This is a genomic window from Arthrobacter sp. L77, assembly GCF_000816565.1.
Classification (GTDB): domain Bacteria; phylum Actinomycetota; class Actinomycetes; order Actinomycetales; family Micrococcaceae; genus Arthrobacter_D; species Arthrobacter_D antioxidans.
Map to the genome: position 1 here is coordinate 1,009,058 of NZ_JWSU01000004.1, position 171,390 is coordinate 1,180,447.

Consider the following 171,390-nt stretch of genomic DNA (forward strand, 5'->3'; position numbering starts at 1 on the left):
TCGAGACGAAGCAGCAGGAGGTCGCCACCGCGGAGAGCGTCGAGATCGACCGCACCTACACGGCGGCCATCAACGGCTTCGCCGCGGACCTCAGCGCCGACCAGGCCATCGAACTCGCGAAGAGCGACAAGGTCCTCATGGTGGCACCGGACGTGGAGAACGCGCCGGACTACTCCACCATCGACTTCCTCGGCCTCAACGGCAGCAAGGGGGCCTGGAAGACGCAGTTCGGCGGCGAGAAGAACGCGGGCAAGGGAACGGTCGTCGGCGTCATCGACACCGGATACGCCCCCGACAACCCCTTCTTCGCCGGTAAGCCCGTCAAGCCCCTGAAGGGCAACGCCAAGCCCAAGATGGGCGAGCCCTACCGCACTGCCGACGGCAGGATCGCCATGCTGAAGGCCGACGGCAGCACGTTCACCGGTGAGTGCGAGGTGGGCCAGGACTTCGACGGCAGCCTCTGCAACTCGAAGGTCGTCGGAGCGCAGTACTTCGCCGAGGCCTTCATCGAGAACGTCCCCGCCGCGAACCGCGCGCCCGAGGAAGTCCTCTCCCCGGTGGACATCGACAACCACGGCACGCACACCGCGAGCACCGCCGCCGGCAACGCAGGCGTCACCCAGACCGTGGACGGCCGGAACTTCGGTGTCTCCTCCGGTGTGGCCCCCGAGGCGAAGATCTCGGTCTACAAGACCTGCTGGGAGGACTCGGACCCCAACACGGGCGGCTGCTACTCCTCCGCGTCGGTCGACGCCATCAACCAGGCCATCCTCGACGGCGTGGACGTGCTGAACTATTCGATCTCGGGCAGCACGACGACGACGACGGACCCCGTGTCCCTCGCCTTCCTCTCCGCCACCTCGGCGGGCATCTTCGTCGCCGCCTCCGCCGGCAACTCCGGCCCCACGGCCAGCACCGTGAACCACGGCGCCCCGTGGATGACCACGGTCGCCGCGAGCACCTTCAACTACGAGCTGCAGGGCACCGCCGAATTCTCGGACGGCACCAAGTACCGCGGCGCGTCCATCATGCGCGCCGGCGTCCCTGCAAGCCCGGTCGTCCTCGCCGCGAACGCGGCGGCGGCCGGTGCGGTCAACCCGAACCTGTGCGGCCCCAACACCCTGGACCCGGCGAAGGTCGCCGGCAAGATCGTGGTCTGCGATCGCGGCGTCGTCGACCGGACCGCGAAGAGCGCCGAGGTCGAGCGCGGCGGCGGCGTGGGCATGATCCTCGTCAACGTCGTCGACTCCTCCACGGACACCGATCAGCACGTGATCCCCACGGTCCACGTCAACGCTCCCGAAGCCCTCGAGCTCAAGGCGAAGGTCGCGGCGAACCCGTCGATCACCGTCGCCCTGCAGCCCACGGACACCACGGGCAAGCCCCTGCCTCCCACACCGCAGATCGCGGGATTCTCCTCCCGCGGGCCGCTGCTGGCCACTGACTCCGACCTGCTGAAGCCGGATGTCACGGCTCCCGGTGTCGCCGTCCTCGCAGGCGTCTCCACTGTCGGTTCCAAGGGCGCGCAGTTCGGCTTCCTCTCCGGAACCTCCATGGCCTCGCCCCACGTCGCGGGCTTCGCCGCCCTCGTCCTCGGCAAGAACCCCGCCTGGTCCCCGGCCACCGTGAAGTCGGCCATGATGACCACCGCCTACCCGCTGAAGACCGCCACCGGCGGCGTCGAGACCGACGTCCTCGCGGTGGGCGCCGGCCACATCAACCCGGCGACCGTCCTCAGCCCCGGACTGGTCTACGACCAGACCGTGGACGACTACCTGCGCTTCATCGAGGGCACCGGCGTCGATCTCGGGATCGAGGGCATCGAGCCCGTCGCAGCGAAGGACACCAACGTGCCGTCCTTCGCCCTCGGCAACCTGACCGGACGCATCGAGGTCACCCGCACGGTCACCGCCGTCACCCCCGGCCTCTACCGTGCGACCGCCGACGTCCCCGGAGTGAAGGTCACGGTCACGCCGGCGGTCCTGAACTTCAGCGCACCGGGCGAGAAGCGCACCTTCAAGGTCTCCTTCGAGAACCAGAGCGCGCCGTTCGGCAAGTTCGCTGCCGGGTCGCTGACCTGGTCCGGCCAGGGCAAGGCCGTCACCTCTCCGGTGGCTGTCCGCCCGCAGGCCATCAAGGCTCCGGCCGAGGCCGCGTTCACCTCCACGGGTCCTGACGGCAGCGGCACCTTCGACGTCACCTCGGGAACCAACAGCCCGATCGAGATGACGCTCCAGGGCCTCGCCAAGGCGGATTCCTCGGCGATCAACCTGGTCCCCGGTGGCCTGGCCAACGCGAACAACGCCTCGAACGCCGTCAAGGACGTCACCGTCCCCGCCGGCGCCCCGATCGCGAGGTTCTCCGTGCTCTCGGGCGATCCGACCGCCGATTTCGACATGTTCCTGATCACGCCGGCCGGCACCGTCACCCAGGTGGCGACGGCGGATGCCAGCGAGACCGTCACGCTCGAGAACCCGGCGCCCGGCAAGTACCGCATCATCGCGAACCTGTACGCCAGCACCGGCAGCGCGCCGACCGCCGGAACCATCGACGCGGCGATCCTCAGCGGTACCGAGGACAACGCGACGCTGACCCCGAATCCGCTCGTCCTCGCGAACGGCACCACCGGCGCCGTGACGCTCTCGTGGACCGGCCTCGCCGCCGGCTCCTACGTGGGACGCGTGACCTACGCCGGGTCCTCGGCCGTCACCTACGTGACGGTCGTCGTCGACGGCGAGGGGGCGGCCACGGCCCAGCCCTCCGCCGCGGGCGAGCTGCCCACCGTGAACGCCGCGGACAAGCTCCTGACCGGTCCGCTGGAATCCATCACTCCCACCGGGAACAAGTAACACGCACTGAATGACACGCACTGAATGACAGGCAGAAGGCCGGTGGATCACTGATCCACCGGCCTTCTCCCTGTCCGGCGTCGTCCGCCGTCCTGCTTCATCCCACGCCCCGCGGTCGGGGAGTGGGACTGTTCGAACACTCCCACTCCGTGCGGTCCTGGAGTGGGACGGACGCCCTGCGGCGACGCCCTGGCGGTAGGTCTAGCGGCCCGTCCCGGCGTACACCGTCGCCGTGGCCTCGCCGTCGAGCTCGAACGCGGCATGCACCGCGCGCACCGCGGCGTCGAGCAGCTCCGCGCCGGTGACGACGGAGATGCGGATCTCCGACGTCGAGATCATGTCGATGTTCACGCCGGCGTCGGACAGGGCGCGGAAGAAGCGGTAGGAGACGCCGGGGTTCGAGCGCATGCCGGCGCCGATGAGCGAGAGCTTGCCGATCTTCTCGTTGTAGTCCACCGATTCGAAGCCCACGCGGTCCTGCGCGGCGCCGAGTGCCGCGAGTGCCTCGGCGCCGTCGACGATCGGGAGGGTGAACGAGATGTCCGTGCGGCCGGACCCGTGCGTGGAGACGTTCTGCACGATCATGTCGATGTTCGTGTTGGCGCCGGCGACGATCCCGAAGATCTCGGCCGCCTTGCCGGGGATGTCGGGCACGCCGACCACGGTGACCTTCGCTTCGGAGCGGTCGTGCGCGACGCCGGAGATGATGGGCTGTTCCAAGGGTTCTCCCTCTTGAATCTTGATCTGGTCGTCGGGGCTGGGGAGCACCCAGGTGCCCTCGTTGTGGCTGAAGGAGGAGCGGACGTGCAGGGGGACGCCGAAGCGGCGCGCGTACTCGACGCAGCGCAGGTGCAGGATCTTGGCCCCCGACGCCGCCATCTCGAGCATCTCCTCGCTCGAGATGGTGTCGATCTTCTGCGCGGACGGGACCACCCGGGGATCGGCGGTGTAGACGCCGTCGACGTCCGTGTAGATCTCGCAGACGTCGGCGTCGAGCGCGGCGGCGAGGGCGACGGCGGTGGTGTCCGATCCGCCGCGGCCGAGGGTCGTGATGTCGTTGCTGTCGCGGCTCATGCCCTGGAAACCGGCGACGATCGCGACGTCGCCCTTCTCGATGGCCGTCCGGATGCGGTGCGGGGAGACGTCGATGATCCGCGCCTTGCCGTGGATGGCGTCCGTGATCATGCCCGCCTGGCTGCCCGTGAAGGACTGCGCGGACGCGCCGGTCGCGTGGATCGCCATCGCCAGGAGGGCCATGGAGATGCGTTCGCCCGCGCTCAGCAGCATGTCCATCTCGCGGGCGTCCGACGACGTCGGGCTCACCTGCCCGGCGAGGTCCAGCAGTTCGTCCGTGCTGTCGCCCATCGCGGACACGACGACGACCACCTGGTGGCCCGCAGCCTGGGTGTCGACGACCCGCCGTGCGACGCGCTTGATCCCATCGGCGTCGGCCACCGACGATCCGCCGAATTTCTGGACTATGAGGCTCATGCACTCGCTCACTGACGAAGGAGGACGGCGGCGTCAGCCGGCCGTGCTTGCTGTGACGGGCGGCAGCGTCGGCGCCTGAGGGAGCGGGGGACCGGGATCCTACGCCCGTGCCAGTGTAGCGGCGGGGGAATCGTCCGCTCAAAGTCGGGGTCGGAATAAGAACCTGCGGGTGCCTCACGATTCCCGTGCCGCAGTCCGGTCCAAATGCTCCCGCGTCGCCTAATCTCGGAGCATGACCAACGAATCTGGGGGAATCGTCGTCGAGGGGGTCGCGCGGAGCTTCGGCTCGGTGCAGGCCGTCCGCGACATCGATTTCGAGGCTCCGCCCGGGGAAGTGACCGCCCTGATCGGTCCCAACGGCTCCGGCAAGACGACCCTGCTGCTGATGATGGCGAGCCTGCTGGCTCCCGATCTCGGCACCATCCGTGTGGCGGGCTTCGATCCCGTCGCGCAGCCCAGGGAGGTGCGGAGCAGGGTCGGCTGGATGCCGGACACCTTGGGCGCGTGGGAGTCGCTGACCGCCCAGGAGGTGCTGACGACGATCGGCGCGCTCTACGGGATGGGCCCCGCGGAGCGGACGCGGCGGGCCGACGAACTGCTGGCGGCCGTGAAGCTCACCGACTTCGGCCATCAGCCGGCCCGAGTCCTCTCCCGCGGTCAGCAGCAGCGGCTCAGCCTGGCCCGCGCCCTGATCCACGACCCCCGGGTCCTGCTCCTGGACGAGCCGGCGTCGGGCCTCGATCCCGGTTCGCGGGTGGACCTGCGGTCGCTCCTGCGGTCCCTCGCCGCCGAGGGCAAGACCGTCGTGGTCTCGAGCCATGTGCTGTCGGAGCTCGACGAGATCGCCGACCGCGCCGTCTTCGTCAGCCGCGGGGAGTCGGTGAAGAGCCAGACGCTGGACGAGGCGGGTGGCCAGATCCGCCGTTACTACATCCAGGCCGAGCCGATGACCGCGCTCGCCACCGCCCTGCAGGGCCACGGCGTGCGCTTCGAGACGCGCCGCGACTCGCGGCGCGAGGAGTTCCTCGTCCAGCTCGGCAGCACCGCGGAGGCCTCCTGGCTGCTGCGCACCCTGGTGATGGCCGACGTCGTCGTCACCGCCTTCGCACCCGCCGGGGGTGCGCTCGAAGAAACCTACATGAGCCTCGATACGGACAGACGATGAGCACAGCGACCGAACCCTCGACCCCCCACCCCGTCCGTTCGTCCACCTCCCTGCCGTTCCCGACCGCGGTCCGCACGGTGTTCACCCTCGAGATGAAGCAGCGACTCCGGGGCAGGGGCTGGTACTGGATGCTCGGCACCTGGTTCGTGGTGGTCGGCTTCATCTTCGTCCTCGCCCTCGGCGTGATCGGGGCCACCGACAACGAGGGCGGGATCCTCTTCGACCTGATCGTCGGCTTCGTCCTGTTCTTCGGACTCCTCGTCTCGCCCGGGCTGTCGGCGAACGCCATCAATGGTGACCGCGCGGGCGGCACCCTCGCGATCCTCCAGGTCACCCTGCTGACGCCGGGGCAGCTGCTCGCCGGGAAGTGGCTGGCCTCATGGGTGGGTTCCCTCGCGTTCCTCGTCCTCAGCAGCCCCTTCATCCTCTGGGCGCTCGCCCTCGGCGGCGTCGACGGCCAGGAGGCGGTGGTCTCGCTCCTGATGCTCGCGGTGGAACTCGGCGTCGTCTGCGCGATCGGCGTGGGCGTCTCGGCGCTCGCCAACCGGCCCCTGTTCTCCATCGTCAGCACGTACATGGTGGTGGCGCTGCTGGCCGTCGGCACGGTGATCGTCTTCGGGTTGAGCACCATGCTGGTGATGGAGGAGCGGACGGTCACGTCGTCCTACTACAACTACCCGGAGGGCAGTTTCGACAGCATGGGCGCTCCGGAGCCGGGGGCCGAGCTGGAGTGCGTGACGCAGACCTACCGGGCGGAGCTGCCCAACACGCAGTACATCACCTGGATCCTGGCCGCGAACCCGTTCGTGGTGGTGGCCGACGCCGTGCCCTACAGTGTCGAGGACCTGCCGGAGCCGGAGACACCGGGGGCCTCGGTCCCCGCCGACGGACCGTACTACACGCCGGGCGTCATGGAGACGATCAGCCAGGGCGTGCGCTCGGCGCAGGCCGGACCCGACACCGATCAGACGTGCGAGGAGGCAACCCAGGCTCTTCGACCGCTCCCGCAGGAGACACCGATCTGGCCGCTCGGGCTGGGGATCCAGCTGGCCCTGGCGGCCGGGCTCCTGCTGGCCGCCCGCCGGAAGCTGACGATGCCGGCCCGGCGCCTCGCGCGGGGGACCCGCATCGCCTAGGGGGTCCCTCCGGGGGCCGACCGCGTCAGGACATGACGCGGCGGCCCTCGAAGGCCCGGCCGAGGGTCACCTCGTCCGCGTACTCGAGATCTCCGCCGACGGGGAGGCCCGACGCGAGGCGCGTGACGGGGATGCCGATGGTCTTGAGCATGCGCACCAGGTAGGTCGCCGTCGCTTCGCCCTCCAGGTTCGGATCGGTGGCGATGATGATCTCCTGGATCTGCGCGTCCGACAGGCGGGCGAGCAGTTCGCGGATGCGCAGCTGGTCGGGCCCTACGCCCGCGATGGGATTGATGGCGCCCCCGAGCACGTGGTACCTGCCGCGGAACGAGCGCGTGCGTTCGACGGCGATCACGTCCTTCGATTCCTCGACGACGCAGATCATGGTGGCATCCCGGCGTGGATCGCGGCAGATGGCGCACTGTTCCTGCTCGGCGACGTTGCCGCAGACGGTGCAGAACTTCACGCGTTCCTTGACCGTGGTGATCGCGGTGACCAGGCGCTGCATGTCCTCGCCGTCCGCTTCGAGGATGTGGAATGCGAGGCGCTGGGCCGACTTCGGGCCCACCCCGGGCAGGCGTCCGAGCTCGTCGATAAGCTCCTGCACTGCGCCTTCGTACACGGTGTGTCCTCTTCTGCCGGTGGTGATGGTGCCGGTGTCCCGGTGCCGGGGGCGTGGTCCACCCTTCCCGCTGCGTCAGCGGGAAGAAGCGTACCCTCCATTGTCCGCCCTGCCGCCCCGGCGGAGTGCCCGGAGGGCGGCCGCGGCGTTACGCCCTGAGCGTGGGCGGGGGCGGTCCCGACGTCGGGCGCCCGCTACTGGCCGTCGAGGCTGCGTTCCTCGATGAGGCGTCCGTTGAGGATGCGCTCGATCGCGGTCCGTCCCACGAGTCCCGACTCCTCGACCGTCTCGTCGTCCGCACTGGGCTCGTCCTCCACGAAGCGGAGATCGACCGCGCCCCGTGCCGCGGCTGCCTCCTCGGCGCGCTTCCGTTCGGCGGCGTCGAGCAGCTGCTGGTAGCGGCTGACGGGCTTCTGCCGGACGTCGCCGGCCGCGACCGGGCGGTCCGGTCCGGTGCCGGCGGGCGACGCCGTGGCCGGTGCGGCCGTGTCGGGTGCGGGCGGCNGGTGCGGGCGGCGACGTCGGAGCGCCGGCGACAGCGGGGCCGGGCGCCGCGAATCGGGGCACGACCGGCGTCCTGGGCTGGACGGGAGCCGTGGTGCGTGCGGCGGGCGACTGGTGTGCCGTTCCCGCAGCGGTGCCGCCCGGAGGCGTCGGTGGCGTCGCCCGGTCGTCATCGGCTGGTGGTGGCGTCGAAGCGCCCGGCGGACTCCAGACGACGGATCGGGACGCCGCCGGCGCGGGGGACGGATTCGTCGCAGCTCCCCCCGGTGTGGTGCGCGCGCCGGGTGCGGAAGGGCCCTGGGACAGGGGGGCACGCTGGGAGCGCTGCGGGTCCGTGCCCAGGGCACTCGCCGCGTCGGGTGCGGGTGTCGGGCCCGCGGGTCGCCGGGTTCCTCCGGGCCCGCGTGCTCCTGCGGCGCCGCGGTCAGAGGGGTCCTCCGGGACGGAGCCCCAGCCCGGACCGGGATCGAAGGCTTCCTCGGGAGGCTCGACGAGGGCCCAGGAGTCGTCGGACATGGAGGGGTCCCAGGCGCTGACCGCCTCCGCACCGGCCGGCGCCGGCGCTGACCCGGACGTCGCCCCCGATGCCGAGCGCTCGGCGGGACGGGCGCCGACCGTGGCGCCCTTCGTGGGCGTGGGCTCTTTGGCGCGGTTCGGAGGGGTGGCGTCACCGGTGGCCCAGCGCGCTGCAGGTGTGGCGGTGGATGTCGTGGTGCCGGGACGGTCGGGGTCCGTGACCGGCGTCGGGCGGGTGGAGGCCTGCACGGCCGGCTGCGCTGGAGGCGTGAGGTTCCGGTCCGGGTGGACGGCTCCCTCGGCAGCGGTCGCTTCCTCGGCGTCCGGGGTGGTCGCGTGGGCCGGGCCTGCGGCGTCGCCCGTGTCCGGCCGGGGTGCTGATGCAGCAGCAGGGACCCCACCACCGGCAGGGCCGGCGGCCGGCGTCGGGCCGGGGAACGGAGTGCCGGCCGGTCCCGCCGGGGCGCCTACCGCTCCCGCGTCGGGGTGGCCGGCCGGGTCGGGGGTGCCGGTGGATCGATCGGGTGTCGCATCATCGGGTGACGGCGCCGCAGGAGCAGCCCCGGCCTCCCGCGGCGCAGGGCTCGCGGGCGACGACGACGCTCCCGATCCCGCGTTCCCGGCAGTTCCTGTGTCCGCGGACGGTCGAGTGCCCTCCCGAGGTGCAGGCGGATTGCTCCCGCGACCTGGCGCGGAGGAAGCAGGGCTCGGGCTGCTACCCGGGCCCGCCGTGCGGGCCGGTACTTTTGGGCCCGACTCACCCGACCCGCCGGCGTCGTGGACGGCTTCGATGGAGCAGGTGAGGCCGAGGACCTTGTGGATCGCCTGCTTCAGGTTGTCCAGGTGGGGCCCGCGCTGGAACCCGATGGCATTGCCCTGGTTCACGAACGCGAGGACCAGCTGGTTGCCCTCGAACGACCGCGGCTTGGCCGAGACGTTCACGATGAGCCAGGTGGCACGTTTGATGTGTGCGACTTCGTCCATGATCTCGGGCCAGGCGCGCCGGATCATCTCGATGTTGCCGCCGGACGCAGCGGGTTGCCCCTGCTGGCCCTGTTCGGGCCGCCGGGATTCCTGCTGCGGTGCCGGACCGCCCAGGGTCGGTGCCGGGGGCTGTCCGGGAGCGCTGTCGGGCTGCCGGCCCTCCTGGCCCGCCGACTGCTGACCCTGATCACCCTGGCGCTGCGCATCACCATCGACGGAGGAGGCCCGCTCCGCCGGGACCGACCCTGACGTCGCGGCCGGCCCGTCCGGACTGCGCTCAGCAGCGGGGTGTTCCTCGCGGTCGGCGGGGCTCGCCGAGGCGTCCGGTGTGGGGGCGCCCAGCATCGGCGTCTCATCGGCGGTCCCTGCGTCGCCGGAGATCTCGGCAGCGCCTGTGGCATCCGGACTGCTTGGCCCGGCTGGAGCGTCTGCGGCGGTCGGAATGCTTGGCGCGCCCGAAGCGCCGGCCGGAGCGGGGGCATCCGACGCGCCGGGAGCACCCGACCCGGCTGGAGCGTCTGCCGCATCGGGGGCGCCCGGCGTGCCGGGCCCGCCCGGAGCACTTGCCGCGGGGCGCTCCGCCGTCGTCACCTCGGATGCCGGGTCGGCGAAGGCGGCGGGGGTGGAGACCCCCCAGTTGCCACCCCAGTCGGGCGAGGAGTCCGCCGCAGGAGTCCCGGGCTGCCGGTCACGGGCGGCGGCGGGGATGGCGGGGGACTGTGCACCCGGAGCGGCTGCGGGCACCGCGGGACCGGCCGGGTCGGCGACGGGCAGCGACCAGCGGGCNCCGCCACGGGCCGTCGTCGGGGATCCTCCGGGACTGCTGCGCGGGTCCGGACGCCGGGATCCGTCCCGCCCCCACCCCGGGCGAGCGTGCCACGTACCGAGGCATCCGCCGCCGGGAGCAGCAGGCGTGCGCACAGCAGTTCGAGGTGCAGCCGCGGCGACGTGGCGCCGGTCATCTCGTTCAGGGCGGCATTGGTGACGTCGGCGGCGCGGGACAGCTCACCGGCGCCGAGCTGGTTCGCCTGCGTGCGCATGCGGTTCAGCTGGTCGTCGGGGACGCCGCGCAGGATCGACGCGGCGCCCTCGGGGACCGCGTTGATGACGATCAGGTCGCGGAACCGCTCCAGCAGGTCCTCCACGAAACGCCGGGGGTCGTGCCCGGTCTGGATCACGCGGTCCACGGCGTTGAACACCGTTGCGGCGTCGCCGGCGGCCACGGAGTCGACGACGTCGTCGAGCAGGGTCGCGTGCGTGTAGCCGAGGAGCGAGACGGCGAGCTCGTAGTCGAGCCCGGACTCGTTCGCGCCGGCCATGAGCTGGTCGAGTACGGAGAGGGAGTCGCGGACGGATCCGCCGCCGGCACGGACCACGAGCGAGAGGACTCCGGGGGCCACCGGCACGCCCTCCTGCCGGCACAGCAGCTCGAGGTAGGCCATGAGGGGTTCGGGCGGGACGAGCCGGAACGGGTAGTGGTGCGTCCGTGACCGGATGGTGCCGATCACCTTGTCCGGCTCGGTGGTCGCGAAGATGAACAGGATGTGCTCCGGCGGTTCCTCCACGATCTTCAGCAGTGCGTTGAAGCCCGCCGAGGTGACCATGTGGGCCTCGTCGATGATGAAGATCTTGAATCGGTCCCGGACGGGGGCGAAGGTGGCGCGCTCGCGGAGATCGCGGGCGTCGTCGACGCCGCCGTGGCTCGCGGCGTCGATCTCGATGACGTCCAGGCTGCCCGAGCCGTTCCGGGCGAGTTCGACGCAGCTGTCGCAGACACCGCACGGTGTGGAGGTGGGGCCCTGCGCGCAGTTGAGGCAGCGGGCGAGGATCCGCGCCGAGGTGGTCTTGCCGCAGCCGCGGGGCCCGGAGAACAGGTAGGCGTGGTTGATGCGGTCCTTGTCGATGGCCGCCATCAGGGGTTCGGTGACATGCTCCTGGCCGATGACGTCCGCGAAGGTCTCGGGACGGTAGCGGCGGTAGAGGGCTGTACTCACGGATGAACCTTATCGGTTGGTGCTGACGGTTTGCATGCCGGTCCGGCGGTGGTGGGGAACAGGACGGCGGGGTCGACCACCCAGGGGTGGCGCGGCAGCCGCCCCGGATCGAACACCGCGAGGGCCGCGTCCAGACTCCCGCCGGGAAGACCGAGCGAGGCCAGGATCGTGTCCAGGACCGCAGCCGCGGACCAGCCCTGTCCGGCAAGGTCCTCCAGTGTCACAGCGCCGTCGCGCTTTGCCAAGCGGCGGCCCTCGGCCGTCACCGCCAGGGGGACGTGCGCGTACGTGGGCACCGGGAGGCCGAGCAGGGAGGCGAGGTAGGCCTGCCGCGGCGCCGAGTCGAGGAGGTCCTCGCCCCGCACCACCTGGTCGATGCCCTGGGCGGCGTCGTCGACCACGACGGCGAGGTTGTAGGCGATCACGCCGTCGTTCCTCCGCAGCACGACGTCGTCCACCGGAGCCGTGACGCGCCCGGCGAGCAGGTCCTCGACGGTCCAGCCGTCGACGGCGGAGCGCAGCCTCAGCGCCGGGCGGCGCTCGAGCCGGCGGCGTGCCCGCTCGTCCTCCCCGAGGGCGCGGCAGGTGCCGGGGTAGAAGCCGGGCCGGCCGTGCGGGGCGCTCGCGGCGTCCGCGATGTCGCGCCGCGTGCAGAAGCACTCGTAGGCGAGGTCCTGGGTGATGAGCCGCTCCAGCGCCTCGGTGTACCGGGCCGTGTGACCGCTCTGGCGCAGGGCCGGCTCGTCGGAGGCGAGGCCCAGTGCCGCCAGTTCGGCGAGCTGCTCCGCCTCGGCGCCGGCACGGACACGGTCCAGGTCCTCCACCCGGATCAGGAACCGGCGTCCGGTGGAGCGGGCGAAGAGCCACGCGAGGACGGCCGTGCGGAGGTTGCCGACGTGCAGCCGGCCGGAGGGGCTCGGGGCGAAGCGGCCGGCGCCCGTGTCTGCCACCGAACCTCCCGCTGCCCGCGTCCTTAAAGTGAAGACCCCCCATGCACCTGCCAGAGCCCGCTTACCCTTGCTACCTTCCGGTCCTGGGGGAGTTCACAGGATGACACCACATGAGGGGCCGGGAAATAGTCTACACAGTGGATCGCGTGGCATTCGAATCCGCGGAACAGGGCTCGGGAAGCGCTGCCGTTGCCCCGCGTGATCCGGGCGATTCGGCGTGAGCCGGTTGTATGGGTATTCTAGTATCTGCTCCAAAGGAGGAGGATTCGCCTAGCGGCCTATGGCGCACGCCTGGAACGCGTGTTGGGTTCACGCCCTCGGGGGTTCAAATCCCCCATCCTCCGCTTGTGTGCCGAGCCGGGACATTTTCTTCGGAGGTGTCGGCTCGATAAGGAACACCCCGGTCTTCGGACCGGGGTGTTCCTTTCTGTATGGGTCGGTGGTCGCGAACGGAGTCCACGGACCACCCCGCACCGGCGGGCTGCCGCAGTCCTGCCGGCACCGTTCCCGAACCGACTCAACCGCTCGAGCGCGCGGGTCCCAGGTGTCTCTGGATGGCCCGCGCGGCAGCGGCGGGCCCGTCCTCGTCCGCACGGAGCAGGCGTTCCCGTTCGGCCGCAGCGCGGAAGGACCCGTCGGTGAGCAACCGCTGCACGGCGCCGGCGAGGTGCTCGGTGCCTGCATCCCGGGGCGACACCGCGATCGCGTTGCCCTGCCGCACGCACACCGCGACGTTCCAAGCCTGCTCCGGCTGCATGCCGATGCCGACGAACGGTACTCCCGTCGCGCACGCAGTCTGCACCGTGCCCTGTCCGCCGTGAAGTACCGCCGCATCGATGAGCCCCCCCGAGCCGGTGCGCGGGTAACAGGTCGACGACGTGCACGTTCGTCGGCAACCCGGCCACATCGCCCGGTGTGAGGAAGTGGCGGATGGGGGCGATGACGTTGATCTCCAGTTCGCCCAGCGTGTGGGCTGCACGCAGCGCTGTCCTTCGGTTGCCCGAGGATCCGAGCGCCAGATAGACGAGTGGCCGGTCCGAATGTGCGAGATCATGCACCAGCTGGGGAACCTCGCCCGGCAGTTCCGCGAAGATCGGACCCACCCTGATGTAGTTCGCCGGGAGGTGGTATCCCTCGAGTTCGGAGGCCATGACCGTCAGGAGGTTGACGTCGCCCTCGAACAGCTCCAACCCGGTGCGCAGGGGGCGTACCCCGTTCTCCCTGGCGACGATGCGGAAGGCGCGCGGGGCGATCGGCAACCGACCGTAGACGAGGCGGAGGGCTGCCGACGCGACGCCGTCGGTCACGCCGCTGAGGCGACCAGTCCCGGTGACGAGACCGAGCCGCCGCGTCTGCTCCAGGTGAGGTCGGGTGAGCGCGAAAGGGACGGCGTAGAACAGCGGCACCTCCTCGGCGCGCGCGGAGATTAGCGAGGTGACGTTCGTCCCCATCACCACCGCCTCGGCGCCGGTCTCACGGAGGAGCCGACGCTCGGCATCGACCCGGGCGCGGACGAGCCCGGGGGAGAACGGATGGCGGAGCGAACGCCCCTGGTCGAGGGCCAGAACCTGGCCCTGCTCGCGCCTCGACAGGCAGGGGCCGAGTTGGCGCACCTCGAAGCCGGCCGAGCGCACGAGGTGCACGTAGGGGGATTCGAACACCTGGAACACCGCGTGACATGCGGGGCCGAGCGCCCGCGCGATCATGATCATGCGGGTCGTCTCGGCAAGATTGAAGGTCACAGGAGCGAAGAGCAGCGTTCGCATGCCTGGAGCCTAACGCCGGCGTCGGATCGGGTATACGGTCGTCGGGCGGCTCCACCTCTCGGTTGTCTAGACGGTTCCTGCCACGCGGCGGATGCGGTTCTTCGCGGCGGTCTCCGCGGGACCCTCCGGCCCCAGCCCCAGCCGGATCATCCCGAGGACCAGCCGTACCGCGGGCCGGATGGGCAGCGGGACGGGTCCGAGGGACGGCACCCGCAGGCCGAGCATCTCGCGGTGGCGTGGCTCGAGCGTGGCCACCGCCCCGGCGAACAGGATCCGGTACCCGAGGCGCTGGGACCGGGGCAGGGGCGGACGGCGGATGTAGGTCAGCGCCTCCTGCACCTGCTCGCTGTTCCGCAGGTCGCCGTCGAACGCGGCGAGCTGCGCCCTGAGTTCGGCGGCCGACCGCGGCGGGTCCTCGAGCCCCATCAGTTCCCCGGCCCGCGCCCATTCCGCCACGTACTGGTCCACGCCGCCCGGGATGGGCCCACCGTACGCGGCGTGCGCGGCCACGAAGGCGTCGGTGAACGCGAGGTGCACCCACCGGATCAGGTCGGGGTCCGCCGCCGAATAGGGCGTCTCGACTCCCCGGCTGTCGGTGTACGTCCCGGACACCCGGGTATGCAGGCGCTGGACGAACGCCGAGCCCTCCCGGGCCGCGACCTTCGACCCGTACGTGACCGTGAAGATCCAGCGGATGGTGTTGGCGAGGCGTCCGAGCGGTTCCTCCCGGAAGCTCGAGTGGGCGTGCACGCCGGCCATGGCTCCCGGGTGCAGCGTCTGGAGGAGGAGTGCCCGGATCCCCGCGACGGTGGGCGTGATGGAGCTGTGCACCGTCCACACGGCCGAACCGACAGGGAAGTACCCGACGTCGTCGCCCTTCTCGAACTCGAACTGCCACTGCGGGATGCTCGGATCACCGTCCGTGAAGGTTGTTCGGAGCTGCGTCTTCCACGTGTCGATGATTCCCATCCGGTGACCCGTCCTGTCGGTGTCCTGCGGCCGGCCTGAGGGCCGCCGTTCCTTCCAACGTACCCCCGGGCCGATTTGCTCCGTCCGTCCGGTGAACCATCCGCGGCGTGCGACGATACGAAGCACAAGCACCACCGAGTCCTCAGGGAGCAACCATGTCCTCGTCCGGCCTGTACGGGATCGACCTCACCATGAACGACGGCAGCACGAAGTCCTTCGGGGATTTCCGCGGACACCCCGTCCTGGTGGTCAACGTCGCGTCGAAGTGCGGCTTCACCCCGCAGTACGCGGGCCTCGAGGCGCTGTACGGCCGGTACGCGGCGGAGGGCCTGGTGGTCCTCGGCATGCCCTGCAACCAGTTCATGGGACAGGAGCCCGGGAACGACGGCGAGATCGCCGAGTTCTGCTCGAGGACGTTCGGCGTCACGTTCCCGCTGATGGCCAAGGGCGACGTCCGCGGCAAGGACCAGCACCCGCTCTACGCGCAGCTGACGACGTTCAGGACCGGGCTCCTGCCCGGCCTCGTGAAGTGGAACTTCGAGAAGTTCCTGGTGGGCCGCGACGGCGAGGTCCTCGCGCGGTTCGCCCCGACGGTCGAACCGGAGGCTCCCGAGGTGACCGCCGCCATCGAGGACGCCCTGGCGCGCTCCGCCGCCTGACCCGGCCTCGCCGGGACGGCGCCGGTCCCCTACCCCAGGGAGGCGACGCAGCGTGCGAGGAAGGCGGCGCCGGCCTCCTCGTGGATGAGGGACCCCTCCGTCAGGATCTCGTACGGCTTCGCAGGCACGCCGTCGGCCGGGCGGACGTCGATGTGCGCGACGTCGTACCCCTGCTCGTGCAGCCAGTCGGCCATGGCGTAGTCGGTGCGCGAATCGCCCACCGTCCGCCACGTGCGGGGCACGTCCATGAGCGGTGCGACGAGGGTGAGGGCGCGCTCGGCGCCCAGGTCCTTGCCCACGCGGACGGACTCGATGTCGGTCGAGATGATCGTCGGATCCACGCGGTACTCGATGTCCCCCTTGCTGTCCGGTTCCTCCCGGTCCAGCCTGCAGGCGCCCATGTCATGGCTGTGCATGATGTCCAGGGCGTCCTCGTCGAAGGAGCGCTGGCCCTCGAGGTAGTCGGCGTTCGCCGCGTCGAGGGACTGTTCCACCGAGACCATGGCGAGCTTCGTCTCGTCGAAGAACATGAGGTGGGAGTACTTCTCCTCCACGACGTCCCGCACGTCGTCGGCGAAGCTCGTGGGCAGCGCGAGCCCGCGGTCGAGGAAGACCTCCCCGGCGCCGTCGGCCGTGAACGAGAACCAGGTGGCGCCCTTCTCGCAGACGGCGTGGAAGGTCACCCCGGCCGGCAGGCCGGCGGCGAGCATCGGCTCCATCACCTGCTGACGGATGAACGCGTCCGAGCGGCCCGTGTTGAACACCACGGGCCAGCCCGCGGCGGCGAGCGTGAGCAGGTCGGCGATGATCCCGGCGGGGACCGTCCGGGTGACGGGGCTGGCCACCGGCCCGTCGACGTCGAGCAGGAGCCCCTGGGCGGGCTGTCCCTGGGCGGGGGAGGACAGGGCGGGGGCGGCGGGCAGCAGATCGAGGGGGGCGTCCGTAGGCATGGGTCCATTATGTTCCGCCTCGCACGGTCCCTCCATTCTGCGACCGGTTCACGGCGCGCCAGGACGGGACCGGCGTGAAAGACTCGCGGCATGAGCACCAGGTCGGGCATCGTCGTCGTCGGGTCGATCAACGCGGACCTCGTGGTCACCGCAGACCGGCACCCGCAGCCGGGTGAGACCGTCGCGGGCCGCTCGATGGCGGTGCTGCCCGGCGGCAAGGGCGCCAACCAGGCGGTCGCCGCGGCCCTGCTGGGCGCCGAGGTCACCCTGATCGGCGCCGTGGGAGGCGACGCCTACGCGGACGTGGCCCTCTCCGTCCTGGCGACGGCCGGCGTGGACCTGCGGGCCGTCGCCAGGACCGGCGGAGCCACCGGGATCGCCGTCATCCAGGTGGCCGACGACGGCGAGAACACCATCGTGGTGCTGCCCGGAGCCAACGCCCGGATGACGCCCCGACTCGTCGAGGCCTCCGCCGGCGCCATCCGGGATGCCGACGTCGTCATCGTCCAGGGTGAACTGCCCGCGGACGCCACGGCCGCGGCCGTCCGTCTCGCCGCCGGGCGCGTGATCGTCAACCTCGCACCCGTGATCGCCCTCGACGCCCCCGTGCTCCTCCGCGCGGATCCGCTGGTGGTCAACGAACACGAGGGGGCGCTGGTCCTCGCGCGCTTCGGGCGTCCGGTGCCCGCGGACCACGCCGCCGTGGTCGAGGGCCTCCTCGCCGTCGGATTCGCGTCGGTGGTGATGACGGTCGGCGGCGCCGGGGCCCTCGTCGCCGACGGCGGTGCCCTCCGCCGGGTGCCCGCCCCGCGGGTGCCCGCGGTGGACACCACGGGGGCAGGGGACGCCTTCGTCGGGGCACTCGCGGCACGACTCGCGGGCGGTGAGCCGCTGCACGACGCCGTCCGGTTCGCCGTGCGCGTCGCCTCCTACACGGTCCAGCGCCCGGGGGCACAGCCCTCCTACCCGACGGCCGCGGACGAGCTGCCTCCACTGCCGGCGGACCCCGCGGCGTAACCATTGAGCCACGAGATGATGCCCGCCGGAGACTCACGTTCCATTGGCCGAAGCAATTACTTACCCTAGAGGTGTGATCTTCAAAGCAGTGAGTGACGGCAGGCCGTACCCCGACCACGGATGTGTGACCCCCAGGGACTGGGCGGAAGTGGCTCCCCGGCAGGTGCGGCTCGACGAACTGGTGACCACCAAGACCACGCTCGACCTCGGGGCGCTGCTGGCCGAGGACTCGACGTTCTTCGGCGACCTCTTCCCGCACGTGGTGCAGTGGAACGACACGATGTACCTCGAGGACGGCCTGCACCGCGCCGTCCGGACGGCGCTGCACCAGCGGGCCATCCTGCACGCGAGAGTCCTCGTGCTCGATGAGTGAGCACGGCTCGCCGCGCCATCAGCGGGCGCAGGCCAGGCGCGACCCCACCGAGTGGCACGGTCAGCGGATCATCACCGAGACGGATCTCGGCGCCGTGTTCCAGGAGGACGACGCCGATCGCCGCCGCCGGGTCTCGAGGCGCAGGATCCTCCACGGGTTCGTCCTCGTGCTCCTCGTCGGGCTCGTGACCGCCGCCGTCTACGTCGCCGTCGGCATCGCGCGCGGTGACATCAGCACCGGGGCGCCCGAGGCGGCCCCCGAACCGACGTCCACGTGCCCCGCCGGTCCGTTCGACTACCAGGACCCGAGCGCCATCACCGTCAACGTCTACAACAGCACCAGCATCGACGGGCTCGCCGGCACGGCCGCGGAGCAGCTCCGCGGCCGTGCCTTCGCCGTGCGTGAGATCGCCAACAGGCCGGTCGGCCCCACCGGCATGACGGCGATCATCGTCTCGGGCGAGGCCGGGCGCGCCAACGCCTTCACCCTGCAGCGCACCATCCCCGAGTCGATCTACGTGGCCGACGAGCGCGAGGACCGGACGGTCGACGTCATCCTCGGGTCCGGTTACGCGGGCGTCGTCCCGCCCGAGCGGATGGACGTCACTCCCGCCGGACTGTCCTGCGCCCCGGAGGAAGCCTCCACGCCCACCCCCGCCCCTGCGGCCCCGTAGGACGGTGCGCGGGGGAGGGACGACGCCGTCGGCGTCGTCCCTCCCCCGCGCAGGGGATCATGCGGCGACGAGCGACGTCCCGTCCCGCAGGTACTTCGAGTACGCGGTCACGGTCAGGAAGGCCGGGAACTCCGTGCCGAGGGCCACCTCCTCGAAGACCTCACGGGCCTCGTCGTACCGGTCGCCGTCGAACCGCGCCAGGGACGCGAACTCCTCGTCGAGCAGGTCGGTCACGCGGTCCCTGGTGATCACCTCGCCGTCGTCCGTGAGGGCGCTCGTGTAGATCCACTGCCAGATCTGCGACCGCGAGATCTCCGCCGTCGCGGCGTCCTCCATCAGGTTGTTGATGGCGGCTGCGCCGTTGCCCCGCAGCCAGGACTCGATGTACCGCACCCCGACCTCGAGGTTCTCGCGGACACCGCGCTCCGTGATGGTGCCCGGCGTCGCGGCGATGTCCAGCAGCGCCACGTCGTCCGGGCGGACGTCCTCGCGCAGGCGGTGGAGCTGGTTCGGTCGGTCGCCGAGGGCTGCGTCGAAGACCTCCATGGCCACGGGCACCAGGTCCGGGTGCGCCACCCACGAGCCGTCGAAGCCGTCGCCGGCCTCGCGGGTCTTGTCCGCCCGCACCTTCTCCAGGGCGAGGGCGTTGGCCTGTTCGTCGCGCCGGTTGGGGATGAAGGCGGCCATGCCGCCGATCGCGTGGGCGCCGCGACGGTGGCAGGCCCGGACGAGCTGCTCGGTGTACGCGCGCATGAACGGTGCCGTCATGGTGACGGCGTTGCGGTCCGGCAGGACGAAGCGCGGGCCGCGGGTGCGGAAGTTCTTGATGACGGAGAAGATGTAGTCCCACCGCCCGGCGTTGAGTCCCGCCGCGTGGTCCCGCAGCTCGTACAGGATCTCCTCCATCTCGAACGCCGCCGTGATGGTCTCGATCAGCACGGTGGCGCGGATGGTGCCCTGCGGGATGCCGAGCAGATGCTGTGCCTGCACGAAGATGTCGTTCCACAGCCGCGCCTCGAGGTGGTTCTCGATCTTCGGGAGGTAGAAGTAGGGGCCGCGGCCCTGATCCATCAGGGTGCGGGCGTTGTGGAAGAAGTAGAGGGCGAAGTCGAACAGCCCGCCCGCCACGGCGACGTCCTGGATGAGGACGTGCTTCTCGGGCAGGTGCCAGCCGCGGGGCCGGACGACGATCGTCGGCAGCGTGTCCGCCGGGCCCTCGACCCGGTACTCCTTGCCCTCGGGCGAGGTGAACCCGATCCGTCCGGCGAGGGCGTCCCTGAGGTTCAGCTGGCCGTTGATCACGTTGGACCACGACGGCGTCGAGGAGTCCTCCATGTCCGCGAGCCAGACCCTCGCGCCGGAGTTCAGGGCGTTGATGGTCATCTTGCGGTCCACGGGGCCGGTGATCTCCACGCGGCGGTCCTCGAGTCCCGGGGCCGTCGGGGCCACCCGCCACGATGCGTCCTCACGGATGTGCCGGGTCTCGGGCAGGAAGTGCGGGTCCGCGCCGGCCGCGACGGCCTTGCGCTGCCGGCACCGGTGGTCGAGGAGCTCCTCGCGGCGCTTGTGGGTGGCCCGATGCAGCGCCTTGACGAAGTCCAGTGCCTCGCGGGTCAGGATCTCGCCCTGGCGCTGGATGGGCGGCGCTGTGAGGGTGATGCCGTTCAGGGTGTAGGGGTCGTTCATGGTGTGCTCCTGGAGTTCTGGTGCCGATGCGGAGTGCCGAGAGGGCAGGAATGACCGCCCGGACGGGGGTTTCGTGGTCTCTTCTGCCCTCTCGGCCGGGGAGGTCAGTGGAACTGCTGCGTCTCGGTGGAGCCGGCGAGGGCGAGCGTGCTGCCGCCGGGGTTGAGGGCCGTGGCCACCTGGTCGAAGTAGCCGGTGCCGACCTCGCGCTGGTGCCGGGTGGCGGTGTAGCCGCGGGACTCGGCGGCGAACTCGCGCTCCTGCAGGTCCACGTAGGCGCTCATGCCGTTGCGGGCGTAGCCGTGGGCGAGGTCGAACATCGAGTAGTTGAGGGCGTGGAAGCCGGCGAGGGTGATGAACTGGAACGTGAACCCCATGGCGCCGAGCTCGCGCTGGAACCTGGCGATCGTGGCGTCGTCGAGGTGCTTGCGCCAGTTGAACGATGGCGAGCAGTTGTAGGCGAGCATCTGGTCCGGGAACTCCGCCTTGATTCCCTCGGCGAAGCGCCGCGCCAGGTCGAGGTCCGGGGTGCCGGTCTCCATCCAGAGCAGGTCCGCGTACGGGGCGTAGGCCCGGCCGCGGGCGATGCACGCCTCGAGGCCGTTGCGCACATGGTAGAAACCCTCGGGGGTGCGCTCGCCGGTGACGAACGGCTGGTCCCGCTCGTCGACGTCGGATGTGATGAGCGTGGCGGCCTCGGCGTCGGTGCGGGCCACGATCACCGACGGCGTCCCGGCGACGTCGGCCGCCAGCCGGGCGGCGTTCAGGGTCCGCACGTGCTGCTGCGTGGGGATCAGGACCTTGCCGCCGAGGTGCCCGCACTTCTTCTCCGACGCGAGCTGGTCCTCCCAGTGGATACCGGCGGCGCCCGCCTGGATCATCGACTTCATGAGCTCGTAGGCGTTGAGCGGACCGCCGAAGCCGGCCTCGGCGTCGGCGACGATCGGCACGAGCCAGTCCTCGACGGTGGAGGTGCCCTCCGCCCATTCGATCTGGTCGGCGCGGAGCAGTGCGTTGTTGATGCGACGGACGACGGTGGGCACGGAGTTCGCCGGGTACAGCGACTGGTCCGGGTAGGTGTGCCCGGAGTTGTTGGCGTCCGCGGCCACCTGCCAGCCGGAGAGGTAGATGGCACGCAGCCCGGCCTTGACCTGCTGCACCGCCTGGTTGCCGGTGAGAGCGCCGAGGGCGTTGGTGTACCCGCCGGTGCGTGCCTCCTCGGTGAGCTGGCGCCACAGCTTCTCGGCGCCCCGGCGTGCGAGCGTGTGTTCCTCCTGGATGCTGCCGCGCAGGCGGACGACGTCGGCCGCCGAGTAGTCGCGCCGTACGCCTTCCCAGCGCGCATCGGCCGACCACTCGAGGTCCAGTCCGCGGGCGGCGTCGGCTGCTGCGCCCTGCAGCCCGGTGGAGGAGGGATTCGAGGGTGAGGGTTCCTGCGTCATTGCTGTCTCCTTGGTCGGTGGCCGGCTGCCCCGGCGGGTGTGGAATCAACGATTCGCCACTTCTGCCGAGGTTCCTACCCTTTGACCCTGGCAAGAAACGCACTTCTTCGCTTATCGTCAAGAAATGACGACTCCCGCCTGGTCCCAGCCCTCCTCCGCGATCTCCGCCACGCCGCCGGGCGTCGAGGGCGAGGCCCTGGACCTCATCAGCCTGGGGCGGCGTGTACGCCATCTCCGCAAGGCCAAGGGCCTGACCCTCGACGACCTCGGGGCCGCCGTCGGCACCGTCGCGTCGCAGCTGTCCCTCGTGGAGAACGGCAAGCGGGAACCCAAGCTCGGCATGCTCCAGCGCCTCGCGGCGGCGCTCGGGGTGACCATCGACGAACTGCTCGGGGCGGAGCCGCCGTCGCGCCGGGCCGCCCTGGAGATCGCGCTGGAGCGCGCGCAGCGCGGCCCGCTCTACGAGTCGCTGGGGCTGCCGAAGGTCCGCATCTCGTCGCGGCTGCCGCTGGAGGTGCTGGAGTCGCTCGTGGGCCTGCAGGGAGAGCTCGAGCGACGGTTGAACGAGCAGGTGGCCACGCCGGAGGAGGCACGGCGGGCGAACGCCGAACTGCGTGCCGTGATGCGGGAGCGGAACAACTACTTCCAGGAGATCGAGGTCCAGGCGCAGACCGTGCTCGACGCCGTCGGGTACAGCGCGGGCCCCGTGTCCCAGCACCTGATCGCGGACATCGCCGCGCACCTCGGTTTCTCCCTGCACCATGTGGGCGACCTGCCGCATTCCACGCGGTCCGTCACGGACCTCAAGAACCGCCGCATCTACCTCACGCAGTCGCAGCGGACCGATCACGATCCCCGCTCGGTGCTGCTGCAGGCACTCGGGCACTACGTCCTGGAGCACAGGACCCCGGAGAACTACGGCGAATTCCTGCGCCAGCGGGTGGCCACCAACTACTTCGCGGCGGCGCTCCTGCTCCCCGAGCGGCCCACCGTCGAGTTCCTGAAGGGGGCGAAGGCGGCGAAGGAGATCTCCGTGGAGGACATCCGTGACAACTTCGCGGTGTCCTACGAGACGGCCGCGCACCGCTTCACGAACCTCGCCACGGAGCACCTCGGCATCCCCACCCACTTCCAGAAGACGCACAAGAGCGGCATCATCTACAAGGCCTACGAGAACGACGGCGTGACCTTCCCGCAGGACCACACCGGTGCCATCGAGGGTCAGCCCTCGTGCCGCCGCTGGACCTCCCGCGTGGTGTTCGACGTCCAGGACAAGTTCCGCGCGTACAACCAGTACACGGACACCCCGAGCGGCACCTACTGGTGCACGGCCCGGACGGAGCGGGCCGCGAGCGGCGAGTTCTCACTCAGCATCGGGGTGCCGTACGCGCACGTGAAATGGTTCCGCGGGCGGGACACGGACATCCGCGAGAAGTCCTTCTGCCCCGACGAGTCGTGCTGCCGCCGGCCGCCCGCGGATCTCGCACGGGAATGGGCCGGTCAGGCCTGGCCGAGCGCCCGCGCCCATTCGCACCTGCTCGCGGCGATGCCGCCCGGGGCGTTCCCGGGCGTCGACGAGACCGAGGTGTACGCGTTCCTCGCCACGCATTCGGGCTGAGACAGGAGGTCCGGCCGACGCGGTGCGGTTCCAGGGTTCGACGCCGGCGGGTCAGCCGCGCTGCCTGAGCGCGCGCCGGCGGAGGGCCAGGGGGTAGGCGACCCAGAGGACCGCTTCGAGGACCAGGAGGACCCCCGCCACGACGAGGCTGGCGGTGCGGCCGAGCACGATGTCGAAGACCAGCCAGAGGGTCCCCGCGAGCACCACCCCCACGAGCGCCGTCGCGAACGGGATCAGCGCAGCGGTGTGCTCCACCAGCGTCCCCTTCACGTGGAGGCCGAACAGGGCCCGGTGCAGGGTGACCGTGGACAGCAACAGGGCCTGGATCAGGACGGACAGGCAGAGCAGGCACAGGTAGACGCCCACCTGGAGGTCGTCGAGTTCCTCGAAGCGGCGCTGGAAGGGCAGGATCAGCAGGAATCCTGCCAGGATCTGGATGCCGGCCTGCATGACGCGCAGCTCCTGCAGCATCTCCTGCCAGTTGCGGTCCAGGCGCTGGTTCCCGCTCTCGCCGCGTCGGTCGTCGCGCCTGGCGCGCAGCTCCGACGGCCCCTGCCCGCCGGGGGAATCGCCCGGCGCCGGGGTGTCCCCTGCTCCGGCGCCCTCCTGCCCCGCGGCGCCCATCGCGTCCCGGCTACCGCGTGGACCCCGCGCCGCCCTGCCAGACGGCGTCGAACGGGGCGTTGGAGCTGACGCGGTTGCGGATGCCCTCGGTCACGAAGGCCTTGGCGGTGCGGGCGGCATCCAGGGGCGTCGCGCCCTTCGCGAGTTCCGCGGTGATCGCCGCCGCGAGGGTGCAGCCCGCGCCGCTGACGGCGACCTCGCCCACCTTCGGGGAGGAGAGGACCTCGAGCGTCTCGCCGTCGACGTACACGTCGACGGCGTCGGGGCCCGCGATGCGCACGCCGCCCTTGGCGAGGACCACGGCGCCGCTCCGGCGGTGGATGATGCGGGCGGCCTCCTTCAGGTCCTCGAGCGATTCGATGCTGATGCCGGAGAGGGATTCCGCCTCGAAGTGGTTCGGGGTGACGAAGGTCGCCAGCGGCAGGATCTCCGCCTTGAGCGCCTCGTCGGTGTCGAGGGCCGCGCCGGGCTCCTGCCCCTTGCAGATGAGCACCGGATCGAGGACCACGTGGTCCCACGCCTGGCTCCTCAGTGCGGAGGCGACGGTGCCGATGGTCGCCGGGGTGCCGAGCATGCCCAGCTTGACGGTGCGGAGCGGGTAGCAGGACTGGACGGCCTCGAGCTGGTCCGCGATCACCTGCTGGTCCACCGGGACGAAGCGGTGCTGCCACTCGTGCTTCGGGTCGAAGGACACGATGCAGGTGAGGGCCGCGATCCCGTAGACGCCGAGTTCCTGGAACGTCTTGAGGTCGGCCTGGGCTCCCGCGCCGCCCGTCGCCTCGGAACCGGCGATGGTCAGGGTGATGGCGGGGGCTGCGGAGGGCTGGGTGTCGGACATCCTCCTAGTCTGCCCGACCCGGCTCCGCGGCGGCCACCCGATCCGGCGCGGGGCGGCCCTCGAGTGCGCGTCCCGGAGTGGGGTGGTCGACGCCGTCGGGCGCCTCCGCGATGGCGACCGTTCCGATGGTCGTGCCACAGGGTGCGTCGTCGTTCATTGTCCGATCTCCTGCACGCGGACCAGCTTCCACACGCTGGCTCGGGCGAGGGCGCCCGCACCCCCGATGACCAGGGCGATGGGGAGGCTCTCGAGGAGCACCCGGGAGGGGGACAGCAGGGTGATGACGGCGAAGGAGGCCAGGGTGAAGACGGCGAAGAAGACCCCCACGTGTATCCACTGGTTCGCCACGGGGCGCAGCAGGAGCCCGAGCACGACGCCGAGGGGCAGGCCGGTGATCACGCCGACGCCGACGCCGTACCAGAGCGCCAGGAGGAAGACGCCCGGGGCGTCCGGTCCCCAGGAGAGGGCGAAGGCCAGGGCGAGGGTGGTGAGTCCCACGAGGAACCCGACGGCGACGGCGCCGATCCCGAACGTCACGCGGTGGCGGGGGTTCGGTGCGCGCCGCCCGGCGTCGTCGTCGGCGGTGACTGCCGGGTCCTCCGTCATTGCCGGGTCCCCCGGATCAGCTGCACGATCTCCTCGACGATCTTCCGGACCACGGGGAGCCGGGAGAGGATCACGAGCTTCGAGATGAGCGGCGCGGCCTGGTCGATGAGCCGGCGCGTCCGGACCTGGTCGGGGGAGGAGTCGTAGACCCAGAACAGGGTGATGCCCATGTAGGCGTACCAGAGGAGTTCGGGGAGGTCGTCCCGGATGGCCAGGGGCGGCTGCGGCCTGGACATCGCCACGGCCTGCCGGAAGAGCGAGATGGCGCGGGCACGGGCCACGGCGGACTCGCTGCCGAACGGGCTCGTCGTCGCGGACGGCTTGATGGCGATGCTGATGAAGTTCGAGCCGAAGTCGTGATACGGCGCCATGACGCCGACCCCGGTGTTCAGGACGATCCGCAGGAGTTCGCCGAGGTTCTGGCCCTCGTGGAGGCGGGGGAGCACGAGCGCGCGGTGCTCCTCCTGGAGGCTGCGGTACAGCTCGTGGACGAGGTCGTCCTTCGACGCGAAATAGTAGTAGGCGCTCCCGGTGGAGACGTCCGCGGCCGCGGCGATGGCCCGCATGGTCGTCTTCTCGTAGCCGTGCTCGCGGAACAGCCGGAGCGCGGTGGAGACCAGCAATTCCCGGGTCGCTTCGCTCTTGGCGGTCTGCGAGGGCACTGGTCTCCTTTTTCGAACGTGTTCAATTCGCAGTGTAGACCAGAACTGACCACGGTCGACCAGGGATGGTGGGCGCAGGACCCGCGCCGTTCGGAGCGGGCGCGACGGTCCATGGAACGGGAGAACCCCCGGCGGTCTCCCGTCGGGGGTTCTCTCGTGCGCTCGGGCCGGCTGCTACCGGAACAGGTCCGCTGCGACGCCCATGATGATGCGGTCCCCGGGGGTCGACTTCCTCAGGTAGTCCACGACGGCCCAGTCGTCGAGCGCGATGCACCCGGCCGTCGGGACCTTGTTCTGGTGCAGGAAGATGGCGAAGCCTGCATCCTGAACGATCGGGGAGTCCGGCGGCCGGTTGTAGTTGATCACGGCGCCCTGACGGTAGTCGTGGGTTGCCCGTGTCGCGAAGTACCACATGTCCTCGTCATACCCCACCCAGGTGGAGGACTCGAAGTACTTGTTGTAGGTGCTCGTGTTGGGATTGCCGCCCCAGCGTGAGCGGGGGTTGAGCGTCCGGTAGGGCAGTGCGGTGCCCGGGTTGCCGAGGCCGAAGGCCTCGGTCACGGAGTAGGACCCGGTGGGGGAGTAGTTGAAGCGGGTCGGCCCGGAGGGGACTCCTGGCCGCTTGAAGCCGCTGGCTCCCACCGTCGCGTCCGTCTGCCAATCGGTGACATAGCTTCCTGCCACCTTCTGGCAGTACACGGCCTTGGCGGAACTCCGGCCGTACCCGCCGGCGATGGTGAGGAGGACCCTCTTCGCACCGCCCGTGGAGTACTTGGAGCGCCCGTCGTTCAGTGTGGTGCATTCGGTGTGCCGGTGATCCCGGCTGCCGGAGGCCTTCCAGGAGATGTAGCCGCCCTGGAAGGGTTGCACGCACTCACCGCCCTCGCACCGCTCCGGCGTCTGGGGGTAGCCGAGGTAGCTCAGGTGACGGCCCAGCGATTCGTAGTGGGTCTTCATTCCTCCGCGCACGGGCTGGGACCCGGTGGCGGGGGACCAGAAGATCACGCCGCCCTGGAATCGCTGGTAGCAGCCGCCGTTGCGTTGACCGCAGACCTCGGCCTCCAGCGGGTAGCCCAGGTAGCCGGTGTGGGCGCCCAGATTCTGGTGGCGCGCACCGATGTCGCCGTTCGTCGACTGTCCGCCCGTCGCCGGGGACCAGTAGGTCGAGCCGCCCTGGTGCTTCTGGACGCAGCCACCGTTCGTCTGTCCACACACCTCGTCCTCGAGGGGGTAGCCGAGTGCGCCGTCCTGGGCGCCGCGGGCCGACCACGCGGTGAGCATCCCGCCGCGGCTGACGTGGGCGCCTGTTGCCGGTGACCACGTGATCACACCGCGCTGGTAGGTCTGCTTGCAGCCGGCCGACCGCAGTCCGCAGATCTCCCGGGACGTCGGGTAGCCGAGCCAGCCGTTCTCTGCACCGGTCCGCGAGTACGCGCCGCCGATGGCTCCGGGAGCCCAGACGCCGTAGGCGCCGGACGACGCGGACCACACGATCCGGAGTCCGCCGAATTCCTGGACGCAGCCGTTGTCCCGCTTGCCGCAGACCTCGGCCGAGGACGGGTAGCCGATGGCCGCGTAGCCGCCGTACAGGGTGTACAGGGCGCCACCGATGGCACCCCGGGTCCATACCCGCTGGTGCCCGGCCGTCGTGCTCCAGGTGAGGTCGATCCCGCTGGAGAACCGCTGGGAGCAGCCACCCGTGGTGCACTGTTCGTCGGTGATCGCGTGGCCGAAGGCGCCCAACCTGCCGGTGGCCGCCCACCGTGGGCCGGTGTTGCCGGAGGCGAGCAGCACAGCGTGCGCTCCGGTGGAGGGGGTGTAGTGGATCTCACCACCGACGAAGGTTTCCACGCACAGTCCTGCCGCCGTGCAGGACTCGTTGGAGGTCGGTTCTCCCAGCACGCCTGTGGCCCCGCCGAGCGCCCGCCATTTGGCGGCGATGCCTCCGATGGGGGTGAAGGGACCTGCTGCGGCAGCAGCGGCCCCGGGGTTCCGCGCTTCCGCCGGGGCAGTCGGCTCCTGCGCCTCGGGCACGGCCGGAGCAGTGCCCTCGGTCGGGGCATCAGGTCCGGGGCCTGCCGGGGCTGCCGGTTCCTGGTCCGACGGTTCGGTCGGGCCCGGCACCGCAGGCACCACTGGCGCTGGACCCTCGGAGGGAACCGACCCGGAGGTGGATGGCTCCGGAAGTGCTTCGGGACTCTCGGATGCGGGTGTCCGCAGCCCGGCGGCAGGGGGAGCCGTGGCCGGTTCGGCTGTCGCCGGGGGCGTGGGTGCGGGAGGGCTCTGCTGCGTGCCCGTGGTGAAGGGGGCGGGCGTCGCAGCAGCACCCGGCGCGAGTCCGGAAAGAAGGAGCGCGGCCAGCGAGACGACAGCGAGCGCGCGCGCCGGTAGGGACGTGGGTGAGTGGTTCAACGGAAGACAACCGCCTGACATGTGGAAGATGCTGGGGCCTCATCGGCGAAGGCGTCAGCGCGGACTTCAGCCGTGCCGCCGGCTGGTACTTCCTGTTGGATGCTCGCGCGGCCGGCCACGCTGCTGGTGCTGCCGACTGCGACGACGACGGAGAACGTCACCGCGGTGTCGGCCGTGTTCGTCAGCGTCCCGGAGAAGGACCAGACGCCCGCTGCATCCGCCGCGCATACGACATCGCTCAGGGCCTCGTTGGCGACGGCGGTCGGATTCGCGGATACGGACTCCGTGCCGGTCTCGAGGGTTGCCTCGACGCTGGGCCCGGGATCGGGGGGCACCGTTGCCGGCGGATCGGAGACCGTCGCCTCGGCCCCGGACGCCGTCGCCGACGATCCGGGCGCCGTCGTCGATCCCGGGGCCGACGGCCCCGATGCCGGTGCGCCGGGCGCATCGGCAGGCGGTGACGTGCATCCGGAAAGGGCGATGGCACCCACGGCCGCCCATAGACCGAGCGGCGTGAGACCCCGCATTGTTCCCCCATTTCCTGCCGTGGACTCCACGTTCGGGAACCAGGGGTTTCTGACCGGGAAGAAAGTACAGTCGGAGATTATCAGCGATCTTCCGTGATTCGATCCGGCATTCGACAAGAATTCCGCAGATTCCTGTGAGGATCGGGTTTATCGGTAGTAGGAACCCAACACGTCGGCTTTCAGTTCGTGGAACGTCCCGTTGTCGATGGCCGCACGCGCGTCGTCGACCATCCGGACGACGAATCGTTCGTTGTGGATCGAGATGAGGGTGGCGGACACCATTTCCTTCGCCTTGAAGAGGTGGTGGATGTAGGCGCGCGAATAGTTCCCGCAGGTGTAGCAGTCACATCCGTCGACGAGGGGCGTGAAGTCCCGTTTGAACCGGGCATTCGAGAGATTCCAGCGGCCGTGCGGGGTGTAGAACGCGGAATTGCGCGCCACCCGCGTGGGCGAGACGCAGTCGAAGGTGTCGGCACCGTTCTCGATCGCCGTGAAGAGGTCGTCCGGCTCCGAGATGCCGAGAAGGTGCCGGGGCTTGTCCTCCGGCAGTTCGTCGCTGCACCAGCCGAGAATTGTTCCGAGGTTCTCCTTCTCCAGCGCGCCCCCTATCCCGAACCCGTCGAAGTCCATGGCGCCGAGATCCGCGGACGCCTTCCGGCGCAGGTCCTCGTACTGTGCGCCCTGGATGACCCCGAACAGGGCCTGGTAGGGGCGGTGGCTCCGCTCATCGGTGAGCCTCCGGTGTTCGGCGATGCAGCGCAGGGCCCAGAGCCGCGTCCTCTCCAGGGACTCCTCCTGGTAGCCGCGGGAGTTCATGAGCGTGGTCAGCTCGTCGAACGCGAACATGACGTCCGCGCCGAGCTGGTGCTGCACCTGCATCGAGATCTCGGGTGTGAAGCGGTGGCGGTCCCCGTTGAGGTGGCTCTTGAACCAGACGCCGTCGTCGTCGATGTGGGCGAGGCGCTCCCTGCCGACGGCGATGCGGTCGTCCGCACCCGCCGAGTCGGCGTCCACGGGGACGTCCATGGAGATGACCTTCTTGAAGCCCGATCCGAGGCTCATCACCTGGAAGCCGCCGGAATCCGTGAACGTGGGGCCGGGCCAGTTCATGAACGCGCCGAGACCGCCGGCCTCGTCGAGGATGTCCGCGCCCGGCTGCAGGTACAGGTGGTAGGCGTTGGCCAGAAGCGCCTGGGCGCCGACCTCGGCCATCGCCCCGGGCAGCACGGCCTTCACGGTCGCCTTCGTGCCCACCGGGATGAAGGCGGGTGTGCGGATCTCGCCGTGCGGGGTGGTGATCGTCCCGGTGCGCCCGTGCCGCCGCCCGCCGCTCCCGTCTCCCGGCGTCGTGTCCTCGAGGCGGTGGTGGACGGAGAAGGCGAACGAGGACTGCTGGGACTGTGGGTGCACCACCCTATTTTGCCAGCCCGACGGCGGTCGGCCGGACCGCTACCGGTCGGCGAGCTGGGCGTTGAGCGCGCCGACGGCGGCAAGCTCCGCGGCGATGCGACGCTCCAGCACGTCCCGGCTCAGCGTCTCCGAGCCGCCGTGGGCCCTCAGGTACAGCAGCACACCGATGCGGAGCACGCGCCAGTCGCGTTCGACGTCGATCCGCCCGGCGGTCGAGGCGCGGAGGATCTCGGGGTCGTAGACATTGGGTTCGTTGAGCTGCCGCTGCCGGTACATGGCGCTGGTCTTGGCGCGCAGCGGGTCCGTCTCGGCGTCGTCGGCGGCACGGATGGCCGCCGAGTAGCGGAGGGAGCGTTCCTCGTCGTGCCGGGTGAGGTAGGCGGCGATCGCGAGGCCGCCCTCGATCCACTTCCAGCGGCCGAAGTTCCCGTCGAACGGCAGCTCTGCCAGCAGATCGGCGATGCTCAGCGCCGCTGCGGTATCGCCCTCGTCGACGAACAGGTCAAGCGCCAGCTGGTGCAGGTCCTGGAGGTTGCTGCCGGACTTGAGGTTGATGCCGCGCGCGAGCCGTCCGGCGACGTCCTGGATGTCCGTGCTGTCGGGGTGCGCCTGGGCCACCTGGGCGACGAGCGCCTCAGGGGATCCGTGGTCGGCGGCGACGGCGGAGACCCCGATCTCGGCGTCCGCGGGCTCCACGTAGACCATCGAGCCCGTGGCGATCGCGATGCGGCGATCGCCGGCGACGGTCGCGACGACGAGCGCGGGCACACCGAAGTCGTCGTTCTCGACCCCGACCGAGGTGATCTCGGCCGCCTCCTCGCCGTCGGGGAGTGCCAGCACGTCACCGGTCGCCAGCATCTCCGCCGGGACCGCGCGCAGCCCTGTCCTGTCCACCCTGTTCACCATCATGTACGTCGTGCCAACCTCTGTTTGTAGCCCCCGGATGATCACCGGCGCCCCGGCGCGCCCCTCTCACGATACGGGTAACGCGGGGTCCGGCAGGTGCCGTCCGGTCAGCGACCCCAGCCGGCATGGGCCATGGCCTGGCGCAGCAGGTCCGCGCGCCCGCCCGAGAACTCGGCCTGGATCGACGGGCTCAACGCCTCGGACGGCGTGAGCCACGACAGCTCCAGCGCGTCCTGGCGCGGGTTGCACTCGCCCGTGACGGGGATGAGGTAGGCGAGGGCGACGGCGTGCTGGCGGTCGTCGGTGAGCCCCGTCTCCGAGGGGGAGGGGAAGTACTCGGCGATCGTGAAGGGGACGGGCGACGGCGGCAGCTGGGGCAGGGCCAGCGGCCCGAGGTCCTTCTCGAGGTGGCGCAGCAGCGCCGCCCGGATGGTCTCCCGGTACATGACGCGGCCGGAGACGAAGGTGCGCACCATCTCGCCCTGGTCACTGGCCTGCAGCAGCAGCCCCACCTCGTTCACGTACCCGAGGGCGTCGCACCGGACGGGGATCGCCTCCACGTACACCATCGGCAGGCGTCGGCGGGCCTCGTACAGGTCATCTTCGGAGAGCCAGCCCGGGTTGGGGTCAGGGGTGCGAACGTTCATACCCCAGTTCTATCCCAGTGGCTCCGCCCGCGGCAGGCGGCGCGCGGTTCTTCGGCCAGTGGCTGAATCCGGGGCGGGATGCGGGTCCGACCGATGAGCTCCTGCCCCGATTCACCGGATTCCGGAACGAATCGGACCGGCCGGCCGATAGCTGCACCTGCATGTATTACTGTGACCTTATTATTTTTGTGGAGTGGGGATCCGGATGTTCACGATGAAGCGGCTCGGGGCTGTGGCTGTGACGACCTTCGTCCTGTGTTCGGGGGTCGGGGCTCTTGCACCTCCCGCGCAGGCCGTCGTCCCACCCGTCGCCGCACCCATGGTCGTGGTCGCGGGCTACACCGTCGATGGCCAGACCTACGTCAAGTGGAACGCCAACCGCGCCCTGCTCGGCAACCCCCTCGGGAACAAGAGCTGTGACGGGATCAGCTGCTCCCAGCGCTTCCAGAAGGGGTACGTCATCTGGACCCAGAAGACCGGCGCGCGGATCGTGCTCGACGACGCCCTGGGTGCCCGGTACGCGGCCACCGGGTGGACCAGGGGCTTCCTGGGCTTCCCCACCGGCGATGCCGGCGGGCTCTCCGTCCGCGGCGGGAAACTCCAGCACTTCCAGAACGGGTACATCTACTGGTCGCCTGCGACCGGGGCCCATGCCGTCTTCGGGGGCATCAAGGGCTACTACGCCGCGAACCAGTACGAGCGCGGCTTCCTGGGCTATCCCACGTCCGGGGAGACCGCCGTGCCGAACGGTGTCCGGCAGGACTTCGAGGGCGGGAAGGTGTTCTGGTCCAAGGGCCGGATCACCACCACCACCAACGGCAGCATCCAGACCTACTACGAGCAGAGAGGCGGCGCCCTCTCCTTCCTGGGCCTGCCGACCGGCAACAAGACCGCCTGGAAGGGCGGGTACTCCCAGAGCTTCGGGAATGGGTACGTGACCTGGTTGCCCGCGACCGGAGTCCAGAGCGTCTTCGGCGGCATCAAGGGCTACTACGCAGCCAACGGGTACGAGCGCGGTTTCCTGGGCTATCCCACCTCCGGGGAGACCTCCGTCCCCAATGGTGTCCGGCAGGACTTCCAGGGCGGGAAGGTGTACTGGTCCAAGGGGCAGCTCTTCACCACCACCAACGGCAGCATCCAGACCTACTACGAGCAGAAGGGCGGCGCCCAGTCCGCCCTCGGCCTGCCGATGGGCAACAAGACCGCCTGGCAGGGCGGGTACTACCAGCGCTTCCAGGGCGGGATGATCCTGTGGGGTCCGACCACCGGTGTGAGGAGCATCGACACCGGGCACTTCACCACGCTGGAGAGCAACTTCGCCAAGTACGGGTGGCCGACGGGTGACACCTGGAAGGACGGGGCAGGCACCCACACCCGGTTCCAGAAAGGCGTCATCACGACGAACGTGCCGGTCGCCCCGCCAGCCACACCCCCGGCGACCCCGCCGTCCTCCGTCTACCCCTTCACCTCGGTCACGGCCACCGCGACGTCGGTGGTGCTCTACGGTGACTCGCAGCTCGACGGTGACTCCTGGAGCGAGCAGGGTGCCCGTGCCATGGGCTTCACCGATCAGGCCTCACACCTCGCCTACGGAGGGATGGGCTACTCGACCGCCAGCGTCCTGGCCGGCGGAACGGGCTGGACCGCGGTCCAGAACGGCAGGATGCCGTTCCCGGGTGGCACTCCGGGCGTGGTGCTCGTCTCCCTCGGCGGCAACGACGCCACGTCGGGGAAGGCTGACGCGCAGGTCATCGCCGACAGCACGGCCCTGTGGGCCAAGCTGAAGCTGATGTACCCGAACAGCAGGATCATCGTCAACGGGGTCATGTCCCGCAGCGACGATTCGCACGTGCAGCGCCGCCACCTCGATGAGGTGCTCGCAGCCAACGCCGCGAGGCAGGGCGTCACCTTCATCTCCGTCGCAGGCCTCGCCAGTGCGGCCAACGCCGAGTACCTCGACAACGTCCACATGTCGCAGGAGGGGCACAACGCGGTCGCCCGGCTGTACACGGCGAAGCTCGCGGCAGCCCTGGGGCGGTAGGCGTCGCGGTGCTCCGGCCGGTGGCCGGATCCGTGGGGCGGCGGCCCGGTCAGTGCACCATGGAGTCCCGGGAGTCCCGCTGCCACCCGTCGATCCGGACCTCCGCGCCCCAGGGGGCGCGGACGCGCAGCGACCGTCCGTGGCTCCCGTCGGTCACCACGGGCTCGAAACCGCCGGCCGTGAGATCCCGGACCAGGTCCCGCACGTCGCCGTCGTACTCGAAGGCGAGCTCCGCCCTTGTCCGCGCGTCGGTACGGACTGCCACGAGGCCTCCGTTCTTCGCCCGGAAGTCGTGCCGGGTGCCTGCGTCGGAGCTGATCCCGGGCTTCGCCCCGATGTCTCCCAGCACCCTCACGGCCGGTCCCGCCCGGGGCGTGTACCAGAGCACGAGGACCGACAGCGTCGACGGCGGCACCCCCGTCTCGCGCGGCCCGGCCTCGGCGAGGAAGGACAGCCCGTCCGGTGCGGTGATGCGGGCGGCGAGGCCGTGGCCCTCGTCGGAGAGCTCGACGGTCACCCGTGCACCCGCCTCCGCCGTCCGGCGAGCGAATTCCCGCACATCGGCGACGTCGAACGCGAGGTCCGTGCTGCCGTCCTCCGCACGGCCCGGCACGCAGGCGTGGAGGGCCACGCGGCCGCTCCCGGCGTCGAACACGGCGTAGGAGCCGTTCGGTGCAGGCTCCTGCGCTGGGGCAAGGCCGAGTGCCTGCAGGAAGCGGGCCGCGCCGGGAAGGTCCGGCGTGTGGACGAGGGGGCGGACGCGGAGCATCGGTTCTCCTTGAGGTCAGGTGGCGGGCCGGGTCCGTCCAGCATGCCAGCAGGTGTGGTTCCCTGACGGCCGGAGTCGTCCTAGGGTGATCGCATGAAGGCCGAGCTTCCCGAACTCCTCCTGCCCGACGCCCCCGCATGGCGGGCCTGGCTGGAGGAGAACCACGCCTCCTCGCCCGGCGTCTGGCTGATCGAGCACAAGAAGGGCGGGACGACGACGCAGCTCACCTACCCGCAGGCCCTCGACGAGGCGCTGTGCTTCGGCTGGATCGACGGCCAGGCGAAGTCCCGCGACGAGGGCACCTATCTGCAGCGCTTCACGCCGCGCAGCCCCCGGAGCATCTGGTCCGTGCGCAACCAGGGCTACATCGAGCGGCTCCGCGCCGAGGGCCGCATGCGGGAGGCGGGGGAGCGGGCAGTGGCGGCGGCGCAGGCCGACGGCCGGTGGGATCGGGCGTACTCGGGCCCGGCGAACGCCGAGATGCCGCCCGAACTCACGATCGCGATCGAGGCCGACGCCGCCGCGCTCGCCACCTTCCGCACCCTGTCCTCGCAGAACCGCTACGCCATGATCTTCCGGCTGTCCCAGCTGAAGACGGACGCGGCGAAGGACCGCAACATCACGAAGTTCGTCGCCATGCTGGCGCGAGGGGAGACGCTCTACCCCCAGGGGAAGGGCCCGCCGACGAGCGACTGACGCCGGGTCAGGCCAGCCGGGTCACCTCGTAGGTGTGCCCGGCCGCACGGAGCCGCCGCACGAGCACATCGCCGAGCGCGGTGGCGGGCGTCAGCGAACCGCTCCCCGGCGGCAGCCGGTCGCCGTCCAGTGCCAGGGCCAGTGCCGTCTCACCGGCCATGACGGCGGTCGCGGCATAGCCCGGATCGCCGGGGCCGCCGGCGATCGCCCGGTACCGGTGCCCGCCCTCGGTGCCGGCGGTCACCTGGGAACGGAACCAGCCCTTGCTCCGCGTGCCGGCACTCGGGCCCGTTCCCGGAGCCGGCAGCACGCGATCGAGCAGGCGCCGGGTCACCGGGAACGCCATCGCACCGGCGAACGCGCCGAGTCCGAGCGCCGTCGCCCCGGCGAGGACCGCCCCCACCGGGCCGCGGGCCACGCCCATCACCTCGCCGTAGCGCAGCGAGCGGCCGTAGGCCCAGCCCTGCAGGGCGTTGCTGCGGCGCACGATCCGGGTGTTGGCCGCGGCCATGACGAAGGGCGCGGTCCACAGTCCGTCGCCGGAGCGGCGCACCGGGCCGGCGTCCGCCGGCTGCGGCGTCGTCGGCTCCTGTCCACGGTCCGGGCTGAGGGCGTAGGGGTCGGCGATGAGGGACCGCAGCGCGGCGCTCGACCGCATCCCGTCGAGCTGCACACGCATCGAATCGAGCGTGCCTCCGCTGATGCCGCCCTTGGCCGTCGCGACGAGCTGGACCTCGGTCAGGGCGCCGGCGCCGTCGGCCTCCGCCGCCCGGTGGAGCAGCAGGACCGCCAGATCGGACGGCACGGAGTCGTAGCCGCACGAGTGCACGATCCGGGCGCCGCTCGTCCGCGCCAGGGCGTCGCAGCGGTCGATCGCCTCGCGGACGAAGGAGACCTCGCCCGTCAGGTCGCCGTAGTGGGTGCCCGCCCGCGCACAGGCCTCGACGACGGGCAGCCCGTACTTCGCGTAGGGGCCGACGGTGGTGAAGAGCACCCGGGTGCTCTCCGCCAGGGCGGCGATCGAGTCCGCGTCCTCCGAGTCGGCCTCGATGAGGGGCCAGTCGTGCGCCGCGGCCGGCAGGCGCGACCGCGCCGCTTCGAGCCTGGCCGTCGACCGGCCCGCGAGCCCGATCCGCAGGCCCGCCGGGGCGTGCGTCGCGAGGTAGGCGGCGATCAGTTCGCCGACAAAGCCTGTCGCTCCGTAGACGACGAGGTCGTGGTCGCGCGGTGGGTTCTCCATGCCAGCAGTCTGTCACCCGCCGGCGGCTCGCCCCTGGAGGGCGCGGACCGTGCTCGCGGCCTCCAGGATCATCCAGGCCTGGAGCTGGGAGGACAGGCTCACCGGGCCGTGCTGCCCGGGCGGGAAGACGAGCATCCCGGAAGCATCCGTGCGGCGGCCCGACCAGACGTGCTCCGCCGTCGCGTCGAGGACGGCCCAAGCCTCCGTCGCCGCGGATGCGCCGATCGGCGCCGCGGCGGCCAGCGCGAGGTAGCGTGCGAGGATCCCCGTGAAGAGGCCGGCGTCGCCCGTGGCCGCCAGCGGCAGCACGCCGTCGACGTCGGCGACCTCCCGGGCCACCGCCGCGGCGAGATCGGCCGCGTGCCGCAGCCCGGCCGGTCCGCCGACGGCCACCAGCGCGCCGAGGACCGTGCCCTGGTTGTACGTGTGCAGCGAGCGCTCCACCCGGCCGTCGGCCTTGACGCCGTCGAGGTAGAGGCCGCTCCCGGCGTCGAACAGGCACTCCCTCAGCCAGTCGAGCAGCTCCTGCGCCCGCCCGGTCTCCCCTGCCCGCGCGAAGAAGAGCGCGGCGGGGGCCGTGCTCGGGGTGTTCTTGTAGTCGCGCGTGGTGTTCCAGTAGACACCGCCGCCGAGATCCGGGGTGTGCGCCGACCGGAGTGCGTCACCGAGCACCCGCACGCGGCGCCGCGGACCGCGCCGTCCGTCCAGCGCGTCCAGGCGCTGCAGGGCGAGCGCGAGCCAGGCCATGTCGTCGTAGTAGGCGTTGCGCCACCGGCCGCCGTTCCTCAGCCAGATGCCGCGGGCGAGCTTCCGGGCCTCGAGCAGCGCACCGGTCCCGGCATCACGCCGGTGCTCGTCCAGCAGGCAGTCGAGGTAGTGCGCCTGCCACCAGTAGTGCCAGTGGCTCCGGGGGCCGGCCGGTGCCGGGAAGGCGACCGCCGCGAGTCGCGTGCCCGGCACCCCCAGGGACCGCCGGGCGAACAGGTGCCGGACGCTGTGGGCCGCCGCGGCGGCGGCGTCGTCGGGAATGGGCATGTGACCACCCTAGTCACGCCGGTGCGCTGCGGGATTGGGCAAGATGCGCAGTCGATGGCCCGCAGGGTGCGCAGTGGTCCGCGTCACAGTACGCTGGCCGCGAGGATGGACCAACGGCGGTCCACCGGATGCGGAAGGACCAGGCATGGACATCAGGGGAGCAGTGGCCCTCGTCACCGGTGGCGCCTCCGGGCTCGGGTTCGCGACGGCCCGCCGGCTGGTCGACGACGGCGCGGCCGTGGTGCTCGTGGACCTGCCGCAGTCCGCCGGCGCGGATGCTGCCGCGGAGCTGGACCCGCGCGGCGAGCGGGTGCGTTTCGTCGCCGCCGACGTCGCCGATCCCACCCAGGTCCAGGCCGCCGTCGACACCGCCGCGGGCCTCGGACCGCTGCGGATCGTGGTCAACTGCGCCGGGATCGCCACGCCGGGGAAGGTCCTCGGGCGCGACGGCGTCCTGCCGCTCGAGCAGTTCGCCCGGGTGATCACCGTCAACCTCGTCGGCACCTTCAACGTCATCCGGCTCGCCGCCGAAGCCATGGCTGCCACCCCCACCGTCACGGGCCTCGGCGGCTCCGACGAGCGCGGCGTCATCATCAACACCGCATCCGTCGCGGCGTTCGACGGCCAGATCGGGCAGCCGGCCTACGCCGCGTCGAAGGGCGGGGTCGCGGCCATGACGCTGCCCCTCGCCCGCGAGTTCGCGCGGTCCCTGATCCGCGTGGTCACGATCGCCCCCGGCATCTTCGAGACGCCCATGATGGCCGGGCTCCCGCAGGAGGCCCAGGATTCCCTCGGGGCCCAGGTGCCGCACCCGTCCCGGCTCGGCAAGCCCGCCGAGTACGCGGCGCTCGCCGCGCACATCGTCGGGAACCAGATGCTCAACGGCGAGACGATCCGCCTCGACGGCGCCATCCGCATGGCGCCGAGATAGTGCTGCTCCCGGTCTCGATCGAAAGGACGGCTCGATGACGAGCCAGCTGCCCAGCGCCGATTTCCTCGGCTTCGAATCCCTCCTCTCCGCCCGCGAGCGCTCGAAGCTGCAGGACGTCCGGGACTTCCTGGACAAGGAGGTCTCGCCCCGCGCCGTGGACTGGTGGAACAGGGCCGAATTCCCGCACGAGATCCTCCCGAAGCTGGCGGACCTGCAGCTCAGCACCCCCGTGCAGCAGGGCTACAGCCATCTGTTCAGCGGGCTCGTGATCGCCGAGATGACGCGCGCCGACACATCGATCGCGACGTTCTTCATGGTCCACCACGACCTCTTCGTCGAGGCCCTGCACACCTTCGGCAGCGCGGAGCAGAAGGCGCGGCTCCTGCAGGACGCCATGGACCTGAGGATCACCGGGGCGTTCGCGCTCACCGAGCCGCTGCACGGCTCCGACGTCGCCGGCGGCATGGCGACCACCGCCACGCGCGACGGCGACACCTGGGTGATCAACGGCGCGAAGCGGTGGATCGGCAACGGGACGTTCTGCGACTACATGCTCCTGTGGGCGCGGGACACGGACGCCGGGGGCGTGCGGGGCTTCATCCTCGACGCCACCCTGCCCGGCGTGACGCGCACGGTCATCGGGAACAAGACCGCGCTGCGGACGGTCCAGAACGCGGACATCACCCTGACCGACGTGCGCGTCGACGAGGCCGACCGCTTCGCCGGCATCGCATCCTTCGAGGACACGCGGCAGCTCCTGCTCGGCTCCCGGATCCTCGTCGGCTGGCAGGCCGTCGGCCAGCAGCTGGCCGCGTTCGACGTCGCCCGGCAGTACGCCGTGGAGCGGCACCAGTTCGGCCGCCCGATCGCGGGCTTCCAGCTCGTCCAGGACCAGCTGGTGACGATGATGGGCAACACGACGGCGAGCCTCGGCGTCATGAGCCGTATCGCCCAGCTGCAGGAGCAGGGCGCGTCCGACATGCCGCAGGCCGCCTTCGCCAAGTCCTTCACCACGGCCCGGATGCGCGAGACGGTGGCGCTCGGGCGGGGCATCCTCGGCGGGAACGGGATCGTGACGGACTTCTCCATGGCGAAGATCTTCGCCGACGCGGAGGCCGTCTACACCTACGAGGGGTCCTACGAGATCAACAGCCTGATCGTGGGCAGGGCGCTCACGGGCATCTCGGCCTTCGCCTGACCCTGCACCCACACCCGCACCCCGTGGGTGACGGGTCGGGGCAGTGCCCGTTTCGCCGTCCCGACGGCCGTCATGCTTGAATGATCGGGGTTCTGGCAGGGCATGACATCGGGAGGCGGTCGGGTGAGCGTCTCGCGTGCCGCCGTCGTGGTGACCGCCCTGACGGCCGTCTCCACCATCTTCGGCTTCGTGCGCGACGTCGTCATCGCCGCGGTCTTCGGAGCGGGGCCGTCCCTCGACGCCTACCTGGTGGCGCAGGGACTCATGAACGTCGTGCTGGGTCTGGTGGCGTACGCCATGGCCCGATCCGTCACCCCCGTCATCGCACGCGAGGTCGCCGCCGAAGGGCCGCGCTGCCGGGGGCACCGCAGCTTCGACACCGCCATCACCGTGACCATGGTGGTCCTCGGGCTGGGCGCCGTCGTCGTGGGGATCCTCGCCGGTCCCGTGACGGCGGTGCTGGCACCGGGCTTCGAGGGTGAGCAGGCAGAACTCACCGTCACCCTGACGAGGATCGTGCTGGTGGCGACCGTCCTGATCGCCGGCACGGATCTCCTGGCCGCCATCGCGCAGGCCCACGGCAGGGTGGTCTGGTCCTCGCTGCAGGGGGTCCCGTTCAACATCATCATGATCGGGGCCGCCGGACTCTTCGGGCCGCAGTACGGTATCCAGGCGCTCGCCGTCGGCTTCGTGGTCGGATCCGCCGCGCGGCTGGCGCTGCAGCTGCCGCCCCTGCGCGCGCTGGGGCTGCGTATCCGGCCCCGGTGGGAGCTGCGGAATCCGGGGTTCGTGGAGATCGCGCGGCTCATGCCACCACTGCTCGTGGGAAGCGCCATCGCCAACGTCAATTCGCTCGTGGACCGGGCGGTCGGCTCGACCCTGGGGGACGGCGCCATCACGGCCCTGTCCTACGGCTGGCGCCTCGTCAACCTGCCGGAGACCCTGCTCATCGCATCCCTTCTCGTCCCGCTCTACCCGGCGCTCGGGGCTGCCGCCGGCAATGTGCCGGAGATCAGGCGCCTCGTGTCCCGTGGACTGTCCGTCACCGTCACGATCCTGGTACCGCTGACCCTCGTGCTGATGGTGGCGGCGCTGCCGCTCTCGCTCGTCGCGTACGGACGCGGGGAGTTCACCGCCGACGACGCCGGCACCACCGCTGTCGCGGTCTTCTGGTACGCACCTGCGCTCGTCGCGATGGGGGTGCGGCAGGTGATGGTCAGTACGTCCTACGCGCTCGGTGATTCACGCGCCCCGGTGTTCGTGTCACTCGCGGCCATGGCCATCAACGTCGTCGGTGACATCCTGCTCGCACCGCTGATGGGCGTGGCAGGCATCGCCCTGGCGACGACGGCGTCCCTCGTCTTCGCGGCCGTCGCCAATGCCTGGCTCCTCGCGCGCCGGCACTCGGCGGTGGAGATCGGGCCGGCCCTCGCCCTCGTGGCACGCGCCGCGGCGCTCGGTACTGCTGCAGCCCTGGGCGGAGCAGCGGTCCTGACGGCCACCGACGGCGCCTCACCCCTCGTCCAGGGCGCACTGGTGGGAACCGTCATCCTCGGCGTGTACGTGGCCGGCCTCGTCGTCGTCCGTGCGCCAGAGCGGCTCGTGCCGCTCGAGATGCTGCGGGCCGTGCGCCGGCGGTAGCGGATCCGGCGGGTCCTCAGGGACGGCGGAACCGCCGGAGCGCCAGGCTGACCGATGGGCCGACATCGCGGGGATCCCAGATGCTGTGGCGTGCGCGCGCGGACCAGAGGATGCTGCCGGCGAGATCGCGCAGGAGACCGCCGCGCCGTTCGATGCGGGCGCGCCGCAGGTCGCCGGTGAGCCATGTGTAGCGCTTCCCGGGTGTCGCGTCCGGGAGGGGGGACGGGTCGGTGCCGATCGCGGTCAGCGCCCAGTTGTGCACCAGGCCGGGCCGTGCCGACTCGGCCAGCGCGAGCGAGCCGAAGAACCGTCCGTTGAAGTCGATCAGGTGGGGGACGCCGTCGTCGCCGGTGAGGAACTGGAGCTCGACGAGCCCGTGCCAGCCGATGTCGCGGAGCATCGACTCCACCTTCCCGACCAGCACCTCGTCGACCTCGACGGTGCGGGCGCGGGCCGAGGCGCCGTTGGGGGTCGGCCACAGGTGTGTCGACACCTGCTGCGTGCGGCCGAGCAGCCTGCCGTCGTGGAAGACGCCGATCAGCGCCCCGAGCGTCCCCTCGATCGGCTCCTGCAGGATCGCCTGCGCTCCGGCTGCCCGGATCCTCTCGACCTGGGACCGTGCGGCGGCGGCGGAGGGGAACAGCTTGGCCTCGATGCGCAGCGGATGGGTCTGCTGGGGCGCCCAGTGCTCCTTGCATTTCACGACGAGGGGCCCGGACCAGCCCGCAAGGGCCTCGTCCGTGGCGAGTTCCGTGTGAGGCGACGCCAGCCCGGCCTTCCCGGCGAACCGGGCGAGCCTGAGTTTGTCCAGGACCGTCTCGACGACGTCGAAGTCCGGGTGCGCCACCGGGACGGGGATCTGCGATCGGTAGGCGGCGAGGGCTGCCATCCAGTCGTCCCCTCCGCCGAAGACCACATCGAAGGCCCCCGCTTCCGCCGCTTCACGGACACCCTCGATGAAGCCGGAGCTCCCGTCGCGAGGACGCGGCACGTGGAACGTGGCGTCGCAGGCCGTCGATGCGCCGAGCGACCCCCCACTCTCGGGGGTCCCGACCCCGACGTACCAGCCCGCGCGCCGGAAGGCACGGGCGGCCGCGAGTGCACCGCGGTCCCGGCCGGTGGCCACGATCAGGACGCGACCTCCGGCCAGGGGGGTCGCGGGCTTCCGGCCCGGCCGGGCGGCGGGGCCTTCCTGCGGCTGATGCATGTGAACCTCGACGGTGGTGACGATCGGCGGATTCTCAGCCAATCGCACTATGGCGTGAAAAGGCAAAACGCCTCTGCGTCCGAGGCCCCCCGGGTGGCGGTGGAGGGAAGCCGCACCGGGACGGCAGGACGCCGCGTCGGCCGCCGGCCGGCCCTACCATGGGGCGGTGAGGTCTTCGAGGGACGAGCCATCAGAGCAGGCGCCGGCGACGCCCGGCGCATCCACGACAGACGGGGCCCCGGGCTCCGGACGCCGGGGGCGGTCCGCCCGGATCCTCGGTGGCGGGACCGAGCCCGACCCCCGGTTCACCCTCGCCAACGAGAGGACCTTCCTCGCGTGGATCCGGACGGCGCTCGCGCTCCTCGCCGGCGGCGTCGCCGTCGAGGCCTTCACCACGGACACGTTCGCGCAGCCGGTCCGCACCGGGCTCGCCGTCGTGCTCCTGCTGCTCGCGATGGTGCTGGCTGTCGCGGCCGGTGTCCGCTGGCTCGCCGTCGAGCGGGCCATGCGCCGACAGGCCCCGCTGCCGCTGTCGATCCTCGTCCCCGTCCTGGCCGGTGGGGGCGCGCTCGTCGCCGCAGCGTTCCTCGTCGTCGTCCTGGGCAACGCCTGACCGTGCGGGGACCGCGGGAGGACCCGGCCCCGAGGCCGCACGAGGATCCCGGACTGCAGCCCGAACGGACCACGCTGGCCTGGAACCGCACCATGCTCGCGCTGGTCATCGCCGGTGTACTCCTGCTCCGCTGGGTGCCCCGCCACGGCTGGTTCCCGCTCGGGTTGACCCTGCTGACCGCCGCGACGGCCCTGGCCATCACCGCCGGGCAGGCCCGCCGCTACCGCCGCAGCGCCCGCGGGATCCGGGAGGGGCGGATCGATGCCGACGTGGCCGGCGTCCTGGGGACCACGGTTGCCGTGGCACTGCTCGGTGCGCTGGCCCTGGTCGTCGTCGTCGCCCTGCCCCTGCGTTGACCGCCGGGCGTGCGGCAGGGCGGGCCGGACGGCGCCGCTTCACATGACGGGCCCGGTGAGGTGCGCACCACATCGCCGGGTAAAATCCGACCATCATCCGTCGTATCCAGTGCCGTGTACGCCCCGTTCTCCGTGACCTGAAAGCAGGCCGTTGTGACAGTGCCCCTCGAAGTGACCGCCCCACCCGTCGGCGACCGGCCCGGCGACGCGGCAGGCGACGTCAGCGCCGATCTCCGGGCCGACGTGCGGCGTGTCAGCACGCTGCTGGGCGAATCCCTCGTGCGGCAGCACGGGCAGGAGCTGCTGGACCTCGTGGAGCGCGTCCGCCTGCTCACGAAGCAGTCCAAGGAATCGGGCAGCGTCAGCGACGCGGGTGAGCGCGCGGAGCTGGCCGGTCGCGTGCGCGAGCTGCTCGCGGCCCTGCCCATCGACCAGGCGACGGACCTCGTGCGGGCCTTCGCCGCCTACTTCCACCTGGCCAACGCCGCCGAGCAGGTCCACCGCGTGCGCGGCCTGCGCGCCCGGCCCGAGGAGGACGGCTGGCTCGCGCAGACCGTGTCCCGCATCGCCTCCGACGCCGGCCCGGCCGCGCTCGCCGACGTCGTCGCGTCCCTCGACGTGCGCCCCGTCTTCACGGCGCACCCCACCGAGGCCTCGCGGCGGTCGGTCCTGGACAAGCTCCGCCGCCTCTCGGACATCCTGGCCGAGGCCACGCCCGAGGGTTCCCAGCGACGACGGCGCCAGGACCGGCGGCTCGCCGAGGTCATCGACCTGATCTGGCAGACGGACGAACTGCGGCAGGTGCGGCCCACGCCCATCGACGAGGCCCGGAACGCCATCTACTACCTCGGTGACATCCTCACCACCTCGATGCCCGAACTGCTCGAGGACCTCTCCGACCTCCTGGCCGAGCACGGCGTGGCACTGCCCGCCGAGGGAGCGCCGCTCCGGTTCGGCTCGTGGATCGGCGGCGACCGCGACGGCAACCCGAACGTCACCGCGGCCGTGACCCGCGAGATCCTGCAGATCCAGAACCAGCAGGCCGTCCGCATCGCCATCCATTTCATCGACCGGCTCATCTCCTCGCTCTCGTCCTCGACAGCGATCGTCGCGGCGTCCGGGGAGCTGACGGCGTCCATCCAGCGTGACCTGGCGAACCTGCCCCGCCTGGACAAGCGGATCCTCGAGCTCAACGCCCAGGAGCCCTACCGGCTCAAGCTGACCTGCGTGAAGGCCAAGCTGCTCAACACCGCCGCGCGCGTGCAGAACCACACCGCGCACGAGCCCGGCCGGGACTACAACGACACGGCGCAGGTGCTGGCGGATCTCGAGCTTGTCGGGGACTCCCTCCGGGAGCACGCGGCGGGCCTCGCCGCGGACGGTGCCCTCGCCACCGCGTCGCGCGTCATCTCCTCCTTCGGGCTGCATCTCGCGACCCTCGACGTCCGCGAACACGCGGATATGCACCACGACGTGATCGCCCAGCTGACCGACCGGCTGGGAGAGCTGGGGGTCCCCTACCTCGAGCTGTCCCGCGCCGACCGGCTCCGGACGCTGTCGGACGAGCTGGCCTCGCGCCGTCCGCTGGCGACGGCGAAGCCTCCCCTGGACGACGCCGCACGCCGCACCTTCGACGTCTTCCGCGAGATCGCCTCCGCCCTGGAGACCTACGGCCCGGACGTCATCGAGACCTACATCGTCTCCATGACGCGCGGCGCGGACGACGTCCTCGCCCCGGTGGTGCTGGCCCGCGAGGCCGGACTGGTCGACGTCGTCGGTGACGGGTCCGGAGGCGCCGACTCCGGCGCGTTCGCGAAGATCGGCTTCGCGCCGCTCCTGGAGACGGTCGACGAGCTGCGGGTCTCCGCCCGGATCGTGGACACCCTCCTGTCCGATCCCACGTACCGGGAGGTGGTGCGCCTGCGCGGCGACGTGCAGGAGGTGATGCTCGGCTATTCGGACTCCAACAAGGAATCGGGGGTGCTCACGAGCCTCTGGGAGATCCACAAGACGCAGCGGCTCCTGCGCGACGTCGCCGCGAAGCACGGGGTCCGGCTCCGCCTGTTCCACGGCCGCGGCGGATCCGTGGGCCGGGGCGGCGGCCCGACGTACGACGCCATCATCGCCCAGCCCAACGGCGTCCTCGAGGGCGAGATCAAGTTCACCGAGCAGGGCGAGGTCATCAGCGACAAGTACTCGCTGCCCGCCCTGGCCCGGGAGAACCTCGAGCTGTCCCTGGCCGCGGTCATGCAGGGCTCCGCGCTGCACCGCACGCCCCGCTCGTCCGACGACGAGCGGGACCGCTGGGCGGAGGTCATGGAGACGGTGTCGGACGCCGCCTTCGCCCGCTACCGCTCGCTGATCGACCACGAGGACCTGCCGGCGTACTTCCTCGCCTCCACGCCGGTGGAGCAGCTCGGCTCGCTCAACATCGGGTCGCGGCCCGCGAAGCGGCCGGATTCGGGCAGCGGCCTCGGCGGCCTCCGCGCCATCCCATGGGTCTTCGGCTGGACGCAGTCCCGGCAGATCGTCCCCGGCTGGTTCGGCGTGGGCTCCGGACTGCGCGCCGCGCGGGAGGCCGGCCATGAGGGGTTGCTCGCGGAGATGCTGGAGCGCTGGCACTTCTTCCGCACCGTGGTCTCGAACGTGGAGATGACCCTCGCGAAGACGGACCTGGACATCGCCGCGCACTACGTCGAGGCCCTCGTCCCCGGCGAGTTGCAGCATCTCTTCGGCGTCATCCGGGAGGAGTACGAGCTCACGCTCGCCGAGATCAGGCTGCTCACGGGCGAACACGAACTGCTCGACAACCAGCCGGTCCTGAAGCGCTCCCTCGCGGTGCGCGACCAGTACCTCGACCCGATCTCCTACCTCCAGGTGGAGCTGCTGCGCCGTGTGCGGTCCGAGGCCGACGGCGGGCAGCCCGACGGGCAGCTGCAGCGCGCGATGCTGATCACCATCAACGGCGTTGCCGCCGGGATGCGCAACACGGGCTGAGCCCCGTACTCCTCCGCACACCGTCGCCCCGGAATACGCCCGGCGACGGTGGGGTTTGCGCCTCAGGCAGCCGAAAGGCGTCCGGCCCGCCGTGACCCGGCGGGCCGGCCCACGAGAAGGAGACCCATGAAGGCAGTGTTCTACGAGCAGTACGGCGACCCCGACGTCCTCCAGTACGGTGAGCAGCCGGACCCGAAGGTGGGACCGGACGCGGTGCTCGTCGACGTCCGTGCGTCCTCGGTCAACCCGGTGGACTGGAAGATCACGGCCGGGTACCTCGACGGTGCCCTGCCGGCGTACTTCCCGGTGATCCCGGGGTGGGACGTGGCCGGCGTCGTCGTCCGGCCCGGGCCGTCGGTGACGGAGTTCCAGGCGGGCGACGAGGTCATCGGCTACGTCCGCGCGGACACCGTGGGCTTCGGGACCTTCGCGGAGCAGGTCGCCGCTCCCGTCCGCACCCTCGCCCGGAAGCCGCGCAACGTGTCCTGGGCGGAAGCGGCCACCATGCCGCTGGCCGGACTCACGGCGTACCAGTCGCTGGCGGCCGTCGGCGTGTCCGACGGCGAGACCGTCCTGGTGCACAACGGTGCGGGCGGTGTAGGCACGTACGCGATCCAGATCGCGAAGGCGTGGGGAGCCCGCGTGCTGGCCACCGCGTCCGCGAAGAACCACGACTTCCTGCGCTCGCTCGGCGCCGAGCCGCTGACCTACGGCGAGGGGCTCGGCGAGCGGATCGCCGAGGCCGCGCCGGAGGGGCTCGACGCCGTCGTCGACTACGTGGGCGGCGACGACTGGGTGGCCTCCCTCGCCTACCTGTCGGACCCGGCCAGGGTTGCCTCCGTGGCCGACGCCGAGGTGAAGGACAAGGGCGGCCGGTACATCTTCGTCCGGCCGAACCCCGAGGACCTGCTCGCGCTCACCGAACTCGTCGAAGCGGGCAGCGTGAAGCCCGTGCTCGCCGGGACCTTCCCCCTGGAGCGTGCGGCCGACGCGTTCCGCAGCAGCATCGACGGCCACGTGCGCGGCAAGATCGCCGTCACCGTCGGAGACCAGGGCTAGGCCCGGGTGCTCCGGGGCACGGCGGCGTCCTGCCGCCGTGCCCACGCGTCCGGCTAGTAGCGCGAGTCCTCGTAGTCGCCGCCCCCGAGGTGGACCGGCTCGCGCCGGGCATCCTGCTGCGCCCGGAGCCAGTGCCGGTACTCGTGGTCCACGCGGTGCCGGCGGGAGCCCGCCGTGATGAGCAGCAGGAAGATCGCCAGGACGGCGAAGAACGCCAGGTTCATCGCGAAGGGCTGGCCGAACACCCGTTCGACGGCGATCCACAGCAGTCCCCACGAGGTGGCCGCGGCCACGGCGAGGCGCCCGCGGTCCGTCGAGCAGACGATGGCGGCCGTCACGAGGACGGCGCTGATCCCGAGGATGGACCACGCGACACCGGACCAGCCGAAGAGGTCCGCTCCCGCGGCCGTGAGGAACGCCGCCCAGTTCGCGGCCGCCGCCAGCAGGACCCAGCCCAGGTAGAGGCCGATCGGCGTATCCACGAGTGCCCCCTCGAGCCTCGTCTCGTTGGGGTGGTCGTTCATGGTCCGGACGGCGGACAGGAGCGCGAAGAAGAGCAGCATGATCACCACGAGGCTCAGCGTCAGGCGGTTGGCCTGTGCGCTCAGGATCCACGCGAGGTTGAGGAGCATGGAGGCCGCCACGGTCCAGCCGAGGTGCCGCTGGCGGTCGGTCCTCCGCTGCGACGGCAGCCACTGGAACACCGTGTACGCCACCAGGCCCACGTAGATCACGCTCCAGATGGAGAAGGCCGTCGACGACGGCGCCAGCAGCGTCGCGTCCGGGGCGAACAGGCCGCCCGCGGCGTCCCGGATGGACGGGCCGCCGAAGGCCCCGACCCCCGCCGCCGAGCCGAGGATGCAGGCGATCGCGCACACCGTCACGACCACCTGCCGCACGATGTCCCGGTCCCAGGAGGAGACGTGGCGGGCCGTCGCACTGCTGCCCCGGTGGATGACCCTGCCGGTCACGTTCGCCGCGGCCCTCGCCCGGACGGCCGCGACCCGGAGCCGCTCCGTAGCGTCCGGGCCGCCGGCGTCACTGCCCGTGCCCGTGCCAGCGCCAGTGGCTTCCTCGCTGCCCGCGGCTTCGATGGTCGTGGCTCCGCTGGGCGCATCAAGGGCACTGGTGCTGCCGCCGGGGGTGGCTCTGCTGCCGGAGGCCCTGGTGGTCGTGGCTCCGCTGGGCGCATCCAGGGTGCGGGTGCCGCCTCCCGTCGTACCGCCCGCACTCGCGGTACCCGTCGCTGAGGTCGGCGCGGGAGACATGCCGGCCCCGTCGTCGCCGCCGGCCGCAGCAGCACGCGGCTGTGCGGCCTTGAGGCGTTCGAGGACACTCGCCGTGTCCGAGGAGGGTGCGGCAGCGGGAGCTTCCTGCGCGACGGTCGGGGGCCTGACCGGCTTGTCAGGGAGCTTCGGACCCGGGTTCTTCGGGGTGCTCATGCGCGTTCTTGGCCTTCCGGTGTTTCTTCAGGGCGAGGATTGCCGCCGTGATGGCTCCCACAAGCGTACCGATCACCATTCCGAGCAGGGCACCCATCCAGGCGGGCAGCCCGGTCGAGGCGCCCGCGACGAAGCCGAGGCCCACCAGCCAGGCCGTCCACAGCGCGCCTCCGGTGCCGGCGGCCAGCATGAAGGGGCGGAGGGGCAGTTCCGCGATGCCCGCCGCGGCGACGCTCGCGGTGCGCCCGCCGGGCAGGAAGCGCACGGCGACGACGGCGGCGTAGGTGGGCGAGGAACCCGCCTTCGCGATGGCCTCGCGCAGCCCCCGATGCACCCGGCGCCCCCAGCGGAAACGGTCGAGGACATACGTGAGCCGGCGCCGGAACAGGAGGAACAGGGCCACGTCCCCCAGCCAGCTGCCGGCCCACGCGACGAGGCCCGCGACGGGCAGCAGGAGCATGCCGTCGGCGGCCATGGTGCCGGCGCCGATCACGAGCAGTTCCGAGGGCACCACGGGGAGCACCACATCGGCGACGACGACGGCGAACATGAGGAGGAGGTAGAGCGGGTCGGGGATGTCCGTTCCGGGCAGGTCCACTCCGCAAATGTACCGTCCGGACCCGGGGCGCCGCCGGGGACCGGGGGGAGACCCGGGCCGGGGCAGGGGAGAATGCAGGGACGAAACCGGGCGGGAAACCGGGACGGGTCAGGGCAGGGTCAGGCGAACCCGGCGAGGGTGAGGCCGGATTCGAAGCTCCGCTCGGTGCCGTCCACCGGGTCCGTGAACGCGATGCTGTGCGCGAGGAGCTGCAGTGGCCGGGTGTAGTCGTCGGGTGCCTGCGGATGCAGCACCGGGTAGAACGGGTCGTTCACGATGCCGAGCCCGAGGGACGCCATGTGCAGCCGGAGCTGGTGGGTCTTGCCGGTGTGCGGCTGCAGCCGGTACAGGCCGCGGCCGGCGCGCTGGTCCAGCAGGCTCACCGTGGTGTGGGTGTTCGCCGGTCCCTCGACCTCCTGGGCCAGCAGGTAGGTCCGGGACTTCACGATCCTGCTGCGCACGTCCTGCGGCTCCTCGTCGAGCCGCAGCTCCGGCCGGACCGGCGCCACGGCCCGGTATTCCTTGCTGATGCGCCTGTTCTCGAAGAGCAGCTGGTAGGCGCCGCGGGTGTCCGGGTCGATGGAGAACATGAGGATGCCCGCCGTCATGCGGTCCAGCCGGTGCATGGGGATGAGGTCCGGGATGCCGAGTTCCACCCGCAGCCGCACGAGGGCGGACTCCGCCACGTACATGCCGCCCGGCGTGGTCGGGAGGAAGTGCGGCTTGTCGACGACGAGCAGGTGATCGTCCTGGTACAGGATCGACAGCTCGACGGGCAGCCGCTCCTCGACCGGCAGCTCACGGTAGTACCAGACGAACGTGTGCTCACCGAGCGGGGTGGACCGCGTCAGGACCTCGCCGCCCAGGGCGACCACCTCCCCGCGGTCGAAGCGCTCGCCGATACCCTCGGGATCCACGTGGTCGAAGCGGTCGAGGATGTAGTCGAGGGCGGTCTCCCACGGGCCCTCGGCCGGCAGGCGGAGCCGAGTCGCGTTGACGCCGTTGCGCACGGGCAGGGGTGATCTCATCGCCATCAGCGCATCACCTCTCCGATTCCGTCCATCTGGTCAGGGTAGTGCCGTCCCGGCCGGGGCTTCCAATCGCGGCTGGCAGTGCGGACAGTAGTAGAGCTCGCGCAGTTCGGTCTCCTTGTCCCCGAGCTGTTCGAGTGCCACGGGCGTGCCGCAACGCAGGCAGCCCCGCCGGGACCGCCCGTACACCCAGAGCGTGTTGCCGCGGAGCTGTCCCGTCGTCGCCCGGGTGCTGCGCTCCTTGTTCGCCTCGAGGAGCTTCTTGGACAGCTCGACCATGCGCGGCAGGTTCGGCACCTCGCCCACCGGGGTGAGCGGGTGGACGCCGGCGAGGAAGCACAGCTCGCACCGGTAGACGTTGCCGATCCCCGCGAGGTTCCGCTGGTCGAGCAGGGCGAGGCCGATGGGACGCTCCGGCTGCTCCCTCAGGCGTCGCAGTGCCTCCTCCGGGTCCCAGTCGGGACCGAGCAGGTCGGGCCCCAGGTATCCGACGGCGTCGTCCTCCTCGGCGCGCGGGATCACCCGCAGGAAGCCGAGTTCGAAACCGACGACGACGGCGTCCGCGGTCTCCAGGATGCAGCGCGCCTTGAAGGCCGGTCTCCGCCATTTCTCCCCGCGGGCGTAGACGTGCCAGAGGCCCTCCATCTTGAGGTGCGAGTGGATGTCCCAGCCGTCGTCGCCCCCGCCCCGGATGAGCAGGTGCTTCCCGCGGGACACCGCCTCCTGCACGGCGTCACCGGTGAAGTCCACGGTGGCGAAGCGGGGCACACGGATGTCGCAGCGCGTCAGCGTCTTCCCGGCGAGGGCGCGGTGCAGTTCGCGGGCGGCGCGCCACACGGTATCGCCCTCAGGCACGGATCCTCAGCCCCTTCGGTGTGGAGTGGAAGCCGGCGTCGGCGAGCGCGCGGCCGATGTCGGTGTCCAGGATCTCGCCGCCGTTGACCTTCTCGAGGGCCATCTTGTCCGCGGCCCCCCGGCGGATGATCGTGACCAGGGCCAGCGCTGCCGCCCGCAGGACGTCGACGTCCTCGGTGAACGCCAGCAGTGTCTTGCCGCCCCGCTCCACGTACAGCGCGAGCGCCCCGTCCACGAGCACGACGAGCGCCCCCGCCTTCCGCCCGGCGCGGTGGCCGCCGTCGGCCTGGGGCCAGCTGAGCGCCGCGCCGTAGGGGTTGGCGGGATCCGTGGCCGCGAGGGCCACAGCCTTCAGGGGAGCGGCTTCCCCGCCGAGCACGTCCTGGGCGGTGGGCAACTGGTTGTCGGCGCTGAAGGAGCGCAGGCGGTCCACCGTGGCCGGGACGGCGAACTGCGCGGCGCCGAGATGCTCGATGAAGTAGCCGCGCCGGCACCGGCCCATCTCCTCGAGCCGCGCCAGCACCTTGTACATGAGGCCGAAGCCTCCGGGGATGCCCTCGTTGCCGACGGCCCCGCGGGTGACGACGCCGTAGCGGTCGAGCAGCAGTTCCGCCTGCGCGTGCGCGTGCAGGGTGGTCTCCGCCTCGACGGCGGGCAGCATGTTCCAGCGGCCGGCCGCGAGGGGAGGCGTGGCCCGCTGGTAGCCGCCGGTGGCGCCGTCGTCGCCCGCCACGCTCAGCCGCATCGAGGCCCCGGTGAGTGACTTGCCGGGGGCGCGGCCCAGCCGCCCGGCCCGCGAGGTCCGTGCACGGGCCGGGACCGGTCGCTGCTTGTGGGCCGTCTTCCCGTGCGCGAGGAGGGCGCGCACGGGGGAGAACGTGTCGTTGCTGATCCTGCCCGCCCACACCAGGTCCCACAGGGCGGTGACGACGGCGGCGTCCGACGTAGCCTCCTGCACGTCGAGCTGGTTGGTGAGCTGGCGCAGGAAGTACCCGCCGCCACCGGCGAGGAGGTCGAGCAGTCCGGTGTGGAGGGCCGTGGGCTCGAAGGTGGGATCGGGTCGGAGCGTCAGGGAGGCGTTCTCGGCCAGGTGCAGGGCGATCCAGCCGTCGTTGCCGGCCAGCGACCCGGCGCCGGACCAGAGCACCTCGCCGGTCGCCGTCAGCTCGTCGAGCATGGCGGGCGCGTAGTTGGCCACGCGCTGGGCGAGGATCAGCGGCTCCCACGCCGACGCGGGGATGGGCACGCCGGAGAGCTGGTCGATGACGGTGACCACACCGTCCAGGCCGCGCAGCCCGGAGCCGATGTGCTGCCAGGCGGGCAGGAACCGCCCGTAGGCGGCGGGGTCCACCGGCTCCACCTCCTGGCGCAGGGCGGCCAGCGACCGGCGGCGCAGGCGGCGGAGGACCTCGGCGTCGCACCACTCGCTGGCGGCCGGGGCGTGCACGGTGATGGTGCCGGGCTCGGCGCCCGAGGCCGCCGAGATGTCGAGCACGGGTACCGACTCGGCGGGGCGGAACTCGCCCTCCACCACGCGCCCGGCGCCGGCGAGGCGCTGCAGCGACCCGGCGACGACGGCGACGCCGAGCCCCAGGCGGGATGCGGCCTCCGCGGCCGTGAAGGGGCCGTGCGTGCGCGCGTAGCGCCCCACGAGGTCCCCGAGGGGATCGTCGACGGGCTCGATGAAGGCCAGGGGGATGCCCATGGGCAGGGGGACGCCGAGGGCGTCCCGCAGGCGGGCGGCGTCCTCGACGGCGGCGACGCGCTCGACGCCGCCGATGTGGACGGTCAGGGCGCGGTTGGCCTTCACGAGGGCGGCCACGTGTCCGCGCACCACCTCGGGTGAGGCCCTCACGGGGTTCGGGGCGGCCGGGGCGTTCGCGGCGAGCAGCTCCTCGTCGGAGGGGTCGTCGGACGGGGGCGCACCGGACGGGGATGTGCCGTCCTCCGGGTCGTCGCCGGCCACCCGGAGGGTGGCGCCGGCCGGCGGGGTGCTGTCGGCGAGGGCGGCGGCGGCCTGCTCGTCGGCGGGTGCCGCGAGGCGCTCGGTGATCTCCTCGACGGTGAGCGGTCCGAGCAGGCGCAGCAGGTCGGCGACGCCCTCGAGCCCGCGGGCGAGGCGGTCCTGCTTGAGGCGCTGCAGCTCGAGTTCCGTGTCGGCGATGACCCGGGCGTCCAGCAGTTCCCGCAGTTCGGCCCGGCCGAGCAGTTCGTTGAGGAGGGTCGGGTCGAGCGAGAGCGCGGCGGCCCGGCGCTCGGCCAGCGGGGAGTCGCCCTCGTACAGGAAGGACGCGACGTAGCCGAACAGCATGGAGCGCGCGAAGGGTGAGGGCTGCTGCGTGGTGACCTCGACGATCCGCAGTTCCCGGCGTTCGAGCGAGGCCGCGAGGTCCTTCAGGGCGGGGAGGTCGTAGACGTCCTGCAGGACCTCGCGCACGGTCTCGAGGACGATCGGGAAGGTCGGGTACTTCTTCGCGACGTCGAGCAGCTGCGCCGACCGCTGCCGCTGCTGCCACAGCGGGGTGCGCTTGCTCGGGTTCTGGCGGGGCAGCAGCAGGGCGCGGGCCGCGCACTCGCGGAAGCGGGAGGCGAAGAGCGCGGACCCGCCCACCTCGGCCGTCACGATGCCGTCGAGTTCCTCGGCGTCGAACAGGAACAGGTCGGCGCCGGGTGGCTCGTCGTCCATGAGGGGGACGCGCAGCACGATGCCGTCGTCGGAGGCCATCGCGGAGCCGTCCATGCCGTAGCGCTGCTCGAGCCGCGCGCCGACGGCGAGCGCCCACGGTGCGTGAACGGGCATGCCGAAGGGGCTGTGCAGGACCACGCGCCAGTCGCCGAGCTCGTCGTGGAAGCGTTCGACGACGAGCGTCCTGTCGTTCGGCACCACCTCGGTGGCTTCGCGCTGCTCGCTGAGGTAGGTGATGAGGTTCCCCGACGCCCAGGTGTCGAGTCCGATCTTCTCGCACCGCTCCTGCGCCTTCTCCGGCGTGGCCCCGGACATCTCGCGCCGGAAGGCGCCGAGGGCACGGCCCAGTTCGACGGGCCGGCCGAGGGAGTCGCCCTTCCAGAACGGGAGCTTGCCGGGCTGGCCGAAGGCGGGGGAGACCAGCACGCGGTCGTGCGTGATCTCCTCGATGCGCCAGCTGGTGGCGCCGAGGGCGAAGACGTCGCCCACGCGGGATTCGTAGACCATCTCCTCGTCGAGCTCGCCCACGCGGCGGCCCCCGGCGCGGGGACCCTCGCCCTCGGAGCCGACGAGGAAGACGCCGAACAGCCCGCGGTCGGGGATGGTGCCGCCCGAGGTGACGGCCAGGCGCTGCGCTCCGGGCCGCCCGGTGATGGTGCCCTCCACGCGGTCCCAGATGATGCGCGGGCGCAGTTCGGCGAACTCGTCGGACGGGTAGCGTCCGGCGAGCAGGTCGAGGGTCGCGTCGAAGGCGGAGCGGGGCAGGGTGGCGAACGGCGCGGAGGTCCTGACGACGTCGAACCACTCCTCGACGTCGATGGTGCCGAGCGCCGCGGCCGCGACGGTCTGCTGCGCGAGGATGTCGAGCGGGTTGGTGGGGATGTAGAGGGGTTCGATCTGCCCGGCGAGCATGCGCTCCACCGTGACGGTGGTGTTGACGAGGTCCCCGCGGTGCTTGGGGAAGAGCACGCCCTGGGACACCTCGCCCACCTGGTGGCCGGCGCGCCCCACGCGCTGCAGGCCGCTCGCCACGGAGTGCGGCGACTCGACCTGCACCACGAGGTCCACGGCGCCCATGTCGATGCCGAGCTCCAGCGAACTGGTGGCGACCACGCAGCGCAGGCGCCCCGACTTGAGGTCGTCCTCGATGAGGGCGCGCTGGTCCTTCGAGACGGATCCGTGGTGGGCGCGGGCGAGGAGCGCCTCGGCGCCGCTGGACTGCCCCGCCTGGGCCATCATCTGCGCCGGCGTGGCGGTGGTGTGCGCGAACGACGGCGCGGGCACGGGCTCGACGGCGTCCGGGTCGCCGCCCGCCGCCCACACGGCGTCGCGCTCGCGGCGTTCAGCGTGGATCTCGTTGAGCCGCGCGGTCAGGCGCTCGGCGAGTCGGCGCGAGTTGGCGAACACGATCGTGGACCGGTTCTGCTGGATCAGGTCGACGATCTTCTCCTCGACGTGCGGCCAGATGCTCGCCTGCGGCACGGCGTCGCCGTCGTCGTCGGTGTTGGCCGCTGCTCCGCCGAGCTCGGTCATGTCCTCCACCGGCACGGTGACGGTCAGGTCCCATTGCTTCTTCGACGGCGGGGCGACGATCTCCACGGGGGCGTTGCCGGAGAGGAAACGGGCCACGGTCTCCTTCGGCTCCACCGTGGCGGAGAGCCCGATGCGCTGCACGGGCTTCTCGAGCAGGGCGTCGAGGCGGGCCAGCGACACCGCCAGGTGCGCGCCGCGCTTGGTGCCTGCGACGGCGTGGACCTCGTCGATGATGACGGTGTCCACCTCCATGAGCGTCTCGCGCGCCTTCGAGGTCAGCATGAGGAACAGGGACTCGGGCGTGGTGATGAGGATGTCCGGTGGCCGCGTCAGCATGGCCCGGCGTTCGGCCTGCGGGGTGTCGCCCGAGCGGACGCCGACCGTGATGCTGGGCGCGGGCAGGCCGAGGCGCTTCGCGGTCTGCGTGATGCCGATCAGCGGGGCCCGGAGGTTCCGTTCGACGTCGACGCCGAGCGCCTTCAGGGGTGAGATGTAGAGGACACGGGTGCTGCGCTTCGGCTTCGCCGGGGCCTTCCGGCCCTTGGCGGGGGTCGCGGGTTCGGGTTCGACGTCGCCGCTGCCCTCGCCGGAGGCGATCAGCCGGTCCAGTGCCCAGAGGAATGCGGCGAGGGTCTTGCCCGAGCCGGTGGGGGCGACGACGAGCGCGTTGGAACCCGCGGAGATGGCGGACCAGGCACCCTCCTGGGCGGGAGTGGGTTCGGAGAAGGCTCCCGCGAACCACTCATGGGTTGCGGGGGTGAACCTCGTCAGTACCTGCGTCACTCCCTCATCATGCCCCAGCGCACCGACACTCGGTCAGGACGCCGGTGTGCAGGGACGGACTAGGAAGCGGCCTGCAGGGGGCTGATCGTCATCAGCACGATCGACGCGGCCGAACAGGCCGGGAGCGCCTGGGGCAGGACGAGCGAGTCGGTGGCGCCGGGCGGGTAGACGCGGAGGCCGGTCGCGGGCGTGAGTCCGCAGTCGGCACCGTAGTTCTGGGCGTTGGCCTGCCGCAGGGTGGCCGTGGCGGACGCTCCCGGGGCGAGGAGCATGGGCACCGATGCCGCGCCGTCGCGGTCCGCCGGGGCACCGATTTGGTTGCCCGAACCGTCCACGGAGGAGACGCCCGGGTACCCCGCGACCGTGCACCCCTGGTCCGAGGCGTTGGTCAGCACGAGCGTGCGGTACACGCTCCCGGCAGCGCCGCCGCCCGGCTGGTCCTGGACGGACCCCGTCAGCTGAGCCGCGGTGCAGGGGCCGGCCGCGGCCGGCGTGGACGCCTCCGGGGACGGCGACGCGCTCGGCGCAGGGGCAGCAGGGGCAGCAGGGTCCGCGGGTGCAGTCGTGGATGCGGTGGACGGCGACGCCGTGGACGTCGGTTCGGGCGCTGGTGTCGTGGCTGACGCCGTCGACTCCGCGGACGGTGATCCGGACGCCGTCGGTGCTCCGGTCGCGGTCTCGGAGGTCGACGCGGCCGGTTCTCCGGTCCCCGGATCCGACGTCGAGCACCCGCTCACGGCGACGAGTGCTCCGGCAGCCGCAATGGCCGCGATCCAACGCTTGCTCCCCAGCAGTGTAGTCATGGGCTCACCCTACGGCCGCGGCCTCCCACGCCACAGAGGTGCACCACGTCGTGCCGAGATCGTTACCTGGGCCGCCTACTCGTGGTGGTACGAGCGCCCGCCCGCGATCTCCTGCGCCCGGTACACCTGCTCGGCGAGGATGAGGCGCACGAGCTGGTGCGGGAAGACCAGGGGCGAGAGGGACCAGGTGAAATCGGCCCGCTGGTGCACCTGCTGGTCGACGCCGTACGCGCCGCCGATGATCACCGTGACGCTGCGGGAGGCCTCGAGCGGCGCCAGCAGGGTCCGGGAGAGGGCCGGAGAGTCGATCGCCTTGCCGCGTTCGTCGAGGAGGATCACGTAGTCGGCGCCCAGTTTGGCGAGGAGTCGCTCCGATTCCTCCTTGCGCGCCGCATCGTGCTCTCTCGCCGAATGGGCGATGAGCTGCCAGGAGAGGTCGAAGGGCTTCTTCAGCCGCCTGGAGTACCGCTCGATGCCGTCGGACACCCAGCTCTCATGCTTGCGGCCCACTGCGAGCACCCGGATTGCCATTGGTTCAGGCTATCGCCCGGATCACGGTTCCATGCCCGCATCCTCGGACCGGGCGACGTGCACCCCGTAGGGTGGAATGCAGACGAAAGGAGCACTACATGAAGAAAATTCTCATGGTTCTGACCAGCGTTTCCGAGCTCGGCGACACGGGGGAGAAGACCGGCTACAACGTGGCCGAGGCCTCGCATCCCTGGAAGGTCTTCAAGGATTCCGGGCACTTCGTGGACTTCGCCTCGATCCAGGGCGGCCAGCCCCCGCGCGACGAGGTGGACACCACCGATCCCATCCAGGTGGCCTTCACCGAGGACGAGACCACGCGGGCAGGCCTCTACAACACGGCCCGCGTGGACGTCGTCGACCCCGGCCAGTACGACGCCGTGTACCTGGTGGGCGGCCACGGCACCATGTGGGACTTCCCGGACAGCGACGGACTGCAGAAGCTCGTTGCCAGCGTCTACAACGCCGGGGGCCTGGTGGGCGCGGTCTGCCACGGGCCGGCCGGCCTGCTGGACGTGGAGCTGGAGAACGGTCTCCGCCTCGTCGAGGGCCGGAGGGTGGCCGCCTTCACCAATGACGAGGAGGTCGCCGCAGGCAAGGACAAGGTCATCCCGTTCTTCCTGGCGGACCGGCTCGAGGCGCAGGGTGCCACCCACGTCTTCGCCGATGTGTTCGAGGAGAAGGTCGTCGTCGACGAGCGCCTGGTGACCGGCCAGAACCCGGCGTCGGCCGCGGGCGTGGCCAAGGAGATGGAGAAGCTCTTCGCGGAGGTCATCCATCAGGAGAAAGCCGAGGAGCAGCACGAGACGGAGGCCCTGCGCGCCGAGAAGGATGCGCTCAAGGCCGCTGCGGTGGAGGACGAGAGCTGACCCCGCCACCCCGCCCGGAGCCGACCGGCTCCGGGTGGGGGCAGGGCCCCTGCTTCGCCTACCCGGCGGCGTCCTCCCGTGGCGTGATGCCGAACGCAGGGCACTGAGGTTCGGTGATGTTCCCGACGCCGGCGTGTGGTGCGCTCGGGAGTGGTCTGCAGGGCCATGATGGTGAGCCCCGAACTGTCGACGGCGAGCGCCGCGCCGCAGCCGTCGGCGAACCGCATCCCCTGCTCGCCGCCGGTGACGGAGGTGAGCCTCTGCGACGGAGTGACCTATGGCGGAGTGCCTGATCATTGGCGCGCCACCGTGTCGGAGGATGTGACAGGTCGTGCGGGTGGTACCTGCGGACGGTAGCGGGAGGAGACGGAGTGGCGGATACAGGTAGTGATTCCAGTGGCAGGGCAGAAAGCCGAAAACCCGCGAGATCCACAGTGAAGTGGTACTGGAAGCTGGCTGGTCTGCTGTTCTTCGGCTACACCATTCTTTACATGTCGATGCCTGTTCTGGACTCCTTCGGGATCGAAAGCATCCGATGTGAGGTGGGTGCGGCACGGGCTGATACAAGCTCCGGCGGTACCAGGGGCTCGGCCTCAACGGCCGGTGTCCTGGTCGAGACGACCGACTGCGGAAAGATCCACGTGGCCGAGGGGGTCAATTTCGACAATCAAGCCGAAGTCGCTGGGTCCTTCAGGACCGGCAGCCACTACGAATTCGATCTCGGCTGGTTCTCACGAGTGGTGACGAAGGACATCAGACACGGAATTCCCTCGGTGCGGGACTATCGCCTGGTGGGGTGATCCGTCCACACGTGCTGAACTGTCACCGCCCGCGAACGGCGCGTTCGCCCATACCGGAACGGCAGCATCATCAGGGCGGGGTCTGCGAGTGACCCGCTCCCGGGTGTCATGGTTTCGCAGCGCACGGTAGAGCCCTCGCACGACTGCTCCGGGTGCACCGCGCTCAAGGACGACGTGTCAGCATCCGGACCCGGAAACACAAAACGCCCTCCCGTAGGAGAGCGCAGTGTGGTCGATACCTGACGACATCACGTGGCGGTGACGGTGGGATTTGAACCCATTGCGGTAGCCCCTCAGATCCAAAGTGTTACCTCGTAAAGCCCTAGAATCCAGCGTTTCTGACCTTCATTCGTGGGGCCAACATATTGCTCATGTCGTAGGTGCTCCATCCCTTGCCGGTTGAGGGCCACGACGACGTTGTCCAGGTCATCCGGGAACAGTGCGGCGTCGGTGTCCAGGGTGACCTGGGCGGACTTGTGGCCGAGCATCCTCTGGACGACCTCCACGTTCGCCCCAACGCTGATCGCGAGCGATGCGGCCGTATGCCGTAGGTCATGGAGCGTGACTGCTGTTCGAACTCGTTGCGGTTGATGGGGTTGTTCCATCCCCCCCCGACCCGGGCCTTTAGAAATCCCCGCCCGGGTAGATGCCCTCGGGCAGGGTGAAGCACGCAGATCCCGAGGCGATACGGATCTCGTTCGGGGACAATCCTTCGGAGACGAGATGACTCTCCCCAGGAGCAGGCGGGTCGATCTGGATCCGATAGTCTTCATTTACGTCCCTATCGACGGATACTTCGGTTCCGTTCGCCCGGTAGTGGGCTTCGATGGCTTTCACGATGGGCTCTATCTCGGTTCCTTCGGCGACCGTGACCGTCGTTGCAGCAGCCCAGTGGTGCTGGGTCTCGTTGCAGGACAGAAGCGTGCCCGTCTGCTGTTGATCGATCGAGAGAACAGCATCTTCCGGGATCAGTGCGGCGATCTCCCGTTCCATGGCCTGGGTGCGGGCTTTGGCTTCCTGCCAGGTCAGGTCAGTTTCCATCGGCTCCTCCTGTGTGCGAGCAGCCGTTGGCGCAGGCGGCTCGGTCGGATCCGCATTCGGGTTCCCGGCACAACCGGCAAGCCCTATCAGACCCACCACCAACAACGTCATGGCACCGCTCCGCGCCCTCATCGAGTCACAGTTCTAAGCATTTTTTCGAGCGCTTTCATGTTGTCCTCGCTGTCGGCGGCGATGAGGCTGTGGTTGTCCATGAGGATGTTCCCTTCTTGGATGCTGTTGATCGCACCGTCGAGTTCGTCGTCGTCGGGTCCGCGGTAGAAGTGCTGGTCGAACGCAATGAGCAACCCTTAAAAATTTCTCAGCCTACTCCGCCGGAGATGCTTTTCCAGCAGGCCCGACGAATCATTTAGTGTTCGACCAACCTAGGTCAGTAAGGCTTGGATCCCTTTTTCTGGGCGAAGGTCTTCGGGATTCAGACGCGCACGGTTCCGCCTCGTTGCGCAATTGTTGGTATAGCGCCGTTTCTCGGGTACGCCCGGAGCAGGTCCGTCGCGCTGCTCTGTCAAATCTTCTTTGCAGGGTAGGGAGCGAGCGTATCGCAGAAGATGTGCGGTCACTCTGCTGGGTCCAGTGGCCACATGAGGGGCGATTCTGGCGGTCGCTGCAACAGGAAGTGTCCTGATCGGTTTGATGGGGATCATGAAGCAGCAATGTGCTTGGGTCTTATGCTTCAGTTAGAGGGCCATCCCCAATCGGGGCCAGTTTCGCTGAGGGTGCTTGAATCATCACTCCCCGAAGGCACCGCGCAGCAGGCCGTTGGTGATGCCGCGCTGCCAAGGTGAGCGCGGGTCGCAGAAGCAGATGTCGAAACTCGTGTCTATCTTCATGGCCCTCGGTCCCGTGGATCTGCATGCTCATGCATAGTCTTGGGTGCAAAGACGTCGCAGTCGGACTTTGGTCTTTTGGATGAGGGCATCACGAGGCCGACGAAGTACTTCGATCCCATCGTGTCGCCCTTTGTGCCGACATGAGGGCTCTTCGAGGCGTGCGCGGTTCGAGAGCCAATCGCAGGCAGAGCGCCGCGATGTGGCGTGATTGAACGTGGCTGAGGACAAGCGCGGCGGAAATCGCGTTACTGCTGAGCTGCCGCTGGCCCTTCCCTGACAAAGCAGAAGGCCCCGCATCCCTGTGTTCGCAGGGGCTGCGGGGCCTTCTCGGTGGCGGTGACGGTGGGATTTGAACCCACGTTGGCTTTTACACCAAACAACATTTCGAGTGTTGCACCTTCGGCCGCTCGGACACGTCACCAACGCCACTACGTTACCGGGTCCAGCGCCCCAGACCCAAAACGGCCCGGGCAGAACAGCTAGGGGAGCTCGACGACGTCGTTCTTGCCGACGTCGGGCTTGGTGCCCGTCACGAGGCCCTTGACCATCTTCACGGCCGAGACGACGCGAGGCGCGTCCATGGACCAGTACTCGGCGGTGTCGGCGTCGACGTGGATGAGCGCGACGGCGGGATCCTCACGGCCGTTCTCGAACCATGCGGACACCGACGGCCCCCACAGCTCGTCGATCTTCGCCTGGTCCTTCGTCAGGGTGGCCGTGCCCGCGATCGAGACGTAGCCCTTGCCCGTGCTCGCGGAGACGTTGACCTGCGGGTTGGCGCGGATCTCGTCGGCCTTGGGGGAGGGGTCCTCCGTGAAGAACCAGAGGTCGCCGTCGAAGTCCTTCGCCTGGAGCGCGAGGGGCCTGCTCACGAGCCGGCCATCGAGGCTCACGGTGGTGAGGATCGCGATGTCGGTCTTGCCGAGGATGTCCTGTACTTCTTTCAAGCCGTCCTGCTGATCTGCCACGTCTACTCCTTCGAAGGGGATGCTGCGGATTTCATCAGCCTACGCACTATCGCCCCGGGCCGGAACCGGACCGCTGGGCCGCGAAGAACTCCGTGAGCAGCAGCGCGCACTCCTCCTCGCGGACCCCCGCGACGACCTCGGTCCAGTGGTTCAGCCGGCGCTCGCGCAGCACGTCGAACACCGAGCCCGACGCTCCTGCCTTCTCGTCCCAGGCCCCGAACACCACGCGGGGGATGCGCGCCAGGACCGAGGCGCCGGCGCACATGGCGCACGGTTCGAGCGTGACCACCAGGGTGCAGCCCTCGAGCCGCCACGCGCCGAGACGTGCGGCGGCGGCGCGGATGGCCTGCACCTCGGCGTGCGCCGTCGGGTCCCCGAGCTCCTCGCGCTGGTTCCAGCCCGTACCGAGGACCGCGCCGTCGGGCCCGACGACGACGGCGCCGATCGGCACGTCCGCGCTCGCGCGGGTCAGTGCGGCCGCCTCCAGGGCCAGCCCCATCCACGCCCGGTGCTCGGGGGGGACGGGGAGGAGGGAGGGGGCCATGGCTCCAATGGTACTTTTGAGGTATGCGTGTACTGGTAGTCGACCACCCCCTGGTAGCCCACAAACTCACGGTTCTCCGGGACAAGGACACGTCGTCGCCGGTGTTCCGGCTCCTCACCGAGGAACTCGTCACCCTGCTGGCCTACGAGGCCACCCGCGACGTCCGCGTGGAGACCGTGTCCATCGAGACGCCGGTCACGAAGACCGAGGGCGTCGGACTCGTGAAGCCCACCCCCCTCGTGGTCCCCATCCTCCGCGCCGGCCTCGGGATGCTCGAGGGCATGACGCGCCTCGTGCCGACGGCCGAGGTGGGCTTCCTCGGGATGGCCCGCAACGAGGAGACCCTCGAAGCCATCACGTACGCCGAGCGGCTGCCGGACGATCTCACCGGGCGCCAGGTCTTCGTGCTCGACCCGATGCTCGCCACGGGAGGCACCCTCCGCGAGGCCATCAAGTTCCTCTTCGCCCGGGGAGCCGCGGACATCACCTGCATCTGCCTGCTCGCCGCCCCGGAGGGCCTCGCCACGCTGCAGGAGGAGCTCGAGGGCCGCAACGTCACCATCGTCCTGGCCTCGATCGACGAGCGGCTCGACGAGAAGTCGTACATCGTCCCGGGCCTGGGCGATGCCGGCGACCGCCTCTACGGCGTCGTCGGTTAGGACCCACGCCCCGGCCGCTTCGTCTCGTGACGGGCCGGACTGCTCTGTCGTCAGCCCTCGTAAAGGCTTGCATTCGGACGAATCGTCCATTTCCGGCGTAAGGCGTGGACGTCGTGCGCCCTGTCGACGGACCAGGGCGCTTCGATGCACATTCCGTCTCCCGCATGAGGCGTCCGCATGCTGGACTATCGACCTTTGTTACTTGCGCGTAGCCGATTGTTACGTGCAATAATTCGTCACGTGAACACCCTTTCACTCGCATATTCAGCCGCGGTCTCCTCCCCGGACACTTTGTCCGGAGTCGGCCGCTGCTGTTTTCGAATGCACGCGTAACGGTTACACCCCAACCCTTTTACGCATTCTCAGGCCCAACGGCGGGCGATCCTCTTCATCCCGACCGGGCACATCCCGCATTCGAGCCGCGATGACGGCACACTTCACGAGGTTGGTTCCATGTCAGTTAATCCGGGTTACGTCCACATCTCCCTCCGCTCGCCCCAGAACCGCCAAGCACGCCCGTCCTTCGGGCACGCCCTTCCCGGTCACGCGCAGCAGCCCCCGGCTTCCCAGTCCCGCCTGCAGGCCGTCCCCGGCGGGGATGCCGGGCCGGCCATGACCGCGCCCGTCCCCGTCGTGACGCCCAACGGCGTCCCGGGCCCCCAGGCGGTCACCGGCGATACGACCGCGCGGGGCTTCGTGCTCTACGTCGCCCTGGACGAGGCCACCGCCGCGGCGGCGGGCACCACGTTCACCAAGCTGGCCCAGGACGTGCGGGCCTATGTGCGCTCCCTCGTGCCGACCGCCGAGAGCCACGCGGCCGTCGCGCTCGCCCCGGCGGATGCTCCCGGCTCGGACATCGACGTCGTCCGTACTGCGCTCGGCGACCCGACCGTCGCCCGCCGTGCCCGCCCCGAGGCCGTCCCCGCACCACCCCGGGCGCAGCAGTCCCGGCCCACAGGAGTGCTCATCGACCTGTCGCGGCGCGAGGTCCACCTCGACGGCGAGACCCTGAACCTCACGTTCAAGGAGTTCGAACTCCTGAACTACCTCGTGGAGAACGCGACCCGCACAGTGGGTCGCGAGGAACTGCTCAGCGGGCTGTGGCGGAACGCCGACGAGGTGCCGAACGAGCGCACCATCGACGTGCACATCCGTCGCCTGCGCTCGAAACTGGGCCGCCTGGCCAACACCGTGCGCACCGTCCGCGGCCAGGGCTACCGCTTCTACGACCACCCGGAGGTCGTGGTCTGGGCGGCCCCCGAGTACTCCATCTAGGCTGCCGGGCACACCGGTGAAGCCCTAGACTGCGAGAATGGCCTCCCACCACCTGAAACGACTCATGCTGCTGCGCCATGCGAAGGCCGAGTTCCAGGAGGGCATCCCCGACCACGAGCGGTCGCTCAGCTCGCGCGGCCACGCCGACGCTCCGCTCGTGGGGCGCTGGATGCTGGAGCACGACGCCGTCCCGGACTTCATCCTCGTCTCCACGGCCCTGCGCACCCGCCAGACCTGCACCTGGGTCTGCAAGGAGCTGGGGGACAAGGCGCCCACGCCCAAGCTGGAGGACGAGCTCTACGCGGCCCGTCCCTCCGAGATGCTCACTCTGATCAACCACGTGCCGCAGACCGTGACGAGCCTGCTCGTCATCGCGCACAACCCCGGCATCCAGGACCTGGCGATGCGCCTCGCCTCCGTCCGCTCCAGCGAGCGCGCGGTCATGGACCTCGCGACGGACTACCCGACGTCCGGTCTCACCGTCATGACGTTCGACGCCCCCTGGGCGGAGCTCGACGGGCGCGACGCCGACGTCACGGACTTCGTGGTGCGCCGGGCGTCGACGCTCCGCTGACGGGTCCGGTCCGCTACAGCCCGTACTTCTCGAGCAGCCGCAGCCACACCTCGCTCACGGTGGGGTAAGCGGGCACGGCATGCCACAGGCGGTCGAGGGGCACCTCCCCGACGATCGCGATCGTGGCGGCGTGCAGCATCTCGGACACCTCGGGCCCCGCGAAGGTGACGCCCACGAGCACCTTCCGGTCCTCGTCGACGACCATCTGCGCCCAGCCCTTGTACCCGTCGGAGTGCAGGGCGGACCCGGCGACGGCGATCTCGAGGGACGTCTCGGAGGCGTTGACGCCGTCCTCCCGTGCCTGCTCGAGCGTGCGGCCCACCATGGCGATCTCCGGATCGGTGAACACCACCTGGGGGACGGCGCTCCGGTCCGCCGTCGACGTGTAGGCGCTCCACTCCGCGGCGGTATCACCGAGGGTGCCCCGGGCTCGGGCCGCGATGGCGTCACCGGTGGTGCGCGCCTCGTACTTGCCCTGGTGCGTCAGCTGGACCACGCCGCCCGCATCGCCGACGGCGTACAGCCAGCCGCCGGCGTCGGGTACGCGCCCGGTGGCGTCCCGGGTCAGCGTCGTCGGGTCCAGGCCGATGCTCTCGAGCCCGAGTCCGGCGGTGTGCGGGTGCCGTCCGGTGGAGACGAGGAGCTTCTCCGCCGTGACGGTCCGGCCGTCGCCGACATCGAGCACGAAGCCGCCGTCCTCCTGCCGGACGGCGTTCGTCGTCGTGTCCGTGAGGACGGTGAGTCCTTCGCCGCGCAGGGCGTCGAGGACGAGCCCCGAGGCCTCCTCCGGGTAGTTGCCGAGGATTCCGCTGCGGGCGACGACGGTGACCTCCGCCCCGAGCCGCGCATAGGCCTGAGCGAGTTCGACGCCGGCCACGCCACCGCCGAGGACGGCGAGGCTCGCTGGGATCTCCTTCGCGGAGGTCGCTTCGCGGGTGGTCCAGTAGTCGAGGCCGGCCAGCCCGTCGATGGGCGGGACGGTCGGTGTGGAGCCCGTGGCGAGCACGACGGCGTGGTTCGCGCGGTAGGTGGTCTCGGATCCGTCGTCGTGGCTGATCACGACCTCACGCTCACCGGTGAGTCTCGCCCAGCCGCGTTCCAGGGCGATGCCCGTCGAGGTCACCCATTCCTCCTGCGAGGAGTCGTCCCAGCCGGAGGTGAAGGACGTGCGGCGCTCGAGCACCTGCTGGGCGTCCAGTGGGCCCGTGACCGCTTCCCGCGCGCCTGCCACGCCGCGTGCGGCGTTGAGGACAGTGCCCGGGCGGAGGAGGGCCTTGGACGGCATGCAGGCCCAGTAGGAGCATTCACCCCCGATGAGGTCGGATTCGACCAGCACCGCCGAGAGGCCCCGCTCGACCACCCGCCCCGCCACGTTCTCGCCGACAGCGCCGGCGCCGATCACGATGACATCAATGCTCTGGGGTTCGCTCATAGGCTGAGCCTCCCACCCGCCCCACGGGGGAGCAACCCACATGCAAAAGGCCCCGACCGGAGTCGGGGCCTTTCGTGGTCTGCATCGACCGTGGTGCGCGCGAAGGGATTCGAACCCCCAACCTTCTGATCCGTAGTCAGATGCTCTATCCGTTGAGCTACGCACGCATTTGTAGTCCGTCGATTCGCGATGCGAATGACTCCTACAAACCGGCCGTTTGGCCGTAAATAACTCTAGCGTGGATTGGCTGCGGCGCCTAATCGCCGGGCCGCCCCCGGGTCAGTAGACCGGTCTAGGTGACCTTCATCACAACCGGGCGTAACGTAAGCGCTGGACATCGGCTCTCTGGCGCGGAAAGCCGTCCGCCCGGGCCTGGCGTTCCGGCGAACGGACCCTTGCATGAAATATCCCGCCCCTAGCATCGGTAGACACCAGCCACCCAACGAAGGGAAGAGTAATGGGCGATCCCGTACGACAGCTCACGGTCGACACACCCCCCACTGCGCCGACCACCCACCGGGCCCTGCTCGCGTGGGTCGAGGAGGTACGGCAGCTGACGCAGCCCGCCGACGTCGTCTGGGTGGACGGGTCGGAGGCCGAGAACCGGCGCCTCTCGGACGGGCTGGTCGAGAGCGGGACATTCATCCGGCTCAACCCGGAGACGTTCCCCAACTCCTTCGCGGCGTTCTCGGACCCCCGGGACGTGGCCCGGGTGGAGGAACAGACGTTCATCTGCTCCGCCGACGAGCGGGAAGCGGGCTTCACGAACAACTGGATGGATCCGGCGGAGATGAAGGCGAAGCTCACCGGCCTGTTCACCGGGGCCATGCGCGGCCGCACCATGTACGTCATCCCGTTCGTCATGGGCCACCTCGATGCCGAGGACCCCAAGTTCGGCGTCGAGATCACCGACAGCGCCTACGTGGTCACCTCCATGCGCATCATGGCGACCATCGGAACGCCCGTCCTGGACCGCATGACCGAACTCGATGCCGCGTTCGTGCCGGCGCTCCACTCCCTCGGCGCACCGCTCGCCGAGGGAGAGGCCGACGTCCCGTGGCCCTGCAACGAGGACAAGTGGATCGTCCACTTCCCCGAGGAGCGCTCCATCTGGTCCTACGGCTCCGGCTACGGCGGCAACGCCCTGCTCGGCAAGAAGTGCTACGCGCTGCGGATCGCGTCCGTCATGGCCCGCGACGAGGGGTGGCTGGCCGAGCACATGTTGATCCTCAAGCTCACCTCACCCCAGGACAGGACCTACTACCTCTCCGCGGCGTTCCCCTCGGCGTGCGGCAAGACGAACCTCGCGCTGCTCGATCCCACGATCGACGGCTGGAAGGTCGAGACTCTGGGCGACGACATCACCTGGATGCGCTTCGGGAAGGAGGGTGAGCTGCGGGCCGTCAACCCCGAGGCCGGCCTCTTCGGCGTCGCCCCCGGCACCGGCTGGCACACCAACCCGAACGCGATGCGCGCCATCGCCAAGGGCAACTCGGTCTTCACGAACGTCGCCCTCACCGACGACGGCGGTGTCTGGTGGGAGGGCATGACCGAGGAGGTGCCGGCCCACCTCACGGACTGGCAGGGCCGTGACTGGACACCGGACATGGACCACACCGCAGCGCACCCGAATGCACGGTTCTGCACGCCGATCGACCAGATCGACATGCTCGCCGAGGAGTTCAACCGGCCCGACGGCGTCGAGCTCTCAGCCATCCTCTTCGGTGGACGCCGCAAGACGACGGTCCCCCTCGTCACGCAGTCCCGCAACTGGGCGAACGGCATCTTCATGGGGTCGACGCTGTCGTCGGAGACCACGGCCGCGGCCGCGGGCGAGGTGGGCCGCGTCCGCCGCGACCCCATGGCCATGCTGCCCTTCATCGGCTACGACGCCGGCGACTACCTCCGGCACTGGCTCACCCTCAGCGCCGGCGCGGACCAGGCGCGCCTGCCGAAGATCTTCCTCGTCAACTGGTTCCGCCGCACCGCGTCCGGCGGCTTCGCCTGGCCCGGCTTCGGTGACAACTCGCGGGTGCTGAAGTGGGTCATCGAGCGGCTGGAGGGCACGGCGGACGCCGTCGAGACCCCGATCGGCTTCGTCCCCACGGGGGACGGACTCGATCTGACCGGGTTGGACATGACGCCGGCCGAGGTGGAGGCCGCGGTGCATGTCGACCGCGAGGAATGGGACGTCGAGCTCGCCTCCATCGAGGAGTGGTACGCGAGGTTCGGGGACTCGCTCCCGGACGCGCTGCAGGCCGAACTCGATTCCTTGAAGGAACGCATGTCCGCGCACTGACCACCATCCAAACGACGACGGCGGCCCCGCACCTTCCGCAAGGTACGGGGCCGCCGTCGGTCTCGATCGTGTCCTCAGTTCGCGAGCCAGATGTCCGGGCCGAAGACCTCGTAGTGGATCCTGGTTGCCGGGATGCCGGCGTTGATGGCCTCGTTGCGGATGCTCTTCATGAACGGCAGTGGACCGCACAGGTACAGCGAGGCGTCGGCCGGCAGGGCCACGTCGTGCAACGACATGAAGCCCTTCCTGGCATCCGCCTCGGGCCGTTCGAGCCAGAGCTGGAGCTCGGCGCCCGCGAGCCGCTCGACGTCGTCGGTCATCTGGGAGCGCAGCGCCCAGCTGTCCAGCGTGCTCTCCGCGTGCAGGACGAGCACCCGGCGGTCCGAGCCGGACTCGGCGAGGGAGCGCAGGATCGAGGCCGACGGTGTGCAGCCGATGCCGGCGGAAGCCAGGACCACGGGGGTGTCGCCTTCCTTCAGGGTGATCTCGCCGTAGGGGTTGGAGATCTCGAGGATGTCCCCCACCTGGACGTCGTCGTGCAGGACGGGGGAGACTTCGCCGCCGTCGTCCTTCTTGGTGGTGAAGCTGCGGCTCGTGCCGGCATCGCCGGAGAGCGAGTACTGGCGCACCTGACGGAGACCGTCCGGGAGGGTCACCTTGACGCTGACGTACTGGCCCGCGAGGGCGGGGGTGATGGGGGTGTCGTCGGCCGACTCCAGGGTGAAGGTCAGGGAACCGGTTCCGGCGGGGGTCTTGGCGGCGACCCGCCACGGGCTCCACATGGTGGTGTTGGCCTGTGCGGCATACAGGCCCTTCTCCAGTTTGATCAGCGCATCGGCCATGAGCCAGTAGACCTCGGTCCAGGCTTCGGCGATCTCGGGGGTGATGACGTCGGCGAGGTCGTCGGCGATGGCCGCGAAGAGGTGGTCGTACACCACCTGGTACTGAGGTTCGGTGATACCGAGGGATGTGTGGCGGTGCGCGATGCGGGCGAGCACCGTTTCCGGGAGCGTCCCGGGGTTGTTCACCAGATGGGTGGCGAAGGCGGCGATGCTGCCTGCCAGGGCCTGCTGCTGGTTGCCGTTGCGCTGGTTGGAGCGGCTGAAGAGACCGTCCAGCAGTTCCGGGTGCGCTGTGAGGAGGCTGGCGTAGAACTTGGGGGTGATCTCACCGATCCGGGATCCCACCAGCGGGAGGGTGGCCTCGATGACGGGGAAGGATTTGTCCGAGAGCATGGTGGACTCCTGAGCTAGTGGCCCGGTATCTCGACCGGATCGATGGGAGGAATACTCGTATTTGATATGCAAGTATTTATGACCTAAGTTCTACACGTCGTAGAAAAAGGTTGCAAATCCTGCAGGGGGCCGGCGCCGGAACCGGCTACAGGTCGGGGCGCAGGCCGATGGCCTCGAAGACAGGACTCATCTGCCGGGAGGTGGGCAGCGTGGCAACCACGATGTCGTCGAGCTCGCGGTAGAACGCCTCGCGGGCCCTGCTCAGAGCGGCTCGGAGCCGGCACTCGTTCACCAGCGGGCAGGTGCCCGTGGCGGTGACGCAGTCGGCCGGGTCGGTCCGGGTGTCGAGCGTCCTCAGCAGCCGGCCGACCGTGGCGGCCCGGCCGGCAGTGCTGAGCCGGGCTCCGCCGTTGCGTCCGCGTTCGACGTCGATCATGCCGAGCTCGCGCAGCTTCGCCATCGTCTTGCTGACGTGGTTGTACGGGGTGCCGACGGCGTCGGCGATGCTCTGGGTGGTCAGCAGTTCACCGTCCGCGGCGGCCGCGAGCACCATCATGGCACGCAGGCTGACGTCCGCGAAGGCGTTGATCCTCATGCCGCAGGCTCGGTCTAGTCCACCCAGACGGCGGGCTCGCTGGTGTCGGCCGACAGCTCGCCGAACTCCAGCTCGTTCGTCTCCGGATGGGGGCCATAGGGAAGCACCGCGGCGAACACCGAGTTGTCCTGGTGCTCGGCGGCGACGTGGATCGCGTCGGAGTCCTCGTCCAGCAGGGTGATGTCACAGACGATCGCGGCGGCCCGGAACTCGTCGCGGTGCTGCCGCAAGAGCTCGGTGAGGTCGCTGATCATGCCGTCGGCGTCGATGCCGCCGCCGCTGTCCGCTGCCATATCGGCCGGAGTGATCGCCACCAGGCGCACGTCGCCGTCGTTCTCCACCACGAGGGCGAAGGGCAGGAACGCGCCGTCGCGCTCCAGCGACTCCCGGGCGGACGCCAGCCCGGTACCGAGCAGGTTCTCGAGGTCCGCGGCGCTGGCGGCCGGTACCGACCCGCGCCAGGCGTCCCCGGCCGGATCCGCAGGGGTCTCGGACGATTCGGTCACGCGATCAGCTCCGGATCACAGCCAGCACCCGGTCGCGGATGCGCTCCATGGTCTCCAGGTCCACGGCCTCGGCGTTGAGCCGGAGGTACGGCTCCGTGTTCGAGGGGCGCAGGTTGAACCACCAGTCCCCGTGGTCCGGTGTGAAGGTCAACCCGTCGAGATCGTCGACGACCACGCCGTCCTTCTCGAACTCGGCGCGCGCCCGGGCGATGGCCGCCGGGAGATCCTCGACCTTCGAGTTGACCTCGCCCGAGGAGACGTAGGGCTCGTACTCGCGGCCCAGCTCCGAGAGCGGCCCGTCCTGCTCGCCGAGGGCCGCGAGGACGTGCATCGCAGCGAGCATCCCCGTGTCCGCGTTCCAGAAGTCCCGGAAGTAGTAGTGGGCGGAGTGCTCGCCGCCGAAGACGGCGCCCTCCTTCGCCATGACGGCCTTGATGAAGGAGTGGCCCACGCGCGTGCGGACCGGGCGGCCGCCGTCGTGTCTGATCAGTTCCGGCACCGCGCGCGAGGTGATGAGGTTGTGGATGATCACGGGTTCGGCCTCGCCGGCGGCCTGCGCGCGGGCGATCTCGCGGCGGGCGACCATCGCGGTGATGGCGCTGGGTGAGACGGGCCGGCCGAGCTCGTCGATGATGAAGCAGCGGTCGGCGTCGCCGTCGAACGCGATCCCGATGTCCGCGCCGTGCTCGACGACGGCGGCCTGCAGGTCGCGGAGGTTCTCCGGCTCGAGCGGGTTGGCGGGGTGGTTGGGGAACGAGCCGTCGAGCTCGAAGTAGAGGGGCACGATCTCGAACGGAAGGGCCGGGAGGATCTTGTCGCCGAGGACTGCGGGGGTGGTCAGGCCCGCCATGCCGTTGCCGGCGTCCACCACGATCTTGAGCGGGCGCGACGACGAGAGGTCCACCTGGGCGCGCAGGAACCGCGAGTACTCCTCGAGGACGTCGCGCACGCCGACCGTGCCCTGCACCGTGGCGGCGGGGATCGAGCCGTCGGCGAGGTAGCGTTCGGCGCGCTCCTGCACGTCGTTGAGGCCCGTCTCGGAGGACACGGGGACGGCGCCGGGGCGCGTCATCTTCATCCCGTTGTACTGGGCCGGATTGTGGCTGGCGGTGAACGTCACACCGGCCGCGTTGAGGGTGCCGCTGGCGTAGTAGAGCTCGTCGGTGGAGATGAGGTCGAGGTAGACCACGTTCGCTCCGCGGCGGGTGGCGCCCTCGGCGAACGCCTTCGAGAACTCGGGCGACGACGGCCGCATGTCCCCGCCGACGAGGATGGTCTCGCCGGCCAGCTCCAGCGAGTCGACGAAGGCTGCTCCGACCGCCCGGACGGAGTCGACGGTGATGGTCTCGCCGACGATGCCGCGAACGTCATAGGCCTTGAAGGATGCAGAGAGATCGAAGGTTGTAGTCACGTCTGGAAGTGTATCGGGTGGTGCCGGAGCGACCGTTGTGCACATAGCGGTTGCACCACGGTGAGTGGGGGAGGCGGCTGGGATACTGGGGAGATGTCGCCGACCACCACGCTGAACGAGCAAGCCACCGAAATCCTGACCACCCTCGTCGGGTCGCCGGACGCACGGTTCCACGACGGACAGTTCGAGGCCATCGAGGCCCTCGTGGAGGGCGGTCGGCGCGCGCTGGTGGTCCAGCGCACCGGGTGGGGCAAGTCGGCGGTCTACTTCGTCGCGAGCCTGCTCCTGCGTGCACGCGGCGCGGGCCCCACCCTGATCGTCTCGCCGCTCCTCGCGCTGATGCGGGACCAGGTCGCGGCCGCGGCCCGGGCCGGTGTCCGGGCGGAGGCCATCAATTCGGCCAACCAGACCGAGTGGCAGGACATCACCGCGAAGCTGCAGGCCAACGAGGTGGATGTCCTCCTCGTCTCGCCCGAGCGCCTCAACAACCCGTCCTTCCGCGAGCAGTACCTGCCGGAACTCATGCGGCGGACGGGCCTGCTGGTGATCGACGAGGCCCACTGCATCTCCGACTGGGGGCACGACTTCCGGCCGGACTACCGTCGCCTGCGCGAGCTGATCATGGGACTTCCCGCCGGAGTGCCCGTCCTGGCCACGACGGCGACCGCCAACTCCCGCGTGGTGAAGGACGTCGAGGAGCAGCTGGGCGCCGGCGGCACTGACGTCTTCACCCTGCGCGGGGAGCTGGCCAGGAAGTCCCTGCGGCTCGGGGTCCTGCGGCTGCCGAGCCCGCGGTCGCGTCTGGCCTGGCTCCTCACCCACCTCTCGGACCTGCCGGGGAGCGGCATCATCTACGCCCTCACGGTCTCCGCCGCGGAGGACACCGCCCGTCTCCTGCGGGAGAACGGCCACGCGGTCCGCGCCTACACCGGGCGCACGGATCCGGCCGACCGGGAGGCCGCCGAGGCAGCGCTCAAGAACAACGAGGTGAAGGCCCTGGTGGCCACCAGCGCCCTGGGCATGGGCTTCGACAAGCCCGACCTCGGCTTCGTGGTGCATCTCGGGGCGCCCTCGTCCCCGGTCGCCTACTACCAGCAGGTCGGCCGTGCCGGGCGCGGGACGCCCAACGCCGACGTCCTGCTGCTGCCCGGCGCGGAGGACCGCGACATCTGGGAGTACTTCGCCACCGCCTCGATGCCGTCCCAGGACGCCGCCCTCCGGGTGATCGAGGCCCTCCAGCCCGGTGTCGTCCTGTCCACCCCCGCGCTCGAGACCCGGGTGAACCTGAAGCGCTCGCCGCTGGAGCTGCTGCTCAAGGTGCTCGACGTCGACGGCGCGGTCCGCAAGGTCACCGGTGGCTGGGAGGGCACCGGGGCAACCTGGGAGTACGACGCCGAGCGGTACCGCCGCATCAGCGAGGCGCGCGTCGTGGAACAGAAGGCGATGCTCGACTACGAGAACACCACGGCCTGCCGCATGGAGTTCCTCTCGCGGTCCCTGGACGACCCCGCCGCCACCCCCTGCGGCCGCTGCGACAACTGCGCCAGCCCCTGGTACTCGGACGAGGTGGCCCACGAGGCGTCCGATTCCGCCAACCAGGCCCTCAGCAGGGTCGGGGTGGAGCTCGAGCCCCGCGGCCAGTGGCCCTCCGGCATGGACAAGCTCGGTGTGCCGCTCAAGGGGAAGCTGAAGCCGGGCGAAATCAGTCGGCCGGGCCGCGCCCTCGCCCGCCTCACCGACCTCGGCTGGGGCAACAGGCTCCGCGAACTCCTCGCGGACGGGACACCCGACGCCCCGCTCGATCCTGCGGTCGTCGAAGCGGTCGTCCGTGTGCTGGCCCAGTGGGGTTGGGAGGAGCGGCCCGTGGCCGTGGTCAGCGTGCCGTCCCGGCGGCGTCCCCTGCTCATCGGGTCCCTGGCGCAGGCGCTCGCAGGCGTGGGCCGCATCCCCTATCTCGGGCAGCTGACCACGCCGCACGGTTTCCCGCAGGGGCAGCCCGGCGGCAACAGCGCGTTCCGGCTCGCCTCGGTGTGGGACCACTTCGCCGTCCCGGACGAGGGCGCCGCGTGGTTCGCGGCGAACCCCGGACCGGTGCTGCTCGTCGACGACTTCGCGGACAGCCGGTGGACCATCACGGAGGCCGGACGGGCGCTGCGCGCCGCCGGGGCGTCCGGGGTGCTCCCGTTCGCGCTGGCCCTCAAGGCATAGCGCTGTAGCGCCGGGAGCGCTGCGTACGGGTCGGGACGTTGGACCCTGCCCGGCGCAGGGGAGGACGGTGATGCTGGTGTCCGCCCCTGCCGGTTCCCCATCGCGGCCCGGCCGTCGTCGTGACCCACCTGCATCCGGAGCGTGATCCGTATGAGCTTCCCTCCCCTCGCCGAGGAATCCCTGCCCCGACGCATGAGCGCCCTGTGCCGCACGGTGGCCGCCAGGGCAGCGGCCTTCGTGCGGCGCGCTCGTTCGCGTCTCGGCAGGTCGGCACACGTACCCGACGACGCCCTCTGTGCCCGTCGCGATGCCGACGGCCGAACGCCCGCCCCGGCCGGCCGGCCGGGCATCATCCCGCCTGCCCACCCGGGGCGGGTCCCGCGGCTGCTGACCGCTGCCATCGCCGCCCTGATGGTGGCCTCCAGCCTGCTCGGTCTGACGGTGCGTGGCCTGTACCAGGAGCCGCCGTCGGTGGTGGCGATGGTCCGGGGCCTGGACGCGGTCAACCTCGCCGTGGCCGTGCCGGCGCTGGCGGGCTCGCTGTGGCTGGCCGGCCGGGGATCGCTGCGGGGCCGGATCCTCTGGACCGGGACGTTGGCCTACACCCTGTACACCTACGTGCTGTTCGTGTTCGGGCTGGGATTCACCGCGACCTTCCTGCTCCACGTGGCCGTCCTGGCCATGGCCATCTACGCCCTCGCCCTCGCATTGGGCAGCGCGGACAGGGAGGCGTTCGCCCGGCGGTTCCGGCACCGCGCCCGCGCCCGAGCAGCAGCGATCGTCCTGGGTCTGCTGGGCCTCGGGCTGGGCGGCATCTGGACGTACTACGCGTCCCGGTTCGCCCTGGCCGGAGCCCTCCCGCCGGAAGGCCTGATCGTCCAGCCTGTCTCCGGTCTGCACCTGTCCTACGCCGCGGACCTCGTCCTGATCGTGCCGGCCTACCTGCTCGCAGCGGTGCAGCTGTGGCGGCAGCAACCCTGGGGCTATCTTCTGGGCGGGACCCTCCTGGTGTCCGGCACGCTGCAACAGGTGGGCTACATGGCGCAGCTCGCCTTCCAGTCCCGGGCCCGCATCTCGGGCGCCACAGCCACCGACCCCGACGAACCACCCATCGTGGTGGCCTACCTCGTGGCCCTGGTGCTCCTGCTGGCAGGCTCCCGGACCCCGGCTGCCGTCGGGCCCGGGGACAGGACAGCGCCGGGCCGGCTTCGTCCCCGGCCCGCGACGTAGGGTCCCGGCGTCGCCTATCGTGCAGGAGACGAAAAAGAGCCCCTATTTCTAGGGGCTCTTCCAGCGGAGACGGGGGGATTTGAACCCCCGGTAGGCTTTAGGCCCACACTTCATTAGCAGTGAAGCCCATTCGGCCGCTCTGGCACGTCTCCATCGGCTATCGCTAGCTTCCCAAGGTTACCCAGAAGGGGACGGCAAGAGCAAAACAGGCGTCCCGCCCCGGACGGGCCGGCGCCGGGCGACCGGATGGGCTCCGACCGCGTGCTGCAGCCGATCAGAGGGATCCCGTCAGGGCCCGCCACAGGAACTCGAAGCTCATCGCATGCATCCGCGCGGCCTGCCGGTTGTCCGCAGCACCCGCATGCCCGCCCTCGAGCGCCTCGTGGAACCAGACGTCCCCGGCGCCCAGGTCCTTCATCCGCGCGGCCATCTTGCGGGCCTGGACGGGTCCCACGCGGTCGTCGCTCGTCGCCGTCCAGATCAGGGTCTTCGGGTACGCCACGTCCTTGCGCAGCAGGTGGTACGGAGAGAACGTCCGCACGTACTCCCACTCCTCGGGCTTGTCCGGGTCGCCGTACTCGGCGATCCACGAGTACCCGGCGGAGAGCTTCGTGTACCGGCGCATGTCCAGCAGCGGCACGCCGCAGGAGACGGCGCCGAACAGGTGCGGGTAGGTGGTGAGCATGTTGCCCACGAGCAGCCCGCCGTTGCTCCGCCCGGTGCAGCCCAGCAGTGGCGGCGCCGTGACGCCGCGCCGCACCAGGTCCTCGGCGATCGCCGCGAAGTCCTCGTACGCGCGGTGCCGGTCGGCGTGCAGCGCTGCACGGTGCCACGCCGGGCCGTACTCGCCGCCGCCGCGGATGTTCGCCAGCACGTACACGCCGGCACGGCCGTCGTCGGTGACGCGTTCCAGCCAGCCGCGGCCGATCACGCCGCTGTAGGCGGGCGTCATGGAGTGCTCGAATCCGCCGTACCCGGAGAGCAGGGTGGGGTTGCCGCCGTCGAGCACCAGGTCCTTCGACGCGATCTGGAAGTACGGGACGCGCGTGCCGTCGCTGGAGACCGCGAAGTGCTGCTCGACCGCGAAGCGGTCCTCGGCGAAGTACGACGGCGACGACTTGACGGCGGTGTGGTCCCCGCCGATCGTCCCGCGGTACAGCGTCGAGGGGGTGAGGAAACCGGTGGCGATCAGCCAGTAGTCGTTACCGGCGGCGTCGTCCTCGTCGTCGACGGCGTAGGCGCCCACCGAGTGCAGCGGCGGGCAGGCGTCGCGGAGTTCCGCCGTCCAGCCCTGCGCGGGGTCGAGGATGCGGATCTCGGAGGAGACGTCGCGCAGCAGGTTCAGCAGCAGGTGGTCCCGGGTCCAGCTCCAGGACTGCAGGGACGTCGAGGCGTCCGGCGCGAACACGGTGGCGAAGGAGCGGTCACCGGCGAGGAACGCGTCGAGGCCGATGACGAGCAGCGATCCGGCAGTATGCGTGGTGCCGGCGACGGTCCAGTCGGTGCGGGGCCGCACGATCAGCCACTCGCGGTGCAGGGAGATGCTCGCGTCCTCCGGCACCTCGATCGGCAGCCACGAACCGTCGCGCCGGAGGTAGGTGCGGCGCGTGTAGAAGTCGATCGTGTCGACGGCGACGTCGCGCACGAAGCCGGGCGTGGCGTCGTGCAGGACCATGGCCATCATGTGGTCCCCGTCCACGCCGAAGTACTCCTGGGCGTCGTCCAGGCCGGCGCCGCGCTGCAGGGTGCGGACGGTCCGCGGGTAGGAACTCGACGTCATCGAGCCCGGGCCGAAGTCGGTACCCACATACAGGGTGTCCGGCCCCGCCCACGAGATGCGGCTCTTGGCCGCCGGGATGTCGAACCCACCATCCACGAAGGCCAGGGTCCCGAGGTGGAACTCGCGGTACCGCGCGGCGTCGCCCCCGTCGGGGGAGAGCACCACGAGCACCCGCTCGTGGGGTTCGCCGCTTTCGGGGCGCAGGAAGAGCGCACCGCCCCACACCCATTCCGTGCCCTCGGCGGCACTCAGGGCGTCGACGTCGAGCAGGATCTCCCACTCCGGGGCGTCGGAGGCGTAGCTCTCCCAGCTCGTGCGGCGCCAGATGCCCTGCCGATGCGCGGCGTCGCGCCAGAAGTTGTAGTAGAAATCGCCGTGCTTGCCCACCATGGGGATGCGGTCGGTGGAGTCGAGCACTTCGAGGATCCCGCGCTCGCGGACCCCGAAGTCCGGCGTCACGAGGGCGTCCTCCGTCAGGGCGTTCTCGCCGCGCACCCAGTCCAGCTGCCGCTCCCCGTAGATGTCCTCCAGCCAGAGGAAGGGGTCGTCCGTCATGGCCGGGTCATCCGTATGCAGCGTCATGCGCCCATCCTATGCAGGGACGCGGAAGCCCCACCAAAACCCGGGGGTCCCGCGGACCGGCACGGCGGCCGCGTTGGATACTCTTGACAGGTGGAGAACCAGGACGCACGGCAGGTGGCCGTCATCGGCGGCGGACCCCGCGGCACCTCCGTGGTCGAGCGGCTGATCGCCCGTCATCGGGTGCTCGGAGATTCGGCTCCCGCGCTCATCATCCGCGTCGTCGAACCGCACGACCCCGGGCCGGGCCACGTCTGGCGGCCGGACCAGTCGCGGCTCTTCCTGATGAACACGCCCTGCCTGTACCCGACGGTGGTGCCGGTCGGCGCCCCGGCCGCGAGCATCGCCCCGGCACCCGTGGGGCTGTCCTTCGACGCATGGAGGGACCGTGTCGTCGCGGGCCTCGTCCCCGGGCTCGACGACGACGACGCGGCGGAATGCGCGGGACTCGCCTCACGGGACTTCCCGAGCAGGGCGCTCTACGGCCGGTACCTCGCCTGGGTGTTCGCCGAGGTGGTGCAGGCGGCGCCGTCGAGCGTCACCGTGGTCCACCACCGCAACGAGGCGGTGAGCCTCGACCGCAACGAGCCGGACGGACGCGGAGACGGTTCCGTCCCGCAGGGCGGCCGGGAGTGGCGGATCATGCTCGACGACGGCTCCCGGGTCGACGCCGACGACGTCGTCCTGGCCCTCGGCCATCTCGCGGCGACGCTCACCCCGGAGCAGGGCAGGCTCCAGGACGCCGCAGCGCGGCACGGCCTGCAGTACTGGCCGCCCGCCGTCCCGGCCGATGTCTCCTGGCACCGTCTTCCCGCAGGGAAGACGGTCCTGGTCCGGGGGCTCGGGCTCAACTTCTTCGACGCCATGATCCAGCTGACGGAGGGTCGCGGCGGCCGGTTCTCCAGCGGGGACGACGGGCGGCTCGCCTATACGCCGTCCGGGAAGGAGCCCCGCCTGGTGGCCGCATCCCGGCGCGGCGTCCCCTACCGGGCCAAGGCGGACCTCGACTCCTATTTCCCGCGCAGCGTCGTCCTGCGCTACTGCACCCCCGAGCGAGCCCTCGCGTTCCGGGCGTCCGGCGTCCAGCCCGGCTTCGACCACGACCTCTGGCCCCTGCTGCACCGCGATGTCCTGTGGGCCTACTATTCGACCCTCGGCCGCACCGCCCCCGCAGGGCTCCTCACACCGACCGCGGCGTTCCTCACCGCACTCGACGCTGCGCTCGCGACGGTGGGACCGGACTGGGAGGCCGCCGCCGGAGGGGTCATCGCTCGCTCCGTGCCCGCGGACCTGCGGCTCGACGTCGAAGCCCAGGCCCACCCCTTCGCCGGGCGCCGGTTCGAGGACGGGGACGCCTTCACCGCGGCCGTGCTCGCCTATCTCGACGCGGATGCCGCGGGGTCGGCGAGGGGCGAGGACGACCCGCTCAAGATGGCGATCGGCGCCCTGAACGCCGGGCGCGCGGTGATCAAGCAGGCCGTGGCGGACGGAGGGATCTCCGCCTCGTCGTGGAATGCCGAACTGCGCGGATGGTTCGAGCCACTGGTCGAGGGCCTGGCGAGCGGCCCGCCCCCGCTGCGCATCGCACAGCTCGCGGCGCTCGTCCGGGCCGGGATCGTCCGCTTCGTCGGGCCCAATCCCGGATTCGGCTTCGACCCCGAAGCCGGTCTGTTCCGCGCGGCCTCGCCGTGGGTCCCGGGGGACTCGTTCACCGCGCGCTATCTCGTCGAGGCGATGATGCCGGCGAACCGGGTGTCCACGAGCCTCTCCCCGCTGATGCGCCAGCTGCTGCAGCAGGGGATCGTCCGGCCGGCGACGTCCATGGGGGAGGACGGCATCCCCGTCACCTCCGACGGGCTGGATGTCACTGCGCCCCCGTACCGGGCCGTCGACCGGTCCGGCCGGGAGCAGGGATCCCTCTTCGTCATCGGTCTCCAGCTCACCTCCGTGCAGTGGGGCACGGCCATCGCCGCGCAGGCCGGCGTGGCACTGGCAGCAGGCAGCAGGACCCTCCTCGACGCCGACACCATCGCGGGCGCGGTCCTGGAGCGGGCGGCGGGGCGGACGCCGGGCGAGCTGGCGGACGAGCTGGCGGCCGGGGCCGTAGGCTCCGGCTACTGACGGGTGGCCCGAGCTGCAGGAACCCCCGGGTAATGACAGGAGGGACCCCCACCGGATGGTGGAGGTCCCTCCTGTGGTTGGCCCCGGGGAGCCGTCAGGCGCCCAGGGGCCGACTACCTAGCGGTTGATGCAGCGGTAGTAGTTGATGACATTGACCGCGTAGCGGATCCACCCACCGATGTCCCAGGCCTTCACCGGAGGTTTCGGCTTGGTGCAGGTGGGCTTCGGCGGCTGCGGGGTCGCTGCGGCTTCGACCGTGACCGGCAGGGTCACCGTCGTCGCGCTCGGTGCGGCCGTCAGGACGATCCGCCCCTGGCCGCCGGCCGTCGCGGGAACCGTCAGGTTCACCGTGGCGCTGCCGCCCGTGACCGGGACGCTGCCCAGCGCGGTGGTCGTGCCGTTCGCCGCTACGAAGCTGGCGGCGAGCGTGGTGTTGGTCGGGCTGCCCAGTGAGGTGAGATCCAGCTTCGACACCGTGAAGGAGACGGCGGTGCCGGCCTTCACCGTGGTCGGGGCGCCCTGCACCTGCACGCTGCGGCGGTCGAACGACGGCGACAGCGGGCTGTTGGCGCGCACGTAGTCGATCCACGCGTCGCGGTCCACGAGTCCCGACTCGCGGGTGTCGGTGCCCTCACGGAAGACCGTGAAGTTGTCGCCGCCCTGCGCCAGGAAGCTGAACGTGCCGATCCGGTAGTCCTTGGCGGGATCGAGCGGTGCTCCGTCGATCGTGACCGAGGTGATCCGCGAACCCCGCGCGAGGGCCGGGTCGTAGGTGACGCTCACGTTGTCCGACAGGCCGAGGGCCAGGAAGGACCGCGAGTTGCCGTCCGGCTGCCACTGCTGCTCGAGCATCGCCTTGAACTGCGCACCGGTCAGGGTGGTGGTCCAGAGGTCGTTGACGAACGGCAGCACCGCATTCGCCTCGGCGAACGTCACGACGCCGTCGGGTGCGTAGTAGAGCTCGTTGCGGAGCCCGCCCGGGTTGACGACGCCGATCTGCGCACCGCCGCGCTCGGCCGGTGCGAGGCTGGCCCGCAGCGAGTCGGCGACGAGGTTGCCGAGGGTGGACTCGCTGGCGCGGTCGTCACGGGTTGCACCCGTGAACGCCGTGGTGATGTCCCCGGTGACCGCGCCGACCGGCTGGTCGCCGATGACCTTCGCCTGCGCGAGGGCGGCGTCGACGATGGTCTTCACGGCGGCGACGCGCGGGTAGGCGGCCACGAGGGCTGCATCCGTCTCGGTGGAGCGTGCGACGTTGCGGGCCGTGTAGGACTCGACGTCGTTCGTCGCGGTGTCGACGGTCAGCGTGATCTGGCCGACGAACTCGCCGTAGGACCCGGTCTGGAGGATGGGCCGGGTCTCGCCTGCGGCGCCGGGGACGGGGGCGTCCCACGCGTACTGCTTGTGCGTGTGGCCGGTGAAGATGGCGTCCACGAGGGGCGTCGTCTCCGTGACGATCTCGGCGAACATTCCGCCGGCCGCTACTTCCTGCTCGAGGGTGGCACCCTCGACGGCGCCGTCTCCGGCGCCCTCGTGGTACTCGGCGACGATGACGTCGGCGAGGTCCTGGTCCTCGATCTCTTGTGCCACGCGGTTGACGGCCTCGACGGGATCACCGAAGTCGACGGAGGCGATGCCGCCGGGGCTGACGAGTGACGCGGTCTCCTCGGTCACGACACCGATCACTGCGACGTCGACGCCGTCGACCGTGATGATCGAGTACTCGTCGAGGGCGGGCTCGGTGGTGCCCTTGGTGTAGACGTTCGCGCCCACGTACGGGAAGTCCGCGGCGCCGGAGACACGGCCTGTGAGGTCGTCGAAGCCCTTGTCGAACTCGTGGTTGCCCACGGCGGATGCGCGGAGTTCCAGGGTGTTCAGGACGTCGATGGTCGGCTGGTCGTCCTGCAGCGCCGAGGCGAACAGGGACGCCCCGATGTTGTCGCCGGCCGAGAGGAAGGCCGTCTTGTCCTCGCCGAACTCGGCGCGGAGCTTCTCGACGGTCCCGGCGAAGCGCACCGTGTTCGAGTCGATGCGGCCGTGGAAGTCGTTGATGTTCAGGAGGTTGAGTTCCGCGGTGGTATCGGCAGCCGGTGCGAGGTCCAGGCCCACGATCACGGGGTCGTGGTCGCTGGCGCGGTACGGGTCCGCCCGGTAGTAGTCGGTGACGTTGTTGTTGTACCGGCTGTACTCGAGGGCCACCGACTCCACGGAGTTGATGTTCCAGGTGTCCACCCCGGACACCGTGGCGTCCGCCGTCGGCGACGCCAGGATGTGGTCGAGGGAGCCGCTCAGGCCCGAGAAGACGTAGGAGAAGGTGTTGTCCTTCTCACCCTGGTTGACGTACCCGGCCTCGTAGAGGACCTGCATGGGGTCCTCCTGCGTGTAGGAGTTGAAGTCGCCGGTCAGGAAGACCTTGTCCGTCTTCGCCGCCGTCTTCATGGAATCGGCGAACGCGACGAGGGCGCGGGCCTGGTTCACGCGTGCGGCGTTCCAGGCACCCTGGCCGTCACCGGTATCGGCGTCGGGTCCGGAGCTCGGGCCGGATCCCTTGGACTTGAAGTGGTTGACGATGGCGAGGAAGGTCTCGTCCTCGGTTCCGCCGACGGGCTTGAAGGCCTGCGCCAGCGGCTTGCGCGCATTGGTGAACACCACGTTGTCATCGAGGATGACGGACTCGCCCACGGGTTCGGCGGTGGCCTTCTTGTAGATCAGGGCCGTGCGGATGACGTCCTCGTTCTCCAGCGCCGGCAGGGCCGCGGGGGAGCGGACGTAGTCCCAGGTGCCGGGAGCCTTCTCGTTGAGCGCGTCCACGAGGGTCTTGAGGGCGAAGTCACGATCCTTGCCGAACTTCGCCGAGTTCTCGATCTCCATGAGGGTGACGACATCGGCGTCGAGGGCGTTGATCGCCGAGACGATCTTCGCCTCCTGGCGCTCGAAGCTCTCCTGGTTCGCGGCGCCGCGGGCATCGCATCCGCCCCGCACCGTGGTGGGGTTCCCGGCGCGGTCCGTGTTGTAGGTGCAGCCCGTGAGCTGCTCGCCGGTGGTCGCGAAGTAGTTCAGCACGTTGAACGAGGCGATCTTGACGTTCCCGCCGACCTCCTCGGGGGCGGCGGGGCGCTCGCCCGTGAACTGCACGGGCTGGACGCCGTCCGGGCCGGCGCCGTCGAGCTGGGCCAGCGGCTGGAACTTCCACGCGCTGTTGCGGTAGTCGAGGACCACCGGCGAGGTGAACTGCGCGCTGTAGCCGACGCGGACGGGCTGCGACGGTGTGAGGTACGGCAGCACCGTGCCGCGGTTGACCTGGGTGAAGAAGTTCGTCGACGCGCCGTCGTCGAGCCTGATGCTCCGGGCGGCGTTGTCGGCGATGACGGCGGCGTTCTCGGGCGTGCCCGGGCGGGCGACGTCGGTCGGCTGGCGGAGGCGCTCGGTCCCGGCCGCGAGGGTGACCTCGCCGTACTGGTTCAGGGCGTAGTTGTCGGCCACGGTGAAGGCCTCGGAGGGCTGGAAGAGCATGCCCTCCGCTGCTTCACGTGCGGCACCCGTGGCCGGGAGCGCAATGGCGGAGGCCTTCGCTTCCTCGGCGGGTTCGGTGAGCTTGACCGTGCCACCTGCGGCGACGGTGAGCTGCGTCAGGTCGAAGAACTCGCCGGCGATGCCGGTGACCTCCACGTAGTCGCCCACGGCGACGGAGCCGACGGTTGCGGGGGAGTAGACGAAGACGGCGTCGGAGGCGGTCTGGTCGGCGGCTGCCGAGCTGCCGGCGGTCTGCAGGTAGAAGCCCGCGAAGCCGCCCGTCGGGTAGGCCGCGGTGACCTTGCCGCGCGTGGTGACGGTCTGTCCGGCCAGGGGCGTCGCGGAGCCCGTGCCCTGGATGTCACGGATGGGGGTGACGACGCCCGGGACCGGGGGATCGGTGGGCGTCGGGGTCGGGGTCGGGGTCGGGGTCGGTGTGGGGGTGGGCGTGCCGGTGGTGCCGGTCGCGTTCATCGGCGTGGTGTCCTGCAGCGTGAAGTCGGCGCCGTTGTCGTCCGTGTCGGCGAACGCCGTGCGGTTCGTGGACTTCGGGCTGCCCGCACCCGGTGTCGCGGCGGCGGTGCCCTCGAAGGCGTTCGCACTGCCGTAGCCGAGGAGGTCCACCACCCCGGGGGTGCCGGCGGCGTTGCCGACCGGCAGGACCCCGACACTGGAGGCCTGGTTCGCCAGGACGATCACACCACCCGCAGCGCCGGGGTTGAATCCGCTGGTGAGGTCAGGGGTGGGCAGCACGGCACCGGCTGTGCCGTTGCTGCCGCCCTGCACCAGGAAGTAGCCCTTGGCGGGGATGGTGCCGCGGAGCGCGGTGGCACCCGGTGTGGCGGCGGAGCCCGGTGCGCGGTACTGCAGCGACCAGCCGTCGAGGCTCACCGGCGCATCGGTCGGGTTGTAGAGCTCCACGTACTTGTTGGTGAAGGGCGTTCCCGTGGAACCGCCCGTGAGGTATGCCTCGTTGATGACGACGCCGTCTCCTGTGACGGACGCCGTCCCGGGGGCTGTCTCGACCGCGTTGGCCGGCAGTGCGATCATCGGTGAGGCCATGAGCCCTACCGACAGCGCCGCACAGAGCGCTCCCTTCCATGACGAATTAGCCATTCGTTCTTTCTTCTCCTTGACGATGGCCGCGACTGCGACCGCGAGTGAAGCCCGCCGACCCTGGTGAGTGGACGTGGTGGCGTGTGCACCATATGTGACGCAGGTGACATTCCTATCCCCAGGAGTAGCCAACCAGAACATCGTTAACAGTGGGTTACTAAAAAACCAGTGGCCCCGGAAGATCCGGGGCCACTGGCCGTAATTCATGGACGAAAGCCGCTATCTGCCCGCGTCCCGGAGCGTTCCTGTCACCGGCGTCTCGTCCTGCTCGGCGACGAAGCACAGGATCTGCCGATCGCCCTCGGCGTTCCAGCGCTCCTCGACGGGGTAGAAGTAGAGCAGTTCGAGGACGGAGGCGTCGTAGTCGACGCCGATGAAGCTCCTGAATTCCTCCGCGCAGAAGTCGGTGGCGGCGGTGTTCGCCTCGCCCTGGCCGGGATACGCGCCGTCGGGCATCCGGGTGGCGGCGAAGGCCTCGAACACGTGCTGGTCGTCGCACGGGAGGACGGGGATGTCCGAGGGGTCCTCCATGCCAGGATCGTCGATGCAATCGCCCACAGCGATCGGGGAGGTCTCCGACGCGGCGGTCGTCCCGGTGCGCCGCTCCGGCTCGTCCGGTCCGGCGATCCCGCACCCCGCGAGGAGGGCGATCGCCGCGAGCGACCCGCCGACCGACGCCGCTGCGGTCCGACGCCGCCGTGGCGCCGACCTGCACTGCCCACTACGCATCGGCTCCCCGTCCCGGGCCACGCCGCCGTGGCACGGCTGCTGCTCCTCGGGACAGTACCGCACCGCGGCGTGGGGCACCACGGCAGGGGCATGCGGTCGGGGGCACGCGGTCGGGGCGGCGGGCCGGGTCGGGGACTCAGCCCAAAATGCTCCCCCCGCCGGTGCCGGCGGGCTTGGGGTCGGGGATCCTCATCATGCGGAGGGACGTGGCGACCCCGGCGAGGCCGGCAAGGATCGGGACGAACAGTGCGATCTGGAGGGCCAGGGGCCGGGCCTCCGTGTTGATGCGGATGATCTCGTCCTGAATCTCCTCCGGCTGGCCCACGAGCAGTTCCTCGAGCTGCGCGTTGCTCACCACCTGGGCGTCCTCTTCGAGTGCCGTCGCCACCTGCTGCTGCTCGGCCGGCGGGAGGACCGTGCTGGAGGTCGCCATGCCGGTGAAGATGGTCGAGAGCGACGCCAGCATGATCCCGCCGGCAAAGGCGAGGCCGAACGACAGGCCGAAGGATCCCGCGGCCGAGTTCACGCTGGCGGCCTCGCTCACGCGCTCGTCCGAGATGGGGGACAACGTGTAGTTGTTGAGCTGGGATACCAGCAGCCCCAGTCCACCACCGGCGATGACCAGCGGGATCAGGAGCCACCAGCCGGAGTCCGCGCGCGGCACGACCGGGACCAGCAGCGCCAGACCCACGAGCAGCAGCAGGAAGCCCGACCGGATGAGGGCGGCCGGCCGCCGCGCCCCGGGTTTCTTTCCGACCAGCAGGGCGACGGCGAACATGGTCAGGGAGAGCGGGGCGATCGATAGCCCCGACTGCATCGCGTTGTAACCGAGCACCATCTGGAGGTAGATGGGCAGCACGATCATCGTGCCGCCCAGGGCGATCTGCTGGAGCATCTGGCCGGTGGCGCCGAAGCGGAAGGTCCTGGCCTGGAACAGGTCCGGGTCCAGCAGTGTCGGCTTGCTGTGGCGTTTGCGCTGGACGAGCCAGTAGACCAGGCCGCCCAGTCCCACGGCGCCCACGGCCAGGAGGGCGCCCACGGATTCGCCGCCTTCCTGCCACACCAGGATGCCGAGCACCACTCCGCCCATGCCCACGATGGACAGGATCGATCCGACGACGTCCAGCTCCCGTGGCCCGGTATACGGGACGTCGTGCACCAACTTGATCCCCAGGAGGACGCCCGCGATGAGGAGGGCCTCGAGCAGGAACGCGACGCGCCAGGACAGGAACGTGGTGATGAAGCCTCCGATGAGGGGCCCGACGGCGGCGGCGATCGCTGCCGAGGCGCCGACCATGGCGTAGACCCGCTTCTGGGCATCTCCTTCGAAGTTGCCGTGGATGAGGGACTGCATGGCGGGAAGGAGGAGCGAGGCACCCAGGCCGCCGATCAGGGCCCAGAAGATGATGATCGGGACGAGGCTCTGGGCCAGGGTCATCGCCACGGCGCCGATGGCGTAGCCGCACAGCCCGAGCACGAACGCACGCTTGCGTCCCATCAGGTCGCCGATCTTGCCGCCGATCAGGATGAAGGCCGCGGAGACGAGCGCCTCGAGGGCGATCGCCGACTGGAGCCCGCTGACCGTCGCGCCGATGTCGTCCACCACTGCGGAGATCGAGACATTCATGATCGACGTATCGACCACGAGGACGAACATCGCCGTCGCCAGCATCAGGGCGAGTTTCTTGTTGAACAGCGCCGTCGTGGCGCTGGCGCTGTCTGGAGGGTTCATCGGTGGCCTGCTCGGGATCGCGGTGTCTGGATTCGTGAAGGGGCGGACGAGCCGCCCCGTCCGGCGTGGCCCTTGCAGGTTCACGGGCGGGCTGTCTTGCACGGGCAAATACATCCACAGCCTCCCGCCCTCCGGACGGTCCGAACAGAGGCCAAAGCCCCACCCGACGACGACGCCGCAGCGGCCCGGTGATCACCCCCTGAGGAGGAGGTACACGACGATCGTGAGCGCTACCGTAACCGGCGGCACACTCGTCTCCCCGACGGGTTCGCCGTCGAACACCACAACAGGGCGCGTACACGCGCTGAGCACGGACCGCCCCGGACGCCTGATGCCGGTGCCGGTTCCCTGACGGAAGAGGGAGGCCACCGATCATGGTCGAGACCAAGGTCAAGCACCGGAGTGTCGAGGAACGAGCCGCGAGGGGTAAGGCGTGCCGGGAGAAGTCGCCGCTTCCCGGGCACAAGGGATGGGCTCCCGCGTCCGACCGCCCGGATCCGGTCGCGCTGCTCGAGGAACAGAACCTCACCCGCGACCAGGATCTCCTGCCGGTGCGGCACGGGCGGATGTTGGTCTCACCGTTCACGTTCTACCGGGGTGCTGCCAAGGTCATGGCGGCCGATCTGAAGGACACCCCGCGGGCCGGTCTGGTCTCGCAGCTGTGCGGGGACGCCCACCTGTCCAACTTCGGCGTCTTCGCCTCACCGGAGCGGAACCTGCTGTTCGACCTGAACGACTTCGACGAGACACTCCCGGGACCGTTCGAATACGACGTCAAGCGCATGGCGGCGAGTTTCACGATCGCTGCGCGGAACAACGCGTTCAGTGCGGAGGAGGTGCGCGACGTCACGCTCACGGCGGTGCGGGCCTACCGCGAAGCGATGGCCGAGTTCGCGCAGATGCGCACGCTGGACATCTGGTACGCCCGTTTCTCGGAAGAGCGGTTGATGGAGGCCATGGACCTGACCGTGGGAGCCCAGAAGGGCAAGGCCCTGAAGAAGGCCCAGAGCGGGGCGAAGGCTGCGCGACGGAATGTCGAGAAGGCCCGTACCAGGGACAGCATGCATGCCCTCTCCAAGCTCGCCGAGTTCGTGGACGGGAAGTACCGGATCGTCAGCCAGCCACCGATCGTCATCCCGCTGCGTGAGCTGGGGGACGTGTACGACATGCGGCCCGACGAGGTGGGCCCCGCGCTCCGTGAACAGCTGCGGTCCTACCGCGCCACCCTGCCCGCCGACCGGCGCCAGCTGCTGGAACGCTTCGAGGTCGTCGACGTCGCACGGAAGGTCGTGGGTGTCGGCAGCGTCGGCACGAGGGCGTTCATCGTCCTGCTCCAGGGTCGCGACCAGCAGGATCCCCTGTTCCTGCAGGTCAAGGAAGCCACGAGGTCGGTGCTCGAGGACCACCTGCCGAAGAGCCGGTTCAAGCAGCCGGGCGAGCGCGTGGTGCAGGGGCAGCGGATGATGCAGGCCGCGAGCGACATCTTCCTGGGGTGGACCAAAGGTATTCAGGACAACCGGTACCTGTACTGGCGCCAGCTGCGCGACATGAAGGGCTCGGCCGTCGTCGAGGAGATGAAACCGCTCGCCCTGACGTTCTACGCCAACGCCTGCGGCTGGACCCTGGCCCGGGCGCACGCCCGCTCCGGCGACCCGATCGCGATCGCCGCGTACCTCGGGAAGAGCGACAAGTTCGACCGTTCCATCACCGACTTCTCGAAGCGTTACGCCGATCAGAACGAACGCGACTACGAGGCCTTCGAGGGGGCGGTCCGCTCGGGCCGCCTGGAGGCATCCGACGCCGTCTAGGGAGACGGTTCCCGGTTCTCGGTGCAACGACGGAGGCCGGTCGGGTCGATCCTTCGATCGACCCGACCGGCCTCGTCAGCGCAGCTACGGCTCCGCGGAAGGTAAGGGATTCGAACCCTTGAGACGGGGTGACCGCCCACTGGTTTTCAAGACCAGCTCCTTCGGCCGCTCGGACAACCTTCCCGCCGTTAGTGTTTCATGCGGGGCAGGTAGCGCCCAAATACCCAGCAGAGAGTGGAGGGCGGCGTGCGCGCAGTCGTGATCGAGGGAGCGGGTGGGCCGGAGGTCCTCTCGGTGCAGGAGGTCCCCGCACCGGTGCCGGGGGCCGGGGAGGTGCTCATCGACGTCGTCGCGGCGGGCCTCAACCGCGCCGACGTGCAGCAGCGGCGCGGCTTCTACCCGCCGCCCGCCGGGGCGTCCGCGGTCCCGGGGCTGGAGGTCTCCGGACACGTGGCCGATGCGGGCGATTCCGCCTTCGCCGTGGGGGACGCCGTCGTCGCGCTGCTGGCCGGCGGCGGGTACGCCGAGCAGGTCGCGGTACCGGCGGGGCAGGTGGTCCTCGCACCGGCGGGCGTGGACCTCGTGGAGGCCGCTGCCCTCCCCGAGACGGGCGCGACCGTCTGGTCCAACCTCGTGCTGCAGGCCGGCCTCGAGGCCGGCGACCACGTCCTGATCCACGGGGCGTCCGGCGGGATCGGCCTGATGGCGATCCAGGTGGGCCTCGCGCTCGGTGCGGTCCCGCACGTGACGGCGGGCTCGACCGCCAAGCTCGACGTCGCCCGGTCCCTGGGCGTCGGATCCCTGATCAACTATCGGGACCAGGATTTCGTCGCGGAGGTCCGGGCGGCAACGGACGGTCGGGGCGTGGACGTCATCCTCGACGTCGTCGGGGCGGGATACCTGGCGCGCAACATCGAGGCGCTCGCGACGGGCGGGCGGCTCGTGGTGATCGGCCTGCAGGGCGGCGCGAAGGCGGAACTCGACCTCGCGGCCCTGATGGGCAAGCGGGCCAGCGTGGCCGGCACCACGCTGCGGTCCCGTCCCGTCGCGGAGAAGACCGCGATCATGCGTGCCGTGCAGGAGAACGTCTGGCCGCTCGTGGCGTCCGGAGCGGTGCGGCCCTTCGTGGACCGGACCTTCCCGCTCGCGGAGGTCGCGGACGCGCACACCTACTTCGATTCCGGGGAGCACACCGGCAAGGTCCTGCTGACCATCGGCTAGGCGCGGCGGGTGCGGGCCCTCTGCCGGAGGTGGAGGGCCAGCACCAGGGCGATGCCCACGCACGCCCCGATGGAGGTCTCGAGGGCCCGGTCGGCGAGGAGTCCCGCCGGGGCCGTGGGGTGGGCGAGTTGCGTCGAGACCAGCGCGAGCGGCGTGACGAACGCCTGGGCGAGGGCGTACTGGCGCAGGATGAACATCTCGGCCGAGAACTGCGCGACGGCGATCACGAGCACCAGCTGCCACGCGGCGAGTCCCGGCAGGAGGACCAGCGCCGTGAGGAGCAGCCCCGCGAAGGTGCCGAGGATGCGCTGGAGGCCACGCGTCACGCGCGCTCGCGCCGACTGGCCCACGAGGGGCACCGTCGCGGCCACCATCGCCCAGTACGTGTGGCCGATCCCGAGGGCCGTGGCCAGGCTGCCGGCGAGCACGGCCGCCGCCATGTACAGTCCGGCCTCCCGTCCGAGGGCCGCCAGGTGCTGCGCCGTCGGACGGTACGTGGCCGCTCGCTGCCACGGCGTGCGGTGCCGGGGCCAGAGGTTCCCGGCCTGCCCGAGGAGCGTCGCGAAGCCCGCGGTCGCCGCCGCCGTGGACAGCCCCTCCCAGAGTGGCGGCTGGCCGGGGACGGAGGCGATCGTGGCGAACACGAAGATGTGGAACAACGAGCCGCCCGGCCTGAGGCGGAACAGCCCCGCCAGGAAGGTGCCGATCCCGGCCACCGCTCCGGTGAGGAGCACGAGGTCCCAGGGGCCGACGTCGGCGCGTCCGGTCAGGGCGGCCGCGAGGATCACACCGAGCATGAGCCCGCCGCCGCGCAGCTGGGTGGCGAGGCGCTCGCGGTGCGGTTCGTTCCGTCCGTAGATGCCGGCGAAGGCGCCGAACGTCGCGAAGACCGCGAGGTCGAGCCGTCCGAGCAGCAGCACGACGGACAGCGGTACCGCAACGCCGATGGCGCAGCGCAGGGCCGGCTGGTGGTCGCGGGCGGAGGGGGCGACGTGCACGAGGTCGCGGAGGAGGGACACGACGGGCTTTCGGTCGGGTCGATCGACGGCGCCGGCGGCATCGCGTGGCGGAATACCACGCGTCAACCCTACGCCCGCCGGGTCCGGCGCCGGGAACAGCGGGAAGTGCCGACCAGCACCTCCCACTCGCCGCAGGCGCGGGTCCGTTCGGCGCAACCCCCGGTCCGGGGGGCTTGCCCTGTGATGCACGCCTCACTAAGTTGCTACCTTCGTGTGCATCACACTCTCGCCCTCGAGGAGCAACATGAGTAACAAGCAGAACGGATCCCACCGGCACGACGCCGTGCTGGTGACGGATCCGGACCTGCCGCCGGTCGCCGTCGACCCGCAGCAGGCCGAAGCAGAAGACCGCCGGTGGACGCCGGCGAAGATCGCCCTCTGGGTGGGCATCGCCCTCCTGGGCGGCGTCTCCTGGACCATCCTCGCGATCGTCCGCGGTGAGACCGTCAACGCCATCTGGTTCGTCTTCGCGGCGGTCTGCACCTACCTGATCGCCTACCGGTTCTACTCGAAGTTCATCGAGCGGAACCTGCTGAAGCCCGACGACCGCCGTGCCACCCCGGCCGAGTACAAGGCGGACGGGAAGGACCACGCGGCCACCGACCGGCGCGTCCTCTTCGGCCACCACTTCGCCGCCATCGCCGGAGCAGGCCCCCTCGTGGGCCCTGTGCTCGCCGCTCAGATGGGCTACCTCCCCGGGACCCTGTGGATCATCATCGGCGTGATCTTCGCGGGCGCGGTGCAGGACTACCTCGTGATGTTCTTCTCCATGCGTCGTGGCGGGCGCTCGCTCGGCCAGATGGCGCGCGAGGAACTCGGCGTCATCGGCGGAACGGCGGCACTCATCGCCACCCTGGCGATCATGATCATCATCGTCGCGATCCTCGCCCTCGTCGTCGTGAACGCCCTCGGTGAGAGCCCGTGGGGCGTCTTCTCCGTCTCGATGACCATCCCCATCGCCCTGTTCATGGGCGTCTACCTGCGCTACCTCCGCCCCGGCAAGGTCACCGAGGTGTCCCTGATCGGGTTCGTCCTGCTGATGCTCGCCATCATCGGCGGCGGCTGGATCTCCGAGACGGCCTGGGGCGTCGAGCTCTTCACGCTGGACCGCATCACGATCGCCTGGGGCATCATCATCTACGGCTTCATCGCCGCCGTCCTGCCGGTCTGGCTCCTGCTCGCCCCGCGCGACTACCTCTCCACCTTCATGAAGATCGGCACGATCATCATGCTCGCGGTCGCGATCGTCATCACGCGTCCCGAGATCAGCGTCCCCGCGGTCACCGAGTACGCGAGCTCGGGCCAGGGCCCGGTGGTCGCGGGCACGCTGTTCCCGTTCCTCTTCGTCACCATCGCCTGCGGTGCGCTCTCCGGGTTCCACGCCCTCATCGCCTCCGGCACCACGCCGAAGATGATCGAGAAGGAGCGCCAGACGCGGTTCATCGGATACGGCGGCATGCTCATGGAGTCCTTCGTGGCGATCATGGCGCTCGTCGCGGCGCTGTCGATCGACCGCGGCATCTACTTCGCCATGAACTCCTCGGCGGCCGCGACGGGCGGCACCATCGAGGGTGCGGTCGCGTTCGTCAACGGCCTCGGCCTGACCGGCGTCAGCCTCACCCCTGAGGCGCTCAGCACCATGGCCTCCAACGTCGGTGAGGAATCGATCGTCTCCCGGACGGGCGGCGCTCCCACCCTGGCGGTCGGCATCGCGCAGATCATGCAGGGCGTCTTCGGCGGCGCGAACATGATGGCGTTCTGGTACCACTTCGCCATCATGTTCGAGGCCCTGTTCATCCTCACGGCGGTCGACGCCGGTACCCGCGTGGCGCGCTTCATGCTGCAGGACAGCATCGGCAACTTCGTGCCCCGCTTCCGCGACACCTCGTGGCGTGCCGGGGCCTGGATCTGTACGGCGATCATGGTGGCCGGGTGGGGAGCGATCCTCATCATGGGCGTCACGGACCCGCTGGGCGGCATCAACACGCTGTTCCCGCTGTTCGGGATCGCGAACCAGCTGCTGGCAGCGATCGCGCTCGCGGTCTGCATGGCGATCTGCGCCAAGCGCGGGTTCTTCAAGTTCCTGTGGATCCCCGCACTGCCGCTGGCGTTCGCCGCGGTGGTGACCATCACGGCGTCGTTCCTCAAGATCTTCTCGCCCGTCCCTGCCATCGGCTACTGGGCGCAGCACATGGCGTTCCGCGATGCGCTCGCTGCGGGCGAGGAGAGCTTCGGCGCGGCGACGAGCGTCGCTGCCATGGAGGCGGTGGTCCGCAACACCTTCATCCAGGGCACGCTGTCGATCATCTTCGTGGTGTTGGCCATCATCGTCATCACCACCTCGATCCTCGCCACCATCAGGGCCTACCGGAACGGTGGCGGGTCGGATTCCGAGGACACTCCTGTGGCCTCGCGTGTCTTCGCGCCGGCGGGCCTGATCGCCACTCCGGCCGAGAAGGAGCTCGAGGCGCAGTGGGCAGCCCTCGAACCCGGCAAGCGTCCGGCGCGGACGGGTCACTGATGACCGTCCCGCAGGTCCTCACCCGGGCGCGCGACACCGCGCGGGAGCTGGCCTGGCTGTTCAAGGGCATCATGGGCGAGAACGCGTACCAGGCGTACCTCGACCACCACGAGCGCACGCACGCCGGTGGGCGGCCCATGACCGAACGGGAGTTCTGGCGGGACAAGACGGACCGCCAGGACGCGAACCCCCAGGGCCGCTGCTGCTAGTCGGCACCTCACGCACGAAGCCCGACGCCGGAGGATCGGCGTCGGGCTTCGTCGTATCCGGGGTCAGCGCTTCTCCCACCGGAAGCGCTTCGTAGCGGCAAGGTAGGGAAGGACGGTCCACGCCAGGAGGGCGACGGCGGCACCCGCCACCGACGGGTCCAGATCGGTCGCACCCCAGCCGGCCATCAGCAGGTTGTGCAGCGCGCCGCCCGGGGTCAGCCGGGAGAGCGCCTCGAAGCCGTCGTCGAAGGCGGTCCAGAAGAAGGTGCCGATGACGACGGCGAGGAAGGGGAGGGTGGTGATCTGAGCGGCCGCTGCGGAGGGCGTGTAGATGCTGGTGAGCATGCCGGCGGTCGCGCAGAGGGCGAGGAAGCCGAGGACGGCACCGAGCACCACGAGCGGCCGGGCGGGAGCGTCCATCCCCGCCGTCCCGAACCCGACGGCGATGACCGCGAGCTGCCCGGCGACGAGGGCGACGATCGGCGCGAGCATGCCCAGCCAGATGACGGTGTCCGAGGACTCGCCGCTGCGCAGCCGCTTCAGGAAGAGCTCCTCGCGACGCGTGGCCATCGTCGTCGTCGCCGTCAGGTACACACCGAGCAGCGCGACGATCATGAGGGTCAATCCCGCCATGACGGCGTTCGCCGAGGGGCCGACCATCTGCTCCGCACCGAAGTAGAAGAGGTACACGGCCATGGCGATCGGCATGAGGACGGCCCCGAGGAGCACCGTCTTGTTGCGGAAGATGATGCGCAGCTCCATGAGGGCGATGGACGTGATGCGACCGGCGGCGGAGGGACGGCGGGGTGTCGAGGGGGCCTCTGTGAGGGTGGTCATGATGTTCTCCTGTCGGGGGGGGGGTGATGGATCGGCGGGGCTAGGCGGCGTCGCCGAGGCTGACCCGGCGGAAGACCGCGGCGAGGGAGGCCTCCGACGCGGACAGGCGGTCCAGGCGGATCCTGTTCCCCTCCGCCCAGGAGAGGACCCTCCACAGGTCCTGTTGGAGGTCCAGGGACGGCACGGCCACCCGGGTCCTGGCAGGGGTCGGGGTGAAGTCGGGGGACAGCCCCAGTCCGCCGAGCTGCAGGACGTCGACGGACGCATCCACCTCGAAGGAGATGACCGACGGCTCGCGCCCCAGCACCTCCGGCAGGGTGCCCGCCACGGCGATCCGGCCGTCGTGCATGATCGCGATCCGGTCCGCGTAGCTTTCCGCCTCCTCGAGGTAGTGGGTCGTGAGGACCACCGTGGTCCCGGCGTCATTCAGGCCCCGGACGAGCTCCCACGTCCGTTCCCGGGATTCCGGGTCGAGGCCCGTCGTGGGTTCGTCGAGGAACAGGAGGTCGGGTTCGTTGGCCGTGGCGAGGAGGAGGTCGAGGCGGCGCCGCTGACCACCTGAGAGCATCTTGACCCGGGTGGTCGCCTTCGACTGGAGGTCGAGGACCTCGAGCCCGCTCGCGATGACCTCTGCCTGACTCCTGGACCGCGGATGGGCCGCCGAGAGCCGGAGCCAGAGGCGGCAGGTCTCCTCGACCGTGAGGTCGTCGGCGAACCCGGCCTCCTGCAGCATGATGCCGAGGCGGGGGCGGATCGAGGCCCTGTCGCGGTAGGGGTCGCCGCCCAGGACGGACACGCTGCCGGAGGTCGCACGGCGGTGCCCCTCGAGCGTCTCCATGGTGGTGGTCTTGCCTGCGCCGTTGGTGCCGAGGAGCGCGAAGAACTCCCCGTTCCTGACGGACAGGTCGATGCCGCGCACAGCCTCGTACGAGCCGTAGGAGCAGCGCAGCCCCTCGGCCGAGACCGCGATGGTGTCGGTGGGCGCGGCGGACACGGCCCGGGAGCCCTGCATGGTCGGGACTGCCTGGGTACTGGGTGATGTGGTCATGGTTCAATCCTCGCCAGCCACGCCGGCACGTATCAGTGGTCGTCCGTCATGACCTCACCTGATGGTCTGCACACCGGGACCGTGACAGATGTCATGGTCCTACCATGGTGATCATGGCGCTTTTCACTGCTCGACGCAGCACCGGGGACAGGGAGACCATGGGGCAGCCGGAGGCCGGGCGCGGCGTCAGGGCGACGTGGCGCTACACGGTCGGGACGATCGCAGCCTACGGACTCTTCGTGACTGCGGTCTCGACCCTGGTGATGCTCGGTGGCGGCGAGTACGGCATGCAGCTGCCCGACCTCGTGATCCTCGTGCTCGCGCTGGCGTCCGCTGCGTCGCTGGTCCGCTACTGCTGGTTCTTCAAACGAGGCCTGGGTGGCGGACTGCCGGCGCGCCACTACACCCTGTGGCTGCTGCTGCCGGGCGCGGCCCTCTGGTTCATCGGCCTGGGACAGCCGCACACCCTGTGGGTAGGGGCCGTCCCGCTCTGGCTGGCCTGCAACGCACTGGCCGTCGTCGTCGGGCGGCGCCCCCGGTGGTGGATCCTCGGTGTCGGGCTGGTTGTGCTCCTCGTGCACGGGCCGCTCGGCCTCCTGCTCGGCCATACGGTCGGCGGGCCGTCCTGGGAGGGCGGTGCCGTGGCCTCCCTCGCCGTCTGGGCGCTGATGACCCCCATGCTCTTCGTTGCGAGCATCTGGTGGTGGGAGATCGTGCTGCGCCTCGACGACAGCCGCCGCACCTCCGGAGAGCTCGCGGTCGCCAAGGAACGGCTGCGCTTCGCTGCCGACCTGCACGACATCCAGGGCCACCATCTCCAGGTCATCGCACTCAAGACGGAGCTCGCCGGTCGACTGCTCGACGCCGATCCCGAGGCGGCACGCGTCCAGATCGCGGAGGCGCAGCAGCTGGCCCGGACCGCGCTCGAGGACACCCGCGCCCTCGTGCACGGGTACCGGACGGTGTCCCTCGCCGCCGAGGCGGCCAATGCCGCCGAGGTCCTCCGCGCCGCGGGTATCGAGTGCTCGGTCGACGTCGACGCCGAGGCGCTGCCGGCGGAGGAGCGGGCCCTGTTCGGCCTCGTGATCCGTGAGGCCACGACCAACATCCTCCGGCACAGCGAGGCGACGGCCGTCACGCTGCGCCTGGCCCGTGCCGGCGACGGGTCAGCCCTGACCGTGACGAACGACGGCGTGTGCGGCGGCATCGACGCCCGGCCGGGCGGTTCGGGCATCGACGGGCTCCGCCGGCGGTTCGAAGCCGTCGGGGGACGGATCGAGGCCCGGCGGGACGACGGTCACTTCCTGCTGACCGCCACCACGCCCGGACTCCCGGGCCCTGGTGGCGCCACCGGCGTGCCCACCCTCGCCGGCACAGCAGGTTCCCGTGGAGGCCCGCCATGATCCGGGTGGTCCTCGCCGATGACGAGCATCTGATCCGGGGTGCGCTCGTAGCGCTCCTGGGGCTCGAGCCGGACCTCGAGGTGGTGGCGAGCACGGACAACGGGGCGGACGCGGTGCGCCTCGCCAAGGAGTACGTCCCCGACGTGTGCGTCCTGGACCTCGAGATGCCGCCGACCGACGGCATCTACGCCGCGGAGGAGATCCTCCGCACGGTGGCCACGCGCGTCGTGATCGTCACCCGGCACGCCAGGCCCGGCGTGCTGCGGCGGGCCCTGGCGAGCAGGGTGTCCGGGTTCGTCCCGAAATCGACCCCCGCCGACCAGCTGGCGAACGTCATCCGGGATGTCGCCGCGGGCCGCCGTTACGTGGATCCGGACATCGCAGCGAGCGCCCTGTCCGGTGAATCGTGCCCGCTCACCGGCCGCGAACTCGATGTCCTGCGGCACGGCCGGCAGGGAGCGAGCCTGCAGACGATCGCCCGCGAGCTGCATCTGGCGCCGGGCACGGTCCGGAACTACGTGTCCTCCGCCATGACCAAGCTGGATGCGGCGTCGCGCCACGAGGCCGCTGCGTTGGCGTGGGAGCAGGGCTGGATCTGACGTGCCCGCCCTCCGGGGGTTGTGGGAGCATAGCGGAATGACTGAACAGCAGCCGAGCGGTCCGTCCGATCCGGTGCCCGCAGCCGCGGCCGGATCCCCGGATCAGCCGCAGGTCCCGGCCGGCACGCCGGCCGCGGCGGAGCCCGACGGGCACACGACGTCGCTCGCCGACCTCGTCGACGAACCGGCCAAGGTCATGCGGATCGGCACCATGCTCAAGCAGTTGCTGGAGGAGGTCCGCAGCGCGCCGCTCGACGACGCCGGACGCACCCGGCTCGCCTCCATCCACGAGCGCTCCGTGAGGGAGCTGGAGGACGGCCTCGCCCCGGAACTGGTCGAGGAGCTGCACCGCATCAACCTGCCCTTCGACGAGGGCACGGTTCCCACCGACGCCGAGCTGCGCGTGGCCCAGGCGCAGCTCGTGGGCTGGCTCGAAGGTCTTTTCCACGGCATCCAGACGGCGCTCGCGGCGCAGCAGATGGCCAACCAGCAGCTGGCCGCCCGCCTCCAGCTCCGCCAGCTCCCTCCCGGCACCGTGATCGCCCCCGGCGTGGTCGTCGGCGAGGACGGCGAGCCGCAACGGACCCCGCACGGCCGCCAGGCCGGCTCCCTCCAGACCGAGGGCCACGGCCCCGGCCAGTACCTGTAACGGCCTGGTGGCATTCTTCGCAGCGGCGCGACAGGGCCGCAGGGACGACGCCGAGCTCGGCACCGGGGTATGGCGCCGCGCGCACGACCGCTTCCGCCGGGGCCTCGACCGCTATCACCAGATCCTCGAGGGCATCGAGGACGACGAGGTCCACAACGAACTCGTGGCGGTCGCCGACGAGCTCGGCGCCATGCTGCCGCGCGTGCGGGCCATCTGCGTGAGCGCCCAGACCTCGTCCCCGAGTACGGGCCTCGATATCCCCGGCGCCCTCCTGCAGGTGCACCGGGCACTGTCCCGGGCCGGGAACACCCTGGCGACCACCGCGGAGGCCGCCGCGATGACGAGGCTCGACGGCGAACGGTGGGGCGTCGCGTCCTCGGGCCTCGAGAACGTGCGCCGCCGCGCCCAGCTGGTGGCGGAGGACGTCGAGGAGGCCGAGCGGGCGATGCCCGGCGGTCAATAGGACAGCAGCGTGGTCCCGGGCTCGACGGCGATGTCCCAGACCTCGAGCTCCTGCCCGCCGCACCCGCCCCGCCCGCCGGTCGGCGCTCCGCTGATGAACGGGGACTGCCGCTGATCGTCCACGTACGGGTAGCCGCGATCGTTCAGGACCGTCAGTACCTGCCGGCCGCGCCGCGGGTCCCCGTTCGGATAGGACAGGACCTCGACGCGCTCGTAGGCGGAGAAGCCCTCGGGCCAGCGGAGGAGGACCGACCGCCCGCTGTACTCGAAGACAACGCATGCCCGGCCGACCCCCGCGGGCCGGACACGGAACGTGCCGAGCGGAGCCCGTGACCTGTTCTGCGTGTCGCTGCCCTCGGGCGGACGGGTGCCCAGGACTGCCTCCGCGGTAAGCAACCCCGGGGCCGTCCCGTTCGTGTCGAGCGTGAGTTCCTCCGGCGGCAGGGCCCGGATCGCGTCGCGGAGTTCGTCCGGCAGCGGCGCCGGCTCCCCCGAGATCGTCGTCGTCTCCGGGGAGCGGCGGTCGACCAGCGTCAGGATGGACCCGTCCTCCTCGATCGGCGAGAGGACGCCGTCGCCGTCGCGCACCAGGAACATGAGCTGGTTCGGTGTGAAGAGATTGCGGCTGAAGGGACGCTCCAGGGTGCTCCGCCCCGTGACGTCGATGGTCAGGGTGGTCCGCGCGGGATCGCCCTTCACGATCTGCACCACTGAGGCGGCCTGCAGCATCCGCAGTTCGCCGTCCACCTGGGTGGGTACGAGGTCCGCGATGGACACCACGGCGACGACGTCGGCGAGCGCGAACAACCGTTCGGCGTCGCCCGCCGGGCCGGGGGTGGCGCGCGGGATGAGGGCCGTGGCCAGGCCGGCGACGACCGCGAGCAGGCACAGGGTCCCGAGGATCATCTGGACCTGGCGGCGGGGCGCGCGGGCCGGGAACCGGGGGAGGCGGGCCGTCGCTGCCGGGGCGTTGCCCGCCGCGGTCGGGACGGCGCCCGGCACCGGGGAGGCAGGAGCGGCAGCTGGGACGACAGCGGCCGTTGAGGCAGAGGTGCCGGACGCGGCAGCCGTGTCGCGCTCCTCGACGGTCGACGGCGTGGCCGGCGCGGTGATGGTCTGCAGCTCGCCGCTCGAGGGTGTGCTCCCGGCGCCGGGAAGGCCGCTGCGGCTGCGGGCGAGGTCCTCCCTGGTGATTGCCGCGGCGGGATCGGCGGCGGCCAGCGCGGCGAGGAAGGCAGCACCTGGCGACGCCGACGCCACGGCCGGTCCGGCCGTCGCACCCCCGGCCGGNCGTCTTCCACGGTGGCGCGTTCTCCTTCGAGGGCAAGCGACGCGTCGGCGGCGGCGTCCTTGGCTTCGAGCAGGCGCGCGTGGCGGGTGCCGATCTAGATGGGTATAAGAGACAGGAGCGGCATCGCGCCGGGCCGCGAGCGCGCACGCGGCCTCGATGGCGGGCAGGCGCTCCAGCTCGCTCCCGCTCAGCCGGGCGGCATCCCCGACCGGGAGGCCGTCCCAGTGGTGCAGGAGGAGGAGCTCGCGGTCGGCGGGGGCGAGGTCGGCGAGTGCCGCCCGCAGGGAGGTGTCGCCGACGGCGCGCGGCGGCAGCGTCGTCGGGAGGTAGCGCTCCAGGACGGTCCTGGTCGCGCGGAGGACGGCGACGCGGTCGGGGGGCGGCACGGCGTCCTCGCCCGGGTCGCGGGACCCGACCACGGTGGCCGCGGTCAGCGACCCGGCGGCCTCCTGTGCGGCGGAGGATGCGAGCCGCCCGGAGAGCGATCGGCGGAAGGCGTACCGGTAGGCGGCGTCGTGCAGTGCGGCCCGGGCGCTGTCGTCGTCGAGCACGTCCCACCCCCGTCCGGCGGGCCGATCGGTGCGGCCGCCAGGGCCGGTCCGAAAGCACGCTGGCTGATAGTTGTCAGTGGGAACCGAAATAAACGGGCTGCATCCTTGGTTCCCGCCTGTATGACTACATCACCGAATCTTACGTTCAACGACGGCCACACGATCCCGCAGCTCGGCTACGGAGTGTGGCAGGTCGAGGACGACGTGGCCGAGGACGTCGTCGGCAAGGCCTTCAAGGCCGGCTACCGCCACATCGACACCGCCAAGATCTACGGCAACGAGGCCGGCGTGGGCCGGGCCATCGCGTCGTCGGGCCTGGGCCACGACGAAATGTTCATCACCACCAAGCTGTGGAACTCCGACCAGGGCTACGAGAGCACGCTCAAGGCGTTCGAGGAGTCCATGGAGCGCCTCGGCCTCGAGACCCTCGACCTCTACCTCATCCACTGGCTGCAGCCCAAGCAGGGCAAGTACCTGGACACCTGGAAGGCCCTCATCGAGCTGCAGAAGCAGGGACGCGTGAAGAGCATCGGCGTCTCCAACTTCACCATCGAGGCCCTCGACGAGATCATCGACGCCACCGGCGTGGTCCCCGTCATCAACCAGGTGGAGACGCACCCCTTCCTGAACCAGTCGGAGCTCCGCGCGTACGAGGCCGAGAAGGGCATCCTCCACCAGTCGTGGTCGCCCCTCGGCTCCGGCAAGGGACTGCTCGACGACGCCGTGCTCCAGGACATCGCGCAGAAGCGCAACGCCACGCCCGCGCAGGTCGTGCTCGCCTGGCACCTCGCGCTCGGCAACGTGGTCATCCCGAAGTCCGTCACGGAGTCGCGCATCATCGAGAACTGGGAGTCCCTCGACGTGAAGCTCGAGGACGAGGACATCGAGGCCATCAACGGGCTCGACAAGGGTGCGGCCGGCCGCATCGGAGCCGACCCCGCGACGGCCGACTTCGCGTAACCTCCGCGCACGGTCTGCTCATCGAGCGCGTGTGGTGGGTGCGTGACGCCGTGACCCGCCACACCTGCGCAACGAGGTGACATGGGAAGAGCCGCCCGGCATCGCCGGGCGGCTCTTCCCGTCTCCGACCGGCGTCAGGCGGCCTGGGCCAGGGACGCCCGGAGCGGGTAGTCGGTGCCCTCGAGGATCAGTTGCGCGCAGCGTCCCGTGGACGGGTCCAGGACGATCGGCGCGGCCAGGTTGACGGTCGTGCCACCGGGACCGGGATTGGCGACGACGAACAGGTGCGCCGCCGGGACGTCCGGTCCGAGGACGTCGCGCTGCGCGTCCGAGAACCGGGGGGTGTACTGCGGCACGTAGGTGGCGGCATCGAGGAGGAACAGGCGCACGTTCGTGTCATGCGCCGCGGTGAGGGTGAACAGCCCGTCCGCGCCCTTCACCTGCTCGAGGTGGAAGTCCGTGAGCGGTGCGAGCCCCGGGGGAGGGGTGACGAACGCGGCCCTCATCGCAGGAAGTCCATCAGGGAGGGCTGCAGCACGCGGGCCGAGACGGCGAGCGCGCTCTGGTAGGCGGTCTCCTGGAGCTTGAGGTCCAGGATGACCGATGCGAGGTCCACGTCTTCCACGGTGGCGCGTTCTCCTTCGAGGGCAAGCGACGCGTCGGCGGCGGCGTCCTTGGCTTCGAGCAGGCGCGCGTGGCGGGTGCCGATCTCGCTGTGCTGATTGGTGAGGTCCTGGATACGCTGCTGGAGCGGCGCGAGGTTCACTGAGACGTCCCGGCCGGCGCGCAGGTCCGCGGCGATCGTGTCCAGCAGGGCGAACGCCGAGGTCGGGCCGCTGCCGAACACGTCCGTGCCGTCCGCGTCGACACGCACGCTCTGGCCCGGGCCGACCCTGCGCTCCACGGCCCCGCCGCCCGCGAAGGTGAGATCCTCACGCAGGGCAGCGGGCGCATCGGTGTTCCCGGCGAACAGGAACCGGCCCGCGTAGGTGGCGTTCGCCTGGGCGGCGAGCTCGCCGCGCAGGGATTCGACGTCGAGCGCGAGGGCCTCCCGGGCGGCCGGGGGCAGGGACGAGTTGGAGCCCTGCAGGGTGAGGTCGTTGACGCGGTCGAGCGCGCGCTTCGAGGTCGTCATCGCGTTGTCGAGCTGCGACAGCCAGCCCTCCCCGTTGGAGATGTTCCGGCCGTACTGCTCGTTCGCGCGGATCTCGGCGCGGACGCGCAGCGCCTCGCCCGCGGCGGCGGGATCGTCCGACGGGCGGCTGATCGCCTTCTGGCTGGTCGCCTTCTCCTGCAGCTCGGCGAGCCGCGCGAGGTTGTGCTGCAGCGAGCGCTGGGCTCCCTGCATCATGGTCTGGTTGGTGACGCGCGTGATCATGGTGGCCTTTCCCTAGCGTCCGACGATTCCCATGCGGTTGATGAGGACGTCGAGCATCTCGTCGACGGCCGTCATCACGCGCGCGGCGCCCTGGTAGGCGTGCTGGTACTGCAGCAGGTTGACCTGTTCCTCGTCCATGCTGACCGAGGTGGCGCCCAGCTGCTGCTGCAGGGCGCTGGTGGCTGAGACCTCAGCGAGGGCGTTGCCCTGCAGCTCGGTGCGAGCTGCTGCGCCGAGATCGACGACGAACGCCGACCACGCGGCGTCGGGTGATCCGGGTCGGGTGCCGAGCTCCGAGATGCTGTCGGCCACGGAGCCGTCGAAGCCTCCCGCGCCGGTGGCGAGGTCCTCTCGGCGGGTCGGTAACACGTCGAGGGACGCCGCTGCGCGGTCCGCCTGGTAGGCGAAGAACGGGCCCTTGCCCGCGCCGGTGTGGAGGGCGTTCACCTGGTCGGCGAGCGTCGTCGCGAACGCGTTGTACCCGGCGGCGGCCTCGGCGAGGGGACCGCTGGTGGGGGCGAGGAGGGAAAGCGTTGCGGCGAGTTCGCCGCTCTCGACGCCGGCCGATACGCCCGGCTGGTCCGTCCATTCGACCCGGACGGTCCCGGGTTCGCCGATCCCCGCGGGCCCGGTGACCTGCAGCGTGCGGGCCGTGGTGCCCAAGACGAGGGGGTTGCCGGCCACGAGGACGTCGGCCGTGCCGTCCGCGTTGTCGCGGACCGTGGCGCCGGTCAGCCCGGCGAGGGTCGCCGTCAGCTGGGTCCTGCGATCCACGAGCTCGTTGGCGGGGGTCCCGGCGTTGACGGCGGAACGGATCTGCCGGTTCAGGCCGGCCACCTGCGCGGCGGCGTCGTTGACCTCCGTGGCGAGGGAGGTGGCCGAGGAGCGTGAGGTGGCCCATTGGGACTCGACCTCGCGGTAGCCGGCGGCGATGCGGGAGGTCAGCTGCCCTGCGGCGGCGAGCAGCGTCGAGGCCGGGGCGTCCTTCTCGGGTGCGTTGGAGACCTCCTGCCAGCCGGCCCAGAACTCCTGGAGGGACGCCGAGACGCCATGGGCGCCGGGTTCCCTCAGCCCGTCCTCGAGAGTGGCGAAGGCCTGCGCCCGGACGGCGGTGTAGCCTGCGGCGCCGGCCGTGATGCGGACCCGTGCGTCGAGGTGGGCGTCTCCGAGCCGGGTGATCCCCGCGGCGAGGACTCCTTCGCCGGGACGGACGCCGGTGGTGAAGAGCGAGGGCCGGGGCGAGGCGGCGGCCGAGGTCTCGAGCCGCTGCCGCGTGTACCCCTGCGTGTTCACGTTGGCGATGTTCTGTCCGGTGACGTCGAGGCCTGCGCGCGCTGCGGCGAGTCCGGAGTACGCCCTGGTGAGTCCGCTGAATGTGCTCATCGTCGCGCTACATGTCCTTGTCGAGGAGGGTGGGGTGTGCGTGGCCCTGGCGGTGACCGCGGCTCGCGGCGCCGTCCGCGGCGTATGTGCCCGCGCCGGTGCCGATTCCCGCAAGGGTCTCCTGCGCCGACCGGCTGGCCGCCTTCAGGAAATGCTGGTTGGTATCGCGCAGTGCGCCGATCTGCGCCACGAGGACCGTCATCGCCTGGAGGTGGGCCGTCAGCAGTTCACCCCAGGGTTCGTCGGGGGCTGCCACGGCCAGTTCCCGGAGGGTGGCGGCGCCGTCGATCCCCCAGTCCTGCGCCACGGCGGAGGCGTGGACGGCACGGGCGAGCCCCGTGTCGCGGAGCCGTTCGAGCACCTGTTCCACCTCACGGGTGGCGTGGTGGAGCCAGCGGGTCCTGCCGGATGTGAGGAGGAGTTGTTCCTCCTCGAGTTTGAAGACGAGGAGCTCGAGCAGTTCGCGCTCCTGCCAGAGCAGGGCGGACAGATTCTGTGCGCTCACGGTGCTACCTCCTCCCCGGTACCACGGACGGTGGAACCGGGGGAACTATCGGCGTCGCCTGCCGCGATGTAAGGGATCGTCGGCAGGCGCGTCGTCGACGACCTGCCAGCAGGGCTCATCCGGGAACGGCGGTGACCTTCACGACCGGTGTGTTCCGGGTGATCCACGGGACCACCTTCGCGGCCGGCAACGGCTTGGCGAAGTGGAAGCCCTGGGCGAGATCGCACCCCAGCGCGCGCAGTTCCACCAGCGTCTCCGCGTTGTCGACCCCCTCGGCGACCACCCGCAGGTCGAGGCTGTGGGCGAGGTCGATGATCGAACCCACGAGCCCGCCGGCGCGTGGATCCGTGCGCATGGCGGTGATGAAGGACCGGTCCAGCTTCAGCTCGGCGGCGGGAAGGTCACGCAGGTAGGCCAGGGAGCTGTAGCCGGTCCCGAAGTCGTCGATCGAGATCTCGATGCCGGCGGTGCGGAGGCGCGCAAGGATCTTCGCGGAATGGGCGGGATCGGCCATCAGCATGTCCTCGGTGATCTCCAGCATGAGGCACTTCGCCGGCAGGTTGTGCTGCTCGAGCAGGGTGAGGATCTGCCGGGGCAGATACTGCTGGATACAGGACCCGGACAGGTTCACGGCGACGCTGATCGTCAGCCCGTCGTCATGCCAGCGGGAGGCCTGGTCCACCGCCGCTTCCAGCACGAGCGTCGAGAGCTGGGGCATCAGGCCGGCTTCCTCCGCCAGGGGGAGGAACGACGTCGGGGGCAGCTGCCCGAGAACAGGGTGGTTCCAACGGACCAGGGCCTCGACGCTCGTCACGGTGTCGTCGGAGAGGCGCACCTTGGGCTGGTAGTGCAACTCGAACTGGTTCTCGAGCAGCGCAGTACGGAGCTCCTCGAGGGTCCTCAGCTTCCGTGCGCCGCCGTCGTCGTCCATCGAACTGTAGAGATGGTGCCCGCTCCGGCTGGACTTGGCCCGGAACATGGCGATGTCCGCCTTCCGCATCAGGAGGCTGATGTCGGTGCCGTTCTCCGGTGTGAGGGCGATGCCGATGCTGACGCTGGTCTTCAGCGAGGCCGTGCCGATCCGGATCGGTTCCGCGAGTTCCGCTTCCAGCCGCCGCGCCACCTTCAGGGCCTCCTCCGTGGACAGGCCGTCGAGGAACACCGCGAACTCGTCGCCGCCGAGGCGGGCGAGGAGATCCTCCTGCCTCAGCGCCCGGGCGAAGCGCTCGCTCACCTGGACGAGTAGGGCGTCGCCGACGTTGTGCCCCAGGGCGTCATTGACGTCCTTGAAGCGGTCGAGGTCCAGGAAGAGCAGGGCGCCCGGGTGACGTTTGTCCAACCGTCCGCGAAGATCCCTGACGAGCCCCCGGCGGTTCGGGAGCTTCGTCAGCTCGTCCGTGGTCGCGAGGGTGACCAGCATCCGGTTCCGGAAGAGGAGCGGCACCGCGGCGAGGATGAGAGTGAGGGCGGCGAGCACCTGGGCGAGGGGCGCGATGGGTACCTGGCACCCGATGAGCAGGACGGCGACGGCGGAGCCGGTGGACACCATCAGCATGGTGACGGCGGCCAGGCCGCGGTCCTGCTGACGGAAGGCCGTCCCGCCTCGGGCGACGCCGTCGACCCACAGGGCGAGGGCGACGATGCCGAGGATCCAGCCGGTGTCGACGGCCGAGCCGATCACGTAGTCCTGTACGCCCAGGGCGAAGGCGACGTCCGCGGCGGCGAAGAGGACCAGGCCGATCACGAGCAGCAGCCGGCGGGGGCCGAGATCGAGCCCGCGTGAAGCGAGCAGGCCGCCGACGGCAGTGATCAGCAGGAGATCGAGGAGCGGGTAGATGACGATGACGATCATCCCGAACGTCGTGCCACCGCCGGCCCCGGACCGCAGGACCGGCGCGAGGACCATGGCCATGAGGGACGCGGCAGCCAGGGCTCCCACCAGGCTGTCCAGCAGCGAGGGCCAGGTCACGCCCTTCAGCTTCCGCACCGTCACCGCGAGTGCGCCGAGCATCAGCGGGTAGAAGGCGAGGTAGGCGACATCCGCAGCGGAGACGACGTCGTGGGCCTGCTGACCGTCCAGTGTCGAGAGATAGTAGACATCGCCTGCGGTGTAGGCGGTCAGTGCCGCGGCGCCGAACACCACCTGCCACTGCGACAGGCGCGTCCGCACGACCGCGCTGACGCAGACGGCCACGGCGCAGAGCTCCGCGATGATGCCGAGCCACACACCGACGACGTCGAACGGCACCAGGTCGCCGAGCAGGAGATCGACGAGATAGAGCACCGACACGGTGACTGTCGCGATCACCGGTATCCGGGAGATCTCCGCCCGCACAGCGCATCCCTCAACAACCTCAGGCGGCACAACAGCACGCACCGGCACTTCCTTCCCTCCAGAATCAGGAACCTGATCGGAGAGTGAGCTTACGGCGGCCACACGGGCGTGACCTTCGATCCGGCCCGTTCCGGCTCAACCCACGGCGAAAACTACGGCTACCTTGCGTCTGGCAGGGCTGTACGGCGCACGTCATGGCATTCCCGAAAAAAAGTTCAGCGGATTCCTAACATCCCCAGGGGTCGGTTCCGATAGCTACGGTTGCTGGCCCATGGATGGGCCGGCGATAGCAACCCTTTCACGGAGGAATACATCATGGGTTTCCAGATCAACACCAACACCGCGGCCAACACCGCATACCGCAACCTCTCCAGCACCCAGGGCGATATGTCCAAGTCGCTCGAGAAGCTCTCCAGCGGTCTCCGCATCAACCGTGCAGCCGACGACGCCGCCGGCCTGGCGATCTCCGAGGGCCTGCGCTCGCAGATCGGTGGCCTGGGGGTTGCAGCCCGCAACGCCCAGGACGGCATCAGCGTGGTCCAGACCGCTGAAGGTGCGCTGACCGAGGTCCACAGCATCCTGCAGCGTGTCCGTGACCTGGCTGTCCAGGCGGGTAACGACTCGAACAACGCCGAGGCTCGAACGGCGATTGACACCGAAGTTGAGGCGCTGGGGGCTGAGCTCACCCGCATCGGAGCATCAACGAACTTCAACGGTACCGAACTGCTGACAGGTGATGCTCTCACCTTCCAGATTGGTGCGGGAGGGGTCCCTGCAAAGGACCAGATCACGGTTGCAGGGACTGACATCAGCGGGCTTGGCGCCACAGTGCAAGCGCTCACGTTCACCGATGCCACGAGCGCAGCCGCCTCGATCGTTGCTCTGGATACGGAGATCCAGGGTGTCTCGACCCAGCGTGCCGCGCTCGGTGCCGTGCAGAACCGCTTCGAGTCCGCGATCAACAGCATCAACGTCTCGCAGGAGAACCTCTCGGCGGCCAAGTCCCGCATCACCGACACCGACATGGCGAAGGAGATGGCGGACTTCACGCGTTCGAACATCCTCTCGCAGGCCGGTACCGCGATGCTGGCCCAGGCCAACCAGATGAACCAGGGTGTCCTTCAGCTCCTCCGCTAGACGGTGAGTTCGTAGGCAAGAGTGCATGGTGGCGGGACTGATCCTGGACCGAGAGGTCCCGCCGCCGTGCATTCGCCGCGAGACGCCCCGACGAATTCGCAGCTGAACCCGCAGCACCTTCAAGCCCCACCCGAGAGGTAGACCCATGGCGTTCTCCATCGACGGCATCGCGAGCGGGCTGGACACCACGAACATGATCAACCAGCTCATGCAGCTGGAAGCACGCCCACAGACGCTCCTCAGGGCCAAGGCCACGTCGACGCAGGGCTTCGTCACCGCCCTGCAGCAGCTGAACAAGCAGCTAGGCTCCCTCACCGAGCTCGCCACCAAGACCGCGAAGCCCGCGGCGCTCGACCTCTACACGGTCGCCAGCAGCTCCGACGCCGCCACCGCCACGGCCACCTCGTCCGCCGGCGCCGGCACCCTCGACTTCACCGTCAGGCAGCTCGCCTCCTCGCAGTCCTCCGTCACGGGTTCCATGACCGCCTTCTCCCCGGCGGCCTCCACGCTCACCCTGCGGGCGAAGGACGGCACCACCACGGAGCTCGCCACCACCGGAACGCTCGACGACGTCGTCGCCCAGGTGAACAAGGCCGACGTCGGCATCACCGCCACGAAGGTCAGCGCTGGAAAAGACGCTGCCGGCGTGCAGCAGTACCGGCTCCAGTTCACCGCGCAGGAGCCCGGTGCCGAGCACGGTTTCGCCGTGTTCCGCGGCACGGCGGCCGACGTCACCGCCGGCACCGCGACCGACCTCTTCACCGAGACCGGCGCGGCCACCGTCCGCGCCGCGCTGGACGCCGACGTGGTCCTCTGGGGCGGCACCGCGGCCGAGCAGACGGTGGCGTCGTCGTCGAACACTTTCACCGACATCCTCCCTGGCGTCTCCGTCACCGTCGCCAAGACCACCACCGAACCGGTGTCCATCACGGTCTCCCGCGACACCGAAGCCACCTCCACGAAGGCGAAGGAACTCGTGGACGCGCTGCGGGGCGTCTTTTCCTTCGTGGAGGCGAACACCAAGGTCTCGCCGGGCGCGACGGCCAGTGCCGCGCCGACGTCGGGCCGCTTCACCGGCGACAGCGCCGTCCGCGGGATCACCCAGTCGATGCTCACGGCGGCGACGGCGCCCATCAACGGCAGGTCGACGTCGGAGCTCGGCATCACGCTGACCCGCTCCGGGACCGTGGAGTTCGACGCCGAGAAGTTCGCCGCCGCGCTCGCGAAGGATCCGGCCGTCGTGAAGGACGCCCTCACCCAGCTCGCGACGCGCGTCGCCGACGCGGGCAAGGCCGCCTCGGACAAGTTCGACGGCGAACTCACGCGCCGGATCCAGAGCCAGGAATCGACGGTCCGCAGCCTCAACGACCAGGTGTCCGGTTGGGACCAGCGGCTCGAGAAGCGCCGAGCCACCCTGGAGCGCACCTATTCCGCGCTCGAGGTCCAGCTCTCACAACTCCAATCACAGGGGGACTGGCTGTCATCCCAGCTGGCAGGCCTCCCCACCGGAAGCGGGCTCTAGATGCTGCAGATGAACGGATACCAGGCCAAGCGCTCGCAGTACGTGCAGGATGCCGTCCTGTCGGCGACCCCCGCCGGACTGCTGACCATGCTCTACGACCGGCTGCTGCTCGACCTCGCGCGGGCCGGTGCCGCCCAGGAGGCGGGGGAGTGGTCGGTCGCCTCGGAGAACCTGCTGCACGCGCAGGACATCGTGGGCGAGCTGATGTCCTCCCTGCGCACGGATGTCTGGGACGGTGCGGCCGGCCTCATGTCCCTCTACACCTATGTGCGGCAGACCCTGGTCGAGGCCAACACCCGGCGGGACCGCGCCAGGACCGCTGAGTGCGCCGAGATCCTCGAACCGCTGCGGCAGGCCTGGCACGAGGCGGCCCGCACCGGGCATGCACAGCCTGTGAGCCAGACCCCCGCGTTCCAGCAGGACCAGGACGCGCCCCGCTCCCTCGGGGTCCTCGGTGTCGGCTGATCCCGACAGCCCGATGGCCACCGCGGCCTTCACGGCCTGGACCGCCGTACTCGACGCGCTCGAAGCCGCGCTGGATGCCGCACCCGATTCCGCGGTCGACGACGCCGGAGACTTCGCGGCCGGCGACCTCGTGCGTCAGACCGCCGTCCTCGCCGGGTGGATCCCGCCGCAGGTGGACGGACCCATCCCCGCCGGACTCCTCCCCCGTGCGCACAGCATCAGTGAACGCCAGCAGGCCGTGCTCGGCCGCCTGGCGGCCGACGCCGACACCCTGCGGCGCCACCGGAGCGCCCTCGGGTCGGTCCGTGCAGCGACCGCCCGGCAGGAGTCGGCCGTCTACCTCGACGTCACGGGCTGAAGTTCCCCCGGAGAGTACCTAACGGCAGGCCCGGGCACGACCGATAGTTCCCGGTGAGCATGGATCGCTCACTCCCAGGCCATGGATCGGCCGCTCAGCCTTGTCTGCAGAAGGTCCTCACGCCGTGCTTGATTCAGTGTCCTCGCTCGCCATGCGCAGTGCCCTCGACGGGCTCGCCCTGCGCCAGCGCGTCACAGCGAACAACATCGCCAACGTCAACACCCCCGGCTTCCACGCCCAGCGGGTCAGCTTCGAGGACGCCCTCGCGCGGTCGGTGTCCATGGGGAACGGCAGCGTCCAGGCCACCACCGACACGTCCCTCGAACCCACCCGGCTCAACGGCAGCAACGTCAACATGGACACGGAGACCCTCTCCAACATCGACACCGTGCTGCGCTTCCAGTTCGCGGCCCGTGCCGTCGAAGGGCCTTTCACCAGCATCCGCACCGCGTTGAGGAGCAACTGATGACCTTCGACGCCATCGGCATCTCCGGCACGGGGCTCACCCTGCACCGCAAGTGGCTCGACGCCGTGGCGGACAACATGGCCAACGCCAACACCGTCACCTCGACCGACGGCGCAGCCTTCCAGCAGCGCTACATCACGGCGCGCGCCGACGGGAACGGGCAGGGCGCCTACGTGGCGGGGGCCGAGTTCGGCAGCGCCGAGGGCCGCCTGGTCCACGAACCCACCCACCCCCTCGCGGACGCTGACGGCTACGTCCGCTACCCCGACATCGACATGAGCGCCCAGATGGGGCAGCTCATCATGGCGCAGCGCGGCTACCAGGCCAACGCCGCCGTCGTCGACCGCGCCAAAGCCACCTACGAAGCCGCCCTCCAGATAGGACGCTCCTGATGCCCGTCCCCGCCATCGGCGCCGTCCAGCCGGCCGCCACCTCCTACCTGCCGTCCGTCGGTGCCGTGTCCGACGCCGGCGGCGAGGGATTCGCGACCTCCCTCACCTCGGCCGTGGACAACCTCCAGGGCCTGCAGTCGGCGTCGAACGCGCTCTCCGTGCAGGCAGTCACCGGAGACCTCACCGACATCCACAACGCCACCCTCGCCTCCACGCGCGCCCAGGTGACGCTGGAGCTCGTCGCGGCCGTCCGGAACAAGGGCGTTGACGCCTTCAACGAGATCATGAGGATGCAGGCCTGATGCCCACGCCCCTGTCCACCGCCGCCACCCGCCTGGGTGACGCCGTGAAGAGCTTCACCATCGCCCAGCGCACCATCGCCATCATCGGCGTCGCCATGCTCGTCCTCGGCGGGATCGCGCTCACGTCCTGGCTCTCCAAGCCCTCCTACACCCCGCTGTTCTCCGGGCTGAGCGGCGAGGACGCCAGTACGATCGTGGACCAGTTGCAGACCGACGGCGTGCCGTACGAACTGACCCAGGGCGGCGGCACCATCCTCGTCCCCGAGACCGCGGTGTACGACCAGCGGATCAAGGCGGCCTCCGCCGGCCTGCCCTCGTCGTCGACCGGCGGCTACTCGCTGCTGGACGACATGGGGGTCACGTCCTCCGAGTTCCAGCAGTCCACCACCTACAAGCGGGCGCTCGAAGGGGAGCTCGCCGCGACGGTCTCCGCGATCGACGGCGTCAAGGCAGCGACCGTCCGCCTCGCCGTGCCCGAGGACACCGTGTTCGTGGCCGAGCAGGGCAAGCCGACGGCATCGGTCTTCGTGGAGACGAACCCGGGCGCCACCCTCTCCACCGATCAGGTGCAGGCGATCACGCACCTCACCTCCGCCTCGATCGACCGCATGGACGCCGCGGACGTCGCCGTGATCGACTCCGAGGGCCGGGTGCTGTCCGCGGTCGGCGTCGGCGCCACCGGTGGCAGCGACCAGCAGGCCTCGGACTACGAGCAGCGCATCCAGGCCTCCGTGCAGGCCATGCTCGACCGCGTGGTGGGGGTCGGCAACGCGACCGTCGCGGTGGCCGCGGACATGCAGCGCGAGAGCGCCGAGCGTGTCGAGGAGACCTTCACGACGCCCGAGAACGCCCCCGCACTCAACGAGTCCACCTCCACCGAGGAGTACGAGGGCGCCGGAGGCGCCCAGGCCGGCGTCCTCGGGCCGGACAACATCGCCGTGCCGGAGGACGGCGCCGACGGGGACGGCACCTTCGCCTCCGAGACGAACACGCGCAACAACGCCGTGAACAAGACCACCGAGTCCACCACGCTGCCCGCCGGTGGCATCAACCGCCAGACCATCTCCGTCGCGGTGGACCGGGCTGCAATGGCCAACATCGACGTCGCCGCACTCACCGCCGTCGTCTCGAGCGCCGCCGGCGTGGACGCTGCACGCGGCGACGTGGTGACGGTCGAGGAACTGGCGTTCAGCGACGCCGGGGCCAACGCCGCCGCGGATGCCCTCGCGGAGGCGGAGATCGCCGCCGCGGCCCAGCAGCGGGCGGACCTCATCCGGACGCTGTCCATCGTGGCGACCATCCTGTTCGTCGCCATCGTGGCGCTCATCATCTACGCACGCCGGTCGCGTCGCCAGCGGCGCGAACCGCTGGACCTCGGGGAGCTGCAGGGCGTCTACCCGGCGATCCCCGCGCCGAGCACCCCTGCGATCGATCCCGCGATGGCCCTCCTCACCCCACTCGAGCCGGCCCCGAACACCACCACGATCGACGTCGCCGCGGTGCAGGCCGCGCTGCAGGCCAGGCCGGCGGAATCCGACCTCGAGCGCATGCGCGCGGAGGTCGACGCCCTCGCCTCCCAGGACCCGGCGAAGACCGCCGAGTTCCTGCGCAGCATGATGGATGACAGGCAGAGCGTATGAGCACCCTCGCCCGCGCCGCCGTGACCGGGACCCAGAAGGTCGCCATGGTGCTCATGCAATTGGACCAGCACCGGGCCGCCGAGGTCCTCAAGCAGATGTCCGAGGCCGAGGCCGAGGAGATCGTCGCGGAAATCGTGCGCCTGCGCCGGGTGGAACCCGCCGCTGCCGAGGAGGCACTCGCGGAGTTCCACGAGCTCACCACCAGTGGCCGGCGCCGGACGCGCGGCGGCATGGACGTGGCCATCGGTCTCCTCGAGTCCTCATTCGGTGCGGAGCGCGCGGCGGGCGTGGTGGGACGCCTGGCCTCCAGCGCGGCCGGCAAGTCCTTCGAGTTCCTCGACAGCGTGGAACCCGGCCAGATCCAGACCGTCCTCGAGGGCGAGCTGCCGCAGACCATCGCCCTGGTCCTCGCACACCTCAAGCCCGAACACGCGTCCACCGTCCTCGCCGGGCTGAACCAGGACACCGGCACCGACGTGGCCCAGTGCATCGCGACCATGGGGTCGGCGACGCCCGAGGCCGTCTCCATCGTGGCCGACACCATCAAGATCCGGGCGGGCGCCGTGGCGGCACCACGTCGGGGCACGACGGCCATCGGCGGAATCCAGCCCCTCGTGGACATCATCAACCGGGCCGACATCAGCACCGAACGCGCGCTGCTCGACGGCCTCGAACTCCGCGACCCGGTGCTGGCCGAGGAGGTCCGCGCCCGGATGCTGACCTTCGCGGACATCGTCCACCTCGAGCGCCGTGACGTGCAGCAGGTGCTGCGCGGCATCGACTCGGCCGTCCTCGCCCTGGCGATGAAGGGCGCCGCCGAGGCCGTGGTGACCGTGATCCGCTCCAACGTCTCCGAGCGCAACCGGGAGATCCTCGACGACGAGATCCGCGCCGTCGGGCCCGTCCGCATGTCGCAGGTCGAGGAGGCCCGCGCCGAAGTGGTGCGTGCCATCCGCGACCTCGAGGCGCAGGGCACCATCACCATCCAGCGTGGGGACGAGGACGAGTATGTCGACTGACGCCTTCACCCCCGTCGCCTTCCCGCGCCTCGGCCCCGGCCAGGCCTCGCACCATGCCGCTGTCGCCCAGGGCCACGCCGCCGGCTACGCCGACGGGCTGGCCCTGGCCCNCGAACTCGCGGAGCGCCGGGCGCAACTCGACGCCGAGCACGCCGCCGCCCGTGCGCAGGCCGACGCCGTCCTCGCGCAACGCCTGCGGGTCCTCGACACTGCCGCGCGGGCCTTCGACGCGCGGACCGCCCCGGTCCTCGACGAGGCCCGCACGCGGATCCTCGACGCCGCCGTCCACATCACCGAAGCCCTGCTCGGCCGTGCCCTGGAGGACGGGCCGTCCTCCGCACGGGCCGCCGTCGCGCGTGCCCTCCGGGGAGCGGAGGGTGAGGAGGTGCGCGCCGTGCGCCTGCATCCCGCGGACCTGGCCGTGCTCGCCCCGGGCGACATGCCGGCCACCGTGCACCTCGTGCCCGATGCCACCCTGCAGCGCGGCGACGCCGTCGCGGAGTGCCCGGACGGCCATGTGGACGCGCGCCTCGGCACCGCGCTCGCCCGCGTGCGGTCCGCCCTGGCAGCCGGGGGTGCCGCATGAGCCTCACCCTCGAGGACGCCGTGGGTCACGCGCTCGCCGCCGCCGCGCCCCAGCGCTTCGGCAGGGTCGCCTCCGTGGTGGGGCTCGGCGTCGACGTCGTGGGCCTGGACTGCGCCATCGGGGACCTCGTCACGATCGGTGATCCCGGCTCCGGGACCGTCGACGCCGAGGTGGTCGCCGCGTCGCTCACCGGGCTGCGCTGCATGCCGTTCGCCCACCTCTCCGGGATCCAGGCGGGAGCGCCCGTCCGCGCCCAGGGGGGACCGCTGCTGGTGCCGGTGGGCCCGGGCCTGCTGGGCCGCGTGCTCGACGGCGTGGGCCGGCCCATCGACGGGCGCGGTCCGCTCACCGACGTCGCGTGGGTGTCGCTGGACAACACCCCTCCGCCGGCGCTGGACCGCACCCGCATCACCGAACCCCTCCAGCTCGGCGTGCGCGTGATGGACACGCTCACCACCGTGGGCCGCGGGCAGCGCATGGGCCTGTTCGCCGGATCCGGGGTCGGCAAGTCCTCGCTGCTGTCGATGATCGCCCGCGGCACCGACGCCGCCGTCTCCGTGATCGCCCTCGTGGGTGAGCGCGGCCGCGAGGTCCGGGACTTCCTGGAGGACGATCTCGGCGCCGAGGGCCTCGCCCGGTCGATCGTGGTGGTCTCGACGTCGGACGAGCCCGCCCTCCTCCGCCTCCGCGCCGCGTTCGTGGCCACGCGGATCGCCGAGGCGTTCCGCGACGGCGGCGCCGACGTCATGCTCATGATGGACTCGCTCACGCGCGTGGCGATGGCGCAGCGCGAGATCGGCCTCAGCGTCGGCGAACCTCCCGCCACCCGCGGCTACCCGCCGTCCACCTTCTCCCTGCTCGCCCAGCTCCTGGAACGTGCGGGGACCGGCGCGTCCGGCTCCGTGACCGGCATGTACACCGTGCTCGTGGACGGCGACGACCACAACGAGCCCGTCGCCGACGCCGCGCGCTCCATCCTCGACGGACACGTGGTGCTCGACCGCAAGCTCGGCGTCGCGGGACACTTCCCGTCGATCGACCCGCTGGCCTCGATCTCCCGGGTGGCGTCCCGTGTCACCACGCGCGAGCAGGCGGCGGTCGCCGCCGTGCTGCGCAGGACCCTCGCCGCACGGAAGGCCGCCCAGGACCTCATCGACGTCGGTGCCTACGCCCGCGGATCCAACCCGCTGGTGGACGCCGCCATGAACCACGAGGCCGGGATCAACGCGTTCCTGCAGCAGCGGATGGACGAGCAGACCCCGTTCGACGACGCGTGGAACCGCCTGGCCCACCTCACCACCTCGATGGGAGTCTCCTGATGGCACGACAGTTCCCCCTCGCGGGCCTGCTCCGGCTGCGCCAGCTGCGCGAGGAGGAGGCCGCCGGATCCCTGGCGGCAGCGAACGAACGCCTCCGCGCATCGCGTACCCGCGCCGACGTCCTGAGCGACGCCCTCGACGGCACGGACATCAGTCCCGCCGGATCGGCGTCGCTCTACGCGGTGGCCGCGGCCCGGGCGTCGGCGCGCAGCATGCTCGCCGACCTGCACGCTCTCGAGGAGCGGCTGCAGGGTGAGCGGGGCCGCGCACAGGACCAGTACCGCGCCGCTCGAGCGGCGACCATGGGCCTCGAGAAGCTCGAGGACCGCCACCGGGACACGGAGGCGACGGCGCTGATCGGCGCCGAGCAGCGTGTCCTCGACGAACTCGCCTCGGTCAGCAGTGCCCGACGCAGTGCAGAGGAGAGAGCATGACCATCACCGACGCGGTAGGCCGCATCCAGCAGATCCAGTCCACCCTCACCATGCTCTCCGCGCCGGCGGCGCGCGCGCAGGCCGCTCCGGCGACGACGGGCGCCTCCTCGGCGGGTTCCTCGACGGCGGCGCCGGGCAGCTCCGCCGACCTGTTCGCCGACGCGCTCGCGGGTGTCTCCGGTGCTTCCCGTGGCGCAGCAGGCGCCGGATCCGCCGACACGGCTCCCGCCGTCGCGCCCGTTGCCGGGTCCTCGGCGCCGGCGCCCGTCGCCGGAGCTGGTACCGCCCCGGTCCCCGTTCCCGCCTCTGCGGACGCGGCCCGGCTCATCGAGGCCGCCCGGTCCTACGAGGGTGTCCCGTACGTATGGGGCGGCACCGACCCGGCATCCGGCCTCGACTGCTCGGGCTTCGTGCAGCGTGCTTACGCGGACATCGGCATCCAGATCCCCCGCGTCACCTGGGACCAGATGAACGCCGGCACCCAGGTCCCGTCCCTCGCGGAGGCCCAGCCCGGTGACCTGTTGTTCAGCCTCGAGGGTGGCCACGTGTCCATGTACCTCGGGGGCGGCAAGGCGATCGACGCCCCGCAACCCGGCAAGACAGTCGCGGTCCGGGACATGTGGGAGACCGACGCGAACATCACCACCATCCGCCGCATCCTGCCGGCCGATCCCGCCGGAGCAGCGTCCGTGGCGGCCCCGGCGGTCACGACTGCCGCCGTTCCGGAATCCGCCGAGCCGGCGTACGCGGCCCAGGCGGCCTTCCTCGCGAGCATGGCGCGATGACCCCCGTGCAGGGGCTTCCCGCGGCAGCCGTGGCGCGTGCGGCACCGGATCCGTCACGTCCGGCGTCGGGTCCTCGCGACAGGAACGCGGCGGCATCCTTCGGCGATCTGTACCGGACGCACGTGGGGGAGCGTCCGGGCGAGCGCGGTGTCGGCGGAGCTGTCGGTGGTGTCGCAGGCCGTCCGGCGGACCGGGCCGCCGCGGGAGCCGTCGCCGGTCGCACCCCGGGGCCGGATGCCGGTCGTGCCGCCGGCCCGGCGGCCGGACCCGGGGCCGGTCCGGCCGTGAACCGCGCGCGCCCGGCCGCTCACGCTGAAGCCGAGCGCTCGGACCGCTCGGACCGCTCGGACCGCGACGCCGTGCGTGGCGTCCCGCCCGTGACCCGTCGCGACGGGTCGGACCCCGCTACCGTCACGGCAGCCCACCCGACGGCCGTGGCACCGACGGAGGGCACGACATCGAGCATCGCCACCTCCTCGGGAGCGACTGAACAGGCTTCCCCGGGGTCCCTCGTCCTCTCCGCTGTCGACGCGGCCACCGGCCCCGTCGATTCCGTCGACCCCGGAGCCGCGTCATCCAGCGGTGCCGTCGGCGCTCCCGGGGGCCCGTCATCCCCCGAGCAGGCAGTTCCCGGTGCGGTCACCGGGGCGGCCCTGGCCGATCCGAACAGCGATGCAGCGCCGGTGCAGGATGCGGGAACGGGTGCGCCCGCGGCAACAACCCTTGCCGGCGCGGCACCGGGCACCGACACGGCGACCCCGTCGGGCACCGACACGGCGACCCCGTCGGGCACCGACACGGCGACCCCGTCGGGTCCTCCCGCCGAGACTGGCCTCACCGGCACGGGTGCTGCGCCTGCTCCGACCGGTCCCACCGCTCCGACCGGTCCCACTGGCCCTTCCGCCCCGGGGGACGGCGTCGTGCCTGCTGCGGCCACGACACCCGAGTCCGCCCCCGCACCGGAGGCCGGAACGCCTGAGGTCCTCGCAGCGGAGGCCGGAACGCCGGACGCCGCCGATCCCGGCGCCGCGATCCCGACCGACGACGGAACGACCGAGCAGGCCGGGGCCGCTCCGCAGCCCGCCTCCGGGCGCGCCGATCTGCCGGCGACCGTGCATCAGGCGCCCGGGGGCGCCGTCGTCGGCTCTGCCGATGCGGCAGCAGCGGCGCCGGCCCGACCGGCGGCACCGCCCCTGCCGCAGCAACTCGGTGGCCACGCATTCGCGCTCGCGCAGTCCGCGGCCGACGCCCCGGGCGGTACGAGCACCATCACCGTCACGGTCGCACCCGACGACCTCGGGCCCATCACCATCCGCGCCAGCTTCGCCGCGGACGGCACCCGGCTCGAGTTCTTCTCCTCCACGGACGGCGGACGCGAGGCCCTGAAGCAGGCGATGCCGGACCTGCGGCGCGAGGCGTCGTCGTCGGGCCTGTCCGCGTCGCTCGATCTCGGGACCGGTACACCGGAGGACCGCAGCGACGGACGGCGGGACGAGCCGTCCGGCCGTGCCACCCCCGCGGTCCACCGCCCGGTGCAGGACACCCCCTGGACCCGGAGCCCCGCCGCGGGCTCCTCCACCCTCGACCTCTTCGCCTGACCCGGAAGGACACCATGCCCATCGACCCCGTCGCGTCCGCGACCTTCGCCCCCACCGAGACCCCGGCCCCCGGAGCCCGGAAGCAGGCCATGGACTCGGAGGTGTTCATGTCCCTGCTCGTCAGCCAGCTCCGCAACCAGGACCCCAGCGCGCCGATGGACACGAACGACATGATCGCGCAGACCACGCAGCTGGCCATGATGGAGAAGATCACGCAGATGACCGGCCTCAGCGAGGAGAACTTCCACCTCCAGATGCGCTCCTCGGCGGCCGCCCTGATCGGCAACGAGGTCACCTACACGGGGACGGACGGCGTCGAGGCCAGCGGCCTGGCGACTGCCGTCTCCTACAGCGGGCCCGTCCCCACGGTCACCATCGGCGGGAAGAGCATCGCCCTCGATCTCGTCTCCGGCGTGGGCGCGCTCCCTGCGCCCTCGCCCGCACCCGTTTCCTGATCCCGCACCCCATTTCCTGATCCGCCCGCTCCGCTTCCGAAAGGCACCATCATGCTTCGCTCGCTCTACTCCGGCATCTCGGGTCTCCGCTCCCACCAGACCATGCTCGACGTCACCGGCAACAACATCGCCAACGTCAACACCACGGGCTTCAAGGGGTCCGCCACCCAGTTCCAGGACACGCTGTCCCAGCTGACGCAGGGCGCCGGCGCCCCGCAGGAAGCGCTCGGCGGCACCAACCCCGCCCAGGTGGGCCTCGGCGTGCAGGTGGCGGGCATCGTCACCAACTTCTCGCAGGGCTCCACGCAGGCAACGGGCCGTGCCACGGACATGATGATCAGCGGCGACGGCTTCTTCATCACCCGTACGGGGGATGAGACCCTCTACACGCGGGCCGGAGCCTTCACGCCCGACGCCGACGGCCGGCTCGTCACGCCCGACGGCTCCATCGTCCAGGGCTGGCCCGCCGTCGGCGGCGTGGTCCAGGAGGGCGCGGTCGGCAACCTGCAGATGCCCAGGACGGGCGAGGTCACCGCGAACGGCACCCTCGAGTCCTTCACGCTCGGCCCCGACGGCACCCTGATGGGCGCCTTCAGCGACGGCACCCGCCAGCCGCTCGGCCGGATCGCACTGGCGGGCTTCGTCAACCCTGCAGGGCTCGAGAAGGCCGGCGGCTCGTCCTACCGGGCGACGGCGAACTCCGGTGTCGCGGAGATCGGTGCGGCCGGCGCCAACGGCCTCGGGACGCTCGACGCCGGGGTCCTCGAGATGTCCAACGTGGACCTCTCGCAGGAGTTCACCAACCTGATCGTCGCGCAGCGCGGGTTCCAGGCGAACGCGCGCATCATCACGACGTCGGACGAAGTGCTCCAGGAGCTCACGAACCTCAAGAGGTAAGCAGGATCGGGCCGGGAACGGCGCCGGTGGGCCGCAGGAGCGGCCGACCGGCGCCCGGACGGTCATGCGGGTCCGCCGGGGCGTCCACGAGGTGCCGGGACCTTACGAAGCCGGGGCCCGTGCCGACAGTGGGAGGAAGAGGCCCCGCCGGGGTGTCCCGAACGCAGGATGTCCGATGATCGTGGTGACCCGGCTCAACGAGAGCCAGTTCGCGGTGAACCCTGACCTCATCGAGCGCATCCATGAGAATCCGGACACCACCCTCGTGATGGTCGACGGCGCGAAATACATCGTCACGGAGTCACTCGTCGAGGTGATCGAGCTCATCGCCGCCTACCGTGCGCGCATCATCTCGCTGGCACGGTTCATGCCCGGCGATCCGTCCGATGACACGTTCGACGTCGGGGACCAGCCGACCCAGCGTCCACTCGGCCTCGTCCGGGACGCCCCCGCCGGGAAGGCCGACGCCACCGGGACCAGCCAGAACGGGCATGCCGCCACCGATGGCGCCGGCTCGCCCGTCCAGTTCAGACCAAGGACCACGTAATGGATCCCGCAACAATCATCGGTATTCTCGTCGCCTTCGGCGCGCTGTACGCGATGATCACCCTGGAGCACGCGAGCGTCGAGGCGCTCCTGCTGCCGGCGCCCATGATCCTCGTGTTCGGCGCGACGATCGCCATCGGGATCGCCGGCGGTACCTTCAAGGACTTCCTGGTCGCGGTGAAGGCCGTCCCGTCGGCCATGATGGGCAGGACGACCCCTCCGCAGGACACGATCGACAGCGTGGTGGTCCTCGCCGAGAAGGCCCGCAGCGAGGGGCTGCTCGCCCTCGAGGAGGAAGCCACCACCGTGGAGGACCCCTTCCTGCGCGGGGCTCTCCAGAACATCGCGGACGGGACGGACGGCGAGGAGCTGCGCGAGATCCTCGAGGACGAGATCGACTCCGCCTCCCAGACGCACCGCACGGCCTCGAAGTTCTTCGCGAGCCTCGGCGGGTACGCCCCGACCGTGGGCATCATCGGGACCGTCGTCTCGCTGACCCACGTGCTCGAGAACCTCTCCAGTCCCGACAAGCTGGGCCCCATGATCGCCGCCGCCTTCGTCGCGACGCTGTGGGGCCTGCTCTCGGCGAACTTCCTGTGGCTGCCCATCGGCACCCGCATCAAGCGCCTGGGGGAGATGGAGACCGCACGCATGACGCTCCTGATGGAGGGGGTCCTCGCGGTGCAGGCCGGCAGCCAGCCCCGGCTGCTCGGTGAACGGCTGAAGGCGATGGTGCCGCAGCATGCGCAGGGCAAGGGTGGCAAGGATTCCGGCAAGGGCGCCAAGGGCGCCGAAGGGTCGGCCGCGCAGGGCAAGGCCGCCGCGTGAGCAGACGTCCGCACCGCCGGCGGCGCGGCGAGGAGCACGGCGAGGAGCACCCGGACGAGCGCTGGATGGCGTCCTACATGGACATGGTCACCGTGCTGATGTGCATGTTCATCGTCCTGTACGCGATGTCCAGCGTGGACCAGCAGAAGTTCGAACAGCTGCGTGCCTCACTTGCCACGGGTTTCGGCACGGTCGAGACCGCAACGGTGGACACGGCGGAGGGAACCGTCGTCGCCGCGGAGAACGTCAACGCCGAGGGCGAGTCCTTCACCGGAGGAGCCGCGCTCGCCGACGCCGCCCCGGAGACGCAGAAGGACGAACCCGGAGCCGCCGACGTCGCCGCACCGACGCCGTCACCCGCGCCGTCCGCAGGAGGAGCATCAGAGACCACAGCGCCCACGCCGTCGCCCTCGCCGTCGGCCGGTGGGGACGCCGCGGAGCCGACCACGGACCGCGAGCGCGCGACGGCGGAGGTCGAGAACCTCCGGGCCCTGCAGGAGCGGATCGACGCCGGGCTGCGGGAGCGGGACCTCGAGACGGCTGTCCGCTACGTGATCGACGAGCGCGGCCTCACCATCCGGCTCGTCGGTTCCGAGACCTTCTTCCTCCCCGACAGCGCGCAGTTGACCGAGCAGACGCAGCGCGTGCTCGGGAGCGTGGGACCGATCCTGGCGACCATCCCCAACGAGGTGGGCGTCGAGGGGCACACCGCGCGCCTGCCCGATTCCGTGCCGCGGCCGCTCGACTGGGAACTGTCCACCGAGCGGGCCGTCAACGTGGTCCGGAACCTCATCGACACCGGCAAGGTGCCCGCGCCCCGGCTGGTGGCCATCGGCTACGGCGAATCGCGGCCCCTGGCGCCCGGCACCACCGAGGCGGAGCTCGAACTGAACCGCCGCGTGGACATCGTGGTGCACTCCGACGAGCCCGAGAGCGTACGCGCGCTCATCCCGGGAATCACCAGCGGCAACTGAACCGCTAACGACCGGCCGGCGTCGTCCGATAGTCGTTGGCGTGACGGTCCAGGAACAACTCTCCTTTGGCGTGCCCTCGGCACCCGCAAGGGCGGTGGATGTCTATGACTTCCGCCGTCCCACCACGCTCGCCCGCGAGCACTCCCGCGTGCTCGAACTCGCGTTCGAGACCTTCGCGCGCCAGTGGGGTACGCAGCTCACCGCGAAGGTCCGCGTGATCTCGCAGGTGACCAGCGAGCAGGTCCTCATGCAGACCTACAACGAGTACGCGGCATCGCTGCCTGCCACCACGGCGATGGTCCTGTGCGCCATCCCGGACCACACGAGCAAGGCCGTGATCCAGTTCCCCGCCTCGGCGGGCCTGTTCTGGGTGGACTCCATGCTGGGCGGCCACGGGACGGTCCCTCCGGGCGAGCGGAAGTTCACGCAGATCGAGCAGGCCCTGATCCGGCGCCTCATGGACGACGCCCTCGAGGGGCTCCACTACTCGCTCGGGTCCGTGCTGACGCACCAGCTGGGGATCGACTCCCTCCAGTACAACTCGCAGTTCGCCCAGGCGGCCTCGACCACGGAGCTCATGATCGTGGGCACCTTCGAGATCCGCGTCGGGGAGCGGTCCTGCCCCGCGACGGTCGCCATCCCCGCGCAGCTCCTGCTGGCACAGCTCGGTGACACGAACCCGACCGCGACCGGCGAGGACGCCCGCGAACTGATCGAGCAGCAGGTGGCGCACGTGCCCGTCGACGTCGCGGTGCAGCTCGCCGCGCTGCCCGTGCTGCCCTCACGCATCCTCGACCTCGCCGTCGGGGACGTCCTGAAGCTGCCGCATCCGCAGCACCGGCCTTTCGAGCTCGCCATCAACGGGCAGCGGCTCGGCGAGGCCGCCCTGGGCCAGAACGGATCCCGCCTTGCCTGCGTAGTAGTCACCACCGAGGAGAACCCCGCACCATGAACACCATCACCGCCGAGTTCGACGCCGCCGCAGCACTCGCCGCGCGTCTGCCCCTTCCCGGGCCGCTCACGGCCCAGACCTGCAACGCCTCCGAGGTTCCGTCCGCCAGCGCGTCGACCGCCGTCGTCGCCTCCTTCGTGGGCGCGTCCTCCGCGGACCTCGCCGTCGTCCTGATCGACACCCAGCCCCTCGCCGCCGCCGCCGGCACGTCGTCGCCCCTCGTCTCCCCGGCCGACGTGCTCGTGCCGGCGCTCGAGGCCGCCTCCTCGTCCCTCGGCGACGGCGTGCTCGGCGCCCCCGCCGTGCAGGACGCCCTGCCGCTGTTCCGTGACGCCGAGACCTCCGTGTTCCGGCTCTCCGGGCCCTCCGGCACCGTGGGATGGTTCGCCGTGCGCCTGCGCGGTGCCCGGCCCGGCGCCGCCCCCCGCCGCTCCTCCGCGCCCGCCGGTGCGGCCAACCTCGGCCGCATCAGCAACGTGGAGATGGCCATGACGGTGGAGATCGGCCGCACCCGGATGTCCGTCCGGGACGTCCTGGACCTCGAACCCGGTGCCGTCATCGAACTCGACCGCTCCGCCGGCGCTCCCGCCGACGTCCTGCTCAACGGCCGGCTCGTGGCTCACGGCGAGGTGGTGGTCGTCGACCAGGACTACGCGGTCCGCATCACGCAGATCCTCGACGTCGCCGACGGCGCCGTCTGATGGACGTCGTGGTCCTCGCGCTGCGGGTGCTGCTGTCCCTGGGCGTGGTCCTCGCGCTGCTGTTCGTGCTGCACCGCAAGGTCTCGAAGCTCAACGGCAACCGGGCAGGCGCGGGACTCGTGTCCGTCGTCGCCCGTCAGGGCCTCGGCGCGAAGGCCTCCCTCGTGGTGGTCGACGCCGAGGGCACGCGGTTCTACCTGGGCGTCACCGAGCAGGCGGTGTCGGTCCTGCACTCCGCTGTCGCCCCGCGTGCGCTGCAGGCCGTTCCGGCGGCCGACGACGCCGTGCCGCCCCGCGCCGTCCAGTCCGCATCCTCCGGCCCGGCCACCTCCGTGCCGTCCCGCGCCGTCCAGTCCGGAGCCCCGGGCCCGGCTATCTCCTCCGCTCCGGAACCCGATGCGGACTTCGCGGCATCGCTGCGCCTCGCCACGGCGGGGAACCCCCCGATGCCCGCCACACGCCGGGCGGCCCGGGCCGCCCAGGCATCCGGGACCGTGCGTCCTACGGCACCGCTGCAGGGCTCGATCCTCGCGCCCGCCACGTGGAAGCAGACCGCAGCCTTCCTGCGCCAGGGACGGGCCGGGTGACGACGGCGCTCCTGCCGTCGGCCCACCCGGTACGCTCCGCCTGCCCATCCCACCCCGCGGCGAACGCGACTGCGGCCATCCGCTCCGTCCCCGCCGGGCCCGGCCGCTCCGGGCCCGGCCGCTCCGTCCGTGCGCCGTTGATGCCGCTGCTCACGGTGCTCGCGGCCCTCGCGCTCGCCGTCGTCGTCGTCCTCCTCGGCGCCGCCGCCGGCCACGCGGGCGAACTGGACCCGGGCGTCCCCGAACCCGCGGCGCCATCCGCACCCGCCGATCCCACCGCGCCCGAGGCGCCGGGCGGCGACGACGGCCTCTCGGTCGAGATCAACGGCATCAACGGCGCACCGAGCTCCGCGGTCCTGACCCTGATCGGCATCACCCTGCTGTCCGTGGCACCGGCCCTGCTGCTGATGATGACGTCCTTCACGAAGATCTTCGTGGTGCTCGCGATGACGCGGAACGCGCTGTCCNCCTTCGTTCGCCTCCGTCCGGACCTTCAGCTCCCCCTGTGCGAGCAGTTCCGTCGCCTTCCTGAGTCGCATGAGCCTGCTCGGGACCGTACTGGCGAGGAGGAAGGCCACCAACCCTGCAAGCAGGACGGTCGTACCAGCGACGGTCCACAGGGCACGCAACTGATTCGCCGTTGCGTCGTCGACGACGGCCTCTCGGTCGAGATCAACGGCATCAACGGCGCACCGAGCTCCGCGGTCCTGACCCTGATCGGCATCACCCTGCTGTCCGTGGCACCGGCCCTGCTGCTGATGATGACGTCCTTCACGAAGATCTTCGTGGTGCTCGCGATGACGCGGAACGCGCTGTCCCTGCCGTCCATCCCGCCCAACCAGGTTCTCGCCGGGCTCGCACTGTTCCTGTCGCTGTTCATCATGGCGCCGGTCCTCACCGAGATCAACAGCCTCGCCGTCCAGCCCTACCTCGACGGCACGACGACGTTCACGGAGGCGCTCACGGACGGCTCCGGACCGCTGCAGACCTTCATGCTGGCCCACACCCGCGAGGAGGACCTCGCGCTCATGACCCGCGCTGCGGGGCAGCCGAACCCCGAGGACGCCGCGAGCGTCCCGCTGACCACCCTGATCCCGGCGTTCATGATCTCCGAGCTGCGGGCCGCGTTCATCATCGGCTTCGTGATCTTCGTGCCGTTCCTCGTGATCGACCTCGTGGTGTCCGCGGCCCTGATGTCCATGGGCATGATGATGCTCCCGCCGGTCATGATCTCGCTGCCCTTCAAGATCCTGCTGTTCGTCCTCGTGGACGGGTGGGGCCTCATCATCACGGCCCTCATCAACAGCTACCAGGGCGGTTGACGTGGATACCAACGCCGTCCTCGACATCGGGCTCGCCGGCATCTGGGTCGCCGCGAAACTGTCCGCGCCGGTCCTCCTGACGGCCCTCGTGGTCGGGTTCGCGATCTCGCTGCTGCAGTCCATCACCCAGATCCAGGAGGTCACGCTCTCGTTCGTGCCGAAGGCCGCCGCCGTGTGCATCGCCCTGCTCGTCTGCGGCCACTGGATGATCTCCGAGATGATCTCCTTCACGCACGAGATGTTCGAGCGCATCCCCGGGCTCCTCGGGGGCGGCTGACATGGAGATCGTCCTGGACCAGTCCCGCATCGAGGCGATCATGCTCGCCGGCGTGCGGATCGTCGCGTTCCTCGTGATCGCGCCGCCCTTCTCCTACAGGGGCATCCCGGCGCGTGTGAAGGCGATGCTCGCCGTCGGGCTCGCCCTCGCGGTGTCCCCGACGGTCGAGGCCGGGTACGAGACCGGCGGGACGGGCCAGTACATCGGCGCGCTGGTCCTCGAACTCGTGGTCGGCGCCGCACTCGGCTTCCTCGTCCTGGTCGTGTTCTCCGCCATCCAGTCCGCCGGCAGCCTCATCGACCTCTTCGGCGGCTTCTCGCTGGCCCAGGGGTTCGACCCCCAGTCCATGGTCAACGGCGCCCAGTTCACCCGCCTGTTCCAGCTGACCGCCCTGACGCTGCTCTTCACCTCGGACGGCTACCAGCTGATCATCGGCGGACTCGTGCGCACCTTCGACGCCCTCCCGCTCGGCGGTGGGCTGGACCTCGCGGAGCCCGCGGAAGCACTCACCGGCGCCGTCACCGGGCTGTTCCTCGCCGCGGTGCAGATCGCCGGACCGCTCATCGTCGTCCTCTTCCTGGCCGACGTCGGCCTGGGGCTCCTCACGCGCGTGGCACCCGCGCTGAACGCGTTCGCGCTCGGGTTCCCGCTCAAGATCTTCATCACGCTCAGCCTCGGCGGCGTGGTGTTCATCGCCCTCCCGCGCGTGGTCTCGACCCTCGCGGACAACGCCGCCGAGCTCCTGATGGGGGTGGGCTGACCATGGCGGAGGATTCCGGGGAGAAGACCGAGCAGGCCACCGACAAGCGGATGAAGGACGTCCGCTCGAAGGGGCAGCTGTCCAAGTCGGAGGACTTCACGGCGTGGATCGGCGTCGGCGCCGCCGCCCTCATGCTGCCCTCCCTCATCTCCCGTTCGGCCGACGCCGCCACCGAGCAGCTCGTCCGCGTGACCGACACCATCGCGAGCCCCGACCCCGCGATCGCCCTGGACGCCCTGGCCGACGGCGGCGCCTCGCTCGCCGGGATCCTCGGCCCCTTCCTCGGCGTGCTGCTGGTCGCCGTCCTCGGGACCGCGGCCCTGCAGGGCGGGATCCACGTCAAGAAGTTCTCCGGCAAGTTCGAGCAGTTCAACGTGGTCACCGGCCTCAAGCGGATCCTCGGCGGGCAGGCCCTCTGGCAGGGCGCGAAGGCGCTCCTGAAGACCGGCGTCGTGGGCCTCGTGCTCGTCGTCGTCGTGCAGGGCCTGATGCCCGTGCTCATGGCGGCCGGCGGGCTGTCCGTCGCCGCGCTCCTGAACACCGCGGGGGAGGGGACGGCGGCGCTCCTGCAGGCCGCCGTCGTCGCCGGTCTCGCCCTCGCGGCGATGGACGTCCTCGTGGTGCAGCGCCGGAACCGCAAGAAGACCCGCATGACCAAGAAGGAGGTCAAGGACGAGAACAAGAACTCCGACGGCGACCCCCTCATCAAGTCCCAGCGGCGCGCACGCCAGCTCGCCATGAGCAGGAACCGCATGATCGCCGCCGTGGGCGGGGCCGACGTCGTCCTCGTCAACCCGACGCACGTCGCCGTCGCACTCACGTACGAACCCGGACGCTCCGCGCCGCGCGTCGTCGCGAAGGGTGCCGGGGTGATCGCCGCGAGGATCCGCGAGGAGGCGGAGAAGAAGAACGTCCCCATGGTCTCCGACATCCCGCTCGCCCGCGCGCTGCACGCCGCATGCGAGCTGGGGGAGGAGATCCCGTTCGAGAACTACGACCAGGTGGCCCGCATCCTCGCGTTCGTCATGTCCCTGAAGACCAGGGGGGCCGCACGCGGCGTCCACACCCTGCCCGTCCGACCCGCAACCGCCGGAGGCCTCTAGACCATGCGCTCATCCGCCCCCAAGTTCCTGGTACCCGTCGGGGTCGTCGGCATCATCCTGCTCCTCGTGGTGCCGGTGCCCTCGGTGCTGCTGGACCTCCTGATCATCGTGAACATCCTGCTCGCGCTGGTGATCCTGCTCAACACCATGTTCATCCGCAAGCCGCTGGACTTCTCGGTGTTCCCGTCCCTGCTGCTCGTGGCCACGCTCTTCCGCCTGGGCCTCAACGTCGCCTCCACCCGCCTCGTCCTCGGGGACGGCTACGCCGGCGAGGTGATCGCCGCGTTCGGGCACGTCGCGGTCGGCGGCTCGATCATCATCGGCGCCGTGGTCTTCCTCATCCTCGTCGTCATCCAGTTCGTGGTGGTCACCAAGGGTGCCGAGCGCGTGGCCGAGGTGGGGGCCCGCTTCACCCTGGATGCGATGCCGGGCAAGCAGATGGCCATCGACGCCGACCTCAACGCCGGGCTGATCACGGACACGCAGGCCCGCGAGCGGCGCGCCGAGGTCTCGGCAGAGGCCGACTTCTACGGGGCCATGGACGGTGCGTCCAAGTTCGTGAAGGGCGATGCGATCGCCGGCATCATCATCATCATCATCAACCTCGTGGGTGGCATCGCGATCGGGATGCTGCAGGACGGCCTGCCCGTCTCCGAGGCACTCACCACCTACGGCCTGCTCACCATCGGTGACGGCCTCGTCACCCAGATCCCGGCGCTGCTCATGGCCGTGTCCACCGGCATGATCGTCACGCGCTCCAACGCCGAGGCGGACATGGGCTCCACCGCGGCCCAGCAGCTCGGCCAGTCGCAGAACGCCCTGCGCATCGCGGGTGCCGCGGCGGTCGTCATGGCACTGATCCCGGGTATGCCGAAACTGCCGTTCATCGTGGTGGGCGCGGGCCTGATCGTCATCGCGCAGCGCATCAGGAAGTCCGAGGCCGACGCCCGCACGGCCGCCACGGCGCTGGAGGCCGAGGCCGCCCGGCCGTCGACCGACAGCACCGACGACCTCCTGGAGCAGATGCGCGTCCACTCCCTGGAGGTGCTGCTGGCGCCCGACCTGGTGGACGTCGTCACCGGGGCGCCGGACGATCTCCTCGGCCGGGTCCGCGCCCTGCGGCGCAAGATCGCTCTGGAGCTCGGCGTCGTGGTGCCTCCGGTGCGCACGCGGGACAGCGTGGAGCTGCCGCCCGCCACCTACGTCATCAAGATCGCCGGCGTCGAGGCGGGGCGGGGCGAGGCTCCGCGCGGCAAGGTGCTGGCCCTCGGCGACCATCTCGCGCACCTGCCGGGCACCGCCGTCGTCGAGCCGGTCTTCGGGCTCGCCGGGAAGTGGGTGCCCGCCGAGCTCCGGCACAACGCCGAGCTGGCCGGGGCCACCGTGATCGACCGCGTGTCCGTCCTCGTGACCCACCTGTCCTCGGTCATCACGGCGAACGCCGCGCGCCTGCTGTCCCGGGAGGACGTCCGGGTGCTCACCGACGGCGTCCGCCAGGTCAACCCGTCGGCCGTCGAGGAGCTCGTCCCCGGGCTGCTGTCCCTCGCCGAGGTCCAGCGCGTCCTGCAGGGACTCCTGTCCGAGCAGGTGCCGATCAACGATCTCTCCCGCATCTACGAGGCGCTGACGCTCAGGGCCAAGGCGTCCTCCGAACCCGAGGGGCTCATCGAGGCGGCGCGGCTCGCGCTCGGACCGGCGGTCACCCAGCAGTACCTCGACGGCACGCTGCTGCGGGTCATCATGATCGACCCGCTGCTCGAGCAGTCGATGCTTGAGGGGCTCCGGCCCTCCGACCAGGGCACGCAGATCATGCTCGATCCGGCGCGCACCGATGCCGTGCTCTCCTCCGTCCGCTCGACGGTCGCCGATATCGAGGCCGCCGGGAACTCGGCCGTGCTCGTGTGCGCGCCCGCGCTGCGGCCCGCACTCAGGCGTCTCGTGGGACCGCAGGCGGCGAACCTGCCCGTGCTGTCCTACCAGGAGGTCACGAGCGCCAACGTCGCGATCGAGACAGTAGGAGTGGTCCGTGGTACCGCAGTTATTTCATCTTGAAGGCCCCTCCCTCGAGGAGCTGAAGGCGAAGGCCGCGGCGCTGTACGGGCCGCGTGCCCTCATCGTGTCCGCGGAACTCGTCACGGTGGGCGGGATCCGCGGCGTCCTCGCCCGGAAGCACTACGAGATCGTGGTCGAGGTGCCGGAGCCCGACGGCGACGGTAGCCTTCGCGCCGCCGGCAGCGCGCGCTCGCGGGGCGGGTCCCCGGCACCTCGACCACGATCTCGTAGTGCTTCCGGGCGAGGACGCCGCGGATCCCGCCCACCGTGACGAGTTCCGCGGACACGATGAGGGCACGCGGCCCGTANCGGGTCCCCGGACGGGCCCCGGGGCGGTCCCGTCGGTGGTCCTCGGACCGGTTCTCGTGGCGGCTCCTCCGACGGGGCCCTCGATGGAGTGCCCGGCAGCGCTTTCGGAGCGCCCGGCAGCGCCTTCGGAGCGCCCGGCGGCGGGCGGCCGCGCGGGCGCCGGAGTGCGGCCGCCGGGCCATCAGGTCTCGATGCGCTCCTCCAGCAGGCCGAACTCGATGAGGTCCGCATAGCGTCCGGGCCCGATGCCGACCGCGCCGGGACCCCGGAACCGCGCAGCGCGCCCCCTGCCGCGGTGTCCACGGATTCCGGTCTCTTCGCGGCACTCATGGACGAACTGACGTTCGCCACCGACCCTGCGGCAGCGCCGGTCCCCTCCTCGATGCGGGGCGCTTCGGGTGACGCCGGGGCCGGGACTGCCGGGACCCGGCGGTCGATCGCTGTGGACCGGGATGCGGTGGCCGCGTCCGCGTCCGGCGTACCTGATGCCCCCGGGGCCGGGGCCGGGACTGCCAGGACCCGGCGGTCGATCGCCGTGGACCGGGATGCGTGGGCCGGGGACCCGGACCATGGATCCTCCGATTCCGCCGGGGCCGGTGCGGGGTCCGGACGCGAGTCCGGTCCCGCATCCGACGCCGAGTTCCTCCGCGAGCGTGCCGGCGACCCGACGGATCTGCCCGAGGTCCGGGGCCAGGTTCTCAGGGTGCCCGTCGCCGCGCCCGCCGCGCCCTCGGTGCTGCGGGCACCGGGTGATCTCGTCATCGTCGTCGGAGCGCCCGCCGCGGGCTGGGCGGTTGCCTCCTCGATGGCCACCGTCCTGAGCCGGGGAGCGCCCGCAGCCGTCGCGGTCTCGGGGCCACCGGACCGGGCGCACCCCGAGGGCCGCTCGGTCGGCGACCGGCTGGAGGCGAACGCCGCTCGTGCCGCGGGTGTCGACGGCGGGCACGCCGTCTTCGTCGCATTGTCCTCGGAGGACCCCCTGGCGGACGCCCGTGCCCTGCTCGCGCTGCGGCCCGACCAGGTGTGGCTCGCCGTCGACGCCGGTCGCAAGGAGGCGGACACCGCGGCGTGGGTCGGGGCACTGCGCCGCAGCATGGAGCGCGCCGGGCTCGCTCCGGCGGGACTCGCCGTCATCGGGTCGGCAACCACGGCGACGCCGGAGAGCGTGCAGGCGCTCGGCCTCCCCATCGGGTGGCTGGAGGGGCGTCCCGCAGGCGAGGCCGAGCCTTCTCCTGCCGTTGCATCGGCCGATGATCGCGCCTCCGCTCCTGCGGGGCCGCGCAGGCCGGGCAGCGGTCGACGCCGTGCCGAGCCGGCCGGGATAGAGTGACACGATGCTTGTACTCACGCGAAAGGTCGGCGAGCAGATCCTGATCGGCGACGACATCGTCATCACGGTGCTCGATTCCCGTGGCGATGGTGTGCGCATCGGCATCGACGCACCCCGGGGCGTCAAGATCCAGCGCGAGGAAGTCCTCCGCGCGGTCACCGAAGCGAACCTGGCGGCCGCGGCGGCCGGGGCCGACGGCGCCGACGCACTGAAGGCCCTGCTGCAGTCCGGTGCGACCGTCTCCGCCGACGACGCGGGCGCCGCCCAGCCGGACACCTGACGGTCTTCTCCACCACGCAGGGGGCCCGCGGCGTGGTGGATCGCCGGCGCCTGGAAGGTCCCCTCGGATCCGGCGCGGCGCGCCGGGCTCCGGCAGATCCCGGGACTCCGCGTCCGGGCGCTCGGCGCCGCCGGCAGGACGGGTCCCTGGACACATCGGTATCCGGACACGAAAAAGCCCCGGCGGCGAACCGACCGGGGCAATCATGGGGCCTCCTGCCAGAGTCGAACTGGCGACCTTCTCATTACGAGTGAGACGCTCTACCGACTGAGCTAAGGAGGCATTGCTTCCTGGTCCCGGACATCACCCGGGCCGATCCACAAGTGACAACTTTATAGGAGGGGTCGGCCCGCGGTCAAAACGGTGCCCGTGTCCGGGAGTTCGTCGACAGTTCACGCGCCGTCGGCCTTCTGGACGGCGGCGCGTCAGCGCCCTCCGAGAGCATGGGCGGCAGCGTGTCCCGCATCGGAGCGGGCCGGCCACCAGGGGGATGCCGCATGACACAGGATCGTTCGTTCACGCTCGCCGTCATCGACATGGCCGGAACCACGGTGGACGAGGGCCGCCTGCAGGAGGAAGCCCTGACACGAGCTCTCGCCTCGCACGGGGTCCAGGAGGGTACCGGCGCCTTCGACCTGATGACGGCGTACGCCCGCCGGCAGATGGGCACCTCGAAGGAGCTCGTCTTCCGCGATCTGTTCCCCGACATCACCGCTGCAGCGCAGGTCAACCGGACCTTCGAGACGGCCTATGACGACCTGCTGGCGCGGCACGGGGTGCAGCCGATCCCCGGCGCCGAGGAGGCGATCCTGGAGTTGCGTGAGGCCGGACTCAGGATCTGCCTCGCCACGGGGTTCGGCCGGCACACCCAGAACATGATCCTGGAATCGCTCGGCTGGATGGGGCTGGCCGATCTCAGCCTCTGCCCTTCGGACGCGGGGCGCGGCCGTCCCTACCCCGACATCATCCTCACCGCGGTCCTCGCGCTCGACATCGAGGACGTACGCTCCGTGCTGGTCGCGGGGGACACGACGTCGGACGTCACCGCGGGTCGGCGCGCGGGGGCGGGTGCCGTCGTCGGAGTGCTGACCGGCGCCCACCCCGAGGCCGCGCTGCGGAGTGCCGGGGCCGACGTCGTGCTGCCCTCCATGTGCCACCTGCCCCGATGGCTCGCGTCGGCGTCGACGGACACACCGCGCGTTGGTCCCGCGGCCGATGCCCTGCCGCGGCGCGTTCCCGCGGCGGATCCGCGGTCCGTCGGCCTGCCGTCGTCGGACGCGCTCGACGGCGTCGTCACGGAGCGGAACTGACCCCTCAGCAGCGGGTGCCGTCCTCCGGGACCGTCCCGTCGATGAAGAAGGCGTCGACCAGGTCCAGGATGCAGTCGTTGGAGCGGCCGTACGCGGTGTGGCCCTCGCCGTCCCACGTGACATGGACGCCGGAGTCGAGCTGGTCGGCCAGTGCCGTGGACCACGCGTACGGGGTCGCCGGGTCGCCGGTGGTGCCGATGACGACGATCGGGTCGGCGCCCGCGGCCTCCACGGGAGCGGGGCCGAGGACCGACGGGTACTTCCACGCGGCGCAGGTCACGCCGCCGAACGCGAGGAACCGGCCGAAGGTGGGTGACGCCGCGACGAGTTCCTTCTCGTCGGCGCGCATCTGGTCGGGATCGCTCGTCATCGGATAGTCGAGGCAGTTGACGGAGAGGAACGCGGCCGTCGAATTGCCTGCGTAGGCGCCGTCCTGTCCGCGTTCCGCGGAGAGGTCGGCGAGGTAGAGCATGCCGGACGCGTCGCCGTCGAGCGCGTCCGACACGGCCTGCGTGAGCGTCGGCCAGTTGCTGTTGTCGTACAGGGGCAGGATGAAGCCCTGGACGAATGTGGAGATGGGCACGCGCCGGCCGTCCTCCGCCGTCATCGGCTCGCGCTCGACGGCGGCGAACAGGTCCTGGATCTGTCGGACGCCGTCGTCCACCGTCCCGGTGTACGGGCATTCCGTGCCCTGCTGGCAGTCGGCGACGTAGGCGCGCACGGCCTTCTCGAAGCCGCCGGCCTGGCCGAGGGTGATGTTCTCGTTGCTCAACGACGGATCGATCGCGCCATCGAGGACGAGGCGCCCGACCCGCTCCGGGAACAGCTCCGCGTAGGTTGCACCGAGCTGCGTCCCGTAGGAGAAGCCCAGGAAGTTCAGCTTCTGGTCGCTGACCAGGGCCCGCAGGATGTCCATGTCCCGTGCGGCGGACTCGGTGTCCACGAAGCCCAGCAATTCGCCAGTGCGCTCGGCACATATGGCCGCGAACTCCTCCGCGTCCGCCGCCATGAGGTCGAGGCGCTCGTCGGGGGAGGCCTCGACGGGGTAGCTCTCCTGCCGCGCCTCATCCTGCTCGGCGTCGGTATAGCACTCCACGGCGCTGGACCTGTTGACGCCCCGGGGATCGAAACCGACGACGTCGTAGTCCTCGCGCAGGCGCTCGGTCGTCACGTAGTCGAGGGAGTCCTTCACGATGTTGAAGCCCGAACCGCCGGGTCCGCCCGGATTGACGAGGATCGTCCCCTGGGCCTCACCCGAGGCCTCGGCGCGGATCGCGGCGATCTCGATGCTGTCCCGGCCGGGGTCGGTGTAGTCGAGCGGCACGTCGATCGTCGCGCAGGAGAACGATTCCTCACAGCTCTCCCACCGCACGTCCTGCGTGTAGAAGGTCCGGAGGTCCTCGTCCACCTCGCCGATCGTCGCCGGATCAGCGGTCTCCAGCTCACCCGAGGGCGGATCGGTCCGGTTGTCGGGCGCGAACAGCATGCACCCGGACAGCCCCAGTACGACGGCGGTGGACGCAGCGAGGAGCGCGGTGGCACGACCGAGAGCGCCACGGGGGCCGCGGGGATCGCCGTCGTGGGGGTGGAGCGGTCTGCTGGTCATCGGTCGAGGTCCTTCCGGGACAGGAGGCTCACCGTCATTGCCTCGATCGCGAGCAGCGGGGACACATTGGTGCTGACGAGCCGGGTGCGCACCTCGTTGATGGACTCGAGCCGGAGGAGGGTGTCTTCGGGGTTCTCCCGGCGGGCGAACTCCTCGAGCTCGGGTCGAAGAGGCTCGTTGACGAGCATCTGCCCGCTGTCGACCTGGAGCATGAGCACGTCCCGGTAGAAGGAGATGAGGTCCGTCAGCGCGCGGTCGAAGTAGTCGTTCTTCGAACGCTTGGCCCGCCGCGTCTGGTCGTCCTCGAGCCTCTTGATCTGTGCTCGCATCGACGGTGGCAGGACGCCCGTCTCGGGAGCGCCCAGGGTGGCGAGCAGTGCTGTCCTCTCCTCGGTGTCGCGCTGCTCGAAGGAACTCTGCGCCTCCGCCTCGGCGAGCTTCACCAGATCGGCCGCGGCACGCATCGCACCGGCCACCGAGCGCAGCGTCAGCGGGAGCCGGACGATCTGGTTGCGGCGCTCGCGGGCGCCGTCGTCCGTGGCGAGCCTCTTCGCGATGCCGATGTGGCTCTGGGCGGCGCGGGCGGCGGCCTCCGCCGTCGCGGGATCGATCCCGTCGCGGGCGACGAGCAGGTCGGCGACGTCCTGGACGGGAGGCAGCCGAAGGCCGACGGACCGGCACCGGGAGCGGATGGTGATCAGCACGTCACCGGGGCTCGGAGCACACAGCAGCCAGATGGTCCGCGGCGGTGGTTCCTCGATGGCCTTGAGCAGCACGTTGGTGCTGCGCTCCTGCATGCGGTCGGCGTCCTCGACGATGATGATGCGCCAGCGCCCGGTGGACGGCTTGTCCTGCGCCTTGCGGACGAGTTCGCGTGCCTCGTCGATGCTGATGGTCACTTTCTCGGTGGTGACGTTGGTGAGATCGGCGTGCGCCCCGGAGAGGACGGTCCGGCAGGCCTTGCACGTGCCGCACCCCCGTTCACTGAGGTTCTCGCGCTCGCAGAGCAGGGCGGCGGCGAAGGCGCGGGCCGCGTTGGACCTGCCCGAACCGGGTGGACCGGTGAAGAGCCAGGCATGCGTCGGTGTGCCGGACTGTGCGGCACGGCGCAGTTGTTCGACCACCTGTTCCTGCCCGCGGAGATCGGCCCACACCCCGGACGCGGGGAGGCTGTGCGTCACGGCGCTCACGCCGTCACCCGGGGGAGGGCGGCGAGGATGGAGCGGTGGAGGTCCTCGGGCGTGCCGGACGCAGCCAGGATCAGGTACCGTTCGGGTTCCGCGCCGGCGAGCTCGAGGAAGGCCGCGCGGATACTGGCGTGGAAATCGTCGGGCTCCGACTCGAGGCGGTCCTCCGCGGCCGTGCCGGTGGTGCGGCGGCTCCGGCCCTCGGCGGGTTCGACGTCGAGCAGCACGGTCAGGTCGGGGCGGAGCCCGTCGGTGGCCCAGAGGTTCACGTCGAGGACGGCCCGTGCGCCCAGTCCGCGCCCCGCACCCTGGTAGGCCACCGAGGAGTCGATGAAGCGGTCGCAGACGACGACGTCGCCGCGTTCCAGTGCGGGCACGATCACCTGATGGACGTGGGCCGCCCGGGAGGCCGCGAACATGAGGGCCTCGGTGCGCGCATCGATCTCGCCGTGGCCGTGCTCGAGGACGAGTGAGCGCAGCTTCTCGCCGATGGGCGTGCCGCCGGGCTCACGGGTACGGATCACGGTGTGGCCGCGGGACTCGAGGGCTGTGCAGAGCAGTGCGGCCTGCGTGGACTTGCCCGCGCCGTCGCCGCCTTCGAGCGCGATGAAGAGCCCGGGAAGCCCGTGCGGGAGGGGAAAGGTCACGCGCCCAGCCTACCGAGTACCCGTGACATCGAGGCCACGGGGTCGGCATTGTGTGCTGTGCGTGCCGTCCCGCGAATGATGGGTGCGAGTTGTCCACATACGACGATTCTCCCGATTCTTCGAATCTCTGTACTAATACGCTTGCCCCATGACGATAGCGGTAGCGGAGGATCAATCGACGATGCAGGCTCTGGACCTGATGCGGTCCCACCTCGCGCAGGTTGCCGAGCAGTTCGAGGTCGAAGCCGGTCTGGTCTCCACGGCCCATCTCGCTGCAACGCTGGGTGTGGTCGATCGCCTTGCCCGGATGGTCGAGCACCTGCAGGTCGTGGGTGCGGCTGCGGCGGACCAGCAGGACATCGCCCGGGTCGGGGAGACCCGGCGCGGCCTGGGCTGGAGTGGACCGCTGGCCGTTCCCGGCGACAGCCACGAGTTCAGGGACACCGCGGAGTATCTCCGAGCCCGCCTGGGCATCACGCGGTCCGAGGCCCAGAGGCGGATCCGCCTGGGGAAATCGGTGCTCCCACGGCGTACGGCAACCGGTGCGCCATGTCCTCCCGTGCTCGAAGCCGTCGGCGACGCGTTCAGGGTTGCTGCGATCAGTTCGTACGCAGCAACCCGGATCAGCGATGCGATGGACCGAGTCCGGCCCTGCGCATCGACCGCGCAACTGCAGGCCATGGAGGAGGCCCTGACGGCCCAGGCCACGGAATCCGATGCCGATCTGTTGAACGTGGTCATCCGGCGCTGGGAAGCAGCTCTCGATCCTGACGGGGCCGAACCCACGGAGGAACTGCTGAAGGCGCAGCAGGGCGTGTTCCTGCGGGGTAGGCGACGCGGCCTGCACCGGCTCGAGATCGCGGCGGACGACGAACAGTTCGAATATCTCCTCACCGTCATGAACTCCGCCACCAATCCGCGAACTGCGCATGCCCGCGGTGGCTCTGGAGGGGATGGTCCGGCACGGGCCGACCGCGGGGGTGAGGCCGCGAGCGTCGGTGCGAGCGATTCGACCGGTGCGGGCTATTCGACCGGCCCCGGAACCGACTGCGTCGGAGGCGTCGGAAGTGCCGTCGGAAGCATCCGGAGCGACCCGGCGCCGCATGGCGCGGTGCCGGGGGACTCGATGCCGGACGCGGTGTTCGATGACTCCGTGCCGAGCTGGGAGCGGCGGACCCGACCCCAACGTCACCTCGACGGGTTGGTCGGCGCCTGCCAGGTCGCCCTCGCCACGGATACTCTGCCTGCCAACGGCGGCCATCGACCCCAGGTGATGGTCACCATCGATTACCGGGCTCTCGTCGAGGACCTGCGCGACGGTGGAGTGGTACGGAGAAGAGTCCGAGGTGCGTCTGGGCATGGTGCCGACTCGGGCGACCTCCAGCATGACGGGCATTCGTGGCATGACGGGCGCCCTGGGCGAAGCAGGCAGTCCTGGCAGTCCTGGCAGGATGAGCCTTCGGCGCAGGGCGACCAGCCGAAGCGCGACCCGGGACCCGAGGGCTTCATCGACCCCTCCGGCACGGCACGCCCGCATCCCGGAGGCGGCTATACCGTCTTCGGTGGTCCTGTCGCCGCGCGGACCGTGCGCAAGATCGCGTGCGACGCAGACATCATCCCCGTCGTCCTGGGAGGGCGCGGGGAGGTCCTCGAGGTCGGTCGTGCCCGAAGGCTCTTCGGTGTGGCGCAGCGGCGAGCGCTGGTAGCCCGGGACCGGGGGTGTGCCTTCCCCGGTTGCACTGTTCCCGCTGTCTGGTCGGAGGCGCATCACATCACACCATGGGTCATCGGCGGAAGGACGGACGTCTCCAACGGATGCCTCCTGTGTTCCTTCCACCATCGGCTCATCGAGCGGGGCAACTGGACCATCCGGATGAAGCACGGCATCCCCTGGTTCACGCCACCGCCCTACATAGACCCCGACCGCACTCCACGGCGGAACAGACACCGCGAGCTCACTCTTGGCGGAGCGCCATGACGACGGTCGGTGGTGCCTGTGATGCAGGCGGGAGACGACAGCACGATGCAGGCCATTGTGACCTCCCTCTTTTTCAGGCACACGCTGTCCCGATTTACGCTGGCCCCATGACGACATCTCGCGAGGACATGCTCCATGCCGGGCTCGCCCCGGACACCCTCACCGTCGCGGCAGGCCGACCTCCGCGCGAGCACGACGCTCCGGTCAACGCGCCGCTCGTGCTCTCGACGACCTACCACGAGACACGTGCCCCCGAACAAGGCGACCGCATCTATGCCCGAGGCTCCAACCCCACCTGGGATCCGTTCGAGGAAGCGCTCGGTGCACTCGAGGCAGCGGGCCTCCCTGCCCTTGTGTTCAGTTCCGGCCTCGGTGCGGCAGCAGCCGCGTTGTCCCTCGTCCCGACCGGGGGAGCGGTGGTGATGCCACGGCATGCCTATGCCGGATCGATCAGTCTCGCCACCGATCTCGCAGCACAGGGCCGGTTCGAACTGCGCACCGTCGACGTCGCGGACACGGCAGGCGTCCTCGCGGAGCTCGATGCGCTCGCCGCACGATTCGATGCCGGCCAGGTGATGCTGTGGCTCGAGAGCCCCACCAACCCGATGCTGGAGGTCGCCGAACTGGCCGTTCTGACCGATGCGGCGCATGCGACCGGCGCGGTCGTCGTCGCCGACAACACCTTCAACACGCCCCTCGTGCACCGACCCCTCGAGTCCGGGGTCGACGTCGTGCTGCACTCGGTCACGAAGTGGCTGGCCGGCCACTCCGACGTCGTCCTCGGCGCGCTGGTCACCTCCGACCCGGTGCTCCGTGATCGACTGCTGGCGCACCGCACCCTGCACGGCGCCATCGCCGGACCGTTCGAGGTCTGGCTCGCGCTGCGCGGACTGCGCACCCTCGCGCTGCGCATGGAGCGGAGTCAGGGAACCGCGGCACTGCTCGCGCACCGCCTCGTCGACCATCCTGGTGTCAGCCGCGTGCGGTACCCCGGGCTTCTGTCCGATCCGGGGCACGAGCGTGCGGCCCGTCAGTTCAAGGGCTTCGGCGGGATCGTCAGCATCGAGCTCGACGACGTCGCGACGGCGGACGCCCTCGTCACGGCCGTGCGCCTCTGGCTCCCGGCGACGTCGCTGGGCGGCGTCGAGTCGCTGATCGAACGCCGTCGACGCCAGCCCGCCGAGCCGAAGACCGTCCCGGAAGCACTCGTCCGTCTGTCCGTGGGTATCGAGAACCCGGAGGATCTGTGGGCGGACCTCGACCAGGCCCTCCGGCAGGCGTCCGGCCGGGATCGCTCAGACGCGACGGCGGATGGGGCGACGGGCCTAACGACAGGCACGCCGATCACGGTAGGCGCGTCAGGCACGGCCGTCATCGCGGGTATGGCGACGGACTAGGCGACGGGCTGGACGCCTGGCTGGACGACGGACGTGACGGCCGCAGCGGCGGCGGATTAAACGCCTGACTGGACACTGACGCGACGGGTTGGACGCCTGACTGGACGACGGACGTGACGGCCGCAGCGGCGACGGCACGGCGACGGGCCGGACGATGGGCTGGACTACAGACGCGGCGGCGGAGTCCAGCTTCCGGTCTCGGAGCCGGAGGTCCCGACCGTGGCGTCATCCGCACCGTGTCCGAGGCAACCGAGCTAAGCTGATTCCGTGGCCCTCGTGATTGCAATCCAGACCTATCTGTACCTCGCCCTCGGCATCGTGGCCCTCGGTATCGAGGTGTGGGCCCTGTCGGACTGCGTACGGCGTCCCGGCACGGCCTTCGAGGCCGCCCTCAAGCGGACCAAGGGGTTCTGGCTGGCACTGACGGGCGGCGCCGTCGTCGTCGGCCTGTTGTCCGTGCTCGGCGGCGGGAGCGGCTTCAACCTCTTCCAGCTGGTCGCCATCATCGCGGCCTGCGTCTACCTCGCCGACGTCAAGCCGGCAGTCAGCCAGACCTCCGGTCGCGGCGGCAACCAGGGCCCGTACGGTCCCTGGTAGCAGCCACTAGCCCGGAGCGACCGCGCCCCAGGCCACGGTGACCTCACCCAGACGCCAGCGCGAGGGTCCGTCCAGCAACGGCCAGCCGGCAGCCTTCATCGCCGCGCACGTCGCCATCCACCGCTGCTGGTTCCCGAAGGACGCGAGGGACGCGGCATCGAGCCAGGCCCGGTCCAGTGCCTGCAGGTACCCGTGCACCCGCTCGCCCTCGACGTTCCGGTGGATCAGCGCCTTCGGCAGCCGCTCCGCGACATCGGACGGGAGCATGAACGCACCGAACCGCAGGGAGATGCTCAGCGACTCCGGTCCCGCCGGCCCGACAGCCGCCCAGGTCGAGCGGCGTCCGATCTCGTCGCACGTCCCGTCGATGAGCAGGCCGTCGGGTGCCAGGCGCCCGCGCACCTCGTCCCAGTAGGCCTCGTATTCGTCCTCGCCGTACTGCCGCAGCACGTTGAATGCGCGGACGACGACGGGCCGCCGGCCGGCGAGCGGCAACTCGAACCCGCCCTGCCGGAAGCTGAGTCCTGGACGCGCCAGGGGCTCCGCCCCCGCTACGCGTGCAGGATCGATCTCGATGCCGACCACCTCGACGTCGTCACGCACCGACTGCAGGCGGGTGAACAGTTCGACGGCGGTGACGGGAGCGGCCCCGTAACCGAGGTCGACCACGAGAGGATCGGCCGCCCGGCGCAGACGCGCACCATGGGAGCCGACGAGCCAGCGATCGACGCGGCGGAGGCGGTTGGGGTTGGTGGTGCCGCGGGTGATGGCCCCCAGGGGCCTGGGGGGACGAAGACGCGAAGGCACCCATCAACACTAGGGCACCGCGGGAGGACCGCAGTTCCGGGCGACAGGATCCGAGCGGGGTTCCCCCGGATCTGCTCACAGGCCGCTGGTCCGCGCCGCCGTCCGTCACACGACACCACGGCATGACCGCCGGAACACGATGCGGCAGACTAGGACCCATGACCTACACACTGATCCTGCTGCGCCATGGCCAGAGCGAATGGAACGAGAAGAACCTCTTCACCGGCTGGGTGGATGTCGCCCTCACCGAGAAGGGACGCGAGGAAGCAACCCGCGGCGGCCACCTCCTGACCGAAGCCGGCATCCTTCCCGACATCGTGTACACGTCCCGGCAGAAGCGCGCCATCATCACCGCCAACCTCGCCCTCGAGGCCGCTGACCGCAGCTGGATCGACGTCAAGAGGAACTGGCGGCTCAACGAGCGACACTACGGAGCGCTGCAGGGCAAGGACAAGGCCCAGACCCTCGCGGAGTACGGCGAGCAGCAGTTCATGGAGTGGCGCCGGTCCTACGACACCCCGCCGCCGCCGCTCGACGACGCCAGCGAGTACTCGCAGGCCGCCGATCCCCGCTACGCCGATCTCGGCGACGCCGTTCCACGCACCGAATGCCTCAAGGACGTCCTCGAGCGCTTCCTGCCGTACTGGGAATCGGACATCACCGTGGACATCAGGGCCGGCAGGACGGTGCTCATCGCAGCCCACGGCAACTCGCTCCGGGCCCTCGTCAAGCACCTCGACGGCATCAGCGACAAGGACATCGCCTCGCTGAACATCCCCACGGGCATCCCCCTCGTGTACGAGCTGGACGAGGATCTCAAGCCCGTCAAGGCAGGTGGCACCTACCTCGACGCCGACGCCGCGGCCGCCGCGATCGAGGCCGTCGCGAACCAGGGCAAGCACTAGCAGCCCGGCCCGGCACCAGTAGAGCACCAATAGAGCACCAGTACCGACAGAACGACGGCGGTCCCTGCAGGGACCGCCGTCGTTCCGTTCGAGCTGGGAAGAGTCAGTTCAGCGGAGCGACGGGGTGCCATTCCCCTGTGACGAGGTAGGTGACCTTCCGGGCCACCGAGACGCCGTGGTCCGCGAAGCGCTCGTAGTAGCGGCTGGCGAGGGTGACGTCCACCGTCGTGGGTGCGCTCTCGGTCCAGTCGTCGGCCGCGACCGCCTTGAAGACGCTGGCGTGCAGTTCGTTGACACGCGCATTGGCGGCACCGATCTCATTGCTCAGATCGAGGTTGCGTGTCTCGAGGAGCTCCTTGACCTTCATCGCGATCTGCACGTCGAGTTCGGCGAGTTCGTCGAAGGTCGCGCGGATACCCTCGGGGATCACGTTCGCGGGGAAGCGTAGCCGGGCGAGCTGGGCCACGTGGCGGGCGAGGTCACCCATGCGCTCGAGCGATGCGCTCATGCGCAGCGCGCCCACGATCATCCGGAGATCGGATGCCACAGGACCCTGGAGGGCGAGGATGTCGATGGCCCGCTCGTCGAGGGAGTTCTGGAGGAAGTCGATCCGCGCATCGGCAGCGATCACCTCCTGTGCGAGCTCGGTGTCGGCGCCCTGGAAAGCACTGTTGGCCTTCTGAATGGCCTCGGTCACCAGCTGGGAGATCTCGATGAGCTCCTCGCCGATCTGGTGGAGCTCGGCCTGAAAAACCTTACGCACGTGTGCGTCCTTCCCTGGAAGTTTCGTATCGAACCGTTCCCACAGTTCTGCCGACGACCCTTCCAGCCAGCGGTGAACTGTTTCTCCGCATTGTGTGAACGTTAGTTGAACCCCTTGCCTAATGCCACCGCATGGGCGGGACCTGAAATGCCAGCGCATAAGCTAGGTCCGTGGACCCCCTTCTCCTGACGCTCGTGGCCGGGCTGGTAGGCCTGGCCCTCGGCGTGACCGGCATGGCGGCGTTCCGCGCGAGCGAGGTACAACGGCTCCGGCTCCTCTACGAGGACGAGCCCTCCCTGCCCGACGGCGCCGCGGAGGTCCTCTCCATCATCGGCAGGGCGTACGTGATCGTGGACGCGATCGACGGCGTCGTCCGGGCCAGTCCTGCGGCCTACGCCTTCGGCCTCGTCCGCGGTCATACCGTGGTCCACTCCGAGCTCCTCGAACTCACGGCCCGCGTCCGGCGCGACGGCGTGATCGAGCAGCAGCAACTCGAGCTCCCGCGCGGCCCCCTCGGCCAGGGAACGATCGTGGTGCAGGTCCGCGTCGCCGCCCTCGGCGCCGAGTACATCCTGATCCTGGCGGACGACCGCACCGAGCTCACCCGCACCGAGGAGATCCGCAACGACTTCGTCGCGAACGTCTCCCACGAGCTGAAGACGCCGGTGGGTGCGATCTCCCTCCTGGCCGAGGCGATCGACGACGCCGCCGAGGACGAGGTCGCCGTCCGTCGGTTCGCCCAGCGCATGCACAAGGAGTCCGGCCGCTTGTCCGCACTGGTGCAGGACATCATCGAGCTCTCCCGTCTGCAGGGGACCGACGTGGTCCGCCGCGGCAAACCTGTGGACATCAACTCCGTCGTCGCCGAAGCGGTGGACCGCAACAAGCTGCCCGCCGAGAGCAAGCAGATCGACATCGTGGTCGGCGGGTCGGTCTCCGCCCCCGTGCACGGCGACCGTGATCTGCTCATGACGGCCTTCCGCAACCTCATCGACAACGCCATCCGCTATTCGCCGGAGGGCACCCGGGTGGGCGTCGGTCTTCGGTCCCGCGACGGCCTCGCGCAGGTGTCGGTCACGGACCAGGGCGTGGGCATCACGCCCGAGGAACAGGAACGTGTCTTCGAACGCTTCTACCGCATCGACGCCGCGCGGTCCCGCCAGACCGGCGGCACAGGCCTCGGCCTCAGCATCGTCAAGCACGTGGTGTCCAACCACGGCGGCGAGGTCACCGTGTGGTCCCAGCCCGGTCAGGGCAGTACGTTCACCGTCCGGTTGCCGGAGATGGAGGGGACAGCGGACGACGACGCCGCATCAAGCAGTTCCGTTTCGAGCGACGGTGCCACGCCGCCGACCGAGCGGAAGCCAGGAAAGAAGGGCAGCAGCGCTGCCCACGAGCAGGGAGTCAAGGCTTGAGCCGAATTCTGATCGTTGAGGACGAGGAGTCGTTCAGCGACCCGCTGTCCTATCTCCTCGGCAAGGAAGGCTACGAGGTGTCCGTCGTGGACAACGGCCTCGATGCCATCACCGAGTTCGACCGCTCGGGCGCCGACCTCGTGCTGCTCGACCTCCAGCTGCCGGGGCTGCCCGGTACCGAGGTCTGCCGGCAGCTCCGCCAGCGCTCCAGTGTCCCGGTCATCATGCTGACCGCGAAGGACGCCGAGATCGACAAGGTGGTGGGGCTGGAACTCGGGGCCGACGACTACGTGACCAAGCCGTACTCGTCCCGCGAACTCGTGGCCCGGGTGCGTGCGGTGCTGCGCCGCCAGGGCGAACCCGAGGAACTCATCTCGAACACCATCCAGGCAGGTCCGGTCCGCATGGACATCGAACGGCACGTCGTGAGTGTCGACGGCGACCAGGTGGCACTCCCGCTGAAGGAGTTCGAGCTGCTCGAGATGCTGCTCCGGAATTCGGGGCGGGTCCTGACCCGCGGCCAACTGATCGATCGGGTCTGGGGTTCCGACTACGTGGGGGACACCAAGACCCTGGACGTCCACGTGAAGCGGCTGCGCGGCAAGGTGGAACCCGATCCCTCGAATCCCCGCTACCTCATCACGGTGCGGGGTCTCGGCTACAAGTTCGAGCCCTGAGCCAGGGTCCGGACGGAACCTTCGCTGCGCCCCGGCGTAGCGAAGGCCCGGAGACCTGCCCAACATGACACTGCCCGCACCCGATCGATCGGGTGCGGGCAGTCAGGACGCTGGAGGCTACTCGCCCTCGGCTGCTTCCTCGGTCGCTTCGGGCTCGCTCGGCCGCGGCGTGAAACCACCGGGGACGAAGTCGCGGTATTCCTCGAGGGTCCCGTCCAGCACCGGCACCTGGAAGGTCGCCTGTTCGCCGTCGGTCTCGAAGTCGACCTCGACCAGCGAGCCCGGACGGCCACTCAACCCCTCGAGCGTGGCGTCGTCCTCCGTCTCGTCCTCGAACCTGAACTCGCCGTCCCCGTCGATGGTGATGCTGGTTTCAGCCCCTCCTGCCCGGATGGACAGTTCCACGGGCTGGTCGGTCGTGTTGAACACGGTGCCGACAAGCCGGCCGGTGCGCCCGTCCTCGGTGCCCACGATCAGGACGTTGCGCAGCAGGACCGGTCCGAGGTCCTTCACGACGCCGTCCGAGGCGGCGTACTGCGTCGTCGTGGACTGCTCCGTGGTGAAGGTGCAGCCGGACACGCCCAGCATCACCAGCACGGCGCCGGCAGCAACGGACTGCCGCACTCGGTTCTTCGGTGCAAAATTCACAGCACAAACTCCTGGGGTTGAACAGGTGGGACAGGGACGTAATCCGGAGCGGACCTACAGGACAGACTATCGGCAACACCGTCCGACCGTGGTGTCGGTTTCGGTCGCCCGGCCGGACCTGATGCACCTAAAGCCCGGTCCGTCAAGAGGCGAATGATAGCCACTTTCCCTTGATTCGAGCCCCTGACCTGCGAAAACGCGCCTGTCGGCGTGTCGTTGCCGTGATAAACTGATTCCCGGGAAAGGGGAAAGTCCACATGGTTTTTGAGGTCGGCGAAACAGTTGTTTACCCGCACCACGGCGCAGCGAAGATCGAAGAGATCAAGATGCGTGTCGTCAAGGGCGAAGAGAAGATGTACCTCAAGCTCAAGGTAGCCCAGGGTGATCTGACGATCGAAGTACCAGCAGAGAACGTCGACCTGGTAGGGGTCCGCGACGTGGTGGGCAAGGAGGGCCTCGAGCATGTGTTCGACGTCCTTCGGGCCGAGTTCACCGAGGAGCCCACCAACTGGTCACGTCGCTACAAGGCGAACCTCGAGAAGCTCGCCTCCGGCGACGTCATCAAGGTCGCCGAAGTGGTCCGTGACCTCTGGCGCCGCGATCACGACCGCGGGCTGTCAGCCGGCGAGAAGAGGATGCTCGCCAAGGCGCGGCAGATCCTGATCTCCGAGCTCGCACTGGCGGAGAAGACCGACGAAGAGAAGGCTGCCAGCGTTCTCGACGAGGTCCTCGCCTCCTAGGAGTCGGGCCGATCATGAAAGAGGGACCCCCGGGTCCCTCTTTTTCGTTGCGCTGTCATAGGGTGACGGAGTGTCCGAGATGAATCCCCAGTACCCCACCCCGGTCGAGGTCGGCGTCGTCATCGTCGCCGCCGGCTCCGGGCAACGCCTAGGCCATGGCATCCCCAAGGCCCGGGTCCTGTGCGGTGGGCGCACCCTGCTGGACCACGCCGTCGAGGCCGTGCTCCGGTCGGGCGTCGCGACCGCCGTCGTCGTGGTGCTTCCGGAGGACGACGACGTCCTGGCCGCCGTCGTCACGGAGGCAGCAGCCCGGAGCGCAGCCGGACGTGCGGCCGACGGCAGTGCCGCAGCTGCGACGGACGGTCGGGGTGCCAGCCCGAGCTCGGACGACACCCTCGGTACGCCCACCCCGGTCCGCATCACGGCGGTGACGGGAGGCTCCACACGGACGGCATCGGTGCGTGCCGGGCTCGACACCCTGCCGCCGACGGTCGGCATCGTGCTGGTCCACGACGCCGCTCGGTCCCTCACGCCGCCTGCGGTCTTCCAACGCGTCGCCGCTGCCGTCGCCGAGGGCTCGCCGGCGGTCATCCCCGTCCTGCCGGTGGTGGACACGGTCAAGGTCGTCGACGGCGACCTCGTCACGGCCACCCCCGATCGCGCCGCGCTGCGGGCCGTGCAGACACCCCAGGGCTTCGACGCGGGCACTCTTCGCGCGGCCCATGCCGGCGCCGCCGCGGCGCACCCGGGCGTCACGGACGACGCCATGCTCATGGAAGCACTGGGGCACGCGGTACGGGTGGTCGACGGGGATCCCCTGGCGTTCAAGGTCACGACACCCCTCGATCTCGTCATCGCCGAAGCACTCCTCGCACAGAGGGCTGCGGGCAGCGCCGGCCCGTCCCGTCCGGGTTCGAGCGACCAGGACCCCATCCCGACCACCAGCAGGAGCAGCCGTGTACCTGAGTGAGCACCTCCACCTTCCCCGCACCGGGATCGGCGTCGACGTCCACGCCTACGCGCCCGAGGCCGGACCGGAAAGCGCCCCGCTCTGGCTCGGCGGCCTGCTGTGGGAGGGGGAGCGCGGACTGTCGGGACACTCCGACGGCGACGTAGTGGCCCATGCGGCAGCCGACGCCCTGTTCTCGGCGGCCGGGGTGGGCGACCTCGGGACGCATTTCGGCACGGATCGCCCCGAATACGCCGGGGCCTCGGGCCATACCCTCCTCTCGGCCGCCGCGGAGATCGTGCGGAAGGCGGGGTTCGACATCGGCAACATCGCCGTCCAGCTCATCGGCAACCGACCGAAGTTCGGACCCCGCCGGGCCGAGGCGGAAGCGGTGCTGTCCGATGCCGCGCAGGCGCCCGTCAGCATCTCCGCCACCACCACCGACGGCCTGGGCCTCACCGGCAGGGGCGAGGGCGTCGCGGCCATCGCCACCGCCGTCGTCGTCCGGTCCGCTGCCCGGGCGACGCCTCCCGTGCAGGAAGGATGAAGCCCTCAGCCGGGTAATCTGGACCGGTGAGCCTGCGATTCTATGACACCGCCCGCGCCGAAGTGCGCCCCTTCGACCCCCTCGAACCGGGCAGGGCGAGTCTCTACTACTGCGGCGCCACCGTGCAGGGCATGCCCCACGTCGGCCACGTCCGGTCCGCCATCGCCTTCGACCAGCTCACGCGCTGGCTCGAAGCGCGCGGCCTGCGCGTCACCGTCGTCCGGAACGTCACCGACATCGACGACAAGATCCTCGCCCGGTCGCAGGACTCCTTCCGCCCGGGGGCCACGGACGAGGACCCGTCCCTGAAGCCGGAGGAACCGTGGTGGGCGCTGGCCTTCCGCTTCGAGCAGGAGTTCCACCGGGCCTACGCGGCGCTCGGTGTCCGGCCTCCCACCTACGAGCCGCGCGCCACGGGACACATCCCGGAGATGCACGCCCTCATCCAGCTCCTCATCGACCGGGGCCACGCCTACCCGGCACCGGACGGCTCCGGCGACGTCTACTTCGACGTCCGCTCCTGGTCCGCCTACGGCAGCCTGACCCGGCAGGACATCGACGACATGCAGGCCGCGCCCGACGCCGACCCGCGCGGCAAGAAGGATCCGCGTGACTTCGCGCTGTGGAAGGGCACCAAGGAGTCCGATCCGCCCACGGCGTCATGGGCGAGCCCGTGGGGTGCCGGCCGCCCCGGCTGGCACCTCGAATGCTCGAGCATGGTGACCCGGTACCTCGGCACGGAATTCGACATCCACGGCGGGGGACTGGACCTGCGCTTCCCCCACCACGAGAACGAGATGGCGCAGTCCCAGGCCGCGGGCCACGCGTTCGCCCGCTTCTGGATGCACAACGGGATGGTCACGTACGGCGGCGAGAAGATGTCGAAATCGATCGGCAACACCGTGAGCCCGCAGGAGATGATCGACGCCGCCGGTCCCCGCGTGGTCCGCTACTACCTCGGCCAGGCGCACTACCGCTCGGTGCTCGACTACCGCGAGACCTCGCTGCAGGAGGCGGCCGCCGCCGTGGCACGCATCGACGGCTTCATCGCGAAGGCGTCCGCCCGCGTTGGCACCCCGGACCGCCGGACGCCCACGTCGGCCGACCTCCCCACCGCCTTCGTGGACGCGATGGACGACGATCTCAACGTGCCCCAGGCCCTCGCGGTGCTCCACACCGCGGTGCGCTCCGGGAACACGCGCCTCGCCGAGGGTGACGACGCCGCCGTCCGCGCCGACCTCGCCGCCGTCGTGGCCATGACCGGCGTGCTCGGGCTCGACGACGCCGGCGCCCCCGTCACGGCAGGGGACACGGCGGCAGCCACGGCCCTCGACGCTCTCGTCGGCGACCGCATCGCCGAACGGAGCGCCGCCCGCAGTGCGCGGGACTGGGCGAGGGCCGACGGCATCCGGGACGCCCTGGCCGCCGCGGGGATCACGCTCGAGGACTCCGCCGACGGCGCCACCTGGTCGCTGACGGGGGGCTGACCGGGGGCGTCCCCACGCGGTCGGCCCACGCCCGGACGACGCCGGGACGGGGCGTGCTGAGGCAGTCGGTGCGCTCCGCGTAAACTGGAGTCGATTCTTCTTCTATATAAAGGTGTTCTTCCATGGCCAGTCACGGACGTCCAGGCGCGGTTCGCAAAACGAAAAAGGGCCCCACCATCGGCACCGGCGGACACGGCCGCAAGTCGCTCGAGGGCAAGGGTCCCACCCCCAAGGCGGAGGACCGCCCGTACCACAAGTCGTACAAGAACAAGGAGCTGGCCGAGCGTTCCGCGGCGAAGCGGGCCGGCGGCAAGAGTGCCGGCACCGGTCGCACGAAGGGCAAGGCGGCCGAGGAGGTCGTCACGGGCCGCAACTCGGTGGTCGAGGCGCTCCGCGCGGGCATCCCCGCGAAGGCGCTGCACGTCGCCATCCGCATCGAGATGGACGACCGCGTGCGCGAGTCCCTGAAGATGGCGGCCGAGCGCGGCATCCCCGTCATGGAGACCGGCAAGCCCGAGCTGGACCGCATGACCGACGGCGCCGTCCACCAGGGCCTCATGCTGCAGATCCCGCCCTACGAGTACGCCGACGCGCTCGACCTCGTCGACGAGACCATCGAGCGGTTCCGGCGCGGACACATCGGCAACGCGCCGCTCTTCGTCGCCCTGGACGGCATCACCGACCCCCGCAACCTCGGCGCCATCATCCGTTCGGCGTCGGCCTTCAGCAGCCACGGCGTGATCGTTCCCGAACGGCGCGCCGTCGGCGTGACGGCGTCGGCCTGGAAGACCAGCGCCGGTGCAGCCGTCCGCGTGCCCGTCGCCCGCGTCGGCAACCTGAACTCCGCACTGAAGTCCCTCAAGGCCAAGGGCATCTTCGTCCTCGGGCTCGACGGCGACGGCGACGTCTCCCTCCCGGAGCTCTCCCTCGGCCGCGACCCCATCTGCATCGTCGTCGGCTCGGAGGGCAAGGGCCTCTCGCGCCTGGTGCGCGAGAACTGCGACCAGATCGTCTCCATCCCGATCGAGTCCGCCATGGAATCGCTCAATGCGTCGATGGCGGTGGGGATCACGCTGTACGAGGTCTCCCGCCAGCGCTCTGCCTGACCGCCGATGGTGAATCCCGCCCCGCTTCCGCGCCCGTCGCGAGAGTTCCCGCTGGGGCTCCACGCCATCACCGGGCCCCGGGCGCGGGAGGCGCACGCCAACGCCGCGGTGTGGGCCCCGGCCGTCCCGTCCATCGACGTGCACTGGCGCCGCGTCGACGGGTCCTGGACCTCGGAGACACTGGTAGGGCTCGACGGCGGCGTCCACCACGGCGTCGTGGGCCCCGTGTCCCCCGGGTCCCTGTACGCCTTCTGGCCCACCGGCAAGGAGCTGCCGGGGAGGGTCGGCGAGGCGCAGCTGCTGCTCGATCCGTACTCCCGTGCGATCGAGGTCGTCGACACGCCGCCCGGTGCGGACGAGCCGACCTCGCGCTCCTACTACTCCGTGTTCCTGGAGCACGCCTTCGACTGGGGGGCGAGCGAGCGGCCCCACACCCCGTGGCGGGACACCGTCATCTACGAGGCCCACGTCAAGGGGCTCACGCAGCTCCACCCGGACATCCCCGAGGAGCTGCGGGGCACGTACGCGGGGCTGGGGCACCCGGTCATGGTCGACTACCTGCGCGACCTCGGGGTGACCGCCGTCGAGCTCCTGCCCATCCACTTCCACCTCGACGAGCCGCACCTCGAACCGCTGGGCCTCGCCAACTACTGGGGCTACAACACCCTCGGGTTCTTCTCGGCGCACACCGGCTACGCGACGGCCGCAGCACGTGCCGCGGGCCTCGCCGCGGTGCTCGACGAGTTCAAGGGCATGGTCCGCGCGCTCCACGAGGCCGGTCTCGAGGTGATCCTCGACGTCGTGTACAACCACACCGCGGAGGGTGAGCAGCACCGGCCGGCCCTCTGCTGGCGTGGACTCGGCGATCTCGACTACTACCGGCACGACCACGCCGGGCACTACGTGGACACGACCGGCTGCGGCAACAGCCTGGACTTCTCCCAGCCCCGGGTCGTCGAGTTCGCGCTGGACTCGCTGCGCTACTGGGTGGAGGAGTGCCAGATCGACGGGTTCCGGTTCGACCTCGCCGTCACGCTGTCCCGCGACGAGCACAACGACTTCACCCCGAGGCATCCCTTCCTGGTCGCGGCCGGGGCCTCCAAGGCGCTCCGTGGCACGAAGCTCATCTCGGAGCCGTGGGACATCGGTCCGAACGGCTGGCAGACCGGACGGTTCCCCGTGGGCTGGGCCGACTGGAACGACGGCTTCCGCGACACGGTCCGCGACTTCTGGCTCCGCGATATCGCCTCCCTGACCCACGGCGGCACCGGGTCCTCGCCCGCCCGCCTGGCGGGCTGCCTCGCCGGCTCGGCGGACACCTTCGCACACTCCGGGCGCAGCGCCCTCGCCTCCGTCAACCTCGTGACCGCCCACGACGGGTTCACACTCGCGGACCTGACGGCGTACGAGCGCAAGCACAACGAGGCCAACGGCGAGGGCAACCGCGACGGCCACAACGACAACCGCAGTTACAACCACGGGGCGGAGGGCCGCACGGAGGACGAGGCGATCCTCGCGGCCCGCGAGCGCACGGCGCGCAACATCATGGCGTCGCTGCTCATCTCGCTGGGCGTCCCGATGCTCACGGCCGGCGACGAGTTCGGGCGCACCCAGGGCGGGAACAACAACGCCTACTGCCAGGACAACGAGCTCGCCTGGGTGCACTGGCCCGACGACGCCGCGTCCCGGCGCCTGCTCGGATCGACCCGCACCCTGCTGGCCATCCGCCGGGCGTTCCTGGCGCAGCAGCCGCCGTCCTTCCCGTCCCGCAGCGACCAGTCGACCCTGCTGTGGTTCAACGCCGCCGGGCTCCCGATGACCGCGCACGAGTGGGATGATCCGCGGACCAGGACCGTGCAGCTGATCCTCGGCTCGGCCGGCGGGACGGTCAACGGGCTCGTCGTGATCAACGGATCGCTCCAGGACACCCGTATCCACCTGCCGTCGGCGTGGATCCTGCAGGGGCAGGGCATCGAACAGGAGCAGCCCCGCTGGTTCAGCCCGGTCTTCGACTCCGCCTCCCGCGAGCCGGCCCCGGCCCGTATGCGGCTGCGGTCGGGCGACGCCGACACCGTCACCGCCGACTCGGTGCGCATCTACCACTGCTGACGCCCCGCGCGTCGTCGTTCCTCCTTCCCCCGATCGGTGTGGCCGACGGGTGGAGTGTCGAGGGATGACACGCGCCCCCGGGAACGGGGAACGACGGCGGGTCCCGACACGCACGACGGGCCGGAGCGGGAGACGACGGAGCCCGGGACCGCATGGTCCCGGGCTCCGTCGCTTCCTGCCCCGCCCGGAGGCGGTCAGGCGTTGACGACGAGCCCCAGCTCCGCCTTGGTGGCGAGGGTCGTGTGCTTCGGCAGCACGCGCACCGTGTAGCCGAAGGAGCCGGAGTGGTCGATCCTGATGCCGCCCCTGAACAGGTAGCGGCCGCTGCCGAGGTTCTCGGCGACCTCCAGGTCCTGGACCGTGACATCGCTCAGCTCGTCGGTCTCGAGGGCGCGGCCGTAGGCCACCTCGACGGCGACGTCGTCCGGGTCGAGCCCTCCGAGGGACACATAGGCATCGACCGTCAGCGAGTCACCGATCTGCGGATCCTCCGTGACGCCGCTGGAATCGACGTGTTCCACCTGGACGGCAGGCCAGCTGCCCTGCACGCGGGAACGCCACGCGGCGGTCCTCTTCGCAAGCGAGTAGCTGTCCACCGCTGCGGCGTGGCCGGCGCGCCAGGCCGGGCGGTACAGCTTCTCCACGTAGTCCTGCAGCATGCGCTCGGCCGACACGGCGGGGCCGAGGGTCGCCATGGTGTGCTTGATCATCGCGATCCACTGGTGCGGCACGCCGTCACGCGAGGGCTCCGACGGACCGGCGGCCCCGGCACCCTCGGCGGGCACCTGCGAGTAGAAGCGCGGAGCGACCTGCGTCTCCAGGAGGTCGTACAGTGCGGCCGCCTCGATGTCGTCCCGCTCGTCGGCGGAGGCCCCGTTGTTGGCCGTCGGGATCGCCCAGCCATTGTCGCCGTCGTACATCTCGTCCCACCAGCCGTCCAGCACGGACAGGTTGAGGCCGCCGTTGATGGCGGCCTTCATGCCCGAGGTGCCGCAGGCCTCCAGCGGCCGCAGCGGGTTGTTCAACCAGACGTCGCAGCCGGGGAACAGGGTGCGGGCCATCGCGATGTCGTAGTTGGGCAGGAACACGATCCGGTGGCGGACCTCGGGATCGTCGGTGAAACGGACGAGGTCCTGGATCATCCGCTTGCCCTGTTCGTCCGCCGGGTGCGACTTCCCGGCGATCACGAGCTGGATGGGATGCTCCGGGTGCAGGAGCAGGGCCTTCAGGCGGGCCGGGTCACGCAGCATGAGCGTGAGGCGCTTGTAGGTCGGCACGCGGCGCGCGAAACCGATCGTGAGCACGTCCGGGTCGAGCACCGAATCGGTCCACTTCAGTGCGGCGTCGGCCGCGCCGCGCTTCTTCCACGAGGAGCGCAGGCGCTGGCGCACGTCGTCGACGAGGTTGGAGCGGAGGCTGCGGCGCAGCGCCCAGATGTCGGTGTCCGGGACGTCGTACACCCTGTTCCACTGCGGGTCGAGGACGGACTCTGCGCCGAAGGTGGTGCGGGCGAAGTCCGCGATCTGCGGGTCGACCCAGCTCGGTACGTGCACGCCGTTGGTCACCGACGTGATAGGCACCTCCTGGGTGTCGAACCCCGGCCAGAGTCCCGAGAACATGCCACGCGACACCTCGCCGTGCAGCTTCGCCACACCATTGGCGCGCTGCGCGAGGCGGAGGCCCATCACGGCCATGTTGAACTTCGAGCGGTCGCCGTCCTCGTAGTTCTCGGCGCCGAGGGCGAGGACGCGGTCCGTGGGCACGGCCGGCGCGAGGCCGGCGTGGAAGAAGTGCTCGATCTGCGCGCGGTCGAACCGGTCGATACCTGCCGGTACCGGGGTGTGGGTGGTGAAGACGGTGGAGGCCCGGCCGGCCGTGAGCGCCTCCTCCCAGCTCATGGGCGTCTCGTTGGACGGGTCCATGAGTTCGCGGATGCGCTCGATGCCGAGGAAGCCGGCGTGGCCCTCGTTGGTGTGGAACACCTCGGGTGCCGGCGTGCCGGTGAGTCGCTCGAAGATGCGCAGCGCCTTCACGCCACCCATGCCGAGGAGCAGCTCCTGCTGCAGCCGCTGGTCGCCACCACCGCCGTACAGGCGGTCGGTCACGTTCCGCGCCGCCTCGTCGTTGCCCGGGACGTTGGAGTCGAGGAGCAGCAGGGGAACGCGGCCGACGTCGGCACGCCAGATGTGCGCCGAGAGCTGGCGGCCGTTGGGCAGCGGCAGCACCACCTTCGCGGCCGAGCCGTCCTGCTCGCGCAGCAGGGTCAGGGGCAGGCCGTCCGGGTCGAGGACGGGGTAGGTCTCCTGCTGCCAGGCGTCCTGCGAGAGGGACTGCTTGAAGTAGCCGGACTGGTAGAGCAGGCCGACGCCGATGAGGGGGATGCCGAGGTCGGACGCGGACTTCAGGTGGTCGCCCGCCAGGATGCCGAGGCCGCCGGAGTACTGGGGGAGGACCGCGGCGATGCCGTACTCGGGGGAGAAGTAGGCGATGCTGCGGGGAGCGTCGTCGCCGAGCCCCTGGTACCACCGCGGTTTGGTCAGGTAGTCGTCGAGGTCGGCGCCCACCTCCTGGATGCGCTGCACCAGCGCCTCGTCGTCGGCGAGCTGCTGGAGCTTCTCGCGGGTCACGGAGCCGAGGAAGGACACCGGATCATGGCCGCTCTCCTCCCAGGCCGCGCGGTCGATCTCCTCGAACAGGCGCGAGGTCGGCAGATGCCACGACCAGCGCAGATTGCCCGCGAGTTTGCCGAGCGGTGCGATCTGCTCGGGGAGGACGGTTTTGACGGTAAATCTGCGGATTGCCTTCACCCCGGTTACGCTAGCGCACTTGCCGAGCGGTATGGCGGAACCGTTGCGTGGACGCCTGCTCGATGTGTTATTGGCGCCGATGTTACGCGAAGGTCCCTTAGCAATTCAGGCCATTACTCGCTAACGTCGTACGGGTGACCACCACTACCGACCAGAACCGAAATGCCCCTTATCCCGAAGGACTGCGGTTCGGCCGCATTCCCATCACCGCGGTCAGTCCCGTCGTCGAGGACGGACGCTTCCCTGCCAAGGCGCTTCCCGGCTCGGGCATCGCCGTGGGTGCCACCGTCTTCAGGGAAGGACACGACCAGCTGGGTGTATCGGCGGTCCTGTACGACCCCCGGGGCAAGGAGGTGCAGCGCATCCGTATGACACCCGTCGGCTCGGGGCTGGACCGCTGGGCCGGCACCCTGACCCCGCGCACCAAGGGCCTGCACACCTTCACCATCGAAGGCTGGTCCGATCTCTTCGGTACGTGGGAACACGACGCGACCATCAAGATCGCGGCCGGCGTCGACGTCGAGCTGATGCTCGCGGAAGGCGCCGCTCTCTTCACCCGCGCGGCAGCGGAGCGCAACGCACGCGACGCGGCTCTCTTCCGCCGCACCGCCGCCACCCTCGCCGATGCGTCCCTGACCGTCGACGAGCGTCTCGCCGCCGGCCTGACGCCCCCGATCCACGAGGCGATCGCCCGCCAGCCCCTCCGCTCGCTGGTCACCGCGTCGCGGGCGTACCCCATCGACGTCGAGCGGGAACTCGCCGGGCGGGCCGCCTGGTACGAATTCTTCCCCCGCTCGGAAGGCGCCACCTACGACCCCGAGACGGCGCAGTGGACCTCCGGCACGTTCCGGGAGGCCGCCAAGCGCCTCGACGCCGTGGCCGCCATGAACTTCGACGTCGTCTACCTGCCGCCGATCCACCCGATCGGACACACGCACCGCAAGGGCCCGAACAACACCCTCACCGCCGCCCCCGGCGACCCGGGCTCGCCGTGGGCGATCGGATCCGCTGACGGCGGCCACGACGCCATCCACCCCGACCTCGGCACCTTCGAGGACTTCGACGCCTTCGTCGCACGGGCCGGAGAACTCGGTCTCGAGGTGGCCCTGGACCTCGCGCTGCAGGCCGCACCCGACCACCCCTGGGTCCAGTCGCACCCCGAGTGGTTCACCACCCGCGTCGACGGCACCATCGCCTACGCGGAGAACCCCCCGAAGAAGTACCAGGACATCTACCCCATCAACTTCGACAACGACCCCCAGGGCCTGGCGAAGGAGATCCTGCGGATCGTCCTCATGTGGGTCCAGCACGGCGTGAAGATCTTCCGGGTGGACAACCCGCACACCAAGCCCGTGCAGTTCTGGGAGTGGCTCATCGCCAAGGTGAACAAGAAGCACCCCGACGTCATCTTCCTCGCGGAGGCCTTCACCCGCCCGCCCATGATGCACGCCCTGGGCCGTGCCGGGTTCCAGCAGTCCTACTCCTACTTCACGTGGCGCAACACCAAGACGGAGCTCGAGGAGTACTTCACGGAGATCAGCCAGGTCTCCCCGGCGTACTTCCGGCCCAACTTCTTCGTCAACACCCCGGACATCCTGACCGAGTACCTCCAGTACGGGGGCCCGGCCGCCTTCAAGATCAGGGCCGTGCTCGCCTCCATGGCGAGCCCCCTGTGGGGCGTCTACTCCGGCTACGAACTCTTCGAGCACGTGGCCCGGCCCGGGGCCGAGGAGTACATCGACAACGAGAAGTTCCAGTACCGCCCGCGGGACTACGCCGCCGCCGAGGCCGAGGGCCGCTCGCTGGCCCCGTTCATCACGAGGCTGAACGCCATCCGGCGTGCGCACCCGGCGCTCGGTGACCTCGAGAACCTCTCGATCCACAGCAGCACCGATCCGGCCACGCTGGTCTTCGTCAAGCACAAGCAGACGGCGGAGGGCAAGGACACGATCATCGTCGTCGTCAACGTCGATCCGCACAGCATCCGGGAGAGTACCGTGTCGCTCGACCTGGCGAAGCTGGGACTCGATGCGGCGGATGTCGACGAGAGCGGTACGTTCCTCGTGGACGACCTCATCACGGGACAGACCTTCGCATGGGGCGAACACAACTACGTCCGGCTGGACGCCCACGTGGAACCGGCTCACATTCTCTCAATCAGGAGGCAGCACTAGTGCCCAACCCCTTCCAGCTCAACGCACCTGGACTGGCCCACGACCCCCTCTGGTACCGCAAGGCGGTCTTCTACGAGGCTCTGGTGCGCGGTTTCGCCGATGCGAACGGGGACGGCTCCGGTGACCTGTCCGGTCTGATCGAGAAACTGGACTACCTCCAGTGGCTCGGTGTCGACTGCCTCTGGCTGCCGCCCTTCTTCAAGTCCCCGCTGCGGGACGGCGGGTACGACATCTCGGACTACTACGACGTCCTCGACGAGTTCGGCTCCCTCAGCGACTTCAAGCGGCTCGTCGCCGAGGCGCACGCCCGCGGCGTCCGGGTCATCATCGACCTGCCCGTGAACCACACCTCGGACCAGCACCACTGGTTCCAGGAGTCGCGGCGCGACCCCGAGGGGCCGTACGGCGACTTCTACGTCTGGAGCGACACCGACGAGAAGTACGAGGACGCGCGCATCATCTTCGTCGACACCGAGGAGTCCAACTGGACGTTCGACCCGGTGCGTCGCCAGTTCTTCTGGCACCGCTTCTTCAGCCACCAGCCGGATCTCAACTTCGAGAACCCCAAGGTGCAGGAAGCCATCTTCGACGTCGTGAAGTTCTGGCTGGACCAGGGCATCGACGGGTTCCGCGCGGACGCCATCCCCTACCTGTTCGAGGAGGAGGGCACCAACTGCGAGAACCTGCCGAAGACGCACGAGTTCCTGAAGCGACTGCGCGCCATGGTCGACGAGACCTACCCGGGCCGCGTCATCATCGCCGAGGCGAACCAGATGCCGGACGAGGTCGTCGAGTACTTCGGCGACGCCGACGGACCGGAGTGCCACATGGCGTTCCACTTCCCGATCATGCCGCGACTCTTCTACGCGCTGCGGGACCAGAAGGCCGCGCCGATCATCGAGACGATGAAGGAGACGCCCGACATCCCGGCCGGGGCGCAGTGGGGCACCTTCCTCCGCAACCATGACGAGCTGACGCTCGAGATGGTCACCAGCGAGGAGCGCGAGGCCATGCTCGGCTGGTACGCGCCGGATCCGCGCATGCGCGCGAACGTCGGTATCCGCCGTCGCCTGTCCCCGCTCCTGGACAACTCACGCGCCGAGGTGGAGCTCATCCACGCCCTCCTGCTGTCCCTGCCGGGCAGCCCGTTCCTCTACTACGGGGACGAGATCGGCATGGGCGACAACATCTGGCTGGAAGACCGCGACGCGTCACGCACGCCGATGCAGTGGAACCCGGACCGCAACGCGGGCTTCTCCCCGGTGGACCCCGGCAAGCTGTACCTGCCGGTCGTGCAGTCGCTCGTCTACCACTACAACCACGTGAACGTCGAAGCCCAGATGGCCACCTCGAGCTCACTGCTCCACTGGGTGCGCCAGATGCTCGCCGTGCGCAAGACCCACCCCGCGTTCGGGCTCGGCTCCTACCGCCATGTGGCCGTCGAGTCCGAGCACGTGCTCGCCTTCCTCCGGGAGATCGACGAGGGCAACGCCGAGGGCGAGCAGGCGGAGTCCGTCCTGTGCGTCTTCAACCTCTCGCAGCACCCCGTCGCGGCGAGGATGCGCCTCCCCGAGTTCGCCGGCCGCGGCCTGCGGGACCTCTTCGGGGGGTCGGTGTTCCCGGCGTTCGGCGACGACGGCGAGGTCACCCTCACGCTCGGCAGCCACGACTTCTTCTGGCTCCGCGTCCGCTCCGCCAGCTCCAACACGTCCTCCCCGAACACCCAGGCCATCCCGGTCATCCCCATCCCGGAGGCGATCCGATAATGGCGGGGCACGCACCGTTCATCCCGGAGATCCTCACGGCGTGGCTGCCCACCCAGCGGTGGTTCCCCGCACGGGGGCAGTCGGTGGAGCTGACGGTCGTCGGCGGGACTGTCCTCGAGGACCCGACGGGCGCAGCGAGCTTCGAGGTGCACTTCCTCGCGATCGACTCAGGACGGCGCACCGACGTCGTCAGCGTGCCGGTCAGCTACCGCAGCGAACCGCTCGACGACGCATCCGGCCTGATCGGCCGGGTGCAACACCCCGCGCTGGGAACGCGATGGGCCTACGACGCGACGCATGATGCCGCTTTCGTGCGGCTCTGGGTGGACTTCATGCTCAGCGCGGGCAGCACGGCGGACGGTCGCCTGAACGGCGTCGCCATCAAGGCACCGGCCCACCAGGAGCCCGGCACCGTCCAGCCCGTGAAGGTCCTCCAGGGCGAGCAGTCGAACACCTCGGTGATCTACGGTTCCGGGCCCGGCTCCATGATCGTGAAGTTCTTCCGGGTGCTCGCCGCGGGTGACAGCCCCGACGTGGAGCTCAGCGCCCAGCTCACCGCAGGCGGTTCCACCGACACACCGGACACCTTCAGCTGGGTGACCGGCACGTGGCAGCACGCGGACGCCGCACCGGGCCGCCCGGTCACGGGGCACGTGAGCGTGCTGCGTGACTTCGTCGAAGGCAGCACCGACGCCTGGCGCACGGCGTCCCTCGCCGCGTCCACGGCTGCCGACTTCACCACGGAGGCCCGCGGACTCGGGCAGGCCGTCGCGAGGATCCATCGGCAGCTCGACGTCGCCTTCGGGCACCGCACGGCGACCGATGCCGAGAAGAAGGACTTCAGGGAAGCCCTCGCGGCGCGCATCCGCTGGGCCTGGGAGGAAGCCGGCGACGCCGTCGGACCGCTCGGCGCGGAGGTGGAGCGCGTCATCCGCGCCGTGGAGACGCTCGCGGACATCCCGCCCCTGCAGCGGATCCACGCCGACCTGCACCTCGGCCAGGTCCTGCAGGCGCCGGACGGCACCTGGCTCGTCATCGACTTCGAGGGTGAGCCCCTTCGGCCCACCGCCGAGCGGAGCGTCCCCGACGTGCCGCTGCGCGACGTCGTCGGCATGGTCCGCTCGCTCGAATACGCGGCGGCGTCCCGTGGCGCCGCACCAGTGGGTTCGCCCGCGGCGGCCGAGACCGAACGGTGGTCCGACGACGCCCGCGCGGCATTCCTCGCCGGCTACGCGCAGGAAGCCGGCACGCCCGTCGACACCGACGGACCGCTCTTCCGCGCACTCTGGCTCGACAAGGCCCTGTACGAAGTCGTCTACGAGATCCGCAACAGACCGGACTGGGTCGAGATGCCCGTCCGGGATGTCCGACGCGCGCTGGGTGCACAGCCCGGTGCGGACGCCACGAAAGCAGCTGACATGAATCCCCCCAAGAAGGCCGGTCCCGCCAAGGGCGCAGGCAAGGAAACCCTCGCGGGCAAGGCGGCGAAGGCCGTGACCGAGACCGCGAAGGCGGTCGCCGACAAGGCGAAGAGTGCGACGACGGAGATCGCCGACAAGGCGAAGGACGTGGCCACGGAGGCGAAGGGTTCATCCCCCGCCCCGGCTGCCGACCTCACGCCCGTGGCGGTCGAGCAGTCCGTCCTGCAGCAGGTGTCGGAGGGCTCCTACCACCAGCCCCACGCCGTCCTCGGCGCTCACCTGGACAGCGACGACATCGTCACCATCCGCACGCTGCGACGCCTCGCCCGGTCCGTCGCCGTCGTCACCGGAACCGGCCGCACGGAGCTGGCCCACGAGCACAACGGCATCTGGGTCGGCGCGCTGCCGGCCGAGAACCCGGGCCACGTCCCCGACTACCGGCTCGAGGTGGTCTACGACGGCGACCCCGTCACGGTCGACGACCCGTACCGGTTCCTGCCGACCCTCGGCGAGATCGACATGCACCTCATCGGTGAAGGCCGGCACGAGACCCTGTGGACCGCGCTGGGCGCGCACGTCCGCCGGTACTCGTCCGTCCTCGGCGACATCCAGGGTGTGTCCTTCGCGGTGTGGGCCCCCAACGCCCGCGCGGTCCGCGTCATGGGCGAGTTCAACGGCTGGGACGGCAGCGTCAACGCGATGCGCGTGCTGGGCAGCACGGGCATCTGGGAGATCTTCATCCCCGGGGCCGGCGCCGGCACGTGCTACAAGTTCGAGATCCTCGGCAGCGACGGACAGTGGCGCCAGAAGGCCGACCCGATGGCGCGGGGCACCGAGATCCCGCCGCTCACCGGTTCCAGGGTCGTCGAGTCGACCTACGTCTTCGGCGACGACGAGTGGATGCAGGCACGTGCGGCCACCGATCCGCACAACGGGCCCATGAGCGTGTACGAGGTGCACCTGGGGTCCTGGCGCCAGGGGCTCGGCTACCGGGAACTGGCGGAGCAGCTCGTGGAGTACGTCTCCTGGCAGGGGTTCACCCACGTGGAACTCATGCCCGTCGCCGAGCACCCGTTCGGCGGGTCGTGGGGCTACCAGGTCACCTCCTACTTCGCGCCGACGTCCCGTTTCGGCTCGCCGGACGACTTCAAGTACCTCGTCGACAAGCTCCACCAGGCCGGTATCGGCGTCATCATGGACTGGGTCCCCGCGCACTTCCCCAAGGACGAGTGGGCGTTGGCCAACTTCGACGGCGGGACCCTGTACGAGCACGGCGACCCCTTCCTCGGCGAACACCGGGACTGGGGCACGCTGATCTTCGACTTCGGTCGCCGTGAGGTGCGCAACTTCCTGGTCGCGAATGCCCTGTACTGGCTCGAGGAGTTCCACATCGACGGTCTCCGGGTCGATGCCGTCGCGTCGATGCTGTACCTGAACTACTCGAGGGAGGAAGGCGAGTGGCGGCCGAACAAGTTCGGCGGCCAGGAGAACCTCGAAGCCATCTCCTTCCTGCAGGAGGTCAACGCGACCGCCTACAAGAGGGCCCCGGGAATCGTCATGGTGGCCGAGGAGTCGACGGCGTTCGACGGCGTCACCCGGGCGACCAGCGCCGGTGGCCTCGGGTTCGGCATCAAGTGGAACATGGGCTGGATGCACGACACCCTCGAGTACATCGCCGAGGAACCGATCAACCGGATGTACCACCACGGCAAGGCCACGTTCTCCATGGTGTACGCCTACACGGAGAACTTCATGCTGCCCATCAGCCATGACGAGGTCGTGCACGGCAAGGGTTCCCTGCTGCGCAAGATGCCGGGCGACCGCTGGCAGCAGCTCGCGAACGTCCGCGCATACCTCGCGTTCCAGTGGGCACACCCGGGCAAGCAGCTGATCTTCATGGGGACCGAGTTCGCCCAGGAGTCCGAGTGGGCGGAGCAGCACAGTCTCGACTGGTGGCTCACGGATACCCCGTCCCACAAGGGAGTCCAGCAGCTCGTCCGGTCGCTGAACGCCGTGTACCGGGAGACCCCGGCGCTGTATGCGCGTGACAACGAGCCGGCCGGCTTCCAGTGGATCGACGAGAACGACGGCGAGCACAACACGCTGTCCTTCATCCGCTGGGACCACCAGGGCAACCCGCTCGTCTGCATCGCGAACTTCGCCGGCGGCCCCCACGAGGGATTCCGTGTGGGACTGCCCTGGGCGGGGGAGTGGACCGAGGTGCTCAACACCGACTCGGAGGAGTTCGGTGGGTCGGGCGTCGGGAACTCCGGGGTCGTGACGGCCCGCGAGGGTGCGCACAACGGCCAGCCCGCCTACGGGGATGTCCGTGTCCCACCGCTCGGCGTGCTGTACCTGAAGCCCACCACCTCCTGACACCCGAGCACCCTGGCAGCGGCGGACCCCCGGGGTCCGCCGCTGTTTTGCATCCGGTCCCCGCCGGTGCTATCGTTTATATCCGCGCCGACGAAGTAATCTGGTCGGCCGACAACCTCAGAACCGGGATTCGCCTCCTGTCCACGCGGACGGGAACGGAGAGCGGGAACGACGGGAATCGGCGGATTTGCGGTTACGGGGTGGGTGCGGGTAAGCTTTGAAAGTTGCTCCGGAGCGAGGACATGACGGTTTGGTCGTGTTTGGTGCCGGTTGTTCCTGTTGTTTGAGAACTCAATAGTGTGCCAAGTTTGTTGATACCGATTGTTTTTTGATTGGTTGAATTGGCTGGTCGTCGCGCATGTTTGTGTGTGGTGGCTGGTTTTTTTGGCTGGTTTCGAATTTTGTGCAGTGGTGTNTTTTTTGATTGGTTGAATTGGCTGGTCGTCGCGCATGTTTGTGTGTGGTGGCTGGTTTTTTTGGCTGGTTTCGAATTTTGTGCAGTGGTGTCGCCCGTTTTCCCGGGTGTCATTGTTGTGTCTGTAATGCATTTACGGAGAGTTTGATCCTGGCTCAGGATGAACGCTGGCGGCGTGCTTAACACATGCAAGTCGAACGATGAACCTCACTTGTGGGGGGATTAGTGGCGAACGGGTGAGTAACACGTGAGTAACCTGCCCTTGACTCTGGGATAAGCCTGGGAAACCGGGTCTAATACTGGATACGACCTTCTGGCGCATGCCATGTTGGTGGAAAGCTTTTGTGGTTTTGGATGGACTCGCGGCCTATCAGCTTGTTGGTGGGGTAATGGCCTACCAAGGCGACGACGGGTAGCCGGCCTGAGAGGGTGACCGGCCACACTGGGACTGAGACACGGCCCAGACTCCTACGGGAGGCAGCAGTGGGGAATATTGCACAATGGGCGCAAGCCTGATGCAGCGACGCCGCGTGAGGGATGAAGGCCTTCGGGTTGTAAACCTCTTTCAGTAGGGAAGAAGCCGGCTTTCGGGTTGGTGACGGTACCTGCAGAAGAAGCGCCGGCTAACTACGTGCCAGCAGCCGCGGTAATACGTAGGGCGCAAGCGTTATCCGGAATTATTGGGCGTAAAGAGCTCGTAGGCGGTTTGTCGCGTCTGCCGTGAAAGTCCGGGGCTTAACTCCGGATCTGCGGTGGGTACGGGCAGACTAGAGTGCAGTAGGGGAGACTGGAATTCCTGGTGTAGCGGTGAAATGCGCAGATATCAGGAGGAACACCGATGGCGAAGGCAGGTCTCTGGGCTGTAACTGACGCTGAGGAGCGAAAGCATGGGGAGCGAACAGGATTAGATACCCTGGTAGTCCATGCCGTAAACGTTGGGCACTAGGTGTGGGGGACATTCCACGTTTTCCGCGCCGTAGCTAACGCATTAAGTGCCCCGCCTGGGGAGTACGGCCGCAAGGCTAAAACTCAAAGGAATTGACGGGGGCCCGCACAAGCGGCGGAGCATGCGGATTAATTCGATGCAACGCGAAGAACCTTACCAAGGCTTGACATGAACCGGAATGATGCAGAGATGTGTCAGCCACTTGTGGCCGGTTTACAGGTGGTGCATGGTTGTCGTCAGCTCGTGTCGTGAGATGTTGGGTTAAGTCCCGCAACGAGCGCAACCCTCGTTCCATGTTGCCAGCGGGTTATGCCGGGGACTCATGGGAGACTGCCGGGGTCAACTCGGAGGAAGGTGGGGACGACGTCAAATCATCATGCCCCTTATGTCTTGGGCTTCACGCATGCTACAATGGCCGGTACAAAGGGTTGCGATACTGTGAGGTGGAGCTAATCCCAAAAAGCCGGTCTCAGTTCGGATTGAGGTCTGCAACTCGACCTCATGAAGTTGGAGTCGCTAGTAATCGCAGATCAGCAACGCTGCGGTGAATACGTTCCCGGGCCTTGTACACACCGCCCGTCAAGTCACGAAAGTTGGTAACACCCGAAGCCGGTGGCCTAACCCCTTGTGGGAGGGAGCCGTCGAAGGTGGGACCGGCGATTGGGACTAAGTCGTAACAAGGTAGCCGTACCGGAAGGTGCGGCTGGATCACCTCCTTTCTAAGGAGCGCCTCGGATTCATGGGCCTGCCCTCTGTGGTGGGTGTGTGGTTCGCAGGAGTCAGCCCATAGCGCGGGCGTTTGTTCCGCGGTGGGTGCTCATGGGTGGAATATCAATGGATAGGTGCCTGGTGGTGCCTGCTGGCTGGTGAGTACGTTCTCTTCGGGGTTCTGGAAAGCGTGGGTTGGTGGGGGTTACCGGGTTTTACTGTTTGGCACACTGTTGGGTCCTGAGATAACAGGGCCTCATGTTCTGTGGTGGTTGTGCTGTTTTCCTCGTGTCCGGGGGTGCCTGTTGTGGGTGCTGTCCGGGTGGTGGGGGAGTGGTGTGGCCGGTATGGGGGGTGGGGTTCGTTGTTTCTGGTTTTCCTGCGCATGCTCTGCCTGGTCCCGGTTCTCGGGGTGGGTGGGGGTGTGTTGGGGTTGTTGGTTGAGAACTGCATAGTGGACGCGAGCATCTTAAAAAGAAGCAATTTCTAAGAATAATCTGGTTCCGATCTTCGTGGTCGGGCCTGGTTTTCTCGATATGTTTTTGATCTTAGTGGTCAAGTTTTTAAGGGCACACGGTGGATGCCTTGGCATCAGGAGCCGAAGAAGGACGTGGGAATCTGCGATAAGCCTGGGGGAGTTGATAACCGAACTTTGATCCCAGGATGTCCGAATGGGGAAACCCCGCCCGGCGCGCGAGTGACCGGGTGACCCGTATCTGAACACATAGGGTACGTGGAGGGAACGTGGGGAAGTGAAACATCTCAGTACCCACAGGAAGAGAAAACAATAGTGATTCCGTCAGTAGTGGCGAGCGAACGCGGATCAGGCTAAACCAGTGGTGTGTGATAGCCGGCGGGCGTTGCATCACTGGGGTTGTGGGACTTTCCGTTCCAGTTCTGCCGGACTGGTGAAATGAGTGCGTGCGTATAGGTGAACGGGTTTGAAAGCCCGGCCGGAGAGGGTGTAAGTCCCGTAACCGTAATGCGTGACGCCGTTTGGAGAGGATCCCAAGTAGCACGGGGCCCGAGAAATCCCGTGCGAATCTGCCAGGACCACCTGGTAAGCCTAAATACTCCCTGATGACCGATAGCGGACCAGTACCGTGAGGGAAAGGTGAAAAGTACCCCGGGAGGGGAGTGAAATAGTACCTGAAACCGTGTGCCTACAAACCGTCGGAGCAGACCTAGTTTCTGTGACGGCGTGCCTTTTGAAGAATGAGCCTGCGAGTTAGTGTTACGTCGCGAGGTTAACCCGTGTGGGGAAGCCGTAGCGAAAGCGAGTCTGAATAGGGCGTTGCAGTGGCGTGATCTAGACCCGAAGCGAAGTGATCTACCCATGGCCAGGTTGAAGCGACGGTAAGACGTCGTGGAGGACCGAACCCACTTCAGTTGAAAATGGAGGGGATGAGCTGTGGGTAGGGGTGAAAGGCCAATCAAACTTCGTGATAGCTGGTTCTCCCCGAAATGCATTTAGGTGCAGCGTTGCGTGTTTCTTACCGGAGGTAGAGCTACTGGATGGCTAATGGGCCCTACAAGGTTACTGACGTCAGCCAAACTCCGAATGCCGGTAAGTGAGAGCGCAGCAGTGAGACTGTGGGGGATAAGCTTCATAGTCGAGAGGGAAACAGCCCAGACCACCAACTAAGGCCCCTAAGCGTGTGCTAAGTGGGAAAGGATGTGGAGTTGCCCAGACAACCAGGAGGTTGGCTTAGAAGCAGCCACCCTTGAAAGAGTGCGTAATAGCTCACTGGTCAAGTGATTCCGCGCCGACAATGTAGCGGGGCTCAAGTACACCGCCGAAGTTGTGGCATTCACATAGATCCCAAGCCGGAGACTTGTTCTCCTGAGTTCAGGGGTGTGGATGGGTAGGGGAGCGTCGTGTGGGCAGTGAAGTCGCGGTGTAAACCAGCGGTGGAGCCCACACGAGTGAGAATGCAGGCATGAGTAGCGAAAGACGGGTGAGAAACCCGTCCGCCGAATGATCAAGGGTTCCAGGGTCAAGCTAATCTGCCCTGGGTAAGTCGGGACCTAAGGCGAGGCCGACAGGCGTAGTCGATGGACAACGGGTTGATATTCCCGTACCGGCGAAAAACCGCCAATACTGATCGAGGGATACTAACCGCCAGAAGCATGACCGCCCACCCTTGTGGTGACGTGGTTTTTTGTGGATCGCGGGACCTGATCTCGGGAGGTAAGCGTATTAACAGGTGTGACGCAGGAAGGTAGCCAAGCCGGGCGATGGTTGTCCCGGTCTAAGGATGTAGGGCAGGACGTAGGCAAATCCGCGTCCTTGTGTTCGATCACGAGTCTGAGATCTGATGGGACCCCCGTATGGGGGAATTTGGTGATCCTATGCTGCCGAGAAAAGCATCGGCGCGAGGTTTTAGCCGCCCGTACCCCAAACCGACACAGGTGATCAGGTAGAGAATACTAAGGCGATCGAGAGAATTATGGTTAAGGAACTCGGCAAAATGCCCCCGTAACTTCGGGAGAAGGGGGGCCCCAACCGTGATGGCGACTAGCTTGCCGGAGCGGATCAGGGCCGCAGAGACCAGGGGGAAGCGACTGTTTACTAAAAACACAGGTCCGTGCGAAGTCGCAAGACGATGTATACGGACTGACTCCTGCCCGGTGCTGGAAGGTTAAGAGGACCGGTTAGTTTCACGCTTGCGTGGGACGAAGCTGGGAATTTAAGCCCCAGTAAACGGCGGTGGTAACTATAACCATCCTAAGGTAGCGAAATTCCTTGTCGGGTAAGTTCCGACCTGCACGAATGGAGTAACGACTTCCCCGCTGTCTCAACCATAAACTCGGCGAAATTGCAGTACGAGTAAAGATGCTCGTTACGCGCAGCAGGACGGAAAGACCCCGAGACCTTCACTATAGTTTGGTATTGGTGTTCGGTGTGGCTTGTGTAGGATAGGTGGGAGACTGTGAAGCGTGGACGCCAGTTCACGTGGAGTCATCGTTGAAATACCACTCTGGTCACTCTGGATATCTAACTTCGGCCCGTAATCCGGGTCAGGGACAGTGCCTGATGGGTAGTTTAACTGGGGCGGTTGCCTCCTAAAAAGTAACGGAGGCGCCCAAAGGTTCCCTCAGCCTGGTTGGCAATCAGGTGGCGAGTGTAAGTGCACAAGGGAGCTTGACTGTGAGAGAGACATCTCAAGCAGGGACGAAAGTCGGGACTAGTGATCCGGCGGCACATTGTGGAATGGCCGTCGCTCAACGGATAAAAGGTACCTCGGGGATAACAGGCTGATCTTGCCCAAGAGTCCATATCGACGGCATGGTTTGGCACCTCGATGTCGGCTCGTCGCATCCTGGGGCTGGAGTAGGTCCCAAGGGTTGGGCTGTTCGCCCATTAAAGCGGTACGCGAGCTGGGTTTAGAACGTCGTGAGACAGTTCGGTCCCTATCCGCTGCGCGCGCAGGAAATTTGAGAAGGGCTGTCCTTAGTACGAGAGGACCGGGACGGACGAACCTCTGGTGTGTCAGTTGTACTGCCAAGTGCACCGCTGATTAGCTACGTTCGGATGGGATAACCGCTGAAAGCATCTAAGCGGGAAGCCTGCTTCAAGATGAGATTTCCATACACCTAGAGTGTGAGAGGCCCCCAGCCAGACCACTGGGTTGATAGGCCGGATGTGGAAGCAGGGACGAAAGACCTGCGAAGCTGACCGGTACTAATAAGCCGATAACTTACACCACACACCCACCCCCACCAGAAGACAACGGGAGTTCCCGGGCAACCAGGAACCCCCCGACCCCGACGGTGACCATGGGGAGGGTGAAGATCACATGCTACGCGTCCACTATGCGGTTCCCAACCAACAACAGGAACCACCCACAAACACCAGGAAACCCCCACCACGGGTCTCTTTCCCGGTCACACCGTTACACCCAGCACGACACTGCTACACCCAGCACCACTGTTACATCCAGCACGACACGATGTAACCCACAGATTTACCGGCACCCACCACCCCCGCCCATCAGGGCACCCGGGGGCACGGCACGGGCGCGTCAGGTAGCAAGGGTTACGGCGGTCATAGCGTGGGGGAAACGCCCGGTCCCATTCCGAACCCGGAAGCTAAGACCCACAGCGCCGATGGTACTGCACCCGAGAGAGTGTGGGAGAGTAGGACACCGCCGGACAACCATTACAGGAAGGCCCCACACCACCAGGTGCGGGGCCTTCCCACGTTAACCACCCACCCAGCACC

General features: G+C 70.0%; 141 protein-coding genes, 6 tRNA genes, 3 rRNA genes, 1 other RNA gene and 2 pseudogenes (1 of these 153 running past the window's edge). 88 read left to right on the plus strand and 65 right to left on the minus strand.

Going from position 1 to position 171,390, the window contains the following annotated elements:
- Positions 1–2,849, plus strand: the 3' portion of a protein-coding gene (locus tag RY94_RS07395; protein ID WP_052274058.1) for a S8 family peptidase. Its footprint begins 331 nt before the window's first position; the window shows 2,849 of its 3,180 coding nt (coding positions 332–3,180); its start codon lies off the left edge, out of view; it ends in the stop codon at positions 2,847–2,849.
- Between the two features lie 201 nt (positions 2,850–3,050).
- Here the strand turns inward: RY94_RS07395 and RY94_RS07400 are convergent, their stop codons facing one another.
- Complete coding sequence (locus RY94_RS07400) at positions 3,051–4,340, minus strand: aspartate kinase (RefSeq protein ID WP_043443154.1); 1,290 nt, start codon at positions 4,338–4,340, stop codon at positions 3,051–3,053.
- 232 nt (positions 4,341–4,572) lie between these two features.
- On the opposite strand from RY94_RS07400, the gene RY94_RS07405 reads away from it, so the two are divergent.
- Positions 4,573–5,505 (plus strand): ABC transporter ATP-binding protein, encoded by a 933-nt coding sequence (locus RY94_RS07405; RefSeq protein WP_052274060.1) that lies wholly within the window; start codon positions 4,573–4,575, stop codon positions 5,503–5,505.
- A complete protein-coding gene (locus tag RY94_RS07410; RefSeq protein ID WP_043443156.1) occupies positions 5,502–6,641 on the plus strand; it encodes an ABC transporter permease in 1,140 nt (379 codons plus the stop codon). The genes RY94_RS07405 and RY94_RS07410 overlap by 4 nt, the downstream gene beginning before the upstream one ends.
- A 25-nt stretch (positions 6,642–6,666) precedes the next feature.
- Here RY94_RS07410 and recR read toward each other — a convergent pair whose 3' ends face one another.
- Entirely contained in the window at positions 6,667–7,263 is a 597-nt protein-coding gene (gene recR / locus RY94_RS07415; RefSeq protein WP_043443159.1) for a recombination mediator RecR, read from the minus strand.
- A 1,797-nt stretch (positions 7,264–9,060) separates the two neighbouring features.
- Here recR and RY94_RS18100 point away from each other — a divergent pair.
- Positions 9,061–9,516: a hypothetical protein gene (locus RY94_RS18100; protein ID WP_197060623.1), complete on the plus strand. Its 456-nt coding sequence runs from the start codon at positions 9,061–9,063 to the stop codon at positions 9,514–9,516.
- Between the two features lie 338 nt (positions 9,517–9,854).
- On the opposite strand, the gene RY94_RS17750 is transcribed toward RY94_RS18100, so the two are convergent.
- From RY94_RS17750 to ffs, 3 genes are all read right to left on the minus strand, one after another.
- Complete coding sequence (locus tag RY94_RS17750; RefSeq protein WP_052274063.1) at positions 9,855–11,261, minus strand: DNA polymerase III subunit gamma and tau; 1,407 nt, start codon at positions 11,259–11,261, stop codon at positions 9,855–9,857.
- Positions 11,258–12,211, minus strand: coding sequence for a tRNA glutamyl-Q(34) synthetase GluQRS (gene gluQRS / locus RY94_RS07425; RefSeq protein WP_082046120.1), 954 nt, complete (start codon positions 12,209–12,211; stop codon positions 11,258–11,260). Before gluQRS ends, RY94_RS17750 begins: the two co-directional genes overlap by 4 nt.
- 27 nt (positions 12,212–12,238) lie before the next feature.
- Positions 12,239–12,334: signal recognition particle sRNA small type (ffs, locus tag RY94_RS17205), an RNA gene on the minus strand.
- Between the two features lie 136 nt (positions 12,335–12,470).
- On the opposite strand from ffs, the gene RY94_RS07430 reads away from it, so the two are divergent.
- Positions 12,471–12,555, plus strand: a tRNA-Ser gene (locus RY94_RS07430).
- A gap of 173 nt (positions 12,556–12,728) precedes the next feature.
- On the opposite strand, the gene RY94_RS18105 is transcribed toward RY94_RS07430, so the two are convergent.
- Positions 12,729–13,265, minus strand: a complete 537-nt coding sequence (locus RY94_RS18105; protein ID WP_156135059.1) for a glycosyltransferase — start codon at positions 13,263–13,265, stop codon at positions 12,729–12,731.
- A 778-nt stretch (positions 13,266–14,043) separates the two neighbouring features.
- Positions 14,044–14,946, minus strand: a complete 903-nt coding sequence (locus RY94_RS07440; protein ID WP_043443161.1) for an oxygenase MpaB family protein — start codon at positions 14,944–14,946, stop codon at positions 14,044–14,046.
- 155 nt (positions 14,947–15,101) lie between these two features.
- On the opposite strand from RY94_RS07440, the gene RY94_RS07445 reads away from it, so the two are divergent.
- Positions 15,102–15,605: a glutathione peroxidase gene (locus tag RY94_RS07445; protein ID WP_043443163.1), complete on the plus strand. Its 504-nt coding sequence runs from the start codon at positions 15,102–15,104 to the stop codon at positions 15,603–15,605.
- A 29-nt stretch (positions 15,606–15,634) separates the two neighbouring features.
- Here RY94_RS07445 and RY94_RS07450 read toward each other — a convergent pair whose 3' ends face one another.
- The gene (locus tag RY94_RS07450) at positions 15,635–16,555 is read right to left on the minus strand and encodes a hypothetical protein (protein ID WP_052274066.1); all 921 of its coding nucleotides are present in this window, start codon (positions 16,553–16,555) and stop codon (positions 15,635–15,637) included.
- 90 nt (positions 16,556–16,645) lie between these two features.
- On the opposite strand from RY94_RS07450, the gene RY94_RS07455 reads away from it, so the two are divergent.
- From RY94_RS07455 to RY94_RS07465, 3 genes are all read left to right on the plus strand, one after another.
- On the plus strand, positions 16,646–17,572 hold the full coding sequence (locus tag RY94_RS07455) for a ribokinase (protein ID WP_043443165.1): 927 nt from the start codon (positions 16,646–16,648) through the stop codon (positions 17,570–17,572).
- A gap of 73 nt (positions 17,573–17,645) precedes the next feature.
- On the plus strand, positions 17,646–17,945 hold the full coding sequence (locus RY94_RS07460; protein ID WP_043443167.1) for a type II toxin-antitoxin system VapB family antitoxin: 300 nt from the start codon (positions 17,646–17,648) through the stop codon (positions 17,943–17,945).
- The gene (locus RY94_RS07465; protein WP_052274067.1) at positions 17,938–18,618 is read left to right on the plus strand and encodes a LytR C-terminal domain-containing protein; all 681 of its coding nucleotides are present in this window, start codon (positions 17,938–17,940) and stop codon (positions 18,616–18,618) included. Before RY94_RS07460 ends, RY94_RS07465 begins: the two co-directional genes overlap by 8 nt.
- 57 nt (positions 18,619–18,675) lie before the next feature.
- Here the strand turns inward: RY94_RS07465 and aceB are convergent, their stop codons facing one another.
- Entirely contained in the window at positions 18,676–20,304 is a 1,629-nt protein-coding gene (gene aceB, locus RY94_RS07470; protein ID WP_043443169.1) for a malate synthase A, read from the minus strand.
- 104 nt (positions 20,305–20,408) lie between these two features.
- Positions 20,409–21,746: an isocitrate lyase gene (gene aceA, locus RY94_RS07475; RefSeq protein WP_043443171.1), complete on the minus strand. Its 1,338-nt coding sequence runs from the start codon at positions 21,744–21,746 to the stop codon at positions 20,409–20,411.
- Positions 21,747–21,870: 124 nt separating this feature from the next.
- Between aceA and RY94_RS07480 the strand changes: the two genes are divergently transcribed.
- Complete coding sequence (locus tag RY94_RS07480; protein WP_043443173.1) at positions 21,871–23,364, plus strand: helix-turn-helix domain-containing protein; 1,494 nt, start codon at positions 21,871–21,873, stop codon at positions 23,362–23,364.
- 51 nt (positions 23,365–23,415) lie between these two features.
- Here RY94_RS07480 and RY94_RS07485 read toward each other — a convergent pair whose 3' ends face one another.
- The 6 genes from RY94_RS07485 to RY94_RS16775 all read right to left on the minus strand — a co-directional run bounded on the left by RY94_RS07485 (position 23,416) and on the right by RY94_RS16775 (position 28,128).
- A complete protein-coding gene (locus RY94_RS07485) occupies positions 23,416–23,988 on the minus strand; it encodes a DUF6328 family protein (RefSeq protein ID WP_231554440.1) in 573 nt (190 codons plus the stop codon).
- 10 nt (positions 23,989–23,998) lie between these two features.
- Positions 23,999–24,826, minus strand: a complete 828-nt coding sequence (locus RY94_RS07490; RefSeq protein ID WP_043443174.1) for a hydroxymethylpyrimidine/phosphomethylpyrimidine kinase — start codon at positions 24,824–24,826, stop codon at positions 23,999–24,001.
- 4 nt (positions 24,827–24,830) lie between these two features.
- A complete protein-coding gene (locus RY94_RS17760; RefSeq protein ID WP_156135060.1) occupies positions 24,831–24,983 on the minus strand; it encodes a hypothetical protein in 153 nt (50 codons plus the stop codon).
- On the minus strand, positions 24,980–25,432 hold the full coding sequence (locus RY94_RS07495; protein WP_043443176.1) for a hypothetical protein: 453 nt from the start codon (positions 25,430–25,432) through the stop codon (positions 24,980–24,982). The genes RY94_RS17760 and RY94_RS07495 overlap by 4 nt, the downstream gene beginning before the upstream one ends.
- Positions 25,429–26,094, minus strand: a complete 666-nt coding sequence (locus tag RY94_RS07500) for a TetR/AcrR family transcriptional regulator (RefSeq protein WP_043443178.1) — start codon at positions 26,092–26,094, stop codon at positions 25,429–25,431. The genes RY94_RS07495 and RY94_RS07500 overlap by 4 nt, the downstream gene beginning before the upstream one ends.
- Before the next feature lie 174 nt (positions 26,095–26,268).
- Positions 26,269–28,128 carry a L,D-transpeptidase family protein gene (locus RY94_RS16775; RefSeq protein ID WP_052274068.1) on the minus strand — a complete coding sequence of 620 codons (1,860 nt, stop codon included), beginning with the start codon at positions 28,126–28,128 and terminating at the stop codon, positions 26,269–26,271.
- A gap of 477 nt (positions 28,129–28,605) precedes the next feature.
- Between RY94_RS16775 and RY94_RS17210 the strand changes: the two genes are divergently transcribed.
- Complete coding sequence (locus RY94_RS17210; protein WP_082046122.1) at positions 28,606–29,130, plus strand: hypothetical protein; 525 nt, start codon at positions 28,606–28,608, stop codon at positions 29,128–29,130.
- Between the two features lie 50 nt (positions 29,131–29,180).
- On the opposite strand, the gene tgt is transcribed toward RY94_RS17210, so the two are convergent.
- From tgt to RY94_RS07525, 3 genes are all read right to left on the minus strand, one after another.
- Positions 29,181–30,443, minus strand: a complete 1,263-nt coding sequence (tgt, locus tag RY94_RS07515) for a tRNA guanosine(34) transglycosylase Tgt (RefSeq protein WP_043443932.1) — start codon at positions 30,441–30,443, stop codon at positions 29,181–29,183.
- 39 nt (positions 30,444–30,482) lie between these two features.
- Complete coding sequence (locus tag RY94_RS07520) at positions 30,483–31,337, minus strand: DUF6707 family protein (RefSeq protein WP_231554441.1); 855 nt, start codon at positions 31,335–31,337, stop codon at positions 30,483–30,485.
- Between the two features lie 119 nt (positions 31,338–31,456).
- A complete protein-coding gene (locus RY94_RS07525; protein ID WP_043443182.1) occupies positions 31,457–31,996 on the minus strand; it encodes an NUDIX hydrolase family protein in 540 nt (179 codons plus the stop codon).
- Positions 31,997–32,201: 205 nt separating this feature from the next.
- On the opposite strand from RY94_RS07525, the gene RY94_RS16780 reads away from it, so the two are divergent.
- On the plus strand, positions 32,202–34,037 hold the full coding sequence (locus tag RY94_RS16780) for a GDSL-type esterase/lipase family protein (RefSeq protein ID WP_052274070.1): 1,836 nt from the start codon (positions 32,202–32,204) through the stop codon (positions 34,035–34,037).
- A gap of 49 nt (positions 34,038–34,086) precedes the next feature.
- Here RY94_RS16780 and RY94_RS07535 read toward each other — a convergent pair whose 3' ends face one another.
- Positions 34,087–34,806, minus strand: coding sequence for a VOC family protein (locus RY94_RS07535; protein WP_052274071.1), 720 nt, complete (start codon positions 34,804–34,806; stop codon positions 34,087–34,089).
- A 93-nt stretch (positions 34,807–34,899) separates the two neighbouring features.
- On the opposite strand from RY94_RS07535, the gene RY94_RS07540 reads away from it, so the two are divergent.
- Complete coding sequence (locus tag RY94_RS07540) at positions 34,900–35,502, plus strand: YdeI/OmpD-associated family protein (RefSeq protein WP_043443184.1); 603 nt, start codon at positions 34,900–34,902, stop codon at positions 35,500–35,502.
- A 7-nt stretch (positions 35,503–35,509) separates the two neighbouring features.
- Here RY94_RS07540 and RY94_RS07545 read toward each other — a convergent pair whose 3' ends face one another.
- Entirely contained in the window at positions 35,510–36,742 is a 1,233-nt protein-coding gene (locus tag RY94_RS07545) for a saccharopine dehydrogenase family protein (RefSeq protein WP_043443186.1), read from the minus strand.
- A 12-nt stretch (positions 36,743–36,754) separates the two neighbouring features.
- Positions 36,755–37,777: a glycoside hydrolase family 76 protein gene (locus RY94_RS07550; protein WP_043443188.1), complete on the minus strand. Its 1,023-nt coding sequence runs from the start codon at positions 37,775–37,777 to the stop codon at positions 36,755–36,757.
- Positions 37,778–37,922: 145 nt separating this feature from the next.
- Between RY94_RS07550 and RY94_RS07555 the strand changes: the two genes are divergently transcribed.
- The 3 genes from RY94_RS07555 to murJ all read left to right on the plus strand — a co-directional run bounded on the left by RY94_RS07555 (position 37,923) and on the right by murJ (position 41,547).
- Positions 37,923–38,708 (plus strand): SDR family NAD(P)-dependent oxidoreductase, encoded by a 786-nt coding sequence (locus tag RY94_RS07555; protein WP_043443190.1) that lies wholly within the window; start codon positions 37,923–37,925, stop codon positions 38,706–38,708.
- A gap of 34 nt (positions 38,709–38,742) precedes the next feature.
- The gene (locus RY94_RS07560) at positions 38,743–39,906 is read left to right on the plus strand and encodes an acyl-CoA dehydrogenase family protein (protein WP_043443192.1); all 1,164 of its coding nucleotides are present in this window, start codon (positions 38,743–38,745) and stop codon (positions 39,904–39,906) included.
- Positions 39,907–40,029: 123 nt separating this feature from the next.
- A complete protein-coding gene (murJ, locus tag RY94_RS07565; protein WP_231554442.1) occupies positions 40,030–41,547 on the plus strand; it encodes a murein biosynthesis integral membrane protein MurJ in 1,518 nt (505 codons plus the stop codon).
- Between the two features lie 16 nt (positions 41,548–41,563).
- On the opposite strand, the gene RY94_RS07570 is transcribed toward murJ, so the two are convergent.
- A complete protein-coding gene (locus tag RY94_RS07570) occupies positions 41,564–42,754 on the minus strand; it encodes a hypothetical protein (protein ID WP_052274133.1) in 1,191 nt (396 codons plus the stop codon).
- Between the two features lie 166 nt (positions 42,755–42,920).
- Here RY94_RS07570 and RY94_RS07575 point away from each other — a divergent pair, with 166 nt between their 5' ends.
- The 4 genes from RY94_RS07575 (at position 42,921) to RY94_RS07590 (ending at position 47,779) form a co-directional block, all read left to right on the plus strand.
- A complete protein-coding gene (locus RY94_RS07575; RefSeq protein WP_082046123.1) occupies positions 42,921–43,367 on the plus strand; it encodes a DUF202 domain-containing protein in 447 nt (148 codons plus the stop codon).
- A 2-nt stretch (positions 43,368–43,369) separates the two neighbouring features.
- On the plus strand, positions 43,370–43,723 hold the full coding sequence (locus RY94_RS07580; RefSeq protein ID WP_043443196.1) for a DUF202 domain-containing protein: 354 nt from the start codon (positions 43,370–43,372) through the stop codon (positions 43,721–43,723).
- A 171-nt stretch (positions 43,724–43,894) separates the two neighbouring features.
- The gene (ppc, locus tag RY94_RS07585; RefSeq protein ID WP_043443198.1) at positions 43,895–46,720 is read left to right on the plus strand and encodes a phosphoenolpyruvate carboxylase; all 2,826 of its coding nucleotides are present in this window, start codon (positions 43,895–43,897) and stop codon (positions 46,718–46,720) included.
- Between the two features lie 126 nt (positions 46,721–46,846).
- Positions 46,847–47,779 (plus strand): NADP-dependent oxidoreductase, encoded by a 933-nt coding sequence (locus tag RY94_RS07590; RefSeq protein ID WP_043443200.1) that lies wholly within the window; start codon positions 46,847–46,849, stop codon positions 47,777–47,779.
- A 53-nt stretch (positions 47,780–47,832) separates the two neighbouring features.
- Here the strand turns inward: RY94_RS07590 and RY94_RS18110 are convergent, their stop codons facing one another.
- The 7 genes from RY94_RS18110 to RY94_RS07625 all read right to left on the minus strand — a co-directional run bounded on the left by RY94_RS18110 (position 47,833) and on the right by RY94_RS07625 (position 58,041).
- Positions 47,833–49,221 (minus strand): TspO/MBR family protein, encoded by a 1,389-nt coding sequence (locus RY94_RS18110; protein WP_052274072.1) that lies wholly within the window; start codon positions 49,219–49,221, stop codon positions 47,833–47,835.
- Positions 49,184–49,819 (minus strand): DedA family protein, encoded by a 636-nt coding sequence (locus tag RY94_RS07600; protein WP_231554443.1) that lies wholly within the window; start codon positions 49,817–49,819, stop codon positions 49,184–49,186. Before RY94_RS07600 ends, RY94_RS18110 begins: the two co-directional genes overlap by 38 nt.
- Before the next feature lie 119 nt (positions 49,820–49,938).
- On the minus strand, positions 49,939–50,847 hold the full coding sequence (locus tag RY94_RS07605; RefSeq protein ID WP_043443948.1) for an RluA family pseudouridine synthase: 909 nt from the start codon (positions 50,845–50,847) through the stop codon (positions 49,939–49,941).
- Between the two features lie 39 nt (positions 50,848–50,886).
- Entirely contained in the window at positions 50,887–51,705 is an 819-nt protein-coding gene (locus tag RY94_RS07610) for a DNA-formamidopyrimidine glycosylase family protein (protein ID WP_043443202.1), read from the minus strand.
- Positions 51,698–56,707, minus strand: a complete 5,010-nt coding sequence (locus RY94_RS07615; protein ID WP_043443204.1) for an Lhr family ATP-dependent helicase — start codon at positions 56,705–56,707, stop codon at positions 51,698–51,700. The genes RY94_RS07610 and RY94_RS07615 overlap by 8 nt, the downstream gene beginning before the upstream one ends.
- A 59-nt stretch (positions 56,708–56,766) precedes the next feature.
- Positions 56,767–57,510 (minus strand): DUF4232 domain-containing protein, encoded by a 744-nt coding sequence (locus RY94_RS17220; RefSeq protein WP_082046125.1) that lies wholly within the window; start codon positions 57,508–57,510, stop codon positions 56,767–56,769.
- A gap of 75 nt (positions 57,511–57,585) precedes the next feature.
- Positions 57,586–58,041 (minus strand): 23S rRNA (pseudouridine(1915)-N(3))-methyltransferase RlmH, encoded by a 456-nt coding sequence (locus tag RY94_RS07625; protein WP_197060610.1) that lies wholly within the window; start codon positions 58,039–58,041, stop codon positions 57,586–57,588.
- A 98-nt stretch (positions 58,042–58,139) separates the two neighbouring features.
- Between RY94_RS07625 and RY94_RS07630 the strand changes: the two genes are divergently transcribed.
- Together RY94_RS07630 and RY94_RS07635 are read left to right on the plus strand one after the other, a co-directional pair.
- Positions 58,140–58,907: a type 1 glutamine amidotransferase domain-containing protein gene (locus RY94_RS07630; RefSeq protein ID WP_043443206.1), complete on the plus strand. Its 768-nt coding sequence runs from the start codon at positions 58,140–58,142 to the stop codon at positions 58,905–58,907.
- A 371-nt stretch (positions 58,908–59,278) separates the two neighbouring features.
- A complete protein-coding gene (locus RY94_RS07635; protein WP_156135061.1) occupies positions 59,279–59,707 on the plus strand; it encodes a hypothetical protein in 429 nt (142 codons plus the stop codon).
- A gap of 293 nt (positions 59,708–60,000) precedes the next feature.
- On the opposite strand, the gene RY94_RS18620 is transcribed toward RY94_RS07635, so the two are convergent.
- The 7 genes and pseudogenes from RY94_RS18620 to tadA all read right to left on the minus strand — a co-directional run bounded on the left by RY94_RS18620 (position 60,001) and on the right by tadA (position 63,108).
- Positions 60,001–60,213: a hypothetical protein gene (locus tag RY94_RS18620; protein ID WP_442853441.1), complete on the minus strand. Its 213-nt coding sequence runs from the start codon at positions 60,211–60,213 to the stop codon at positions 60,001–60,003.
- A gap of 9 nt (positions 60,214–60,222) precedes the next feature.
- A pseudogene (locus RY94_RS18695) lies at positions 60,223–60,312 on the minus strand (hypothetical protein); the annotation flags it as partial.
- Positions 60,313–60,331: 19 nt separating this feature from the next.
- Positions 60,332–60,748 (minus strand): hypothetical protein, encoded by a 417-nt coding sequence (locus tag RY94_RS18355; RefSeq protein ID WP_043443210.1) that lies wholly within the window; start codon positions 60,746–60,748, stop codon positions 60,332–60,334.
- Positions 60,749–60,876: 128 nt separating this feature from the next.
- Positions 60,877–61,053, minus strand: coding sequence for a hypothetical protein (locus RY94_RS17765; protein ID WP_156135062.1), 177 nt, complete (start codon positions 61,051–61,053; stop codon positions 60,877–60,879).
- 874 nt (positions 61,054–61,927) lie between these two features.
- Positions 61,928–62,017, minus strand: a tRNA-Ser gene (locus RY94_RS07650).
- Positions 62,018–62,075: 58 nt separating this feature from the next.
- A complete protein-coding gene (locus tag RY94_RS07655; RefSeq protein ID WP_052274074.1) occupies positions 62,076–62,564 on the minus strand; it encodes a pyridoxamine 5'-phosphate oxidase family protein in 489 nt (162 codons plus the stop codon).
- Between the two features lie 46 nt (positions 62,565–62,610).
- Positions 62,611–63,108 carry a tRNA adenosine(34) deaminase TadA gene (gene tadA, locus RY94_RS07660; protein ID WP_043443213.1) on the minus strand — a complete coding sequence of 166 codons (498 nt, stop codon included), beginning with the start codon at positions 63,106–63,108 and terminating at the stop codon, positions 62,611–62,613.
- 23 nt (positions 63,109–63,131) lie between these two features.
- On the opposite strand from tadA, the gene upp reads away from it, so the two are divergent.
- The 3 genes from upp to RY94_RS07675 all read left to right on the plus strand — a co-directional run bounded on the left by upp (position 63,132) and on the right by RY94_RS07675 (position 65,616).
- Positions 63,132–63,767 (plus strand): uracil phosphoribosyltransferase, encoded by a 636-nt coding sequence (gene upp, locus RY94_RS07665; protein ID WP_043443215.1) that lies wholly within the window; start codon positions 63,132–63,134, stop codon positions 63,765–63,767.
- 453 nt (positions 63,768–64,220) lie between these two features.
- Entirely contained in the window at positions 64,221–65,042 is an 822-nt protein-coding gene (locus tag RY94_RS07670) for a winged helix-turn-helix domain-containing protein (RefSeq protein ID WP_043443217.1), read from the plus strand.
- A gap of 37 nt (positions 65,043–65,079) precedes the next feature.
- The gene (locus RY94_RS07675) at positions 65,080–65,616 is read left to right on the plus strand and encodes a SixA phosphatase family protein (protein ID WP_043443219.1); all 537 of its coding nucleotides are present in this window, start codon (positions 65,080–65,082) and stop codon (positions 65,614–65,616) included.
- Between the two features lie 13 nt (positions 65,617–65,629).
- On the opposite strand, the gene RY94_RS07680 is transcribed toward RY94_RS07675, so the two are convergent.
- Both RY94_RS07680 and RY94_RS07685 read right to left on the minus strand, forming a co-directional pair.
- Positions 65,630–67,048: a dihydrolipoyl dehydrogenase family protein gene (locus tag RY94_RS07680; protein ID WP_043443221.1), complete on the minus strand. Its 1,419-nt coding sequence runs from the start codon at positions 67,046–67,048 to the stop codon at positions 65,630–65,632.
- Between the two features lie 91 nt (positions 67,049–67,139).
- Positions 67,140–67,215: transfer RNA gene (locus tag RY94_RS07685), tRNA-Arg, on the minus strand.
- Between the two features lie 290 nt (positions 67,216–67,505).
- Here RY94_RS07685 and RY94_RS07690 point away from each other — a divergent pair.
- Positions 67,506–69,347, plus strand: coding sequence for a phosphoenolpyruvate carboxykinase (GTP) (locus RY94_RS07690; protein ID WP_043443223.1), 1,842 nt, complete (start codon positions 67,506–67,508; stop codon positions 69,345–69,347).
- A gap of 74 nt (positions 69,348–69,421) precedes the next feature.
- On the opposite strand, the gene RY94_RS07695 is transcribed toward RY94_RS07690, so the two are convergent.
- The 4 genes from RY94_RS07695 to RY94_RS07710 all read right to left on the minus strand — a co-directional run bounded on the left by RY94_RS07695 (position 69,422) and on the right by RY94_RS07710 (position 73,139).
- Complete coding sequence (locus tag RY94_RS07695) at positions 69,422–70,582, minus strand: globin domain-containing protein (protein WP_043443225.1); 1,161 nt, start codon at positions 70,580–70,582, stop codon at positions 69,422–69,424.
- 145 nt (positions 70,583–70,727) lie between these two features.
- Entirely contained in the window at positions 70,728–71,177 is a 450-nt protein-coding gene (locus RY94_RS07700; protein ID WP_043443227.1) for an RrF2 family transcriptional regulator, read from the minus strand.
- 14 nt (positions 71,178–71,191) lie between these two features.
- A complete protein-coding gene (locus tag RY94_RS07705; RefSeq protein ID WP_043443229.1) occupies positions 71,192–71,683 on the minus strand; it encodes a hypothetical protein in 492 nt (163 codons plus the stop codon).
- A 4-nt stretch (positions 71,684–71,687) separates the two neighbouring features.
- On the minus strand, positions 71,688–73,139 hold the full coding sequence (locus tag RY94_RS07710; protein ID WP_052274075.1) for a phosphomannomutase/phosphoglucomutase: 1,452 nt from the start codon (positions 73,137–73,139) through the stop codon (positions 71,688–71,690).
- 48 nt (positions 73,140–73,187) lie between these two features.
- Between RY94_RS07710 and RY94_RS07715 the strand changes: the two genes are divergently transcribed.
- Together RY94_RS07715 and RY94_RS07720 are read left to right on the plus strand one after the other, a co-directional pair.
- The gene (locus RY94_RS07715) at positions 73,188–75,302 is read left to right on the plus strand and encodes a RecQ family ATP-dependent DNA helicase (RefSeq protein WP_043443233.1); all 2,115 of its coding nucleotides are present in this window, start codon (positions 73,188–73,190) and stop codon (positions 75,300–75,302) included.
- Positions 75,303–75,452: 150 nt separating this feature from the next.
- Positions 75,453–76,532, plus strand: coding sequence for a hypothetical protein (locus RY94_RS07720; protein WP_043443235.1), 1,080 nt, complete (start codon positions 75,453–75,455; stop codon positions 76,530–76,532).
- A 64-nt stretch (positions 76,533–76,596) separates the two neighbouring features.
- On the opposite strand, the gene RY94_RS07725 is transcribed toward RY94_RS07720, so the two are convergent.
- A tRNA-Ser gene (locus RY94_RS07725) sits at positions 76,597–76,684 on the minus strand.
- A gap of 122 nt (positions 76,685–76,806) precedes the next feature.
- Positions 76,807–78,894: a prolyl oligopeptidase family serine peptidase gene (locus RY94_RS07730; RefSeq protein ID WP_043443237.1), complete on the minus strand. Its 2,088-nt coding sequence runs from the start codon at positions 78,892–78,894 to the stop codon at positions 76,807–76,809.
- 90 nt (positions 78,895–78,984) lie between these two features.
- Here RY94_RS07730 and RY94_RS07735 point away from each other — a divergent pair, with 90 nt between their 5' ends.
- Entirely contained in the window at positions 78,985–81,012 is a 2,028-nt protein-coding gene (locus RY94_RS07735) for an FAD/NAD(P)-binding protein (RefSeq protein ID WP_052274076.1), read from the plus strand.
- A 117-nt stretch (positions 81,013–81,129) separates the two neighbouring features.
- Here RY94_RS07735 and RY94_RS07740 read toward each other — a convergent pair whose 3' ends face one another.
- The 3 genes from RY94_RS07740 to RY94_RS07750 all read right to left on the minus strand — a co-directional run bounded on the left by RY94_RS07740 (position 81,130) and on the right by RY94_RS07750 (position 88,102).
- Positions 81,130–85,641, minus strand: a complete 4,512-nt coding sequence (locus RY94_RS07740) for an ExeM/NucH family extracellular endonuclease (RefSeq protein WP_052274077.1) — start codon at positions 85,639–85,641, stop codon at positions 81,130–81,132.
- 219 nt (positions 85,642–85,860) lie between these two features.
- Positions 85,861–86,451 (minus strand): septum formation family protein, encoded by a 591-nt coding sequence (locus tag RY94_RS16790; protein ID WP_156135063.1) that lies wholly within the window; start codon positions 86,449–86,451, stop codon positions 85,861–85,863.
- A gap of 55 nt (positions 86,452–86,506) precedes the next feature.
- Positions 86,507–88,102 (minus strand): MFS transporter, encoded by a 1,596-nt coding sequence (locus tag RY94_RS07750; protein ID WP_043443239.1) that lies wholly within the window; start codon positions 88,100–88,102, stop codon positions 86,507–86,509.
- Positions 88,103–88,476: 374 nt separating this feature from the next.
- On the opposite strand from RY94_RS07750, the gene RY94_RS07755 reads away from it, so the two are divergent.
- The gene (locus RY94_RS07755; RefSeq protein WP_043443241.1) at positions 88,477–89,910 is read left to right on the plus strand and encodes a DUF2252 domain-containing protein; all 1,434 of its coding nucleotides are present in this window, start codon (positions 88,477–88,479) and stop codon (positions 89,908–89,910) included.
- Between the two features lie 95 nt (positions 89,911–90,005).
- On the opposite strand, the gene RY94_RS07760 is transcribed toward RY94_RS07755, so the two are convergent.
- Positions 90,006–90,093, minus strand: a tRNA-Ser gene (locus tag RY94_RS07760).
- Positions 90,094–90,156: 63 nt separating this feature from the next.
- On the opposite strand from RY94_RS07760, the gene RY94_RS07765 reads away from it, so the two are divergent.
- On the plus strand, positions 90,157–91,131 hold the full coding sequence (locus RY94_RS07765) for an NAD(P)H-quinone oxidoreductase (RefSeq protein WP_043443243.1): 975 nt from the start codon (positions 90,157–90,159) through the stop codon (positions 91,129–91,131).
- Here RY94_RS07765 and RY94_RS07770 read toward each other — a convergent pair.
- Positions 91,128–92,150, minus strand: a complete 1,023-nt coding sequence (locus RY94_RS07770; protein ID WP_043443245.1) for an FUSC family protein — start codon at positions 92,148–92,150, stop codon at positions 91,128–91,130. The two genes, RY94_RS07765 and RY94_RS07770, sit on opposite strands and share 4 nt — an antisense overlap.
- Positions 92,151–92,394: 244 nt before the next feature.
- Here RY94_RS07770 and RY94_RS07775 point away from each other — a divergent pair, with 244 nt between their 5' ends.
- Together RY94_RS07775 and RY94_RS07780 are read left to right on the plus strand one after the other, a co-directional pair.
- Positions 92,395–94,671: a carbon starvation CstA family protein gene (locus RY94_RS07775; RefSeq protein ID WP_052274079.1), complete on the plus strand. Its 2,277-nt coding sequence runs from the start codon at positions 92,395–92,397 to the stop codon at positions 94,669–94,671.
- Positions 94,671–94,880: a YbdD/YjiX family protein gene (locus RY94_RS07780; protein ID WP_043443247.1), complete on the plus strand. Its 210-nt coding sequence runs from the start codon at positions 94,671–94,673 to the stop codon at positions 94,878–94,880. Before RY94_RS07775 ends, RY94_RS07780 begins: the two co-directional genes overlap by 1 nt.
- A 63-nt stretch (positions 94,881–94,943) precedes the next feature.
- Here the strand turns inward: RY94_RS07780 and RY94_RS07785 are convergent, their stop codons facing one another.
- Together RY94_RS07785 and RY94_RS07790 are read right to left on the minus strand one after the other, a co-directional pair.
- Complete coding sequence (locus RY94_RS07785; RefSeq protein ID WP_043443249.1) at positions 94,944–95,717, minus strand: hypothetical protein; 774 nt, start codon at positions 95,715–95,717, stop codon at positions 94,944–94,946.
- Between the two features lie 40 nt (positions 95,718–95,757).
- Positions 95,758–96,765 carry an ABC transporter ATP-binding protein gene (locus tag RY94_RS07790; protein ID WP_231554444.1) on the minus strand — a complete coding sequence of 336 codons (1,008 nt, stop codon included), beginning with the start codon at positions 96,763–96,765 and terminating at the stop codon, positions 95,758–95,760.
- A gap of 113 nt (positions 96,766–96,878) precedes the next feature.
- On the opposite strand from RY94_RS07790, the gene RY94_RS07795 reads away from it, so the two are divergent.
- The 5 genes from RY94_RS07795 to RY94_RS07820 all read left to right on the plus strand — a co-directional run bounded on the left by RY94_RS07795 (position 96,879) and on the right by RY94_RS07820 (position 102,680).
- A complete protein-coding gene (locus RY94_RS07795; RefSeq protein ID WP_197060611.1) occupies positions 96,879–98,168 on the plus strand; it encodes a sensor histidine kinase in 1,290 nt (429 codons plus the stop codon).
- Complete coding sequence (locus RY94_RS07800) at positions 98,165–98,767, plus strand: response regulator transcription factor (protein WP_043443251.1); 603 nt, start codon at positions 98,165–98,167, stop codon at positions 98,765–98,767. The genes RY94_RS07795 and RY94_RS07800 overlap by 4 nt, the downstream gene beginning before the upstream one ends.
- Positions 98,768–98,804: 37 nt before the next feature.
- Entirely contained in the window at positions 98,805–99,416 is a 612-nt protein-coding gene (locus RY94_RS07805; RefSeq protein WP_043443253.1) for a bacterial proteasome activator family protein, read from the plus strand.
- Positions 99,417–99,423: 7 nt separating this feature from the next.
- Complete coding sequence (locus tag RY94_RS07810) at positions 99,424–99,879, plus strand: hypothetical protein (protein ID WP_043443256.1); 456 nt, start codon at positions 99,424–99,426, stop codon at positions 99,877–99,879.
- Positions 99,880–101,840: 1,961 nt separating this feature from the next.
- Positions 101,841–102,680, plus strand: a complete 840-nt coding sequence (locus RY94_RS07820; protein WP_043443261.1) for an aldo/keto reductase — start codon at positions 101,841–101,843, stop codon at positions 102,678–102,680.
- Between the two features lie 134 nt (positions 102,681–102,814).
- On the opposite strand, the gene RY94_RS07825 is transcribed toward RY94_RS07820, so the two are convergent.
- The 5 genes from RY94_RS07825 to RY94_RS07845 all read right to left on the minus strand — a co-directional run bounded on the left by RY94_RS07825 (position 102,815) and on the right by RY94_RS07845 (position 108,254).
- Entirely contained in the window at positions 102,815–103,186 is a 372-nt protein-coding gene (locus tag RY94_RS07825) for a flagellar assembly protein FliW (RefSeq protein WP_043443263.1), read from the minus strand.
- Complete coding sequence (flgL, locus tag RY94_RS07830) at positions 103,183–104,058, minus strand: flagellar hook-associated protein FlgL (RefSeq protein WP_043443265.1); 876 nt, start codon at positions 104,056–104,058, stop codon at positions 103,183–103,185. Before flgL ends, RY94_RS07825 begins: the two co-directional genes overlap by 4 nt.
- A gap of 12 nt (positions 104,059–104,070) precedes the next feature.
- A complete protein-coding gene (flgK, locus tag RY94_RS07835; RefSeq protein ID WP_043443267.1) occupies positions 104,071–105,441 on the minus strand; it encodes a flagellar hook-associated protein FlgK in 1,371 nt (456 codons plus the stop codon).
- Between the two features lie 7 nt (positions 105,442–105,448).
- Positions 105,449–105,946: a flagellar protein FlgN gene (locus tag RY94_RS07840; protein WP_043443269.1), complete on the minus strand. Its 498-nt coding sequence runs from the start codon at positions 105,944–105,946 to the stop codon at positions 105,449–105,451.
- 115 nt (positions 105,947–106,061) lie between these two features.
- Positions 106,062–108,254, minus strand: coding sequence for a putative bifunctional diguanylate cyclase/phosphodiesterase (locus RY94_RS07845; RefSeq protein ID WP_156135065.1), 2,193 nt, complete (start codon positions 108,252–108,254; stop codon positions 106,062–106,064).
- 342 nt (positions 108,255–108,596) lie between these two features.
- Between RY94_RS07845 and RY94_RS07850 the strand changes: the two genes are divergently transcribed.
- The 31 genes and pseudogenes from RY94_RS07850 (at position 108,597) to csrA (ending at position 133,677) form a co-directional block, all read left to right on the plus strand.
- Positions 108,597–109,418 carry a flagellin N-terminal helical domain-containing protein gene (locus RY94_RS07850; RefSeq protein ID WP_043443271.1) on the plus strand — a complete coding sequence of 274 codons (822 nt, stop codon included), beginning with the start codon at positions 108,597–108,599 and terminating at the stop codon, positions 109,416–109,418.
- 145 nt (positions 109,419–109,563) lie between these two features.
- Entirely contained in the window at positions 109,564–110,940 is a 1,377-nt protein-coding gene (fliD, locus tag RY94_RS07855; RefSeq protein WP_043443273.1) for a flagellar filament capping protein FliD, read from the plus strand.
- Positions 110,941–111,405: a flagellar export chaperone FliS gene (gene fliS, locus RY94_RS07860; protein ID WP_052274083.1), complete on the plus strand. Its 465-nt coding sequence runs from the start codon at positions 110,941–110,943 to the stop codon at positions 111,403–111,405.
- A complete protein-coding gene (locus RY94_RS16795; RefSeq protein WP_052274084.1) occupies positions 111,395–111,763 on the plus strand; it encodes a hypothetical protein in 369 nt (122 codons plus the stop codon). The genes fliS and RY94_RS16795 overlap by 11 nt, the downstream gene beginning before the upstream one ends.
- A gap of 124 nt (positions 111,764–111,887) precedes the next feature.
- Positions 111,888–112,229: a flagellar basal body rod protein FlgB gene (gene flgB / locus RY94_RS07870; protein WP_043443275.1), complete on the plus strand. Its 342-nt coding sequence runs from the start codon at positions 111,888–111,890 to the stop codon at positions 112,227–112,229.
- Positions 112,229–112,621 (plus strand): flagellar basal body rod protein FlgC, encoded by a 393-nt coding sequence (locus tag RY94_RS07875; RefSeq protein ID WP_043443277.1) that lies wholly within the window; start codon positions 112,229–112,231, stop codon positions 112,619–112,621. Before flgB ends, RY94_RS07875 begins: the two co-directional genes overlap by 1 nt.
- Entirely contained in the window at positions 112,621–112,923 is a 303-nt protein-coding gene (gene fliE / locus RY94_RS07880; protein WP_043443279.1) for a flagellar hook-basal body complex protein FliE, read from the plus strand. The genes RY94_RS07875 and fliE overlap by 1 nt, the downstream gene beginning before the upstream one ends.
- On the plus strand, positions 112,923–114,563 hold the full coding sequence (fliF, locus tag RY94_RS07885) for a flagellar basal-body MS-ring/collar protein FliF (protein WP_043443281.1): 1,641 nt from the start codon (positions 112,923–112,925) through the stop codon (positions 114,561–114,563). Before fliE ends, fliF begins: the two co-directional genes overlap by 1 nt.
- Positions 114,560–115,582 carry a flagellar motor switch protein FliG gene (fliG, locus tag RY94_RS07890; RefSeq protein ID WP_043443283.1) on the plus strand — a complete coding sequence of 341 codons (1,023 nt, stop codon included), beginning with the start codon at positions 114,560–114,562 and terminating at the stop codon, positions 115,580–115,582. Before fliF ends, fliG begins: the two co-directional genes overlap by 4 nt.
- Positions 115,572–116,168 (plus strand): FliH/SctL family protein, encoded by a 597-nt coding sequence (locus RY94_RS16800; protein WP_052274085.1) that lies wholly within the window; start codon positions 115,572–115,574, stop codon positions 116,166–116,168. Before fliG ends, RY94_RS16800 begins: the two co-directional genes overlap by 11 nt.
- The gene (locus RY94_RS07895; RefSeq protein WP_043443285.1) at positions 116,165–117,487 is read left to right on the plus strand and encodes a FliI/YscN family ATPase; all 1,323 of its coding nucleotides are present in this window, start codon (positions 116,165–116,167) and stop codon (positions 117,485–117,487) included. Before RY94_RS16800 ends, RY94_RS07895 begins: the two co-directional genes overlap by 4 nt.
- Positions 117,487–117,921: a flagellar FliJ family protein gene (locus RY94_RS07900; protein WP_043443287.1), complete on the plus strand. Its 435-nt coding sequence runs from the start codon at positions 117,487–117,489 to the stop codon at positions 117,919–117,921. Before RY94_RS07895 ends, RY94_RS07900 begins: the two co-directional genes overlap by 1 nt.
- Positions 117,918–118,706: a C40 family peptidase gene (locus RY94_RS07905; protein ID WP_043443289.1), complete on the plus strand. Its 789-nt coding sequence runs from the start codon at positions 117,918–117,920 to the stop codon at positions 118,704–118,706. The genes RY94_RS07900 and RY94_RS07905 overlap by 4 nt, the downstream gene beginning before the upstream one ends.
- Positions 118,703–120,304, plus strand: coding sequence for a flagellar hook-length control protein FliK (locus tag RY94_RS07910; protein ID WP_156135066.1), 1,602 nt, complete (start codon positions 118,703–118,705; stop codon positions 120,302–120,304). Before RY94_RS07905 ends, RY94_RS07910 begins: the two co-directional genes overlap by 4 nt.
- A 14-nt stretch (positions 120,305–120,318) precedes the next feature.
- Positions 120,319–120,759, plus strand: coding sequence for a flagellar hook assembly protein FlgD (locus RY94_RS07915; RefSeq protein ID WP_043443295.1), 441 nt, complete (start codon positions 120,319–120,321; stop codon positions 120,757–120,759).
- Positions 120,760–120,810: 51 nt separating this feature from the next.
- The gene (locus tag RY94_RS07920; RefSeq protein ID WP_043443297.1) at positions 120,811–121,656 is read left to right on the plus strand and encodes a flagellar hook-basal body complex protein; all 846 of its coding nucleotides are present in this window, start codon (positions 120,811–120,813) and stop codon (positions 121,654–121,656) included.
- Between the two features lie 175 nt (positions 121,657–121,831).
- A complete protein-coding gene (locus RY94_RS17235) occupies positions 121,832–122,203 on the plus strand; it encodes a flagellar FlbD family protein (RefSeq protein ID WP_082046128.1) in 372 nt (123 codons plus the stop codon).
- On the plus strand, positions 122,203–123,030 hold the full coding sequence (locus RY94_RS07930) for a motility protein A (protein WP_043443299.1): 828 nt from the start codon (positions 122,203–122,205) through the stop codon (positions 123,028–123,030). The genes RY94_RS17235 and RY94_RS07930 overlap by 1 nt, the downstream gene beginning before the upstream one ends.
- Positions 123,027–124,004, plus strand: coding sequence for an OmpA/MotB family protein (locus RY94_RS18115; RefSeq protein WP_043443301.1), 978 nt, complete (start codon positions 123,027–123,029; stop codon positions 124,002–124,004). The genes RY94_RS07930 and RY94_RS18115 overlap by 4 nt, the downstream gene beginning before the upstream one ends.
- Positions 124,005–124,098: 94 nt before the next feature.
- Complete coding sequence (locus RY94_RS07940; RefSeq protein WP_231554445.1) at positions 124,099–124,956, plus strand: flagellar motor switch protein FliM; 858 nt, start codon at positions 124,099–124,101, stop codon at positions 124,954–124,956.
- Entirely contained in the window at positions 124,953–125,657 is a 705-nt protein-coding gene (gene fliN / locus RY94_RS07945) for a flagellar motor switch protein FliN (protein ID WP_043443305.1), read from the plus strand. Before RY94_RS07940 ends, fliN begins: the two co-directional genes overlap by 4 nt.
- Positions 125,657–126,244 (plus strand): FliO/MopB family protein, encoded by a 588-nt coding sequence (locus RY94_RS16805; RefSeq protein WP_052274086.1) that lies wholly within the window; start codon positions 125,657–125,659, stop codon positions 126,242–126,244. The genes fliN and RY94_RS16805 overlap by 1 nt, the downstream gene beginning before the upstream one ends.
- Positions 126,245–126,384: 140 nt before the next feature.
- Positions 126,385–126,711 (plus strand): annotated as a pseudogene (locus RY94_RS17240) (flagellar type III secretion system pore protein FliP); the annotation flags it as partial.
- Positions 126,712–126,873: 162 nt separating this feature from the next.
- Positions 126,874–127,566, plus strand: coding sequence for a flagellar type III secretion system pore protein FliP (fliP, locus tag RY94_RS07960; RefSeq protein WP_043443979.1), 693 nt, complete (start codon positions 126,874–126,876; stop codon positions 127,564–127,566).
- Position 127,567: 1 nt separating this feature from the next.
- Positions 127,568–127,843, plus strand: a complete 276-nt coding sequence (fliQ, locus tag RY94_RS07965) for a flagellar biosynthesis protein FliQ (protein ID WP_043443307.1) — start codon at positions 127,568–127,570, stop codon at positions 127,841–127,843.
- Position 127,844: 1 nt separating this feature from the next.
- Positions 127,845–128,603 carry a flagellar biosynthetic protein FliR gene (locus tag RY94_RS07970; RefSeq protein WP_043443310.1) on the plus strand — a complete coding sequence of 253 codons (759 nt, stop codon included), beginning with the start codon at positions 127,845–127,847 and terminating at the stop codon, positions 128,601–128,603.
- A gap of 2 nt (positions 128,604–128,605) precedes the next feature.
- Positions 128,606–129,706, plus strand: a complete 1,101-nt coding sequence (locus RY94_RS07975) for an EscU/YscU/HrcU family type III secretion system export apparatus switch protein (RefSeq protein WP_043443312.1) — start codon at positions 128,606–128,608, stop codon at positions 129,704–129,706.
- A 3-nt stretch (positions 129,707–129,709) separates the two neighbouring features.
- Entirely contained in the window at positions 129,710–131,758 is a 2,049-nt protein-coding gene (locus tag RY94_RS07980; RefSeq protein ID WP_043443314.1) for a flagellar biosynthesis protein FlhA, read from the plus strand.
- Entirely contained in the window at positions 131,733–132,029 is a 297-nt protein-coding gene (locus RY94_RS17775) for a hypothetical protein (RefSeq protein ID WP_156135067.1), read from the plus strand. The genes RY94_RS07980 and RY94_RS17775 overlap by 26 nt, the downstream gene beginning before the upstream one ends.
- Before the next feature lie 126 nt (positions 132,030–132,155).
- Positions 132,156–133,397, plus strand: a complete 1,242-nt coding sequence (locus RY94_RS07985; RefSeq protein WP_156135068.1) for a hypothetical protein — start codon at positions 132,156–132,158, stop codon at positions 133,395–133,397.
- Positions 133,398–133,401: 4 nt separating this feature from the next.
- The gene (gene csrA / locus RY94_RS07990; RefSeq protein WP_043443318.1) at positions 133,402–133,677 is read left to right on the plus strand and encodes a carbon storage regulator CsrA; all 276 of its coding nucleotides are present in this window, start codon (positions 133,402–133,404) and stop codon (positions 133,675–133,677) included.
- Positions 133,678–133,883: 206 nt separating this feature from the next.
- Here the strand turns inward: csrA and RY94_RS07995 are convergent.
- Positions 133,884–133,959, minus strand: a tRNA-Thr gene (locus tag RY94_RS07995).
- A gap of 215 nt (positions 133,960–134,174) precedes the next feature.
- Here RY94_RS07995 and RY94_RS08000 point away from each other — a divergent pair.
- On the plus strand, positions 134,175–134,987 hold the full coding sequence (locus RY94_RS08000; protein WP_082046129.1) for an HAD-IA family hydrolase: 813 nt from the start codon (positions 134,175–134,177) through the stop codon (positions 134,985–134,987).
- Positions 134,988–134,991: 4 nt separating this feature from the next.
- Here RY94_RS08000 and RY94_RS08005 read toward each other — a convergent pair whose 3' ends face one another.
- From RY94_RS08005 to tmk, 3 genes are read right to left on the minus strand one after another with little or no spacing between them, the layout of a single operon-like run.
- Positions 134,992–136,593: an alpha/beta hydrolase gene (locus tag RY94_RS08005; RefSeq protein WP_043443320.1), complete on the minus strand. Its 1,602-nt coding sequence runs from the start codon at positions 136,591–136,593 to the stop codon at positions 134,992–134,994.
- The gene (locus RY94_RS08010; RefSeq protein WP_231554446.1) at positions 136,590–137,783 is read right to left on the minus strand and encodes a DNA polymerase III subunit delta'; all 1,194 of its coding nucleotides are present in this window, start codon (positions 137,781–137,783) and stop codon (positions 136,590–136,592) included. The genes RY94_RS08005 and RY94_RS08010 overlap by 4 nt, the downstream gene beginning before the upstream one ends.
- Entirely contained in the window at positions 137,780–138,427 is a 648-nt protein-coding gene (tmk, locus tag RY94_RS08015; RefSeq protein WP_043443322.1) for a dTMP kinase, read from the minus strand. Before tmk ends, RY94_RS08010 begins: the two co-directional genes overlap by 4 nt.
- Before the next feature lie 148 nt (positions 138,428–138,575).
- Here tmk and RY94_RS18360 point away from each other — a divergent pair, with 148 nt between their 5' ends.
- The 3 genes from RY94_RS18360 to RY94_RS08030 all read left to right on the plus strand — a co-directional run bounded on the left by RY94_RS18360 (position 138,576) and on the right by RY94_RS08030 (position 142,399).
- Positions 138,576–140,405 (plus strand): HNH endonuclease signature motif containing protein, encoded by a 1,830-nt coding sequence (locus RY94_RS18360; protein WP_082046130.1) that lies wholly within the window; start codon positions 138,576–138,578, stop codon positions 140,403–140,405.
- Between the two features lie 107 nt (positions 140,406–140,512).
- Positions 140,513–141,802, plus strand: coding sequence for a trans-sulfuration enzyme family protein (locus RY94_RS08025; RefSeq protein WP_231554447.1), 1,290 nt, complete (start codon positions 140,513–140,515; stop codon positions 141,800–141,802).
- A 267-nt stretch (positions 141,803–142,069) separates the two neighbouring features.
- The gene (locus RY94_RS08030; protein WP_043443324.1) at positions 142,070–142,399 is read left to right on the plus strand and encodes a DUF2516 family protein; all 330 of its coding nucleotides are present in this window, start codon (positions 142,070–142,072) and stop codon (positions 142,397–142,399) included.
- 6 nt (positions 142,400–142,405) lie between these two features.
- On the opposite strand, the gene RY94_RS08035 is transcribed toward RY94_RS08030, so the two are convergent.
- Complete coding sequence (locus tag RY94_RS08035; RefSeq protein ID WP_043443326.1) at positions 142,406–143,206, minus strand: class I SAM-dependent methyltransferase; 801 nt, start codon at positions 143,204–143,206, stop codon at positions 142,406–142,408.
- A gap of 158 nt (positions 143,207–143,364) precedes the next feature.
- On the opposite strand from RY94_RS08035, the gene RY94_RS08040 reads away from it, so the two are divergent.
- Complete coding sequence (locus tag RY94_RS08040; protein WP_043443328.1) at positions 143,365–144,111, plus strand: phosphoglyceromutase; 747 nt, start codon at positions 143,365–143,367, stop codon at positions 144,109–144,111.
- A gap of 103 nt (positions 144,112–144,214) precedes the next feature.
- On the opposite strand, the gene phoU is transcribed toward RY94_RS08040, so the two are convergent.
- On the minus strand, positions 144,215–144,874 hold the full coding sequence (gene phoU, locus RY94_RS08045) for a phosphate signaling complex protein PhoU (protein ID WP_043443330.1): 660 nt from the start codon (positions 144,872–144,874) through the stop codon (positions 144,215–144,217).
- Between the two features lie 170 nt (positions 144,875–145,044).
- Here phoU and RY94_RS08050 point away from each other — a divergent pair, with 170 nt between their 5' ends.
- Together RY94_RS08050 and RY94_RS08055 are read left to right on the plus strand one after the other, a co-directional pair.
- Entirely contained in the window at positions 145,045–146,289 is a 1,245-nt protein-coding gene (locus tag RY94_RS08050; RefSeq protein WP_043443332.1) for a sensor histidine kinase, read from the plus strand.
- A complete protein-coding gene (locus RY94_RS08055; protein ID WP_043443334.1) occupies positions 146,286–146,966 on the plus strand; it encodes a response regulator transcription factor in 681 nt (226 codons plus the stop codon). Before RY94_RS08050 ends, RY94_RS08055 begins: the two co-directional genes overlap by 4 nt.
- Positions 146,967–147,083: 117 nt before the next feature.
- Here the strand turns inward: RY94_RS08055 and RY94_RS08060 are convergent, their stop codons facing one another.
- A complete protein-coding gene (locus RY94_RS08060; RefSeq protein WP_156135069.1) occupies positions 147,084–147,614 on the minus strand; it encodes a hypothetical protein in 531 nt (176 codons plus the stop codon).
- Positions 147,615–147,871: 257 nt separating this feature from the next.
- Here RY94_RS08060 and RY94_RS08065 point away from each other — a divergent pair, with 257 nt between their 5' ends.
- The 6 genes from RY94_RS08065 to glgX all read left to right on the plus strand — a co-directional run bounded on the left by RY94_RS08065 (position 147,872) and on the right by glgX (position 154,552).
- Positions 147,872–148,354, plus strand: coding sequence for a CarD family transcriptional regulator (locus RY94_RS08065; protein ID WP_043443336.1), 483 nt, complete (start codon positions 147,872–147,874; stop codon positions 148,352–148,354).
- 79 nt (positions 148,355–148,433) lie between these two features.
- Complete coding sequence (locus RY94_RS08070; RefSeq protein WP_082046132.1) at positions 148,434–149,324, plus strand: IspD/TarI family cytidylyltransferase; 891 nt, start codon at positions 148,434–148,436, stop codon at positions 149,322–149,324.
- A complete protein-coding gene (gene ispF, locus RY94_RS08075; RefSeq protein ID WP_156135070.1) occupies positions 149,311–149,850 on the plus strand; it encodes a 2-C-methyl-D-erythritol 2,4-cyclodiphosphate synthase in 540 nt (179 codons plus the stop codon). Before RY94_RS08070 ends, ispF begins: the two co-directional genes overlap by 14 nt.
- Positions 149,851–149,876: 26 nt before the next feature.
- Complete coding sequence (cysS, locus tag RY94_RS08080) at positions 149,877–151,337, plus strand: cysteine--tRNA ligase (RefSeq protein WP_043443338.1); 1,461 nt, start codon at positions 149,877–149,879, stop codon at positions 151,335–151,337.
- A 122-nt stretch (positions 151,338–151,459) separates the two neighbouring features.
- Positions 151,460–152,443 (plus strand): 23S rRNA (guanosine(2251)-2'-O)-methyltransferase RlmB, encoded by a 984-nt coding sequence (gene rlmB / locus RY94_RS08085; protein WP_043443340.1) that lies wholly within the window; start codon positions 151,460–151,462, stop codon positions 152,441–152,443.
- Between the two features lie 6 nt (positions 152,444–152,449).
- Entirely contained in the window at positions 152,450–154,552 is a 2,103-nt protein-coding gene (gene glgX / locus RY94_RS08090; protein WP_043443342.1) for a glycogen debranching protein GlgX, read from the plus strand.
- Positions 154,553–154,746: 194 nt separating this feature from the next.
- Here the strand turns inward: glgX and glgP are convergent, their stop codons facing one another.
- Positions 154,747–157,359, minus strand: coding sequence for an alpha-glucan family phosphorylase (gene glgP / locus RY94_RS08095; protein ID WP_043443344.1), 2,613 nt, complete (start codon positions 157,357–157,359; stop codon positions 154,747–154,749).
- 134 nt (positions 157,360–157,493) lie between these two features.
- On the opposite strand from glgP, the gene RY94_RS08100 reads away from it, so the two are divergent.
- From RY94_RS08100 to rrf, 6 genes are all read left to right on the plus strand, one after another.
- Positions 157,494–159,533 (plus strand): alpha-1,4-glucan--maltose-1-phosphate maltosyltransferase, encoded by a 2,040-nt coding sequence (locus RY94_RS08100; RefSeq protein ID WP_052274089.1) that lies wholly within the window; start codon positions 157,494–157,496, stop codon positions 159,531–159,533.
- Positions 159,533–161,299, plus strand: a complete 1,767-nt coding sequence (gene treS / locus RY94_RS08105; protein WP_043443346.1) for a maltose alpha-D-glucosyltransferase — start codon at positions 159,533–159,535, stop codon at positions 161,297–161,299. Before RY94_RS08100 ends, treS begins: the two co-directional genes overlap by 1 nt.
- Complete coding sequence (gene glgB / locus RY94_RS08110; protein ID WP_043443348.1) at positions 161,299–165,096, plus strand: 1,4-alpha-glucan branching protein GlgB; 3,798 nt, start codon at positions 161,299–161,301, stop codon at positions 165,094–165,096. Before treS ends, glgB begins: the two co-directional genes overlap by 1 nt.
- A gap of 547 nt (positions 165,097–165,643) precedes the next feature.
- Positions 165,644–167,176 (plus strand): 16S ribosomal RNA (locus tag RY94_RS08115).
- 542 nt (positions 167,177–167,718) lie between these two features.
- Positions 167,719–170,875: ribosomal RNA gene (locus tag RY94_RS08120) — 23S ribosomal RNA — on the plus strand.
- A gap of 330 nt (positions 170,876–171,205) precedes the next feature.
- Positions 171,206–171,322 (plus strand): 5S ribosomal RNA (rrf, locus tag RY94_RS08125).
- Together the 16S, 23S and 5S rRNA genes form the textbook arrangement of a ribosomal RNA operon.
- Positions 171,323–171,390: the final 68 nt, after the last annotated feature.

Bases quoted from the DNA above. Each gene is read 5' to 3' on its own strand.
- RY94_RS07720 (WP_043443235.1), top strand. From the start codon at position 75,453: ATGAGCTTCCCTCCCCTCGCCGAGGAATCCCTGCCCCGACGCATGAGC.
- upp (WP_043443215.1), top strand. From the start codon at position 63,132: ATGCGTGTACTGGTAGTCGACCACCCCCTGGTAGCCCACAAACTCACG.
- RY94_RS08025 (WP_231554447.1), top strand. From the start codon at position 140,513: ATGACGACATCTCGCGAGGACATGCTCCATGCCGGGCTCGCCCCGGAC.
- RY94_RS07405 (WP_052274060.1), top strand. From the start codon at position 4,573: ATGACCAACGAATCTGGGGGAATCGTCGTCGAGGGGGTCGCGCGGAGC.
- rlmB (WP_043443340.1), top strand. From the start codon at position 151,460: ATGGCCAGTCACGGACGTCCAGGCGCGGTTCGCAAAACGAAAAAGGGC.
- fliN (WP_043443305.1), top strand. From the start codon at position 124,953: ATGAACACCATCACCGCCGAGTTCGACGCCGCCGCAGCACTCGCCGCG.
- RY94_RS07540 (WP_043443184.1), top strand. From the start codon at position 34,900: ATGAAGGCCGAGCTTCCCGAACTCCTCCTGCCCGACGCCCCCGCATGG.
- fliF (WP_043443281.1), top strand. From the start codon at position 112,923: ATGCCCACGCCCCTGTCCACCGCCGCCACCCGCCTGGGTGACGCCGTG.
- RY94_RS07820 (WP_043443261.1), top strand. From the start codon at position 101,841: ATGACTACATCACCGAATCTTACGTTCAACGACGGCCACACGATCCCG.
- tadA (WP_043443213.1), bottom strand. From the start codon at position 63,108: ATGGCCCCCTCCCTCCTCCCCGTCCCCCCCGAGCACCGGGCGTGGATG.
- fliG (WP_043443283.1), top strand. From the start codon at position 114,560: ATGAGCACCCTCGCCCGCGCCGCCGTGACCGGGACCCAGAAGGTCGCC.
- RY94_RS16805 (WP_052274086.1), top strand. From the start codon at position 125,657: ATGGACGTCGTGGTCCTCGCGCTGCGGGTGCTGCTGTCCCTGGGCGTG.
- RY94_RS07495 (WP_043443176.1), bottom strand. From the start codon at position 25,432: ATGACGGAGGACCCGGCAGTCACCGCCGACGACGACGCCGGGCGGCGC.
- RY94_RS08040 (WP_043443328.1), top strand. From the start codon at position 143,365: ATGACCTACACACTGATCCTGCTGCGCCATGGCCAGAGCGAATGGAAC.
- RY94_RS07695 (WP_043443225.1), bottom strand. From the start codon at position 70,582: ATGCTCTCGGACAAATCCTTCCCCGTCATCGAGGCCACCCTCCCGCTG.
- RY94_RS17760 (WP_156135060.1), bottom strand. From the start codon at position 24,983: ATGAACGACGACGCACCCTGTGGCACGACCATCGGAACGGTCGCCATC.
- RY94_RS08065 (WP_043443336.1), top strand. From the start codon at position 147,872: ATGGTTTTTGAGGTCGGCGAAACAGTTGTTTACCCGCACCACGGCGCA.
- flgK (WP_043443267.1), bottom strand. From the start codon at position 105,441: ATGAGCACATTCAGCGGACTCACCAGGGCGTACTCCGGACTCGCCGCA.
- RY94_RS07900 (WP_043443287.1), top strand. From the start codon at position 117,487: ATGGCACGACAGTTCCCCCTCGCGGGCCTGCTCCGGCTGCGCCAGCTG.
- RY94_RS07970 (WP_043443310.1), top strand. From the start codon at position 127,845: ATGGAGATCGTCCTGGACCAGTCCCGCATCGAGGCGATCATGCTCGCC.
- RY94_RS07785 (WP_043443249.1), bottom strand. From the start codon at position 95,717: ATGACCACCCTCACAGAGGCCCCCTCGACACCCCGCCGTCCCTCCGCC.
- RY94_RS07905 (WP_043443289.1), top strand. From the start codon at position 117,918: ATGACCATCACCGACGCGGTAGGCCGCATCCAGCAGATCCAGTCCACC.
- RY94_RS07690 (WP_043443223.1), top strand. From the start codon at position 67,506: ATGGGCGATCCCGTACGACAGCTCACGGTCGACACACCCCCCACTGCG.
- RY94_RS07670 (WP_043443217.1), top strand. From the start codon at position 64,221: ATGTCAGTTAATCCGGGTTACGTCCACATCTCCCTCCGCTCGCCCCAG.
- RY94_RS07780 (WP_043443247.1), top strand. From the start codon at position 94,671: ATGACCGTCCCGCAGGTCCTCACCCGGGCGCGCGACACCGCGCGGGAG.
- RY94_RS07605 (WP_043443948.1), bottom strand. From the start codon at position 50,847: ATGAGATCACCCCTGCCCGTGCGCAACGGCGTCAACGCGACTCGGCTC.
- RY94_RS07440 (WP_043443161.1), bottom strand. From the start codon at position 14,946: ATGGGAATCATCGACACGTGGAAGACGCAGCTCCGAACAACCTTCACG.
- glgB (WP_043443348.1), top strand. From the start codon at position 161,299: ATGGCGGGGCACGCACCGTTCATCCCGGAGATCCTCACGGCGTGGCTG.
- RY94_RS07910 (WP_156135066.1), top strand. From the start codon at position 118,703: ATGACCCCCGTGCAGGGGCTTCCCGCGGCAGCCGTGGCGCGTGCGGCA.
- fliS (WP_052274083.1), top strand. From the start codon at position 110,941: ATGCTGCAGATGAACGGATACCAGGCCAAGCGCTCGCAGTACGTGCAG.
- RY94_RS07775 (WP_052274079.1), top strand. From the start codon at position 92,395: ATGAGTAACAAGCAGAACGGATCCCACCGGCACGACGCCGTGCTGGTG.
- RY94_RS07550 (WP_043443188.1), bottom strand. From the start codon at position 37,777: ATGCCCATTCCCGACGACGCCGCCGCCGCGGCGGCCCACAGCGTCCGG.
- glgX (WP_043443342.1), top strand. From the start codon at position 152,450: ATGGTGAATCCCGCCCCGCTTCCGCGCCCGTCGCGAGAGTTCCCGCTG.
- RY94_RS07875 (WP_043443277.1), top strand. From the start codon at position 112,229: ATGACCTTCGACGCCATCGGCATCTCCGGCACGGGGCTCACCCTGCAC.
- RY94_RS07895 (WP_043443285.1), top strand. From the start codon at position 116,165: ATGAGCCTCACCCTCGAGGACGCCGTGGGTCACGCGCTCGCCGCCGCC.
- RY94_RS07465 (WP_052274067.1), top strand. From the start codon at position 17,938: ATGAGTGAGCACGGCTCGCCGCGCCATCAGCGGGCGCAGGCCAGGCGC.
- RY94_RS07915 (WP_043443295.1), top strand. From the start codon at position 120,319: ATGCCCATCGACCCCGTCGCGTCCGCGACCTTCGCCCCCACCGAGACC.
- RY94_RS17220 (WP_082046125.1), bottom strand. From the start codon at position 57,510: ATGACTACACTGCTGGGGAGCAAGCGTTGGATCGCGGCCATTGCGGCT.
- aceA (WP_043443171.1), bottom strand. From the start codon at position 21,746: ATGACGCAGGAACCCTCACCCTCGAATCCCTCCTCCACCGGGCTGCAG.
- RY94_RS07545 (WP_043443186.1), bottom strand. From the start codon at position 36,742: ATGGAGAACCCACCGCGCGACCACGACCTCGTCGTCTACGGAGCGACA.
- RY94_RS07750 (WP_043443239.1), bottom strand. From the start codon at position 88,102: ATGAACCCTCCAGACAGCGCCAGCGCCACGACGGCGCTGTTCAACAAG.
- RY94_RS08070 (WP_082046132.1), top strand. From the start codon at position 148,434: ATGAATCCCCAGTACCCCACCCCGGTCGAGGTCGGCGTCGTCATCGTC.
- RY94_RS18360 (WP_082046130.1), top strand. From the start codon at position 138,576: ATGACGATAGCGGTAGCGGAGGATCAATCGACGATGCAGGCTCTGGAC.
- RY94_RS07480 (WP_043443173.1), top strand. From the start codon at position 21,871: ATGACGACTCCCGCCTGGTCCCAGCCCTCCTCCGCGATCTCCGCCACG.
- RY94_RS07850 (WP_043443271.1), top strand. From the start codon at position 108,597: ATGGGTTTCCAGATCAACACCAACACCGCGGCCAACACCGCATACCGC.
- fliE (WP_043443279.1), top strand. From the start codon at position 112,621: ATGCCCGTCCCCGCCATCGGCGCCGTCCAGCCGGCCGCCACCTCCTAC.
- RY94_RS07535 (WP_052274071.1), bottom strand. From the start codon at position 34,806: ATGCTCCGCGTCCGCCCCCTCGTCCACACGCCGGACCTTCCCGGCGCG.
- RY94_RS07490 (WP_043443174.1), bottom strand. From the start codon at position 24,826: ATGTCCGACACCCAGCCCTCCGCAGCCCCCGCCATCACCCTGACCATC.
- RY94_RS07700 (WP_043443227.1), bottom strand. From the start codon at position 71,177: ATGAGGATCAACGCCTTCGCGGACGTCAGCCTGCGTGCCATGATGGTG.
- RY94_RS07930 (WP_043443299.1), top strand. From the start codon at position 122,203: ATGGATCCCGCAACAATCATCGGTATTCTCGTCGCCTTCGGCGCGCTG.
- RY94_RS07980 (WP_043443314.1), top strand. From the start codon at position 129,710: ATGCGCTCATCCGCCCCCAAGTTCCTGGTACCCGTCGGGGTCGTCGGC.
- RY94_RS07790 (WP_231554444.1), bottom strand. From the start codon at position 96,765: ATGACCACATCACCCAGTACCCAGGCAGTCCCGACCATGCAGGGCTCC.
- RY94_RS07710 (WP_052274075.1), bottom strand. From the start codon at position 73,139: ATGTGCACAACGGTCGCTCCGGCACCACCCGATACACTTCCAGACGTG.
- RY94_RS07450 (WP_052274066.1), bottom strand. From the start codon at position 16,555: ATGCCTACGGACGCCCCCCTCGATCTGCTGCCCGCCGCCCCCGCCCTG.
- RY94_RS07740 (WP_052274077.1), bottom strand. From the start codon at position 85,641: ATGGCTAATTCGTCATGGAAGGGAGCGCTCTGTGCGGCGCTGTCGGTA.
- RY94_RS16780 (WP_052274070.1), top strand. From the start codon at position 32,202: ATGTTCACGATGAAGCGGCTCGGGGCTGTGGCTGTGACGACCTTCGTC.
- RY94_RS07400 (WP_043443154.1), bottom strand. From the start codon at position 4,340: ATGAGCCTCATAGTCCAGAAATTCGGCGGATCGTCGGTGGCCGACGCC.
- RY94_RS07715 (WP_043443233.1), top strand. From the start codon at position 73,188: ATGTCGCCGACCACCACGCTGAACGAGCAAGCCACCGAAATCCTGACC.
- RY94_RS07445 (WP_043443163.1), top strand. From the start codon at position 15,102: ATGTCCTCGTCCGGCCTGTACGGGATCGACCTCACCATGAACGACGGC.
- RY94_RS07570 (WP_052274133.1), bottom strand. From the start codon at position 42,754: ATGCATCAGCCGCAGGAAGGCCCCGCCGCCCGGCCGGGCCGGAAGCCC.
- RY94_RS07590 (WP_043443200.1), top strand. From the start codon at position 46,847: ATGAAGGCAGTGTTCTACGAGCAGTACGGCGACCCCGACGTCCTCCAG.
- RY94_RS08000 (WP_082046129.1), top strand. From the start codon at position 134,175: ATGACACAGGATCGTTCGTTCACGCTCGCCGTCATCGACATGGCCGGA.
- RY94_RS08005 (WP_043443320.1), bottom strand. From the start codon at position 136,593: ATGACCAGCAGACCGCTCCACCCCCACGACGGCGATCCCCGCGGCCCC.
- RY94_RS07795 (WP_197060611.1), top strand. From the start codon at position 96,879: ATGGCGCTTTTCACTGCTCGACGCAGCACCGGGGACAGGGAGACCATG.
- RY94_RS07825 (WP_043443263.1), bottom strand. From the start codon at position 103,186: ATGAGGGCCGCGTTCGTCACCCCTCCCCCGGGGCTCGCACCGCTCACG.
- RY94_RS17235 (WP_082046128.1), top strand. From the start codon at position 121,832: ATGATCGTGGTGACCCGGCTCAACGAGAGCCAGTTCGCGGTGAACCCT.
- RY94_RS07755 (WP_043443241.1), top strand. From the start codon at position 88,477: ATGGTCGAGACCAAGGTCAAGCACCGGAGTGTCGAGGAACGAGCCGCG.
- RY94_RS07560 (WP_043443192.1), top strand. From the start codon at position 38,743: ATGACGAGCCAGCTGCCCAGCGCCGATTTCCTCGGCTTCGAATCCCTC.
- aceB (WP_043443169.1), bottom strand. From the start codon at position 20,304: ATGAACGACCCCTACACCCTGAACGGCATCACCCTCACAGCGCCGCCC.
- RY94_RS07525 (WP_043443182.1), bottom strand. From the start codon at position 31,996: ATGAACGTTCGCACCCCTGACCCCAACCCGGGCTGGCTCTCCGAAGAT.
- csrA (WP_043443318.1), top strand. From the start codon at position 133,402: ATGCTTGTACTCACGCGAAAGGTCGGCGAGCAGATCCTGATCGGCGAC.
- RY94_RS07975 (WP_043443312.1), top strand. From the start codon at position 128,606: ATGGCGGAGGATTCCGGGGAGAAGACCGAGCAGGCCACCGACAAGCGG.
- RY94_RS17210 (WP_082046122.1), top strand. From the start codon at position 28,606: ATGCTCGCGCGGCCGGCCACGCTGCTGGTGCTGCCGACTGCGACGACG.
- RY94_RS07410 (WP_043443156.1), top strand. From the start codon at position 5,502: ATGAGCACAGCGACCGAACCCTCGACCCCCCACCCCGTCCGTTCGTCC.
- RY94_RS07625 (WP_197060610.1), bottom strand. From the start codon at position 58,041: ATGGCAATCCGGGTGCTCGCAGTGGGCCGCAAGCATGAGAGCTGGGTG.
- RY94_RS18105 (WP_156135059.1), bottom strand. From the start codon at position 13,265: ATGATCTCGCACATTCGGACCGGCCACTCGTCTATCTGGCGCTCGGAT.
- RY94_RS07630 (WP_043443206.1), top strand. From the start codon at position 58,140: ATGAAGAAAATTCTCATGGTTCTGACCAGCGTTTCCGAGCTCGGCGAC.
- RY94_RS07485 (WP_231554440.1), bottom strand. From the start codon at position 23,988: ATGGGCGCCGCGGGGCAGGAGGGCGCCGGAGCAGGGGACACCCCGGCG.
- RY94_RS07730 (WP_043443237.1), bottom strand. From the start codon at position 78,894: ATGACGCTGCATACGGATGACCCGGCCATGACGGACGACCCCTTCCTC.
- RY94_RS18355 (WP_043443210.1), bottom strand. From the start codon at position 60,748: ATGGAAACTGACCTGACCTGGCAGGAAGCCAAAGCCCGCACCCAGGCC.
- RY94_RS07680 (WP_043443221.1), bottom strand. From the start codon at position 67,048: ATGAGCGAACCCCAGAGCATTGATGTCATCGTGATCGGCGCCGGCGCT.
- RY94_RS18110 (WP_052274072.1), bottom strand. From the start codon at position 49,221: ATGAGCACCCCGAAGAACCCGGGTCCGAAGCTCCCTGACAAGCCGGTC.
- RY94_RS07920 (WP_043443297.1), top strand. From the start codon at position 120,811: ATGCTTCGCTCGCTCTACTCCGGCATCTCGGGTCTCCGCTCCCACCAG.
- RY94_RS07455 (WP_043443165.1), top strand. From the start codon at position 16,646: ATGAGCACCAGGTCGGGCATCGTCGTCGTCGGGTCGATCAACGCGGAC.
- RY94_RS07800 (WP_043443251.1), top strand. From the start codon at position 98,165: ATGATCCGGGTGGTCCTCGCCGATGACGAGCATCTGATCCGGGGTGCG.
- RY94_RS07555 (WP_043443190.1), top strand. From the start codon at position 37,923: ATGGACATCAGGGGAGCAGTGGCCCTCGTCACCGGTGGCGCCTCCGGG.
- RY94_RS07805 (WP_043443253.1), top strand. From the start codon at position 98,805: ATGACTGAACAGCAGCCGAGCGGTCCGTCCGATCCGGTGCCCGCAGCC.
- flgL (WP_043443265.1), bottom strand. From the start codon at position 104,058: ATGATCACGCGCGTCACCAACCAGACCATGATGCAGGGAGCCCAGCGC.
- RY94_RS07675 (WP_043443219.1), top strand. From the start codon at position 65,080: ATGGCCTCCCACCACCTGAAACGACTCATGCTGCTGCGCCATGCGAAG.
- fliD (WP_043443273.1), top strand. From the start codon at position 109,564: ATGGCGTTCTCCATCGACGGCATCGCGAGCGGGCTGGACACCACGAAC.